This window comes from Pseudoduganella sp. (genome assembly GCF_041914865.1).
GTDB lineage: Bacteria > Pseudomonadota > Gammaproteobacteria > Burkholderiales > Burkholderiaceae_D > Rugamonas.
This window is the reverse complement of the sequence record NZ_JAYSCO010000001.1, coordinates 6,256-183,895: the sequence shown is the minus strand read 5'-3', so window position 1 is coordinate 183,895 and position 177,640 is coordinate 6,256. Positions and strand designations below refer to the sequence as shown.

Here is a 177,640-nt window from a genome sequence, read left to right as displayed (position 1 = left end):
AGCGGTGTCCTGGCCCGAATATCTTTTTCTGCCCACGGGGGGGCCTGAAACAAATGGGTAAATTTCTTCATAAAAATGTCCACTTTTCTTCCTGACCCCAGGACGGACATTTTAGAGGGCGCGGGCGGCGGCGGTGACTTGGTCGCGCAGCCATTTGTGTTCGGGCGCCTGGTGCACGCGTTCGTGCCAGAGCTGATAGAAACGCATCGGTGGAAACTTGACCGGTACGTTGAAAAACTTGAGCGGCAGGGAGTTCTCGTAAAAACGCAGGAACTGGCGGCCGGTGGTCAGCACCAGGTCGGTCTGCGTCAGCATGTAGGGAATCAGGCTGAAATAGGCTGATTCCACCGCGACGTTGCGGCGCAATCCCTGGCGTTCGAGGAAGGCGTCGATCACGCCGCCGTAGCCGGGCACCATCTGCGAGGGCGCGACGTGGGGCAGGGTGAGGTAGTCTTCCAGCGTCATGGCGTCGCTGGCTGTGCGCTTGGCGTACGGGCTGGCGGCGTGCATGGCGCAGATGATCGGGTCCTCGAACAGCTTGGAGATGTGCAGGTGCTGCGGCGGTTCGTCCCAGTTGGCGATCACCAGGTCCATATCGCCGTCGGACAGCAGGCGCAAATAGTCGGTGCCAGGGCCGATGGAGTGGATCACGACGCGGCTCTTGGGCGAGCCGCGGCGTAGCATCGCCACCACATTCGGCAGGAATTGGCTGTCCAGGTAGTCCGGCGCGGCGATGTTGAAGGTGCGCGCTTCTTCCTGCGGTACGAAGGGCGTCTTTTTCACGAACAGCGATTCGGCTTCGTCCAGGATACGTTTGGCCGGCTTGAGCAGGCTTTCGCCGTGCTGGGTAGGCACCATGCCGCGCGCGCCCCTTACCAGCAAGGGGTCGCCGGTCAGTTCGCGCAGCTTGCGCAGCGAGGCGGAAATGGAGGGCTGCGGCTGGTTCAGCTTGAGCGCAACACGCGATACGTTCTTCTCCACCAGCAGCAGGTAGAGGATGCGGATCAGGTGGATATCGAGGTGTTGCGGCAGGGCGGACATCTTGCTTACGTATATGAAATCGAATATCTTGAATATACGACATATTTCATGATACTGAAACCTGAAAGCGCGTATCTTGGCTAGATTGCCACCTTTCTAACTCAAGGAATTGCATGGAATACCTGCTGCCGTACGGCCTGGAATGGGCCAACCTGTTGGTGCGCTGGCTGCACATCATTACGGGCATTGCCTGGATCGGTGCGTCGTTCTACTTCGTGTGGCTGGATAACTCGATCCGTCCTCCGGCGCCGGGCTCGGACCTGGCGAAGAAGGGCGTCTCGGGCGAGTTGTGGGCGGTGCATGGCGGCGGTTTCTACAACCCGCAAAAATACCTGGTGGCGCCGGCCGAACTGCCGAAGGAGCTGCATTGGTTCAAGTGGGAGGCTTACACCACCTGGCTGTCCGGCATTGCGCTGCTGACCATCGCTTACTACTTCAACGCGCAGGCGATGATGATCGATAAGCAGGTGGCTGACCTGAGCAGCCTGCAGGCGGTCGGCATCGGCATCGGTTCGCTGGTGGCGGGCTGGGTGGTGTACGACGCGCTGTGCCGCTCGCCGCTCGGCAAGAACGAGAAGTGGCTTGGCCTGGTGGTGTTCCTGCTGCTGGTGGGGGCGGCCTATGGGTTGACGCAGGTGCTGAGCGGGCGCGCCGCCTTTATCCACGTGGGCGCGATGATCGGCACCATCATGGTGGCGAATGTGGCGATGCTGATCATTCCCGGCCAGCGCAAGATGGTTCAGGCGATGCAGGCGGGCAGCCTGCCGGATCCGATCCATGGCATCAAGGCCAAGCAGCGCAGCGTGCATAACAATTACTTCACGCTGCCGGTGCTGTTCATCATGATCAGCAACCACTATGCGATGACCTACCAGCATAAGCATGCATGGCTGGTGCTGGGCCTGATCATGGCGGCGGGGGTGTTCATCCGCCACTTCTTCAACCTGCGCCACAAGGGCCGCATCGAGTGGCGCTACCCGGCTATCGGCGTGGCGCTGCTGGCGGCGGTGGCGGTGGCGATTGCGCCGCCCAAGCCGGCGCCGGCCAAGGCTGCGGCGGATCCGGCTGCGCAGTTCGCGAAGGTCAAGGCGATTATCGATGCGCGTTGCCTGTCCTGCCATGCGGCGGCGCCGACCCAGCCCGGCTTTGCCACCGCGCCTGCGGGCGTGCTGTTTGATACGGACGACCAGGTGCGCCAGCGCGCGGCGCAGATCCACAAGCGTGCGGTGGAACAGAGGGATATGCCGATCGGGAACCTGACCAATATGACTGATGCGGAACGCGCCGAGCTGGGCGCCTGGTTTGCCGCGGGAGCAAAATAATGAATCAAAAAATCACCCAATGGATTGACGAGCATTTCGACGAGGAGGTGGCCCTGTTGCAGCAAGTGCTGCGGGTGCCGACCGATACGCCGCCCGGCAACAATGCGCCGCATGCAGATACCGTAGCGCAGCTGGTGAACGCTTACGGCTGGAACGCCGAGAAGCACGCCGTGCCGGAGCAGGAGGTGCGCGACTATGGCATGCAGTCGATCACCAACCTGATCATCCGCCGTCCTTATGCGGCGGGCGGTCCGACCATCGCCCTCAATGCGCACGGCGATGTGGTGCCGCCGGGCGAGGGCTGGACGTATCCGCCCTACGGCGGGGTGATCGACAACGGCTATATCTACGGCCGCGCGGCTGCCGTGTCGAAGTGCGACTTCGCCACCTATATCTTCGCGGTGCGCGCGCTGGAGGCGCTGGGCGTCAAGCTGAAGGGCGGGGTGGAGCTGCACTTCACCTACGATGAGGAGTTCGGCGGCCTGCTCGGCCCCGGCTTCCTGCTGCGCGAGAAACTGACCAAGCCGGATTATGTGATCGCGGCGGGCTTCAGCTACAACATCGTGACGGCGCATAACGCCTGCCTGCAGCTGGAGATCACCGTGCACGGCAAGTCGGGCCACGGCGCCATGCCGGAAACCGGGCATGACGCGCTGCAGGCGGCAACCAGGATCCTGAATGCGATCTACGGCCAGCTGCCGGAGCTGAAGAAGATCAAGTCCAACGTCCCCGGCATCGATTCGCCGACCATGCTGGTGGGCCGCATCGACGGCGGCACCAATACCAATGTGGTTCCGGGCAAGGTGGTGATGAAGATGGACCGCCGCATGATCCCGGAGGAAGACCCGGTGGCGGTGGAGGCGCAGGTGCGCAAGCTGGTCGAAGATGCGGTGCAGGGCGTGCCGGGCATCCGTCTTGAAATCAAGCGCCTGCTGTTGTCGCACGCCTTGCGCCCGCTGCCGGCCGGCCAGCAGCTGGTGGCCAACTTGCAAAAGAATGCCAAGGCCGTGCTGGGCGAGGATATTCCCGCCGTCGGCACGCCGCTGTATGCGGATGCGCGCCTGTATGGCGAGCATGGCATTCCCGCTGTACTATATGGGGCCGGGCCGCACAGCGTGCCCGAATCGAATGCCAAGAAGGCGGATGAAAAACTGCTGCTGGAAGATTTGCGCAAGGCCACCAAGATCGTGGCGCTGACTTTGCTGGACTTCCTCGCGGCTGAATAATGGGGAGTGACGATGTTTGAGCGCAAGATGATGGCCGGCTGGGGCGATATGGATTTCAACAGCCATATGGCCAACACGGCATACCTGAACAAGGCGGGCGATATCCGCATGCTGTTCTTGTCCGAGAATGGATTCCCGATGGCGGAATTCAAGCGCCTGAACATCGGTCCGGTGGTGATGAAGGACGAAATCGCCTACTTCAAGGAAGTGCTGCTGCTGGACCAGATCACGGTGACGCTGGCGGTGGCGGGCTTGTCGCAGGATGGCAGCCGCTGGCAGCTGCGTTCGGATATCTATCGCAGCGATGGCAAGCTGGCGGCGCGCATCAATAGTTCGGGCGGGTGGCTGGACCTGACTGCGCGCAAACTGGTGACGCCGCCGCCTGCGTTGCTGGCGGCCTGGCAGTCGCTGTACCAGACGGACGACTTCCAGGTGCTGCCAAGCAGCGTGGCGCGACCATAAAAAAGCCGGGCATGCCCGGCTTTTTGCTTATTTGAGCGTACGCTCGAACAGCTGGTAAATCCGGCGGTACTGGTCGTACCAGCTTTCCGGCTGGGTGTAGGCGTGGCGTTCCAGCGGATAGGCCGCCAGTTCCCAGTTATCCTTTTTCAGCTCGATGAAGCGCTGCGCCATGCGCACCGAATCCTGGAAGAACACGTTGTCGTCCACCATGCCGTGGGCGATCAGCAGGTGGCCTTTCAGCTTGTCCGCATATTCGATCGGCGAAGACTTGCGGTAAGCCTCGGGGTCGATGTCCGGGGTGTTCAGGATGTTGGCGGTGTAGCCGTGGTTGTAGGTGGTCCAGTCGGTCACCGGGCGCAGTGCGGCGCCGGCCTTGAACAGGTCCGGTTCGCGCAGCAGCGCCATGAAGGTCATGAAGCCGCCGTAGCTGCCGCCGTAGATGCCCACTTTGCTGATGTCGCCCTGGTGGTTGGCGGCCATCCATTTGGCGCCGTCCACATAGTCTTCCAGCTCCGGGTGGCCCATCTGGCGGTAGATGGCGGTGCGCCAGTCGCGGCCATAGCCTTTCGATGCGCGGTAGTCCATGTCCAGCACGATGTAGCCTTTTTCCACCAGCAGGTTATGGAACATCTGCTCGCGGAAGTACTGCGGGTAGCGGTTGTGCGTGTTCTGCAGGTAGCCCGCGCCGTGCACGAACAGCACGATCGGGTACTTCTTGCCCGGTTCCAGCTTGGCAGGACGGTACAGCTTGGACCAGATCGGCTGGCCGGCGTTGTGGGTGCTTGGTACGGCCACCATCTGCGGCTGGATCCACTCGCGCGCCTTGAATTCGGCGCTGCGGGTGTCGGTCAGCTTGGTCGCTGCGCCGCCGGCGGCGGGTACGGTGGCCAGCTGGGTCGGCACATAGGCGGAGGAGTAGTGCACCAGCAGCTTGCGCTGGTCCGGCGACAGGGCGAACTGCTCGACGCCGCCGTTCAGCTGGGTCACTTCGCGCACGCTGGCGTCCTTGGTGGATGCTGCGCACACTTCATATTCGCCCGGGGTGCGGCGGTTGCACAGCATGTATGCCAGGGTGCCGTCGCCGTTCCATTTCACGCTGGAGGCTTCCCATTTGCCGCTGGTCAGGGCGCGCTGCTTGCCGCTGGCGTCCAGCGTGTACAGGTGGGAGTAACCGCTTTCTTCGGACATGAACCACAGCGTGCTGTTGTCCGGCAGGTAGCCGAAGTCGTTGTAGGCGTAGTTGATCCAGGCCTTGTCGGTCAGGCGGTGCACGGACTGCAGCTTGGCCGCTGCCAGGTCGATGGCGGCGATCCAGCGGTCTTTGTTGTCCACGGTGCGCAGCATGACGGCGCCCTTGGCGCCATCGCCGCTCCAGGCGATGCCGTCGCCTTCATCGGTGGCCAGGCGGGTGGCGCGGTTGCCTTTCAGGGCTGGCTGCTTGGCCGCTTCACGCAGGCTGGCCAGCGGGTCGGTGGCGATGCCGGGCAGGCTGTCGAACGGCAGGTCCTTGATGGCGCCGGTGCGCAGGTCGACCAGTTTGAGCGACTGCGCCAGCGGCAGGTTGCGGCCGACGCGGGTGCGCTGGTCGTCGAATTCTTCGTAGCCCGATTCGGTCACGTAGCGCGGCATCTTGCCGACGCGGCCATTCTCGCCGCCTTTGGGCGAGGTGGCGACCACCAGCCAGCGGCCGTCCGGCGACAGCGAGGAGGCATCGATCGAGACCTTGTCGCCGAAGTAGATCGGAGCCGGGGCGCGGGTGGCGTCGGCCTGGCGTTCTTCCTTGGCGCGGGCGCGCGTTTCGTCGCGCTCGTCCTTCTGGCGCTTGAGGGTGGTGATCAGGCGCAGCTGCATCTCGCGCAGGTAGTCTTCATCGGGCGCGGCGGCCGGGTCCTTGGCGGCGCGCGGCAGGGCGACCGGCGACACCAGGCGCTCGGCGCGGCTCCAGCTGAACCAGTCGTTGCCGACCTTGAACTGCACGCTGCGGCCGTCGGCCGAGTACTGCGGGGCGGAGGCGTTGGCGGTGCCGCGCGTGATCTGCACCAGGGCGCCCGATTTCAGGTCGCGCTCGAACAGGTCGCCGTTGCGCAGCACGATGGCGCGCGTGCGTTCGCGGTTGAAGACCAGGTTGGGGCTGTCCTGGTTGGCCAGTTCGGAGTCCGCCACCAGGCGCGGTTTGTCGCCAGCCTGGAAGGTGTCGCGCAGCGAGGAACCGGTGCGCTTTTGTTTATAGAAGATCTGCTTGCCGTCCCAGCTCCACCACGCGGTTTCCACGGGCGTGCCGATCCAGTCCGGATGCGACATGGCCTGGTCGAGGGTGATTGGGGTTTGGGCAAATGCGGGTGCTGCCAGCAGGGCTGCCAGCATGGGGAGGGCAATTCGGCGCATAGTCTCGAAAGGTGAAGTGGTTTTTTTCGAGGAAGCATTCTAGCAGCCAGCCCCGCCGCGGAAAGTATCAGGCTTGTAACAAGGTAGCGTGCTTGCCAGGATGGCACTAGAATGGCGGGCAATCAGCTAAACCAGGAGACAAGATGGCAACAAGCCATGTAGCAGCGCTGGTACTGGCCCTGGCGGCCACCGGCGCAGTGGCGCAGCAGCAGCCTGCAATGCAATGGGAAACCGCCGCGCTGGCGGGGGCCTACAAGGACAACATCAGCGAAGACGAAAAAGTCGCCGGCCTGTCCAAACTGTGGTCGGAAGTGAAATATAACTTTTTCGACACTGCCGCCCTGGAAAAGCTGGATTGGGACAAGCTGTACCTGGAGACGCTGCCGCGCGTGCGCGCCACGCGCAGCACCGAGGACTACTACCGCGTGCTGATCGAACTGGCCGCGAAGCTGAAGGACGGCCACACCAACGTCTACCCGCCGCAGGCGCTGCACGCCCGCATGTTCGGCGTGCCGATGCTGAATACGCTGCCGATCGAGGGCCGCGTCATCGTGACCGAAGTGTACGATCCGGACCTGCGCGCCAAAGGCATCATGCCAGGCCTTGAGGTGGTGTCGGTCGACGGTGCGGAGGTGAAGGCATATGCCGCGCGCGAGGTGGCGCCTTATGTCAGCGCCTCCACCCCGCAGGATGAAGCGCTGCGCACGTTCGGCTACCAGCTGCTGCTCGGCGCCGAGGGCACTGCGGCGCGCGTGGTTTTCCGCGACGCGGCAGGCAGGCAGTTCGAGCAGCAGGTGCCGCGCGTGAGCTACGCGGCGCGCAAAGCCGCCGGCGCGGCGCCGCCGTCGTTCGAATTCAGCATGCTGCCGGGGGATGTGGCCTATGTGGCCCTGAACAGCTTTGAAGACCAGAGCGCGGCGGATGCCTGGATGGCCGCCTTCGACGAGATCGCCAAGTCTTCCGCGCTGGTGATCGATGTGCGCCGCAATGGCGGCGGCGATTCCGGTGTGGGCTACAAGATCCTTGCCACGCTGGACAACAAGGCCTTCATGACCAGCCGCTGGACCACGCGCGATTACAAGCCGTCCTGGCGCGCCTGGGGCAAGGAAATGCCGATGTATTCCGAGGCGCCGGGCGTGGTGCAGCCGGACCCGAAGCGCCATTACGCCAGGCCGGTGCTGGTCTTGACCAGTGCAGCCACCTTCTCGGCGGCGGAGGATTTCGCTGCCGCCTTCGACGGTATGCAGCGCGGCGCGATTGTCGGCGAACCGACCGGCGGCAGTACCGGCCAACCGCTGTTCATCAAGCTGCCGGGCGGCGGCCAGGCGCGCATCTGCACCAAGCTCGATACCTACGCCGACGGCCGCGCCTTTGTCGGCGTCGGCGTGCAGCCGCAGTACGCGGCCAAGCCGACCGTGGAAGGCATGCGCGCCGGCCGCGACGAGGTGCTGGAGGCGGCGCTGGCGCAGCTGCAGGCCAAATAAAAAAAGCCGCCGGGCCTGGGCCCGGCGGCTTTCCTGTCTAGCGCTAAGGCTTAGAAGGCGTAGGAAACGCCTACGCTCAGGTTTTGCGAGTCGCTGGATGGACGCTGCCATTCAACGCGCGCTGCAACGTTCTTGGCTACGTCGTAGGATACGCCGATGCCGTACAGGCCTTTGTTATCGTGGTGCTTGTAACCGCGGGCGTTTGCTTCCAGGCGGTTGTAACCGATGCGGCCGTACACGGACAGCTTGTCGGCTACTGGCGCGGATGCCAGCACGGAGATGGCGGTCTGCTTCACGTCGGCGTTGATGCCGTAAATGCCGAAGTCGCCCAGCTTGCGGAAGCTCGCTTCAACTGCAACGTTCGGGGTGAACTTGTAGCCAGCGAAGATGCCGAAGCTGTTTTCGTTGTCGAAGTGGTCAACTTTGGTCACGCCAGCGTCAACACCGATGTAGTAAGGGGTGGCTTCCACTGCGGAGGCAGCGAACGAGGTAGCAGCCATCACAATGGCGGCGGCGATTTGCTTGATCATGCTATTTCCTTTTCATGTTGCGTTGCCCGGTGGTTGTGCTTGGGCAACATTGAATTTTAACAAAGTATTTTCACTAGTGCAAATCTACTGTTCGTCCGTACAGTATAATTTCACCTTATGCCCGGATTCATCCTTACCCGCGCCTGGCGCGATGCCCGCGACGGCACCGAAATCGAGTTTTGGCTGGCCACGGACGACGGCCCGCGCAAGGTCCTGCTGACGCAGCAGGCCTCGGTGGCGTTCGCCGACGCCGCGCTGCGCGACACCATCGCTACCCTGGTGGCGGGCATGCCCGGCATCGACTTGCGCGAGGTGGCGCTGAAGACCTTCCGGCGCGAGCCGGTGGTGGGCATCTACGCCAGCCATTACAAGCAGCTGCTGGCGCTGGAACGCAAGCTGGGCGAGCGCGGCATCCGCCTGTACGAGGCCGACATCAAGCCGCCGGAGCGCTACCTGATGGAGCGCTTCATCACCGCCGGGGTGGAGGTGGAGGGCGGCAAACTGCGCCCCGCGCCCGAGTACCGTCCGCGCCTGCGCCTGGTGTCGCTCGATATCGAGACCAGCGCCTTCGGCGACCTGTATTCGATCGCGCTGGAAGGGTGCGGCCAGCGCCAGGTGTATATGCTGGGCGAAACGCCGGCCGCCGCGCCGCAGGTGGATTTCGACCTGGAATACTGCCCCACGCCGCGCCGCCTGATCGAAAAGCTCAACGAGTGGTTCCGCGTGCACGACCCGGACGCCATCATCGGCTGGAGCGTGGTGCAGTTCGACCTGCACACGCTGCAGAAGAACGCCGAAAAGCACAAGGTAGCCCTGCTGCTGGGACGCGAAGGGCGCCCCGTCGACTGGCGCACGCACCAGGCGCGCGACGGCTATGTGTTCGCCTCCATCCCCGGCCGCATTGCGATTGACGGCATTGAAGCCCTGCGCGCCGCCTCCTGGAGCTTCCCGTCCTTCAGCCTGGAGAACGTGTCGCAGGCCCTGCTGGGCGAAGGCAAGGAGATCGGCAGCGATTACGACAAGATGGCCGAGATCGAGCGCCGCTTCCGCGAGGACAAGCCGGCGCTGGCCACCTATAACCTGAAGGACTGCGAGCTGGTGACGCGCATCTTCGAGAAGACGCGCGTGATGGACTTCATCCTGGAGCGCTCGCACGTGACCGGGCTGGTGCCGGACCATATGGGCGGCTCGATCGCCGCCTTCAGCCACCAGTACCTGCCGCGCATGCACCGCGAAGGCTATGTCGCGCCGAACGTGGGCGAGGTGCCGGCGGTGGCCTCGCCGGGCGGCTTCGTGATGGATTCGCGCCCCGGCCTGTACGACTCGGTGGTGGTGCTGGACTTCAAGAGCCTGTACCCCTCCATCATCCGCTCCTTCCTGGTCGACCCGGTCGGCCTGGTGGAGGGCGAAGCCGAGGCGGAAGCCGGCGGCGAAACGGTGCCCGGCATGCGCGGCGCGCAGTTCTCGCGCACGCGCCACTGCCTGCCCGCCATCACCACCCAGCTGTGGCAGGGGCGCGATGCGGCCAAGCGCGACAAGAACGACGCGCTGTCCACCGCGCTCAAGCTGCTGATGAATTCCTTCGTCGGCGTGCTCGGTTCGACCGACTGCCGCTTCTACCACCCGCAGTTGATCTCCTCCGTCACCCTGCGCGGCCACGAGCTGCTCAAGCTGACGCGCGAGCTGGTGGAGAAGGAGGGCTATGAAGCGATTTACGGCGATACCGATTCCATCTTCATCTGGCTCAAGCGCCCGCACGGGACGGAGGAGGCGCTGGCCATCGCGCACGGCCTGGTGGCCAAGATCAACAAATGGTGGAAGGACCGCCTGCGCAGGAAGTACAAGCTCGATTGCTACCTTGAGATCGAGTTCGACACCTACTACCGCAAGTTCTTCATGCCCACCATCCGCGGCACGGAGCTGGGCAGCAAGAAGCGCTATGCGGGCCTGACCGGCGACGGCGGCATGATCTACCGCGGCCTGGAGACGGCGCGCAGCGACTGGACCCCGCTGGCGCAGCAATTCCAGCAGGAGCTGTTCTCGCGCATCTTCAACGACGAGCCGTACCGCGATTATGTGCGCGACTATGTGCGCAAGACGCTGGCCGGCGAGCATGACGACCTGCTGGTCTACCGCAAGCGCCTGCGCCACCGGCTGGACGAGTACCAGGTGAACGTGCCGCCGCAGGTGCGCGCGGCGCGCCTGGCCGATGAGTTCAACAAGGCGCAGGGACGGCCCTTGCGCTACCAGAACGGCGGCCGTATCAGCTACGTGGTCACCACCAACGGGCCGGAACCGCTGGAAGTGCAGCGTTCACCGATCGATTACCAGCACTACCTGGACAAGCAGCTGCTGCCGATTGCCGACGCTATCCTGCTGCCGCTGAAGGAGAGCTTCGCCGCCCTGACGACGGCGCAGCAAGCCTTGTTCTAGGCGCGCGGCTGGGACAGGCCCATCACCCATTTGGTGAAGAACAGCAGCAGCACGGTGCCGGCAAAATCGCCCAGCGCCATCACGGCAAAGCTGCGCAGCAGGTGTTCGCGCCCTTCATATAGCGCGAACCAGATGTGGTGCAGCAGCGGGCTGGCGAGGGAAAAGGCGATGGCGCAGGCCAGCACCTGCAGCGGCCTCAGGTTGGCCAGCGAACCTTTCAGGTCGAGCCAGCGCCGGGCGCCCAGGTAGACGATATACGGCGCGGCGCTGGACAGGATGCCGCCGGCCAGGGCCCGCACCGGTTCGTTGGGAAAGAGGAAGAAGAAGCAGTACAGCCATGACACCAGCAGCAGCCCGATGGCGCCTGCTTCGGCGAACAGCAGGGTGGCCAGCAGGCGCACGCCGGCTGGCAGGTAAATCCAGTTGATGCCCTCCGCGAACTCCAGCTGCTTGAACAGCAGCTCATTGATCAGCAGCGCGGCGCTGAACATGACCATTGTGGCGACGATCATGGAGAGTTTCTGGCCGATGCTGGTCATAAAGTCGATTTGTCATAGACGATGCGGTAAATCTTACCGAAAATGCACGCCACGTTGCAATCAACTATCGAAATGCCAGCACCCCGTCAGCTTCCGGCAAACGGCGTCCCGAAAACGCCCACGGCCAGCTCGATCCACACCGCGAGCAAGCCGATTCCCAATACGACGGCCAGCACCGTTTTCTGCACCCTGTCGCGCATGCGGCTTGCCAGCAGCACGTAGCAGGCGCCCACTCCCGCCAGCAGCGTGCCGGCGACCAGGAAGTCCAGCAGGGTCCAGCGCACTTCCTCCGTGAAGTGCATGGCGGTGAAAGGTATTAAAAGTATCGCGCCGGTGGCGAGGCCGACGCAGGCCAGCTGCCTGGGAATTGCCATGGTTTGTACTCCTGGTTATGTGGAGAATCTAATGTATCGGTTTAATGTGAAGTCCCGATGCGGCCAGTATGAAGCGCAGCGCCCTTATGCATTAGCCAGGGTTATGCATGCAATGCAGAGTATTCATTTGTGAATGCATGAAAAAAAGGGCAACATGGAGCGACAATCACATCACGGAGACGGTACATGCAACAGAACGGCGAACTCGCAGGGAAAGTGGCGTTGGTGACTGGCGGCGCATCGGGCATTGGCCGCGCCACGGCGGAATTGTTTGCGCGCGAGGGCGCCACGGTGCTGATCGCCGACCGCGACGGCGTGGCCGGCGAGCTGGCGGTGGCGGCAATCACCGCCGGCGGAGCGCGCGCTTCCTTCATCCGCACCGACGTGGCGGTGGCGGCCGACTGCGAAGCCGCGGTGGCGGCTGCCGTGGCGCGCTATGGCCGGCTCGACGTTTTGTTCAACAATGCCGGCATCACCCGCCGCGCCAACGTCATCCACACCACCGAGCAGGAATGGGACCAGGTGATGGCGGTGAACGTCAAATCGATTTTCCTGATGTGCAAATACGCTGTGCCGGTGATGCAGCAGCAAGGTGGCGGCAGCATTATCAACACCGCCTCGGGCTGGGGCCTGGTGGGCGGCAAGGACGCCGTGTCGTACTGCGCCTCCAAAGGCGCGGTGGTGATCATGACCAAGGCCATGGCGGTCGACCATGGGCCGCAGAATATCCGCGTCAATTGCGTCTGCCCTGGCGATACCGATACGCCGATGCTGCGCAATGAGGCGCAGCAGCTTGGCCTGGAACAGAACGCGCTGGTGGCCGCTGGTGCCGGCCGCCCGCTGATGCGCGTGGGCCAGCCGCCGGAAATCGCGCAGGCCGTGCTGTTCCTCGCATCGGATCGTTCCTCCTTTGTCACCGGCGATGCGCTGGTGGTGGACGGCGGCGGCCTGGCCGGCTCCGCATAAACCATGAACAAGTGGGAGAACCACCAGCTGCTGGGGGAGAACCGGCTGCCCCCGCACGCCTATTTCTTTGCCTACGCCGACGCCGAAAGCGCGCGCACTTTCGAGCGCGAGCGCAGCCGCCGCTTCCTGTCGCTCAGCGGCACCTGGCGCTTCGCCTATTTTGACCATCCGCTGCAGGTGCCGGAACAGTTCTATAGCGAATACATGGCTGGCTGGGGCCCGATCGACGTGCCGGGCATGTGGCAGATGCAGGGCCACGGCCAGCTGCAGTACACCGACGACGGCATGCCGTTCCCGGTCGACCCGCCCTATGTGCCGTCTTCCAACCCGACCGGCGCCTACCAGTGCCGCTGGAAGCTGGGTCCCGAGTGGCGCGGCGAGCGCGTGATCCTGCGCTTTGACGGCGTGGAGACCTATTTCGAAATTTATGTCAACGGCAGCTATGCCGGCATGAGCAAGGGCAGCCGCCTGGCGGCGGAGTTCGACATCACCGCGCTGCTGGTGGATGGCGAAAACCTGCTCAGCGTGCGCGTGCTGCAGTGGGCCGATTCCAGCTACCTGGAAGACCAGGATATGTGGTGGACCGCCGGCATCTTCCGCGATGTTTACCTGGTTGGGAAGGGCGCTATCCATTTGCAGGATGTATGCGTGCAGACGCGCTTTGACGATGCCTGGCGCGATGCCCGCCTGTCCTGCGCGGTCGCAGTTTCGGCAGCTGCCGGCTGGCGCATCGAATGGGCGCTGTACGACGGCGCGCGCGAGCTGCAGCGCGGCGGCGGCCGCGAACCGGCATGGGAGGCGGCAGTGCCGCAGCCGCGCCAGTGGAATGCCGAAGACCCTTACCTGTACCGGCTGGAGATCAGCCTGTACGACGACGCGGGGACGCTGCTGGAAGTGGTGCCGCTGCGCGTGGGCTTCCGCGAGGTCAGCGTGCGCAATGGCCTGATGTACGTGAACGGCCGCTACCTGAAGCTGCACGGCGTGAACCGCCACGACAACGACCAGCTGCGCGGGCGCGCCGTCACCATGGCGCGCGCCGAGCAGGATATCGAGCTGATGAAGCAGCACAACATCAACTCCGTGCGCACCGCGCACTATCCCAACGACCCGCGCTTCTATGAGCTGTGCGACCAGTACGGCCTGTTCGTGATGGCCGAAACGGATGTGGAAACGCATGGCTTTGTCAACATCGGCAACCTGAGCCAGATCACCGACGATCCGGCCTGGGAGGCGGCGTTCGTCGACCGCATCGAGCGCCATGTGCACGCGCAGAAGAACCATCCCTCCATCATCATGTGGTCGCTGGGGAACGAGTCCGGCTACGGCTGCAACATCCGCGCGATGGCGGCGCGCTGCCGCGAGATCGATCCGACGCGCCTGATCCATTATGAGGAAGACCGCGACGCGGAAGTGTGCGACGTGGTCAGCACCATGTATTCGCGGGTGCAGATGATGAATGCCTTCGGCGAGTACCCGATGGACAAGCCGCGCATCCTGTGCGAGTACGCGCACGCCATGGGCAATGGGCCGGGCGGGCTGTCCGAGTACCAGGCGGTGCTGGACCGCCACCCGCACCTGCAAGGCCACTACGTGTGGGAGTGGTGCGACCACGCCATCCTGCAGCCGGAGGTGCCGGGGCGGCCGTTCTATGCCTTCGGCGGCGATTACGGCGACTACCCCAATAGCGGCAACTTCTGCTGCGATGGCTTGATCTACCCCGACCAGCGGCCAGGACCCGGCCTGCGCGAGTACAAACAGGTGATCGCGCCGGTCAAGGTGCGCGCCGTCGACGCCGCCGCCGGCGTGCTGGAGGTGGAGAACCGCTATTGGTTCAGCAGCCTGGATGGCATCTTCCTCCTGGTGCAGGTGAAGGCTGAAGGCGAGTTGTTGCGCCAGGAGCGCTTGCCGCTGCCGCCGCTGCCGCCGGGTCAGCGGCAGGAGTTCCGCATTCCCGCGCCGCCCGCAGGCCATGCGCGCTGCTACCTGGATGTGCGTGTGATGCGCGAGCAGGCCACCGCCTTCAGCGCGGCGCAGCATGAAATTGCCGTGTACCAGTTCGCGCTGCCGGGGCCTGCAGCGGCCCCTGCGCCGGCGTCCGCGCGCCTGGCGCCGCCCGTGCTGTCCGAGCAGCGCCTGGAGTACCGGGTGGAAGGCATCGGCTTCCACCTGGTGTTCTGCAAGCTGACCGGAAAGCTGAAGGAGTGGGAAGCCGGCGGCATGGCGCTGCTGGCGCGTGCGCCGCAGCTGAACTTCTACAAACCCTGCATCGACAACCACAAGCAGGAGAACGAAGCCCTGTGGCTGCCGCAGCACCTGGACATCATGCAGGAGCACCTGCGCGGGATGGAAGTGCGCCGCAGCGCGGAGGCGGTGGAAGTCATTGTCGATTGCCAGGTGGCGCCGCCGATCCTCGGTTATGGCATGCGCTGCCGCTACCACTACCGCGTGGATGGCGCGGGAAGGGTGCAGCTGGCGCTGTCCGGCAAGCCATACGGCGGGATGCGCGACATGATCCCGAAAATCGGCCTGTCGCTGGGCCTCCGCCAGGAGCTGGACCAGGTCGAGTATTTCGGCCGCGGCCCGGGCGAGAACTACCCCGACAGCAAGGCGTGCAATACCATCGACCGCTACCGCTGCAAGGCGGCCGACATGTTCGAGCACTATCCCAGGCCGCAGGACAACGGCAACCGGATGGATGTGGCGTGGGCCAGGCTGCAGCGGCCCGACGGCAAAGGCTTGCGCATCGACGCGCCGCAGGGCATGCACTTCAGCGTGTGGCCATACAGCGCAGGCCAGATCGCCGCCACGCGTCACGACAATGCGTTGCGCGAGGAGGGTTACTGGACCGTGAACCTGGACCACAAGATGAGCGGCCTGGGCTCGAACTCCTGGGGCTCGGAGGTGCTGGACTCCTACCGCGTGTACCTGGAGGAGTTCAGCTACCGGCTGGACTTGTCGCCATTGGATGGGGAGGGCCGGGCATGATTATCGTGAACAGCGTGCAGGAATTCAGCCTGCGCTACCACACGGCGAAGAAATGGCGGCGCTGCATGGAGGCCATCGCCAACCTGCCGCGGCTGCAACCCGGCGTCTGCCATTCCATCGGCGACTCGCTGGTGTACCGCCTGGTCGACGGGCCGGCCGCAGCGGCCGGGTGCTTCACCGGCAACCGGCGCTATGTGGAAATCCACTATTACCTGTCCGGCAGCGAGACCGTGGCCTATGCGCCCAAGCACGTGCTGCAACCGCTGGCGCCGTACAGCGACGAGACCGACCGCGAGACGTTCAGCGGCGAAAGCGCGGGGCGGCATACCGCCAGTCCCGGGCAGTTGCTGGTGTTCGATAACGACTACGCATACCAGCCGCTCGGTGCGAGCCACCTGCGCAAGCTGGTACTGATGGTGACGATAGAAGGCGCAACATTCCACAATAAGTGAGTTGAGCATGGCGATTCCCGGCAATACCCAGATTGGGCGCTTCATGCTGCTATCGATGGCGGTGGCAGCAATCTTCAATATCCGCAATGTCGTCAACAGCAACATCGCCATCGGCACGGCAGCCGTGCCGTGCTTCCTGCTCGCCACGGCGGTGTTCTTCATTCCCTATGTGCTGATCATCGCCGAATTCGTCAGCCTGAATAAGGATGCCAAATCCGGCATCTACCAGTGGATACGTTCCTCGCTGGGCGACAAGTGGGCTTTCGTCGGCGCCTACTGCTACTGGTTCGTCAACCTGTTCTACTTTACCTCGGTGCTGCCGAATATCCTGGTGTACTCGTCGTATGCCTGGCTGGGGTACGAGTTGCAGCTGTCGCCCATGGTGGCGGTGCTGCTGTCGATCATGCTGTTCGCCTTCGCCACCTGGGTCTCGACCAAAGGCGCGGCGTGGGTCGGGCGGGTTACCTCGATCGGCAGCTCGCTGGTGCTGTTGATGGCATTCTGCTTCGTGGCGCTGAGCCTGGCCGACTGGATCGGCGGGGTGCGGCCTGCCACGCCGGTGTCCGTGGCGGCAATGACTCCCACCTTCAACTGGGCCTTCATGGGCGCGATGGCGTGGATACTGTTCGCCGCCGGCGGCGCCGAATCGGTCGGCGTGTTCCTGAACGATGTGCGGGGCGGGGCGCGCACCTTCGTGCGCACCATTATTTTCGCCGGCTTGCTGATCGGGGCGCTGTATTCGGTGTCGGCGCTGGTGCTCAACCTGCACGTGCCGGCCTCCAAACTGAGTTATACCTCTGGCGTGTTCCAGGTCTTTGGCGCGCTGGGCGAGCACCACCAGGTCTCGCCGCAGCTGTTGAACCGGGTGGTGGGCACGGTGATGCTGGTTGGCTCGTTCGGCACGCTGATGGTGTGGACGGCGGCGCCGGTCAAGGCGCTGTTCTCGGAAATCCCGAAGGGCATCTTCGGTGAGCGGGCCATTGCGCTGAACCGCCACGACATGCCGGAGCGCGCGGCATGGATCCAGTTTGCCGTGGTGGTGCCGCTGCTGGTGATCCCGGCGCTGGGCTCGGGCAATGTGAACCAGCTGTTGAATGTGGTGATCAATATGACGGCTGCCACCGCGCTGCTGCCGCCGCTGATCATCATGGCGGCTTACTTCCACCTGCGCCTGCAGCTGGACCACCTGCCGCGCGATTTCCGCATGGGCTCGCGCCGGGTCGGGCTGCTGGTGTCCGGCGTGCTGCTGGCGTTCTCCGGCGTCGCCTTCGTCGCCGCCATCTTCCCGGCCGGGCAGGACCTGCTGCTCACGCTGGGCTACAACGTGGGCGGCGTGGTCCTGTTCCTGGGCTGGGCCTGGTGGAAGTACCGCCAGTTCGAGCTTGGCCAGCTTACTTCGCAGGCTTTGCCGCAGCCTCTCGCGCCAGCATCAGCAAATGCGCCGCGCTCCAGCTGAAATTGGTCGCACCCTGCATGCGGCCGGTCTCGGGATTATAGTTTTCCCGGATCGGCGCATCGCCCAGCAGGCCCTCCGCGCCGGCGGTGAAACGTGCCGCCATGGCATCGGCTTCCTGCGCGCGGCCGTACTGGCGTAGCGCGACCGTGCCGAAATAGAGCTGGTCCAGCCATACGCGGCCGCGCCAGTAGATATCCGGCGCGTAGGATGGGTTGGAGACGGCGGCAGTCGGCATGGGCACTGCCGTGGCGAATTCGCCCGGGTCCAGCATCTTGGCGATGACGGCGTCGGCCTGCGTTTGTTCCGCCGCGCCGGCCCACAGCGCTGTCCATCCTTCCGGCCCGCGCCCGCGCATGGTCAGCAGCTTGCCGCCCAGCTGGCGGTCGTAATAAAACCCGCTGGCGGCATCGAAGAAGCTGGCATTGAGCTGGCCGCGCAGCTTGCCGGCCTGCGCGCGCCACTCCTGCGCGGCGCTGGCCTGGCCGAGGGCTTGCGCGATATCGGCCAGTACCAGCTTTTCGCGGTAGAGGAAGGCGTTCAGGTCGACCGATTCCTGGTCGATCGAGTAGCCCAGGAGCTTGCCTTTGCTGTCGCGGTTTTCCACCACGCGCACTTGCCAGTCGCGCTTTGCCGCAGCCAGGTCGCCGCCGTGGGTCTTGTCGGCGTAGCGCTGCAGGGCGCCGGCTTCGATGAAACCGAAACGGGCGGCGTTGTCCATGCCGGATTCCCAGCCGGCTGCATGCTGCACCGGCAGGTCGATGGCGGCGTACTGGCCGCTGTCGACGATGCGGTTGTAGGCGGCCAGGCCAAGGCAGTCCAGCATGCCGTCCTTGGCGCCAGTGCAGCCGTCCGGAATGGCGTCGCCTGTGCTGAGCGGCTTGACGCGGAAGCGCAGCTGGCCATTGCTGTCGTTGTGCAGCGGATGGACGGTGGCGCCGTACTCGGCCAGGCCATTCCGGTCGTGGTCGCGGTTGCGGTACCACCAGCGGTGGTAGGCCTCCAGCTTGGGCTGCATCTCCCGCAGCCAGGCGCGGTCCCCGTTGTGGCGGTAGATTTCCCATACTACCCATGCGGCCAGCGGCGGCTTGGTATCGCGCTCGTTCCAGTTGCCGCCGTCGCCGCCGCGCTGGGCGTCCGTGTTGTAGAACACGTTGTCGGGCAACATGCCTTCGTCTTGCGGGCGTACCGGGTCGTCAGGCTGGATCTGGTAGTCGAACAGGGCGCGCACGGTGTTGGCGGCCAGGGCTGGGTCGATGGCAGCCAGGGCGTATGCCTGCTTCCAGGTGTCCCAGGTCCAGGCGCCGTTGAACCAGCGCGCGGTGGTGGAGGGCACCATGGCGTCGTGGCGGATGGCGCCGCGCGGCGCGCGCCAGTTGCCGACCAGGGTTTCCAGCGCCTTGGTGCTGAGGGCGGATGCGGGCAGGCGCGCCAGCCACTGCTTCCAGCGGCGCTGGTTGGCGGCGATGGCGCGCTCCATGCGCGCCGGGCTGGCGAGCAGGGCGGCGGCGCTGGGCGGGCCGGCCTGTTCGTCGAGCTGGTAGCTGTAGGCGCTGTAGAGCGCCTGGCGGCGGCCCGGTGCCAGCAGGGGCAGGTCGGCGCGGCTGTCGTAGTGCTGCCCGTCCACGCTGTCCTGCGAGCGTACGCTGCGTTCGATGCGGTAGCGTGAACGGCCGCTGGTCATGACATTGCCAGCATCGCGCACCTTGCCGAAAACGACGCTGATGCCGCCCGCTTCCTGCACCAGTTGCGGCTTCCAGGCCGGCTGGCGCGCTGCGACCGTGCCCTTGCCCTGTTCCCATTGCTGTATCAGGTCGCCCTGCCAGTGGGCGCGCAGTGCCAGCGGCTCGCGCGAAGTGTTGTGCAGGCGATAGCGCACCAGTGCGCTGTGCGAGTCGGCGAAATGCAGGTCGACCTCCAGCACCAGGCCGGGCCACTCCAGCCGCTGGCGCAGCACGCCGGGCCGCGCCTCCTTGCCCCAGCGCGCCTGCTCCGGTGCGAAGGTGCGGCCGCTGCGGCGGTCGGCGAGGGAAAGGCGTTCCAGCGCCGAGGCGATGAACAGGCTGTATTCCTCGGCCACTACCATGGGGCCGCTGAACGTGCCGGCCAGGGAGGCCGCATCGGGCAGCAGGTAGCCATGCCAGCTGCCGGCATCAAACATGGGGTTGAAACGCTGGTTTTGCTCGGCGTCGAATTCGCGCGCTGCGGAAGGGACGCCGTAACGGTTGATGGAAGGGGCCTGTGCGTGGGCGGCCCAGGCGGCGGTGCATGCTGCGGCCAGCAGCAATTTGCGGACGACTGAAGACATAAGCTGTAATCGGGAACGAATCAGTTGGGGGGAGGGTAACACGGGCAAAGCAAAAAGGGCCGGGCGCTGTGAGCGGCCGGCCCCGTGGAGCATCAGAACTTGTAGGACAGCGAGACAGTGGCGTGGCGGCCGAGGATAGGCCGCGCGTAGAACAGGCTGCCATTCGAGCTTTGGTTAAAGCCGCTGCGCGGGTTGCCTTCGGTCAGGCCGATCTCATTGGTCACGTTGTTGACCTTCAGGTTCAGCTTCCAGTGCTTGTCGATCCGGAATTCCGCGCCCATGTCGATGACGTGGTACTTCGGCAGGGCCAGCGCGTTTTCGAAGTCGGCGAAGCGTTTGCCGATATGGCTGTACACCAGGAAGATGTCGCCAAAATCGAAATGCACGGTCGGGATCAGGCGCACCTGGGTGTTCGGGGTGCGCATCACCTGGTTGCCGTTCTGCTTGGCCTCTTCGGCATTCGGGTCGATGCCGTCGATGGTGGCGTCCTGGATGGTGGCCACGTACTCCAGCGAGAAGCGCTTGTGCGGCTTGAACACGCCTTCCAGCTCGACGCCGGTGGACAGCGTCTTGACGAAGACCTGGCGGAAATCGCCGGTCTGCTGGTTGGTTTCGCCGAAGGACAGGTTGTCGAACTTGGTGTGGAACAGGGTGGCCGAGGTGGTCCACATCGGCGAGATATAGCGCACACCCACTTCGCCGAAGCTCAGGCGGCTGGCGCCGTCCACAAAGCTGTCGGTGCTGTACAGGGTCGGCATATTGGTGCCGCTGGCGTAACGGCCATAGGTGGCGATATGGTCGTTGAAGGCATAGTTGAAGCCCGCCGTGTAGGACGACTCCTTGATGGTCTTCTGCTTGCGCGTCCAGACGCCGGTGCCGGCGCGGCGCATGTAGTTGTTGGCGATGATGTTGTCCTTGTCCGTGCCGTCCGGGTTGAAGGCGCCCGGGATCGGCGTGCCGCCCACCAGGCTGCTGCCCGGCACCTCGCTGCCGGCCGCGTTCACGCCCTCGTCCTGCACGTCGTAGCGGGCGATCTCGTAGCGCACGCCGCCGTCGATACGCAGGTTCTTGTTGACCTTCCACTCGTCGTTGATGAACAGGGAGGTGGAATTCATATCGCCCTTGTGGCGCTCGTAGAAGAAGGCGTTGCGCAGCACGCCTTTGTCCGACAGGTAGCCCAGGATCTTGTTGTTGGCGTCCACCGCCACGATGTCCAGGCGCTTCGGCTGGTCGCGCACCTCGGTCAGGATGCGCGCGCCGTAGTCGGAGTCCTCATGCAGCTTCTGCGACGCGAACAGGATGCCGGCGGTGAAGCTGTTGTTCTCGTTCTCCTTGGTCAGCGACAGCTTGTCGACGAAGTGGCTGAGGGAGCGGAAGCGCGTTTCGGCCACGGCATCGGTGGTGAAGCCGTTGCCGTTCAACGCGGCCGGGTTGTCGACCAGCTGGCCGGTGCCGGCGTAGGCCAGACGCGCGGTGCCGCCGAAACGCTGCAGCAGGCCGGCCACGTCGGCGTACTGCGCCGGGTCGAGGCGGTTGGTGGCGCGCACCAGGTAGCTGTTCGGGCCATTGAACACGGAATGCGGCGCCACGTCGTAGCGCGTATAGCGCGCATTGTTGCGGAACGACCAGTCGCCGCCCAGGTCGTGCTGCAGGTCGGCGCCCAGCACCTTGGCCAGCACATGGAAGCCGGTTTTCAGGTCGGTGGTCTGGGTGCCGTTGGTGGTCTGGTTGCTGATGTGCGCCACGTCCGGGCCGTCCAGCGAGCCGTAATGCGGGTCCACGCCGGGCACGCCGCGCGGCTTGGCCGGGTTGGTCAGCGGGATCGGCAGGTAGAAGGTGTTGTGGTCGTTGACGTACTTGGCCGACAGGTTCAGTTCCCCGGCAGCCAGGCGGCGCGTCAGGTTGAGGCGGAACTGGCCGCCGTGGTCGGCGGTCATGCCGATCGGGCGCACGCCCTTGCCGCGACGGTAGTAGCCGCCGGCCGCATAGCTCCAGTCTTCATTGATCGGGCCCGAGAAAACGCCTTCGGTGCGCACCATGCCGTAGTCGCCCACGGTGACCTTGGCTTCGCCTTGCGGCTTCTGCGTGCCTTTGTGGCTGATGAAGTTGACGATGGCGGCGGGGCCGTTGGTCGACAGGATGGCGGAAGTGCCGCCGCGGATGGCTTCAAAGCGCTTGATGGTCAGGTCCTCGCGCAGCAGCACGTCGACCAGCTCGCCGTCGTAAATCACCGGCAGGCCGTCTTCCTGCAGGCTGATGAACTGGAAAGCGGCGCCGCCGCTCAGGCCGCGCGGGGAGACGTTGTTCGAGACTTCGCCGCCGGAGGCTTCGACCCACAGGCCGGGTACCTGCTGCAGCGAATCGGCCAGGCTGTGCGGCGCCATTTTCACCAGCTTGTCGGAGTCCAGGGTGGTGATGGCCACCGAGGATTCGAGCTTGGTGCGGTTCTTGGCGGTGGTGCCGGTGACCACCACCTCCTGGATCGGCGCGGCCTTCTCGGTAGCGCTAGCAGGATCGCTTGCCGATTGGGCCTGCGCGCCTTGCATGGCCGCCATGTGCGCCAGCGCCGTGGCTACCGCAAGGGTCAGCACTTTTTTCTGTCTCATCTGGTTCTCCTCTAGATTGTTTTAGTGATTGCTACTACACCGAAACAGGCCACATGGTCTGTTCCCGGTACCCAGTCATCACGGGCAGATACCCGTTGAATTCCGCATCGAGCTGCGCGTCGCCGCTGTCGATGCGCAGCACGCCGCCGTGCAGCGACAACAGCTTGTCGCGCGGCGCCAGCACGTGCAGCCCGCGCTTGCCCGCAGCACGCAGCAGGCGCGATGAAATCTGCTGGTTGCCGCGCCCCAGCACCATGCCCTGGCCGCCGATGGGGGACAGCACCAGGTGCAGCGCGGTGTCGCGCGCGGCGGCCAGGTCCTCCAGCTCCAGGCGGGTGGCGTCGCGCGCCAGCAGGGTGCCGTTGCCCAGCACCGCATCCACGCCGAGCAGGGTGCCGTCCACGCCCAGCACCTCCAGCAAGGCCTGGGTGGTGGAGCCGGGGCCCACCAGGTACAGGGCGCGCGGGTCCATCCCCTCGGCGAAGCTGCGCGCAATGGCCAGGCGCTGCGCATGGTCGCCGCTGGCATGGCGCGCTTTGCCGCCCTGCGTCAGGGCCGGCGCCAGCGGCAGCTGCAGGTAGCCGTACAGCTGCGGCAGGATCTGGCCGCGCCGCAGCGCCTGCTCGTCCAGGTCCATCACCTCGGCCTCGCTATGCATGGCCAGCCCGTTCTGCAGCAGCTGGCGCAGCAGCTGCGCGGCGGCGGTGGGATGATTGGCGAAGACCGCCGACTGCATCTTCACCCCGGCCGGCAGGCCCAGCACCGGCAGGCTGTCGATGGCGCCGGCGTCGCGCAGGCCGTCCAGCACGTCGCGCGCGGTGCCGTCGCCGCCGGCGAACAGCAGCAGGTCGATGCCCATGCTGGCCAGGATGCGGCTGGCGCGGCGCGTATCCACCGCTTGCGAAGGAGAGGCGACCGGGATCACGGCGCTGGCCTGCAGGCCGGCCGCCTGCAAGGCCGACAGGCCCATGGCGCCGTCGGCGGCATACCAGCTGAAGCGGTGCGCCGCCTCGCCCAGTGCATCGAACATGGCGGCCAGCCGCGCCTGGACCTGGGGCAGGCTGCTGGCCGCCAGCGCGGCCTGCACGCAGTCGGCGCCGTCCGAACCTTTCAGCCCGGCCGGCCCGCCGATGCCGGCCCAGGGGTTGACCACCAGCCCAAGCTTCATGCCAGCCCGCGCTCGCCCAGTTTGCGCTGGTAGGCGCGCCAGGTGATGCCCCAGCGTTCCGGATCGTCCAGCATTTCGCCCTGCACGCGGTGGGTCGGGCAATTGTGCGGCGCGTTCTTGACTACCCCGGGATTGCTGCGCGCCTCGCCGGCGATATGGCGCATCACGCCGATGAATTCATCCAGGTCGGCGCGCGAGTAGGATTCGGTCGGCTCGATGGTGGCCGGCTCGGGCACGATGTAGGGATGGTGGCTGGTCCAGTAATGCAGGCCAAAGTCGGCGGCGCGGAAGCCGATTTCCTCCGACGTCACGCCGGTGGCGTCGCACAGGTCCTTCCAGCTGTAGCGCACCTGCTCGATGCGGCGTTTGCCGGTGGCGAAAGGCGCGCTCATGCCGTCGATCTTCAGCAGCTCGTGCATCATGTAGTTGTTGTTCAGGACCGCGATCTCGGACACCGCACGCAGGCCTTCCGCGCCCAGGTTCATGACCCAGGCATACGCCCGCAGCATGATGCCGGCCGCACCGGCGAAGCTGCTGATCTTGCCGATCGACTGTGCGCCGCCCGGCACCAGCTGGTAGCGCCCGTCGTTCTGGCGCACCAGTGGACCGGGCAGGAAGGGCGTCAGGTCCGCCGTGCAGCACACGGCGCCCACCGCCGGGCCGCCGCAGGCATGCGGCGTGGCGAAGGTCTTGTGCAGGTTGAAGTGGCACAGGTCGAAACCTGCCTCGCGGGCGCGGGCAATGCCCAGCAGGCCGTTGGCATTGGCCTGGTCGTACACGCACAGGCCGCCCACGGCATGCACGGCGTCGACGAATTCGCGGATGCGGCTGTTGAAGATGCCGGTGTCCTCGGGATTGGTAATCACCAGGGCTGCGGTGCGCGGCGAAACGGCGGCTTTGAGCGCCTCCAGGTCCGGGTAGCCGTCGGCGTCCGGGTAGATGGTGATGACCTTGTAGCCCACCAGCTTGGCGCAGGCCGCATCCGAGGGATGGGAGAAGATGGTGGTAATGACCTCGTCGCGCTGCGCCGCTTCGCCGCGGCTTTCATGCCAGGCGCGCACCATCGACATATTGGTGAAGATGGCCTGCGAGCCGCCTCGCGCCTGCAGCGACACCGCATCCATGCCGGACACCTCGCACATCACCTGTTCCAGTCTGGCGATCACTTCCAGCATGCCCTGCACGGTGCTGTCGGGCTGGCGCGGATGCAGCTCGGTCATGGCCGGCTGGCGTGCCAGCTGGTCGTTGATCTTCGGGTTGTACTTCATGGTGCAGGTGCCCTGGCCGACGTCGACGTTCAGGTCGGCGCCCAAGGTTTCCTGCGACAGGCGCAGGTAGTGGCGCAGCACGCGGTTCTGCGACATCTCCGGTAGGCGGGGCGGGCGCTGGCGCAGCATGCCGGCCGGCAGTCCGGCCAGCGGCTGGCCTGCGGCGCGCGCGATGTCCGGCTCGACTTCGGGCAGCAGGATGCCGCGTTCGCCCGGCTGGCTGAGTTCAAAGATGACGGGTTCGTCCCAACGTGCCTGGTGGTAGCGGCGCGGCTGGTTCTTGCGGTGGGCGGCGATATTGTCCATTGGTTTCATTGGCCGATCACTTTCTCTAACGTTGCGCAGAGCAGGTCGATGTCTTCCTGCGTGTGGACTTCGGAAAAGGCGTACAGGGCGGACTGGCCGAGGGCAGGGAAGTCGGTGCTCAGGTCATGGCCGCCAAACACGCCGTGCCTGAGCAGGGCCGCATTGATGGCCGCCACCGGCAGCCCGGTGCCGTCGAAGTTGACGACGAATTCGCGGAAGTGGCAGCCGCCGCCATGCGTGACACGCACGCCGGGCAGGCTTGCCAGGCGCTGTTTGGCATACGCCGTGCGCTGGGCAATGCCGGTGGCCAGTTCGCCCATGCCCTGCGGCCCCATCAGCGCCAGGAACACGCCGGCGGTAATGCCCCACAGCGCGGCGGCGGTGCCGACGAACTCATTGCCGTTCTCGCGCTTGTCGAAGGAGGTGCGGCTGTAGGCGACGTCGCCAAAGCCGTACTCGCCCGGCACGCTGGTCGGCACGATGCCGAACAGGCGCGATGGATACTGCATGACGATGGCCGGGTCGTCGTGGCTGGCGATGAAGCCGCCCTGGCCGCCGCCATAGTTCATGTGCATGCCGAGCGGCTGGATGTCGCCGCACACGATGTCGGCGCCGTAGCTGGCGGGCGGCGCCAGCACGCCCAGCGAGACCGGGTCGACGCCGACCACCAGCAGGGCGCCCACCGCATGCGCCGCAGCCGCCAGCGCGGCGCCGTCGTCGATGGTGCCGAGGAAGGACGGAATATCCACGTAGAGCGCGGCGGTATCCCTGTCGACCAGCTGCGCCAGGGCCGCCATGTCGAGCAGGCCGCTGGCGGCATCGAACGGCGCCACCACGAAATCGAGGTCGGCGCGGCCGTAGTTGCGCATCACGGCCAGCTTGTCGGGATTGATGTGGCCCGCAACCACCACGCGCCGGCGGCCGGTATGGCGGCCCGCCATGCGCACGGTGGTGGCCGCAGCCTGCATGCCGTCGTAGACCGGCACGTTGACCACGTCCATCTCCAGCAGCTCGCCCATCATGCTGCAGTACTCGAACAGGGCCTGGAAGCGGCCATGGTCGTCGTACGGCTCGCCCGCGTAGGCCGTGGCGAACTCGCTGCGGCCGTTCACCTCGTCGCATACGGCCGGCACATGGTGCTGGTAGCAGCCGCCGCCAAGGAAACTCAGTTGGCCGGCGCAGTGGGTGTTTTTGCGCAGCAGGCCGTCCACATGGCGCTTCAGGCGCGCTTCCGACAGGTGCGGCGCGGGAATGGCCAGCGCGCCCTGCATGCGCAGGGCGGCGGGAATATCGGCAAAGAACTCCTCGGTGCTGGACGCGCCCACCGCGCGCAGCATGGCGTCGCGGACCTCTGGCACCGAGTTGGGAATGTAGGGATGGGTTGCCATGTCATTTCCTGTTGATCGGGGATTGGATGCCCCATCTTGTATGAGCGAAATAACGTTGACAAATGATCAGTATGCATGCGATACATTAGAAAAATTGATGCGTGGAGCGCCCCATGGTTCATTCTTCCAGCCTGCTGCGGCAGTTGAAAACGTTTGAAGTCACCGCACGGCACATGAGTTTTACCCGCGCCGCCGACGAGTTGTGCATCTCGCAGGCGGCCGTCAGCCACCAGATCAAGACGCTGGAGGAAGCGCTGCAGATCAAGCTGTTCAAGCGCATGACGCGCGCCATCACGCTGACCGGGGAAGGGGCGATCCTGCAGCGCAGCGTGATCGACGCCTTCGGCCGCATCGACCGCGTGCTGGCCCAGCTGGCGCAAGGCGAGGGCCGTGCGCGCAAGCGGCTGACGGTGGCGGTGACGCCGGCCTTCAGCTCGCGCTGGCTGGTGGGGCGGCTGGACCGCTTCCTCGCCGCCCACAGCCAGCTCGAAGTGCGCCTGGTGCACACGGTCATGCATACCGACCTGGGACGCGACGGCATCGACCTGGCGATCCGCTGGGGCGACGGCAAGTGGCCCGGCGTGGAGTGCGAGCGCCTGTTCGGCACCGAGCTGCTGCCGGTCTGCTCGCCGGCGCTGCTGAAGGGCGGCCCGCCGCTGAAAGCGCCCGCCGACCTGGCCCACTACACGCTGCTGCACGAGGACAGCTGCGACGACTGGGAACGCTGGTTCGAGCAGGCCGGCCTGGCGCCATCGCTGGCGCTGCGCGGCCCCCTGATCGACGACAGCAATGCCCTGATGCAGGCCGCGCTGAACGGCCAGGGTGTCGCCCTGGGCCGCATGGCCCTGATCCGCGACGACCTGCAGCGCGGCACCCTGGTCAGCCCGTTTAGTGAAACGCTGACCGCGCAGGGCGCCTACTACATGTGCTGGCGCACCAGCCGCGCCGAACATGAGGCCCTGGAATGGTTCTCGGACTTCCTGCGCGCCGAGGCGCGCGAGCAGGAGCACCCGGAGTAGGAGGGCGGCCGGATCGCCGCCTATTTTTGGCCAACCTTGTCAATCAAAGGCAGGTCGGCGAGTTCCGGCTGGCCTTCCACGTACCTGACTGCGGTGCCGGGCACGCGGCCGATCTCGCGCACCGTGTCAACAATGGTCTTGGTCACCCATTGTTCGGCGCTGCCCACGAGCTTCTCCGCCAGCGCAGCAGGTAGCTGTGATACGCCGGAAGCTTTGCGAAACGTCGCGTACACGTCAAGGTGGTATCCCTCCCGATATTTGAAAAGGCAGAATTGCAAAGACAGTGCGGAGGCATTGCCGGTGTTGCGGTTCGCCTGGGCGGTCCAGACCGCATCGCTGCAAACCGCGACCTTTGGCATTGCTACGCCGGGGATCCGGATTCCCTTGACAGGATCTTCGAGGGTGAAGCGCCCCGGTTCGGTGGGAACCGGTCTGCCAATCTGGAGCGGGGTAACCGTGTTGACCGAGTTCGTGTTTTGCGCAATGCCGTCTGCGATGGCCTTGGCGATGGTCTTGTTGTCTGCAGCGGTCCGGATATCGTAGATGTGGTACATCTCGATCGTCTCGTGGCGTTCCGCCAACGCCTGGTTCAGTGAATTACAGCCGCTAAGGGCTGCAATTGCCGCTATGCCAGCAATGATTTTCATGGAATGCCTCGCGATCAATAGGGTAGGGGGATTTTGCCCCTTGCCTTGGGCGACCGCCTTGATGCACCACAAAAGCCTTGGGAGGTGAGTTTAGTAAAGCCAACTAAAAGGTACCGATTTCGCAGCGGGCATGTTGATTGGTGCTTATCGCCTTGCTATAAATTTCGCGTCCAATCGAACAAGGAGATAAACGATGATTGCCCTCGCCGCCGTGCTGGCCGCCGCCCTGGGCGCGCCGCTTTCCTATGAGTGTCTGCGCGCCGCTGCGCCGGTCCATGTCGATGGCAAGATCGATGACCCGGCGTGGCAGCGGGCGCCCTGGAGCTCCGACTTTATCGACATTGAAGGCGACAGCAAGCCGCGCCCCAAGTACCGCACGCGCGTGAAAATGCTGTGGGACGACCGGTACCTGTACATCGCCGCGGAGCTGGAGGAGCCGGACGTGAAGGCCACCCTGACGCAGCGCGATTCGGTGATTTTCAAGGACAACGACTTCGAGGTCTTCCTCAAGCCGCTGCCGGCGACGAAAAGCTATTACGAGTTCGAGATCAATGCGCTAAACACCGGTTGGGACCTGTTCCTGCCCAGGCCCTACAGCGAAGGCGGGCAGGCCGACAACAGCTGGGATATCGAGGGCCTGCAGACCGCGATTGGGGTGCAGGGCACCCTGAACGACCCGCGCGACAAGGACAAAGGCTGGACGGTGGAGATGGCGATTCCGTTGACCGCCTTCGCCGCGCGCCAGAAGGTACCGCAACCCAGGGCCGGCACCACCTGGCGCATCAACTTCAGCCGGGTGCAGTGGACGGCGGGTAAAAAGAGCGAGGACAACTGGGTCTGGTCGCCGCAAGGCGTGGTGAATATGCATGTGCCGGAACGCTGGGGCTTCCTGCACTTCTCGGGCAAATCGCGTTGAACGACTGTCGCAAATAGGACGCAACCCTGTTTACTAATCAAAACTAAACTTCATTCAAAATTAGAAAGTTTATTGAACTACTGTAGCTTCCTTTGTAAGGTTTTTCCTAGGTGGAGCGTGATGCCCAGGGAGATGCGAGAGGCATCCCAGGGGTTTAGTAAATCCCCGCCATAAAAAGCCCTCGCTGGGCATAACTAGGAGACCTACATGATGTTCAGGAATCATCCAGCTTTAACGCAGCGCCGCTGCCGCGCCACGCCGATCGCCCTGGCCGTGAGCGGCGCGCTGCTGACCCTTGCCAGCGCCCAGGCGCAAACCGCGGCCACCCAGCCCGATGCGACGGTGGTGGTGACCGGGTATCGCTACGCGATTGAAAAAAGCCTCGACCAGAAACGCGACGCCAACTCGATCGTCGAGGTGATCACCGCCGAGGACATCGGCAAATTCCCCGACAAGAACGTGGCGGACGCGCTGCAGCGCGTGCCGGGTGTGATCATCGACCGCAGTGGCGGCGAGGGCAAGAACGTCAGCGTGCGCGGCCTGTCCTCCGAGCTGACCCTGACCCAGTTGAACGGCAACTACATCGCCACCGCCGAATCGAACGGCGACCCGACCCGCTCGTTCAACTACATGCTGATGCCGTCGAATATGCTGTCCGGCGCGGAACTGTACAAAACCCCGGAAGCGCGCCTCGATGAAGGCGGCATCGGCGGCACGGTCATCCTGCGCACGCGCCGTCCGCTGGACGTCAAATCGAACAGCGGCTTCGTCTCCGCCGAAGGCACCTGGGCCGACACCACCAAGAAGACCGACGGCCAGTTCTCCGGCCAGTACGCCTGGCACGACGACGACAACCGCCTTGGCGTGCTGGTCGGCTATACCCAGCAGAAGCGCACCACGCGCACCATGAGCGCCAGCACCGAGAACTGGCAGTGGTATGCGGACAGCTACCGCAAGAATCCGCCGGTGGACGTGAACGGCAAGCCGTCCGGCCTGAACTCCTTCTGGTGGGGCCAGTCCGGCTTTTACGACCAGAATGGCCGCTACTACCAGAACTTCATGATGCCGACGTCGGTCAACCTGAACGTGAAGACGGAAGAGCGCGAACGCAAAGGCGCGCAGGCGACCGTGCAGTTCAAGCCGGTGCGCAACCTGACCCTGACCGCCAATTACTTCCGCTTCGACCTGTCGCAGGACTCCCAGACCAACACCCTGAAGGTCCCGGAATGGAACATTGCGCGCTATGACGGCGATGGCAACTGGCCAGGCGGCCGCCTGCTGGACGGCCTGACCTTCGACCCGAGCAAGACCATCGTCACCGGCGCCCAATACAGCGTCCACGCCGGCAAAGCCTACTACTGCAGCGAAGCGCAGGCAGCGGCGGCGGGCCAGAAGCCGGGCGGCTGGGGGCCGGACGACTGCACCATTCCTACCCCGCAGATCACCGGCAGCTACAACCGCGAGAAATCACTGTCGCAGACCGCCGACTTTGAAGCCGAATGGCGCGGCCAGTCACTGGACGCCAGCTTCAAGTTCGGCCGCACCTGGGCGCACGGCGGCCCGGAAATGCAAATGGCAATGCCGATCAAGCCGCGCGTGCAGAACGCCGACGGCAGCTGGACGCTGGGTAACTACGCCAGCGCCTGGAGCACCGTCGGTACGCCAAGCATGACCTTCTCGCCGCAGCTGATGGAGAACCTGCGCAAGGGCATCGGTGAAATCGACCTCGGCTCGACCTCGTCCTCCTGGACCAGGAACAGCACCAAGCAGAATTACGCCCAGGCCGACTTCACCTGGCGTAACGAGAGCGGCTGGCTGGATACGCTGCAGTTCGGGGCGAAGTACCGCGACGGCGGCATCAGCCGGAGCACCGGCAACAACTACTGGGTGTGCCAGGGCGCCGATCCGAAGAACTACGACAAGCGCTACCAGGCCGGCTGCGATCCGACCGCCAACAAATTCCGGCCCGAGTTCCTGTATTCCGATTCGCTGGGCCACCTGGCGGGCGGCATCAGCGCCAGTGCTTTCCCGGCGATCAACTACCCGGCCTACATTGCCCACCTGGACAAGACCTATGGCGCGATGCAGACCCGTAACGAGGACAATTTCGTCTACAACGTGGACGAGAAAATCATGGCAACTTACCTGCAGGCCAACATCAAGACAGAGCGCCTGCGCGGGAATGTAGGCTTGCGGCTGGTGCGCACCAGGCAGCATGCCGATTCCACCGACCAGGTGGAAAGCTACAACGACTACTTCTTCAACGGCCCGAACGGCTCGCCGGCGCCTTGCCTGCCGGGCGGCCTGCCTGCCGCCGGCGCGCCAGCCGGTTCCGGTTGCACCAGCGGCTTTACCCGCCTGCCGGACAGCACTGCGCGCAACCGCTCGTATGCCGTGAGCTCGCTGGACCGCACCTACAATGACGTGCTGCCAAGCCTTAACCTGGCTTATGAGCTGCGCCAGGACCTGCTGCTGCGCGCCGCCGCATCGAAGGTGGTGGCACGCCCAAGCTACAGCGACATCGCCTACCCGGGCGGCCTTCGTTTCTACAGCCAGGAATACGTCAACGACCGACGCCTGATCGGCGGCGGCGACAAGCAAGGCTGGTTCGGCGAGGGCAGCAACAAACAGCTGGAACCTTACAAGGCCACCCAGTTCGACCTGGGCGCGGAGTGGTACTTCCAGCGCGGTTCCGTCCTCGGCGCCAACGTGTTCCGCAAAAACGTCAGCAACTTCACCGTGCCGGTGGTGCGCGACGTGACGATGGATGTCGGCGGCAAGAGCGTGCTGGTGCAAAGCTACGAGACCAGCGCCGGCGGCCGCGATGGCGTTTCGCAAGGTGTGGAGCTGTTCGCCCAGCATACGCTGCCTTCCGGCCTGGGTTTCCAGTTCAACTACACCTACAACAAGACCAACCAGGCCGCTATCGTGCTGGGGGATGGCGAGGAAGTCGGCAAGTCGCCGCTGGTGGGTAGTGCCAGGAACCAGGCCAACCTGACGGTGTTCTATGAAACCGAGAACTTCCTGGCGCGTGCCTCGTATAACCGCCGTGGCGAAGTGGTGGGTGGCCTGATCAACGGCATCAGCGTGTACTCCGAGCCTTACAGCCAGGTGGACGTGAACTTTGCGTACAACATCAGCAAGCAACTGAGCCTGACTGCTTCTGTGCTGAACCTGACCAAGGAAGAGTCGCGCTCGCACCTGGGCGACGACACCAAGGATCGCTTCTACGGCAACAGCTATGCCGGCCGCATCGCGTACTTTGGCCTGAACTACAAGTTCTGATCCCTCTGTTGTCCTCCCCGCGCCTTCGGGCCGGGGAGGTTTTTTTTCAACCCAGGATGCCGCCATGTACACGCACCCGTTCTTCAGTTTGTGCGCGCGACTGCTGCTCGGACTCTGGCTCGCCGCGATGGCGCAGGCGGCAGCCGCAAGCGGACCCGCCGCGCTGGACCGCTTCGTCATCGACAAAGGCTGGACTTTCCGCCAGCTCGACGCCAAGGCGCCGTGGCGCCGCGCCAGCGTTCCCGGGACGGTGCACACCGACCTGTTCGCGCACAAGCTGATTCCCGACCCCTATATCGGCACCCCCGAAGCCGGCCTGCAGTGGATTGGCCTGGCCGACTGGGAGTACCGCACCCGCTTCGACGCCCCGCGCACGGCGATGGCCGCAGCCCGCAGCGATCTGGTATTTGAAGGACTGGATACCTTTGCCGAAGCATGGCTGAACGGCGAAAAGCTGCTTGATGCGCATAACGCCTTCCGCACCTGGCGCGTGCCGGTGCAGGGCCGCCTGCGCGCGCGTGGCAACGAGCTGCGCATCGTTTTCCGTTCCCCGATCAGGAAGCTGCTGCCGCAAGTGCAGGCCATGCCGCACAAACTGGCCGGCAACTACCCGTCCCCCTACGGCGACGAACCGCCGGACGCGATGACCGGCAACTTTGTCCGCAAGCCGGGCTACCACTATGGCTGGGACTGGGGGCCGCGCTACGTCACGGCCGGCATCTGGAAGCCGGTCGTCCTGCAAAGCTGGGATGCCGTCCGTATCGACAACCTGCAGCTGCGCCAGGACCGCGTGCAGGAAGCGCAGGCCGATATCGTAGCCGTGATGTCGGCGGATGCGGTGCGGGCAGGCGACTTCGACCTGCGGCTGTGGCAGACCGCGCCGGACGGTACGCGCAAGCTGGCCGCTGGCGGGCGCGTTGCACTGCTGGCCGGCGCCAACCGGGTCGAGCTCCCGTTCCAGGTCGCGCAGCCGCAGCGCTGGTACCCGAATGGCTACGGCGCGCAGCCGCTGTACCGCTATGAACTCGAGCTGGCCGACGGCAGGGGCGTGGTGGCCCGCGCGGGCGCCCGTACCGGCTTGCGCAGCGTTGAACTGCGCCGCGAGCCGGACGCCAAGGGCAAGAGCTTCCATTTCGTCATCAACGGCATTCCGGTATTCGCCAAAGGCGCGAACACGATTCCGTTCGACATGTTCCAGCCGCGCGTGTCGCAGGAACGGTTGCGCCGCGTGCTGCAATCCGCGCGCGACGCGAACATGAACATGGTGCGTAGCTGGGGCGGCGGCTATTACGAAAGCGAAGACTTCTTCAACCTGGCCGACGAATTTGGCCTGCTGGTCTGGCAGGACTTCATGTTCGGCGGCGGCATGCAGCCCGCTTACGACGACGCCTTCCGCGCCAACGTGGTGGCGGAAGCGCGCGACAACGTGCGCCGCCTGCGCAACCACCCCAGCCTGGTCCTCTGGTGCGGCAATAATGAGCAGGAAATCGCCTGGAAATACTGGGGCCACGGCAAGACACTGACGGCGGCCGATCCCGCGTTCGCCAGCAAGGTCTGGAGCGGCTATGTGCAGCTGTTCGGCAGCGATTTGCGCAAGGTGGTGGAAGAGGAGGGCGGCGGCATCGCCTACTGGGCCAGCTCGCCCGGCGACGACCTGGCCGAAGCCGCCAACACGCCAGCCAGCGGCGATATGCATTATTGGGAAGTGTGGGGCAACCCGGCGCACCCGCCATCCAAATATCTTGAGGTCACACCGCGCTTCATGTCCGAATACGGCCTGCAGGCCTGGCCGGTGCAGCGCACCATCGATGCCTTTGCCAGCCGCGCGGAGCAGGGCGTCACCGCGCCAGTCATTGAGGCGCACCAGAAATTCATGGCCGGTAAAGGCAACGAGCGCCTGTTGAAGTACATAGGCTACGAGTTCGGCGCGCCGAAGGACTTTGCCGCGTTCACCTACCTGGGCCAGGTCATGCAGGCCGAAGGCATCCAGCTGGCGGCCTTGCACCACCGCGCCAGCCGCCCCTACACAATGGGTTCGCTGTACTGGCAGCTGAACGACGTGTGGCCCGGCGCCTCCTGGTCCAGCGTGGACTGGTTCGGACGCTGGAAGGCGCTGCACTACCACGCGCGCCGCTTCTTCGCTCCCGTCACTGTGGCAGCGCTGCGCAACGCGGAAGGCCGCACCAGCGTCAGCCTGCTCAACGACCGCACCCACGCCGTGCAGGGAGACGTGCGCTTGCGCGTGATGACGCTGCAGGGGCAGGTGCTGCGCGAAGAACGCCGGACATTCGAACTGGCGCCGCTATCGGCCACGAACGCCGCCGCGTACGCCGACGCAGACCTGCTGGCCGGCGCCGATCCGGCCGCCACTGTCGCTGTATTCGAGTTGCAGGCGGCAGGCGAACCGTCCGCGCGCAGCGTGGTCTACTTCAAAGCGGCAAAGGACTTGCGCTGGGCCGCAGCCGGCCTTTCCGCGCAGGTGCAGCGCGACGGCAAGGATTACCTGGTAGTGCTGCGCGCCGGTAACCTGGCGCGTGCGGTTTGGATCGATTTCGGCGCCCACGATGCCGAGGTTTCCGACAATGCCGTGACGCTGCTGCCCGGAGAGAAAGTGACGCTGCGCGTGTCATCCCGCGCCTCGCTGGCGGCGCTGCGCAAGGCTTTGCGTGTGCGCTCGGTTGCAGACTGAGTTGTTTAGTAAAACCAGCTAAAAGCGCACCATTTAAGCGGCTTTGATTGACGCTCGTCATAGGCCGCTGATATAAAAAGTAGCGTTTATTAAAAATAGAATTCTGGAGACTTTTCATGAGCCAGGTTACCCTGCGCGGGATTGCGGAAGCCACCGGCCTGTCCATCGGCACGGTGTCGCGCGCGCTGAAAAACCAGGTCGGCATGACCGAGGAAACCCGCAACAAGGTGCGCGAAGCCGCCCTGCGCATGGGCTATGACTTCGGCCAGCTGAAAAAAGGCCGCATCCGCCGCATCGCCTTCCTGCTGCACAACCAGCACAACACCCTCGCATCCAGCCCCTTCTTCTCGCCGGTGCTGCAAGGCGCGGAAGCGGCCTGCCGCCGCGAAGGCGTGGCCCTGTCCTTTATCGCAGTGGGCCCGGCGGAACCGGTGCTGGCGCAGATCCGCCTGCACCAGCCGGATGCTATCGTCTGTGCCGGTTTCTTTGAACCCGAAGTGCTGGCCACCCTGCAGCAGATCGGCAAGCCGATCGTTCTGGTGGACATGCACTGGCGCGGCTTCACCTCCGTCAACCCGGACAATATGCGCGGCGGCTATCTGGCAACCCAGCACCTGCTGCGCTGCGGCCGCAAGCGCATCGCCATGCTCTCCGGCTCCCTGGCCCATTACAGTATCCAGCAACGCAACCGCGGCTTCCGCCAGGCGCTGTTCGACGCCAAGGTGCATGCAGACCCCAACCTGGAAGTGATCGTGCCCACACTGGGCGAAGGCGACGAAGGCGTGGCGGAAGCCATGCGCAGCATACTGAGCCTGCCCAAGCCGGCCGACGCGGTCTTCTGCTACAACGACAGCACCGCCCTGGCGGCCATGAAGTACTGCCTGGGCGAAGGCATGAAGATACCGCACGACATTGCCATTGTCGGCTTCGACGATATCGCCGCCGCCGCTGCTGCCATTCCCCCGCTCAGCACCATCCATGTCGACAAGGAAGAACTGGGCAAGGCGGGGATCGAACTGCTGCTCCACAAAGAAGACGAGGGACCATCCCATATCACCGTGCCGGTCCAGATGATCGTGCGCGAGAGCAGCTTCGACGACTAACACCCCCAACCCCTGAAACGAACATGCCCAACTTCCCGAACTTTCGCAGCCCGGCCGTGCTGCTCGCCCATGCGCAGCACACCATGCGCTTTTACCATCCGCGCGCCATCGATCCGGCGGGCGGTCTTTTCCACTATTTCAAGGATGACGGCAGCGTCTACGACGCCCAGCACCGCCACCTGGTGAGCAGTACGCGCTTCGTCTTCACCTATTCCATGGCGTATCGCCACTTCCATGACCCAGCCTATCTGGAGGGCGCACGCCATGCGGTGCGCTTCCTGCGCGAAGCGCACCGCAGCGCGGATGGCGATGGCTACGCCTGGATGCTGAACGGCCGTGCGGTGGAGGATGGCACCCAGCATGCTTATGGCCAGGCCTTCGTCCTGCTGGCCTACGCACACGCCACCATGGCGGGCGTGGAGGAAGCGCGCGCCTGGATCGGCGAAACCTTCGAGTTGATGGAGCGCCGCTTCTGGGACCCGCAAGCCGGCCTGTATGCCGATGAAGCCAGCGCCGACTGGAGCGTGCTATCGAGCTACCGTGGCCAGAACGCCAATATGCACGCTTGCGAGGCCCTGTTGGCAGCCTTCCAGGCCACCAGCGACCGCCGTTACCTGGAGCGCGCCTACACCGTTGCGTCGAACATCACCCAGCGCCAGGCGGAGCGCTGCGGCGGCTTGATCTGGGAACACTACAACGAGGCGTGGCAGCCGGACTGGCGCTTCAACATCGACGACCCGGAGAACCTGTTCCGCCCCTGGGGCTACCAGCCGGGCCATTTCACCGAATGGGCCAAGCTGCTGCTGCAGTTGGAACAATGGGGCCGCAACGTGCTGAAACAAGACCTGGGCTGGCTGCTGCCGACTGCCGAGCGCCTGTTCCGCGTGGCGGTGGAGAAGGGCTGGGACGACGAACACGGCGGCTTGTGCTACTCGCTGGCGCCGGACCTTGCCATCTGCGACTGGCACAAATACTTCTGGGTGCAGGCCGAGAGCGCAGCCGCGGCAGCCATGCTGGCGCAGCGGACCGGCAACGCCGAATACTGGGACTGGTACCAGCGCCTGTGGGAATACAGCTGGACCCATATGGTCGACCACGAGCACGGCGCCTGGTACCGCATCCTCGACCGCGAGAACCGCAAGCTGAGCGACGAAAAGAGCCCGGCCGGCAAGGTCGATTACCACACCATGGGCGCTTGCTACGACATCTTAAAAGTGCTGGCGGAGGGCGGCCATGCATGACGCCCCGCTGATGCTGTGCGCCGGCGAGGCGCTGACCGACATGATCCAGCAGGGCGAGGAGCAGTGGGCCAGCCGCGTTGGCGGCTCGGTATGGAATGTGGCGCGCGCGCTGGCCAGCCTGGGCGAGCGCACCGCCTTTGCCGGCGCCATCAGCTGCGACAGGTTCGGCAACGCCCTGTGGGCCGCCAGCGAAGCCGTGGGCCTGGATTTGCGCCTGCTGCAGCGCGTGGAGCGCTCGCCGCTGCTGGCCATTGTGGAGCAGGGCGAACCGCCGCGCTACTTCTTCATCGGCGACGACAGCGCCGACCTGCACTTCGACCCGGCCGCCTTGCCGGACGGCTGGTCCGACGGCCTGCGCTGGGCCCACTTCGGCGGCATCAGCCTGGCGCGCGAGCCGCTGGCCGCCACCCTGGTGGCCCTGGCCGCGCAGCTGAAAGGGCAGGGCGTGGCGATCAGCTACGACCCGAACTACCGCAACCTGATGGACGAGCGCTACACGTCGACCCTGCAGCGCATGGCGGCCCTGGCCGATGTGATCAAGGTCTCGGACGACGACTTGCGCGGCCTGTTCCCCGGCCTGCCGCTCGACGCTGCGCTGCAGCAGCTGCGCGCCTTCAACCCATCCGCCCACTGCCTGCTGACGCGCGGCGGCCAGGGCGCCAGCCTTTATCACGGCCAGCAGCGTGCCGATGCAAGCGCGCCGGCGGTCACGGTGGTCGACACCGTCGGCGCCGGCGACGCCAGCATCGCCGGCCTGCTGCACAGCTTTTCGCGCCACCCAGGCCGCACGCTGCAATCGCACCTGCACGCCGCCCTGGCCGCCGGCTCCGCCGCCTGTCAGCAAGCCGGCGCCACGCCGCCTACGCCGGCAGCCATGGATCAATTGTTCGCAGTACTCGAAGGAGAGGTAAAGTGATGAGCCGTACCCCGCTTGAGATTCCCGCGCGCGCCACGCGCTTCCTGCGCCTTGCACAACTGGCGCTGGTGGCGCTGCTGCCGGCCATGGCGCCGGCTCACGCCGCGCAAAGCGCCGCAAGCATGCCGGTCAACACCTTCATCGGCACCCAGGACGAAGGCAATACCTTCCCCGGCGCATCCGCCCCTTTTGGCATGATCCAGGTCAGCCCGATCGGTGAGCACTACGCCGGCTGGCGCTACAGCGACCCGCGCATCCGCGGCTTCGGCCACTCCTTCCTGTCCGGCGCCGGCTGCTGGGAGCAGGGCGGCCAGCTTTCCGTGCTGCCTGTCACGGGCCGCATCGGTCCCGGCGGGGATTTCGACACCAGCAAGCCGGACGCCTTCAACCAGAAGCGCTACGCCGCCGAATACACCCACGAAGGCGAGGTGGGCCAGGCCGGCTACTACAAGGTCAAGCTGACCAGCTACGGCGGCATCACCGCCGAAACCACTGCCCTGACGCGTGCCGCCGCCGAGCGCTATACCTTCGCACCCGGTACCGGTACCGGCCACGTGCTGCTCAACGTCGGCCAGGCCAACGAGCGCCACTCCGTGGTCGGCAGCGAGGTGCGCGTGCTGGACGAGCGCAGCATCGAAGGCAAGATCACCACCAAGAGCTTCTGCGGCGGCGCCCAGTACACCACCTGGTTCCGCATGGTGTTCGACCAGCCCTTCGTCGCCCACGGCATATGGGACGACCGCGGCGGCTGGCCCGGCGCGAAAGGACCCAGTCAGCAAGGCGAAGCACGCCCGCACGGCGTGTGGCTCAGTTTCGACCTGGCGCGCGGCTCGGCCGTCACGGCGGTCAGCGCCATCTCCCATGTGGACGCGGAGGGCGCGCGCATCAACCTGCGCGCCGAAGGCATGGCCGGCGGCCAGCCGCTCAGCTTCGACGCCATGCGCACGCAGGCGCAGGCGGCCTGGCAGCGCGAACTTGGCAGCGTGCGTATCGAAGGCGGAAGCAATGACGACCGCACCGTGTTCTACACCGCGCTTTACCACGCCCTGCTGCAACCGCTGACCGGCAGCGATGCCGATGGCCGCTATCGCGGCTACGATGACGCCATCCACAGCGCCAAGGGCTGGACCTACTACGAGTTCTTCTCGCTGTGGGACACCTACCGCGCGCAGAACCAGCTGCTTGCCTTGCTGCGGCCTGAGCGTGCGCGCGACATCGCCAATTCCGTGCTGAAGATCCGCCAGGAAGGCGGCTGGCTGCCGCGCTGGGGCTACGCCAATTTCGACAGCAATGTGATGACCGGCGACCCGGTCACGCCCTTCCTGGTCGACCTGTGGCGCTACGGCGCATTGAAAGGCCGCGAACGCGAAGCCTACGCCGCGCTGCGCGAGAACGCCTTCGGCGTGCCGCCGCACCGCAACCGCGCCCAGGGCCGCGCCGGTAACCCAAGCTACCTGCAGCAAGGCTTCGTGCAATACGACCGCAGCTTCGTCGCCAAGGGCATGGACATCGACCCGCACCATGGCGCCTCCGCCACCATGGAATACGCGCTGGCCGACAGTGCGCTGGCGATCATGGCCAAGTCGCTCGGCCAAGCGAAGGACGCGCAGCTGCTGCAACAGCGCGCCCTGAACTGGCGCAAGGTCTGGGACCCGAACGTGGTCGATGCGCCGACCGGCCTGCGCGGCTTCCCGCGCCCACGCCTGCTGGATGGCAGCTGGTTCGCCGAAGTGGGGCGTGAATACGACCCGCGCGGCGAGCGCGGCTTCCACGAAGGCACGGCATGGCAGTACCAATGGCTGGTGCCGCAGGACGTGCCCGGCCTGGCCGCAGCCATGGGCGGCACCGCGCAGGCCCTGAGCCGCCTGGACCAGTTCTTCGACTACGACGCCGTGCTGGCCGACCCGGCCGCCGTGCGCAAATCCTGGGTGGTTGGCGCATACAGCTACTACAGCCAGTTCCGCTACAACCCGAACAACGAACCGGACCTGCACGCCCCCTGGATGTACACCCTGATGGGCCAGCCCTGGAAAACCACCACCGTGCTGCGCGCCGCAGAGACCCTGTTCGGCAACGGCCCAAGCGGAGTCACCGGCAACGACGACCTGGGTACCATGTCGGCCTGGTACCTGTTCAGCGCACTGGGCCTGTACCCCGACACGCCGGGCAGCGGGCGCTTCCTGCTGCACGCACCCCGCTTCGCGCGCGCCGAGATCGACCTGCCGCAAGGCCGCGTGCTGCGCATCGAAGCACCGGAAGCCAAGCCGGGCGAGCGCCGCTTCGTACAATCCGTGCAATGGGGCGGACGTCCGCTGTCGCGCGTGTGGCTGGACTGGGAGCAGCTGCAGGCGGCGGGCACCCTGAGCTTCAAGCTGGCGCCGCAGCCCGACACCAAAGGCTGGGGCACGCGCAGCAGCGACCTGCCGCGCCCACCGGCCGGCATCTAAAAAAACGCAGAGGAGACAAGCATGGCAAACACGGCACACAACAGCGCCACCGCCGCGCCCCCGCAGGCGGCGGGCGCTGCGCAGAACGGCAGCAACACCAGCGCGCTGGTCATCATCACTATCCTGTTCTTCATGTGGGGGCTGATCACCTCCCTGAACGACGTACTGATCCCGCACCTGAAAGCGATTTACACGCTGACTTACTTCCAGGCCATGCTGGTGCAGTTCTGCTTCTTCGGCGCCTACTTCATCGTATCGATGCCGGCGGGCGCCCTGATCCGCCGCATCGGCTACCAGAAAGGCGCCGTCGCCGGCCTGCTGATCGCAGCCGGCGGCTGTGTGCTGTTCTACCCCGCCTCCTTCGGCGGTTACGGCCTGTTCCTGCTGGCGTTCTTTGTGCTGGCCTCCGGCATCACCGTGCTGCAGGTCGCCGCCAACCCCTACGTCACGGTACTCGGCCCGGCGCGCACCGCATCCAGCCGCCTTAACCTGACGCAGGCATTCAACTCGCTCGGCACCACTATCGGTCCCGCTATCGGCGGTGTGCTGATCCTTTCCACCGCCGGCGCCGCCGTCAGCGCCGCCGCCGAGGCGGCCACCGTGCGCGGCCCCTACCTGGCGCTGGCCGCAGTACTGGCGTTGCTGGCCGTGCTGTTCGCCTTCGCCAGGCTGCCGCAGATCGCCGACAGCGAAGACCTCTCGCTGGCGGGCGAAGGCCACGGCTCGGCCTGGGCCCACCGCCACCTGGTGCTGGGCGCCATCGGCATCTTCCTCTACGTCGGCGCGGAAGTGAGTATCGGCAGCTTCCTGATCAACTTCCTGGGCGAGGCACACATCGCCGGCCTGGCGCATGCCGACGCGGCGCATTACGTCAGCATCTACTGGGGCGGCGCCATGGTTGGCCGCTTTATCGGCTTCGCGGTGATGCGCGTGGCCAGCCCGGGCAAGACCCTGGCCGTGAATTCGCTGGTGGCGATAGGGCTGGTGCTGGCGGCATGCTTCGGCACCAGCAGCGTGGCGATGTGGGCCATCCTTGCGGTTGGCCTGTGCAACTCGATCATGTTCCCCACCATCTTCAGCATGGCGCTGCACGGCCTGGGCAAGTACACTGGGCAGGGCTCCGGCATCCTGTGCATGGCCATCGTCGGCGGCGCCATCGTGCCGTTCGCGCAGGGCGCCATGGCCGACGCAATCGGTGTGCAGCTGTCCTTCATCCTGCCGGCGGCCTGCTACGCCTTCATCCTGTACTTCGGTGCGAAATACTCGTCCATGTATGCTGCCCAGTAACCGGCGCCGGTACCGCCTGGCAGTGGCGCTGATGGCGCTGCTTCCAGCCACGCTGCTTGCGGCAGGTGCGCCGCAGGCCGCGACTGTCGACCGCATGGTTCTCGCCAGTGGCGGCGCCGTGCTGGAATTGAGCGCCCCGGCCAGCGGCATCATGCGCATCCGCATGGGCCGTGGCAAGCTGCCGGAGGACGCCTCCTGGGCCGTTCCCGCCGCCGCCCGCGCCGCCCGCCTGCCGCTGCAGGTCACCCGCAGCGGCGAAACGCTCCAGCTGCGCAGCGCCGGCATCAGCGCGCGCATCGACCGCCGCACGCTGCGCACCGAAGTGCTGGACGGCAGCGGCAACGTCCTGCTGTCGGACCTCGCCGGCAGCGCCGCCTTGGCAGCTGGCGGCGGCTTCCGACTGCGCGGCAAGCTGGCCGGCGCCGACCATATCTTCGGCCTGGGCGACAAAACCGGCACCTTCGACCGTAAGGGCGGCGCTTACACCATGTGGAACTCCGACGCCTACAAGTTCACGCAGGCGACCGACCCGCTGTACAAATCCATTCCGTTCTTCATGGCTGTGGGCGACCGTGGCCGGGCCTATGGCCTGTTCCTCGACAACACCTGGCGCAGCACCTTCGACTTCGGCAAGACCGAACGCGATGTGCTCTCGATCAGCGCCGAAGGCGGCCCGGTCGACTACTACGTCATGTCCGGCCCCGCACCGAAAGACGTGCTGCAGCAATACGCCCGCCTGACCGGCACAGCACCGCTGCCGCCGCAATGGGCACTCGGCTTCCAGCAATCGAAATGGAGCTACAAGAGCGACGCCGAAGTGCGTGCCATCGCCCAGCGCTTGCGCGGTGAACGCCTGCCCGCCGACGTGGTCTACATGGACATCGACTACCAGGACCGCTCGCGCCCCTTCACCGTCAACCGCAAAGCTTTCCCCGACTTGCGCCAGCTCGCCAGCGACCTGCGCGCGCAGGGCCTGCGGCTGGTACTGATCACCGACCCGCATATAGCGAACGCCCCAGGGCAGGGCTACGCAGCCTACGACAGCGGCGCCGTGCAGGACTTGTTCCTCAAGCTGCCCGGCGGCGAGTACTACTCGGGCGACGTATGGCCCGGCGCCTCCGTCTTCCCCGACTTCAGCCGTGCCAAGGCCCGGAGCTGGTGGGGCGAACTGTACGCGGGCCTTGTCGCCGACGGCGTGGCAGGCTTCTGGAACGACATGAACGAGCCGTCCATCTTCAACGTCGCCAGTAAGACCATGCCGCTCGATGTGGTGCACCGCATTGAAAGCGACGACTTCGCCCCGCGCACCACCTCGCACGCCGAGCTGCACAACGTGTACGGCCAACTGAACTCGCGCGCCACGTACGAAGGCCTGAGCCGTCTGCAACCCGACGTCCGCCCCTTCGTGCTGACCCGCGCCACCTACGCCGGCGGCCAACGCTACGCCGCCACCTGGACTGGCGACAACGCATCGAGCTGGCAGCACCTCAAGATCGGGACGCAACAGCTGCTCAACCTCGGCCTGAGCGGCTTCTCCCTCGCCGGCAATGATGTTGGCGGCTATGCCGGCGAACACCCATCCCCGGACCTGCTCACGCGCTGGTTCCAGGTCGGCGCCTTCATGCCGCTGTTTCGCGCCCACGCAGAAACCAACCGCCCCGACCAGGAACCATGGGTCGGCGACGCCGCGCACGTCGATATCCGTCGCCGCTTCATCGAAGAGCGCTACCGCCTCATGCCCTACCTGTATGGCGCGGCAGAGGAGAACAGCCGCACCGGCGTCCCCATGCTGCGCCCGGTCTTCCTCAACTTCCCGCAAGTGCTGGCGAAAGGCGACCGCCTTGGCGGATCGGAAGACCAGTTCATGCTCGGCGGCGACCTGCTGGTAGCCCCATCGCCGACGCCCGAATCGCCCGGCGAATACACGGTGGAACTGCCCGGAAAGGGCTGGTACAACTACTGGACCGGCCAGCGCCTGGCAGGGAAGGGCGAAACCATCAAACCCGATATCGCCCAGCTGCCCGTCTACGTCCGCCCCGGCGCCATCATTCCCAAACAGCCGCTCGTGCAAAGCACAGCTTTCGCGCCGAAAGGACCGCTGGAGCTCCATATCTACCCCGGCCCCGATTGCCAAGGCGAGATCTACGCCGACGACGGCGCCAGCCTGGCCTACCAGCGCGGCGCCTACCTGCGCCAACGCATCCGCTGCGAAGAGACGGAAGCCGGCCTGCGCGTGGAATTCGAACAGCGCCAGGGCGACTGGAAACCCTGGTGGAATGGCGTGAAGCTCCATGCCTACGGCTGGAGCGTGCAGGCAGTGCCGGATATGGCTGCTGGTTCCATCCTGATTCCAAGGCCAACTCACTCAAGCGGAAATGGCGAATAGCTCCAGCTTCAGATCCGCGAACGTGCTGGGCGCGTATATGGCTATCGCACGGGCCTTCAGCATCGATTCGTAAAGCTCGCCCCGGTTCTCTATGGAGAAATGATAGGTGTCCGGCCGCACCGGTACCTCCAGTGGAACCTGGGGCATGTGCAGCAACTGCAGGCCGGGCAATGCGTTGCGAACCAGGCTGTCTATATCGTCCGGTGATGCCACCTTGAGCTGGCGCGGCACCTCCGCGACGAGGCTCAATGCCGGCATGTTGGCGTTGACGGCCAGGTAGAATGAAGCCTTCCCTTCCAGCAGGCTTGCATCAAGCCGTCCTTGCTGATATCGCATGCCATTGTCGCTGACGTTCAAGGGGATCGTGATGTACTTTGAGCGCGCGACGATATCGAGCAGGTCCTGGATCATGGAAGCCAAGGCCTGGAATCCAGGCGCCGGATCTTCATGGTTGTATGACGGCAGGTCGGGAATCGCGTACTTTCGCGAGAAAGCCATCAGGCTGCCGGCCAGCTCCCTCAGCCGCTCGAACAGGCGCTCCGGGTGGTAATGCCCGGACTTCGCAATGTGCTGCAGCGAGGCGCTCGCCGCAAGCGCTGCGTTGAGCATCCAGAACGACGAAGCGTCGCCGCTGGGAACCTCGATCAGGTGGCCGCGCGGCTGCCGCTGCTGGCGGTAGAGCGATTCGCACTTCGCGCTTAGGTTGCCAATAAGGCTGCGCAGCATCTCCTCCATGGCAGGGCAGGCTCTGATCGATACGGAGGGAGCCATGAACTCCGGATCAATCTCAAAAGTGTTGTCGGCCCTGCGCCTGACTTTCAGCACGGGGATGCAGTCATACCCATCGCGCATGTCCAGGTGGGACAAAAGGCGCACGCTCTTTGTCATGTAAGAGACGTTGACGTTAAGGCCGTCGGTGTAAAGATCGGGCGTTTCCTCATCTATCAGTGCGTAGCGCGCGCCGTTGCTGGTGGCGTCGGCCGCCGACAGGTTTCCGCCGTGGGCTCTTTGCAATGGCAGCGCCGCATACAGGACAAACTCCAGCTCCTCAATCGCCAGCTTGCCAAGGTCGAACGGCAGCGGAAGTTCGTCCGGGAAGGGAGCCTGGTAAATCTCCCCATCCTTGAAGATGAGCACCAAAGCGTGGGCCTGCAGCGAGTTGTTGCCGGCACCGTCGATAGTCCAGCGGGCCTTCTGCACGCCCCAGGAATAGGGGTTCAGGACCGATGCTATGTGCTGGAGCCGCGTCTCATGGTAGCGGTCGAGTTGCTGGAAATGCTGGGCGTCGAGGGCCAGGCCTTCCGACCATAATACTTTCAATGACAGCGTCATCACGTCCTCCTGTGGCAGGCGTTGCACGTCCAATGAGTTTGATGCCTTCCCCGCGATCTTTCTTGACAAATCTCATGAATCGCACTTTTCGCTGTGAGAGGATTGGCAGATGCCTGCATGCCCAGGGAGGAGTGCTGATGGAGGACTTGCTGCCATACTTCGAGCGTGAGCTCGTGTACCTGCGCGAGCTTGGCCGAGAGTTTTGCGAGCGTTATCCCGGCCTCGGTGGAAAGCTGCAGCTCGATGAAGACACCTGCCCGGACCCGCACACTGAGCAACTGATCCAGTCGACAGCGCTGCTGGCGGCCCGCATCGCCAAGAAGCTCGATGACAGTTATCCGGAATTTACCGAAGCATTGCTGGAGACGCTATTTCCCCATTACCTGCGGCCGTTTCCCTCCTGTTCGATTGTTCGTGCCACCCACCCGCCGGTTCGGTCGGTGGACGCCGCGCCAATGCTGCAAATACCACGCGGAACAGAGATGGATTCCTGCATGGTGCAGGGCGTGCGCTGCAGGTTCAAAACGGCCTACGATATAACGCTTACCACGGCAAGATTCGCCAATGCACGCTTCGAGGCGCTGGCACGCCCGCCCACGGGCTTGAACTTTCCCGTGTCGGCCGGTTCAACGATAAGCATCCAGATTGAGGGCGCCCTGCCAGAGCGGCTCAATGCCCTGCGTGTGTTCATCGACGGCGAGCCATCGTTCTGCGCAGCGCTAAGGGACGCATTGTTCATGCGAACCGTAGGCGCCTATGTTGAAGTGGAACCCGGCCGCTGGACAACGCTACCGGAAGTGCCCCTGAAGAGGGTGGGCTACGCCGAGAACGAAGCGCTTATCCCGTTCGACGCGCGTTCGCATGTCGCGTACCGCATCCTCAGCGAATACTTTGCCTGCCCGGAGAAGTTCGCCTTCTTTGATATCGAACTGGGGCCGCTGCGGGCACGGCTGCCGCCGGATTGCCACAGTTTCACGCTCCACTTTGCACTGGCCGGCCTGCGCTCAGATTCCCATGCGGCCCGATTACTGGGAATGCTGTCAGCGGCAAACCTGCTGTTGGGTTGCAGCCCCGTGGTTAACTTGTTCCAGCGGCCAGGCCAACCGATCGCGGTGACACACAGGACGGCCGATTACGTGCTCTGTGCCGACTCGACGCACCCGGAGGCCTATGAGGTGTACTCAGTCGATTCAGTCACTATGATTCGGCGGCGCGATCGCCAGGAAGTGGTCACCGAGTTCAGGCCCCTCTACTCGCAGCGGCACGGAGAGGACGTTGCTGGAAAGGGAAGCTATTGGCTTCTCAGGCACGACGAAACGCTGGCAGCAACCAGTCCCGGGCAAGAGAAGCGCATAACGCTGATAGATGGGAATTTTGATCCCCAGGCTGTGGAAAGGGTCAACCTGTCCATTGGACTGAGTTGCACTAACCGCGACCTTCCGCACATGCTCAGGGAGGGCGAACGGGATGGAGTCCTGACCCCGGTCCGCGACAGCGCAGGCTTTGTCGCCAGGCTCCTGCGTAAGCCAAGCAGGGCGCTTCGATGGAATGCAGGATTCGGCTTGCACTGGCGCCTGATATCCCACCTGGCATCGAACCATCATGGCTTTTGTCGTGACGGACTGCCGTCCTTCCGCCAGATGCTGGCCTTATACGACCTGGCGCAATCGCCGATCTCGCGTCGCCAGATAGAGGGCATTGTTGGCCTGGAAAGCGCAGAAACCGCGACCTGGCTGCGCAACAGGTACGGCGCCTCCCTGGTGCACGGCACGGAGCTTCGTATCACGCTCGATGAGGAGGCGTTTATCGGCAGCGGTGTGCAGCTATTCATCGAGGTCATAGACCAGTTCCTCGGCTTGTATGTCCATGTGAACAGCTTTATCGAGCTGGTGGCACTGTCGCAACAGACGGGAAAGGAGATCATGCGATGCAAGCCCCGCAGCGGCTATCGGACCTTAGCGTAATCCAGGAGCTTCTGGAAGCGCCAGAGCGCTTCCAGTTCGTACAGGCGATGCGGATCCTGCAGGCATGGCTGGCGCAGAACGGCATAGCGCCGGAGCGCATCCTGACTGACGTGCTGCGGTTCGAGAACAGCCTGTCGTTGAGTTTCCCTGCAAGCGAGATGGCTGCAATGTGCAGTTCCCCCGTGGTTCATACAACCGAGGCTGAGCTATTGCAGGCCTTGCAGCGCGACGACTCAACGCGGATCAACCTGACGCCTCACTTCTTTGGCTTGCTGGGCACCAGCGGGGCGCTTCCACTGCACGTAACAGAACGTATTGCAGAAGCGCGTGACCGGCACGGGAACGCGGCAGCCCACGCATTCATAAATATCCTCTCCCAACGCATGGTGACGCTGTTTTACCAAGCCTGGGCAAAGAACCGGCTGGAACACACGCTGGATGTGACAGGCCGGGATAGCCAGCTTTCCTTGCTGATGTCCCTGGCCGGCGCTCCCGCCGATAGATTGTCCTGGCATCCCGCCGCAGCAGCCCATGTTATCGGGTACTACGCGGCCATGCTGGGGACAAGCCCGGTGGCGGCAGGAACCGTATCGCGTGTGCTGGAAAACCACTTCGGAGTGCCAATCGAGCTTGAACCTTTCGTCGCGGCCTGGGATGAAATTCCGCAGAAGCAGCGCAGCAGGCTTGGGAGCGGCATTGCAAGCTTGGGCTATGGGGCCGCTCTTGGACGCAGGATCCGGCGGAGGGACAGGACGATCCGGCTGAACATAGGTCCGCTCACACCCGGGGACGTGGAACGTTTTCTTCCCCGCCGTCCGGCCGCGTTGGCGTTGTCGGATATGGTGGCCTTGTTCGACCTTTCGAACTTGAAGATATCCGTTCGGCTGTTGCTACAGCCATCCTGCATCCAACGCGCGGTCCTGAGCAGCAAACCTGGCACTGCCCGGCGCATAGGCTGGGATGCATTCCTTGTCGGCCCGCGCGGAAAGGTGAGCAGGGCCTCGATTGAGTACCTGATGCCGCCACCGGCGCGGTCCGACGCAGCGGCTTGAGGGTTATCAAAACCCCCGTCGCGTCCCGCACCTATAGTTCCAATGCCGCATATAGCGAGGAGGATGAAAATGGATGGCATCGTGCAGGCCGGTATAAAGGCGTTGTCCGTATTCGGCGCCCAATCCCAGAACAACCGCCTGCTGCGGATGGCGTTCCCCCAGGAGGACGGCCCGCTGGCGACCATGCTGGTCAACAAAGTCCATATGCGCGAAGAGCTGTCGCGTGACTTTCGTATCGAGGCTGAAGTACTGTCGGACGATGCTCACATCACGCTGAAAAGCATGATGGGCCGCATGGTGACCATCTCGCTTGTGCGCGAGAACGGCAGCCTGCGTTATATGAACGGCTATGTGAGCTCCTTCCGCTTCGAGCGTACCGATGGCGGCTTCGCCTGCTACCAGATGGTCCTTGAACCATGGCTGGCATTCGCGAAACTGCGCAAGGATAACGTCTCGTTCCAATACCGCAGCGTGCTTGAGCTGACGGAAGCCACGTTCGTGCACTACCGCCAGCGCGACTGGCGCAGCCGGATGAGCCTCGATTACGAAGACAAGAAGCTCACAGTCGCCAACCAGCACAACGAAACCGACTACAACCACCTGCACCGGCGCTGGGAGGACGCGGGCTTGTACTACAGCTACGAGCATCGCGCAGACGGCCATACGCTGGTCCTCAGCGACAACTCCATGCAGTCCGACCCGATCGACTCAACCCACGTCAGCGGTGAAGCAGACGCCATGCATTTCCGGTCCCAGATTGGTCCAGAAGACGGCGACGGCATCAACGAATGGCAGGCAGCACGCCAGTTGGGCTCCGGGAGAATGTCGCTCGCCAGCTTTGACTATGAGAGCCCACAACCGCAAATCGCCAGCGGCAGTTCCGTCAACGTTCAAGGCGACGCGGTAGACGAATACGAATTGTATGAGAACGCAGGCGCGTATGCCTTCTCCGACCGCGATCAAGGCGACGCGCTGGCGGGACGCCGGATGGAGGAGCGCGACTGCAGCACTCAGTACTTCGACGCCAGTGGAAATGATCGCGCTGCACAGCCCGGACGCCTCTTCAAGCTATCCGGCCATTTCAGCGCAGAGGTACTCCGCCCCGCGCACGGCGAAAGCCTCAAACCCAGCATCGGCGACCGTGACTACCTGATCGTCTCGGTCGAGCATACGGCAAGCAATAACTACCCAGCCGGCGCGGACGGAAAGTCTGAGTACAAGAACACGCTCACCTGCATCCGTGCCGACATCCGCTGGCGCCCCGGCCGCCGCTACAACAGCGAAGCTTGCGCCAATCCCGGGCTGCAGACAGCGATTGTCGTCGGACCGCCAGGAGAGGATATCTACACCGACGACCTTGGCCGCATCAAACTGCAGTTCCATTGGGACCGACTGGGTACATTCGACCAGGCCAGTTCACCCTGGATAAGGGTAATGATGCCGATGGCTGGCGCGAACCTCGGTCAAATGTGCCTGCCGCGAATCGGACAGGAAGTCGTCGTCCAATTCCTGGACGGGAATATCGATCGGCCGATTGTGGTGGGCGTGGTCTACAACCGCCAGCACATGCCTCCGTGGCGCCTGCCAGGCCAGCAAGCCTTAAGTGGCCTGCGCAGCAGGGAGTTGAATAGTGCCGGCGGAGGCCAAAGCAACCATCTGATCCTGGACGATACCAAGAACGCGATGCAGGTCCAGCTCAAAAGTGACCACCAATGCAGCCAGCTTTCGCTTGGAAGCATCACGCGCATCGAGAACGCGCAAGGGAGGATGGATGCACGCGGCGAAGGCTGGGAACTGGCTACTAATGCCTGGGGTGTGGCGCGTGCCGGTAAGGGAATGTTAATCACAACAGAAAACCGACCTAATAGTAGTTCGCACATCAAGGATATGAGCGAGACTATTCTGCGCTTGACCGCCGCGCATACCCAGCACGATGCGCTGGCGAAGCTGGCCAAGGGGTCGGGGGCGCAGGACGGGGATGAACAGGAACGGGTGGTGGCCACAATAAAGGAACAGAACCAGGAAATTCAGTCCGGCGCCAAAGGAGGCTTTCCCCAACTTGGCTGTCCACACCTCGTTCTGGCAAGTCCTTCTGGCATTGAAGCTTCGACCGCTGGCACGATTCATCTGGCCAGCAACCAGCATACGGCGTTCACAACCGGCAATGACCTTTCCATCGCAAGCGGGGGAGGGTTGTTTGCCAGCGTAAAGCAAGCGCTCCGGCTCTTTGTTCATAAGGCAGGTATGCGGCTAGTTTCGGCGGCTGGGGACATTGATCTCCGTGCGCTATCTGACAGTGTGAATGTACTGGCAAAGCTGAACATAACGCAAACAGCCAACCGCATCTCCATCAGCGCAAAAGAGGAAATAGTTATCAACGGAGGAGGAAGTTATCTCAAGCTGCGTGGAGGAAGTGTCGAATTGGGAACCGACGGCAATTTCGTCGCGCACGCCACAAAACACAGTCTCATCGGCCCTAAAACCATGGAGATGGCCATGATTCAACCGCCGCAAGAGAAGCTTGATGGCACTGGCACATTTCATCTGAACAGTCATGCGGCGGCGGGGGGGCGAAGCAATGCCGGCTTGCCCTATAAGTTATTCAAGGATGAGGCATTGGTCGAACAAGGCTGTTTCGATGATAGCGGCAATATGACTTTTAAACATGACCTGGATAAGCAATCAACATACTCGATCGAACTCCCCAATGGAAACCGATATGTCATCGATCCCGATCCGCATGAAGAACAGCATGAGATGAGCGCTGGAATTGGTTACCACGGCTACCTCAATGAAGGAGGGACGCGTGGTGATAATTCTCTTACGTTAGAGCAATGCAGAGTGCTTGCCAACCCTGCGTTGCGCGGTACTGATTGCTAATTCTTTTTCAACGGATCTAAGGAGAAGTCTGATATGGGAAACATGGACGGAAACGCGAGGTTGTACGAGCAAAAGCTATCGTATCGTAGCAATGCTTCACCATCTCAGTGTTTGGCCCAGCCTTGGTTCATTAGGGTTCCGTACCCTGTTTACGAACCCCGCTACGGATGCGAGTTGGAACCGATTAATTGCGGAGAAAGAGTGTTCGCCGCCATTGCCAAGGACATAGCGAACGCGAAGCATTCAGTGGACATTATTACCTGGGGATTTGACCCAGGAATGGTCCTTGTTCGGAACGGGAGTGCAGAGAACGGGGAGCGGTTTGGTGACATTTTGCGGAGAATTTCCACAAGAACTAACTCTCCAGTAAAGGTAAGGCTCCTCGTATGGCACGATGACGTGGCCGCTCAGAGGATGATGAACAACATGCCCGGCTATTATGGGAGGCTTTTTCCGGCTATTGGTGCCGGTACTTGCGGCTTCTACAGCGATGCTCATCGAGAGTTTAACGAGAAATGGTTTTCCGACGTTTGTTCTGGTGATGTTACAAACATCCATCTCCATGTTCGGGATATCCCTGCCCTAGTCGTGCCGCAGGCGCTTTCAGATGAAACTCTTCCTGAAGGATTAATCACAAGCGTGCCAGGTTTGGCGGCAGCAGCATACCCGACGCACCACCAAAAGATGATACTGATCGATTATGAGCGACCTGGGTTGGCGGTCGGGTACGTCATGGGACACAACTCCATCACAGATTTCTGGGATACAGCGGACCATATATTTAGAGATCCTCGGCGTGAAAGAATCTATCGCAAGAAGGAGGGAGAGATACGAACTTTGGCCGAAGGTGATATGCCAAGCCCAAGTGATATCGCCTATGCTTATCGGATGAGTGAACGCGGAAAACGGGCGCACAAAGAGGCGGTAAATTTATTCATCGAGAACAGTAGCCATATCGCTAAACCTTATCAAGACGTCTCGTGCCGCTTGAGGGGGCCGGTGTTGTATGACTTAAATCAGAATTTTTGCCAGGCGTGGCAGGAGTCGCTACCTCCGAGTTCATTATTTGTCGATACTACTCGACTCGTGCCTCACCCTCTCGTAAAAATCGCTACGGAAGGGGTACGAAGACTTTCTGCATTGCTTTTCCATAATGAGATGGATGCAGGCTTCATCAAGCGACGTGCAGTCATTCCGTGGACAGCCTTCAGTTTAGTGACGGGAAAGCATAATGTTCAGCTGTTGCGAACCCAGCCGATGCATGGTGAGAAGGACGTGAAGGAGTGCTATGCAAATCTCACGCGTCAAATGCGGCACTACTTCCTTATTCAGAACCAATACATTCAGTATGCGACGTGGGCCGATCATCTAATTGGTTGTGTGGACAAGCTTCGAAGAGGGGGGTATGACAAGCCTATCTATGTCTTTTTGCTGACATCAACGCCAGAAAAGGAAGGCATGGATTCGCCAACTTATGAGGTTGCAAGCAGGCTGGGGATGAGCGAATCGATGGTAGTCCAACACGCAGAGGCGGTGGCCTTGGCCAAGCGAGGAGAAACAGAGCTTCCTATCACGCCAGATAAACTTCAGAGGCAAGGAATCAATGTCATTATTTGCTCTTTATGGACATGTGCTAATAAGGAAGTACTGAATACGAAAGATTACGAGGAGATATATATCCACGCCAAAGTGTCTGTGGTCGATGATGCTGCGTTCACAATTGGCTCCGCCAACCTGAACTTGCGCAGCATGGCGCTAGACAGCGAACTCAATGTGTTAAGTGATTCTAACGACGTAGCGCATCACTTGCGCGTAAGCTTGTTTGAGCAGTGCAGCGGTGACTCTGGGCCGGAGCAATTTGGAAGTATGGCGCAGACGTTTCGAGATTGGCAGGTTTTGTCATCTGAAAATCTACGGCTTAAAAACAGCAACTTGAGATTGAAGTGCCAGTTGCTGCCATTTAATGTTGCTCGCAAGGCTAGCGCCACGGTCATATAGCGATGGTTAACCTGGCCCCATCCTGGAAAGTGATTTCCTTTGTGTCTGCTTTTTCCCTTGGCGTATTTCTGATCCTTTATCAGCATTTTGAGGAGAAGCACGTGCACGCCTTACCCCTTGGATTCTCAAAATTTAACTTGTCCGACCCTCCGCCGTCCTGTGCTCGTTGGAAGGACAATATGCCAGCAGCACGCGACAGTTCAACTTTTCGTCTTTATATTGAAGCGCGCAGGATTTGGCGCAGCAAAATTGAGTGGCAGCTTACTCGGAATGAGGCTGAGAGAATACTATCGGATGTGAGTAAAGCGGCTGAGCTGGGAGACTGGGGAGCACGTTCTTTAATGGCTCATTTCTATCTTGATGGTCTGGGTGTACTTGAATCTAACCGGGTACTCGATGCCGATCCCAAGAAGGCGGTCGAGATCCAGCGAACAGCAGCCGAAGCCGGACAACCGTGGGGACTTTATGACCTTGGCGTAGCCTATGAGTACGGTTACGGCGGAGTGCCGCAAGATACAGTTATTGCATGGTCCTATTATTTACGCGCCGCGAAACTTGGAAGTCCTGAGGCACAAATGGCCCTAGCCAGCGCTTACCGGAATGCAGGACGATTTGAAGACGAGGCAACGATGTTGCGTTGTGCATATAGCCAGGAGTTTGGAAAGGCCGCCTATGAATTGGGGATGATTGCCAAGGTCCAAGAGCGGTTCAAGGATGCCATCATCTATTTTCAACAGGGCGTGAAGTTTGGTAGCGAGGATTGCGCCGCTATATTGTGGCGTTTGTTCGAAGTAGGGCATTGGCCGAGGCCTACGGAGAAAGAGCAGGAGGCATTAAGGGCATTGCGAATTAGTGTTGATACTGAGCGCAGTGAGCGCTATAGGGTGATTTCAGAGGCGCTAAAGGTTAATCCTGATCTAAAGCTGAGACGGCTAGATTTGGTACTTCCACTGCCGCCTGATGAAGTACCAACATGGTCAGGCGTCTCCGATGCCACTGAACCTGAGTGGAGTGACCCTCCAACCTACTGAGAGAGTTCGAATGCCGATAAGTTTTTTCGGCCTGCTGACCAGCTTGGGTTTACAGGCGGAGCTGAGGCCAAGTTCAATGCCTTAGCCGCTGACGCGAATTAGAGCACCGCTATGGTCAGGTGTCTAGTATCCGCTCGAACCTGAACCGAATGCCCCACCGAAATATAGAACAAGGCGCAGCCGTGGAAATAATCCTTGAGTTTGGAGGTGACAATGCCGTTGCGAATTATCACAGTTGGAGACGAAACAGACCACGGTGGCGAAGTCATCAGTGGCTCGCCAGCCCACGATATAGGTGGTAAGCCTATTGCACGTCTCCACGACAAGGTTTTATGCCCGCAGTTCTATCCTGGAGGGACGCCGCATGGCATCAATAAGATTACAACTGCCCATGAAACGCTCACAGCCGGAGGAATACCAGTGGCGGTGGAGGGCTGTAAGACTGAGTGCGGTTGTAAGCTAGTCGGCAAGACCAATGCTAGCGTCGATTAACTCGAATGATATGGCCATGCTATTGCCATGGAAAAGGCGCATGCCTGGTCCGGGCGCTAGGGTGCCAGGATCAAAGTCATCGTTTGGCGGCGGTGGGACACGATACGGCATAACCATGGTGCGGTGGAGCCACTAGCCCCTGCTGGCATGGTTCGGATGGTTCAGCGCCCGCAGCCACTGGTCTCGCTTCCATCCGGCGCGACTTGCACGGTTACTGGCACGTGGCAGCCGTGGGTCCACCCTGACCATCCTCTGCATTCCGCTATCAATGTGTATTGGCGACAGGCGTGGGTTGTTAAGGGACAGCCGCTCCCCGACCCCGCGCGCGATTGGCATTTGCCTATTTCCGCGTCTGAAATCTCTTGGCATCTGATGGACTCGGAGCCTGTGAACTTGCTTTAGTTTTCAGGGCTCGATGAACGCAATCTGGAGGATCGATGAAGTGCCTTCGCCCCCCCGTTTCCTTGTGCCAGGCGCGACGTTGGCTGGCAACCATCTTGCTGATTCCTGTGTTGGGCGCCTGCGAGTCGGGTGGCATGGCTCCAAAGAACGAGTCGTCACGCGATCAGGAGTTGCCGTTGTTTAATCCGCACATGGCAACTTTCGATTGTCAGCTCGAAGCGGAGAGGTTACCGCCTATTGATGCACAAGCAGATGTGTGGTTTCGCGAGGCACTCGCACTTGATAGCGCTGACATCTTCCCCGACCGGCGCGACTACAAGAAGATCGTGTGGCTCACGCGGCAGGCTGCTGATCGAAAGCATTGGAAGGCAATGCTAAACCTTGCTAGCTTGTATATTGAGGGACACGATCCAAGCCATGGAGTAGAAGATGCAGTAAGGCTGGTAGAAGAAGGTATGCGCCTCGGGGTACCGGCCGCTCATGACCGCATGGGAACATACTATAGTAACGGCACTGGTGTAAAAGGTGACGCGACTCGAGCCTATGCTTTCTGGCAGCGAGCCTCGGAAATGGGAAGTCCGGCGGCAATGGCATATCTAGGGAAAAAGTTGAAGGCCACTTGGGATGATCCACAGGGGAGCTTCTGGGCAAACCGTCCGATTGGTTTAAAAATGCTCGAGTGCGCTTACGCTCAGGGAAATGCGGACGCCGCATTTCAGTTAGCGCTTTCCTACAGGAACCCAGCGCCCAGAGCGCCTACTCGTGAAGACAGAGCACGTGCCTTGCTGGTCATGCATGAAGGGGTCAAATTTGGTTCAGAGGATTGCGCGAACAGCCTTCAGATGGAGTTTGGGCACCCTTTCGATCCGGAAAAGATGTTGGCGCCCTATATCGACAAGGCTCGTGCCGAGCGATATCGTTTATTGGGTGATGCCCTTGGCTTCGATCCGAGCGACCGTTTTCCTAACTTGGACAAGATCCTTCCGCTGCCGCCCGCAGAACTGCCGCCCTGGAACGGCGATCGTGACACGCTGCTCAACGCAGCGCGCGGCGTAAGCCCGCCGCCGGCGTCGCCTAAGCCAGGCGCTGCGTCGCAGCGCTCCGGCCGGTTTCATCTGGATGCCGCATTCGCGCTGCGCGATACGGGGCAGGAAACGCGTGCTTTATCCGCTCCGGTGGAGGGCTTCTGGCAACCAACGGGCTTGAACGTGCGAGAAGAACATCGTGTGCGATTGGCTGCTGTTCCACCGGGCCTCTATCGGAGTGGAGAGGAGTTTCCAATTTTTACTTCGCAGGACGGAAAACGCCGGATTACCGGCATTGTCTGGCGGCGTTGGGACACGATAAGGCACAACCATGGCGCTGTCGAACCATTCGCACCTGCAGGTATGGTGCGCATCGTGCCACGCCCACAGCCGCTGCTCTCGCGGCCTTCCGGGGAGGCTTGCCCAGTTTCGGGTACCTGGCAACCGTGGGTGCGACCTGAGCACCCCTTGTCTTCCGCTTTCAATGTCTATTGGAGGCAGGCGTGGATGGTCAAGGGACAGGCGTTTCCTGATCCGCAGCGCGATTGGCAGTTGCCGATTCCCGCAGCGGAGGTTTCCTGGCATCTGATGGACTCCGAACCGGTGAGCTTGTTGTGAGCGTAGAACTTAGGAGCGAGAAATGAAACACGAAGGTCGAGGCGTTATCCGCATGAACGATAAAACTGATCATGGCGGGCAAGTCATCAGCGTATCGTCCGGCACCAAAGTAATGGGAGTGGAAGCGGCCTTACATGCGGACATGACCTTTTGTCCGCAATGTAAAGGCACGTTCCCAATCAAGGCGGCCGGCGAGGGCGCAAAGCACGATGGAAGGCCCTACGCTTACGATGGCGATTCAACCGCTTGCGGCGCCAAGTTGATCGCGTCCCTTCCTTGGTAGCTACCATCTAAGCCTGGGTTACAAGGGAATCCTCGCGCACCACCTTTTGAATGGACAAGGCCGGACCGCTTTCGCGATCCGGCCTTCAAAATTTCTGGTCGGGGTGAGAGGATTCGAACCTCCGGTCTCTACGTCCCGAACGTAGCGCTTTACCGGACTAAGCTACACCCCGACTGCTGGGTTTAATTCTACACACAACTTTGTGCATTTATCAACACCTTTCCCGGTGATATAGTGGCGTCCTTTGGCTATACTTAATTTGCATCATGGGAACGACCATTTATCACAACAATTCGTGCAGCAATTCGCGCGGCGCGCTGGCGCTGATCCGCGAGGCGGGCATTGAGCCGGAGATCATCGAGTACCTGAAAACGCCACCGTCGCGCGAGGTTCTGGTGGGCCTGATCGCGCGTGCCGGCCTGACCGCGCGCGGCGCCATGCGCAACAAGGGCGAGCTGTACGACCAGCTTGGCCTGGCCGATGAATCGCTGCCGGAGGAAAAGCTGGTCGATGCCATGATGGCCCATCCCGAACTGATTAACCGTCCCTTCGTGGTGACGGATAAAGGCGTGCGCTTGTGCCGCCCGCCGGAAACGGTGAAAGAGATCCTCTAAGTGCTCCGCGCCATTGCCTTTGCATTGCTGGCCATGATGGCTGGTGCGCACGCGGAGAATGCCGAGTGCGAGCGCCACCAGCTGGCTACCTATCCCTTCTCGCACCGCCCGACGGCGGAGCAGACCGCCGCCTTGCAGGACTGCGATGCGGATAAGCTCTATTACGGCATCGGCCAGCACTTCAACTACGTCAAAGCGCGCCACTGCGCCTTCGCGAAGGACAACCACGATGTGCTGATGATGCTGTATGCGAACGGCCTGGGTGTGCCGCGCAATTACGCCGTGGCGAAGATGGCTGCCTGCCGCGCCGATGCCGCCCCGTTCGAGACCTCCGGCCGGCTGGAGCACCTGGCGCGCATGCAGACCGGGAAAGAGGGCCCGTCGCCCAAGATCGACATCTGCGACGACGCGACCAGCGGCCGGCTTATGGGCCGTTGCGCCGGCATCAAGGCAGCCCTGGCGGCGCAGGAGCGCGACGACAAGATCGAGCGCCTGTCGACCCGCTGGAGCGATGCCGAGAAAGCCGCCTTGCAGCAGCTGCGCAAGCACGCCCACGTATTCGCGGAGGCGCATGGTCGCGGCGAAGTGGACCTATCCGGCAGCGCGCGCGGCGCCTTCGTGCGCGAGGCGGTGGAAGCGCAGCAGGAGGATTTCCTGAAGTCGCTGCAGGAGTTCGAAGCCGGCAAGCTGCCGTCCTTCACGCAGAACGATTTCGCCCAGGCGGACAAAGAGCTGAACCAGGCCTACCAGCGCCTGAAGGCCCAGAAGGACCCGGATTATGAGGGCGGTGTGACCTTTGCCGAGATTCAGGGCGTGCAGCGTAACTGGCTGGCGTATCGGGATGCCTGGGTGGCGTTCGGGAAGGTGCGCTACCCGGCGGTAGCGCCGCATGCATGGCGCGCGTACTTCACGCAGAAGCGCACCGCCATGCTCACCGAGCTGGCGGCGGCGCGTAACTGAAAGGTCAGTGGCTGCGGTCGACCGAGAAGCGGGCCAGCTGCAGCAGCGATTGTTTGTACACGCCGTCCGGCATGCCGGCAATCGCATCGATCGCGCGCTGCGCTGCCACTTCGGCTGCGCGGCGGGTGTAATCCAGCGCGCCGCTGTTGGTAATGGCGGCCAGGATGGTGTCGAAGTGCTGCTCGTCGCCGTTCTCGATGCAGGATCGCACCAGGGCGCGCTGCTCTTCGGTGCCGTTCACCATCAGCCAGATCAGCGGCAGGGTAGGTTTGCCTTCGCGCAGGTCATCGCCCACGTTCTTGCCGATTTCCGCAGCATCGCCGGCGTAATCGAGCACGTCGTCGATCAGCTGGAAGGCGGTGCCCAGCGAGCGGCCGTATTCGCCGGCGGCGGCAATGTCGGCGTCCGACGCGCCGGCCACCAGGGCGCCCAGCTCCGCCGCCGCCTCGAACAGCTTGGCGGTCTTGGAACGGATCACCTGCAGGTAGCTTTCCTCGGTCACGTCCGGGTCGTGCATGTTCAGCAGCTGCAGCACCTCGCCTTCGGCGATCACATTGGTCGCGTCGGACAGGATCTGCATCACGCGCATGGAATCGAGCGACACCATCATCTGGAAGGCGCGCGAGTATAAGAAGTCGCCCACCAGCACCGAAGCGGCATTGCCGAACAGCGCATTGGCGGTCTGGCGGCCGCGGCGCATTGACGATTCATCAACAACGTCATCGTGCAGCAGGGTGGCGGTGTGGATGAACTCCACCACGGCGGCCAGCTCATGGTGGGCGGCGCCCTTGTAGCCGTAGGCATTCGCCACCAGCAGCACCAGCACCGGCCGGATACGCTTGCCGCCCGCGCTGATGATATATTCAGCAATCTGGTTGACCAGCGCCACTTCCGAGTGAAGGCGCTGGCGAATCACCGAGTTGACCGCGTCCATATCGGCGGCAATGGTGCTGGTGATGGAGTTCTGGGCGTTGGAAGACAAGGTAAACCTGCTGGTAACGTTGGTAAGAGTGCCGCGATTATACGTTACTCGTTGCCCACATACCACGTGGGCCGCCGCTCGACAATACCTTTTGACGCGTTTCCCGAAACTATGTATAATCTGCGGTTCCCCGGTTTCCGTCCTGTTGTTTTTGGACGTCGAGCGAGGGAACTTATTAACAATTCAAGAGGTTTCCAATCATGTACGCGGTCATAAAAACCGGCGGCAAACAATACAAAGTTGCTGCTGGCGAAAAAATTAAAGTAGAACAGTTGCCGGCTGACATTGGTTCCGAAATCACTATCGACCAGGTTCTCGCCGTTGGCGCGGGCGACAGCATCAAGTTTGGTGCTCCTCTGGTTGCAGGTGCATCGGTTCTGGTGAAAGTAGTCGCTCAAGGTCGTCACGACAAAGTACGTATCTTCAAGATGCGTCGTCGTAAGCACTACCAGAAGCGTCAAGGCCATCGCCAAAACTTCACCGAAATCCAAATCGTTTCGATCAACGGCTAATCGCTGTTGTTCAAGACTCACCGAGCTATCAAGGAGTAACTAAATGGCACACAAAAAAGGCGGCGGTACTACCCGCAACGGTCGCGACTCTGAATCAAAACGCCTGGGCGTTAAAGTGTACGGCGGCCAAACCATCAACGCTGGTGGCATCATCATCCGTCAACGCGGCACCCCAGTTTCCGCTGGCGTAGGCGTTGGTACCGGTAAGGACCACACCCTGTTCGCCCTGGTGGACGGCGTTGTGAAGTTCGTGACCAAGGGTCCGGACAACAAGAAGTACGTTACCGTTGTCGCAGCTGCTTAATACAGCGCGTTAAAGGTACAGTAAGGCGCAAGCCTTCTATCAAAAGGCTCTGCCAGTGGTAGGGCCTTTTTAGTTTTTAAGGTGGGTCACCATGAAGTTTATTGACGAAGCACGAATCGAAGTCATCGCCGGCAGCGGCGGCAATGGCTGCGCCTCTTTCTGCCGCGAGAAATTCCGCCCGTTCGGCGGCCCTGACGGCGGCGACGGCGGCAAAGGCGGCAGCATCTGGGCGGTCGCCGACCGTAACGTCAATACGCTGGTGGACTACCGCTATTCCAAGATGCACCGCGCCGGCAACGGCGAATCGGGCCGCGGTTCCGATTGCTACGGCAAGGGCGCGGAAGACATGTTCCTGCGCATGCCGGTCGGCACCCTGGTGATCGATGAAGTCACCGGCGAGATCATCGCCGACATGACCGAGCACGGCCAGATGGAACTGCTGGCCAAAGGCGGCGAGGGTGGCTGGGGCAATATCCACTTCAAGACCTCCACCAACCGTGCACCGCGCCAGAAGACCGACGGTAAGGAAGGTGAGCGCCGCGAACTGCGCCTGGAGCTGAAGGTGCTGGCGGACGTGGGCCTGCTGGGCATGCCGAATGCCGGCAAGTCGACCTTCATCACTGCCGTGTCGAATGCGCGTCCGAAGATCGCCGACTACCCGTTCACCACCCTGCACCCGAACCTGGGCGTGGTGCGCGTGTCGCATGAGAAGTCCTTCGTCATCGCGGACATTCCCGGCCTGATCGAAGGCGCCGCCGAAGGTGCGGGCCTGGGCCACCAGTTCCTGCGCCACCTGTCGCGTACCGGCCTGCTGCTGCACATCGTCGACCTGGCGCCGTTCGAGGCCACTGTCGATCCGGTGAAGGAAGCCAAGGCCCTGGTCAAGGAGCTGGAAAAGTACGATCCTGCGCTGGGCAACAAGCCGCGCTGGATGGTGCTCAATAAGCTGGACATGATTCCGGAAGAAGAGCGCGCCAAGAAGGTCAAGGACTTCATCAAGAAGGTCGGCTTCAAGGGCCCGGTGTTCGAGATTTCCGCGCTGTCGCACGAGGGCACGCAGGAGCTGGTGAACGCCATCTACCTGCACCTGGAAAAAGAGCGCTACTCCGAGCAGCGCGCAGAAGAGACCCAGATGACCGAAGAAGCGCGCGGTATCTCCTCTATCGACCCGGACGACCCACGTTTCAAAGTTCTGGATTAAAATCCAGACAACCTCTTATCTTTGCCGCCCCTGCCAACAGCGGGGGCGCGCACTGTCTGCGGCAAGCCGGCATCACCCCCGCCCGGCGCAATACATCGTTTTGATCATTGTTACCAAGAGCTTCGCCGCCTTATGAATTCGCTTATCCAGAACGCCACCCGCATTATTATCAAAGTGGGCTCTTCGCTCGTCACCAACGACGGACGCGGGCTCGATCATGCCGCTATCGCCCGCTGGGCATCCCAAATCTCCGCCCTGCGCGCGCTGGGCAAGGAAGTAGTGCTGGTCAGTTCCGGCGCTGTTGCGGAAGGCATGCTGCGCCTGGGCTTCGATAAGCGACCGACGGATATCCACGAGCTGCAGGCCTGCGCCGCCGTCGGCCAGATGGGCCTCGCGCAGATTTACGAAACCAGCTTCCGCGCGCACGGCATCGGCACCGCGCAGGTGCTGCTGACCCACGCCGACCTGGCCGACCGCGAGCGCTACCTGAATGCGCGCTCCACGCTGACCACCTTGCTGCGCCTGGGCGTGGTCCCGATCATCAACGAGAACGACACCGTGGTCACCGACGAAATCAAGTTCGGTGACAACGACACGCTGGGCGCCCTGGTGGCGAACCTGATCGAAGCCGATGCGCTGATCATCCTGACCGACCAGCGCGGCCTGTTCAGCGCCGATCCGCGCAAAGACCCGCAAGCCTACCTGATCACGCACGGCCGCTCGGGCGACCCGGCGCTGGAAGCGATGGCGGGCGGCGCCGGCTCTTCGCTGGGGCGCGGCGGCATGCTGACCAAAATCCTCGCCGCCAAGCGCGCCGCCAAATCCGGCGCGCACACGGTGATCGCCTTCGGCCGCGAGGCGGAAGTGCTGACTCGCCTGGCTGGCGGCGAATGCATCGGCACCGAACTGTCCGCGCAGACCGGCCACCTGACGGCGCGCAAGCAATGGATGGCGGACCACCTGCACACCGCAGGCCAGGTCGTGCTGGACGCGGGCGCGGTGCAGAAGCTGGCGGAAGAAGGCAAGTCGCTGCTGCCGATCGGCGTGATCGACGTGCATGGCGAGTTTGGACGCGGCGCGGTGATCACCTGCGTGCGCGAAGACGGACACCCGATTGCGCGCGGCATCAGCAACTACACCAGCGCCGAAGCGCGCCGCATCAAGCGCAAGCCTTCCGCCGAAATCGAAGCCATCCTCGGCTACGTCGAAGGCCACGAGCTGATCCACCGCGACAACATGGTCCTCCTGTAAAAATGTCCACTTCGGGGTCAGGAAGAAAAGTGGACATTTCCCAAAGAAATGTCCACTTTTCTTCCTGACCCCGAAGTGGACATTTTGGTTTAGGCGTCGGCGGGGGCGGGGGTCTTGCCCTTGAATTCGCATAAGTCCGCAATCACGCAGTTCCAGCACTTCGGCTTGCGGGCGATGCAGGTGTAGCGGCCGTGCAGGATCAGCCAGTGGTGGGCGTCCATCAGGAATTCCTTCGGCACGAACTTCATCAGCTTCTGTTCGACGATGTCGACGTTCTTGCCGGGGGCGATGTTCGTGCGGTTGGAGACGCGGAAGATGTGCGTGTCCACCGCCATCGCGATCTGCCGGAAGGCAGTATTCAGAACCACGTTCGCCGTCTTGCGCCCAACACCCGGCAGCTGCTCCAGTTCTTCGCGGGTCTGCGGCACCTCGCCGCCGTACTGGTCGACCAGGATCTGGCAAGTCGCCATCACATTCTTGGCCTTGGTCTTGTACAGCCCAATGGTGCGGATATACTCGGTCAGCTCATCCAGGCCCAGGTCCAGGATCGCCTGCGGCGTATTCGCCACCGGATACAGCTTGCGCGTAGCCTTGTTCACGCCCACGTCGGTCGCTTGCGCCGACAGCAGCACGGCAATCAGCAGCTCGAAAGGCGTGCTGTATTCCAGTTCGGTTTCAGGGTTGGGATTCGACTCGCGCAGGCGTTCAAAGATCTGTTGGCGTTTGGCTGGATTCATTTGTTTTTGTCGGCTTCGGCGCGCAAGCGGGCGCGCTCCATGGCGGCGGCGATGATCTGGCGCTTGCGTTCCTTCTCCGCCTGCTCGGCTTCATTCTCCGGCGTCAGGCGCTCCACTGCGGCGGCCTTGGCCTGCGCCTTGGCGGCCAGGCGCGCGTCGTTCTCCTCGCGCTCGCGGATCAGGCGCGCCAGGCGGAAGTCGTGGCGCTCGCGCGCCTCGTCAGCCTGCTCCTGGCTCCAGGCATCCCAGCCCGTCGTCTCGGTCACCGGGTACATCACAATGCAGTCAACCGGGCAGGCCGGCACGCACAGGTCGCAGCCGGTGCACTGCTCGGGAATGATGGTATGCATCTGCTTGGCCGCGCCCATGATCGCGTCCACCGGACAGGCCTGGATGCACAGCGTGCAGCCGATGCACAGCGATTCGTCGATAAAGGCGAGCGCGCGCGGGCGCTCGAAACCGTTGACGGGGTTGAGCGGAATGACGGGACGTCCGGTCACGCTGGACAGGCGGCGGATGCCTTCCGCCCCGCCCGGCGGGCATTGGTTGATTTCCGCTTCGCCGGACGCGATCGCTTCCGCATACGGGCGGCAGCCTTTGTAGCCGCACTTCGTGCATTGGGTTTGCGGCAGCACGTCCTCGATGCGGTCGGCCAGGGTCTTCGATTCAGTCACGGTGGGTGGCAAAACGGTAAAGCGTTATTATCCAATATCTGCGGCACCTGTGCGGAAGTTGCTTTGCATCAACTTCTATGGGAACATACTCCTTATTACAAAATATGGGGAACTATGCGGCTCACAGCTTGCTTTCTGAGCTTGCTTCTGGCGGCGCCGGGACTGGCCGGCGCGGGCACCATGGTGCGGCTGGCGTCCGAGGAGTGGCCGCCGTTTGTGTCGGCATCCCTGCCGGATAATGGCATGTCCGGCGCCTATTCAGCCGCGGTGTATGCCCGCCTGGGCAGCACCGTCAGCATCGACTTTTTCCCCTGGAAGCGCACCATGGAAGTGGGCATGAACGACGCCCGCTTTGCCGGCCTGCTGGCCGTATGGCGCACGCCGCAGCGCGAAACGCTGTGCCACTTTTCCGCACCCATCGGCAGCACAATGAACGTCCTGGCCTACCTGAAGGAATCCCCCGTCAGCGCCGCCTCCCTGCGTGACCTGCGCGAGGAGCGCATCGGCACCGTGGCCGGTTATTCCAACGGCGAGGAGTTCGATACGCTGGTTCGGCGCGGCGTGCTGCGCGTGCAGGAGGGCGTCAACGACGAGACCAACCTGCGCAAGCTGCTCGGCAAGCGCTTCGACGCCATGGTGATCGAAAGGCGCGTCCTGCGCCACCTGCTGGCCAGTTCCCGCTTCACGCGCGCTGAGCGGGAGCGGATCGCCTTCTCGGAAAACCTGTTCCATGAGCGCCCAGTCCACATCTGCTTCCAGCGTAATCCTGCTGGCCTGGCGCAGCAGCGCGCCTTCAATGAAGCCGCGCGAGAAATCGACTTGCCGCGCTTTGAGCGCGACTACCTGCGCCGTCTCGAAACTGATCGCCCAACCGTGAATTGAGCATAAGGTCATACGAATAAATTCGTTGGCCGCGCGCTGCCCAGCCCGTAGGCTGGCGTCTTCCACGGAGGACTCCAGATGAAGGATGAAGTTGACCGCCATTGGGCGGAATTGCTGTCGCCGCGCCGGCGCAACCTGCTGGCCGCTGCCGCCGGCGTATTGGCCGGACCCGCAGCGCTTGCCGCGCCGGCCGCAGGGCAGAGCCCCTGGGGCTATGAAACCTACAAGCAGCCCACGCCGCGCCCGAGCAGCGTGCGGCCCGGCGAACAAAGCCTGCCTTCCAAGCCGCGCGCCTATACCGATATCGAGAGCTACCACGCCCACATCTACTTCGACGAGGACAGCTACCAGAAAGCAGCCCTGATCCGCAAATGGGTGGCCGAGCGCTTCAAGGTCGAACTGGGCGATTGGAACCTGGAGCCGCGCGGACCGCACGTCACGCCATCGTTCTACTTCGGCTTCACCAACGACCTGCTGCACATCATCGTGCCATGGCTGCAGCTGAACAGCCTGGGGCTGACCATCCTGATCCACCCCAACACGGACGACCCGCGCGCCGACCACCTGTACTACGCGCTCTGGGTGAACCGCGCCCAGCCCGTCAACGGTTACAGCATCAAAAAGCCCGGCCCCGGCGAGCCGCGCGTCGAACAGATTTACCCCAACACACGCCCCACGTTGCCCATAGAAAAAGCATAGCTTCGTACTTTTGATCTCGCTCAAACCCTGCCTTTGCGCGGACTCTATGCTGAAGTATTAGGTTTGTGAATAAAGGGAGGGAGTGTGTCCGATTGGCATCTCATCAGCATCCTCGTCCCTTTGCTGCTCCCTGTCTTCTTACTGGGACTGCTTGCCTTACTGGGAGTGGTGAAAATGTCAGGATGGCGCTTGCTTCTTGCGCCAGTTCGGCACGGCCAATTAGCGTGGGCGGGTTTGGGATTCTGTCTCAACGGCCTATACGACCTTCGTCACTCTGCGGCATTGGGGCTGGACGGAATTTATGGCGATTGGCTCTTCTGGCTGCACATTTTTCTGCTTATATTCCTTATCGTATCAGCTGCAGTGTCTGCGCTTTCCGATTCTGGCGGCAGCCAAGGTCTGGCTACTGCGCGTATATTAGAAGTGCGGACTATTGCGATGTCATTTGTCTTGTGCGTTCTGGCAGCCGTAATGTACTCATTGGTTCATGGATAACGCACAGAGGAGCTTGCGATGTGGGTACGAGATAAGTTGCGCAGTTTTTTTGATGCGCTCATCAGGGGCGAGGAGCGCGCCGCCAGCATTTATTTTTGGACGATGATGAGTGGTGCAGCCGGTATCGCCGCCTTTGCTGCGATTGGCTACGTACTGTACGGGCCACGTTAGGTTCTGCTTCGATCCAAAAACTCGAAGACCAGCATTCCGGCCACCATTGCCAGGAAGAAGATCCATGGTTTGACGCCGCCCACCGCCAGCGAGGTAATGACGGGTCCCGGGCAGTAGCCGGCCAGTCCCCAGCCGATGCCAAAGGCCAGGCTGCCCAGCACCAGGCGGCGGTCGATGTCGCGTGCTGTCGGCAGCGAGATCGGGGCGCCGAGGATGGCGCGGGTGCGCTTGCCGGCAATGCGGAAGGCGATGGTGCCGACCAGCAGGGCGCCGGCCATCACGAATGCCATCGATGGGTCCCAGTTGCCGAAAAGGTCGAGGAAGCCGAGCACTTTGGCGGGGTTGGCCATGCCGGAGATGACCAGGCCCAGGCCAAACACCAGGCCCGCCAGCAGGGAGGTGAGGGCGCTCACAGCAGGCCCCGCACGATGCCGACGGTGGCGAAGCCGGCCGCCATGAAGGTGAGCGTGGCCACCAGGGAGCGCGGCGAAAAGCGCGACAGGCCGCAGATGCCGTGGCCGCTCGTACAGCCGGAGGCGTAGCGCGTGCCCAGGCCGACCAGGAGGCCGGCCACGATCAGGGTGCCGGTATCGGCGTCCACTTGCGCGGCAGGCAGGGTAGCGGCAGCGCTGTACAGCAGCGGCGCCGCCACCAGGCCGGCGAGGAAGGCGATACGCCATGCGACGTCGCCGCTGCCGGCCGGCGCCGTGCGCGGCAGGAGGCGGCCGACCAGGCCGCCCAGAATCCCGCTGATGCCGGCAATGCGTCCATTCAGCAGCAACAGCATGGCTGCCGCCAGCCCGATCAGGATGCCGCCTAGCAGCGGCGCGAAGTAAGCGCTCATTGTTCTACTCCTTTGGACAGTAAAGCTTGTACAGCACCTGCAGCACCGCCATCGCTTCCGTGCTGGCGATGCTGTAAAAGATCTGTTTGCCCTCGCGCCGCGTGGCCACCAGTTCGGCGTTGCGCAGCACGGTCAGCTGCTGCGACAGGGTGGGCTGCGCCACGCCGGTCGCTGCTTCCAGCTCGCCGACCGCATGCTCGCCTTGCACCAGCTGGCAAAGCAGCAGCAGGCGGTCCGGGTTGGACAGGGTTTTCAGCAGGCCCGAGGCGCGGCCGGCAGCCGCCTGCAATGCAACGGGATCGATTTTCATAATATATAAAAAAGTATATTGTAACCCAAAATAAAACCGGGCGCGCGGGCCCGGTCCAGGCAAGGCCGGCGCTGCCGGCTGCGGTTCAGCCGTGTTTCTTGATGAAACCGGCGATGCGCGGACAGACGATTTCGCGCCAGCGGCGGCCGGAGAAGATGCCGTAGTGGCCGGCGCCCGGCACCACGAAGTCTTCCTGCATATTGGCGGGAATGCCGGAGCACAGGTCGTGCGCGGCCTGGGTCTGGCCGGCGCCGGAAATATCATCCAGCTCGCCTTCCACCGTCATCAGGGCCACGTTTTTGATGTCCTGCGGGCGCACGAACACGCCGTCCACTTCCCAGGTGCCTTGCGGCAGGCGGAACTCCTGGAACACGGTCTTGATGGTGTCCAGGTAGTACTCGGCCGGCATGTCCAGCACCGCGTTGTACTCGTCGTAGAACTTGCGGTGCGATTCCGCCGGTTCGTCGTCGCCGCGCACCAGGTGCATGTAGAACTCGCGGTGCGATTGCGCGTGGCGGCCCGGGTTCATGGCGATAAAGCCGGCATGCTGCAGGAAGCCCGGATACACCTTGCGGCCAAAGCCCGGGTAGTTCGGCGGCACCGCGTAGATCACGGTGTTCTCGAACCAGGAGAACTTCTTTTCCACCGCCAGGTTGTTGACCTGGGTCGGCGATTTGCGCGGATCGATCGGGCCGCCCATCATGGTCATGGTCTTCGGCAGCTTGGGATCGTTGGCGGTGGCCATCAGCGAAATGGCGGCCAGTACCGGCACGGTCGGCTGGCAGACGGAAATCACGTGCAGGTCCGGGCCCAGTTTGCGGATGAACTCCTGCACGTACTTCACATAGTCGTTCAGGTGGAAGGGGCCGGCCGACAGCGGTACCAGGCGCGCGTCGATCCAGTCGGTGATGTAGACATCGTGTTCATGCAGCAGGGCTTGCACGGTGTCGCGCAGCAGGGTGGCGTGGTGGCCCGACAGCGGGGCGACCACCAGCACGGTCGGCTGCTTCAGCGCCTTGAATTCCTTGGCCGGCATGTCCTTGCGGAAGTGCAGCAGCTTGCAGAACGGCTTGGCTTCGACCACGGTCTCGATGATGCTGACCGCCTTGCCTTTCACGTCCACCTGCTTGATGCCGAATTCCGGCTTTTCGTACTCTTTGCCCAGGCGGTACATCAGTTCGTAGCCGGCGGCGATACGTTGCGAGAATGGGGTGTGGGCGAAGGGCGACACCGGGTTGGTGAACAGCTTGGACGAGGCTTCAGCCCACTGCATCAGGGGATGCAGGAGAGAGCGTTGCATTTCGTGCAATTGGTAAAGCATAGTATGTCCCGCTGAAAATTGTGGCAATGCGCAAAGTTAGTTCAATTATAGGCCATTTATTCATGACCAGAAGCATTCCGCAGTACCTCTCAGAAAGTACATAAACATCGGCCAACACCGCATGATCCCAACATAATACGGGGATGAAAACAAAAAAAGCAGCGTTTCCGCTGCTTTTTTGTAGGACGCGTCCGAAGAATCGGTCAGATCAGTCGAACACTGGGGTTTCCACGCCGAGCACTTTGTGGAGTTTTGGCGACGTTGTGGTGTACTGCATGTGGATCTTCTTGTCCGGGAAGATGTATGGTGCAGCGCCGAAAGCGGCCAGCGCGGCTTCGTGGAAGCCGGACAGGATCAGCTTTTTCTTGCCTGGGTAGGTGTTGATGTCGCCCACAGCGAAGATGCCTGGCACATTGGTTTCGAACTTCTCGGTCGACACGACTTTCAGCTGCTTGCGCTCGATGTCCAGGCCCCACTCGGCGATCGGGCCCAGTTTTGGCGACAGGCCGTAGAACACCAGCAGCATGTCCAGCGGCACGCGGCGGGTCACGCCGTCGGCGCCGGTCACGCGCAGTTCGCTCAGCTTGTCGTCCTTGGTTTCGATGCCCGACACCTGGCCGATGATCAGCTGCATTTCGTATTCGTCGCACAGCTGCTTCATCTTGGCGACGGAGGCTGGTGCAGCGCGGAAGTCTTCACGGCGGTGCAGCAGCACCACGGATTCGGCCTTGCCGACGAAATTCAGGGCCCAGTCCAGCGCGGAGTCGCCGCCGCCGCAGATGACCAGGTTTTTGCCTTCGAACATGGCCGGGTTCTTCACGCGGTAGAACAGCTGCGAGCCTTCGAAGGCGTCGATGCCGTCCACCTTCATGGTGCGCGGCTGGAACGAACCGACGCCGGCGGCGATGAAGATGGTCTTGGTGATGAACTTGGTGCCCAGCGAGGTTTCCACGTCGAAGCGGCCGTCTTCGCGCTTTTGCACGACGGTCACTTCCTGGCCCAGGTGGTAGGTGGCGCCGAACGGCTCGATCTGCTTCAGCAGGCCGTCGGTCAGTTCCTGGCCGGTGCAGGATGGAATGGCTGGAATGTCGTAGATCGGCTTGTCCGGATACAGTTCCACGCACTGGCCGCCAACGGCGTTCAGGGAGTCGATCACGTGGGCTTTGATTTCCAGCAGGCCGAGTTCGAAGACCTGGAACAGGCCGACTGGGCCGGCGCCGATGATGACGGCATCGGTCTCGTGGAAACCGCCTGGTGGGGTGCTGACGACATTCATAATGATTCTCATTCCATCTGAATAAGCGAACACCGCGTCAGGCGCGGTGTTGCACGTTTAGTAATAGGCTTGTGACAGCGCTTAGCGCTTCAGCAGCTGGATCTTTTCCTTGACGTCCTTGAACTGCTCGGCTTCCGGCAGGGCAGGCTTGGTCTTGGTAATAGAAGGCCAGTTGCGCGACAAGTCAGCATTGATCTTGATGAATTGCTGCTGGTCGGACGGCACGTCTTCCTCGGCGAAAATGGCGTTGACCGGGCACTCGGCCACGCACACGGCGCAGTCGATGCACTCATCTGGATCAATCGCCAGGAAATTCGGGCCTTCGCGGAAGCAATCTACCGGGCAAACATCGACGCAATCGGTATAGCGGCAGGCGATGCAGGATTCGGTGACAACGTGGGTCATAACAGTCCTATCTATGTTTGGGTGCTGGAAAAAGCTCAGCAAAGCACTGTATTTTAAGGCAATCCGCTATTTCTCACAATTCGGGCTTAGACACAATGTAAATAAGCAAATTCGTGGATTGCGCGAGACAGGTGGGGATTCAGGCGGCGGAACGGATCAAATCGAGCAGATCCTGCCACGGTGGCGCGCCTGTTTCGACAAAGCTTATGCTATGTCGTTGACGGCCATCGTCGGCGGTGATAGTCCAGCGCCCCAGGTCGGCGCCGACGGCCGAATTTTCCACGGTTTCGGCGCCGAAAAAACCTACGGCGTCCAGCGCCGCTTCCAGCGCTGGACCAACCGGGCTTGTCGCCGTGTCAACTTCAAAACGCTGCGTGAGGCCGGCAAAGCCGCCTGCGCCGCTGGCAATGATCTTCATTTTTCTACGCTGAGCTCCCCGTGGCGGGTTCCGTAATTCTTGCACCAGGCGGCCAGGGCCTGGCGCTCGGCTTCGAGCACCCCTTCCATATCGAAGTACTCGGCATGGTTCATGGTACCGCAGCAGGTGCGCCGGTCCTGGTGCGCGTCGGGCGCATCCTCCACCATGGCGGGCAGTTCCATATTGGGCGGCTGGTCGGTAGTGAGCGGCACCGGCGACACCACCACCTCGCGCAGCGCAAAGCGGTTGCGGATGAAGTTGGCGTAGTCGACCGGCTTGCCGTCCTCCTGGGCGATGCGCAGCATGTGGTTCACCACGTCGGCATACTTGGCATTGGCGTCGGGTGCGGCGACCAGGGCGCGCAGCACCAGGCTGCACAGATAGCCCGCCACATTGTGCAGTACCGCGGCATCGTCGCGCAGGCCCGGCGCGCGTTCGAAGGAAAACAGGTCGGCCAGGATGTCATAGATGGCGCCGGTGAACACCTGCGAGATCGCATGCACTTCATTGCCCGTTTCGGACAGCTTGAGGTCGTTGTCGGCATTGCGCAAGCCGTTCGGGCGCCCGAGCGCCAGGCCGAACTGCTCCGCCATATCGGCCAGGAAGGTCTTGTCGTGCAGGTCGGCCTTGGTCTGCGCGATCACCGCTTCCACCTGGTCGAACTGCGACAGGGTGAGGAAGATGGCGGTCAGGTCGCCGAACGATTCGTGCAGGCCGCCGGTCTGCGGCGGCGCGCTGTTCAGGATCCATTTCGGCTTCAGCCCGTCCAGCACGGCGTGCCCGGTCTCATGCGCAACAATGTCGAAGGAGCGGCAGGTGTAGACGCGCCCGATATCGCCGCTGGCGACAAAGTGACCGAACTTCAGCGCGTGGTCGTTGCGGCTGTAGTAGGCGTTCATCACGTTCGGCAAGCCGTGCGGGAATACTTCCAGCGGCTCGGTGTTGCGCGCATTGTTCCAGGCCCAGGGCAGGGGCGCGCCCTGGTCGGCGCGCGACAGCACGCGCTGGTACATGGTGAGCGTCAGCCGCACCACGGCAAAACTGTGCACGGCATCGAACTGGTCGGTGTCGGGCTGCATGATGAAGTCGCCGAACGCATTCGGGCTGACCGGCGCGATGCCGGGCTCGCCGAACGTGATGCGCGCGTCGCGCGGGCCTTCCAGGAAGACGCCGGGCATGAACAGCTTGCGCGTGCCGATCTCGGCAACGGAGGGGTCCTGCTTCCAGATCAGCACGCGGGCGCCGGCCGGCGGTGCGCTCGACAGGCCGCTTGGCATGCTGCCATCCTTCAGGCGTGGCAGGCTCGGTTGCTGCAGCAGTTGCGCCGACTTGCGGTGTGCGCGGTAGGGGGCGGAGGGTGTCGGCACATAGCCGACCGGCAAAGTCATGCACATATTCTCATCCATGATCTTTCTCCCAAGGGCGGTTGAAAGGCCATGGTTACCCTGTCTGCGCCATCGCCCTTTGATCCTGCGCAAAGGTGCGTGAGTTAAAATGCCGCCTTTTGTGTTATTTGCAGGGTAGGGAAGGCATGGCCGACATCAACATCACCCAGGCGCACAACCTGGATCCCGCGCAAGCGCGCGCGGCAGCGGAACAAGTGGCAGAACGCATCGCCAAGGAATTCGACCTGGCCTGCCAGTGGCACGGCGACACCCTGAAGTTCGGCCGCAGCGGCGTGGAAGGCACGCTGACCCTGGCCGACAGCGCGGCGCATATGAATATCAAGCTCGGTTTCCTGATGGGCGCCTTCAAGGGCGCCATCGAAGGCAAGGTCGCCGAAAAGATGCGTTCGGTGTTCGCCGCAGCCTGAGCCCACGCTAGTAGAGCACGTAGGCCACGGCGTGGCCTGCGTCGGCGCTGCGCTGGAAAAAGTCGCGCAGCCGCACAAAGGCATCCTGCAGCAGTCGCGCCGGCGCTGTGCCGCTGCGTTCCCGCTCCACCCAATCGCTCGGGTAAATACTCGCCTTATCCATCGCCGTGGCATCGAAGTGGGCCGCCAGCTGGGCCGGATCGATGGCCGCCAGCTGCCGGGCGATGCGTTTCACCTCTTCCGCTGTGTAATAGAAGGCCGGGCCGTAGCCCAGGTCGGGGCCGACTTTGCGCCCGCCCATGATGATCTGGCACGCGGTGGCGCCGCAATGCCGGCCCAGCAGCCACTCCAGCCCGTGCCACAGCTTGTCCAGCTGTACGTGGTCGTCCTGGCCGCGCAGCAGCAGTTCGCTGAGCTTTTCCTTGCTGGCGCCGGCGGCCTTGATCCTGGCCTCCGGGGCGGCGGTTATCGCATACGCCAGGGAAGCCTGGGCCGCACTGCATGCCAGCCAGAGTGCGGCAGCGGTGAGCAGGCGGCGCATCATGGCGCGACCGTGGTTGGGTTGCCGACGCTGTGGTTCAGGGCGACCGCATTGCGCACCAGCTCCAGCACGGTGGCGCGCTCGAGGGGCGTGCCCTGGCGCAGCTCCAGCGTGCGCAATTCATACTTGCCGCTGCCGGTCATGCGCGGCTCTATGTGAAGCAGGCGCTTGCCGCGCCAGAAGCCAAACAGCACGCGCTCCTCCTCGGCGCGGATCAGCAGCACCGGCCCGTTCGAGAAGTAGACCAGGTGGCGCCATTTGATGCGCTCGTCCAGCGCCGGCGCCGCCTCCAGCACGGCGCTGCGCAGTGCCGTCACGACATCGCGCTGCCAGCCGGCCAGCGCCGCCACGTAGGCATCAGGACTCTCCGCTGCGGCTTCCTTTTTCATGCGTGCTCCCGGTGGGGCTACAGCACTGCTTTACCATTCCCGCCAGCGTTCGGTCACATCGCCGCCGGGCGCAAGGCCTGCCGCTTCGGCGGCATCCTGGATCAGTTCGCACAATTCTTCGCGCTGGTCGGTTTCGATCAGCGCGCCATCACATTCGTCGTTCAGTGCATTCAAGGCTAGCACGGTTTTCTGCACTTGCGCCAGGATGGCCGCCTCGCCGTGCGCTTCGGCCATGGCCGCGAGGAAGCTGTCAATAATGCGGCCACACTCATCCACCTTCTCCAGCGGGTAGTAGGGCTGCTCCATGTCGGCCACAAAGCTGCGCATGCCATCGAGGATGCTGTCTTTCAATGCGTTCATTCTTTCTCCAGGAAGCGGTGTAAAACGTAGGCGTCGACCAGTCCCAGTTCGCGGTGACGGAAGGCCTGCGGCAGGGTGCCTGCGATATTGAAGCCCAGCTTGCGGTACAGCGCCATCGCTGCGGCGTTACTGCCAACCACGTAGTTGAACTGCATGGCCAAGAAACCTTCGCGGCGCGCCTGCGCCAGGCTGTGTTCGACCAGCAGGCGGCCGATGCCGCGCCCCTGCGCCTGCTTTGCCACGGCATAGGTCGCGCTGGCGACGTGGGCGCCGTGGTCGGGGTAGTTGGCGCCCATTTTGTACATGCCGACGATGCTTTCGCCATCGCAAGCGACATAGGCTGGGTGGTTGCTGAACCAGTGCAGCTGGAATGTGGTTTTCTCAAAGGCCGGGCCGAAGGGGAAGGCATCGCCGCCCTCCAGCAGCGGCTGGAAAGCTGCCCACATGCCGTCCAGGTCTGCAGGCGCCGCGCGGCGGATCTCGATAGTCATGCGTTCCGGGCTGGAAGTTGAAAGCGCAACTTTAGCACGACAGGTAAAAGCGTTGCCGGGCCAGCGCGCCCGCCTGCACGCTGGCGCCGTGCGCCAGCAACAGCAGCGCGCGCTGCGCCACCGGTGTGCTGGCCGCGCCGTGCGCGGGCCAGGCTTGTGCAGCTGCCTCGCGCCAGAAGCTGGCGCCGGCAATGCGCGGAATCGCCTTGCACATGGCCCAGAACTCGCGGCAGATGCGGCGTTGCAGATAGGCCAGGGCGGCGCGCTCCAGGCGCTGGCGCGCGCCGGCACCGAGCGGCAGGTGCGCCAGCCAGCGCCACAGGCGCTCCTTCAGGTAGCCGGAACGGAAGTGGTAAGGATCGGCCAGCAGGAACTGCACTGCCGCCTCCACGGCGTCGGGATCGCCGCTGCGCACACGCTCCAGCATCGCCGCGCCGCCGGGGAAGCACAGGCTGTCGTAGCGGGCATAGAAGTCTTCGCAGGCGGCCTGCCACGCGGCCCGCTGCGCCGGCGAGGCATGGCGCTCCTGGACCAGCGCATTAATTTGCGCCAACAGGCGGTTGATTTCCCGGGAGTTTTGCTGGATACGTTCGAGGCTTTGCATACGCCCCGAAGGATATCAGACCGTGCGCGCCGCCGCAGTCCTCTTCAGCATGGTGCGCACGATCACCTTGTGCAGCGGCGTGACCGGCATCATGTACAGGCGCCCCAGCCAGTTATGCACGTGCACCACGGTGCTGACGCTGAGCATGCCCTGCGGCGCTTTGCAGATGGACAGCACCACGTCCAGGTGCTTGTCCGAGTCGCCCAGCAGCACTTCGCCGGGCGAGAGGTGGAGCAGGGAGAAGATGCCGACCCGGTCGCCCACGCGGTAGTCGCTGGCCGCGCGCGCGGCATCGAGGCTGGCCAGGTGGCCCAGGTTCTTCAGGCCGACGAAGCCCACCATCCAGTTACGCAGCGCCATCAGGCGGTTGACCCAGGCGGGTGTCTGGCGCACCACGCGCAGATAATGTTCCAGCGCCGAAGCGCCGTCGTCCGGCACGGCGACCTGGTAGCAGTCGTGGAAATACGCGCCGGGCAGGCGCAGGCTGGCCTGGCTGCCCTCCGGCGGCGTGGCGGGAATTACTTGCGCAGCAGCGCCCACAGCGAGTAGCCGCCGGCGGCGGTACCTAGCGGGAAGTTAAACAGGGCGATCACGCTGAAGATGATCACGAAGGTGCGGCCAGCGGCCGAGCCGTTCAGGTAGGCGGCGGCGGCGGCGATCTGCGCCACGCCATACAGCGCGAACAGGCCGACGATGAAGGCGCCGAAGCCGGCGATCCAGCCCAGGAAGGGCACCTCGGCCTGGGCCAGGGCGGCCATGCCGCCAAAGAACAGCATGACGAAAAGGAGCGTCAGCAGCAGGAATGCGCCCATGATGATATGGAGCACGGCTGCGATCTTGCAATGGTTATCCAGCATTTGTGTGTTAGTTATTTTGCAAAAAGCCTAGTGTGCAGCATGTGCACGGGTTTTGACAAGCACCAGCAGCCCCGTGCCGATGGCGCAGGCGGCGTAAGGCCAGGCTGCGGGGCTGGCGATGGCGACCCAAATGGCAAAGGCTGCGCCCAGCGCGAAGGCGATGGCAGCTGCGAGGCGCTTGTGGCTTGGCGCCAGGAGATACGGCAGCAGGACTGCCAGTGCGGCGCCAGCGGCGGCGCCGGCATGTTGGACTGACTGTTCCATGGCAGGAGCCCAGTCGGCGGTGCAAAAACCGGAGACCAGCTTGTCGGCAGGGCAGAGGGAGGTGAAGGCGGAAAACAGCAGGAGGGCCAGCGCCATGCCGGACCAGCAGCCAAAGGCGATGGAGACGGGGACCAGCAACCAGCGCAAGGCGGTCGGCACGGTCCCCATGGGGTATTACTTCAGGCTTTCGATCAGGTCGATGTACTGCTGTTTGGCGTCGTCCTGGCTGGTGCCGGCCAGGGCTGCCCAGGCGTCGAACTTGGCGCGGTTGACGAAATCGGTCATGCCTGGACGCTCGCCGGTAGCATCGCCTGCCGAGCCTTGCTTGTACAGGGCGTAGATTTTCAGCAGGGTCATGTTGTCCGGACGCTCCGGCAGGTTCTTGGAATCGGCCATCGCCGCGTCGAACTGTTCTTGCAGGCTCATTGTGTTTACCTCTGGTTGGGTGGGGTACGAAGCGCCATCATACAAAATAACGCCGCCGCTGCCTTAGAGTATAGGCTCCAAATTCCACGCTAGCGGGAAACCCGGGTCGGCAGCGCCCAGGCGCCGCCGGGGGCGATCAGGCGGCACATGCCGGTGCTGGACTCCTCGATCAGCTGGAAGCGCTTGCCATCCCAGCCCAGGGTGCGCGAGGACCAGCAATCGCCCAGCCCACGGCCCTTATGCTGCTCGCCGATCTTGCCGTCGCCGTAATCGCTGCCGCTGGCGGTGGCCAGCACCGGCTGGAACGGCGGTTTGTCGTTGACCACCCAGTAGCCGCTGCCGGCGTTGTAGGCGGCCAGCCAGCAGCGGGTCGATACCAGCATCTGGGTTGGCGACAGGCGCTGCGCCTCCAGTTCCGGCGTTTGCGCCGGGTCGTGCAGGTCGCCGCAATCTTCCTCCTTGGTGGCCGCCTGCAGGGCGGCGCGCAGCGCTTTGCCGTGGCGCGCCAGGAACTGGGCATCGGCCGGCTGCGCCTTCGCGACCGGCGCAAGGGCGATCCTGGGCGCAGCCACTGCGGCTGGAACGCCGGCTTCGGGCTTGCTGCCTTTACGCGCCAGGGCGCCCGGCGTGCCGACGCGGCCCTGGTAGTCATCCATTTTCAGCAGGACCGCCGCCGCGCCGCTATCCGACAGGCGCCAGGCGTGGCGGCCCATGCTCATCTCGATGTCCGCGTTTTTCGCCAGCGCGGCCACCAGCGCCGCGACCTGGCTGGCGCCCAGGTCCGCCGTGAGTGCGTCTTTGCTGAAAGCCAGGGTCCCGTGCGCGCGGCCATTGATCCGCAGTGCCAGCTTGAATTTGGCCGGCAGGCTCTCCACCACCGGGTTCTCGCCGTATTGTCCGAGCATGACCTGGCCGCTCACGGGCTGCCCGGGGCCTGCCTCGCGCGTCAGCAGGACGGAGACTGCGTAGTCACTGGCATCGTTGCTGCTGTAGCCGGCGGCGCGGCAGGTGCCGGTGTTGTCGCAGGCGAGTTCCCAGTCGTGGTGGCTGAATGACAGCCCGGCGGGATTGAAGGCCGCCGCAGTCAGCGGCAGCAGGGCGCAAATCAGGGCGGCAAGTCGTCGCATCCAGGGGCTCCTTGGTTCGGTGGCAGTGCGCTGCACAATAAAAAACGGCGGTTCAAGACAAGCCTTGGCGGCCAATCTTGAACCGCCGTTCTGGCGGTACGCCGGAAGAATTACTTCTTCTTGGTTGGGTTCACAGCGGCTTTCAGGGTCGCGCCAGCCGAGAACTTAGGGGTCTTGGATGCAGCGATCTTGATCGCTTCGCCGGTTGCTGGGTTGCGGCCTTTGCGGGCTGCGCGCTTGGCGACGGAGAAGGTGCCGAAACCGGTGATGCCAACGGTGTCGCCCTTTTTCAGACGCTCGGTAACGATCGCGATCAGGGTGTTAATTGCGTCGTTAGCGGCGGCGCCGGACATTTCGGTGCGCTTCGCAAATTCTGCAATCAGTTCGCCTTTTTTCATTACTACCTCCTTGGTTAATGGAGCGCGCAGATTAGCACATTAATTGAAAAAAGTGTTCACCCTTTTTTGAAGAAGACCATATAGTGACTGGCTCGCTACGAAATTTCCGCTTCATTTGAACGAAAACCTCGCCTAGTTTAAGGTTTTGCGGCGAGCCGTCACAGCCCGCTGGTTTATTGGCTGGAGCCTTCAACGGCGGCGTTTTTGCCGGCTTGGGCGCTGAAACCGGCATTCACGCCGGCGTTGGCGGAGACGCTGCGCGGCGCTGGGGCGGCTGCGTTTGCAGCGCTGCCGGTGCCGCGCTTTGCTGCGCTGCGGGCGCTGGATTGGCCTGCCGCCGAGGCATCTGCCGCACCGTTGGCGGCACGGCGCAGCGGCAGCGGGGACATGGCGGCGTTACCGTTTGCCGCGCCATTCGCCTCGCCGTTTTCCGCCGCGCCCTTGGGCGCGCTGCCAGCGTTGCCGGCCGCCGCACCGGCTGCCGCGCCGTTCGCGCCGCCGGTCATTTCGCCGGCGCCGCGTGCCAGTTTGGCGCCGATGCCAGGCGCCGCGTTTGCGCCGCCTGTCGCGCCACCCGTCGCTGGGCCGCTCGCCGTGCTGGCGCTGGTTCCGTCCGCCGCGCCGCTTGCCACGCTGTTCGCGTTGCCGCTCGCCGCACCCGCCGCGCGTGGCAGGATGCCGCCGGCGCCGGAGGCGGCGTTTGCGCCGCCCGTGGCCGCGCCGTCCGCGCGGCCGGTCATCTCGCCGGCGCCGCGCACCAGGTTGGCGCCGATGCCAGGCGCCGTGTTCGCGCCGCCCGTCGCCGGGCCGCTCGCCGTGCCGGCTGCGGAGCCGTCCGCCGCGCCGCTTGCCGTGCCGTTTGCGTTGCCGGCCGCCGCACCTGCGGCGCGCGGCAGCATGCCGCCAACGCCGGAGGCGGCGTTCGCGCCGCCCGTTGCCGCACCGTTTGCGCCGCCCGTCATCGCGCCTGTGCTGCGCGCCAGCGTGGCGCCGAGGCTGGAAGCGCCATTGGCATCGCCTGCGACGCCGCCTGCCGGTTTGCCGGCGCCATCGTTCGCGCCGCCGGATGCGGCGCCGGTGTCGCGCGCCAGCTTGGCCGCGCCATCCACGCTGCCGCTGGCGTCCAGGCTACGCTGGGAACCGCGTACGGCGCGACCGGCGATATCGCCCGTCATGCCGCCCCGCATCGCCCCCATGCCGCCGCCAAAACCTCCACCCAGTCCGCCGCCGATCGCGCCGCCGATATTGCCGCCCAGGGCGCCGCCCAGTGGGCCGGCATGGGCGACGGTGCCTGCGCTGGCAAGGGTAATCAGTGCGCTGCCGATGAAGTTTGCGAGCTTGGTATTCATGTCTGTTCTCCTGAGTCTTGCCGCGGGAAATCCGCCGCTTTCATACAGAGAACGAACCGGATCGGGGATTTAATCCCTCCATCCAAGAAAAAAATTTCAGCGGAAGCTGGAAGGCGGGACGCGCAGGTTTTCACCCACTACGCCGCGCCCGGTGCCGTCGCCCGCCGCCACGGCGCCTGCGGACAAAGTGGCCAGGGCGCGCGCTGCCTGGCTGGGCGCGGGCGCGGGCAGCTCCGGCGCCAGCAGCGCCGCCACCAAAGGCGCGGCGAAGCTGGTCCCGCGCACCATCTTGTAAGGCGGGCTGCCGATGGCCGCCGCCGCCATCTGGCTGCCCGGCGCCGCGAACATGACTTGCGGCCCGCGCGCCGCCTCCGGCAGCGGGCGCCGTTTGGGATCGACCGCGCTCACGCCGACCACGCCGGGATAGCTGGCCGGGTACAGGGGCGGCGCGTTCGGGCCATCGTTGCCGACCGCCGCCACCAGCAGGTGGCCACGCGCCACCAGCGCCGCCACGGTGCTGCCCAGGGTCCGGTTGGCCGGCCCCACCAGGCTGATGTTGATCACGCCCACTTGCTCGCGCGCCAGCCACGCCAGGGCCTGCACGATCCGGCTGGCCGATCCGCCCGCAGGCTGGTCGCAATAGATATCCGCCGCGAACAGGCGCGCGCCCGGCGCCGCGCCGCTGAAGCGGGCCGACTTCCCCACCATCAGGGCCGCCACCGCCGTCCCGTGCGGGGCAGGGACGGCAGCGCCGTCGCAGCCCCAGCGCACGATGCGGGCATCCGCGAACACTTCGTGCCGCGCATCGACCCCGCTGTCCACCAGCCCGATGCGCACATCGCCCGCCGTGCCGCCCACCGCGCCGCCAGTCGCCGCCCCCGCGCCGCTGGCGGGCGCAGCACCCGCGCCGCCTTCGGCGCCGGTATAGACATGGTTGAAATCGTAAACACCCTCCGGGTCGGCCGCGCGCAGGGCGTCCAGTGCCGCCGCCGTGGCGACGCCGTCGGGCACGCGCAAGACCACCAGCGTTTGCCCGACTTCGGGCATGTCCTGCCGGCTGGCCACGTCCAGGCCGGCCGCCGTGGCCGCCGCCAGTCCGGCCGCCGACGGCGACCAGGCCAGGATTTCGCGCCGGACGATGGGGAAGCCACGCGGATCGGCTTCCAGCTGCGCCGGGTGGCGCGCCAGCAGGTCGCGGATGGTGGCCAGCCGCAGCTGGTCGAGCGATGCCACCTGGCGCGGCAGTTCCGTCATATCCAGCACGCGCTCGCGCAGCCGGCTGCGCAAGCCGCCATCCTCCAGCCGCGACGGCAGCTGTCCGCCCAGTCCGCCTGGCAATTGCGGCACGCCCGGCAAGCCGAGCTGGCCCCAGGCCGGCGCGGCAGCAGCCAGCGCGCCCAGGGCGAGCAGCAGGCAGCGGCAGGAACGCAACAGGAGACGAGACGGGCGCAGGCTTGGCATGGTCGGATGATAATATAGGCTATCGGTATCTAATCAGTAATAACGATGGAAGGCGGGATTAAAATCCCTCCCCCGTTCGTTCTCCACATATGATGGACAACGATAACGCCCTGCACGACGACATTGCCGCGCTGTTGCCGCGGCTGCGGCGCTTCGCCCGCACCCTGGCCTGGCACCGGGAAGATGCGGACGACCTGGTCCAGCTGGCGGTGGAGCGCGCGATCGTGCACAGCGCTTCCTACCAGCCCGGCACCCGCCTGGACAGCTGGCTGTTCCGCATCATCAAGAATGCCTGGATTGACGAAGTGCGCGCCCGTACCCGCCGCAGCGAGCTGTTTGTGCCGGAGGAAGAGGGCGAGCACGTCGGCGACGACTTTGCCGAAGCCCACCAGCAGCGCATGGCCGTGCAAAAAGCCGTCAGCCTGCTGAGCGAAGAGCACCGGCTGGTGGTTGGCCTGGTGCTGGTCGAGGGGCTGCCCTATAAAGAGGCAGCCGAAGTGCTGGAGATCCCGCTGGGCACCCTGACCAGCCGCCTGGTGCGCGCCCGCAGCGCCCTGCAAGAACATTTATCGGAACAAGCGAGGTTAGCATGAAGAGTTTTTCCGACGAGGTCCTGATGGCCTATGCCGATGGCGAACTGGACGAAGTCACGCGCCGCGCGCTGGAGGAGGCCATGCGCAAGGACGCCAGCCTGGCGCACCGCGTGGCCCAGCACAAGGCCATGCGCGCCAACGTGTTTGCCGCCTATGCCCCGGTGGCCGAGGAAGCCGTGCCGCCGCGCCTGGCGCAGCCGCTGCGCCAGGCCACGGTGGTCAGCCTGGACTCGGTGCGCGCGCGGCGCGAGGCCGAGCAGCAGGCCGCGCGCAAGGCCGCGCGCGGCCGCAGCTGGTCCTGGCCGGAGTGGGGCGCCCTGGCCGCCATGCTGGTGCTGGGGGTGATGGTGGGCCATTTCGGCATCGGCATGCTGCCCATTGAACATGGCGAAACGGTGGCCAGCCGCGACGGCGTGCTGGTGGCGCAAGGGCGCCTGGCGACGGCGCTGGACCAGCAGCTGGGCGGCAGCGGCGGGCCGGTGCGCATCGGCACCAGCTTCCTGTCGCAGGAAGGGGTCTACTGCCGCAGCTTCATGACGGCGCAGGAAATGGCGGGCCTGGCGTGCCGCCAGGGCGGGAGCTGGAAGGTGCAGATGGCGCTGCAGAATCCGGCCAAGGGCCAGCAAGGGGAGTATCGCCAGGCTGGGGCGGAAATGCCGCCCCAGGTGCTGGAGGCGATCGACCAGCGCATCAGCGGGCAGCCGCTGGATGCGAAGGCCGAGCAGGAGGCCGTGCAGCGCAAGTGGCTGCGTTAGGCCGGCGCGGGTTTATACGCCCAGCAGTTCCACATCGAAGATCAGGGTGGCGTTCGGCGGGATCACGCCGCCGGCGCCGCGCGAGCCGTAGCCCAGGCTGGCAGGGATGATCAGCTGGCGGGTGCCGCCGACTTTCATGCCTTGCACGCCTTCATCCCAGCCTTGGATCACCATGCCGGCGCCCAGGGCGAATTCGAACGGGTCGTTGCGGTCTTTGGAGGAATCGAATTTCGGGCCTTTGCTGCCGTCGTCGTTGCGCAGCCAGCCGGTGTAGTGCACGGTGACGTTCTGGCCAGCCTTGGCTTCGGCGCCGTCGCCTACCTGGATGTCGTCGTATTGCAGGCCGGATGCGGTGGTGGTGATAGTCATTTGGATTCCTTTGAAATGAGGGACTTAGGCCGCGATTGTAGTGCATCTGCGGCAGATACCCCTTAAATGTTGTCGGCAATAACTATTCTCAAGTGGATTGACCTTAAAATAGTGGCTGGCTTAACAATAAGCGAGCTTTTCATGTTCCGCAGTATCCGTAGCGCAGCAGTTTTATGTGGTTTGTTGGCAGGCGTGCCGTCGGCCCAGGCCAACGTCGTCGTCGTGTTGAATTCGCGCGACGCCACGGTCCAGTTACTGGACCAGTCCAGCTATAAGAGCCTGCAGACGTTCCCGGTAGGGAAGGAACCGCACCACCTGATGGCCACCCCCGACAACAAGTCGCTGATCGTCGCCAGCGCCGTCGGCAACGAACTGGTGTTCCTGGACCCGGTCACGGGCCAGAAACAGCGCAGCATCAAGGACATCCTCGACCCGTACCAGATCGGCTTTTCGCCGGACCAGAAATGGTTCGTCGCCACCTCGCTGCGCCTGCACCGGATCGATATCTACACCTACAACGGCAAGGACATGACGCTGGCCAAGCGCGTGCCGCTGCCCAAGCTGCCGAGCCATATCGCCTTCGATGCGAAGAGCACGACCGCCTTCATCACCCAGCAGGGCAGCGACCAGGTCAGCGCAATCGACCTGCGTACGCAGAACGTGCTGTGGACGCTCCCGGTTGGCAAGCTGCCGGCCGGCATTGCGATGACGCCGGATGACAAGTACCTGCTGGTCGGCATCATGGGCAGCGACTATGTCGAGGTGATCGACTGGCGCGCGCGCAAGACGGTCAAGCGCATCAAGGCCGGCGCCGGCACCCACAATTTCCGTGCGCTGGGCGACGGGCGGTTCACCTATGTGTCGAACCGGGTCTCCAACACCATCAACGTCATCGACCAGAAAACGCTGGAAAACGTCGGCACCATCGACGTGCCGGGCGGGCCCGATTGCATGGAAATCACCGCCGACCGCAAATACATGTGGGCCACGCTGCGCTGGATCAAAAAAGTGGCGGTGATCGACCTGCAGCAGAAGAAGGTCGTCAAGATGATCCCGGTCGGCCGCTCGCCGCACGGCGTTTTCTTCGCCAACTCCTCGGCCCGCATGTAATGGACGCCGCCACGCCCGCCCGCATCGCGCCGCTCGCCGCCCGCGTGCTGGCGCTGGCCGTGCTCGCGCCCCTGGCCGCCTGGAGCAGCGCCGCCGGCGCATCCGCGCCGGGGCAGGGGCAGCCATGCCGCGGCACGATCTACCTGACGTTCGACACCGGCAGCCAGTCGCAGGCCGGCCTGATTGCCACCGTGCTGAAGCGGCAGGGCGTCAAAGCCACCTTCTTCCTGGCCAACGAGAAGACCGTCAACGGCGACTACTCGCTCGACCCGGCATGGGCTGGCTACTGGCGCGACCGGGTGGCGGAAGGCCACGCCTTCGGCAGCCATACCTTCGACCACACCTATTACGTGCGCGACGCCGCCCACGGCAAGATCGCCGTCAAGCCCCAGTTCGGCCCGCAAGCCGGCCGCGTGCAGGAGTGGACCGCGCAGCAGTACTGCGCCGAGCTGCAGCGCGTCGGGCGCCGCTTCGAAGAGTTGACCGGGCAGCGCCTCGACCCGTTCTGGCGCGCGCCCGGCGGCAAAACCAGCGCGCGCACGCTGGCGGCGGGCCAGGCCTGCGGCTACCGGCACGCCGCCTGGGCCACCCCGGCCGGCTTCTCGGGCGACGAGCTGCCGGTCGAGCTTGCCAGCAACGCCCAGCTGCTGCGGCGCGCCCTGGACGGCCTGCGCGACGGCGACATCTTCATGGCCCACATGGGCATCTGGTCGCGCAAGGACCCCTGGGCGCCGGCCAACCTGGAACCACTGATTGAAGGGCTGAAGCAGAAAGGCTACTGCTTCGCCACCCTGCGAGAACACCCGGACTACCGCCAATGATCCAATTCCTCCTCGACCTGCTGGGCCAGGCCCAGGGCTGGCTGTTTGAAAGCGCCATCCAGCCGCTGCTCTACATTACCGGCATGGGCGACGTCACCGAAGAAGCCTTCGAAGGCACCGAGTGGCTGCTGATCGGCGTCGCCGAGCTGGTGCTGCTGTTCCTCGTCCTGCGCCCGCTGGAAGCGGCCATCCCGGTGCACCAGTTCACCGACCGGCGCGCGCGCTGGAACGACTTCACCTACACCGTGCTGCAGCGCATCGGCCTGGTGCCGCTGCTGCTGTTCTTCACCCTCGACCCGCTGATGGACGCCGCCGCCGGCGCCCTGCACATGGGCGGCGTGCAGCCCTTCAACCTGGAAAACCTGGTGACCGACATGCACCCGCTGGCCAGCTTCGCCATTTACCTGGTGGTGCTGGACTTCGCCGATTACTGGTTCCACCGCGCGCAGCACCATTTCAACTGGTGGTGGGGCCTGCACAGCCTGCACCACAGCCAGCAGAACATGAACCTGTGGAGCGACGACCGCAACCACCTGCTGGACGACCTGCTGCGCGACATCATGATGGCCGTGCTGGCGCTGGCCATCGGCGTGCCGCCCAGCCAGTATGTGCTGCTGGTGTCGCTGTCCCGTATCGTGCAAAGCCTGCAGCATGCCAATGTTCGTATACACTTCGGCCCCATCGGCGAACGGCTGCTGGTGTCGCCCCGCTTCCACCGCATGCACCACGCCATCGGCGTCGGCCATGAATCGAAAGGGCAGGGCACGCTGGGCGGTTGCAATTTCGCCGTCCTGTTCCCACTTTGGGACATTATTTTCCGCACCGCCAATTTCACGCCGCGCTTCGAAGCCACCGGCGTGCGCGACCAGCTGGCGGGCCGCGATTACGGACGCGGTTTCTGGGCGCAGCAGTGGCTGGGCCTGAAGCGGATGTTTGAATATATGAGAAAGAACCCGAATTAATATGCGCGCAGTTTTCCACGCTTACGGCAGGGCCCTGCTGTCCCAGTTCCACGGCAAGATCCTGTTGTTGAGCATCGTCCCTTTTATCCTGTCGGTGGCGCTATGGGCGCTGCTGCTCTGGCTTGGCCTGCAGCCGCTGCTGGACTGGCTGCACGGCCATTTCGTCGGCTTTGAGGTGTACCGCGTCACCAGCGACTGGCTGCAGTCGATCGGCCTGGGCGGCCTGCGCTCGATCGTGGTGCCGCTGTTCGCGCTGCTCCTGCTGCTGCCGCTGATGATCGTCACCGCCATGATCTTCATCGGTGTGGCCGCCATGCCTTTCATCGTGCGCCACGTCGGCGGCCGCCATTTCCCGCAGCTGGAGAAAAAGCAGGGCGGCTCCATCCTGGGCGGCGTGGCCAAGGCGCTGGGCGCCTTCGGCATTTTCCTGCTGGCCTGGCTGTGCATCCTGCCGCTGTACATCTTCCCGCCGCTGGCCGGCCTGGCCACCGTGCTGCTGTGGGGCTGGCTGACCAGCCGCGTCATGAGCTACGACGCGCTGGCCGACTACGCCAGCCCGGAGGAACTGGCCACCTTGCAGCGCGAGCACCGCTGGCCGCTGATGTCGATCGGCGTCGTGTCCGGCCTGGCCGGCTCGCTGCCGGCCCTGGTCTGGGTCGGCGGCGCGGCCGCCGCGATAGCCTTCTTCCCGATCCTGCTGGCGGCCTCGATCTGGGTGTATGTCGTAATATTCATCTTCACCGGCCTGTGGTTTGAATATTATTGCCTGCAAGCCCTGGCCCAGCTGCGCCACGCACCTTTTGAGGAAAGCCTATGCCAATCGGACTGATCATCATCGGCGACGAAATCCTGTCGGGAAAACGGGTCGACCAGCATTTCCCCAAAGTGGTGCAGCTGCTGGCGGCGCGCGGCCTGCAACTGGGCTGGGCCGAATTCCTGGGCGACGACCGCGCGCGCATCACCGCCACCCTCAAGCGCACCTTCGCCAGCGGCGATATCGTGTTCTCCTGCGGCGGCATCGGCGCCACGCCGGACGACCACACGCGCCAGGCCGCCGCCGCCGCACTTGGTGTGCCGCTGGTGATGCACCAGGGTGCCAAGGAAGGTATCCAGCAGCGCATCCGCCAGGTGGCGCAGGAGAAGGGCGAAGTGGCCGACCTGGATGCGCCGGACAACCTGCAGCGCCTGCAGATGGCCGAATTCCCGCAAGGCGCTGCACTGATTCCGAATCCTTATAACAATGTGGCCGGTTTCGCGCATGGCACGCATTACTTCGTGCCCGGCTTCCCGGTCATGGCCTGGCCCATGATCGAATGGGTGCTGGACAACCACTATGCGGACCTGTTCAATCGTGAGCCGCGCGCTGAGCAATCGGTGCTAGTGTACGAGGCAGCGGAAGCGGCCCTGACGCCGCTGATGCTGGCGCTGGAAGCGGCCTGGCCGCGCATCAAAGTGTTCAGCCTGCCCAGCGTCGGCGATGCGAAAACGCGGCGCCACATCGAGCTTGGCGTGAAGGGCGATCCGGCCCAGTGCGAAGCGGCGTTTGCCCACATGTGCCGCGAACTCGACGCCTTGAATGTGGAGTACGCGAAGCCCTGATTCAACAGTGTGAAAAGGGTGTTAACAGCTCTTGCAACGGCGCTCACAAACGGCGTGGGGCGCCGTTGTTTTTTTGCGAAAGTACTACGTCAAGTTTAAATTTTTTGCGTCTTGCCCCGTGCACCGTTCGCCGTTGTGGTGCAATGGTAATCAAGCAGAAATACTCTGCATGTATTGTCCGGTTTGAACACTATGTTAAGCAATCGTCGTTTTCGCCGGCCCCGCGTTGTCGTTCGTGTGGTGCGCAAAATGCGCGCTGGCGCGGCAGCGGTTGGATATGGCGGCAACAGGCGGCGTTTGCGCTCGGTACCTATGCCTTCCCAACAAGATCACGAAACAAGCCCTTACGACCCTACCGAGCCCGCACCACCACCACCATCGGAACCGAAAAAAGGTTCGCGTTCGCGCAATGCCCTCATTGTGCTCATCCTGGTGCTGCTGACCGTGGCCGGTTTCTGGGGCTACCACGAGACCCGCACCTCGACGATGCAGGCGCGCCTGTTCACGGACCTGGTCAGTCAGCTGACCTATAAAGTGGAGCCGGGGCCGAGCAAGTCGATCCGCTACCCGCACGACAGCCCGTACGACGAGCGCCTTGGCTACGCCAACCTGCCGGATTACCTGGACAAGCTGAAAGCGCGCGACTACGAAATCATTTCGCAGGCGCGCTTCTCGCCCAAGATGGTGGAGCTGACCGATATGGGCGTGTTCGCGACCTACCGCGAAAAGACCCGCACTGGCCTGACCATTTTCGACTGCCGCGCGCAGCCGCTGTTCTCGGCCAGCTATCCGGAGCGCATTTACGGCAGCTTCGAGCAGACCCCGACCGCGCTGGTGCAAAGCCTGCTGTTCATCGAGAACCGCGAGCTGCTCGACAATAAATACCCGAAACGCAACCCGGCCGTGGAATGGGACCGCCTGTCCAAGGCCATCCTGGAAAAATCGATGGGCGCGGTCGGGCTGGGCAGCCACCGCGCGGCCGGCGGCTCCACCCTGGCCACCCAGATCGAGAAGTACCGCCACTCGCCGGAAGGCCGCACCGGCTCCATGAAGGACAAGCTGCAGCAGATGGTGTCGGCCACCCTGCGCGCCTACCAGCAGGGCGAGGACACCACCAAGGTGCGGCGCCAGATCGTGGTCGACTACCTCAACACCGTGCCGCTGTCGGCCAAGCCGGGCTACGGCGAGGTGAATGGCATCGGCGACGGCATGTGGGTCTGGTACGGCCGCGATTTCGATGAAGTGGCGCACCTGCTGGGCGGCAAAATGGACCAGCCGGGCAGCGCCCTGGCGTTCAAGGAAGCGCTGTCGCTGCTGATCGCACAGCGCCGCCCGAGCTACTACCTGGGCGACGGCGACGAAGACCTGGAAGTGCTGGCCAACAGCCACCTGCGCCTGCTGGCCAGCGCCGGCATCATCACGCCGCAGCTGCGCGACGCCGCGCTGCAGGTGAAGCTGCATCCGGCCAAGGGCAACGGCCTGCAGGCCGCGCCGCCGATGTCGTATGTGACCAAGAAGGCCTCCAACGCGGTGCGCGTGCACCTGGCCAACCTGCTGGGCGACAACCGCATGTACAACCTGGACCGCCTGGACCTGGCCGTCAGCAGCACGCTGGACGCGGAAACCCAGCGCGCCGTGACCGCCCTGCTGCGCCAGCTGCGCGACCAGGAAACCGCGGTCAAGGCCGGCCTCACGGGCAAGGGCCTGCTGGGCAACGGCGACCCGGCCAACGTGGTGTACAGCTTCACGCTGCTGGAACGCGGCGAGCACGCCAACTACCTGCGCGTGCAGACCGACAATTACGACCAGCCGCTGGACATCAACGAAGGCGCCAAGCTGGATCTGGGCTCCACCGCCAAGCTGCGCACCCTGGTCACCTATATGGACATCATCGACCAGCTGCACAAGAAGTACGGCGCGATGGATGCGGCGGAACTGAAGAAGATCTCGGTCGACCCGCGCGACCGCCTGACCGCCTGGGGCCTGGAGTACCTGGCCATGACGCCGATGGACAAGCGCGACCTGCCGGCCATGCTGCAGGCGGCGCTCGAGCGCAAGTACTCGGCCAACCCGGGCGAGGGCTTCTTCACCGGCGGCGGCCTGCATTACTTCGGCAACTTCAGCAAGGACGACGACTCCAAGATCATGTCGGTGCGCGAGGCGCTGCGCCGCTCCACCAACCTGGTGTTTGTGCGCCTGATGCGCGACGTGGTCAAGTACTACTCGTTCCAGATGCCGGGCTCCTCGCAGACCGTGCTGGCCGACGCCGACGACCCGCGCCGCGCCGCCTACCTGGCGCGCTTCGCCGACAAGGAAGGCAAGGAGTTCCTGGTGCGCTTCTACGCCAAGTACAAGGGCAAGAAGACGTCGGAACTGAACGACGTGCTGCTGGACTCGATCCGCCCGACGCCGATCCGCCTGGCCACCATCCACCGCACGCTGTACCCGAACGCCACGCTGGCGGAGTTCAGCAAGTTCGTCAACGACAACCTGAAGGTGCAGAACGACGTGCCGGACGAGCGCCTGGCCAAGATGTACGAGCAGTACGCGATCGACAAATGGAACCTGGCCGACCGCGGCTACCTGGCGGCGGTGCACCCGCTCGAACTGTGGCTGGTGGCCTACCTGCACCAGAACCAGGGCGCTTCCCTGTCCGACGCGGTCGCCGCCAGCGAGAAGGAGCGCCAGGAGGTCTACCAGTGGCTGTTCAAGACCCACCGCAAGCATGCGCAGGACAAGCGCATCGCCGGCCTGCTGGAGATGGAAGCCTTCATGGGCGTGCACCGCCAGTGGAAAAAGATGGGCTACCCGTTCGATTCGCTGGTGCCGTCGTACGCGACCACGCTGGGCGCCTCGGCCGACCGTCCGGCGGCGCTGGCTGAGATGATGGGCATTATCGTCAACGGCGGCGTGCGCAAGACCACGCAGCGCATCGAGTCGCTGCATTTCGCCGCCGGTACGCCGTACGAGACCACGCTGGCGCGCAACAAGTCCTCGTCCAACGAGCAGGTGCTGTCGCCGGAAGTGGCGCGCGCGCTGGGCGATGCGATCCGCGAGGTGGTGTCGGACGGCACGGCGCGGCGCGTGAAGACGGCCTTCGTCGGTGCGGATGGGCAGGTGATCCCGGTCGGCGGCAAGACCGGTACCGGCGACCAGCGCTTCGACGTGTATGCGGCGGGCGGGCGCCTGATCGAGTCGCGCTATGTGAACCGCTCGGCGACGTTCGTGTTCAATATCGGCGAGCGTTTCTTCGGCTCGATGACGGCGTATGTGCATGGGCCGGAGTCGAAGAACTACGATTTCACGTCGGCGCTGCCGGTGCAGCTGCTGACGGTGCTGGCGCCTTCGCTGATGCCGCTGATCGAGCCGGGCCAGCAGAAGCCGGCGCCCGTGGTGGCCGTTGCCAATGCGCCGGGGGCGGTGCTGCCGGCGGCGACGTTGGCCACGACTGCGGCGGCTGTCCCTGCCGCGCCCTTGCGCGCCTGCGGCGCGCGCTAAACCCGGTAAACCCGGGTCAGACCCAAGGGTCTGACCCGACCAATGGCGGCTGCACGGACGGGGTCTGACCCTTGGGTCAGACCCTGGTTCACCGGGTTAAAATGCCCCCATGAAGCTCATCAAGTTCACCCAATTCAGCCTGCGCGACCTGCTGGTTTCCGTCGCCCCCACCGTCCTGCTGATCATCGCCGCCTGCGCGCTGGCCTTCTGGATCATCGACCCCACGCCGCCGCGCGTGGTCAACCTCTCCACCGGCCAGGAAAACAGCGCCTACGAAAACATCGGCAAGCGCTACCAGCAAGCCATGGCCCGGCACGGGATCAAGGTCAACCTGCAGCCCAGCCAGGGATCGCAGGAAAACCTGCAGCGCCTGAACAAAGGCGAGACCGACATCGCCTTCGTGCAAAGCGGCTCCACCAACGAAGCCGACGCCGAACGGCGCGGCCTGGTCTCGCTGGGCAGCCTGTTTACCGAGCCGCTCTGGCTCTTCATGCGCGAGAAGAAAGCCGTCACCAGCCTGACCAAACTGAAAGGCCTGAAAATCAACCTCGGCCCGGAAGGCAGCGGCGCCCCGCGCCTGTTCCGCCAGGTGCTGCAGGTGAATGGCGTGATGCCGGGCGACTTCACCGCCAGCGCGCTGGAAAACACGCCCGCCACGGTGGAGCTGCTGGAAGGCCGCATCGACGCCCTGGTGTTCGCCGCCGCGCCGGACGACCCGCTGATCCAGATGCTGCTGATGACGCCTGGCATCAAGCTGTTCGACTTCACCCAGGCCGAAGCCTACGCGCGCCGCCTGCCGTTCCTCAGCCACGTCACCCTGCCGCGCGGCATTGTCGACCTGGGGCGCGACCTGCCATCGCGCGACTACCAGCTGATCGCCCCCACCGCCACGCTGGTCGCGCGCGAAGACCTGCATCCGGCCCTGGTCGACCTGTTCGTGCAGGCCGCCAGCGGCATCCACAGCGGCGCCGGCTGGTTCCAGCAGCAAGGGCAGTTCCCGTCGCCGCGCTACACCGAAATCCCGGTCGCGCACGAAGCGGCCAAGTTCTACAAGGATGGTCCGCCTTTCCTGCAACGCTATATGAGCTTCTGGCTGGCCAACCTGTTCGACCGCCTGTGGGTGGTGCTGCTGGCCGTCGGCGCGCTGGTGCTGCCGCTGTCGCGCGTGGTGCCGCCGCTCTATGTCTGGCGCATCCGCTCGCGCGTCTACCGCTGGTACGGCCAGCTGCGCTCAGTGGAACAGGGCGTGGACGAAGGCAAGCCGGCCGAGGAACTGCTGCGCCGCCTGGACCAGATCGAGGAACGCGTGAACCGCCTGACCGTGCCGCTGTCTTTTGCCGATGAATTCTACGGCCTGCGCAACCATATCGAGTTTGTGCGGCAGCGCGTACGTACAAACACGTAAAAGTGTTGTGTTCGCGAGAACATTGGTTGACAGTCACGCAGCCTTACCGGAAAGATAAGCCAAGGGAGTGAAACTGGCTTAACTTTTCGGAGAACGCATATGCATAGAACCGTACCAAGGAAGCAGCTGCTCGCAGTCACCATCGCCTCGCTGTTCGCTACCAGCACCGCCTGGGCACAGGAAGCGCCCGCCGCGGAAAACTCCGCCACCGTCGTCGTTACCGGCACGCGCGTCTCGAACCGCACGGTGCTCGACACCACCGCGCCGGTGGACGTGATCAGCGCCGACGCCATCAAGAACAACGGCGTGCCCGAAATCACGCAGGCGCTGTCGGTGGCGCTGCCTTCGCTGAACTTCCCGCGCCCCGGCCTGGCCGACGGCACCGACACCATCCGCCCCGCCACCTTGCGCGGCCTGGCACCCGACCAGACCCTTGTGCTGGTCAACTCCAAGCGCCGCCACGCTTCCTCGCTGGTCAACCTGAACGGCACCATCGGCCGCGGTTCGGCGGCGGTGGATATGAACACCATCCCATCCGGCATCGTGAAGACCATCGAGGTGCTGCGCGATGGCGCCTCGGCGCAATATGGCTCGGATGCGATTGCCGGCGTGATCAACGTCCGCCTGCGCAATGACCGCACGGGCGGCGAGGCCAGCGTGAGCTACGGCCGCCGCGATACCGAGTATGAATTCAACCCGGGCGCACCGCCCGCCGGCGCCACCTGGGGCACGCAGAATTCGCGCGAGCGCAAGGACGGCAACACCGCCACCTTCAGCCTGTGGAAAGGCATGGAGCTGGGCGAGGCCGGCTTCCTGACGCTGGCGCTGGAGCGCAAGCGCCAGCACCACACCGAACGCTCGGGCTGGGACGTGCGCCAGCAGTACCCGCTGGTGAACGGCGCCTTCGATCCGCGCGAAGCGAATTTCAACCGCTTCAATGCCTGGTACGGCGAGCCGGAGCTGAAGCAGAATACCTTCTTCGCCAACGCCGGCTATGACCTGGCCGGTGGCGTCAAGCTGTATGGCTGGACCAGCTACCAGGGCCGCGATGGCCGCGGCGGCGGCTTCTTCCGCCGCGCCGTGCAGGAAACCAATACGATCGAGATCTACCCCAATGGCTACCTGCCGATCATCGCGCCGGAGGTGTCCGACTTCAGCGCGGCCTTCGGCGCCACCTGGACGGCGGGCGGCTGGGACATGGACAGCTCGCTCACCTACGGCGAGAACAAGATGGACTTCACCATCGAGAATACGCTGAACCGTTCGCTGGGACCGGCTTCCAAGACCGTGTTCGATGCCGGCGGTTTTGAGTACGACCAGCTGACGTTCAATTTGTCCGGGGTGCGGCAGTTCGAGGTGGGCCTGTCTTCGCCGCTTAACCTCGCAGTGGGCGCCGAAGCGCGGCGCGAGGGCTACGCGCTGCATGCCGGCGAACCGGACTCCTGGCGCAACGGCGGCGTGCTGCTGCCGGACGGCCGCAAGACCGCTTCGGGCGCGCAGGTGTTCCCGGGCTTCCAGCCGCGCGATGCGCGCGATGCCAGCCGCAGGGCGTATTCGGTGTATGCCGACGTCGAGGCCAACCTGAGCGCTGACTTGCTGGCATCGTTTGCTGTGCGCGGTGAACATTACTCCGACTTCGGCAACAACTGGTCGGGCAAGCTGGCGGCGCGCTACAACTTCACGCCGGCCTTTGCACTGCGCGGCTCGGTGCAGAACGGCTTCCGCGCGCCGTCGCCGCAGCAACAGTACTTCACATCGACCGCGATCAACTTCATCAACGGCGTCCCGTACGACATCACCACCTTCAAACCGAGCGATCCGGCGGCGGTGGCGCTTGGCGCCAAGCCGCTGGATGCGGAAAAGTCGACCAACTTCTCGCTGGGCGCGGTGGCCAAGGCGGGCAAGGCCAGCTTCACGCTCGACGCCTTCCAGATCAAGATCCGCGACCGCATCGTACTGTCGGAAAACCTGCTGCAGGCGAATGTGCGCAGCTACCTGGTGGCGCGCGGTTTCGACGATGGCGGGGCGCGCTTCTTCATCAACGGGGTCGATACCACCACGCGCGGCGTGGATGTGGTGGCGAACTATCCGTGGAATGCACCGGACTACGGCAGGTTTGACTTTACGCTGGCCGGCAACTACACCAAGACCGAAGTGACGCGGGTGCCGGTGACGGCGCAGCTGGCGGCCTTGAATCCGGCGCCGCCGCTGTTTGACCGGGTGAATGTGCTGACCTTTGAACACGGTACGCCGCAAACCAAGTTCACCGCCAGCGTCAACCACACGCTGGGCGCCTGGAGCGGCACCTTGCGCGCGACCCGCTATGGCAAGGTGCTGCAGCCGGGGACCACGGCTGCGCTGGACTTCTGGATGACAGCCAAGACTCTGGTCGACCTGGAAGGGCGCTACAAGCTCACCCAGCGCCTGACGGCGGCGCTGGGCGTGGAGAATATGTTCGACCAGTATCCGGATGCGTATCCGGCGGCGCTGAATGGGACGGGGAACGCGCCGTACTCCAACTATTCGCCGTTCGGGCGTAGCGGGCGGTTTGTTTATGCGCGGTTGAATTACGCGCTTTAAACCGATAAACCGGTGTCTGACCCGCAGGGTCAGACACCGCTATGCGGCGGCTGCGGGCCGAGGTTGCCGATCAGGCGCCGGCCCAGGGCAGGCCGGCCTTGCACCAGCCGCCCACGGTCTTGCGATGGCCGTTGGCGTCCTTGTCGCCTTCGAACCCCTCCAGGATGTCATAGCACTGGGTATAGCCCGCCTCGGTGGCGGCCTTGGCCGCGTGGCGCGAGCGCACGCCGGAGCGGCACAGGAAAACGATCACCGTCTCCTTGCCCGGCACCGCCGCTGCCAGCTGCCCCAGGAAATCCGGGTTCGGCGTGCCGCCCGGATACACATTCCACTGCACCGCCACATGCTGCTCGGCCGGGATCGACACCCGTCCCACCCAATCCCGTTCCGCGTTGGTGCGCACATCCACCAGGCGCACATGCGGGTCGCACTTCAGCAGCTCGTATGCCTCATGTGGGGTCACCGCACCGGCATAGGGCAGGGACGTGTCGCGTTTGCGTGCATGGTCGAGGATTTCAGGCTTGGAACTCATGTATTTTCCTTTATGATGACTGCACCACAACGATGCATTTGCACTAATCGGTGCGAAAATGCACCACAGTGGTGCGATAATCGGTAAACGCACCCGCATGGTGCGGCTTTCAGTCGTTCTTTGCAGGGATTTGGCTGGCATGATTTCTGCTTAATGTACCATCAGCGTTTGCCGCGCCCAAGAGGCAGCGGCAGTTTTTTCACTTAGGAGATATGCAATGGCAATGACCGCCGCAGACGTTCTGAAGATGGTAGCAGATCACGAAGTCAAGTTCGTGGACTTCCGTTTCGCCGATACCCGTGGTAAAGAACAGCACGTAACCGTGCCTGTATCCCATTTCGACATCGACAAATTTGAGTCGGGCCACGCCTTCGACGGTTCCTCGATCGCCGGCTGGAAGGGCATCGAAGCTTCGGACATGATCCTGCTGCCGGACCCGGCAACTGCCAATATCGACCCATTCTTCGAAGAAACCACCCTGTTCATGCAGTGCGACGTGATCGAACCGTCGGACGGCAAGGGCTACGACCGCGACCCACGCTCCATCGCCAAGCGCGCTGAAGCCTACCTGAAATCCTCCGGCCTGGGCGACACCGCCTATTTCGGCCCAGAGCCAGAATTCTTCATCTTCGACTCCGTGAAGTGGAAGATCGACATGTCCGGCGCCATGGTCAAGATCGACTCCGACGAAGCCTCCTGGTCGACCGACAAGGACATCGACGGCGGCAACTCCGGCCACCGTCCGACCGTGAAAGGCGGCTACTTCCCAGTGCCTCCAGTCGATTCCTTCCAGGACATGCGTTCCGAAATGTGCCTGATCCTGGAATCGATGGGCATCCCGGTCGAAGTGCACCACCACGAAGTGGCTGGCGCCGGCCAGAACGAAATCGGCACCAAGTTCTCGACCCTGGTTGAGCGCGCCGACTGGACCCAGAACCTGAAATACGTGGTGTGGAACGTAGCCCACTCCTACGGCAAGACCGCCACCTTCATGCCTAAGCCAGTCGTTGGCGATAACGGCTCCGGCATGCACGTGCACCAGTCGATCTGGAAAGACGGCAAGAACCTGTTCGCTGGCGACGGCTATGCCGGCCTGTCCGATTTCGCCCTGTACTACATCGGCGGCATCATCAAGCATGCCAAGGCGCTGAACGCGATCACCAACCCAGGCACCAACTCGTACAAGCGCCTGGTGCCAGGCTACGAAGCGCCTGTGAAGCTGGCTTACTCGGCACGCAACCGTTCCGCTTCGATCCGTATTCCGCACGTGGCCAATCCAAAAGGCCGCCGTATCGAAACCCGCTTCCCGGACCCGCTGGCCAACCCATACCTGTGCTTCGCAGCGCTGATGATGGCCGGCCTGGACGGCGTGCAGAACAAGATCCACCCAGGCGAAGCAGCGTCCAAAGACCTGTACCACCTGCCACCGGAAGAAGATGCACTGATCCCAACCGTGTGCGCATCGCTGGAAGAAGCGCTGGAGCACCTGAACAAAGACCGTGAGTTCCTGACCCGCGGCGGCGTGTTCACCGATTCGATGATCGATGCCTACATCGAACTGAAGATGACCGAAGTCACCCGCATGCGCCAGACCACCCACCCGGTCGAGTTCGACATGTACTACTCCCTGTAATCGGGGGCGGTTGCCGGCCTGGCCGGCAATCTGCAAGACGACGCGAGGTTGGCTGTTGCTTTCCTCGCGTTTTTTTTCGGATGTTGTATAGTCGCGGCATGAACACTCGCACTTTAGTACTGCAAGGGCTGGCGTTGCTGGCCGTGAGTGGCGCAGCGCAGGCGCAGCAAATTTTCCTCTGCGTGGATGCCGAAGGCCGCAAGGAGCTGACCGATACCCGCCGGGGGAAGAATTGCAAGCCGCTCGACCTGCCAGGCGCCGCGATCCCGGCGCCGGCGGCCACACCGGGCGCGCGCCGCAGCACTGCGCCGGCCGCACCGGCCGTGGCGCCGGCTAACTTCCCGCGCGTCGACAGCGCCGAGCAGAAGGCGCGCGACGCCGACCGCCGCGCCATCCTGACCGAAGAACTCAACACCGAAAGCCGTAAGCTGGCCGATTTGCGCAAGGAGTTCAACAACGGCGAGCCCGAACGCCGGGCCGACGAGCGCAATGCCGCCAAATACCAGGAGCGCGTCGCTGGCCTGAAGGACAGCATCGCGCGTTCGGAACAGAATGTGGAAGCGCTCAAGCGCGAATTAGCCAATATCAAATGATCCCAGACAGCCCTGCCAGTATCCGGCCCGCTGCACTGGCAGGGCTGGACCTGCTGGCGTCGGCCGTCGTCCTCGTCGATGGCGGCGGGCACATCGTGTATGTCAACGCGGCCGGCGAGAACCTGCTGGAATCCTCGCTCAAGGCGCTGGCGCGCCAGCAACTGGGCGCCCTGTTCGCCGCCCCGCAGGAGCTGGAGCACATCGTGGCCCAGGCGCGCGAGCACAAGTTCTCCGACGTGCGCCAGGAGCTGGTGCTGGAGCGCGCCGGGCGCGAGGCGCTGCACGTGCACCTGATCGCCAGCGCGCTCGACCAGCCGGACGGCGCGGTGCTGATCGAGCTGCGCGAAATCGTGCAGCAGATGAAGCAGGACCGCGAAGAGCGCCTGCTCGACCAGAGCCAGGTCAACAAGGAGCTGATCCGCAACCTGGCGCATGAGATCAAGAACCCGCTGGGCGGCATCCGCGGCGCGGCCCAGCTGCTGGAGATGGAGCTGCCGCCGCTGCACCTGACCCAGCTGCGCGAATACACCCAGGTCATCATCAAGGAAGCGGACCGCCTGCAGACGCTGGTGGACCGCCTGCTGGCGCCGCACCGCCGGCCGCACATCGTGGGCGACGTCAACATCCACGAAGTGCTGGAGCGCGTGCGCTCGCTGATCCTGGCCGAGTTCCCGGTCGGCCTGACCATCCGGCGCGACTATGACGCCTCGCTGCCGGAGTTCCGTGGCGACAAGGAACAGCTGATCCAGGCCGTGCTCAACATTGCCCACAATGCCGCCCACGCCCTGGCCGCGCGCATCGAGCAGGGCGATGCCGAGATTGTTTTCCGCACCCGCGTGGCGCGCCAGATGACCCTGGCCAAGGTGCGCTATCAGCTGGCATTAGATTTGCATATCATCGATAACGGACCGGGCATCCCGCCCCAGATCCGCGACCGCATCTTCTACCCGCTGGTGTCGGGCCGGGATGGCGGCAGCGGCCTGGGCCTGACCTTGGCGCAAACCTTCGTGCAACAGCACATGGGCGTCATCGAATGCGAGAGCCGGCCCGGACTGACCGACTTCCGGATCTTATTGCCATTGCCTTGATATCACATACATGAAACCAATCTGGATAGTTGACGACGACGAATCGATCCGCTGGGTTCTGGAAAAAGCCTTAGCACGCGAAAACCTGGCCACCCGCAGTTTCGCCAACGCGCGCGACGCAGTGGCCGCGCTGGAACACGAGACGCCGCAGGTGCTGGTGTCCGACATCCGCATGCCGGGCGATTCCGGCCTCGACCTGCTGCAGCTGGTCAAGCAGCGCCATCCCGGCCTGCCGGTGATCATCATTACCGCCTTCTCCGACCTCGACTCGGCGGTGGCGGCCTTCCAGGGCGGCGCCTTCGAATACCTGGCCAAGCCCTTCGACATCGACAAGGCGGTCGAGCTGATCCGCCGCGCGCTGGACGAAAGCCTGCGCGAATCGAGCATCGAATCGGGGCCGGCCGACACGCCGGAAATCCTGGGCCAGGCGCCCGCCATGCAGGAAGTGTTCCGCGCCATCGGCCGCCTGTCGCAATCGAACGTGACGGTGCTGATCACCGGCGAATCGGGCACCGGCAAAGAGCTGGTGGCGCGCGCCCTGCACAAGCACAGCCCGCGCGCCGAGCAGCCCTTCATTGCCATCAACACGGCGGCCATCCCGAAAGACCTGCTCGAATCGGAACTGTTCGGCCACGAACGCGGCGCCTTCACCGGCGCCCAGACCACGCGCCGCGGCCGCTTCGAGCAGGCTGAAGGCGGCACCCTGTTCATGGACGAAATCGGCGACATGCCGTTCGACCTGCAGACGCGCCTGCTGCGCGTGCTGTCGGACGGCCACTTCTACCGTGTCGGCGGCCACTCGCCGCTGAAGGCCAATGTGCGCGTGATTACCGCCACCCACCAGAACCTGGAACAGCGCGTGCGCGACGGCCTGTTCCGCGAAGACTTGTACCACCGCCTGAACGTGATCCGCCTGCGCCTGCCCAGTTTGAGGGAGCGGCGCGAGGATATCCCCATCCTGGTGCGCCACTTCCTGGTGCAGAGCGCGCGCCAGCTGGGTGTGGAAGCCAAGCGCATGAGCGACGCCACGCTGGCCTTCCTGCAGCAGCTGGAGTTGCCGGGCAATGTGCGCCAGCTGGAAAACCTGTGCAACTGGATCACCGTAATGGCGCCGGGGCAGACGGTGGAGGTGAAGGATTTGCCGCTCGAGCTGACGCAGGGGCAGGGCGGCACTGGCACTGCGCAGACCGCGCCGGCCGCCGCCGCGCACGCGACGGAAAGTGCCATGCCGCAGCATCACGGGACCGTGCAGCCGCTGGCGCCACCGGCGCTGGCGTCCTCGCCCGAAGGCTGGCTCAGCCTGTTGGAGCTGCAGGCGGCGGGCATGCTGAGCAGCGGGCAGCAGGATGTGATGGATGTGCTGGGGCGGCAGTTTGAATCGGCCCTGATCCGCACTGCGCTCAAGTACACGCACGGGCGCAAGAACGATGCCGCGATCCGGCTCGGGATCGGGCGCAATACCATCACGCGCAAAATCGCCGAGCTGGGGATTGATGGCGCGAAGGACGATTGATCTCGGCTGCGAAATTCGGGGTCAGGTCTGACAATCGGACATTTTGCGGCTGCGAAATTCGGGGTCAGGTCTGACAATCGGACATTTTGCGGGCTTTGGCCACTGACTCCAGTTTGGCTCCGGGCCGCAAAATGTCCGATTGACAGACCTGACCCCGATGTCCGATTGACAGACCTGACCCCAATGCTATGCTGCTGGCTTGCAATAATAAGGAGCCTGCATGCTGATTAACTGCGTCGCCTACCAGGATGGGCGCAAGCTGGCTGATATCCCGGTGGCGGATATCAGCGATTTTGTGGCGCGCGACGATGCTTTCGTCTGGGTGGCGCTGCGCGATGCCTCGCCGGGCGAGCTGGCGGTGATGCAGGAGGAGTTCGGCCTGCACGAGCTGGCGGTGGAGGATGCCGGCCGCGGCCAGCAGCGCCCGAAGATCGAGGAGTACGGCGATTCCCTCTTCATCGTGGTGAAGATGCTGGAGCTGCGCGAGGGCGAGGAGCTGCACGTGGGCGAGGTCGATATCTTCGTCGGCACCAATTACGTGCTGTCCAACCGCTCCAATTCAACCCAGGACTTCCTCGGCGTGCGGGCGCGCGCCGAACGCGAGCCGCACCTGCTGCAGCAGGGCGCCGGCTTCGTGCTGTACGCCCTGATGGATGCCGTGGTCGACCGCTATTTCCCCATCATCGATGCGCTGGAAATGGAGCTGGAAAAGATCGAGGAGCGTATCTTCATCCCCGGCTCCCAGCGCGACAATATCGAGCGGCTGTACGAACTCAAGCGCAAAGTCATGCAGGTGCGCCATGCCGTGGTGCCGCTGCTGGAAGCGATCGGCAAGCTGCACGGCGGCCGCGTGCCCTCGGTCTGCCGCAATACCCAGGAGTATTTCCGCGACGTCCACGACCACCTGCTGCGCATCAGCGCCGCCCTCGATACCATGCGCGAAACAATCGGCACCGCGATCCAGGTCAACCTGTCGATGGTGGCGCTGGAGGAGGGCGAGGTCAACAAGCGCCTGGCGGCCTGGGCGGCCATTTTCGCCGTGCTGACCGCGTTTGCCGGCATCTGGGGCATGAATTTCAAGCACATGCCCGAGCTGGACTGGCGCTTCGGCTACCCGGCCGCCCTGACCCTGATGGCTGTTGTTTGCGGTTCGCTCTACCGCCGCTTTAAGAAGGCAGGCTGGTTATAGCAGTATATAATTTACAATAACCAACCTTTCATGGGGCCGGGCATGGTGGATGACGATATGTTGTTCGACGATGAGGAAACGCCGGCCCCGGCTGCGTCGGCGCCGCCATGGGATATCCTGGTCGTTGACGACGAGCAAGCCGTGCACCAGGTCACCGAGCTGGTGATGTCGGATTTCGAGTTCGACGGCCGCCGCGTGCGTTTCACCCACTGCTATTCCGGCGCCGAAGCGCGCGGCCAGCTCACCGAGCCGGGCAGATTCGCCCTGGTCCTGCTGGACGTGGTGATGGAGTCCGAGCATGCCGGCCTGGAACTGGTGCGCTACATCCGCGAGGAGCTGGGCGACCGCAATGTGCGCATCGTGCTGCGCACCGGCCAGCCGGGCCAGGCGCCGCAGGCGCTGGTGCTGAAAACCTACGATATCAACGATTACCGCGAAAAAACCGAGCTCACGCACGCCAAGCTCAGCACCGTGTTCTATTCCGGCCTGCGCGCCTACCGCGACCTGATGCGGCTGGAGCGCGCACGGCAGGGCCTGCGCCGCTCGATCGACGCCATCACCCAGGTGTGCGATTCGGACAACCTGCGCCATTTCTGCTCCGCTGTGCTGGACCAGGCCTCGGCCCTGCTCGGGCATGCGGCGGAAGGCGTCTGCGCCAGCCGCCTGAACGCCTACGCGGCGGCGCGCCAGCCGGGCCGCCTGCAAGTGCTGGCCGTGACGCCGGCCTACGCTGGCCTGCAGCCGGAGGAGACCCTGGAGCATCTGCCGCCGCCGGTGCGCGACGCCTTCCTGCGTTGCATGGCCGAGCAGGCCGACCATTACGGCCCCCTGTACTACGCCTGCTATTACCGCACGCGCGACGGCAATGAGAGCCTGCTGTACATGTCCTTCAGCGAGCCGGTCGAGGAGGCGGAGCGCGAGCTGCTCGGCATGTTCTCGGCCAATGTCGCCATCACCTACGAAAAACTGCTGGCGCGCGAGGAAGCGGAAGCGACCCAGGCCGCCATCATCCACATCCTGGGCGAAGCGCTGGAAAGCCGCTCGGCCGCGTCCGGCGGCCACGTCGAGCGCGTGGGCGAGATCGCCGCCATGCTGGCGCAGGCGGTCGACATGCCGGCCGGCGCCGTGCGCCAGCTGCGCCAGGCCGCGCCCTTGCACGATATCGGTCACGCCGGCATCCCGGACGCCATCCTCAACCAGCCCGGCCCGCTCGATGCCGCGCAGCGCGCGCGCATGCAGGGCCACAGCGATATCGGCTGGCAAATGCTGTCGCGCTCGCAGCAGCCGGTGCTGAAGCTGGCGGCGCGCATCGCCCACGAACACCATGAGCGCTGGGATGGCGCCGGCTACCCGCAAGGCTTGCGCGGTGCCGATATCAGCCTGGCCGCGCGCATCACGGCGCTGGCCGATTTTGTCGACGCCATGGTCAGCCCGCGCTGCTACCGCCCGCCGCACACCCTGCAGCACGCGCTGGATGAAGTGCGCGAAGGCAGCGGCAGCCGCTTCGACCCGGCGCTGGCCAGCCTGCTGCTGCAGAACACCGATTACTTGCACAACCTTTACCGGCGCCATCCGCCGACGTAGGAGCCTGCCATGCAATTATTCGATGCCAATGACGCGCGCATCCTGGCCGAGGCGGCGTTGCGCTCGATTACCGATTCCACCGCGCGCGCGCGCGGCGACGAATTCTTCCGCGTGCTGGTGCGCGACCTGGCGGCGGCGCTGGATGTGACCTATGTGATCGCCGGCCGCGTGATTCGCATGCCCGACGGGCACGAGGGCATCCGCACCCTGTCGGTATGGGGCGGCGACGGCTTCCTGCCGAATATGGATTACAGCCTGGAGCACACGCCTTGCCAGGACGTGACGTGCCAGACCATGTGCTTCCACGGCAGCGGCATCCAGCGCGACTACCCGCTCGATACGCTGCTGGTCGACATGCGGGCGGAAAGCTATGTCGGCATGCCCATGGTCGATACCGAAGGCAAGACGCTGGGCATCCTGTCGGCCATCGACACCAAGCCGATCGACGAGAACAAACGCCTGCTGGCGCTGTCGCTGCTGTCAATCTTCACCGCGCGCGCAGCGGCCGAACTGCAGCACCAGGACCGCGAGCACATGCTGGAGGAGAAAGTGGAACGCCGTACCGAGGCCTTGCGTGCGGCGCAGGCCAGCCTGGTGGAGCAGGAAAAACTGGCGGCGCTCGGTTCGCTGGTGGCGGGCGTGGCGCATGAGGTGAATACGCCGGTTGGCGTGGCATTGACGGCCGCCTCGGCCATGAGCAGCTACACCGGTCAGCTGGTGCAGGCGCTGGAAGCGCCCAAGGTCAGCCGTTCGGACCTGGTCAACCTGGCGGCGCGCCTGAACGATGCGGCCGCCCTGATCGAGCAGAACCTGCACCGCGCCGCTGGGCTGATCGGCAATTTCAAGCAGCTGGCGGTGGACCAGGGCACCGAGCATGTCAGCACGCTGGCGCTGGCCGATTATGTGCAAGGTGTGGTGTCGGCCCACAGCCCGGAGCTGCGCAAGGCGGGCATCAAAGTGACAGTCGAGATCGACCCGCTACTGCGGCCGCGCCTGCCGCCCGGGAAGTTCTCGCAAGTGCTGTCCAACCTGCTGATGAACGCCGCGCGCCACGCCTATCCGGACGGGCGGGGTGGCCCGGTCCTGGTCAGCGCGGCGGCGGCGGACGGCTGGCTCGACATGCATTTCACCGACCAGGGCGTGGGCCTGGCGCCGGGCGTGCGCGACAAGATTTACGAACCGTTCTTCACCACCAAGCGCGGGCAGGGCGGTTCCGGGCTCGGCATGCATATCGTGTACACCATCATGCAGCAGATGGGCGGCAGCGTGGACGTGCACAGCAAGCCCGGCGAGGGCTGCCGCTTCCACCTGCACCTGCCGCTCGAGGTCAGGACTGCTTGTCCACCGCCTGCATAGACAGCGCCACCGCTTCCGCCACCTTGATGCCGTCGACGCCGGCCGACAGGATGCCGCCGGCATAGCCGGCGCCTTCGCCGGCCGGGAACAGGCCGCGTGTGTTCAGGCTTTGCAGGTCGTCGTTGTTGCGCTTGATGCGGATCGGCGACGAGGTGCGGGTTTCCAGGCCGGTCAGCACGGCGTCGTGCTTGAAGTAACCCTTGACCTGCTTGTCGAAGGCCGGGAAGGCTTCGCGCAGCGCCACCACGGCGTACTCCGGCAGGATGGTGGCCAGGTCGGTCCAGGTGATGCCGGGCTTGAAGGAAGGGATCACGCCGCCCACGTCGGTGGATGGCACGCCGGCCACGAAGTCGCCCATCAGCTGGCCCGGCGCATTGTAGTTTTCGCCGCCCAGCTTGAAGGCTTTTTCTTCCAGCTCGCGCTGCAGGGCGATGCCGGCCAGCGGATGGCCCGGGTAATCGACTTCCGGGCTGATCGACACCACGATGGCGCTGTTGGCATTGCGCTCGGCGCGCGAGTACTGCGACATGCCGTTGGTGACCACGCGGCCCGGCTCGGAGGCCGCCGCCACCACGGTGCCGCCCGGGCACATGCAGAAGCTGTACACGGCGCGGCCATTGCTGGCGTGGTGCACCAGCTTGTAGTCGGCGGCACCCAGGATCGGGTGGCCGGCGTTCGGGCCGAAGCGGCACTGGTCGATCAGCGACTGCGGGTGCTCGACGCGGAAGCCGATCGAGAACGGCTTGGCTTCCACGTACACGCCGCGTTCGTACAGTTTCTCGAAGGTGTCGCGCGAGCTGTGGCCGATGGCCAGCACCACGTGGCTCGCTTCCAGGTACTCGCCGCTGGCCAGGTGCAGGCCGCGCATCTGGCGCACGCCGTTTTCCTCGCGGATGTCGAAGTCGGTCACGCGCTGCTCGAAGCGGATTTCGCCACCCAGGGACTGGATTTCCTCGCGCATGTTTTCCACCATCTTCACCAGGCGGAAGGTGCCGATGTGCGGCTTGCTGACGTAGACGATTTCTTCCGGCGCACCGGATTTGACGAACTCGGTCAGCACCTTGCGGCCATAGTGTTTCGGGTCGCTGATCTGGCTGTACAGTTTGCCGTCCGAGAAGGTGCCGGCGCCGCCTTCGCCGAACTGCACGTTCGATTCGGGATTCAGCTGGCGCTTGCGCCAGAAGCCGAAGGTGTCCTTGGTGCGCTCGCGCACGGTCTTGCCGCGCTCGAGGATGATCGGTTTCAGGCCCATCTGGGCCAGGATCAGGCCGGCGAACAGGCCGCACGGACCCATGCCGATGACCACCGGGCGCGGCTGCTTGCCGGCGGCATTCACGCCCTGCGCCACGAACTTGTAGGCCATGTCGGGCGAGGGCATCAGGTGCTTGTCGTCGCTGCGGCGCGCCAGGATGCCGGCGTCGTCCGTGGTTTCCACGTCGACCGAATAGATCAGGAAGATGTTGGCCTTCTTGCGCGCGTCATAACTGCGCTTATAGACGGTAAAGCCCAGCATTTGCTCCGGAGAAATCTTCAGGCGCGCCAGGATGGCCTGGGCCAGTTCCGGTTCCGCGTGGTTGAGTGGAAGCTTGATTTCGTTCAGTCGCAACATGGTGATCTTTCTCGGCAGGATGGGGCGCGCAACGGGCCCAAAGGCGACATTCTACCCGCTTTCCCCGGTTGTATAAACGCAACGGCGGCGCGCCCGCCAGCGCTGAAAAGTCATTTATTGCTGTACTTTCTCCGCCGGCGATGTAATAGTTGCTCAGGGTCATTGCACCAGCCTGGTGCGCTAATTATTAATAAAATAATGCCCCCCTTCCGGAAAACTTAATTCAGCATTCGCCTGAATTAATGCCGATAATTCAGAAATTGTTTTTCTGAATTATTTACTATCACTATCCTTCCATTTGCAGCTTTCATAAGGGAAGCCCCTGCATTGTCACGAATTGTATCGAACTGCTTCTATCTTTGTACAACTTCGCCCGTCCAAAGTGTTGTGTTTTATTAATATTGGCCTGTTATTCATTGACTGAATAGTATTTGGCGTGATTCCATACAGCAGCTGCAATCAATTCAACCGTGAATGATCGCAGCGCTCGCAGTTTGCGAGGCAGCATTAAGGTAGTAGTCGGGAAATAATGATAAATCAATGCTGGCACGTGGCCGGTGGGACCACCAGTTGCATGCTTGAACCTGCTTACTTTAGGAACTGAAAATGTTGAGAAAAACTGTAATTGCACGTGCCTTGACCCTGGCATTTGCCACGGGCGCCGTGGGGGTGGCCGTGATGGAGCCAGCAATGGCTCAGTCGAACGCGTCCGGTAACATCTACGGCCAGGTCGATTCGCCAGCCGGTGCAACCATCGTGGTGCACAACAAGGAAACTGGCCAGAAGCGTTCCATTTCGCCGGAAGCGAATGGGCGCTACCAGTTCACCGCACTGCCAGTGGGTACCTACAAGGTGGAACTGGTACGCGATGGCAAAGTTGTTAATACCTCCGAGGTACAGGTGAACATCGGTCAGGGTACCGACGCATCCTTCACCGCCACCTCGATCGCCAAGGTGCAGATTACCGGCACCCGCAGCCGTATCGACGTATCGAACACCAACAGCGGCGCCACCTTCTCCGCGCGCGAACTGGCCAAGCTGCCAGTGACGCCAACCGTGGCATCGATCATCCAGCTGGCACCGAACACCACCCGCGGCGACTCCCGCTACGGCGACAGCAACGCGCCTTCCTTCGGCGGCTCCGCGGCATCCGAGAACGCGTTCTACATCAACGGTTTCCCAATCACCAACGTGCTGTTCCAGGTCGGTTCCTCCGAACTGCCATTCGGCTCGATCGCCCAGGCACAGGTGCTGACCGGCGGCTTCGGTGCGGAATTCGGCCGTTCCACCGGCGGTGTGGTGAATATCTCGACCAAGCGCGGTACCAACACCTGGGAAGTCGGCGGCAGCATGAGCTGGGAGCCGGATTCCCTGCGCTCGACCCCGAAAAACATTTACTACGCGAAGACCGGCGCGCCTGAGAATGCGGCGACCGACGGCAAGCTGTACACCTATCTGGCCGGCGACAAGATCGAGCGCAAGATTGGCAGCCTGTACGTTGGCGGCCCGCTGATCAAGGACACCCTGTTCATGTACGCCAACGTTGAGCGTACCCGCCGCAACATCGAAACCGTCCGCGTGAACGCCGACAGCGCTGCTGCGTCGACCACCGGCTGGCAAGAGAACCGCGAGCGCATCGGCCGCGCCCTGGTGAAAGTCGACTGGAACATCAACGACGACCACCGTCTGGAAGCCACCTATATCGACGACAAGCCGGAATCGGATCGTAAGTACTACGCCTTCAACTACAAGGACACTCCGGTCAACGGCCTGGCGCCGCTGGCGCACGGCACCACCGTCAACGGCGGCGCGCACTACGAGAGCTATGGCCCAACCCCGATCGCAGCCCGCGTTGGTGCAGAGATCAAGATCCTGAACTATACCGGCAACCTGTCGGAGAACGTCACCCTGACCGCCATGCTCGGTAGCAGCCGGACCGATCACGTCTACACCCCGCTGAACTACAACCCGAATGTGCTGCAGGTGACGGCACCGGCCAGCGCCCAGGTGCCAGGCTTTAACTATGTCAACAGCCAGCAGAACACCACCGGTAACATCCTGACCCCAGGTGCCAACGACAAGCAGGAAGTGAAGGCGCTGAACCTGCAGTGGAAAGCAGGCGACCACACCATCCGCGTCGGTATGGACAAGAACGACATCTCGTCCAAAGCCGGTACCAGCCGTGCTGGTGGCGGTACCTGGCAATACGGCAAGGCAACTGACCCGAACATCGCCATCGGCCCAGGCATCCGCGCTCCAGCCAGCAATGGCGGCCTGGGTACCCAGGGTTACTACGTGCAGCGTGTGAAGGTGTCCGGCGTGTCGACCCCGTCCGTGGAACAGGCAGCGCAGTACATCGAAGACGCATGGCAAGTCAGCAAGAACATCCTGATCAAGGCCGGCCTGCGTAACGAACAGTTCACCAACTTCAACGGTGACAACCAGGCTTATGTGTCGCAGCGTCACCAGCTGGCCCCACGCCTGGGCGCTACCTGGGACATGAACGGCGACAACTCGATGAAGGTGTTCGGTAACCTCGGCCGCTACCATCTGCAGATGCCAACCAACGTCGCCGTGCGCGCCGCCGGTGCATCGCTGTTCACCCGCGAGTACTTCACCTACTCCGGCACCGAAGCAGGCAGCGCTGCGCCGACCGGCCTGGTGCCACTGAGCGGTGTGACCTCGACCAACAACGAGTTCGGCCAGTCGAAAGACCCACGTACCGTTGCTGCGCAGGACATGAAGGCCCTGTACCAGGATGAACTGATCGCCGGCTTCGAGCGCGCCCACTCGCCTGACCTGAACTACGGCGCCAAGTTCACCTACCGTAAGCTGCGTTCGACCATTGACGATACCTGCGACCAGCGTCCATTCGACGCCTGGGCGGCACGTAACGGCGTGGATTCCTCGCACTACTCCTTCCCTTGCGCACTGTTCAATCCAGGCCGCGACAACACCTTCATGATCGACTTCGCCGGCGACGGCCGTCTGACCAAGGTGCACCTGACCGCTGCCGAGATGGGCTTCCCGAAAGTGAAGCGTACCTACACCGCACTGGACCTGTTCGCGGAACACCCACTGCGTAACGGCTGGTACGGCAAGGTGAACTACACCCTGTCGCGCAATGCGGGTAACACCGAAGGCCAGACCCGTTCCGACTCCGGCCAGGCTGACGTGGCAACCACCGCCGTGTTCGACCATCCGGAACTGTCGCTGTACGCCGACGGCCTGCTGCCGAACGATCGTAAGCACCAGCTGAAGGCTTACGGCTTCTACCAGGTCACTCCGGAGATCAACGTGGGCGCCAACTTCCTGCTGGCTTCCGGCCGTCCGAAGAACTGTATCGGTAACCTGCCGCCAAGCTTCGACCCGGCAACCAACCCAGCAGTGCAGTACAACTCGTCGTTCTTCTTCTGCGATGGCAAGCCTGCTCCACGTGGTTCCCGCGGCCGCATGCCGACCGACAACCGCCTGGACATGAACTTCGTGTACTCGCCATCCTACGTCAAGGGCCTGAGCCTGAAGGTTGATGTATTCAACATCCTCAACCGCCAGATCGCTCAGAACATGACCGAAGAGTACAACACCGACAGCGCCACCACTGTCAACGCCCTGTACGGCAACGTGCTGAGCTACACCGCTCCACGCACCATCAAGCTGACTGCAGAGTACAACTACCGCTTCTGATCGTTTGAGCTGAAGTGAAAAAACCGCTGCGCAAGCAGCGGTTTTTTTTTGCGCATGCGAAAGGCGCCTGGCAGCGCCGCTTAGCATTCGTGGCGCGCGCGCCATAGCGGATAGGCAGATCCGTCCAGGCGGCGCGGCGACTCCGGCACAACCTCCAATCAGCCGTTGTTCCTTGTTGTAACGACATGCTTTGATGGCAAGGCCGCACATCGCGGCTAACAACAATCAGAGAGTCAAAGAGGAAACGACAATGAAAGAAACCATCCTGTCGCGCTCAGTGCGGCTGATGTTCGCGGTCGGCGTGGGCCTGTCGGCCCAGCAGGCCCTGGCTGAGGAAAATATCCAGCGCGTTGAAATCACCGGTTCGGCCATCAAGCGCGTGGCCATTGAGGGCGCGCTGCCGGTGCAGACCTTGTCCAAGGCGCAGATCGAACAAACCGGCGCCAACACCGTGGCCGACCTGGTGGCCACGCTGCCTTCGATGCAGGGCTTCGTGACCGCATCCACCTCGATCAACGGCGGCGGCGGCGGCGTGCAGACCGCCTCCGTGCACGCGATCGGCTCCGGCTATACCCTGGTGCTGCTGAATGGGCGCCGCATTGCGCCGTACAGCTCCGGGTCCGCCGTCAACCTGGCGTCGATCCCGCTGGCGGCGGTGGAGCGGGTCGAGATCCTGACCGACGGCGCCTCCGCGCTGTATGGTTCCGATGCGATTGCCGGCGTGGTCAACTTCATCCTGAAGAAGAACCAGACCGATGCCAATCTTGAACTGACCTACAACCGCCCGACCAAGGGCAGCGCCGGCGCCACCACCAATGTCGCGCTGTCCAAGGGCTTCGGCGACCTCGAGAGCGATGGCTTCAATGTGCTGCTGGCTTACAGCCACGATACGCAGAAGGAGCTGAACGCCAGCCAGCGCCGCTTTGCCGCGCCCGGCGGCGTGCATGCTTTCGAAGAGGGGGGCAAGCGTTATGAGCTGTACCAGCTGTCCGGCAACTCGATCCCCGGCAACGTCACGGTGCGTACCGCCAACGGCAACCCCGCCTTCAACCCGAGCCTGGTCACCAGCGGCAAGTGCGGCGCGGCCAATACCTTCCAGGTCGGCAACCGCTGCCTGTACAACTACGGCGCCGTGGTGGAACTGCTGCCGGAAATGAAGCGCGACGGCCTGTTCGGTTCCACCAACATCAAGCTGGGCAGCGACTGGACCTTCTTCGCCGAAGGCCTGTATTCCAAGTTCACCAGCACGGCACGCTATGCGCCGCCGGCGCAGCCGCTGTCGCTGAACATCAATTCGCCGCTGTACAAGGCGCACGTGGTGCCGGCCCTGGTCAAGCTCGGCATCGACCCCGCGTCCGTCAACTCCGCCACCATGTCGCTGCGCCTGGTCGATGCCGGCGGCCGCACCGACGACTGGAAGACCGATGCCAAGCACCTGGCCTTCGGCCTGCGCGGCGCGCAGTGGGGCTGGGACCTGGAAGCGGCCTTCACCCATTCGGCCAGCACGGCCGCCGACCATGCGGTGGCGGGCTACACCTCGAGCGACAAGCTGGATGCGCTGATGGCGGCCGGCACCTACAACCCCTTCATCGTGCCGACGGCGGAAACCCGCGCCGCGCTGTCTTCCGCCGTGCTGCACCAGCAGCTCGATGAAACCCGTTCCAGCCTGAACGTGCTGAACCTGCGCGGCTCGCGCGAAGTGTTCCAGGCGCCTGGCGGCGCGGCCATGCTGGCGCTGGGCGGCGACGTGATGCGCCAGAAGTATGTCTACGACCCGAGCGCGATCACCATGGGCGCCAACAGCCTGCAGCCGAATTTCACCGACAGCCCGATCGGCGGCATCCAGGGTTCGTTCCCGACCGATGCCACGCGCAAGAGCTGGGGCGCCTTTGCCGAGCTGGTGGTGCCGGTGGTGAAGGGGCTGGAGGTGACGGCCGACCTGCGCTACGACAGCTATGACGCGGTCAAGGACAAGATGAACTTCGACTCCGCCGGCAAGCTGGTGGCGCCCGCGGTGAAAGGCAATGAGGCCAGCAAGAGCACGTACAAGCTGGCGGCGGCCTGGCGCCCGAGCGACAGCATGCTGCTGCGCGGCTCCTACGGCACCGGCTTCAAGGCGCCGGTGCTGACCGACATCACCAACCCGCTGCAGGGCGGCGGCGTGGCCAATGCCCACCCATGCCCGATCACGTCCGGCCCGCTGCTGACGCTGTGTGACGGGACCAAGGAATACAACCTGCTAAACGGCGGCAATCCTTACACCGGCGCGGCAGGCCTGAAGCCGGAAACCTCAAAGCAGGCGTCGCTTGGCCTGCGCGTGGAACCGAGCAAGAACCTGTCGCTCGGCCTTGACCTGTGGGATGTGAAGATCAAGGACCAGATCTCCAAGCTGCCCGAAAATGAAGTGTTCGGCAACCCGGCCAAGTATATGGGCCTGTTCGTTTCCTACTACGACCCGATCCAGAAGGAGAATGTGCTGGCGGCCTCGCTGACGCCGTTCAACCTGGCCCGTTCGCACTATCGCGGCATCGACTGGGACCACACTTACCGCATGGGCAAGCTGAACTTCCACTGGACCGGTACCTATATGCTGAAGGCGGACTTCCAGACCCTGGCCACCGATCCGGTCGAGAACAGCGTGGGGCGCTTTGATTCGTACAACTCGGTGACGTTCCGCTGGATCAGCAAGCTGCAGATGGGCTGGAAGCAGTCGGACCGCCTGTCGCATTCGCTGACCGGGGTGTACAAGTCGGGCTACCACGATATGCCGATCGCGGCCAGCAGCCAGGCCGTGCGCGACGCGGCGGGCAACTTTGTTTCGCTGAGCCGCAAGGTGGACGATTACCTGGTGTGGGATTGGCAGACGCGCTTCAAGCTGAATCCCAGCCTGACCCTGACCGGCGGCGTGAAGAACCTGTTTGACCGCGAGCCGCCGTTCTCGCAGCGCATTGCGGGCGGCGGCAACCAGCTGGGGTATGACGGTCGGTACACCGATCCGCTGGGGCGCCAGCTGTATCTGGTTGCCGGGTACAAGTTCTAAAAACCGCAGGGCGGGGGAGGAGAGTTGAGCAGACAGGGTCTGACCCTGCGGGTCAGACCCGGTTTTCCGGGTTTAAATCCCGCCCCAGGCCGCCGACAGGATCGATACCGCCGCCAGCGCCGCAGTCTCCGTGCGCAGCACGCGCGGTCCGATGGAAAGGGGCAGGGCGCCTTGCTTCAGCGCCTCGGCCTCCTCCTCATCCGAAAAACCGCCCTCCGGTCCCACCATGATGGTCAGTGCCTGCGCCGGCTGGTGGCGCGCCCAGCCAGCCAGCGACTCCGTGGCGCGCGGCGTCAGGATCACGCGCTTGTGCAACTCCTGGCGCCCGATCCAGTCGCGGAACTCGAGCGGCGGCGTGACGGCGGCCAGCCGGTTGCGTCCGCACTGCTCGGAAGCCGACACCACGATGCCATTCCAATGCTCCAGCTTCTTTTCCGCCCGCTCCGCCGACAGGCGCACCACGCAGCGCCGCGCCGCCAGCGGCTGGATGGCGGCCACGCCCAGTTCCACCGCCTTCTCGATAATCCAGTCCATCTTGGTGCCTTCCGGCAGGGCCTGCGCCAGGGTCACGGCAAACGGCAGCTCCACCTCGCGCGGCGCGAACAGCTTGATCTCGGCCCAGGCCTTTTTCTTTTGCACTTCTGTCAACACTGCCGTATACTCGCCGCCATCGCCGTTGAACAGGGTCAGCGTGTCGCCCGGTTCCATGCGCACCACGTTGATGTGGTGGGCAACGTCCGGCGGCAGTTCCAGTTGCTGACCGGCGGCAAGGGGTTGTGGCACGTGAAAACGGGGCATAAAGCTCTCAGGAAAGGTTGGAATGCACCAATTTTAAGCGCAGGTGTCACGCTCTGGTAAAATATCGGGTTCCAAACGCGGCCCTCGCCGCAGTGCACCAAATTCCAACCTTCCTCGATACACGATGAAAACTTCGCTCCCCTTCACCAAAATGGCCAACGCGATCCGCGCGCTGGCAATGGACGCTGTTCAGAAGGCCAATTCCGGCCACCCAGGCATGCCAATGGGCATGGCTGAGATCGCTGTAGCACTGTGGAGCGGTCATCACCGCCACAACCCGACCAACCCAGCCTGGGTCAACCGCGACCGCTTCCTGCTGTCGAACGGCCACGGCTCGATGCTGCATTACGCGCTGCTGCACCTGTCGGGTTACGACGTATCGATGGACGACCTGAAGGCCTTCCGCCAACTGCATTCCAAGACCCCGGGCCACCCGGAAGTGGGCTACACCCCAGGCGTGGAAACCACCACCGGCCCGCTGGGCCAGGGCATCGCCAACGCGGTCGGCATGGCGCTGGCTGAATGGCTGCTGGCTTCCGAATTCAACAAGCCTGGCTTCGACGTGGTCGACCACTACACCTACGCCTTCCTGGGCGACGGCTGCCTGATGGAAGGCATCTCGCACGAGGTCTGCTCGCTGGCCGGCACCCTGGGCCTGAAAAAACTGATCGCCCTGTACGACGACAACGGCATCTCCATCGACGGCAAGGTCGAAGGCTGGTTCACCGACGACACGCCGAAGCGTTTCGAAGCCTACGGCTGGAACGTGATCCGCAGCGTGGACGGCCACGACGTGGCAGCCGTTGTCGCCGCCATCGAAGCGGCCAAGAAGGCCGACAAGCCGACCCTGATCTGCTGCAAGACCATCATCGGCAAGGGCTCGCCTAACCTGCAGGGCGGCGACAAGGTGCACGGCGCACCGCTGGGCGACAAGGAAATCGCCGCAGTGCGTGAGTACATCTCCTGGGGCGCCGAGCCGTTCGACGTGCCGGCCGACGTGGCCGAGGCCTGGAACTTCAAGGAGCAGGGCGCCAAGTTCGAAGCGGACTGGAACGCCATGTTCGCCGAGTACAGCGCCAAATACCCGACCGAAGCTGCCGAACTGACCCGCCGCATGAAGGGCGAACTGCCAGGCAATTTCGAAGCGACCCTGCAGGCTGCCATCGCCTCCACCGTCGAGAAGAAAGAAACCATCGCCACCCGCAAGGCATCGCAGAACGCGATCCAGGCCCTGGCGCCGGTGCTGCCGGAATTCCTGGGCGGTTCGGCCGACCTGACCGGCTCCAACCTGACCAACTGGAAAGAGTGCATTGCCGTGCGTTCCGGCGTGCCAGGCAACCACATCAACTACGGCGTGCGTGAATTCGGCATGGCCGCGATCATGAACGGCGTCGCCCTGCACGGCGGCTACATCCCGTTCGGCGCCACCTTCCTGACCTTCGCCGACTACAGCCGCAACGCGCTGCGCATGGCCGCGCTGATGAAGCAGCGCTCGCTGTTCGTATTCACCCACGACTCGATCGGCCTGGGCGAAGACGGCCCGACCCACCAGTCGGTGGAACACGTGTCCTCGCTGCGCCTGATCCCTAACCTGGATAACTGGCGTCCGGCCGACACCACCGAATCGATGGTGGCATGGGGCGAGTCCATCAAGCGCGCCGACGGCCCGTCGACCCTGATCTTCTCGCGCCAGAACCTGCCGTTCATCGAGCGTTCCGCGCAGGCCATCGCCGACATCGCCAAGGGCGGCTACGTGCTGTCCGACGAGCCAGGCGCCAAGGCCATCCTGATCGCCACCGGTTCCGAAGTGGAACTGGCAATGAAAGCCGCCGCCGAACTGAAGGCCGCCGGCACCCCGGTGCGCGTGGTGTCCATGCCATCGACCGACGTGTTCGACCGCCAGGACGCTGCCTACAAGGCATCCGTGCTGACCAAGGGCCTGCCACGCGTGGCGATTGAAGCAGGCGTTACCGCTTTCTGGTACAAGTATGTGGGCCTGGAAGGCGCAGTTGTCGGTATCGACACCTTCGGCGAATCCGCGCCGGCCGGCGTGCTGTTCAAGCACTTCGGCTTCACGGTCGAGAATGTCGTGGCGAAGGTCAAAGCAGTCATCTAATTTCTATCATCAGGAGTAAACAGCATGACGATCAAAGTAGCAATCAACGGTTATGGCCGTATCGGCCGCAATATCCTGCGCGCTTTCTACGAAGGCGGCAAAAAGCAGGATATCCAGATCGTGGCAATTAACGACCTGGGCAATGCAGAGTCGAACGCCCACCTGACCCGCTACGACACCGCCCATGGCAAGTTCAACGGCACCGTCACCGTGGAAGGCGATCACATGATCGTCAACGGCGACAAGATCCGCGTCTTCGCGCAGCGCAACCCGGCAGAAATCCCATGGGGCGAGCTGGGCGTGGACGTCGTGCTGGAGTGCACCGGCTTCTTCACCACCAAGGAAAAAGCTTCGGCCCACCTGAAAGGCGGCGCCAAGAAGGTGATCATCTCCGCGCCAGGCGGCAAGGACGTTGACGCGACCGTCGTGTACGGCGTGAACCACGGCGTGCTGAAAGCTTCCGATACCGTGATCTCGAACGCTTCCTGCACCACCAACTGCCTGGCCCCGCTGGTCAAGCCGCTGAACGACGCCATCGGCCTGGAAACCGGCCTGATGACCACCGTGCACGCTTACACCAACGACCAGGTGCTGACCGACGTGATGCACGAAGACCTGCGCCGCGCCCGTTCCGCCACCCAGTCCATGATCCCGACCAAGACCGGCGCCGCCGCCGCGGTGGGCCTGGTGCTGCCAGAGCTGAACGGCAAGCTGGACGGCTACGCGATCCGCGTGCCGACCATCAACGTGTCCATCGTTGACCTGTCCTTCATCGCCAAGCGCGACACCACCGTGGAAGAGATCAACAAGATCATGAAGGAAGCCTCGGAAGGCGCCCTGAAAGGCGTGCTGACCTACAACACCGAGCCGCTGGTTTCCGTCGACTTCAACCACAACCCGGCTTCGTCGAACTTCGACGCCACCCTGACCAAGGTGTCGGGCAAGCTGGTCAAGGTATCGTCCTGGTACGACAACGAGTGGGGCTTCAGCAACCGCATGCTGGACACCACTGTGGCGCTGATGAACGCCAAGTAATTTCCGGCCTCGCCGATCCAAAGCGCCCTGCGGGGCGCTTTTTTATTGCGTGCTCGACTAAGGCTTCCTGCTGGTTACATTTTATTTATGCGCCTTAATAAAAATTATTACTTTCAATTGTCGTAAATTGTAACGAATATTAATTAGTTAATGCTTGCGGGCGGGCTGGCCGAATAAGATTGCCTGCGGCCCGGGCGGGGGTGTGGGCACCGGCAGGCATGGCTGCGAAAGCCGCTCTTCGTGTATCTTTCATTTGTCGAAGTACTGTTGTAATTTGTCAACGCAAACGGACAAGATTGTTCATATGCCAAATATTCTCTTTTGAAAAAGGTAACGATATGTAAAACTCCTTATCTGCTGCTCAATGAAATCATATTGCAAGGGCAGCGTGATAATCGTTCTAGGGAGAATGTGTTGAAAAAGAAATACGTATTGAAACCTTGCGTTGTCGCAGTTGCTATGACCCTGGTGGGTCCTGTTGCACTGGCGCAAACCCAGGCTCCAGCCGCTCAGCCTGCGGTGCAAAAAGTTATCGTTACCGGTTCCAACATCAAGCGCGGCATCGATGAGCAGACTGCATCCCCAGTGCAAGTCCTGAGCCGCGAAGAGATCAAAGCCACCGGTGCTTCGACCGTCCGCGAAATCCTGGACACCATTACCTCGTCCAACCAGAGCACGCTGAGCGACCTGACCAGCGGCAACTCCTTCTCCTCCGGCGCAACCGGCGTGGGCCTGCGTAACCTGGGCAAGGGTTCGACCCTGACCCTGGTGAACGGCCGCCGCATGCCTAACTTTGGTACCGCGGATGGCGGTCGTGTCACCTTCGTGAACATCGACTCGATCCCAACCGAAGTGATCGAACGCGTTGAAGTCCTGCTGGACGGCGCATCGGCAATTTACGGCTCCGACGCTGTTGCCGGTGTGATCAATATCATCACCAAGAAAGACTACAACGGCCTGGTCGTGAAGGCTGGCGCGCGCCAGAACCTGAACAAGAGCGACCTGGACCGCGACCAGACCGCGTCCATCACCGGCGGTATCGGCGACTTCAACGCCGACGGCTGGAACGTCTACGGTAACCTGGAACTGTACCATCGCAATCCGTACACCGACCGTGCGGTGCTGAACCAGTTCCCTGACTGGTACTTCGTCGTGAACCCATCGACCGGTGTCCGCTCGACCTACTCGACCCCGGGTAACTACATCGGCCGCTACCCAGCGAACTACCCAGATCCAAAGCTGGCTGGCACCGCGATCTCCACCCCGGCACCTGGTTGCAAACCTGAAAACCTGGAAGGCGGCCTGTGCCGTTTCGACCAGTGGGATCGTGTTGGTATCCACGCCGAAGCTGACCGTGTCAACTTCATGAGCAGTGGCCGTCTGAAGATCGACGACAACCTGACCGCTTTCGCCGAAGTCCAGCTGTCCGACACCAAGAGCACCTTCTACAACGCGCCGGCCATCATGCAGTACACCGGCACGCCTAGCCGTTGGTACAACGCCACCGAGCGCCGCCTGGAGTTCTTCACTGAGCCAATGCTGCCTGCGGGCCACCCATACAACCCGTACAGCTTCCCGATCCAGCTGCGTTACCGCTACGCTGACAACCTCGATATGTACAAGTCGGAAGCTACCGCACGCCAGTACCGTGCGATGGCAGGCCTGGAAGGCACCCACTTCGGTTGGGACTGGAACAGCGCGATCGGCATCATGTCCAACCGTTCGGAAACCAAACAGCGCGGCACCAAGCACGCCAAGAACTACCTGGACGCTGTCCTGAGCGGCGCCTACAAGTTCGGCCAGGTTAACGATGAAGCCCTGCTGCTGAAGATGTTCCCGAAATTCGGCTTCCTGGGTGAGTCCAAGCAATCGTTCATCGATATCCGTGCTTCGCGCGAACTGATGCAACTGTCCGGTGGCCCGCTGTCGCTGGCTGTGGGTGGTGAATACCGCCGCGACTCCTTCGAGTCCTGGGTTTCGGACAACGTGAAGAACGCCGAACTGGTGGGCTACGGTTCCATCGCAGTGACCGGCTCGCGCAATATCTATTCGGCCTACGCTGAATTGGCTGCGCCGGTCATCAAGGACCTGGAACTGAACGGCGCGGTGCGCTTCGATAAAGTCGGTTCGACCGATGCCAACTTCGTACCTAAGCTGGCTGCCCGTTACCAACTGCACCCAACCCTGTTGGTGCGTGGTACCGTGTCGCAGGGCTTCCGTGCACCGAACGCTGCTGAAACCGGTAAGGTCTCCCTGTCGGCCTTCAACAACGGCATCCAGGATCCGAAGCGTTGCGCTATCGCTACCCAGCTGTTCAATGAGCTGAACAAGGGCAACGCGCTGGACAAGGCAGATGCGCTGCGCGCTCGTGATGCTGGCGGCTGCGCGGCCAGCGCTGCTGTGGATGTGGCCGGCAATCCAGACCTGGCGCCGGAAAAATCGCGCTCCGTGAACGCAGGTACCGTGTGGCAGCCGACCAAGGACCTGTCCATGAGCCTGGATTACTACCGCATCGAACGCCGTGACGAAATCGGCACCCGCGATGTGTCGCAGATCCTGGCTACCGAAGACCAGATCCCAGGTTCCGTTCAGCGTATGGCCGTGACCGATGACGACCGCCGCATGTCCGACCGCGTCTTCGAACTGACCGGCAAGCGTATTTCGCACACCACCGGTCCGATTTCGGCGATTTCGAAGTCTTACCAGAACCTGAACCGTACCAAGGTTTCCGGCCTGGACTTCGAACTGAACCACCGCATCAACCTGGGTTCCTACGGTAAGGTCATCAACACCCTGCGCGCGAACTACCAGCTGGACCTGCGTGGCTGGGACACCGTGACCGATACCTACACCGAAAACCTGGTGGGTAACTACGACAACGCCAAGTATCGCCTGCGCTTCTCGTCCCAGTGGAGCAACGGCCCATACAAGGCTGGCGCCACTGTGACGTACACGCCGGCGACCCTGTTGATCGACGACAAGTACGACGAGCAGAACACTGTGGAAGGTTGCGAGGCTCGTGGCTATCCTGCGGAATACTGCACCGTCAACCGCGACGTACTGGTGAATGTGAACGCTGCGTACACCCTGATGAAGAACACGACCTTCTACGCCAACGTGGACAACGTGTTCAACCGCAAGCCAGTGCTGGACATCCGTGGCCTCGAGCCGCGCCGTGGCCGCGTACTGCGCGTGCAGATCGAGCACAAGTTCTGATTCAACTGAACTTGTTGTGACAAATCCCCGCTCTCGAGCGGGGATTTTTTCTTCTACTTGATGAAAGACACTATGAAACGATTGCTCTTGCCCGGCCTGGTCGCGTTGGCACTGTCGTTGCCGGCTTTCGCCGCTGACACGCCGCCAACGGTGATTATCAAGGCGCCGGCTGCGGACCTGCCGGTGTCGGCGTTTTTTGAGCACGCAGCATTCAGTGATGCTGGCCTGTCGCCAGATGGGCGCACCGTCGCCATGCGCTATGCCCCAAACGGCGGCCGTATGCGCTTGGCAGTAATGGATGTTAAGACCAACAAGATCGACGTGATCGTGGGGCCCAGCGATGCAGACGTTGTGAGTTTTAGCTGGGTCAACGAAAACCGCCTGGTGTTCAGCCTCGGTGACCGTACCGTAGGCGATGGCGAGCAGCGCCTCGGCCCTGGCCTATATGCCGTCAACCGTGATGGGACAGGCATGCGCCAGCTGATCAGCCGCAAATACCTGACCGATGAATCGAACAAGAACCTGCTGCAGCCGAACCATCAGTTCTTCGCCGTCGCCGGCAAGCGCGATTCGGATGATGTGTTCGTACTGAATGCGACCTATCGCAACGATGACCTGGAAGCGGTCAACCTGCTGCGTCTGAACACACGCACCGGTCGTGCAATCACCGTGACGCGCCCGCCGCGCGTCATGCAGTGGTACCTGGACCAGAACGGCGAGCCGCGCCTGACCGCGAGCCAGGAAGGCCCGGAAACCATCATCAATTACCTCGATCCCGAGACCGGCAAATGGCGCCCGATCACCCGCTTCGACAGCTGGAGCGGCAAGAACAGCTTCATGCCGCAAAAGTTCGGTCCGGATGGCACGCTGTACGTGGCCACCGAGAACGGCCAGGACAAGCGCGCGCTGTACGCCTTCGACCTGAAGAGCGGCAAATTGTCGGCAGAGCCAATGGTAGTGCTGCCTGAGCACGATTTCGAAGGTGGCCTGGTTACCACCGACGACAAGCTGCTGGGTGTAATCACGCAGGGGGAAACGGCGGCCAGCCATTGGTTTGACCCGCAAATGCAGGCAGCCCAGGCCGACATCGACGCGCGCCTGCCGGATGCTGCAAATCTGATCAGCGTGGCGCAGCGCTCGAAAGAGGGCGTGGTACTGGTACGCTCGTTCTCCGACACGTCCGCCGGCACGCTGTACCTGTACAACTTGCAAAGCAAGGAGCTTGTCCTGTTCGGCAAAGCGTCGCAGCGCCTCGACCCAGCACGCATGTCGTACAAACACCCGGTGAAATACACGGCACGCGACGGCTTGCCGATCCCCGCCTACCTGACCTTGCCGAAAGGTGTGGCGCCGAAGAACCTGCCGCTGGTGGTGCTGGTGCACGGCGGCCCATCGGTACGCGGCGGTTACTGGGGCTTCGACCCGCAAGTGCAGTTCCTGGCCTCGCGCGGCTATGCCGTGCTGGAACCGGATTTCCGCGGCAGCAAGGGTTACGGCCGCAAGCATGAGATGGCCGGCTGGCGCCAGTGGGGCCTGGCCATGCAGAACGATGTGGCCGATGGCGCGAAGTGGGCCGCAGCCAAGGGCTTTGCCGATCCGAAGCGCATCTGTATCGCGGGCGCTAGCTATGGTGGCTACGCCACCCTGATGGGCCTGATCAACGATCCGGATATCTTCAAATGCGGCGTGAGCTGGGTCGGCGTGACCGATATCAACCTGTTGTATTCGGTGACCTGGGGCGATATGTCGGAAGAAGCGCGCAAGTACCAGCTGCCGCTGTGGATCGGCGACCGCGAGAAAGACGCGGCCCAGCTGAAAGCCACCTCGCCGATTGAGCAGGCGGCGCGCATCAAGCGTCCGCTGATTGTCGCTTACGGCGGCGCTGACAACCGCGTGCCGATCGTGCACGGCACCAAGTTCTATTCCGCCGTGAAGAGTCACAACCCGGATGTGGAATGGATCGAGTACGTCGATGAAGGCCACGGCTGGCGCAGCGTGAAGACCAATGTCGACTTCTGGAGCCGCGTTGAGACCTTCCTCAACAAACACATCGGTGCCGCTCAGTAAAAGCGACGAAGCAGTTGCCATGTGCTTGTCCGCGCACGGCGACTGCATGTACTCAAGCGCAACTGATGAGTTGGCGGAAAAGAGTTGCAATTAATTGTTTTTTACGTAATATTGTAAGTTATAAATTTGGCATTTTCTGTTTATGCACGCTTTGTCCGGCCGGCGTGTTATGCGCAGCAAAAAGGCTGGCTTATTCCTTATGTATTGGAGCGAAAATGGAGTTTGTACAACGCATTATCGGCAAAATCGTTGGCGAAGAATTCAAAGCGGAAGAGCTGGAAATGGTTACCGGCGGGGGCCGTGGCGATATCATCTGCATGATTCCTAACACGACTGTGACCGCCACTGGCCCGAACTCGGTGGATAACTGCGACCCTAAAAACTGGGATTAATTCTGTTTCGGCGTCCCGGGGGACTTCCCCGGGCTGTGATCATGCCCCGGATTTTGATAGTTTCGGCAGCCGCCGATACCCATGCCCAAGCCGTTTGCTGGGGGCTGCGCCAAATTGGCCACGAGCCCGTCTATTGGTCATGGTCCACCTTTCCAAAACGCGACACCATTTCCTACAAAATTGGCCCAGGCGCGCCTGCCCGCGTGGAGATGGATATTGACGATGCGATGCAAACTGGACCATTTGACGTAGTGTGGATGCGCCGGCTGGAGCGCCCCAGGCCGATGCCGGGCGCACACCCCGACGATTTGAAGGTCATCGCGGACGAATCCAAGGTATTTCTCGAAGGTATTTTGCCAGGCTTGGGACATGCCGGTACACGTTGGGTGAATGATCCAATTGCCGATCAGGCCAGTGAGCGCAAACCGTACCAGCTTGCCGTTGCGGCCAGACTTGGTTTCCGCATTCCTGATACATTGATCAGCAATAATCCGGCTGAGATCCGTAGCTTCTACGCCAAGCACGGCGGCCGCATCATCCATAAAGCCATGGGGTTGCCAATCTGGGATAACGCCGATGGCTCGCGCACAAGCTCCCGCACCAGCTTGCTGAGTGATGCGCATTTGGCGCATGACTATCCGTTTCGCGCCTGCCCGGCTATTTACCAGGAGCTGCTCGACAAGGCGTATGAGTTGCGGGTTACCGTGATGGGTAAGCGGGTACTGGCTGGCGTCATCGATAGCCAACGTGACGGAGCGACAGTCGATTGGCGCTATGAGGGCGGACGTGGTATCGATAATTTGCGTAGCATCCAGCTCGAGCCAGACTTGGAGCGGCGTTGCATCGCCTTGTGCCGCGCACTGGGACTTTCATACGGTTCCATCGACCTGGTCGCGTTGAAACAAGGTGAAATTGTGTTTTTGGAAGTGAATTGCGCGGGCCAATTCCTGTTCAAGGAAGTTGCAGATCCCGAAATGCCTATGTTGGACAGTTTTTGCCGTTTCCTGGCCGGGGATGAAGCGCGTGAATTCCCGCAGCTTCGCTTCGAAGACTTCCTGCAATCGGATGCCATGCCGGCCCTGGCGGCCGCTTATGAGGAAATGGCGCATGAAAAACGGCGCCAGCGTGCACAGAAGCTCGCCGCCAATAAATAGTAAGAGATATGACCGATTGCTTGTAAAAGGCGCGCCTTTTCTGTTTACATATCGCAGCCGATGCGATGGCCGTAGATGCAGGCGTTCTTGTCGCCGGCATCGCACTTCCAATATAGCTCAACGCACGTTGCAGGATCGGGCGCTGCGAAGGTGGAGAAGCTCACGCCGGCTGCCATGCCAAACGCCAGAATCATGCACGCTTTCTTCAGTTTCTTCATTTGCTAACTCGCTTTCTGGTTGAGGGAGCGTACAGGTTAGCAGGGTTGTGACTTGGCTTATATTATTCTTCAGATTAAATAGTCACCAATATTCACATAAAAATAAGGTTGACTGGTTGATATATCTCTATGTAAATTGACTGTGCGAAATTATTCGCGGAGACAATCCTAGATAATATTAATTTGAAAGGGAGTTTATGCTGAAGTATAAGAAAGCGATCGCGATTGCCCTGTTCGGTATTGGGCTGGGCGCATCGGCCAGTGCCATGGCGCGCGCCGGCCTGGAGACTTGCCGAATGTGGATGCAGCAATGCGACGCCGGAGATGAGGAAGCCTGCGAACTCTACGAGCGCCAGGATTGCTGGTGGTGGCACCTTTGACCAGGGAGGGCGCGCCAGGTGGCGCGCCTTTTGCCCTTACATGTCGCAGCCGATGCGTTTGCCGTACACACAGGCGTTGAAATCGCCATCGTTGCAGGCAACGATCAGCTTGTAGCAAGTGCGCGGATCGGGCGCGGCATAGGTCGAGAAGCTTGCCCCCGCTGCCAGGCCAAACGCCAGCACCATCCACGCTTTTTTCAGTTTGCTCATTTGCTGTCTCACTTTATGGGTTAAGGGAGCGCTCAGGCTAGCAGCCCTGGTGTCCAGCCCAAACAGTTTTCTGCATTAAATAGTCACTAATCTTCACATTAAGTTAATGTTGACCAATCAGTATATTTTTATGAGAATGATTCACGCGGTTTTTGAATCGCGCAGGCCATCCTAGATAATATTAATTTGAAAGGGACGTTGAAATGCTGAAGTTTAAGAAAGCAATTGCTGTGGTGCTGTTCGGTATTGGCGCGGGGGCTTCGATGACGGCCATGGCCATCCCCAGCTATGAGACTTGCTATGGCTATCGTGAAGCTTGCGTCTTCAATGGCGATGAAGAGGCTTGCGCGCTGTTCGACGCCAGCCGCTGCAACCGCTACGTCTATCCGTTCTAAGGAGGGCGCGCAATGCCGAAGCTGAAAAAAGCAATTGCCCTGGCCCTGTTCGCCATCGGCGCCGGCGCTGCCGCGACCGCAATGGCCGGTTCCAGCTATGAGGAATGCCTGGCCTACCAGCAGCAATGCAATGAAGGCGATGTGCGTTCCTGCATGGACTTCGACCAGTTCCGCTGCTGGCGCTGGGATCTCTGATCCGCCGCTAGATCTCAGCCAGGCGCGCCAGGCGGCGCGCCTCTTCCTGCACTGCGGCCCGCAACTCTGGCGGGCCCTCAATCGTAAAGTCGAAATTGAACGAGGCCAGCAGCCGTGCGAACCAGCTGTAGCTGGTCGTCGTGGTCGCCAGCCGTACACCGCCTTCAGTCTCCACCAGCGGACCGATGTAGCGGCCCACCTCGCGCGCGGCGCTGGCCAGGTCTGTGTGCAGCAGCACTTGCACCGGTAAGGGCCGCGGCAAGGTTGCCAGCGCGTGCTGCAGTTGCGCGGCGGCGTCGAAGTTATCCGGCTTCTCGAAGGCGATGCCGGTTTCCGCCACCTCCGCGATGCGGTCCAGCCGGAACGAGCGGATTGCCAGGCGCAGGCGGCACATGCCCACCACGTACCAGCGCGTGTGGCTGAACACCAGGCCGTAGGGATCGAATTCTCGCTGCATCGACTCGCCATCCTGCGGCGTGTAGCGGAAACGTACCCGGTGCTGGGTCTGCGCCGCCAGGGCCAGCGCGGTCAGCTCGCCCGTCAGGGCGGGGCGCGCGGTGCCGGCGTGGGCCCAGCGCTGCTCGGGCGTGTCGAGCACCGCCGTCTCACGCAGCGCCTGCACGCTGCCCTGCAGGGCGGGCGGCATCACACGTTCCAGTTTGGCCTGGGCGCTGGCCACGGCGGGCGCGGTGTCGGCCAGGCGCAGCGCGCGCACGGCCATCAGGCCCAGCGCCACGGCGGACGCTTCGTCATTGGTGAACATCAGGGGCGGCAGCTTGAAGCCGGGTACCAGCATATAGCCGCCATAGCGCCCGCGCTCGGCGGTGATGGGAATGCCGAGCTCTTCCAGCATGGCGATATAGCGGCGCAGGGTGCGGCGGTCGATGCCCAGCCGCTGCGACAGGTCGGCGCCGGAAATCTGGCGCTGGCTTTGCAGCAGTTCGAGGATGGACAGGGCTTTGATTGCTGGTTTCGACATGATGCTGCCATTTTTACATGGAAACAGGGCGGATATTGTCCTATATTGCGGCGAGAATGCCTCATCCCCCACAAGAACAAGAGGCAAATATGGAAACCATCCTGTACCACGGCACGCCCTCTGGCTGCACCTTCGGCATCATTGTCGCGCTTGAATGGCTATGCCGGCCGTACCGCCTGGTGCAGGTCGAGCTGCCGGGCATCCCAGTGCCAGCGCTGCAAAGCGGCGGCAAGCTGCTGAGTGATTGCCGCGCCATCCTGCGCCACATCGGCCAGCAGCGCCGCTGCCTGCTTGGCTACCGCAGCGGCACGGCGGAGGCGCGCAAGCTCGACACTTTGCTGGACTACCTGCACGAGAGCTTCGATAGCGGCCAGGCCCGCATGGCGCTGGCTTGCGCCACGCTGGATGAAATGCTGGGCGGCCAGGAGTGGCTGGATGGCAGCAAGCGCACCGTGGCCGACGCCTGCCTGGTGGCGGTGGTGCGCTGGGCACAGCGTGAAGCTGGGCTGGAGCTGGGCGCATATCCGGCTTTGCAGCGCCACGTGGGCGAGCTGCACGCCGACCCGGCCGTCTTCTTTGCCGACGCGATTGAGACGCAGCGGCCAGCGGTGAGCAGCGGCCGCTACCTGGGAAAAGCAGCGTAAAAAAAATGGGGACGTACCCCATTTTCCGCTGGGCGGAAAAATGGGGTACGTCCCCATTTTTTCCGCCCTTGGGCTGTCGTTACTTGAAGCGGTACTCGGCGGTGACGCGGATGCGGCGGCCGGCGACGTCGTCCAGGTTTTGCGGGATGGTGCCGCCGGCGCTGTTGAACCCTTTCAGGTCCAGCGGTGGGCGCTGGTCGAACACGTTGCGTACGTTCAGCGACAAGGTCAGGTTCTTGATGCCGTTGTAGCTGAGGTTGTAGTCCCAGCGTACTTCCGAACCCACGCGGCAAACACCCGGACCCCAGTCATTGGCGGCGCAGCCTTCCTTGGTGTACTCCTCGTCGTAGTAGTCGCCTTGCAGCTTTTGCGGGCTGAAGTAAACCAGGCGCATGCTGTTGGTAAAGGCGCCGGTGGTCAGCGCACCCAGCAGGTTGGCGGTGAACTTGGAGTAGCCGTAGCGCCCGGCCAGGTTGTCGCCCCAGCTGCCGCCATTGCGGGTCGCGGCAAAGTTGCGCAGGTCGAGCAGGTAGGTGCCGTTGCCGTTCACGTCCAGGCGGCCGAATGGCAGCGAGAAGCGCGAGGCGATGGCCAGGTCGACGCCGCTGGTGCGGGTTTTCGAGACGTTCTCGAACATGCCCTCGGTCGACTCCAGCGGGCCAACTGTCACGCCGTACTTGGCGCGCTCCTCGGCGGTGAAGGACTTGTCCTGGCTGACAGGCAGGCGCTTGACGAATTTATCCCCCACAGGAAGCTCGGACGCCAGCAGCTCGGATGTGCTCTTGGTGTTGATTTCGTTCTTGCGCTCGATGCGGAAGTAGTCCATCGCGAACGATGTGCCTTTGACCGGTTCGATCACGAAACCAACAGTGCCGCTGCGCGAGGTTTCCGGCTTCAGGTCGGGGTTGTTGCGCACGATCGAGGCCACGCCGGCGGCGCACTCATTGTTTTCGACAATGTCGGCACGGGCCAGCAGCAGCGCCACGTTGGGGTCGCTGCCTGGCAGGGCTTCGGCCTGGGCACGCAGGTCGCCGGCCAGGGCTTGCGCCTGGTCGCAGCGTTTCGGATCGACCACGCTGTTGCTGAAGGCGAACTTGGTGGACGGCGCGCTCTCGGTCAGGTTGGGGGCGCGGAAGCCGGATTCCAGCGTGGCGCGCAGCAGGAAGTTGTCGGCCGCTTGCCAGCGTGCCGCAATCTTCGGCGATACCCGGCCGTCGAAACCAGGGAATTTGTCGAAGCGCGCGGCACCGATCAGTTCCAGTTTCTCCAGCACTGGTGCGCTGACTTCGGCGAACAGCGATTCATTGGTGCGGCTGGCGTCAGCGGAAGAGGCGCCATTGCTGACGATGTCGCCGGCCAGCAGGTTGGCGGTCGGCATGATGCGGATCTTCTCGTGGCGCACGTCGCCGCCTACTGCTGCCATGACCGGGCGGCCGCCGATGTTGCCGACCTGGCCGCTGGCTTTCAGGTCGATGAAGGTTTGCGTGACCTTGCCATCGTAGCCATTCTCAGGGAACAGCTTATTGATCACTTCGGGCGAGTTGATCTGGCCCAGCTTGTAGGCGCGGTTGAAGAACAGCGGGTCGTCGATATTGTAGTCGCCGATCACTTCTTTAAAGCCGCTGTCGCTGAAGAAGCCGCCGCGGCTGCGGTCCTTGGTCTTGCCGCCCATGATGCCCAGCGCGGCTTCCCACTCCCACTGGTTGGCCAGCGAGCCTTTCAGGCCGGTCAGGGCGCGGTACTGGTCGCTGGTGGATTTGCGGTAGGACGGGTCATCCAGGAAGCGGTAGCGCAGCTCAAGCTCTTCACCGCTGGTGTTCAGCGGGTGGGTCGCCGGCAGGCCGCGGTAAATGAAGGTGCGTCCCTTACCGGTGCTGGGGTCACCCCACACGGCATTGCTCGTATTCGAGCCATAGGTGTTGAAGGCGCCGTTGTAATCGGTGGTGGTGTGCGAATACAGCAGCTCGGCGAACGCCTCGGTGCTTTCGTTGACCTTGAAGCGGGCCGAGACCAGGCTGTTGACGCGTTCGGCGGCCGGGGTGGCCTGGAAGCGGCTGAAGCGGTCGTACACGCACAGGCCGCCGGCATTCTTGGTGGCGCAGCCGGGCAGCGGGCCCTGGCCGATCAGGTTGCCGGGGAAGCTGAAGGTCGACGGGGTGCCGCGGTTGCCGAACATCAGGCCGCTACCGGGGGCGACGGTGCCGAAGTACTCGCCGTAGGTCGGGTTGATGTCATCCACCACTTCGCGCCAGAACAGGTCGTTGCGCTTGAAGTATTCGACGTTGGCGAGGACATTGAAGCGGTCGGTGTCGAGGTCGCCGAAACCGCCGGTGACGCTGACCGTGCCGTTGCGGATGCTCTTCTGTTCGACCGAGCGGTTGAAGCTGCCGCTCACCGTCAGGCCGCGGTAGTCGGAGCGGGTGATGACGTTGATGACGCCGGCCACGGCATCCGAACCGTAGATCGAGGAGCCGCCATTGCGCAGGATCTCGACGCGCTCCACCGCATCGAGCGGCAGGGTGTCGAGGTTGGTGAACACTTCGTTGTAATCGGCCAGCGGGTAGGGCGCGACGCGGCGCGAGTTCAGCAGTACCAGGGTCGATTGTTTGCCGAGCGCGCGCAGCGACACCGACGAGGCACCGCCGGCGAAGGAGTTGCTGCCGCCGTCGTCGGACAGGGCCGAGCGGTCGGACGAGGTCAGGGTGTCCATCAGTTCTTTGACCGAGCTGACGCCCAGGCGTTTGATGTCCTGCGCCCGGATCGTTTGCACCGGCGACGAGGTTTCACTCTCGATTCGGGCAATATTGGAGCCGGTAACGACGACTTTGGGGATGGGTTTTTCGGTGGCTTCCTGTGCGAGCACAAGAGGTGTTACTGGCAGCGTCAATGCAACTGCGATGACGCTGCGTTTCAGCACGATTCGCTTCACTATGCTTCTCCCATTTAGATATGACAAAAAACGTGGTCGTGCGTGCAAGGCACGGCCCGTAAGCTTTCAATCTAAAGGAGGGCATTACAAATTCAATAATTTTGCGCAAAAAATAGCTAAACTAATCGGCTTTCTGTTGTAAAAAATATACATTTCCAAAGCAAGCGTACGTTTTCCGCGTGCGCGGCCGCTTTCTCCGGCGCGACGCGCGACTGGTCCTGGCCTTGCAGGCGCAGCTGGTGCTGCCAGCGCCGCATGTCGCGGTAGGCGTCGGCCACGGCGCCCGCCAGGACCGGGTCCACCAGTCCCAGCTGGCCAGCCAGGTGCAACAGGGCGATGTTGCCGATATTGCCGGTCAGCTCGGGATACCGGGCCGCGTGCTGCAGCACCAGGTACTGCACGATGAACTCGATGTCGATCATGCCGCCCTCATCCTGCTTGAGGTCGAACAGCGCGCTGCGGTTGGGGCGGGCGTCGCGCATCTTCTGGCGCATGGCCAGCACTTCCTGTTTCAGCGCGGCGCTGTCGGGGCGCTCCTTGCGCAGCACCTGGCAGCGGATCTGTTCGAAGCGCTGGCCGATGGCGGCGTCGCCGGCGCAGAAGCGGGCGCGGGTCAGGGCCTGGTGTTCCCACAGCCAGGCCGAGGTGTGCTGGTATTTTTCGAACGAGGCCACGCTGGACACCAGCATGCCGCTGGCGCCATCCGGCCGCAGCGCGGTGTCGATGTCGAACAGGATGCCGGCCGAGGTGTGCGAGGTCATCCAGGTGATGAAGCGCTGCGCCAGCTTGGCGTACAGGCCGGGCGCGTCCTGGTCCTCGTCGTCGAACAGGAAGATGACGTCGAGGTCGGACACATAGCCCAGTTCCTTGCCGCCCAGCTTGCCATACGCGATGACGGCGAATTTCGGCACCTCGATGTGGCGTTTGGCCACCGTCTGCCAGGCCGCCTTGACCACCGCCGCCACGATCACGTCGGCCAGCGCCGACAAGTGGTCGGCCAGTTTTTCCACCGTCAGTGAACCGGCCAGGTCCTGCGCCAGCAGGTGGAACAGCTGGGCGTGGTGCACCTCGCGCAGGATGTCGAGCTGGCGCTCGGTATCGCCGGGCGCGGTGGCCAGCTGGCGCTCCAGTTCGGCGGCCGCGGCAGCCGGGTCGAAGGTGGCGCTCAGGATGCGGTCGTCCAGCAGTTCATCGAGCAGGATCGGGTGCTGGGTCAGGAATTTGGCGGCCCAGCCGCTGGCGTGCATCATGGTGATCACGCGTTCCAGCGTGTGCGGGTATTCGGTCAGCAGCGACAGGTAGGAGGAGCGGCGCGAAATCGCTTCCAGGAAGTCGAGCAGGCGGCCCAGGGTGCCGAGCTGGGTGCCGGCGCTGTTGCGCTCGGCCGCGCGCGCGATCTGCGGCAGGGCGGCGTTGACCAGGGCCACCAGGCGCTGGCGGCTGGCGTCGGGCAGGCTGGCCAGCTTGGGCGCCTGCCAGGTGGCGATCAGGCGCTGGGCGGCGGCGGCCGGGTCTTCGTAGCCCAGGCTGGCAAAGCGCGCCTCGATCGCTTCCCGGTTGTCGGGGTCGGCGCATTCGTTGCTGGTGGCGGGGTCGACTTCTTCGCTGCCGTTGCCGCTCTTGTCGGCGAAGATGGCGTCGAACTGTTCGGCCACATACTGGCGGTGGGCGTCCATGTCGGCCATCAGCGTGGCCACGTCGGGCAGGCCCATCATCTGCGCCACGGCCAGGCGGTCGGCCTCGCTGGCCGGCAGGGTATGGGTCTGGGCGTCGTCGATGTACTGCAGGCGGTGCTCCAGGTTGCGCAGGAAGGTGTAGGCGTCCAGCAGGCGCGCCACCACGTCGGCGCCCAGCAAGCCCTTGTCCGGCAGCAGGCGCAGCGTGCCGCGCGTGGAACGGCCGCGCAGCTGCGGGTCGCGCCCGCCGCGGATCAGCTGGAACACCTGCGCCAGGAATTCGATTTCGCGGATGCCGCCGCGCCCCAGCTTGACGTTGTGGCTGCGCTCCGGGTGCAGGCGCTCCTGGCGCGCCACTTCGGCGCGGATCTGGGCGTGCATGGAGCGGATGGCGTCGATCACGCCGAAGTCGAGGTAGCGGCGGAAGCAGAACGGCCGCACGATCGCGTCCAGCGCTGCGATGTCCTCGGCGCGGCCGGTCACGGCGCGCGCCTTGACCCAGGCGTAGCGCTCCCATTCGCGGCCCTGCACGATCAGGTAGTTCTCCACCATGCCCAGGCTGGCCGCCAGCGGGCCGGAGGCGCCGTTCGGGCGCAGCGCCATGTCGACGCGGAAGGTGAAGCCGTCCTCGGTGATTTCGGCGATGGCGGCGATCAGCTGCTTGCCCAGCCGCACAAAGTATTCGTGGTTGGAGAGCTGGCGCTGGCCCGGGCCGGCCGCCGTTTCGCCATCTTCCGGGTAGACGAAGATCAGGTCGATGTCGGACGAAACGTTGAGTTCGCCGCCGCCGCCTTTGCCCATCGACAGCACCATCAGCTGCTGCTCCGCGCCGGACTCGTGGCCGATCGGCACGCCATGGTTGGCGCGCATGGCCGCGTCCAGCTCGGCCAGGTGGCGCGTGATGGCGAAATCGGCCAGGCGCGTCATGGTGGTGACCACCTCGTCCAGGTCGGCTTTGCCCTCCAGGTCGCGCCGGATCAGCGTGGCCAGCACCAGGTTGCGCAGGCGGCGCATGCCGCGCTGCAGCGGCAGGTCACCCTGTTCACTTGCCAAAACATCAGCAAAATCCAGCGAGGCAAGCGATAATTGCGCCAAGGAATCAACCTTAGCCTGGCGGGATGGATCGGCGGCCAGCCAGCGCTGGTAGAAGCGGGAAGCGGAAACGAGGGCGGAAGGGCTCATTGACAGGTGTGAGAGAGTGTAAAAACGCTGCAAAACTGTTCCTATTGGAACATAGTTTAGAGGGACGGTGCGGTAAAATGCTGTATTGATAAGGGCCTGGCTTGAGCGTATTGAAGGACAACCTGGTGGAGCAAATTGAGGCAGTCGAGGCCCCGCTGAAACAGCGCTGGCATCGGCTGCGGGCCGCCTATCGCTTCTGGAACCTGGCCACCCACCATGTGCTGGGCTTCACCCTCAAGCTGGCGCTGCTGCTGTATTTCGCCTTCACCATCCTGTTCCTGGCCCTGCGCTGGGTCGTGCTGCCGAACATTGACCACTACAAGCCCGATATCGAGCGCCTGGCGAGCCAGGCGGTGGGCAAGCAGGTCAGCGTGGCGCGCATTTACGCTTCCTGGAAGGGCCTGCGCCCGCAGCTGATCCTGGGCGATGTGGTGATGCGCGACGCCCAGGGCCAGCAAGCCTTGCACCTGCCGAGCGTGTCGGCCACGCTGTCGTGGTGGAGCGTGCCGGCGGCCGGCCTGCGTTTCGAATCGCTGGAGTTCCACCGGCCCAACGTCGAGCTGCGGCGCGAAGCTGATGGCAAGCTGTACGCGGCCGGCATGTATATCGACCTGGAGCGCAAGGGCGACGGCCGCAGCGCCGACTGGCTGCTGTCGCAGCGCGAGGTGGTGGTGCGCGAAGGGCGCATCACCTGGACCGACCTGCAGCGCGGCAGCCCGCCGCTGCAGCTGGACAATGTCAGCGCCCTGATGCTGAACAAATGGCGGCGCCACCAGTTCGCCTTCCACGCCACGCCGCCGGCAGCCATGGCGGCGCCGCTCGACGTGCGCGCCGATTTCAGCCACCAGCCGTTTGCCCGCGTGTCGGAAGTGAAGCTGTGGAAGGGCGAGCTGTACGCCGAACTGCGGCGCGCCGACCTGGCGGCCTGGAAGCCCTACCTGCCTGGCGCGCTCGAGGTCAAGTCGGCCAGCGGCGGCGTGCGCGCCTGGCTCACGCTCGACCAGGCGCGGCCGACCGCCTTCACGGCCGATGTCGCGCTGGACAATGTGGTGGCGACCCTGGGCCACGATTTGCCGCAGCTCGATGTGGCGGCCCTGCGCGGACGCGTGTCCGCCAGCGAAGACCGCGCCGCCACCCTGGTGAACCGGCCCGGTACGCAGCCAGCGATGACGCGCGCGCTGGAACTGAAGGATTTTTCGCTGCGCACGCGCGACGGCGTCGAGCTGGCGCCGACCACCGCCTCGGCGCGCCACGTGGTGGCCGCCAGCGTCGCCACCTGGACCGAGGTGAAGGCTGCTTCGCTCGACCTGAATATCCTGTCCGAACTGGCGACCCGGCTGCCGCTGCCGCAGGCGCAGCGCGACCTGCTGGCTGAGGCGGCGCCACGCGGGCGCGTACGCAACCTGGTGGCCGAATGGCGCGGCCCGCTGTCGGCGGCCAAGGATTACAAGCTGCGCGCCGACCTTGATGCGCTGGGCATGCAGCCGCTGGCGGCGCGTCCGGCAGTGGCGCGTTCGGCCAAGGCGCTGCCGATGCCGGCCCTGCCCAACCTGCCGGGTTTCGATAAGCTGAGCGGCCATGTGGAAGCGGGCGAGCAGGGCGGCAGCGTGACGCTCGACGCGCCCGGCTTCACCCTGGCCATGCCGGCCTGGTTCGACGATGCGCCGCTGGCGTTCGAGCAGCTGGCGCTGAAAGGCAGCTGGTCGCTGGCCGACCCGAAACAGCTGGCGCTCAAGCTGGAGCAGCTGGACCTGCTGCAGGACGGCATGCGGCTCAAGCTGGTCGGCAGCCACGTACTGCCGCGCGGCCCGGGCGCCAAGGGGCCCGGCACATCGGATTTTGCCGGCAGCATCGACAATTTCACCATCAACCGCATCGGCCGCTACCTGCCCCGGCAAACCCCCGAGCACACCCGCCACTGGCTGGTGGGCGCGCTGGAAGACGGCAAACTGCATGACACCACGCTGCGCCTGCGCGGCGACCTGTCGCACTTCCCGTTCCAGGACGGCACGCCGGACAAGGCGCGCGGCGAGTTCCGCATTGCCGGCCGCATCGTCGATGGCCGCCTGAACTACGAGCCGGGCCATTTCGCCAAGGATGGCAAGAGCCCGGTCTGGCCGCTGGCGGAAAAGATCCGCGGCAGCATCGCCTTCGACCGTGCCAGCATGGTGATCAAGGCCGATACGGCGCGCACCGGCGGCCTGGCCTTGAGCAATGTGAAGGCGGTGATCGCCGACCTGTACCACCACGATAGCGTGCTCGAAATCGACGGCACGGCGGGCGGCCCGATGCAGGATTTCCTCAAGTACGTGCTGGCCAGCCCGGTGATCGACTGGATCGGCCACTTTACCGACGAGACCACGGCGACCGGCAATGCGCGGCTGGGGCTGAAACTGAACTTGCCGCTGGCGCGCCTGGTCGAGTCGAAAGTGCAGGGGACACTGCAGTTGCAGGGCAATGACGTGGTGCTGTGGCACGACATGCCGACCGTGGCGGGCGCCACCGGCAAGATCGAATTCAATGAGAAGGGCGTCAACCTGAACAACCTGGGCGGCACCTTGCTGGGCGGCCCGCTGTCGGTCAGCGGCGGCAGCCAGAAGGATGGCAGCATCCAGGTGCGCCTCGGCGGCAGCGCCAGCGTGGACGGCTTGCGCAAGCAATACCCGTCGGCCGCCATGCAGCGCCTGGCCAACCACCTGGGCGGCAGCGCCAGGTTCAGCGGCCTGATCACCGCGCGCGACCACAAGTACGAAGTGGCGATCGATTCCAGCCTGCAGGGCGCCAGTTTCGACTTCCCGGCGCCGCTGAAGAAGGCGGCGGCCGACAGCATGCCGCTGCACTTCCAGCTGAACGGTGGCGCCGCCAATGAGCAGGGTGTGGCGCGCGACGATATCCGCATCACGCTGGGCCAGTCGTATGCCGCGCGCTACCAGCGCCAACGCGTCAACAAGGGGCCGTGGAAGCTGCAAAGCGGCGGCATCGGCGTCAACCTGCCGGCGCCGGAGCCGGACAGCGGCCTGATGATCAACGCCAGCCTGAAGTCGCTCAATGTCGACCACTGGATCGAGCTGGCCAGTGAAATCGCCGGCAACGAGCCGCGCGCCGCCGCGCCGGCCGGCACGGCAGCTGCCGAAGGCGCCGACGTGTCGCAGTACGTGGTGCCGGAAACCATGGCGGCCCGCGCCAGCGAGCTGATTGTGGGCGAGCGCAAGCTGGACAATGTAGTGGTCGGCACCACCCACAGCAAAGGCGTGTGGCAGGCCAGCATCGATTCGCAGCAGGCCGTCGGCTATGTGACGTGGAGCGAGTCGCCGACCGGCAAGGGCGTGGGCAAGGTGACGGCGCGCCTGTCCTCGCTGACCATTCCCGAATCGCAGGCGGCCGAAGTGAAGGATTTGCTGGAAAGCTCGACCACCTCGCCCACCATCCCGGCGCTGGATATCGAAGTGGAGCGCCTGGAGTGGTTCAACCGTCCGCTCGGCCAGCTCGAGCTGCAGGCGTATAACGCGCTGGTGACCTCGGCGCGCGAATGGCGCATCAGCAAGCTGTCGCTGGCCAATGCCGATGGCGAAGTGCACGGCACCGGCCGCTGGCAGACCAGGGACGGCCAGCACAACACGGCGCTCAACTTCAATATGGACATCCATAACGCCGGCAAGCTGCTGGAGCGCTTCGGCTTTGCCGATACGCTGCGCAACGGCAAAGGCAAGCTGAGCGGCGATATCAACTGGAAGGGCATGCCGTATGCGCTCGATATCCCGAGCCTGTCCGGCACGCTGGCGCTGAACGTGGAGAAGGGCCAGTTCCTGAAGCAGGACCCGGGCGCGGCCAAGCTGCTCGGCGTGCTGAGCCTGCAAGCGCTGCCGCGCCTGCTCAAGCTGGAGTTCACCGACGTGTTCTCGGAAGGCTTGCAGTTTGACGGCATTACCGCCAACGCCACCATTAACCGCGGCATCGTCAAGACCGACAACCTGAAAATGCACGGCGTGCAGGCCACGGTGCTGATGGACGGCACGGCCGACATCGCCAACGAATCGACCAACCTGCGCGTGGTGGTGATCCCGCAGGTCAACCTGGGCACGGCGCCGCTGGTGTATGCGCTGGCGGTGAACCCGGTGATTGGCCTGGGCAGCTACCTGGCGCAGCTGTTCCTGAGCGCGCCGATGATGAAGGCGCTGACCTACCAGATGCAGGTGACCGGGCCATGGAAGGCGCCGGTCATCACCAAGATTGAAACACCGAAGGAGCCGACCCCATGACCCATCCAGCCAGTAAGGTAGCCGCGATCCAGATGGTTTCCACCCCGGTGGTGGAAGAGAACATTGCCACCGCCCGCCGCCTGGTCGGCCAAGCCGCCGCCGGCGGTGCGCAGCTGGTGCTGCTGCCGGAATACTGGGCCATCATGGGCATGAGCGACAGCGACAAGGTCGCCAGGGCCGAGGCGCTGGGCCGCGGACCGATCCAGGAATTCATGGCGTCCATGGCGCGCGAACACGGCATCTGGCTGCTGGGCGGCACCTTGCCGCTGGCGTCGGACGATCCCGAGCGTGTGATCAATACCACACTGGTTTATGATCCGCAGGGCAAGCATGTTGGCCGTTACGACAAGATCCACCTGTTCGGTTTCAGCAAGGGCACCGAGTCCTACGACGAAGCGCGCACCATCGTGCCGGGCAAGACCGTTGGCACCGTGGAAACGGCGGTGGGCAAGATCGGCATGTCGGTCTGCTACGACCTGCGCTTCCCCGAGCTGTACCGCGCCATGGGCCCGCTCGACCTGATCGTGGTGCCGGCCGCCTTTACCTACACCACCGGCAAGGCGCACTGGGAAATCCTGCTGCGCGCGCGCGCCATCGAAAACCAGTGCTACGTGCTGGCGGCGGCCCAGGGGGGCAGCCACGTCAACGGCCGCCGCACCTGGGGCCATTCCATGCTGATCGACCCGTGGGGCGAGGTCAAGGCGGTGCTGGCGGAAGGCGAGGGCGTCGTGGCGGGCGAGCTGGACCCGCAGTTCATGCACGGCGTGCGTGAAAGCCTGCCTGCGCTGAAGCACCGAATCCTCTAAAATCCGGCTAAGTACAATCCAAAAGAATTTTTCTAATATGAAACCATTCGACCCTAACCTGTCTGCCATGGCCGCAGCGAAAGACATCCTGCTGACGCCATTCGGCCTGGACGAAAGCAAGCTGCTGAAAGCACTGGGCAGCATGTTCACCCATAAGGTCGACTATGCCGACCTGTATTTCCAGTTCACCAAGAACGAGGGCTGGAGCCTGGAAGAGGGTATCGTGAAAACCGGTTCCTTCTCGATCGACCAGGGCGTCGGCGTGCGCGCCGTGTCGGGCGACAAGACCGCCTTCTCCTATTCCGATGAAATTTCCGAAACCGCGCTGCTGGACGCGGCGGCGGCCACGCGCACCATTGCGCGCGCCGGCGCCGGCAAGGTCAAGGTGGCGGGCAAGATGACGCCGGTCGGCGGCCGTTCGCTGTACATGCCGAACGACCCGCTGGTGTCGCTCGACGCGGCGTCCAAGGTCAAGCTGCTGGAGCGCGTGGAAAAGCTGGCGCGCGCCAAGGACCCGCGCGTGGTGCAGGTGATGGCCGGCCTGGCCGGCGAATACGATGTGGTGCTGGTGGTGCGCAGCGACGGCGTGCTGGCGGCCGACATCCGCCCGCTGGTGCGCGTGTCCGTGACCGTGATCGTGGAGCAGAACGGGCGGCGCGAAGTCGGTTCCTCCGGCGGCGGCGGGCGTTACGACTACGGCTACTTTACCGATGCGCTGCTCGACCAGTACGCCACCGACGCGGTCAAGTCGGCGCTGGTGAACCTGGATTCGCGCCCGGCGCCGGCCGGCCCGATGACCGTGGTGCTGGGCCCTGGCTGGCCGGGCATCCTGCTGCACGAGGCGATCGGCCACGGCCTGGAGGGCGATTTCAACCGCAAGGGCTCGTCCACCTTCTCCGGCCGCATCGGCGAGCGCGTGGCGGCCAAGGGCGTCACCGTGGTCGACGACGGCACCCTGGCCAACCGCCGCGGTTCGCTGAATATCGACGACGAGGGCAACCCGACCCAGTGCACCACCCTGATCGAGGACGGCATCCTGAAGGGCTATATCCAGGACACCATGAATGCGCGCCTGATGAAGATGAACGTGACCGGCAATGCGCGCCGCGAATCGTTCGCCCACCTGCCGATGCCGCGCATGACCAACACCTATATGCTGGGCGGCGACAAGGACCCGGGCGAGATCCTGGCGTCGGTCAAGAACGGCATCTACGCGGTGAACTTCGGCGGCGGCCAGGTCGACATCACCAACGGCAAGTTCGTGTTCTCGGCGTCCGAGGCATACATGATCGAAGACGGCAAGGTGACCTATCCGGTGAAGGGCGCAACCCTGATCGGCAACGGGCCGGATGTGATGAACCGCATCACCATGATCGGCAACGACATGAAGCTGGACCCGGGCGTGGGCGTGTGCGGCAAGGAGGGCCAGAGCGTGCCGGTCGGCGTCGGCCAGCCGACCCTGCGCCTGGACGGCGTGACAGTCGGCGGGACCGCTTAAGCGGGTGCAGTGCCAAGACCGGGTAAAATACCCGGTTTTTTTTGCCTGGGACGGACATCACATGAACAATTCGAGCAATAAACCTTTCGTGATTGGGGTCGCAGGCGGCAGCGGCAGCGGCAAATCCACCGTCACCCGCGAGGTGCTGAAGTCCTTCGGCTCGGAGGTGGTGTCCGTGGTGTTGCAGGACGATTACTACCTGGACCAGACCCATATGGCGCCCGAGGACCGGCGCAAGGTCAACTACGACCACCCGGACGCATTCGACTGGCCGCTGATGGTGGAGCACGTGCAGAAGCTGCGCGCGGGCGAGTCGATCGAGATGCCGGTGTACGATTTTGCGCAGGATAACCGCACCACCGAAACCATTACCGTCAAGCCGGCGCCGGTGATCGTGATCGAGGGCTTGTTCGCCCTGTACGATGCGGACCTGCGCAAGCAGATGTCCCTGAAGATCTTCGTCGATACGGCGGCCGACGTGCGCTTTATCCGCCGCCTGCAGCGCGATATCGCGGAGCGCGGGCGCAGCACGGAGAGCGTGATCAACCAGTACATGGAAACGGTGCGGCCGATGTACAAGCAGTTCATCGAACCGACCAAGCGCCATGCGCACGTGATCCTGCCGCATGGGGCGAACGGGCCGGCGGTGGACATCATCACCACCAAGGTTGCCAGCCTGATCAAGGGAGAGTAAGGAACGGGAAGGCGGAAGGCCAGGGCCCGACCCTGGGGCCAGGCCCTGGTTTCCTGCTTTAGAAGGTGTAGGCTGCGCGGAAGTACAGGGCGCGGCCGATCGGGTCCGAATAGCGCGGGTCGTAGCCCTTCTGGAACACCGTGCCCTGGTTGGTGAATGGCGGGTCCTTGTCGAACAGGTTCTTCACGCCGCCGGTCAGGGTCAGGCCCTTCCAGCCGCTGTAGGTGGCCGACAGGTTCCACAGCTGGTAAGAATCCACCTCGTTGAAGTACTGCGCCGCCACCAGGTTCTGGTCGGTGTAGCCGGTCTTATAGTTCTGCGACAGGGTCGCGCCCCAGTCGCCGTGGCGCCAGGTCAGCGCCGCGTTGTGGCGCCAGCGCATGATCGGCCCGTTGTCGCCATAGGTCGCCACGTTCTGGGTGTACGCGCCATCGCGCTCGTTCTGGTACTCGTAGTTGTGGACCCAGGTGCCATCCAGCGTGAAGGTGAAGCTGCCGAAGTCGGTGCGTCCGCTGCTTACCGTTGCGCTCAGGTCGATGCCGTCGGTGCGCACGCGGCCCAGGTTTTCGTTCAGGTCCAGGATGGCGAACGGCGAGCCGTCCGGATTGCGCAGGAAGCGGTCCTTGTACTTCGGATAGTTGCCGTAGATGGTCTGCTCCGGCAGCGCGCCGATCTTGTCCTTCACCTTGATATTCCAGTAGTCGAGCGCCAGGGTCACGTTGCGCATCGGCTCGAACACCGCGCCAAAGGAAAAGGTCTTCGACTTCTCCGGCGTCAGGTTCGGGTTGCCGCCCTGGAGCTTGAACTGCTGCAGGTCGCAATCGCGCAGCGGGTTGGCGCCAGGCTGCGGCACGCCGTTCGGGCACAGGATCGGGTCGTTATAGGAATTGCTGGTGTCGTTCTTCGACTGCGGCGCGTTTTTCTCGAACAGGGTTGGCGCGCGGAAGCCGGTGGAGGCCGAGGCGCGCAGCACCACCTGCGCGGTGGGCTGGTAGCGCACGCCCAGTTTCGGGTTGGTGGTGCTGCCGGCGTCGCTGTAATGGTCGTAGCGCACGGCGGCCTGCACATCGAGGTCCTTGATGAAGGGCAGGCTCAATTCGCCATACAGCGCCTTCACATTGCGCGAACCGGATTTGGACAGGGACCCCGACAGGCCGGAGCTGGCGGCCTGGCCCGCGATGTCGCGGTTCACATTGAAGTCGGCATCCTCCTTGCGGAATTCCGCCCCCAGCGCCACTGCCATGGCGCCGCCGGCCAGCGGCATCAGGTCGCGCGACGCCTTGGCGTCGACCGTGGTGGCCTTGTTCTTGGCGTCCTGCACCTTGCCGCGCAGGGCCACGCTTTGCAGGTACTGGCGCCCCGCTTCATTCTGCAGGCCGAAAGGGTTCAGGATGCCGTTGCGCACGCCGGCCGCGAAGCCGGCATCCTGCACATAGCCGCCGGTGAAGTCCTCTTCCGACTTGCTGACCGAGTGGTTCAGGCCCGCCTTGTAGTCCCAGCCTGCCGCCAGGCCTTCCAGGGTAGCGACCAGGCGGTCGCCTTCACCGCGCGAGTTGATGCGGCGCTGGCCCGCTTCCAGCGGCCGCCAGTTGACGAACAGCGGCTGGCCGGACAGGCCGGGCTGGGCCGGCACGCCGCCGGCATTGCCGGGGTAATAGGGGCTGCTGGCCGGCAGCACCAGGTCGGTCTGCGGCGGCGGCGCGGTGCGCGATACGACCTTGTTGCGCGAGTGCAGGTATTCGAGGCTGGCGCTGGTGTCGGCATTGAGCTTGATGGTGGCCTTGCCGAACGCGACCAGGCGGTCCTGTTCGGGCAGGTTGTCGATCAGGCGCGTGTAGTCCTGGCGGCAGGTGCCGTTGGATGCCCGCGGCACGGAGAAGGGCGGGTTGCAGCCGGCGGCAAAGCCGGGATTGCCTTGCTTCTCGGTGCCGGGATCGAAGTAGTTGCCGGGGAAGGTGGTGCCGGAGGTCAGCTCCAGCCCGCGCGCCGGGATCACGCCGGTGGCGGAGAAGTCGCGCTGCTGCGATGTCAGCACGTCCTGCTTCTGCCAGTCCAGCACGCCCATGACGTTCCAGCCGTCGCGCTCCAGGTCGCCATAGCCGGTCACCACGTTGGCGCGGCGCTCCTTGCCGCCGCTCTCGCGCGGCAGCATGCCTTCCAGCGTCAGCGTGGTGCTGGTCACCGAGCGGCGCGTGATGAAGTTGATGACGCCGCCGATCGCATCGGTGCCGTAGATGGCGGAGGCGCCGTCGCGCAGCACCTCGACCCGTTCCAGCGCCGCCACCGGGATCACGTTCAGGTCGACGCTGGCGCCGTCGTAGGGATGGTTGGCGATGCGGCGTCCGTTCAGCAGCACCAGGGTCTTGTCGCCGCCCAGGCCACGCAAGTCGGCCACCGCCTGGCCGCCGGTCGGCAGGCCGCTCAGGTTGCCGCCCACCACATTGCCGGCGCCGACGCTGGCCTGGTTGGCGGGAATGCGCTCCAGCACTTCCTGCGCCGTGGTCAGGCCCTGCTTGGCGAATTCTTCGGCTTTGAAAACGGACAGGGGCTGGGACGTTTCAGAGACCAGCCGCTTGATGGAAGAACCCGTGATTTCGACACGGATCATTTTTTCTTCAGGAGCCTGCTGTTGCTGCGCCAGGGCGGGCAGGGCGGCCAAGGCGCCCAGTGCTGCCAGGATGGAACGGGTCATCAATCTCTCCTCGGTAGTTAGGCCAGGGCCGATGTAAGCACCGTTGTTGCCGGACTTGCAACGGCTGAAGCGATTCTATTTGAGCGGCATCAACGCACGATTGAAAATGCGCGGGGCCGGGCGCGGTTTGTTGCGTGGAAGCATCTACATGCAACATGCAAGTTAGTGTCGGAAACTTGTACACTTGCCACTGTTGGCCGTGAGGTAACATTAATTAAAACAGTTACTTATCAGACTGGCATGTATTTTGCTCCCTCCCCGGGAATTTAAATCCGAAGGGAAATACATGAAGCCGTTCAACCTGATCGCCAGCCTCACCTTGTCCTTTGGCGCGCTGCTCGCCGCCACCCCGGCGCACGCAATTGTCGCCAGCCTGAATACCGATGCCAATGCGCTGGCCAGCGCCGCCGCCGCCGGCTCGACCGGTTTCACCATCAACAGCGTCACGCTGAGCGGGCACGACCGCTCGACCGGCACCTTCACCAATGCCAGCGGCACCTATGGCATCGGCGGCGGCATCATCCTGTCGACCGGTGATGTGCGCGATTACGCTGACGGCCCCAACAACGTCACCGGTAAATCGACCTCCTTTGGTGTGGCAGGCACTGCTGCGCAGCAAGCGACCCTGTCGCAGATTGGCGGCAATTCCAGCTACTTCGACGTGACGGAACTGACCATCAACTTCACCACCACCACCGGCAGCGTGTTCTTCAATACCGTGTTTGGTTCGGAGGAGTTCCCGGAATACGTGGGCGAGTTTGTGGATGCCTTCGGCCTGCTGATCGATGGCGTGAACATCGCCTTCGTCGGCGGCAAGCCGGTGAATATCGACCACCCGTCGATGGCGGCGATTGCCGGCACCGAGCTGGATGGCGTCCTGTGCCCAGCCGGCAGCAACGGCTGCTCGCCAGCCCAGACCTTCTCGCTGTCGGGCCTGGACACCAGCGTGGCGCACACCCTGACCTTCATCATCGGCGACCGCGGCGACTCGGCGCTGGACACCACGGTGTATATCAGCGCCCTGGGCGGCACCAAGCCGGTCGAGGTCCCGCTGCCGGGCACGCTGGCGCTGTTCGGCCTGGGCCTGCTGGGCCTGGCCGGCGCCCGCCGCCGCGCCTAACGCCTCGCTTGCATTAGGTGGTAACTGTTGCTATAGTGGATCGAAATCATTGGAACTCGACAATGCACCTGCACTTCTTTACCGGCTTTTTTTACTTTAGCAATTCCAACCCAAAGGCGGTGGAGTAGCGGCCGGTTCACGTAGCAGCAAAAACGAGATCCCAGCAGATACCAAAGAAACCGCCAGAAATGGCGGTTTTTTTTTACATAAACGTTTTCAAGTCCCAGGAGAAACCATCATGCAACGTACCGACGACCTGCGCATTCGTGAAATGAAGGAGCTGACGCCACCGTCGCACCTGATCCGCGAATTTCCCTGCACCGAGGCGGCCTCCAAGACCGCTTCCGAAGCGCGCGTCGCCCTGCATCGCATCCTGCACGGCCAGGACGACCGCCTGATGGTGGTGGTTGGCCCGTGCTCGATCCATGACCCGAAGGCGGCGATGGAATATGCGCGCCGCCTGGCGCCGCTGCGCGAGCGCCTGAAGGGGGACCTGGAAATCGTCATGCGCGTCTACTTCGAAAAGCCGCGCACCACCGTGGGCTGGAAGGGCATGATCAACGACCCGTACATGGACAACAGCTTCCGCATCAACGACGGCCTGCGCATGGCGCGCGAGCTGCTGCGCGACATCAACGAACTGGGCCTGCCAGCCGGCACCGAGTTCCTGGACGTGATCAGCCCGCAATACATCGCCGACCTGATCGCCTGGGGCGCGATCGGCGCCCGCACCACCGAATCGCAGGTGCACCGCGAACTGGCCTCGGGCCTGTCGTGCCCGGTCGGCTTCAAGAACGGCACCGACGGCAACACCAAGATTGCAGTGGAGGCGATCAAGGCCGCCTCGCAGCCGCACCACTTCCTGTCGGTCACCAAGGGCGGCCACTCGGCAATCGTATCGACCAATGGCAATGAAGACTGTCACATCATCCTGCGCGGCGGCAAAACGCCGAACTACGACGCCGCCAGTGTGGAAGAAGCGTGCAAGGCGATTGCCGGCTACGGCCTGGCAGCGCGCCTGATGATCGACGCCTCGCACGCCAACTCCTCCAAGAAGCCGGAAAACCAGGTGCCGGTGTGCGCCGACATCGCCGGCCAGGTCGCCAGCGGCGACACCCGCATCGTCGGCGTGATGGTGGAATCGCACCTGGTGGCTGGCCGCCAGGACCTGGTGCCGGGCAAGGAACTGACCTACGGCCAGTCGATCACCGACGGCTGCATCGACTGGGACACCAGCGTGCAGGTACTGGAGAACCTGGCCGCCGCCGTGCGCCAGCGCCGCCTGCGCGGCGACTGAAAAAAAATGGGGACGTACCCCATTTAAGCGATTCATTTAAATGGGGTACGTCCCCATTTTTTCGCACAATAAAAAACCCCGCCGGAGCGATCCGGCGGGGTTTTATGTTTCAAGTTCCCGGGGGGGGATTACTTGAAGGTGTAGTTAGCCGACACGTACACGAAGCGGCCGCGTGGGTCGTACTGGGTCACGTCGTAGCCGTTCTGGAACTGGTTCGACACAGGAACGAAGATCGCTGGTTCCTTGTTGAACAGGTTACGCACGCCGGCGTTGATGACCAGGGAGCGCCATGCTTTCCAGTTCACGTTCAGGTCGTACAGGGCGGACGATGGGATGAAGGTGCGGTTGCCTTCAATGTCATTGCCTGCTTCGTAACGCTTGGTGAAGTTCTGGGTGAAGGTCACAGCCCATGGACCCTGGGTCCAGGTGGTGGACAGGGCATGCTTCCAGCGCAGCACCACGCCGCCGTCGTCAGCACCCAGCACTGGGGCGCCGTCGGCGTCAACCAGCTTGCCGACTTTCTTCGACAGCGCGCCGCCTGGGCTGGTCTGGTCGTACTGGTCCATGTAGGTACCGTTCAGAGCGATGTCGAAGCGGCCTACCGAGGTGTTCAGGCGATACTGGGCGAACACGTCCAGACCCTTCACGTCAGCGCTGCCGGTGTTGTTCAGCGTGGTGATGATGCGGTCGATGTCGTTGCCGTCCAGGGTGACCAGGTTCTTGTACGCTGGGTCGCCAGCGCGGAAGCGGGACACCACTTCCTGGGCCGATGGGGTGGCCAGGATGTCGGTGACCTTGACGTGGAACCAGTCGAAGCCAACGGTCAGGTTGTTGATCGGCGACAGTACCAGGCCGATCGACTTCTGGCGCGACTCTTCCGGACGCAGGCCTGGGTTACCGCCGGACAGGGCGTTAACCTGCAGGTCGGTCTGGCCGGTCGCTGGATCGTCGAAGGCGGCCGAGGTGCCGGTGGTCTGTGGCTGCCACAGGTCGGTCAGGGTTGGAGCGCGGAAGCCCGAACCGGCCGATGCACGCACCAGGACCGACTTCACAGGCTGCCAACGCACGTTGGCCTTGTAGTTGGTGCTGTTGCCGACGTCATTGTAGTCGTCGAAGCGCACTGCGGCGCCAACGTCCAGGGTCTTCAGGATTGGGAAGTTGGCTTCACCGAAGACCGACTTGATCTTGCGCGAACGGTCGACTGGAGGTACGGAACCGCCCAGGCCGGCGATGTCACCGGATTCCAGTGCAGCGCTTGGGGTGGTCTTGTACTTCTCGTCGCGGAACTGCGCGCCGACCGCGTACTGGCCGGTGATGCCGGCCAGGGTCGGCAGGTCGCCGGCGATCTTGCCGTCGAACAGGGTGGACTCGGACTTGGCGTTCAGGGTGTCGCCGGTGTACTTGGCTTCCTGCAGCTTGGTCGCCAGGGCGCCGGTCTGCACCGCGCCTGCCGCCCATGGGTTCCAGTTGTTGGCCGGGTCGTTGATGATCTTGGCGTACTTCACTTGCGAGAAGTAACCGTCAGGCACCGAACCGTTCAGCTTGGAGACGTTCTTGGTCAGGGCTACTTCGTAGTCCTGGCCCATGACGGTGCCCTTGGCGCCAACCACGAAGCGCGACTGCTTGGCTTTGTCCAGGCTGGTACGTGGGCCGAAGTCGAACACGCGGCTGGTGATCGCCAGCGGCTGGCCGATCAGTGCCGCAGCGGCGCCGCCCAGGCTTTGCAGGTAAGGCACAGCGATCGACTGGTACACTGGGTTGCTTGGGAACAGCAGCAGGGAAGGCTGTACGCCTTGCTTCTGGAACTCAGCGTCGGTTTCCAGGAAGGAACGGCGCAGTGGCGAACCCTGGAAGCGCTGGGTCACGGTGCTTTCCGAGTACAGCGCATCGGCGAACAGCTGGTGGTCGTCGTTCAGCTTGAGGGTGAAGTTACCGGTCAGGTTCTTCAGTTCACGCTTAGGGATCAGGCCGACGAACGGTGCGCTGTCGAACGTGCAGTATGGCGCGTTCTTGGTGCTGTTGGTCGGGTTCTTGAACATATTGATGTCGGCGCACTTGCCGGCTGCGGCCAGCGGGTTGCCGTAGCCGGTGCCTGGGCTGTTACCGAAGCCAGGGATACGCTCGTTCGGGTAAGGCTTGGACAGGTCGATACCGCCTTCGATGTTGCCGTGGCCGGTGGCGCCGTTGACGAAGTATGGTGGGCGCACGCCGTTCTTGGCGAAATCGCGCTCGGAGCCGTACAGGGCTTTTTCGTTTTCGACGGAAGCCGAGATCACAGCCGAGTAGTTCTTCTCAGCCAGGTTGCCGAAACCGGCGGTGATGGTGAACTTGTTGTTCTGGCCGCCACCGTCTTCGGTTGGGGTGCCATAGCCTGCGCCGACTTCGATGCCTTCGAAGCTCTTGCTCAGGATGAAGTTGACCACGCCTGCCACGGCGTCGGAGCCGTACACGCCGGAGGCGCCGTCTTTCAGCACTTCCACGCGCTCGATAGCGGCCAGCGGGATCACGTTGACGTTGACGGCTGCACCGCCGCCGCCAGCGAAGGCAGCCAGGCGGCGGCCGTTGACCAGCACCAGGGTACGCTCATCGCCCAGGCCGCGCAGGGAGATCGACGACAGGCCGTAGGTGGAGCTACCGGCGCCGGTAGCGTTGTTGGTGCCGCCAGCGGACGACAGGGCCGACACGCTGTTCAGCAGTTCCTGGGTGCTGGTTGCGCCGGTGCGGGTGATTTCAGCTTTGCTCAGCACTTGAACCGGCAGGGCGGTCTCAGAGTCCACACGCTTCAGCGAGGAACCGGTGATTTCCACTCGTTGGATTTCCTGCGCGCTTGCCATGGTCATGCCGAGCGCCAGGCCACCAGCGCAGATCACACGGACCGAGCGCGACAGGATGGTTTCCTTCAACATATCTTTGTTACTCCCAAGAATTACACTACAGTTTAAGGCCCGGTACGGGACCGTCATTTTTATGTGGCCGAAAATGGTTCATTTGTGATGTCCGACTTTCGTCCGCGTTCATCAAATCACTCGCGAACAAAGTGTGTCAACCGTAAATCGCTGCCAAATGGTCCAGACAACTTTCCTTTCCCGCGTACGCGCGTGCGAAAGCAATCGCGGAAATATCCGGGTTATGCGCGAAGATGGGCGAAGTAAATGGTCGTTAGTGAATAACTTGACTTGTTATTACTTGCATAGATGCAGCTTATTGCCGATGGGTGAAGTGTGACAATTTCGCTACACAATTGCCAGTAAGGCAGCGCGGCGCGTGGCGGCACGCCGGGCCCGGCGAAAAAAATCCCCGCCGGCTTGCGCGGGCGGGGACCAGCTGGCGCGGGGGCCAGGATGCTTAGAACTTGTAGGATGCGCTCAGGTAGAACTGGCGACCCAGGGCCGACGAGTAGGATGGGTTGTAGCCGACCTGGTGCGAACCGGTGTTACGCAGGGTAAACGGTGGGTCGCGGTCGAACAGGTTGGTGATGCCGCCGGTGATTTCCAGCTGCGCCGAGGCGCGGTAAGCGGTCTGGAAGTCGAAGGTGGTGTAGCTTGGCACCTGCAGGGTGATGCCATAGCATTCGCCCGGCTGGCCGGCCACGATCACCGAGCAGTCATCCGCCGACTGTTCCTTGTCGGTGTAGCCGTTGCGGTAGGCGGCGATCAGGGTGTGGGTCCACTTGTCCTTCTCGAAGCTGGTGGTGGCGCGCACCACGTGGCGGAAGCTGACCTTGTCGTTCGAGCCGTAGCGGTTCAGGCTGGTCTCCCACTGGTCGTCGGTGCCCGGGGTGGTGTAACGCGAACGCATCAGGTAGGTGCCGGCCAGACGGCTGGTCAGTTTGCCGCCGTACAGCTTGTCCTTGAAGGTCAGGTCGTAGTCGATGCCGCGGTTTTCCACCTTACCGATATTGATCGGCAGCAGTTTGATGGCCAGCACGTCCTTGCCGGTCGAGCTGATGTGCTTGGTGGTGAACAGGTTGGCGTACTTGGCCGGGTCGCCGAAGATCAGGCCTTCGGACACGGCGGTCACCTGGTCGCGGATTTCCACGTTCCACAGGTCGAACGACATCGACAGCTTGCTGGTTGGCTCGAAGACGGTGCCCAGGCTCCACTGCTTGGATTTCTCAGGCTTCAGGTCCGGGTTGCCGCCCTGGAAGGCTTCGAACTGCTGGCGCACCACGCCGTTGCAGTAGGAGGCCAGCGGGTGGCCGGACATGGCGCCGGTCAGCGGGCACTGGTAGTTGCCGCCCGTGACGCCCCAGTCTTCCAGCGGGCCGGCGATTTCCTGCATCGAGGCGGCGCGGAAGCCGGTGCCGGCCGCGGCGCGGAACAGCAGGTTCTTGGCGGCGGCGTACTTGGCGCTGACTTTCCAGGTGGCGGCGTTTTCCTTGCTGCCGACTTTCTTGCCGGTCAGGTTGTTGTCAATGGCGCCGATCTGGTCGTAACGTGCCGAGCCGGTCACTTCCAGTTCCTTGGTGACTGGCAGGTTCAGCTCGGTGTACGCGCCGAAGTTGTTGCGCTCGTAGGCGCTGTCCACTTGCGGGTTGTCGAACAGGATCTGGGCATTTTTCGCCACGTCGGCCTGGTTGACCTTGTAGGACGTGTTGCGGAAGTCCGCGCCCACGCCGATCTGGGCGGCGCCGCCCGGCAGCTTGAACGCTTCGCGCGAGGCGCGGCCATCCCAGCCCTTCATTTCCACGGTCTGGGTGTTGTAGGTGCCGGAGAAGCCGGTGCCCAGCAGGGTGTCGCGCATGGCTTGCGGCATTTCGCCCAGGCCGTAGCTGAACGGGTCGATGGTGCCGGCGTCGATCGCGGCCTGGAACTTGTCGGCCAGCGGGAAGCCGCCGACGTATTTCTGGGTCTGCTTGTTCTTGGAGTAGGTCAGGGCCGAGTTCACGTCCCAGCCGGCGACCGGGCCTTCCACGCCAGCCACCAGGTGGGTGGCCTTGGTGCCGTAGTCGTAGGTGCGGTTGCCCATCTCGTACAGGCGGTACTTGGCGACCACGGAGGTCACGCCGGCATCCTGTTCGGCGGTCAGGTGTGGCTTGATGTGCTTGTTGTACAGCGCGGAGCCCTTGGCGATCGAGAAATCAGCCGGGTAAGGCGCGATGGAGGCGACGATCTTCGCTTCGGTGTAGGCCAGGTCGTAGAACCCTTGCAGGCCGGTCTGGCCCAGCTTCAGCTTACCGGAGGAGAACAGGCCGTTGCGCTCCGATTTCGGGTTGATCTCGATGGTGGAGGCGCTGTCGAAGTAGCAGTTGCCGTCGCCGTAGAAGTCGGCGTTGAACGAGGCGCACTTGCTGCCGTGGGCCAGCGCGTACGGGTTCAGGTTGAGGGTTTTTTCCACTGGCTTGCCGGTGGCCGGGTCGATCACTTCGTAGCTCACGCCGGCGTTGGCCGGCAGCGCGCGCGGCGAACCGTTGATGAACTGCAGTGCCTTGCCGGTGGCCGGGTCGGTGAAGTTGACGATGCCGGTCCTGGCGAAGTCGCGCTGCGACGCCTTCAGCTGCTTCTGCTCGTCGTGGCTGACGGAGAAGAACACGCTGTAGCCGTCGTCGTCGATGTCGCCGAAGCCCTTGCTCAGCGATACCGAGTTGCTGGCGCCGCCGCTCGCTTCAGGGCGCGCGTACTTGGCCTTGATTTCCCAGTCGCTGGCGCCTTTTTTCAGGATGAAGTTGACCACGCCGGCGATCGCGTCCGCGCCGTACAGGGCGGAGGCGCCGTCGGTCAGCACTTCCACGCGCTCGATAGCCGACAGCGGGATCGAGTTCAGGTCGATGGTGGTGCCGGAATTGGCCGGCGCGATGCGGCGGCCGTTCAGCAGCACCAGGGTGTAGGCCGCGCCGATGTCGTGGATGGAGGCGGTGGTCACGCCGCCGCCGCCGCCGCCGACCGAGTCAGCCGCCACGGAGAAGCCCTGCATGGCCGGAATTTGCTGGATGAAGTCGGTGACCGTGGAGACGCCGGTCTTCTGGATGTCCTTCTGGCTAAACGATTGCACCGGCAGCGAGGATTCGGCGGCGATGCGCTTGATGCTCGAACCGGTGATTTCCACGCGCTGCATTGGTGCTTCTGGAGCCGCATTCTGGGCGAAAGCGGAGATGCTGCTGATTGCCAAGCTGCCCGCGCACATCAGGCGCAGGGAGCGAGACAGGGCTTTCTCAATCATCATTGCTGAAAATCTCATTACTAAATTAATGGGACGTGTATCAAACCATTGATGAGCTTCCAAGGCAATACGAACTTGCTAATCTGAAACAAACCGAAACAATAAAAAGCAAAAACGGCACCGAGGTGCCGTTTTTGCCAGAACCCCAGGTTATGGGATCAGAAGAATTTGTACTGCGCGCCGATCTTGAAGTAACGGCCGATCGCACCGGTGGCATCCATCGGGTTGTAGCTCAGGCCGCCATAAGTCAGCGGATCGAGCGGAGCGATCTTGTCGGTCACGTTATTGATGGAAGCGAACAGGGTCAGCTGCTTGTTCCAGTTGTAACGGCCCGACAGGTCGAGCGTGGTGAACGAGGCGATCTTGCAAGCGCCCGGTGCGCCACTGCCATCGGCCAGGGTCGATGCGCACAGGCCGCCGGCGAAGTAGACGTTCTGCATGCTGTCGCGGTAGTTGACGTTACCGGTCAGGTTCCAGCTGCCGATATCCCAGGAGGCATTGATGGTGCCCTTGTTCTTCGGCGTGCCGGCGCAGTTCGAGGTATCGCAGTTGCCGTGGGTGCCAGCGTACTGGTAGACGGTGGTGGCCGACTCGTGGCGCTTCCAGGACGCGGTGTGGGTCCACACCAGGCCCAGGTTCAGGCGGCCGTAGTCGCCCAGGCGCACGCGCTGCTTGATGTCGAGGTCGATACCGCTCACTTCGGTGAAGCTGGAGTTGCGGTAGGGCGCCTGGGTCAGCACCAGGGTACCCGAGTTCGGCACCACGACACCATTGACCACCAGGTTGTTGTCGTTACGGATCGCGGTCGGCAGGGCGGCCGCTTCGTTGTACGGCAGCGGGTTGATTTCGTTGGAACGCTTGATCTTCCAGGCGTCCAGCGCCAGGCTGGTGCCGTCGAACGGATCCCAGACGATGCCCAGGGTCGAACCCTTCGAGGTTTCCGGCTTCAGCGCCGTGCTGCCGACCTTCACCGCCGCCACCGGGATACCGCAATCGGTGGACGTGGCGCCGCCCGCTGCCGGCTTGCCGCCCGGGCAGCGGATCGGGTCGATCACGGTGGAGGTGCCGGTCGACTGCGACAGCGGGCTGCCTTCGGCCGGGCCTGGGGCGCGGAAGCCTTCGGTATAGGTGCCGCGCAGCGCGAAGTTCTTGGCCGGGGTCCACTTGAAGCCAGCCTTCGGCGTGGTGGAGTTGAAGTTGTCGTACTTGTCGTAGCGGACGGCCGCGCTCAGCTCGACGCCCGGCCACACCGGTGCCAGCAATTCGGCGAACACCGCGCTCACCTTGCTGTCGCCAAAGGCGGCCACGTAGGAAGCGTTGATGGAGCCGTCGCTGGTGCCGGACAGCGATGGGTTGTCGACTTTCTCGCGGCGGTGCTCGGCGCCCAGCGCCAGGCCCAGGGCGCCGCCCGGCAGCTGCATCAGCTCGCGCGAAGCGTGCACGTCCACCACGTCCAGCTGGGTGGTCGAGTCGGAGATGGCGTTGGTCACCAGGGCCTGGTACAGCGAAGCCGGGTTCTTCGATGCCTGCGAGCCGATGTAGTAAGGGAAGTATTGCGAGGTCGGGTCGCCCAGCGCCGCGCGCAGCACTTTCATGTTCAGCATATTGCTGTAGTCCAGGTGCAGCTTGGACTTGGAGTGGGTCAGGCCGGCATCGTAATCCCAGCCGGAGAGCGAACCTTTGATGCCCGCCACGTAGCGCTGGAATTCATTGTTGGCGGTACGGACCTGCGGGCCAATGTCGAAGGCGACATACCGCAGGCGGGTCGCCACGCCGTACGGGTTCTGCGGGTGGGTCGCGCCCAGCAGCGCCAGGTTGCTGTAGTTGACGTAGCCCAGCGGGTTGGACGCGTTGGGCGGGAAGGCGACGGTCGGGCTCACGTGCGGCGGGATCATGGTGAACGAAGTGTCGCGCTTGGAGAAGCCCGCTTCCACGTACACCTGGGTGTCGCTGTTGACCTGCCAGGTGCCGCGCGTGTACAGGTTCATCGACTCGATTTCCGGCTGCATGTCGCGGAACTGGTCGTGGTGCCACAGGCAGCCGCCCTTGGCGCCGGTCTGGTCCTTGGTGGCGGTCAGGTTCTCGCAGCCAGGCAGCGTGACATAGTCGTTGGTGGCCGGGTTGCGGATGGCGCCGGCCGGGTTGTTGACGTTGGCATTGTTGTTGCCGGCGATGAAGCCGCCAGCGAACTGGGTGCCGACCGGGAAGCCCCATGGGCGCAGGTCGCCGCGGCCGATGTAGGCGCGGTCCTTGCGGTCGCTGTTTTTCAGGCGGTCCGACTTGAAGAACTCGGCGTTGGCGACCCAGTTGTACTTGTCGTCATCCAGGTTGCCCTGGCCATAGGTCAGCGAGGCCTTGTGCTGCTTGCCGTCGCTGTAGCGCGACATGCCGGTATCGCCTTTCAGCTGCAGGCCTTCAAAGTCCTTGCGCAGGATGATGTTGACCACGCCGGCAATCGCGTCCGCACCGTAGGTGGAGGAGGCGCCGTCTTTCAGGATCTCAATGCGCTCGACGATCTGCATCGGCACGGTGGACAGGTCGGTGAAGCTCTTCTGGCCGTCGTCGGCACGGGCGAACGGCGCCATGCGGCGGCCGTTCAGCAGTACCAGGGTGGAGGTGGCGCCCAGGCCGCGCAGGGAGATGGCGGTGGAGCCGGCGGCAAAGCCGTTGCCGAAGCCGGTCGGCAGCGAGCCGGCGCCGTCGACGGTCAGGGTCTGCAGGTATTCAGCGACGGTGGATTTGCCGGACTTCATCAGGTCTTCTTTGCTGATGACCTGGATGGGCGAGGCGGTTTCCTGGGTGGCGCGCTTGATGCTCGAGCCGGTGATCTCCACACGTTGCAACGGCGCGTTCGCATCCTGTGCGAGCGCTGGTACGGCAAGGCTGGCCACCATGCCGCCGGCAAACACCAGGCGCACGGAACGAGCCATGATCTTTTCCATCATGTTTCTTCTCCAAGTTTGTACCAAAAAACGAGCTACAGCTTATGACTACTGCTTGAGTGCTCCCTTTGGAGAAACCATTTCCCTATAGTTTCTACCGGAAAACATGAGATCATTTCGGCTAAGATTGCGTCAAATGAAAACTGGCCGGCGATACAATTTTTGGACGATTCGTCTCTTTTGCGAAACAGCACTACGTAAAGCACTTATGGAAATTTGCAACACATGTTCGCCTACTTGATACGCCGCCTGTGGCAGATGCTGCCCACCTTGCTGGGCGTGGTGCTGCTGGTGTTTGTGCTGTTCAACTGGGTTGGCGGCGACCCGGCCTATATCCTGGCCGGCAAGATGTCGGATGCGGCCAGCATCGAGAATATCCGGCGCCAGCTGGGCGTCGACCAGCCCTGGCACGTGCAGCTGTGGATTTTCCTGCAGCAGGTGGCGACCTTCGATTTCGGCCAGAGCTGGGCCACCGGCGAGCCGGTGGCCGACATTATCGCGACCCGCCTCGGGCCTTCGCTTACGGTGCTGGTGCCGCTGACGGTGCTGGAGACGGTGCTCGGCATTGCGCTGGCGCTGGCGGTGGCCTTCCTGCGCGGCTCGCTGGCCGACCGCGCGCTGATGGTGCTGTGCACGGTGGGCATGTCGGTGTCGATCCTGGTCTACATCATCGTGTTCCAGTATTGGCTGGCCTACCAGGCCGGCTGGTTCCCGGTGCAGGGCTGGGGCACGGGGCTGCTGGACAACCTGCGCTTTGCCGCGCTGCCGATCCTGATCGGGCTGGCCGTGTCGCTGGCGCCGACCCTGCGCCTGTACCGCAGCTTCGTGCTGGATGAGGTGGGGCAGGACTATGTGCGCACGGCGCGCGCCAAAGGCTTGCCGGAACGGCGCGTGATGTGGGTGCATGTGCTGCGCAATGCGGCCATCCCCATCATCACGCACTTGATGGCGAGCCTGCCGGCCATGCTGATCGGCGCCTTCCTGCTGGAGCGCTTCTTCGGCATCCCGGGCATCGGGCGCGAAGTGATCCTGGCGGTGGAGCGCTCCGACTTCCCGGTGATCAAAGCCATTACCGTTTATGTCGCCGTGGCGACCATGGTGTTCAACCTGCTGACCGATCTGCTGTACCAGGCTGTCGATCCGCGCGTGCAGCTCAAGTAAGGACCGCGCATGCATACTGTTCATGATTCGGCGGGACTGTGGCTGCTGGCCTGGCGCCGCCTGCGGGCCGACCGCGTGGCCATGGCCGCGCTGGCGGTCGTCGCCGCCTTCCTGCTGCTGCTGGCAGCTTCCGCCAGCGGCCTGGTGGCCGCCGGCTGGGAGGAGGAGGTGGCCGTCCACTACGCGCCGCCAACCTTCGCCGCGCCGGCGCGCGAGACGCAGGGCGGCGCCGGGCAGGGCGCGCTGGCCGGCGCGCCGCAGGGCACGCCGCCGGCCAACGAATTCGACCCGCTGGCGGACGATATCCGCGCGCTGCGCGCCACGCTGGGCAAGGCGGTGGCCGAGCCGGCGGCCGTGCGCGCGGCCAGCCTGCCGTTCGGCGCCGACAAGTGGGGCCACGACATCATCCTGAAGACCATCAAGGGCGGCGAAACCTCGATCGTGGTGGGGCTGGCTGCCGCCACGCTGGCCGTGGGGCTGGGCACGCTGTTTGGCGCGCTCTCCGGCTTTCATGGCGGCGTGGTGGACGATTTCTTCAACTGGTTCTACAACGTTTTCACGGCCATCCCGTCGATCCTGATGATCCTGACCGTGGCCGCCGTGCTGCAGCAGAAGGGCGTGCTGACCATTGTGCTGATCCTCGGCCTGACCGGCTGGACCGGGCCGTACCGCCTGGTGCGCGCCGAATACATCAAGCACAAGGCGCGCGAGTACGTGATGGCGGCCGACGCCATCGGCGCCTCCGCCTGGCGCAAGATGTTCGGCCATATCTTCCCCAACGTCAGCCATGTCGCGCTGGTGCAGCTGTCGATCCTGGCGGTTGGCTTCATCAAGGCCGAAGTGATCCTGTCCTTCCTCGGCTTCGGCGTGCCGGTCGGCGTGGTGAGCTGGGGCTCGATGCTGAACGAGGCGCAGAATGAACTGATCCTGGGCAAATGGTGGCAGCTGGCCGCCGCCGCCAGCGCCATGGCTGTGCTGGTGACCGCCTTCTCCCTGTTTGCCGACGCCCTGCGCGACGCGCTCGACCCCAAGGTGAAATGACATGCTGCTCCAGGTCCGCAACCTGCGTATCCGTTTCCGCACCGATAAGCACAACAGCGTCGAAGCGGTGAAGGGCGTTTCCTTCGATATCCCGCACAACCGCACGGTGGCCCTGGTGGGCGAATCGGGCAGCGGCAAGTCGGTCAGTTCGCTGGCCGTCATGGGCCTGCTGCCGCCGCACACCACCCTCATCGACCCGGGCAGCAGCGTGCTGTTCGAAGGGCGCGAGGTGCTGCACCAGCCGGCGGCGGCGCGGCGCGCCATGTGCGGCAAGGATATCGCCATGATTTTCCAGGAGCCGATGTCGTCGCTCAACCCGGTGTTTACGGTCGGCTACCAGATCGGCGAGGTGCTGCGGCTGCATATGGGCATGGGCAAGCGCGCCGCGCGCGCCCGCACGCTGGAGCTGCTGGAGGAAGTCGGCATCCCCGACCCGGCCAGCAAGATCGACGCCTACCCGAGCCAGATGTCGGGCGGCCAGCAGCAGCGCGTGATGATCGCCATGGCCATCGCCTGCCAGCCCAAGCTGCTGATCGCCGACGAGCCGACCACGGCGCTCGATGTGACGATCCAGAAGCAGATCATGGAGCTGATCGCCGGCCTGCAGAAGAAGCACCGGATGGCGGTGCTGTTCATTACCCATGACCTGGGCCTGGTGGCGCAGATCGCCGACGAGGTGATTGTCATGCGCCACGGCGAAGTGCGCGAGGCGGGCGACGCGCGCGCCGTCTTCAGCGACCCGCAGGACCTGTACACGCGCGCGCTGCTGCATTGCCGGCCGGCGCTGGATGCGCGTCCGCGCCGCCTGCCGGTGATCGACGACTACATGGCCGGCGGCGCCTTGCCGGTCCAGCCCGAGCGTGTGCGCGGCAGCGCGCCCGGCGACGAGATCGTGCTCGATGTGCGCGGCCTGAAAAAGAGCTTCTGGCTGCGCGAAGGACTGTTCGGCAAGCGCGAATTCCAGGCGGTGAAGGGCGTTTCCTTCCAGCTGGCGCGCGGCAAGACGCTGGGCGTGGTGGGCGAATCGGGCAGCGGCAAGTCCACCGTCGGCCTGACCTTGCTGCGCCTGCACCAGGCCAGCGGCGGCAGCGCCCTGTTCGAAGGGCGCGACCTGCTGGCCATGGATGGCCGGGAATTCCAGCCTTACAAGCGGCGCATCCAGATCATCTTCCAGAACCCGTACGCCTCGCTCAACCCGCGCTTCACGGTGGGGCAGATCCTGCTGGAACCGATGCGCCTGCACGGCATCGGCGCCAGCGATGCCGAACGCACGCAGCTGGCGCTGGCGCTGCTCGAGCGCGTCGGGCTGCCGGCGCAGGCCTACCACCGCTACCCGCACGAATTCTCCGGCGGCCAGCGGCAGCGCATCGCCATCGCGCGCTGCCTGACCATGAAGCCGGAGATCCTGGTGTGCGATGAATCGGTGTCGGCGCTGGACGTGTCGGTGCAGGCGCAGGTGCTGAACCTGCTGCAGGACCTGCAGGACGAATACGGCCTGTCCTACATCTTCATCTCGCACGACCTGTCGGTGGTGAAGTACATTTCCGACCAGGTGATGGTCATGCACCAGGGCGAGGTGGTGGAAATGGCCGATGCCGATGAGCTGTACCGCAACCCGCAGCATCCCTACACCCGTTCGCTGCTGGCGGCCATCCCCCGGGCTGCTTGATACCGCCCGGCAAAACTGGCACACTGGACTTTCCGGCGCCGCAAGCCGCGGCGCCAAATCCGGAGCAGGTCTTTGCGTTCGAACAAGGTTGCCTCCATCGCACTACTGGCCAGCGTGGCGCTGACGGCCATTGTCACCGCCGTGCTGCTGGTATTTGCTGCGTATTCCTACTCTTCCGAGTACGACAAGCGCTGGCAGGAGCTGGAACGCGTGTTGAACGTGAGCGCCGACCAGCTGGCCCTGGGCGTGTCGCTGGCGGCCTGGAATTTCGACGACAACCAGGTCGAATCCATCATGCGCGCCAGCATGAACCAGCGCGACCTGCACGCCATCGTCATCTACGGCACCGGCACCAAGCGCGAATTCGTGGTGCAGCGCGGCCCCGGCGACAAACTCGAAATCGGCCAGCCCTTGCGCACTACGCCCGACATGCTGGTGGCGCAGCGCCCCATCATGGCGGAAGGCGCCAGCATCGGCACGCTCAAGGTGTTCGCCTCGCCGGCCCATGTGCAGGAGGAGCTGCGCAGCCACCGGCGCAGCAATGCCATCGCCATCCTGGCCTTGGCCGCCGTGCTGGTGGCCAGCGTGTACGGCCTGCTGTGGTTCCTCATCCTGCGCCCGCTGCGCGCCATCGGCCAGTATGTGGACGGCCAGACGCCGCAGCGCGCCTGGTTTTTTGGCGAGCTGCGCGTGCTGAACGCATCGATCCATAAGATGTGGGCCCTGCTCGACAGCCGCTACCGCGCGCTGCGCGAAAGCGAGGAGCGCCTGACCATTGCCACGCGCGCCGCCCGCATCGGCATCTGGGACTGGGATGTGCTGAACGACGAACTGGTGCAGGACGATGAAATCCTGCGCCAGTACGGGCTGGCCACGCGGCGCGGCGGCGGCAACTTCAAGGCTTGGCTCGACCGCGTGGTGCCCGACGACCGCGAACACGCGCGCGCCGAAGTGGCCGCCGCGCTGAAAGGCGAGCGCGAATTCTCGCTGCAGTACCGGGTGCGCCGCAGCGACGGTTCGATCCGCTACCTGCGCTCGATGGCGCGTTCCTTCCGCGATGAAGCGGGCAAGGTGGTGCGCCTGGTCGGCGTCAGCCTGGACGTGACCGAGGCCACCGAGAGCGAGCAGGAGTTGCGGCGCCACCGCAGCCACCTGGAGGAGCTGGTGGCCGAGCGCACCGCCGCCTTGTCGGTGGCGGTGGCCGAAGCGCAAGCCGCCAGCCGCGCCAAGAGCGTGTTCCTGTCGACCATGAGCCACGAGCTGCGCACGCCGCTCAATTCGGTGATCGGCTTTTCGCGCCTGATGGCGCATTCGGCCACCATGTCGGCCGAGGAGCGGCGCAATATGGCCATCATCCACCGCTCGGGGCAGCACCTGCTGACGCTGATCAACGACATCCTCGAACTGTCGAAGATCGAAGCGGGCGGCGTCAGCGTGCACCGCGAGGCGGTCGACGTGGCGCAGCTGCTGCGTGACGTGTGCGACATGGTCAGCGCGCGCGCCGCGCACGGCGGCATTGCGCTGCAACTGGAATGCGACCCGCTGCCGCGCGCCCTGATGCTGGACGGCGCCAAGCTGCGCCAGGTGCTGCTCAACCTGGCCTCCAACGCGCTCAAGTTCGTGCGCAGCGGCAGCGTCAGGCTGTCGCTGCGCGCCACCGCCTTGCCGGGCGGCCGCCACGGCCTGGCCTTCGCCGTGCGCGACACCGGCATCGGCATCGCGCCGGAAGAGCAGCAGCGCATCTTCGAGCCGTTCGTGCAGGTGCGCCAGGACGGCGCCAGCGAAGGCACCGGACTGGGACTGGCAATCTCGCGCCAGTACGTGCGCATCATGGGCGGCGAGCTGGAAGTGGAGTCGGCGCCGGGGCAGGGCGCCACCTTCCGCTTCACGCTGGAAGCGGAAGCGGCCGATGCGGTGCAGGACGTGGCGCCGCTGGCCAGCCTGCCGCTGCTGGCGCCCGGCCACCAGGGCCGGCGCGTGCTGGTGGTGGACGACGGCGTGGATGGCCGCCACCTGCTGCGCAGCCTGCTGGTGCCGGCCGGCTTCGAGGTGCTGGAGGCGTCGGACGGGGTGGAGGCGCTGGACGCCATCGCCCGCCAGCAGCCGGAGCTGGTGCTGATGGACTGGCGCATGCCGGTGCTGGACGGGTTGGAGACGACGCGCCGCCTGCGCGCCGACCGCAGCCTGCCGCAGCCGCGCGTGGTGATGCTGACCGCCTCCGCCTTCGAGGAAGAACGGCAGCAGGCGCTGGCGGCCGGCGCCGACGACTTCCTGCGCAAGCCGGTGGAGCAGGACAAGCTGTTCCGCGTGCTGGCGCAGCAGCTGGAGGTGGAGTACGCCGCGCCGCCGGCGCCGGCGGCGGTCGAGGCCCAGCCCGCCCTCAGTCCGGCCACGCTGGCGCAATTGCCGGCCGCCTTGCGCAGCGCGCTGCACGCCGCGCTGCAGGAGCTGAACCCGGCGCGCATTGAGGAAGTGCTGGCCACCTGCCGCGCCAGCCAGCCCACGCTGGCCGCCGCCATCGAACACATGGTGGGGCGCTACGCCTACCGCGAGCTGTGCCAGATGCTGGAAGCGGCGGAGGGGGCACTGCCGTAAGCGGCGTTTTGCGCTACCATAGCTGGATTATGGCTAACCTTATTACCCTTCTTCAGCAGTATGGTGTCCTGATCGTCTTTGCCGTGGTGCTGGTCGAACAGATGGGGTTGCCAATTCCTGCGTATCCGATCCTGATTGTGGCCGGCGCCCTGGCGGCGGCCGGCGGCGGCGCCAACTTCCCGCTGGTGCTGGCGGTGGCCATGGCTGCCTGCCTGCTGAGCGACCTGTTCTGGTTCCGCGCCGGGCGCCGCTACGGCAAGCGCGTGCTCAAGCTGCTGTGCAAGATTTCGCTCTCGCCCGACTACTGCGTCAGCCAGACCGAAGACAATTTCCGCAAATGGGGCCCGAAATCGATGGTGGTGGCCAAGTTCATCCCCGGCTTCAACACCATCGCACCGCCGATGGCCGGCGCGCTTGGCACCGGCATCCCCACCTTCCTCAGCTTCAGCCTGCTGGGCGGCCTGCTGTGGAGCGCCACCGGCCTGGCCATCGGCGCCTACTTCCACGCCGACGTCGACAAGGTGCTGGACGTGCTGGCGACCATGGGCTCCACCGCGCTGACGGTGCTGGCCATCCTGCTCGCCCTGTTCGTGCTGGCCAAATTCATCGAACGGCGCCGCTTCCAGAAAGCCATGCAGACCGAGCGCATCAGCATCGACGAGCTGAAAGAGCTGCTGGAAGGCGGCCACAATCCGGTGCTGGTCGATGCCCGCAGCGCCACTGCCCAGCAGCTGGAAGCGCCGGTGCCCGGCGCCCTGCTGGCCGGCCCCGACCCGCTGGAAGTGATCCGCTCGTTGCCCAAGGATCGCCACATCATCGTCTACTGCAGCTGCCCGAACGACGTCACCGCCGCCAAGGTCGCCAAGCAGCTGCACGCCCACGGCTACAAGCGCGCCAAGCCGCTGCACGGCGGCCTGGAAGCCTGGAACACCGCCTTCCGCCCTTAGTTGCCAAAAAAATGGGGACGTACCCTATTTTCGCGCAGCGAAAAATAGGGTACGTCCCCATTTTTTTCGTCCCCACCTTTTGTTTGGCGTAGTCATACTACCGGTCACTTATCCCGCAATGTAGTATTTGACGCTAATTTGATTGGTTTCTGTACTCAAACTACAAAGAAGTCCTTGCGCTTCGGCTAACTAATCCCTTAGGATTGGGCTTCCACGTAACTGTTCGCGCCCATGACTGTCCAGACCCCAACTGCATCGCCAACTGCCCTCCGTAGCCCGCGCCTGCTGGCGGATGTGGGCGGGACCAATGCGCGCTTTGCGCTGGAACTGGCTACCGGCGCGATCGAGCATATCCATGTGCTGGCGTGCGCGGCGTATCCCACCCTGGCCGATGCGCTCAAGGCTTACCTGGCGCTGCCGGATGTGGCGGGCGCGGCGGTGCAGGGTATCCGCCATGGGGCGATTGCGATAGCCAATCCGGTCAATGGCGATTTCGTCAAGATGACCAACCACCACTGGGAGTTTTCGATCGAGGCGCTGCGCCTGGCGGTCGGCTTCGAGGTGCTGGTGGTGGCCAACGATTTCACGGCGCTGGCGCGCTCGCTGCCGTTGCTGGCCGACAGCCAGAAGCGCCAGGTGGGTGGCGGCGCGGCGCAGGCTGGCGCGCCGCTGGGCCTGATCGGCGCCGGTACCGGGCTGGGCGTGTCGGGCCTGATCCCGTCGGCCGCGGGCTGGACTGCGCTGCTGAGCGAGGGCGGCCACGTCAGCTTCCCGCCCATGAATGGGGAGGAAGTGGCGATCCTGCAGTATGCCTGGACTGAGTTCAAGCACGTGTCGGCCGAGCGCCTGTTGTCGGGCGTGGGCATCGAATTGATCTACCGTGCGCTGGCGGCGCAACGCGGGGCGGCCGAGCCTGCGCTGGCGGCGCCGGAAATTGCGCGCCGCGCGCTGGCTGGCGAGTGCCCGCTGTGCGATGCCGTGATCGAGCATTTCTGCACCATGCTGGGCACGATTGCCGGCAACCTGGGCGTGACCTTGGGGGCCACCGGCGGCATTTATATTGGCGGCGGCATCGTGCCGCGCCTGGGCGAGCGCTTCGACCGCTCCGGTTTCCGCGCCCGCTTCGAGGAAAAAGGCCGCTTCCATCATTACCTGGCGGCGATCCCGACCTATGTAATCACGGCCGAGTACCCGGCTTTTGTTGGCGTTTCTGCAATACTAGCGGAAAAACTCGCTGCTTGAGCGAATACAGGCTTTTACACTTCTCCGCAGTTTTATCAGGTACAATTGGCCAAGTTGGATGAAGCGGCGCCTGTCGCCCGCCTTGTTTTCGCCCCGAAAACGCTCTCCACCTGAGACTCTCGCCCCGGCGCGCAGCGGTCCGGCGCATCTTCTTGCAAAGTTAACCAACTTGTAGAGTATGGATACTGTAGAGGCTAAGAAAGTCCTCGAAACTGCGCTGCTATGCGCTCGTGAACCCTTATCGATCCACAGCCTGAAAAAGCTGTACGTCGAAACCGACGACCTGGGCAATCCGCTCGGCGTCGGCGTCGGTGCCGATACGATCAAGGAATTGTTGGAAGAATTGCGCCAGGAATGGCAGGGGCGCGGGATCGAGGTGGTCAGCCTGTCGAGCGGCTGGCGCTTCCAGAGCCGGCCCGAAATGAAGCTCTACCTGGATCGCCTGAACCCGGAAAAGCCGCAGAAATACTCGCGGGCCACGCTGGAAACGCTGGCCATCATCGCCTATCGCCAGCCGGTGACGCGCGGCGATATCGAGGAAATCCGCGGCGTGGCGGTGAATTCGCAGACGATCAAGATGCTGGAAGACCGCGGCTGGGTCGATACCGTCGGCTACCGCGATGTGCTGGGGCGCCCGGCCCTGCTGGGTACCACCAAACAGTTCCTGGATGACCTGGGGCTGGAATCGTTGTCGCAATTGCCGCCGCTGCAGGAGATTAGCGATACGCAGAATGAAAATCCGCTGGAAGTACTGGAGGCCCGGTTGACGGAGAACTTCGAGAAGGCGGCGCAGGAAGCACAAGCAGCAGAAGCAGCACAAGAACAAGAGAAAGAGGCGACGCCGGACGTGGCGCCGTCGGTAACAGACGACCCGGCGCCCGAAAACGTCGAGCCCTTAGCAGAAACGAATAATGAACAACCCTGATAACACCCCAGAGACCGGCGTCCCAGCGGACGCTGCACCTGCCAAGCCTAAGCGCCGCACCAAGGCGCAGATCGAAGCCGACAAAGCTGCTGCGGAAGCGGCGGGCGAGGCGCCGAAGCCGAAGCGTCGTACCAAGGCCGCAGCCGCGGCCGAAGCCGTAGCCGGCGAGCAGCCGGCCGCCGCCGAGGCGGCGCCGGCCAAGAAACCGCGCGCCAAGAAGGTTGCCGCAGCCGACGCGGCGCCGGTGGAAGCGGCGCCGGCCGCGGTAGCCGCTGCGCCGGCTGCCGAAGCCGGCGGCGAATCCGCCGAAGGCAAGGAGCGCGGCCGCGCGCCGCGTGGCCCGCGCCAGATGCGCGAACAGCGCGCGCTGCGCCAGGCTGAAAAAGCTGCCGTTGCGGCGGCGGTGCTGGGGGCGGATGCCGCGCCGGCAGGCGAGGGCGCGGCCGAAGGCGGCAGCCCATGGCCGGCCGCTGTGCCGGCCGAGAAGCGCCACGACAAGCATGGCAAGCACAAAGGCAAGAAGGGCAAGCACGGCAAGCAGGCGCATGGCGAAGGCCAGGGCGCGCAGGCCGGCGAAGGCGGCGGCCAGGGCGCTGGCAAGGGCGGCCAGGGCCAGAAGCAGCGCGTGCCAGGCGCTTTCGGCTACAAGATGAAGGCCAAGGACAAGGCATCCGAAGCGGACGCCGTGTTCTCCTTCGTGACCTCGGACGCGTTTGACCGCGACGAAGGCGGTTCCGGCAAGCCGGCCAAAGTGCGCCGCGACCTGACCGCCGAGGACGATGCGCCGAAGCTGCACAAGGTGCTGGCGGAAGCGGGCATGGGTTCGCGCCGCGATATGGAAGAACTGATCATCGCCGGCCGCGTGTCGGTGAATGGCGAGCCGGCCCACATCGGCCAGCGCATCCTGCCGACCGATGCGGTGCGCATCAACGGCAAGCTGGTGCAGCGCAAGGTGTCGAAGAAGCCGCCGCGCGTGCTGGTCTACCACAAGCCGGCCGGCGAAATCGTGTCGCACGACGACCCGGATGGCCGTCCATCGGTATTCGACCGCCTGCCGGTCATGAAGACCGGCAAATGGCTGGCCGTTGGCCGCCTGGACTTCAATACCGAAGGCCTGCTGCTGTTCACCACTTCCGGCGACTTGGCGAACCGCCTGATGCACCCGCGTTACAACATCGACCGTGAATATGCCGTGCGTACCCTGGGCGAGCTGGAAGAGGGCATGCGCCAGAAGCTGCTGGCCGGCGTTGAGCTGGAAGACGGCATGGCGCAGTTCTCCAAGATCGCCGATGGCGGCGGCGAAGGCGTGAACAAGTGGTACCGCGTGGTGATCGGCGAGGGCCGCAACCGCGAGGTGCGCCGTATGTTCGAGGCGATCGGCCTGACCGTGTCGCGCCTGATCCGTACCCGCTACGGCGCGCTGACCCTGCCGAGCAACCTGAAGCGCGGCCGTTGGGAAGAGATGGAAGAGAATACCGTGCGCGACCTGCTGGCGGCGGTCGGCTTCAAGAAGGAAGCCGGTGCTGCGGCGGGTGGCGGCGAGAAGAAGGCGCAGGGCGGCCAGGGCCAGGGCAAGCGTGAGCGCGAGCGTGAGCCGAACGGCAACCGCATGGATGTGAGCAACAAGAACGCCGATCCGTTCCCGCAGGCGCCGCGCGGCGGCCGCAACCAGGGCCAGGGCGCGTTCTTTGGTGCGCCGCGTCATGGCGGCGGCTTCACCGGCTTCGGTGACCAGCAGCCGGGCGGCCGTGGTGGCGCTGGTGGCGGTGGCAAGGGCAAGGGGAAGGGCAAGGGCGGTCCGCGCCAGCCGGACCCGCTGATGACCACTTTCGGTTTTGCCGGCCATGGCCAGGGGCAGCAGCGCCGCGGCGGGCACCAGCCGCGCGGCGGGGCGTCCGACCATGGGATGCCGCGCCGGCGTAAGGGCTAAAACCCGGTGAACCAGGGTCAGACCCAAGGGTCTGACCCTTGGCTTCGGTCCTTTTTGCCGGGGTGCAGGTTGTTGGTTTTAAGCCCATTGCTATTGTTACACCAGCGTCCGATGTGGTATGTGGCATTGCAGCGAAATCAATAACACGCTATAATGAGCAGCCTAGTTAAAGTTGTCAGCAACTTTCATCTGGCTGCAGTAACGAAAGATGGGCAGTTGCCCATTTTTTTTTGGTTGAATCGTTTTAAGTATCTGGAGATTTTCTTTGCAACTGCCTGAATTGATTGAAAAAACCGTCGCTGGCCTCGGCTACGAGCTGGTTGATTTCGAGCGGGCCGAACGCGGTCTGCTGCGCGTCTATATCGATTTCACGGCGGAAGATGCAGAAGAAAAGGGCCCGATCACGGTTGAAGACTGCGCCACGGTGAGCCACCAGCTGTCGCACGTGCTGACGGTCGAGAACGTTCCTTATGAGCGCCTCGAAATTTCGTCGCCTGGCCTGGACCGTCCGCTGCGCAAGTTCAGCGACTTCGTCCGCTTTGCCGGCTGCGAAGCCATCGTCAAGCTGCGCATGGCCATTCCGGGGACTGCGAACCGCAAGTCCTACCAGGGCATCCTGACGGAGCCGGAGGGCGAGCAACTGGGTATTGAATTTGAAGGTAAAGAAGGTCCGGCGGTGCTGAATTTCACGCTCGCGGACATTGATAAGGCACGCTTGGTGCCGCAGGTGAATTTTGGGAGCCGCAAAGCATGAGTCGCGAAGTATTGTTATTGGTTGATGCGCTGGCGCGCGAAAAGAACGTCGACAAGGAAGTCGTGTTCGGCGCGCTCGAGTTCGCACTGGCGCAAGCCACGAAGAAGCGCTATGAAGGCGAAGTCGATATTCGCGTTTCGATCGACCGTGAAAGCGGCGAGTTCGAGTCCTTCCGTCGTTGGCACGTGGTGCCGGACGAAGCCGGCCTGCAGCTGCCTGACCAGGAAGTGCTGCTGTTCGAAGCAAAAGAACAGATCCCTGACATCGAAGTCGACGAGTACATCGAAGAGCCGATCGAATCGGTGGAATTCGGCCGCCGCTTCGCCCAGGACACCAAGCAAGTCGTGCTGCAGCGCGTACGCGATGCGGAACGCGAGCAGATCCTGCAAGACTTCCTGGAGCGCGGCGACGCGCTGGTCACCGGCACCATCAAGCGCATGGAGCGCGGCGATGCGATCGTCGAATCGGGCAAGATCGAAGCCCGCCTGCCGCGCGACCAGATGATCCCGAAAGAGAACCTGCGTATCGGCGACCGCGTACGCGCCTACATCCTGCGCGTCGACCGCAATATGCGCGGCCCGCAAGTGATCCTGTCGCGCACCGCACCGGAATTCATCATGAAGCTGTTCGAGCTGGAAGTGCCAGAGATCGAACAAGGCATGCTGGAGATTAAATCCGCAGCACGCGACGCCGGCGTGCGCGCCAAGATCGCGGTGCACACCAACGACAAGCGTATCGACCCGATCGGCACCTGCGTCGGCATGCGCGGCTCGCGCGTGCAGGCCGTGACCGGCGAACTGGGCGGCGAGCGCGTGGACATCGTGCTGTGGTCGGAAGACCCGGCGCAATTCGTGATCGGCGCGCTGGCCCCGGCCAACGTGACCTCGATCATGGTTGACGAAGACAAGCACGCGATGGACGTGGTGGTGGACGAAGAGAACCTGGCAATCGCGATCGGCCGCTCCGGCCAGAACGTGCGCCTGGCTTCCGAGCTGACCGGCTGGAAGATCAACATCATGACCGCGGAAGAATCGGCCGACAAGCTGGCCGCCGAAACCGCCGCAGTGCGCGCACTGTTCATGGAAAAACTGGATGTGGACCAGGAAGTGGCCGACATCCTGGTGGAAGAAGGCTTCAGCAGCCTGGAAGAAATCGCTTACGTGCCGATCTCCGAGATGCTGGACATCGAAGCGTTCGACGAAGACACCGTCAACGAGCTGCGTACCCGCGCCCGCGACGCCCTGGTGACCGAAGCGATCGCATCGGAAGAGGGCCTGGAAGGCATGGAAGAGTCGCTGGTTGGCCTGGAAGGCATGGACCGCGTTACCGCAGGCAAGCTGGGTCTCGCCGGCATCAAGACCCTGGCGGCATTCGCCGGTCTGGCCTACGACGAGTTCGGCGCCATCCTGGCCCTGTCGACCGACCGCGCACGTGAACTGATTTCGAATGAGTTTGAGAATGTGACCGACGATGAAATGAAGCTGGTCGACGGTAAGTACGATGATCGTGCCAAGGCGCTGCAAGCCAAGGCCTGGGCGTCGTCCGAAGCCGCCAAGGCCTAATCAAGAAGCAGCTTTAATTATCATCGAGACACATAGAAAAGAGGACTGAATGGCGAGTAACAACGTAGCCCAATTTGCCACCGAACTGAAGATGCCTGCAGATTTGCTGCTGTCGCAGCTGAAGTCTGCTGGCGTCGAAAAGAGTTCGGCGTCAGATCCATTGTCAAAGGATGATAAGGACAAGCTGCTGGAACACCTGCGCCGTACCCACGGCGCAGCTTCCGAGCCGGGCGAAAAGAAAAAGATCACCCTGACTCGCAAAGAGACCACGGAGATCAAGCAGGCTGACGCCTCCGGCAAGGCCCGCACCATCCAGGTCGAAGTGCGCAAGAAGCGCACCTTCGTCCAGCGCGACGACGTGGTGACCACCACCGCCGCCAAACCGGCCGCGCCGGTGATCGACGCCGCCGAGCAGGCGCGCCGTGAAGAAGAAGCGCGCCGCCAGGCCGAGCTGATCGCTCGCCAGGAAGCGGAGCTGAAAGAGAAGCAGGAACGCCTGGCCAAGCTGGACGAGGAAAAGGCTGCGCAAGCCAAAGCCGCGGAAGAGGAAGCCAAGCGCGTAGCGGAAGAGCAGGCCAAGAAAGCCGCCGCCGACAAGGCCGCCGCTGAGAAAGCCGCTGCCGCCGCAGCCGCCGGCGCCGCCCAGAAGGCCGCCGCCGAAGAAGAAGAGAAGAAGCGCCTGGCGGACGCCGAAGAATCGAAGCGCAAGCACGAGCAAGCCGCCAAGGAAGCCGCCGAGCGCGCCGAAGCGACCGAGCGCGCGCGCCGCGCCGTCGCCGACGAAGTGGCCCAGATCAAGGCCATGATGGCGCAGCCGCGCCGCGTGATGAAGGCGCCGGAACCGGCGCCTGCACCGGCCAAGCCGAAAGTGGCGGAAGGCACCCTGCACAAGCCAGCCGACAAGAAGCCAGCAGCTGCTCCAGCCGCTGGCGCCGCCGGCGACAAGAAAGACGACAAGAAGGGCGACAAGAAGTCCATCAAGTCGGCCAACGTGGCATCGACCTGGAACGACGACGCCAAGCGCCGTGGTGCGCCGGGCGGTGGCGCAGGCAAGGGCCGTGGTGGTGCCGGCGCCAACGCCGGTGGCCGTGACGGCTGGCGTGCGGGCGGCAAAGGTGGCCGCCGCGGTGGCCATCACGAAGAACGCGAATCGAACTTCCAGCAGCCGACCGAAGCGATCATCCATGACGTGCACGTGCCGGAAACCATCACCGTGGCCGAACTGGCGCACAAGATGGCCGTCAAGGCATCCGAAGTCATTAAACAGCTGATGAAGCTGGGCCAGATGTGCACCATCAACCAGGTGCTGGACCAGGAAACCGCGATGATCGTGGTGGAAGAGATGGGCCACAAAGCCTTCGCTGCCGCCGTCGACGATCCGGAAGCGATCCTGGCCGACCAGGGCGAGCATGCCGAGTACGAGGCAGTGCCGCGTGCGCCGGTGGTGACCGTGATGGGTCACGTCGACCACGGTAAAACCTCGCTGCTGGACTACATCCGCCGCGCCAAAGTGGCGTCGGGCGAAGCCGGCGGCATTACCCAGCACATTGGCGCGTACCACGTGGACACCCCGCGCGGCACCATTACCTTCCTGGATACCCCGGGCCACGAGGCGTTCACCGCCATGCGTGCCCGCGGTGCGAAGGCAACCGACATCGTCATCCTGGTGGTGGCAGCCGACGACGGCGTGATGCCACAGACCAAAGAAGCGATTTCGCACGCCAAAGCGGCAGGCGTACCGCTGGTGGTGGCGATCAACAAGATCGACAAACCGGGCGGCAACGTTGACCGCGTGACCCAGGAACTGGTGGCCGAGCAAGTGGTGCCGGAAGAATACGGCGGCGATTCGCCATTCGTACCGGTGTCGGCGAAAACCGGCCAGGGCATCGACGACCTGCTGGAGCAAGTGCTGCTGCAAGCCGAAGTGCTGGAACTGAAAGCCCCGGTCGACGCGCCTGCGCGCGGCCTGGTGGTGGAAGCCCGCCTGGACAAGGGCCGTGGTCCTGTGGCCACCATCCTGGTGCAGTCCGGTACCCTGAAGCGCGGCGACGTCGTGCTGGCCGGTTCCTCCTTCGGCCGCGTACGTGCGATGCTGGACGAAAACGGCAAGGCGATTGCCGAAGCCGGTCCTTCGATCCCAGTCGAGATCCAGGGCCTGACCGAAGTGCCGGCCGCCGGCGAAGAAGCCATGGTCATGGCCGACGAGCGTAAAGCCCGTGAGATCGGCCTGTTCCGTCAAGGTAAGTTCCGCGACGTGAAGCTGGCCAAGCAGCAGGCCGCCAAGCTGGAGAACATGTTCGACCAGATGGCCGAAGGCGAAGTGAAGAACCTGCCGCTGATCATCAAGACCGACGTGCAAGGTTCGCAGGAAGCGCTGGTTGGCTCGCTGCAGAAGCTGTCGACCTCCGAAGTGCGCGTACAGATCGTGCACGCAGCGGTGGGCGGCATCTCGGAATCGGACGTCAACCTGGCGACCGCTTCCAAGGCAGTCATCATCGGCTTCAACGCCCGTGCCGATGCACAGGCGCGCAAGCTGGCCGAGACCAACGGCGTCGACATCCGCTACTACAACATCATTTACGATGCGATCGAAGAGGTCAAAGCAGCGATGTCGGGCATGCTGGCGCCGGAGAAGCGCGAGCACGTCACCGGCCAGGTCGAGATCCGCCAGGTCATCCACGTCTCCAAGGTCGGCGCGATTGCGGGCTGCCTGGTTACCGACGGTGTGGTCAAGCGTTCGTCCTCCGTCCGCCTGCTGCGCAACAACATCGTGGTGTGGACCGGCGAGATCGACTCGCTCAAGCGCTTCAAGGACGACGCGAAAGAAGTGCGCGCCGGCCTGGAGTGCGGCCTGAACCTGAAAGGCTACAACGACATCGAAGTGGGCGACCAGCTCGAAGTCTTCGAAGTGCAGGAAGTCGCCCGTACCCTGTAACAGCAGGACGGCGCGAAACACGGCGGGTGGCACCGCCCCGCGAAAGCGGGGCAGGGCACCCGCCTTTTAGTTTTATGAAAACCGGGAAAGCGGCGGGAACTGGCCCTAGGTCCAGCTCCGTCCCCCACTGCAGGCTTGCCGGTTTTAAAAAGGAAGCAAAATGGCCAAACACAGCAAATCCATCCCGCAGCGCGGCGTCCGCGTAGCGGATCAAATCCAGAAAGACCTGTCCGAGCTGATCGCCTTCGAACTGAAGGACCCGCGCGTCGGCATGATCACCCTGTCCGAAGTACAGCTGACCCCCGACTACGCCCACGCCAAGGTATTCTTCACCACCCTGAAGGACGACCCAGAATCGATCAAGAACGTGCTGGCCGGCCTGAGCGCCGCCGCCGGCTACCTGCGCAACCAGCTGGGCAAGCGCCTGCACATCCACACGCTGCCGCAGCTGCACTTCGTGCACGACATGTCCGCCTCGCGCGGCATGGCGATGTCGGCCCTGATCGACAAGGCCAACGCCACCCGCGCCGCCGACTTCGACGAAAACAACGAAGAATAAGCACCGAATGACCGAAGTCCGTGTAAAACGCGTGCGCGACGCCGTGGACGGCGTGCTGCTGCTCGACAAGCCGGTCGGCCTGTCCAGCAACGACGCCCTGATCAAAGCCAAGCGCTTCATGAACGCGAAGAAGGCCGGCCACACCGGCACGCTCGACCCCTTCGCCACCGGCCTGCTGCCGCTGTGCTTCGGCGAAGCGACCAAGTTCTCGCAAGACCTGCTGGAAGCCGACAAGACCTACCTCGCCACCGTGCACCTGGGCCAGCGCACCGACACCGGCGACACCGAAGGCCAGGTACTGGAAACGCGCGACGTCAGCTGCACCCAGGCTGATATTGAAGCCGTGCTGGCCCGCTTCCGCGGCCCGATCAAGCAAGTGCCACCGATGTACTCCGCGCTCAAGCGCGACGGCAAACCGCTGTACGAATACGCCCGCGAAGGCGTGGTGCTCGAACGCGAAGCGCGCGACGTGACGATCCATAAGCTGGAGCTGGTGTCGTACGAAGCGCCATTCCTGAAGATCGAAGTCACCTGCAGCAAAGGCACGTACATCCGCGTGCTGGGTGAAGATATCGGCGCCGCGCTCGGCTGCGGCGCCCACCTGAACGCCCTGCGCCGCACGCAAGTGGGCGCGCTCACGACCGACAAAATGGTCACGCTGGAAGACCTGGCCGCCCACGCCGCCCCGCGCGAGCTGCTGGCGCCGGTGGACGCACTGCTGTCGTCCTTCCCGCGCATCGTGCTGAACGCCGAGCTGGCCAAGCGCTTCCTGCACGGCCAGCGCCTGCCGCTGGGCAAAGAGCCATCGATCGCCGTACCGACCCCATATGAAGGGCGCGTGCGCATCTACGACGAAGCCGGCCGCCTGCTTGGCACCGGCATTTTTGGCGAATATGCGATCCTGGCGCCGGAGCGCCTGATCGCCAGCGCCCAGGCTTAAGCCGCCACCCGCGCTGCGCCAACTGGTGCAGCGCGCAGCGCCGCCGCCACGCGCAGCGGACGTCCCAGGAAAGCGCCGGCCAGCGCGCCGAACGCCGCGCAGGCCGGCAGGGCGAAAGCCAGGTTGCCGCGCAGGGCAGGCTGCATCGCCAGCGCCACCGCAAACGCATACTTCGCCGCGAAGATCGCCAGCATCAGCAACAGCGGCGCCCAGCTGCCGCGCAGCAAAACCGTACCCGCCGCCCGGTCCAGCGCAACCGCGCCAGCGCCGCGCCACGCCACTGCCGCACCGGCAGCCAGTCCCGCCATCCACGCCGCACCAGGCAGCGACGCCAGGCCGAAGCCGGCAGCGATGCTGTGTACACCCAGTCCCAGCATCACCGCAGGCATGACAAAGACCGCACGCGCCGCCATTGCACGATCGCGGCTGGCCGCCACACCCCGATAGACCAGCAGGCCCAGGATGGCCCAAACATAGGTTGGCGTATGGCTGATGATTTGCTGCAGCATTTTGATCCCCGCAAAGAAAGTTTCGATCCCCACACTTTGCCCATCGTCCGGCAAGCGAGCCAGCGCTTTGCGACGAAACCGCTTCAGCGCGGCGCGAAATTCGGGGTCAGGTCTGACAATCGGACAGCCGAACCATTTCTTTGATCTTTCTCAATACGGGAATTTCGTGGTTTTGCCGTATTGAGATAGATCAAAGAGTATGTCGGCGTGTCCGATTGTCAGACCTGACCCCGAATCTGGTTGGTTGCGGCGCAACATGCTATACTAGTGGGTTCAGTGCTTCCGCACGTGCAGAATTCCTGTCAATACATACATCATGTCTAATACTAAACGCGCAATTCGCAACATCGCCATCATCGCCCACGTTGACCATGGCAAGACCACCCTCGTGGACCAACTGCTGCGCCAGTCCGGTACCTTCCGTGAAAACCAGCAGGTCGATACCCGCGTCATGGACTCCAATGACCTGGAGAAAGAACGCGGCATTACCATTCTGTCGAAGAACTGCGCCGTTGAGTACGAAGGCACCCACATCAACATCGTCGATACCCCTGGCCACGCTGACTTCGGCGGCGAGGTGGAGCGCGTGCTGTCGATGGTTGACTCGGTCCTGCTGCTGGTGGACGCGCAAGAAGGCCCAATGCCACAGACCCGTTTCGTGACCCGCAAGGCGCTGGCCCTGGGCCTGAAGCCGATCGTGGTGCTGAACAAAATCGACCGTCCGGGCGCGCGCGCTGACTGGGCGATCAACCAGACCTTCGAACTGTTCGACAAACTGGGCGCGAACGATGAGCAGCTGGACTTCCCGATCATCTACGCATCGGGCCTGAACGGCTACGCCGGCGAAACCGAAGACGTGCGCTCCGGCGACATGAAGCCGCTGTTCGAAGCGATCCTGAAGTACGTGCCGGTGCGCGACGACAATCCGGACGGTCCGCTGCAGATGCAAATCACCTCGCTGGACTACTCGTCCTACGTGGGCAAGATCGGTATCGGCCGCATCAACCGTGGCCGCGCGAAAGCCGGCCAGGATGTGGTGGTGATCGATGGTCCGGAAGGCACCCCGGTCAAGGGCCGCATCAACCAGGTGCTGAACTTCAAGGGCCTGGACCGCGTGCTGGTGGATGAAGCCGTCGCCGGCGACATCGTGCTGATCAACGGTATCGAAGAAATCGGCATCGGTTCCACCGTGTGCGCGGTCGATACCCCTGATCCGCTGCCAATGCTGACCGTGGATGAGCCGACCCTGACCATGAACTTCATGGTCAACACTTCGCCGCTGGCTGGCCGCGAAGGCAAATTCGTGACCTCGCGCCAGCTGCGCGACCGTCTGGAAAAAGAACTGAAATCCAACGTGGCGCTGCGCGTTGCCCCGACCGACGACGACACCGTGTTCGAAGTGTCCGGCCGTGGTGAACTGCACCTGACCATCCTGATCGAAAACATGCGTCGCGAGGGCTTTGAAATGGCCGTGTCGCGTCCACGCGTGGTGTTCAAGATGGTGGATGGCGTGCGTCACGAGCCATACGAAATGCTGTCGGTTGACGTGGAAGAAGCCAACCAGGGCGGTGTGATGGAAGAACTGGGCCGTCGTCGTGGCGACCTGCAGAACATGGAATCAGACGGCAAGGGCCGTGTGCGCCTGGAGTACCGTATTCCTGCGCGTGGCCTGATCGGCTTCCAGGGCGAGTTCATGACCCTGACCCGTGGTACCGGCCTGATGTCGCACGTGTTCGACGCCTACGCTCCGGTGGACACCACCAAGGGTGAACTGGCCGGCCGTCGCAACGGCGTGATGATCTCGCAGGAAGACGGCCAGGCTGTGGCCTACGCGCTGTGGAAGCTGCAGGACCGCGGCCGTATGTTCTCGGTCCACAACGACCCTGTGTACGAAGGCATGATCATCGGTATCCACTCGCGCGACAACGACCTGGTGGTGAACCCGACCAAGGGCAAGCAGCTGACCAACGTGCGTGCTTCCGGCACCGACGAAGCAGTGCGCCTGGTACCGCCAGTCCAGCTGTCGCTGGAATACGCGGTGGAATTCATTGAAGACGACGAACTGGTGGAAGTGACTCCTAAGTCGATCCGCCTGCGTAAGCGCTTCCTGAAAGAGCACGAGCGTAAGCGCGCTTCCAAAGAAAACGCATAATCGGGGCAACCCGCACAAAACCCGCCCCCCGGCGGGTTTTTTTATTTGGGCGTGGTAATCTGTACGTCCTAGCCGGAACCGACAAGGAGAACCAGCATGGCCGAACACACCAACCTGGCCACCCAGGCCCTGGAATACTGGACCGACGCGTGGCAGCGCTCGATCCTGTTCATGGACGTGCTGTACCGGCGCGGCACCGAGCGCAATGCGCGCGAGCGGGAAACCGCGCCGCACGTGCTCAACTTCGAGTTCGAGACCGTGATCGATGGCCGCACCCTGCCGCGGCCCGTGAATTATTCGCTGATGCGCATCATCCCGCCGCCCGGCATGGAGATCGACGAGAGCAAGCGCCCCTTCATCGTGGTCGACCCGCGCGCCGGACACGGCCCCGGCATCGGCGGCATGAAGCAGGACAGCGAAATCGGCGTCGTGCTCAAGGCCGGCAATCCCTGCTACTTCATTGGCTTCCTGCCTGCGCCGGTGCCGGGCCAGACCATCGAAGACGTGTGCCACGCCGAAGCCCAGTTCATCGAGCAGGTGGCCTACCTGCATTCCGAGGCGGAAGGCAAGCCGGCCCTGATCGGCAATTGCCAGGCCGGCTGGCAGATCATGATGACGGCCGCCCTGCATCCCGAGCTGACCGGCCCCCTGGTGCTGGCCGGCGCGCCGCTCTCGTACTGGGCCGGGGTGCGCGGCAAGAACCCGCTGCGCTACCTGGGCGGCCTGACGGGCGGCACCTGGATGACGTCCCTGGCCGGCGACCTGGGTAACGGCAAGTTCGACGGCGCCCACCTGGTCAGCAACTTCGAGAACATGAATCCTTCCAATACCTATTGGAAGAAGGGCTACCACGTGTATGCCAACGTGGATACCGAGGAGAAGCGCTTCCTCGAGTTCGAGCGCTGGTGGGGTAACCCGGTGCTGCTGAATGCCGAGGAAATCCAGTTCATCACCGACAACCTGTTCGTCGGCAATCGCTTGAGCAACGGCACCATCCACGACTCCGACGGCCGCCGCATCGACTTGCGCAATATCCGCTCGCCGGTAGTGGTGTTCTGCTCCTGGGGCGACGACATCACCCCGCCGCAGCAGGCGCTGGGCTGGCTGCTCGACCTGTACGAGAACGACGCCGCCATGGTGGCGGGCGGGCAGACCGTGGTGTACACCCTGCATGAATCGATCGGGCACCTGGGCATCTTCGTCTCCGCCTCGGTCGCCAACAAGGAGCATGACGAATTCACCCGCACCATGGATTTGATCGACGTGCTGCCGCCCGGCCTGTATGAAGCGGTCTTCATCGACAAGGGCGGGGAGGGCGTGCACAGCCCCGAGCTGGCGGAGGGCAATTACGTGGTGCGCTTCGAGCGGCGCGACCTGAACGAGCTGCGCGCGCTGGGCGGCAACGACGACGAGGACGAGCGCCGCTTCGCCACCGTGGCGCGGCTGTCGGAAATCAACCAGGGCCTGTACCGCACCTTCGTCAGCCCCTTTGTGCGCGCCGTGACCAATGAGCAGACGGCGGAATGGATGCGGCGCCTGCACCCTTACCGCATGCGCTACGAGCTGTTCTCCGACATGAACCCCTTCCTGAACGGGATCGGCGCCATGGCGGAGCAGGTGAGGGCGCAGCGCAAGCCGGTCTCGCCGGACAACCCCTTCCTCAAGATGCAGGAGGCTGCCTCGCAGCAGATCGTCGCGGCGCTGGACCGCTACCAGGTGCTGCGCGACCAGGGCGTGGAGCAGTTCTTCCTCTCCACTTACGGCCAGCCGCTGCTGCAAACGCTGGTCGGGCTGCGCGCCGACTCCGCCAACATCCGGCGCCGCATCGGACGCGATATCGCGCGCGAATCGGTGGTTGCCGCGCGCCGCACGGAAGCCGCCAAGCGCCTGGCCAGCGGCGGCGAACGCGAAGCGGTGATGCGCGCCATCCTCTACATCGCCCGCAGCCCCGAGCTGCGCGCCGCCGACGAACGCGCCTTCGCCACCTTGCGCGAACTGCGCATGCGGCTGCCGGCCAAGGAGCGCATGTCGCTGAGCCGCTTCAAGGAAGTGGTGCAGGAGCAGAACATGATCCTCCAGCTGGATGAAGAGCGCGCCATGGCCGCCCTGCCCAAGCTGCTGGCCGACGCCGATCGCAGGCGTGCGCTGGAAGGTGTGCGCCAGATCATGACCGCCTCCGGCAAGCTGGAAGGCGAAGCCGCCCGCCGCCTCGCCCGTGTCGAAGAGCTGTTCAACGCCTAGCCCTTGAAATGTCCACCCTGGGGTCAGGAAGAAAAGTGGACATTCCTTGAGGAATGTCCACTTT

136 protein-coding genes and 1 tRNA gene are annotated in these 177,640 nt (G+C 63.7%); 86 read left to right on the top strand and 51 right to left on the bottom strand.

Annotated features, from left to right (window positions below):
• Nucleotides 1-111 precede the first annotated feature (111 nt).
• Nucleotides 112-1,041, bottom strand: coding sequence for a LysR family transcriptional regulator (locus ACE3TQ_RS00725; protein ID WP_374579971.1), 930 nt, complete (start codon nucleotides 1,039-1,041; stop codon nucleotides 112-114).
• Nucleotides 1,042-1,154: 113 nt separating this feature from the next.
• Between ACE3TQ_RS00725 and ACE3TQ_RS00720 the strand changes: the two genes are divergently transcribed.
• From ACE3TQ_RS00720 to ACE3TQ_RS00710, 3 genes are read left to right on the top strand one after another with little or no spacing between them, the layout of a single operon-like run.
• Complete coding sequence (locus tag ACE3TQ_RS00720) at nucleotides 1,155-2,363, top strand: urate hydroxylase PuuD (RefSeq protein ID WP_374579970.1); 1,209 nt, start codon at nucleotides 1,155-1,157, stop codon at nucleotides 2,361-2,363.
• Nucleotides 2,363-3,589, top strand: a complete 1,227-nt coding sequence (locus tag ACE3TQ_RS00715) for a M20/M25/M40 family metallo-hydrolase (RefSeq protein ID WP_374579969.1) — start codon at nucleotides 2,363-2,365, stop codon at nucleotides 3,587-3,589. The genes ACE3TQ_RS00720 and ACE3TQ_RS00715 overlap by 1 nt, the downstream gene beginning before the upstream one ends.
• Nucleotides 3,590-3,601: 12 nt before the next feature.
• Nucleotides 3,602-4,051 (top strand): thioesterase family protein, encoded by a 450-nt coding sequence (locus ACE3TQ_RS00710; protein ID WP_374579968.1) that lies wholly within the window; start codon nucleotides 3,602-3,604, stop codon nucleotides 4,049-4,051.
• A gap of 27 nt (nucleotides 4,052-4,078) precedes the next feature.
• On the opposite strand, the gene ACE3TQ_RS00705 is transcribed toward ACE3TQ_RS00710, so the two are convergent.
• A complete protein-coding gene (locus ACE3TQ_RS00705; protein WP_374579967.1) occupies nucleotides 4,079-6,436 on the bottom strand; it encodes a prolyl oligopeptidase family serine peptidase in 2,358 nt (785 codons plus the stop codon).
• A 143-nt stretch (nucleotides 6,437-6,579) separates the two neighbouring features.
• On the opposite strand from ACE3TQ_RS00705, the gene ACE3TQ_RS00700 reads away from it, so the two are divergent.
• Nucleotides 6,580-7,920, top strand: coding sequence for a S41 family peptidase (locus ACE3TQ_RS00700; protein WP_374579966.1), 1,341 nt, complete (start codon nucleotides 6,580-6,582; stop codon nucleotides 7,918-7,920).
• Between the two features lie 50 nt (nucleotides 7,921-7,970).
• Here ACE3TQ_RS00700 and ACE3TQ_RS00695 read toward each other — a convergent pair whose 3' ends face one another.
• Nucleotides 7,971-8,450 carry a porin family protein gene (locus ACE3TQ_RS00695; RefSeq protein ID WP_374579965.1) on the bottom strand — a complete coding sequence of 160 codons (480 nt, stop codon included), beginning with the start codon at nucleotides 8,448-8,450 and terminating at the stop codon, nucleotides 7,971-7,973.
• A gap of 117 nt (nucleotides 8,451-8,567) precedes the next feature.
• Here ACE3TQ_RS00695 and ACE3TQ_RS00690 point away from each other — a divergent pair, with 117 nt between their 5' ends.
• On the top strand, nucleotides 8,568-10,883 hold the full coding sequence (locus ACE3TQ_RS00690) for a DNA polymerase II (protein ID WP_374579964.1): 2,316 nt from the start codon (nucleotides 8,568-8,570) through the stop codon (nucleotides 10,881-10,883).
• Here ACE3TQ_RS00690 and ACE3TQ_RS00685 read toward each other — a convergent pair.
• Nucleotides 10,880-11,395 carry a hypothetical protein gene (locus ACE3TQ_RS00685; protein ID WP_374579963.1) on the bottom strand — a complete coding sequence of 172 codons (516 nt, stop codon included), beginning with the start codon at nucleotides 11,393-11,395 and terminating at the stop codon, nucleotides 10,880-10,882. The genes ACE3TQ_RS00690 and ACE3TQ_RS00685 overlap by 4 nt on opposite strands.
• 113 nt (nucleotides 11,396-11,508) lie before the next feature.
• Nucleotides 11,509-11,796, bottom strand: a complete 288-nt coding sequence (locus ACE3TQ_RS00680; RefSeq protein ID WP_374579962.1) for a hypothetical protein — start codon at nucleotides 11,794-11,796, stop codon at nucleotides 11,509-11,511.
• 186 nt (nucleotides 11,797-11,982) lie between these two features.
• Between ACE3TQ_RS00680 and ACE3TQ_RS00675 the strand changes: the two genes are divergently transcribed.
• Genes ACE3TQ_RS00675 through ACE3TQ_RS00660 form a run of 4 tightly spaced genes read left to right on the top strand, consistent with a single transcriptional unit; the run spans nucleotide 11,983 to nucleotide 17,655 of the window.
• Entirely contained in the window at nucleotides 11,983-12,762 is a 780-nt protein-coding gene (locus ACE3TQ_RS00675) for an SDR family NAD(P)-dependent oxidoreductase (RefSeq protein ID WP_374579961.1), read from the top strand.
• Between the two features lie 3 nt (nucleotides 12,763-12,765).
• Nucleotides 12,766-15,747, top strand: a complete 2,982-nt coding sequence (gene ebgA / locus ACE3TQ_RS00670; RefSeq protein WP_374579960.1) for a beta-galactosidase subunit alpha — start codon at nucleotides 12,766-12,768, stop codon at nucleotides 15,745-15,747.
• Nucleotides 15,744-16,199: a beta-galactosidase subunit beta gene (locus ACE3TQ_RS00665; RefSeq protein ID WP_374579959.1), complete on the top strand. Its 456-nt coding sequence runs from the start codon at nucleotides 15,744-15,746 to the stop codon at nucleotides 16,197-16,199. The genes ebgA and ACE3TQ_RS00665 overlap by 4 nt, the downstream gene beginning before the upstream one ends.
• Before the next feature lie 7 nt (nucleotides 16,200-16,206).
• Nucleotides 16,207-17,655 (top strand): amino acid permease, encoded by a 1,449-nt coding sequence (locus ACE3TQ_RS00660; RefSeq protein WP_374579958.1) that lies wholly within the window; start codon nucleotides 16,207-16,209, stop codon nucleotides 17,653-17,655.
• Here ACE3TQ_RS00660 and ygjK read toward each other — a convergent pair.
• The 5 genes from ygjK to gcvPA all read right to left on the bottom strand — a co-directional run bounded on the left by ygjK (nucleotide 17,591) and on the right by gcvPA (nucleotide 26,696).
• Nucleotides 17,591-19,960, bottom strand: a complete 2,370-nt coding sequence (ygjK, locus tag ACE3TQ_RS00655) for an alpha-glucosidase (RefSeq protein ID WP_374579957.1) — start codon at nucleotides 19,958-19,960, stop codon at nucleotides 17,591-17,593. The two genes, ACE3TQ_RS00660 and ygjK, sit on opposite strands and share 65 nt — an antisense overlap.
• Before the next feature lie 92 nt (nucleotides 19,961-20,052).
• Nucleotides 20,053-22,566, bottom strand: a complete 2,514-nt coding sequence (locus ACE3TQ_RS00650; protein WP_374579956.1) for a TonB-dependent receptor — start codon at nucleotides 22,564-22,566, stop codon at nucleotides 20,053-20,055.
• Nucleotides 22,567-22,600: 34 nt separating this feature from the next.
• The gene (locus ACE3TQ_RS00645; RefSeq protein WP_374579955.1) at nucleotides 22,601-23,734 is read right to left on the bottom strand and encodes an ATP-NAD kinase family protein; all 1,134 of its coding nucleotides are present in this window, start codon (nucleotides 23,732-23,734) and stop codon (nucleotides 22,601-22,603) included.
• Nucleotides 23,731-25,317: an aminomethyl-transferring glycine dehydrogenase subunit GcvPB gene (gcvPB, locus tag ACE3TQ_RS00640; protein WP_374579954.1), complete on the bottom strand. Its 1,587-nt coding sequence runs from the start codon at nucleotides 25,315-25,317 to the stop codon at nucleotides 23,731-23,733. The genes ACE3TQ_RS00645 and gcvPB overlap by 4 nt, the downstream gene beginning before the upstream one ends.
• A complete protein-coding gene (gene gcvPA, locus ACE3TQ_RS00635) occupies nucleotides 25,314-26,696 on the bottom strand; it encodes an aminomethyl-transferring glycine dehydrogenase subunit GcvPA (protein ID WP_374579953.1) in 1,383 nt (460 codons plus the stop codon). The genes gcvPB and gcvPA overlap by 4 nt, the downstream gene beginning before the upstream one ends.
• Before the next feature lie 113 nt (nucleotides 26,697-26,809).
• Here gcvPA and gcvA point away from each other — a divergent pair, with 113 nt between their 5' ends.
• Nucleotides 26,810-27,715, top strand: coding sequence for a transcriptional regulator GcvA (gene gcvA, locus ACE3TQ_RS00630; protein ID WP_374579952.1), 906 nt, complete (start codon nucleotides 26,810-26,812; stop codon nucleotides 27,713-27,715).
• A gap of 20 nt (nucleotides 27,716-27,735) precedes the next feature.
• Here gcvA and ACE3TQ_RS00625 read toward each other — a convergent pair whose 3' ends face one another.
• Entirely contained in the window at nucleotides 27,736-28,362 is a 627-nt protein-coding gene (locus tag ACE3TQ_RS00625; protein ID WP_374579951.1) for a hypothetical protein, read from the bottom strand.
• A 193-nt stretch (nucleotides 28,363-28,555) separates the two neighbouring features.
• Between ACE3TQ_RS00625 and ACE3TQ_RS00620 the strand changes: the two genes are divergently transcribed.
• The 9 genes from ACE3TQ_RS00620 to ACE3TQ_RS00580 all read left to right on the top strand — a co-directional run bounded on the left by ACE3TQ_RS00620 (nucleotide 28,556) and on the right by ACE3TQ_RS00580 (nucleotide 44,632).
• On the top strand, nucleotides 28,556-29,278 hold the full coding sequence (locus tag ACE3TQ_RS00620) for a carbohydrate-binding family 9-like protein (protein ID WP_374579950.1): 723 nt from the start codon (nucleotides 28,556-28,558) through the stop codon (nucleotides 29,276-29,278).
• A gap of 207 nt (nucleotides 29,279-29,485) precedes the next feature.
• Complete coding sequence (locus ACE3TQ_RS00615) at nucleotides 29,486-32,563, top strand: TonB-dependent receptor (protein WP_374579949.1); 3,078 nt, start codon at nucleotides 29,486-29,488, stop codon at nucleotides 32,561-32,563.
• A 64-nt stretch (nucleotides 32,564-32,627) separates the two neighbouring features.
• Entirely contained in the window at nucleotides 32,628-35,252 is a 2,625-nt protein-coding gene (locus ACE3TQ_RS00610) for a glycoside hydrolase family 2 protein (RefSeq protein WP_374579948.1), read from the top strand.
• Nucleotides 35,253-35,368: 116 nt separating this feature from the next.
• Entirely contained in the window at nucleotides 35,369-36,355 is a 987-nt protein-coding gene (locus ACE3TQ_RS00605) for a LacI family DNA-binding transcriptional regulator (RefSeq protein WP_374579947.1), read from the top strand.
• Nucleotides 36,356-36,378: 23 nt separating this feature from the next.
• Nucleotides 36,379-37,596 carry an AGE family epimerase/isomerase gene (locus ACE3TQ_RS00600; protein WP_374579946.1) on the top strand — a complete coding sequence of 406 codons (1,218 nt, stop codon included), beginning with the start codon at nucleotides 36,379-36,381 and terminating at the stop codon, nucleotides 37,594-37,596.
• Nucleotides 37,589-38,512, top strand: coding sequence for a carbohydrate kinase (locus ACE3TQ_RS00595; protein WP_374579945.1), 924 nt, complete (start codon nucleotides 37,589-37,591; stop codon nucleotides 38,510-38,512). The genes ACE3TQ_RS00600 and ACE3TQ_RS00595 overlap by 8 nt, the downstream gene beginning before the upstream one ends.
• On the top strand, nucleotides 38,512-40,959 hold the full coding sequence (locus ACE3TQ_RS00590) for a GH92 family glycosyl hydrolase (protein ID WP_374579944.1): 2,448 nt from the start codon (nucleotides 38,512-38,514) through the stop codon (nucleotides 40,957-40,959). Before ACE3TQ_RS00595 ends, ACE3TQ_RS00590 begins: the two co-directional genes overlap by 1 nt.
• A 21-nt stretch (nucleotides 40,960-40,980) precedes the next feature.
• A complete protein-coding gene (locus ACE3TQ_RS00585; protein WP_374579943.1) occupies nucleotides 40,981-42,246 on the top strand; it encodes a sugar MFS transporter in 1,266 nt (421 codons plus the stop codon).
• Nucleotides 42,247-42,277: 31 nt separating this feature from the next.
• Nucleotides 42,278-44,632, top strand: a complete 2,355-nt coding sequence (locus ACE3TQ_RS00580; RefSeq protein ID WP_374579942.1) for a TIM-barrel domain-containing protein — start codon at nucleotides 42,278-42,280, stop codon at nucleotides 44,630-44,632.
• Here ACE3TQ_RS00580 and tssK read toward each other — a convergent pair.
• Complete coding sequence (gene tssK / locus ACE3TQ_RS00575) at nucleotides 44,612-45,964, bottom strand: type VI secretion system baseplate subunit TssK (RefSeq protein WP_374579941.1); 1,353 nt, start codon at nucleotides 45,962-45,964, stop codon at nucleotides 44,612-44,614. The genes ACE3TQ_RS00580 and tssK overlap by 21 nt on opposite strands.
• A 137-nt stretch (nucleotides 45,965-46,101) precedes the next feature.
• On the opposite strand from tssK, the gene tssF reads away from it, so the two are divergent.
• The 8 genes from tssF (at nucleotide 46,102) to ACE3TQ_RS00535 (ending at nucleotide 57,709) form a co-directional block, all read left to right on the top strand.
• A complete protein-coding gene (gene tssF / locus ACE3TQ_RS00570; protein WP_374579940.1) occupies nucleotides 46,102-47,928 on the top strand; it encodes a type VI secretion system baseplate subunit TssF in 1,827 nt (608 codons plus the stop codon).
• Nucleotides 47,892-48,980, top strand: coding sequence for a type VI secretion system baseplate subunit TssG (gene tssG, locus ACE3TQ_RS00565; protein WP_374579939.1), 1,089 nt, complete (start codon nucleotides 47,892-47,894; stop codon nucleotides 48,978-48,980). The genes tssF and tssG overlap by 37 nt, the downstream gene beginning before the upstream one ends.
• 69 nt (nucleotides 48,981-49,049) lie before the next feature.
• Nucleotides 49,050-51,860, top strand: coding sequence for a type VI secretion system Vgr family protein (locus ACE3TQ_RS00560; protein WP_374579938.1), 2,811 nt, complete (start codon nucleotides 49,050-49,052; stop codon nucleotides 51,858-51,860).
• A gap of 201 nt (nucleotides 51,861-52,061) precedes the next feature.
• On the top strand, nucleotides 52,062-53,858 hold the full coding sequence (locus ACE3TQ_RS00555; RefSeq protein ID WP_374579937.1) for a phospholipase D-like domain-containing protein: 1,797 nt from the start codon (nucleotides 52,062-52,064) through the stop codon (nucleotides 53,856-53,858).
• 2 nt (nucleotides 53,859-53,860) lie between these two features.
• Nucleotides 53,861-54,889: a tetratricopeptide repeat protein gene (locus ACE3TQ_RS00550; protein WP_374579936.1), complete on the top strand. Its 1,029-nt coding sequence runs from the start codon at nucleotides 53,861-53,863 to the stop codon at nucleotides 54,887-54,889.
• Nucleotides 54,890-55,102: 213 nt separating this feature from the next.
• Nucleotides 55,103-55,381 carry a PAAR domain-containing protein gene (locus ACE3TQ_RS00545; protein ID WP_374579935.1) on the top strand — a complete coding sequence of 93 codons (279 nt, stop codon included), beginning with the start codon at nucleotides 55,103-55,105 and terminating at the stop codon, nucleotides 55,379-55,381.
• Nucleotides 55,382-55,878: 497 nt separating this feature from the next.
• A complete protein-coding gene (locus ACE3TQ_RS00540) occupies nucleotides 55,879-57,426 on the top strand; it encodes a tetratricopeptide repeat protein (RefSeq protein ID WP_374579934.1) in 1,548 nt (515 codons plus the stop codon).
• A 22-nt stretch (nucleotides 57,427-57,448) separates the two neighbouring features.
• Nucleotides 57,449-57,709: a PAAR domain-containing protein gene (locus tag ACE3TQ_RS00535; protein ID WP_374579933.1), complete on the top strand. Its 261-nt coding sequence runs from the start codon at nucleotides 57,449-57,451 to the stop codon at nucleotides 57,707-57,709.
• A 95-nt stretch (nucleotides 57,710-57,804) separates the two neighbouring features.
• On the opposite strand, the gene ACE3TQ_RS00530 is transcribed toward ACE3TQ_RS00535, so the two are convergent.
• Nucleotides 57,805-57,881: transfer RNA gene (locus tag ACE3TQ_RS00530), tRNA-Pro, on the bottom strand.
• Nucleotides 57,882-57,975: 94 nt separating this feature from the next.
• Between ACE3TQ_RS00530 and arsC the strand changes: the two genes are divergently transcribed.
• Nucleotides 57,976-58,323, top strand: a complete 348-nt coding sequence (gene arsC, locus ACE3TQ_RS00525) for an arsenate reductase (glutaredoxin) (RefSeq protein WP_374579932.1) — start codon at nucleotides 57,976-57,978, stop codon at nucleotides 58,321-58,323.
• Nucleotides 58,324-59,283 (top strand): lysozyme inhibitor LprI family protein, encoded by a 960-nt coding sequence (locus ACE3TQ_RS00520; RefSeq protein WP_374579931.1) that lies wholly within the window; start codon nucleotides 58,324-58,326, stop codon nucleotides 59,281-59,283.
• Between the two features lie 4 nt (nucleotides 59,284-59,287).
• Here the strand turns inward: ACE3TQ_RS00520 and ispB are convergent, their stop codons facing one another.
• Nucleotides 59,288-60,265 carry an octaprenyl diphosphate synthase gene (gene ispB / locus ACE3TQ_RS00515; protein ID WP_374579930.1) on the bottom strand — a complete coding sequence of 326 codons (978 nt, stop codon included), beginning with the start codon at nucleotides 60,263-60,265 and terminating at the stop codon, nucleotides 59,288-59,290.
• A 200-nt stretch (nucleotides 60,266-60,465) separates the two neighbouring features.
• Here ispB and rplU point away from each other — a divergent pair, with 200 nt between their 5' ends.
• From rplU to proB, 4 genes are all read left to right on the top strand, one after another.
• Complete coding sequence (gene rplU, locus ACE3TQ_RS00510) at nucleotides 60,466-60,777, top strand: 50S ribosomal protein L21 (protein WP_055933037.1); 312 nt, start codon at nucleotides 60,466-60,468, stop codon at nucleotides 60,775-60,777.
• A 43-nt stretch (nucleotides 60,778-60,820) separates the two neighbouring features.
• Nucleotides 60,821-61,081 carry a 50S ribosomal protein L27 gene (gene rpmA / locus ACE3TQ_RS00505; RefSeq protein WP_374579929.1) on the top strand — a complete coding sequence of 87 codons (261 nt, stop codon included), beginning with the start codon at nucleotides 60,821-60,823 and terminating at the stop codon, nucleotides 61,079-61,081.
• A gap of 91 nt (nucleotides 61,082-61,172) precedes the next feature.
• Nucleotides 61,173-62,282, top strand: coding sequence for a GTPase ObgE (gene obgE / locus ACE3TQ_RS00500; RefSeq protein WP_374579928.1), 1,110 nt, complete (start codon nucleotides 61,173-61,175; stop codon nucleotides 62,280-62,282).
• A gap of 132 nt (nucleotides 62,283-62,414) precedes the next feature.
• Nucleotides 62,415-63,533: a glutamate 5-kinase gene (proB, locus tag ACE3TQ_RS00495; RefSeq protein WP_374579927.1), complete on the top strand. Its 1,119-nt coding sequence runs from the start codon at nucleotides 62,415-62,417 to the stop codon at nucleotides 63,531-63,533.
• An 89-nt stretch (nucleotides 63,534-63,622) separates the two neighbouring features.
• Here proB and nth read toward each other — a convergent pair whose 3' ends face one another.
• Entirely contained in the window at nucleotides 63,623-64,270 is a 648-nt protein-coding gene (nth, locus tag ACE3TQ_RS00490; protein WP_374579926.1) for an endonuclease III, read from the bottom strand.
• Nucleotides 64,267-64,944, bottom strand: coding sequence for an electron transport complex subunit RsxB (gene rsxB / locus ACE3TQ_RS00485; protein WP_374579925.1), 678 nt, complete (start codon nucleotides 64,942-64,944; stop codon nucleotides 64,267-64,269). Before rsxB ends, nth begins: the two co-directional genes overlap by 4 nt.
• Nucleotides 64,945-65,058: 114 nt before the next feature.
• Here rsxB and ACE3TQ_RS00480 point away from each other — a divergent pair, with 114 nt between their 5' ends.
• Nucleotides 65,059-65,826 carry a substrate-binding periplasmic protein gene (locus ACE3TQ_RS00480; RefSeq protein WP_374579924.1) on the top strand — a complete coding sequence of 256 codons (768 nt, stop codon included), beginning with the start codon at nucleotides 65,059-65,061 and terminating at the stop codon, nucleotides 65,824-65,826.
• A 78-nt stretch (nucleotides 65,827-65,904) separates the two neighbouring features.
• Complete coding sequence (locus ACE3TQ_RS00475) at nucleotides 65,905-66,525, top strand: DOPA 4,5-dioxygenase family protein (RefSeq protein WP_374579923.1); 621 nt, start codon at nucleotides 65,905-65,907, stop codon at nucleotides 66,523-66,525.
• 662 nt (nucleotides 66,526-67,187) lie between these two features.
• Here the strand turns inward: ACE3TQ_RS00475 and ACE3TQ_RS00470 are convergent.
• The 8 genes from ACE3TQ_RS00470 to ACE3TQ_RS00435 form a co-directional block, all read right to left on the bottom strand.
• On the bottom strand, nucleotides 67,188-67,604 hold the full coding sequence (locus tag ACE3TQ_RS00470; protein WP_374579922.1) for a DUF6691 family protein: 417 nt from the start codon (nucleotides 67,602-67,604) through the stop codon (nucleotides 67,188-67,190).
• Entirely contained in the window at nucleotides 67,601-68,035 is a 435-nt protein-coding gene (locus ACE3TQ_RS00465) for a YeeE/YedE family protein (protein ID WP_374579921.1), read from the bottom strand. Before ACE3TQ_RS00465 ends, ACE3TQ_RS00470 begins: the two co-directional genes overlap by 4 nt.
• Nucleotides 68,036-68,039: 4 nt before the next feature.
• Nucleotides 68,040-68,345: a metalloregulator ArsR/SmtB family transcription factor gene (locus ACE3TQ_RS00460; protein WP_374579920.1), complete on the bottom strand. Its 306-nt coding sequence runs from the start codon at nucleotides 68,343-68,345 to the stop codon at nucleotides 68,040-68,042.
• 85 nt (nucleotides 68,346-68,430) lie between these two features.
• Nucleotides 68,431-69,666 carry a polyhydroxyalkanoate depolymerase gene (locus ACE3TQ_RS00455; protein ID WP_374579919.1) on the bottom strand — a complete coding sequence of 412 codons (1,236 nt, stop codon included), beginning with the start codon at nucleotides 69,664-69,666 and terminating at the stop codon, nucleotides 68,431-68,433.
• A 208-nt stretch (nucleotides 69,667-69,874) separates the two neighbouring features.
• Nucleotides 69,875-70,942 (bottom strand): NAD(P)/FAD-dependent oxidoreductase, encoded by a 1,068-nt coding sequence (locus tag ACE3TQ_RS00450; RefSeq protein WP_374579918.1) that lies wholly within the window; start codon nucleotides 70,940-70,942, stop codon nucleotides 69,875-69,877.
• An 81-nt stretch (nucleotides 70,943-71,023) separates the two neighbouring features.
• Nucleotides 71,024-71,347: a ferredoxin FdxA gene (gene fdxA / locus ACE3TQ_RS00445; RefSeq protein ID WP_161024470.1), complete on the bottom strand. Its 324-nt coding sequence runs from the start codon at nucleotides 71,345-71,347 to the stop codon at nucleotides 71,024-71,026.
• 139 nt (nucleotides 71,348-71,486) lie between these two features.
• A complete protein-coding gene (locus ACE3TQ_RS00440; protein ID WP_374579917.1) occupies nucleotides 71,487-71,765 on the bottom strand; it encodes a protealysin inhibitor emfourin in 279 nt (92 codons plus the stop codon).
• The gene (locus tag ACE3TQ_RS00435; RefSeq protein WP_374579916.1) at nucleotides 71,762-73,171 is read right to left on the bottom strand and encodes a hypothetical protein; all 1,410 of its coding nucleotides are present in this window, start codon (nucleotides 73,169-73,171) and stop codon (nucleotides 71,762-71,764) included. Before ACE3TQ_RS00435 ends, ACE3TQ_RS00440 begins: the two co-directional genes overlap by 4 nt.
• A gap of 125 nt (nucleotides 73,172-73,296) precedes the next feature.
• On the opposite strand from ACE3TQ_RS00435, the gene ACE3TQ_RS00430 reads away from it, so the two are divergent.
• A complete protein-coding gene (locus ACE3TQ_RS00430; RefSeq protein ID WP_374579915.1) occupies nucleotides 73,297-73,578 on the top strand; it encodes a polyhydroxyalkanoic acid system family protein in 282 nt (93 codons plus the stop codon).
• A gap of 7 nt (nucleotides 73,579-73,585) precedes the next feature.
• Here ACE3TQ_RS00430 and ACE3TQ_RS00425 read toward each other — a convergent pair whose 3' ends face one another.
• The 13 genes from ACE3TQ_RS00425 to ACE3TQ_RS00365 all read right to left on the bottom strand — a co-directional run bounded on the left by ACE3TQ_RS00425 (nucleotide 73,586) and on the right by ACE3TQ_RS00365 (nucleotide 81,845).
• Nucleotides 73,586-74,122 (bottom strand): YfbM family protein, encoded by a 537-nt coding sequence (locus ACE3TQ_RS00425; RefSeq protein ID WP_374579914.1) that lies wholly within the window; start codon nucleotides 74,120-74,122, stop codon nucleotides 73,586-73,588.
• Complete coding sequence (locus ACE3TQ_RS00420) at nucleotides 74,119-74,508, bottom strand: DUF1801 domain-containing protein (RefSeq protein ID WP_374579913.1); 390 nt, start codon at nucleotides 74,506-74,508, stop codon at nucleotides 74,119-74,121. Before ACE3TQ_RS00420 ends, ACE3TQ_RS00425 begins: the two co-directional genes overlap by 4 nt.
• 30 nt (nucleotides 74,509-74,538) lie before the next feature.
• Nucleotides 74,539-74,868: a hypothetical protein gene (locus ACE3TQ_RS00415; RefSeq protein ID WP_374579912.1), complete on the bottom strand. Its 330-nt coding sequence runs from the start codon at nucleotides 74,866-74,868 to the stop codon at nucleotides 74,539-74,541.
• Nucleotides 74,865-75,359 (bottom strand): N-acetyltransferase family protein, encoded by a 495-nt coding sequence (locus ACE3TQ_RS00410; protein ID WP_374579911.1) that lies wholly within the window; start codon nucleotides 75,357-75,359, stop codon nucleotides 74,865-74,867. Before ACE3TQ_RS00410 ends, ACE3TQ_RS00415 begins: the two co-directional genes overlap by 4 nt.
• Before the next feature lie 31 nt (nucleotides 75,360-75,390).
• Nucleotides 75,391-75,963, bottom strand: coding sequence for a hypothetical protein (locus ACE3TQ_RS00405; protein ID WP_374579910.1), 573 nt, complete (start codon nucleotides 75,961-75,963; stop codon nucleotides 75,391-75,393).
• Between the two features lie 15 nt (nucleotides 75,964-75,978).
• On the bottom strand, nucleotides 75,979-76,503 hold the full coding sequence (locus tag ACE3TQ_RS00400) for a DUF2867 domain-containing protein (protein ID WP_374579909.1): 525 nt from the start codon (nucleotides 76,501-76,503) through the stop codon (nucleotides 75,979-75,981).
• The gene (locus ACE3TQ_RS00395) at nucleotides 76,482-76,820 is read right to left on the bottom strand and encodes a hypothetical protein (protein WP_374579908.1); all 339 of its coding nucleotides are present in this window, start codon (nucleotides 76,818-76,820) and stop codon (nucleotides 76,482-76,484) included. The genes ACE3TQ_RS00400 and ACE3TQ_RS00395 overlap by 22 nt, the downstream gene beginning before the upstream one ends.
• A 27-nt stretch (nucleotides 76,821-76,847) precedes the next feature.
• The gene (locus tag ACE3TQ_RS00390) at nucleotides 76,848-77,252 is read right to left on the bottom strand and encodes a hypothetical protein (protein ID WP_374579907.1); all 405 of its coding nucleotides are present in this window, start codon (nucleotides 77,250-77,252) and stop codon (nucleotides 76,848-76,850) included.
• A 6-nt stretch (nucleotides 77,253-77,258) separates the two neighbouring features.
• The gene (locus tag ACE3TQ_RS00385; RefSeq protein ID WP_161024478.1) at nucleotides 77,259-77,510 is read right to left on the bottom strand and encodes an acyl-CoA-binding protein; all 252 of its coding nucleotides are present in this window, start codon (nucleotides 77,508-77,510) and stop codon (nucleotides 77,259-77,261) included.
• An 89-nt stretch (nucleotides 77,511-77,599) separates the two neighbouring features.
• Entirely contained in the window at nucleotides 77,600-78,637 is a 1,038-nt protein-coding gene (locus tag ACE3TQ_RS00380; protein WP_374579906.1) for a DUF1176 domain-containing protein, read from the bottom strand.
• A 110-nt stretch (nucleotides 78,638-78,747) separates the two neighbouring features.
• Nucleotides 78,748-79,035, bottom strand: a complete 288-nt coding sequence (locus ACE3TQ_RS00375) for an HU family DNA-binding protein (RefSeq protein ID WP_057261775.1) — start codon at nucleotides 79,033-79,035, stop codon at nucleotides 78,748-78,750.
• A 173-nt stretch (nucleotides 79,036-79,208) separates the two neighbouring features.
• Nucleotides 79,209-80,384, bottom strand: a complete 1,176-nt coding sequence (locus tag ACE3TQ_RS00370; protein WP_374579905.1) for a hypothetical protein — start codon at nucleotides 80,382-80,384, stop codon at nucleotides 79,209-79,211.
• Between the two features lie 96 nt (nucleotides 80,385-80,480).
• Nucleotides 80,481-81,845, bottom strand: a complete 1,365-nt coding sequence (locus ACE3TQ_RS00365) for a S8 family serine peptidase (protein WP_374579904.1) — start codon at nucleotides 81,843-81,845, stop codon at nucleotides 80,481-80,483.
• A gap of 89 nt (nucleotides 81,846-81,934) precedes the next feature.
• Here ACE3TQ_RS00365 and ACE3TQ_RS00360 point away from each other — a divergent pair, with 89 nt between their 5' ends.
• On the top strand, nucleotides 81,935-82,438 hold the full coding sequence (locus ACE3TQ_RS00360) for an RNA polymerase sigma factor (RefSeq protein ID WP_374579903.1): 504 nt from the start codon (nucleotides 81,935-81,937) through the stop codon (nucleotides 82,436-82,438).
• Entirely contained in the window at nucleotides 82,435-83,193 is a 759-nt protein-coding gene (locus ACE3TQ_RS00355; protein WP_374579902.1) for an anti-sigma factor, read from the top strand. The genes ACE3TQ_RS00360 and ACE3TQ_RS00355 overlap by 4 nt, the downstream gene beginning before the upstream one ends.
• Before the next feature lie 12 nt (nucleotides 83,194-83,205).
• On the opposite strand, the gene ACE3TQ_RS00350 is transcribed toward ACE3TQ_RS00355, so the two are convergent.
• A complete protein-coding gene (locus ACE3TQ_RS00350) occupies nucleotides 83,206-83,562 on the bottom strand; it encodes an FKBP-type peptidyl-prolyl cis-trans isomerase (RefSeq protein WP_374579901.1) in 357 nt (118 codons plus the stop codon).
• Between the two features lie 141 nt (nucleotides 83,563-83,703).
• On the opposite strand from ACE3TQ_RS00350, the gene ACE3TQ_RS00345 reads away from it, so the two are divergent.
• The 8 genes from ACE3TQ_RS00345 (at nucleotide 83,704) to ACE3TQ_RS00310 (ending at nucleotide 95,537) form a co-directional block, all read left to right on the top strand.
• Nucleotides 83,704-84,672: a cytochrome D1 domain-containing protein gene (locus ACE3TQ_RS00345; RefSeq protein WP_374579900.1), complete on the top strand. Its 969-nt coding sequence runs from the start codon at nucleotides 83,704-83,706 to the stop codon at nucleotides 84,670-84,672.
• Nucleotides 84,672-85,493 (top strand): polysaccharide deacetylase family protein, encoded by an 822-nt coding sequence (locus ACE3TQ_RS00340; protein WP_374579899.1) that lies wholly within the window; start codon nucleotides 84,672-84,674, stop codon nucleotides 85,491-85,493. The genes ACE3TQ_RS00345 and ACE3TQ_RS00340 overlap by 1 nt, the downstream gene beginning before the upstream one ends.
• Entirely contained in the window at nucleotides 85,490-86,455 is a 966-nt protein-coding gene (locus ACE3TQ_RS00335) for a sterol desaturase family protein (RefSeq protein WP_374579898.1), read from the top strand. Before ACE3TQ_RS00340 ends, ACE3TQ_RS00335 begins: the two co-directional genes overlap by 4 nt.
• 1 nt (nucleotide 86,456) lies before the next feature.
• The gene (locus ACE3TQ_RS00330) at nucleotides 86,457-87,284 is read left to right on the top strand and encodes an EI24 domain-containing protein (protein ID WP_374579897.1); all 828 of its coding nucleotides are present in this window, start codon (nucleotides 86,457-86,459) and stop codon (nucleotides 87,282-87,284) included.
• A complete protein-coding gene (locus ACE3TQ_RS00325; protein ID WP_374579896.1) occupies nucleotides 87,269-88,054 on the top strand; it encodes a competence/damage-inducible protein A in 786 nt (261 codons plus the stop codon). Before ACE3TQ_RS00330 ends, ACE3TQ_RS00325 begins: the two co-directional genes overlap by 16 nt.
• Before the next feature lie 312 nt (nucleotides 88,055-88,366).
• Nucleotides 88,367-91,552 carry a transglycosylase domain-containing protein gene (locus ACE3TQ_RS00320; RefSeq protein WP_374579895.1) on the top strand — a complete coding sequence of 1,062 codons (3,186 nt, stop codon included), beginning with the start codon at nucleotides 88,367-88,369 and terminating at the stop codon, nucleotides 91,550-91,552.
• A gap of 109 nt (nucleotides 91,553-91,661) precedes the next feature.
• Nucleotides 91,662-92,957, top strand: coding sequence for a TAXI family TRAP transporter solute-binding subunit (locus ACE3TQ_RS00315; protein WP_374579894.1), 1,296 nt, complete (start codon nucleotides 91,662-91,664; stop codon nucleotides 92,955-92,957).
• 99 nt (nucleotides 92,958-93,056) lie between these two features.
• A complete protein-coding gene (locus tag ACE3TQ_RS00310; RefSeq protein WP_374579893.1) occupies nucleotides 93,057-95,537 on the top strand; it encodes a TonB-dependent receptor plug domain-containing protein in 2,481 nt (826 codons plus the stop codon).
• Between the two features lie 70 nt (nucleotides 95,538-95,607).
• Here ACE3TQ_RS00310 and ACE3TQ_RS00305 read toward each other — a convergent pair whose 3' ends face one another.
• Nucleotides 95,608-96,069: a rhodanese-like domain-containing protein gene (locus tag ACE3TQ_RS00305; protein WP_374579892.1), complete on the bottom strand. Its 462-nt coding sequence runs from the start codon at nucleotides 96,067-96,069 to the stop codon at nucleotides 95,608-95,610.
• Between the two features lie 217 nt (nucleotides 96,070-96,286).
• On the opposite strand from ACE3TQ_RS00305, the gene glnA reads away from it, so the two are divergent.
• The 7 genes from glnA (at nucleotide 96,287) to ACE3TQ_RS00270 (ending at nucleotide 105,025) form a co-directional block, all read left to right on the top strand.
• Nucleotides 96,287-97,702 carry a type I glutamate--ammonia ligase gene (gene glnA / locus ACE3TQ_RS00300; RefSeq protein WP_374579891.1) on the top strand — a complete coding sequence of 472 codons (1,416 nt, stop codon included), beginning with the start codon at nucleotides 96,287-96,289 and terminating at the stop codon, nucleotides 97,700-97,702.
• 98 nt (nucleotides 97,703-97,800) lie between these two features.
• Nucleotides 97,801-98,295, top strand: a complete 495-nt coding sequence (locus ACE3TQ_RS00295; RefSeq protein ID WP_374579890.1) for a DUF4124 domain-containing protein — start codon at nucleotides 97,801-97,803, stop codon at nucleotides 98,293-98,295.
• Entirely contained in the window at nucleotides 98,292-99,383 is a 1,092-nt protein-coding gene (glnL, locus tag ACE3TQ_RS00290; RefSeq protein ID WP_374579889.1) for a nitrogen regulation protein NR(II), read from the top strand. The genes ACE3TQ_RS00295 and glnL overlap by 4 nt, the downstream gene beginning before the upstream one ends.
• A 10-nt stretch (nucleotides 99,384-99,393) precedes the next feature.
• Entirely contained in the window at nucleotides 99,394-100,896 is a 1,503-nt protein-coding gene (gene ntrC, locus ACE3TQ_RS00285) for a nitrogen regulation protein NR(I) (RefSeq protein WP_374579888.1), read from the top strand.
• A 220-nt stretch (nucleotides 100,897-101,116) separates the two neighbouring features.
• Entirely contained in the window at nucleotides 101,117-102,085 is a 969-nt protein-coding gene (gene corA / locus ACE3TQ_RS00280) for a magnesium/cobalt transporter CorA (protein ID WP_374579887.1), read from the top strand.
• A gap of 57 nt (nucleotides 102,086-102,142) precedes the next feature.
• Entirely contained in the window at nucleotides 102,143-103,669 is a 1,527-nt protein-coding gene (locus tag ACE3TQ_RS00275; RefSeq protein ID WP_374579886.1) for an HD domain-containing phosphohydrolase, read from the top strand.
• A gap of 9 nt (nucleotides 103,670-103,678) precedes the next feature.
• Nucleotides 103,679-105,025 (top strand): sensor histidine kinase, encoded by a 1,347-nt coding sequence (locus ACE3TQ_RS00270; RefSeq protein ID WP_374579885.1) that lies wholly within the window; start codon nucleotides 103,679-103,681, stop codon nucleotides 105,023-105,025.
• Here ACE3TQ_RS00270 and ACE3TQ_RS00265 read toward each other — a convergent pair.
• A complete protein-coding gene (locus ACE3TQ_RS00265; RefSeq protein WP_374579884.1) occupies nucleotides 104,997-106,634 on the bottom strand; it encodes an NAD(P)/FAD-dependent oxidoreductase in 1,638 nt (545 codons plus the stop codon). The two genes, ACE3TQ_RS00270 and ACE3TQ_RS00265, sit on opposite strands and share 29 nt — an antisense overlap.
• A gap of 690 nt (nucleotides 106,635-107,324) precedes the next feature.
• Between ACE3TQ_RS00265 and ACE3TQ_RS00260 the strand changes: the two genes are divergently transcribed.
• Together ACE3TQ_RS00260 and ACE3TQ_RS00255 are read left to right on the top strand one after the other, a co-directional pair.
• Nucleotides 107,325-110,321 carry a carboxypeptidase regulatory-like domain-containing protein gene (locus ACE3TQ_RS00260; protein WP_374579883.1) on the top strand — a complete coding sequence of 999 codons (2,997 nt, stop codon included), beginning with the start codon at nucleotides 107,325-107,327 and terminating at the stop codon, nucleotides 110,319-110,321.
• Nucleotides 110,322-110,571: 250 nt separating this feature from the next.
• Nucleotides 110,572-113,361: a TonB-dependent receptor gene (locus ACE3TQ_RS00255; RefSeq protein ID WP_374579882.1), complete on the top strand. Its 2,790-nt coding sequence runs from the start codon at nucleotides 110,572-110,574 to the stop codon at nucleotides 113,359-113,361.
• A 72-nt stretch (nucleotides 113,362-113,433) separates the two neighbouring features.
• Here ACE3TQ_RS00255 and ACE3TQ_RS00250 read toward each other — a convergent pair whose 3' ends face one another.
• The gene (locus ACE3TQ_RS00250; RefSeq protein ID WP_374579881.1) at nucleotides 113,434-114,159 is read right to left on the bottom strand and encodes a 16S rRNA (uracil(1498)-N(3))-methyltransferase; all 726 of its coding nucleotides are present in this window, start codon (nucleotides 114,157-114,159) and stop codon (nucleotides 113,434-113,436) included.
• 124 nt (nucleotides 114,160-114,283) lie between these two features.
• Here ACE3TQ_RS00250 and tkt point away from each other — a divergent pair, with 124 nt between their 5' ends.
• From tkt to ACE3TQ_RS00220, 6 genes are all read left to right on the top strand, one after another.
• Nucleotides 114,284-116,275, top strand: a complete 1,992-nt coding sequence (tkt, locus tag ACE3TQ_RS00245; RefSeq protein ID WP_374579880.1) for a transketolase — start codon at nucleotides 114,284-114,286, stop codon at nucleotides 116,273-116,275.
• A gap of 24 nt (nucleotides 116,276-116,299) precedes the next feature.
• A complete protein-coding gene (gene gap / locus ACE3TQ_RS00240) occupies nucleotides 116,300-117,310 on the top strand; it encodes a type I glyceraldehyde-3-phosphate dehydrogenase (RefSeq protein WP_374579879.1) in 1,011 nt (336 codons plus the stop codon).
• A gap of 459 nt (nucleotides 117,311-117,769) precedes the next feature.
• Nucleotides 117,770-120,526 (top strand): TonB-dependent receptor domain-containing protein, encoded by a 2,757-nt coding sequence (locus ACE3TQ_RS00235; protein WP_374579878.1) that lies wholly within the window; start codon nucleotides 117,770-117,772, stop codon nucleotides 120,524-120,526.
• A gap of 72 nt (nucleotides 120,527-120,598) precedes the next feature.
• On the top strand, nucleotides 120,599-122,593 hold the full coding sequence (locus tag ACE3TQ_RS00230) for an alpha/beta fold hydrolase (RefSeq protein ID WP_374579877.1): 1,995 nt from the start codon (nucleotides 120,599-120,601) through the stop codon (nucleotides 122,591-122,593).
• Between the two features lie 215 nt (nucleotides 122,594-122,808).
• The gene (locus ACE3TQ_RS00225) at nucleotides 122,809-122,985 is read left to right on the top strand and encodes a hypothetical protein (protein ID WP_374579876.1); all 177 of its coding nucleotides are present in this window, start codon (nucleotides 122,809-122,811) and stop codon (nucleotides 122,983-122,985) included.
• A gap of 41 nt (nucleotides 122,986-123,026) precedes the next feature.
• Nucleotides 123,027-124,139, top strand: a complete 1,113-nt coding sequence (locus ACE3TQ_RS00220; protein ID WP_374579875.1) for a RimK family alpha-L-glutamate ligase — start codon at nucleotides 123,027-123,029, stop codon at nucleotides 124,137-124,139.
• A gap of 44 nt (nucleotides 124,140-124,183) precedes the next feature.
• Here the strand turns inward: ACE3TQ_RS00220 and ACE3TQ_RS00215 are convergent, their stop codons facing one another.
• A complete protein-coding gene (locus ACE3TQ_RS00215) occupies nucleotides 124,184-124,333 on the bottom strand; it encodes a hypothetical protein (protein WP_374579874.1) in 150 nt (49 codons plus the stop codon).
• Nucleotides 124,334-124,554: 221 nt separating this feature from the next.
• Between ACE3TQ_RS00215 and ACE3TQ_RS00210 the strand changes: the two genes are divergently transcribed.
• Nucleotides 124,555-124,737: a hypothetical protein gene (locus ACE3TQ_RS00210; protein ID WP_374579873.1), complete on the top strand. Its 183-nt coding sequence runs from the start codon at nucleotides 124,555-124,557 to the stop codon at nucleotides 124,735-124,737.
• A gap of 36 nt (nucleotides 124,738-124,773) precedes the next feature.
• Here the strand turns inward: ACE3TQ_RS00210 and ACE3TQ_RS00205 are convergent, their stop codons facing one another.
• On the bottom strand, nucleotides 124,774-124,947 hold the full coding sequence (locus tag ACE3TQ_RS00205) for a hypothetical protein (protein WP_374579872.1): 174 nt from the start codon (nucleotides 124,945-124,947) through the stop codon (nucleotides 124,774-124,776).
• A gap of 203 nt (nucleotides 124,948-125,150) precedes the next feature.
• On the opposite strand from ACE3TQ_RS00205, the gene ACE3TQ_RS00200 reads away from it, so the two are divergent.
• Both ACE3TQ_RS00200 and ACE3TQ_RS00195 read left to right on the top strand, forming a co-directional pair.
• Nucleotides 125,151-125,342, top strand: a complete 192-nt coding sequence (locus ACE3TQ_RS00200) for a hypothetical protein (RefSeq protein WP_374579871.1) — start codon at nucleotides 125,151-125,153, stop codon at nucleotides 125,340-125,342.
• 12 nt (nucleotides 125,343-125,354) lie between these two features.
• Entirely contained in the window at nucleotides 125,355-125,537 is a 183-nt protein-coding gene (locus ACE3TQ_RS00195; RefSeq protein WP_374579870.1) for a hypothetical protein, read from the top strand.
• 7 nt (nucleotides 125,538-125,544) lie between these two features.
• On the opposite strand, the gene ACE3TQ_RS00190 is transcribed toward ACE3TQ_RS00195, so the two are convergent.
• Nucleotides 125,545-126,516, bottom strand: a complete 972-nt coding sequence (locus ACE3TQ_RS00190) for a helix-turn-helix transcriptional regulator (RefSeq protein ID WP_374579869.1) — start codon at nucleotides 126,514-126,516, stop codon at nucleotides 125,545-125,547.
• An 89-nt stretch (nucleotides 126,517-126,605) separates the two neighbouring features.
• Here ACE3TQ_RS00190 and ACE3TQ_RS00185 point away from each other — a divergent pair, with 89 nt between their 5' ends.
• Nucleotides 126,606-127,160 carry a glutathione S-transferase family protein gene (locus tag ACE3TQ_RS00185; protein WP_374579868.1) on the top strand — a complete coding sequence of 185 codons (555 nt, stop codon included), beginning with the start codon at nucleotides 126,606-126,608 and terminating at the stop codon, nucleotides 127,158-127,160.
• 79 nt (nucleotides 127,161-127,239) lie between these two features.
• Here the strand turns inward: ACE3TQ_RS00185 and ACE3TQ_RS00180 are convergent, their stop codons facing one another.
• Both ACE3TQ_RS00180 and glnE read right to left on the bottom strand, forming a co-directional pair.
• Complete coding sequence (locus ACE3TQ_RS00180) at nucleotides 127,240-130,089, bottom strand: TonB-dependent receptor plug domain-containing protein (protein WP_374579867.1); 2,850 nt, start codon at nucleotides 130,087-130,089, stop codon at nucleotides 127,240-127,242.
• 116 nt (nucleotides 130,090-130,205) lie between these two features.
• Nucleotides 130,206-132,947: a bifunctional [glutamate--ammonia ligase]-adenylyl-L-tyrosine phosphorylase/[glutamate--ammonia-ligase] adenylyltransferase gene (glnE, locus tag ACE3TQ_RS00175; protein WP_374579866.1), complete on the bottom strand. Its 2,742-nt coding sequence runs from the start codon at nucleotides 132,945-132,947 to the stop codon at nucleotides 130,206-130,208.
• Between the two features lie 101 nt (nucleotides 132,948-133,048).
• Here glnE and ACE3TQ_RS00170 point away from each other — a divergent pair, with 101 nt between their 5' ends.
• From ACE3TQ_RS00170 to udk, 4 genes are all read left to right on the top strand, one after another.
• Nucleotides 133,049-137,206 carry a YhdP family protein gene (locus tag ACE3TQ_RS00170; protein WP_374579865.1) on the top strand — a complete coding sequence of 1,386 codons (4,158 nt, stop codon included), beginning with the start codon at nucleotides 133,049-133,051 and terminating at the stop codon, nucleotides 137,204-137,206.
• On the top strand, nucleotides 137,203-138,012 hold the full coding sequence (locus ACE3TQ_RS00165; protein ID WP_374579864.1) for a carbon-nitrogen hydrolase family protein: 810 nt from the start codon (nucleotides 137,203-137,205) through the stop codon (nucleotides 138,010-138,012). Before ACE3TQ_RS00170 ends, ACE3TQ_RS00165 begins: the two co-directional genes overlap by 4 nt.
• 37 nt (nucleotides 138,013-138,049) lie before the next feature.
• The gene (tldD, locus tag ACE3TQ_RS00160) at nucleotides 138,050-139,510 is read left to right on the top strand and encodes a metalloprotease TldD (RefSeq protein ID WP_374579863.1); all 1,461 of its coding nucleotides are present in this window, start codon (nucleotides 138,050-138,052) and stop codon (nucleotides 139,508-139,510) included.
• 61 nt (nucleotides 139,511-139,571) lie between these two features.
• Nucleotides 139,572-140,204 carry a uridine kinase gene (gene udk / locus ACE3TQ_RS00155; protein WP_374579862.1) on the top strand — a complete coding sequence of 211 codons (633 nt, stop codon included), beginning with the start codon at nucleotides 139,572-139,574 and terminating at the stop codon, nucleotides 140,202-140,204.
• 58 nt (nucleotides 140,205-140,262) lie between these two features.
• On the opposite strand, the gene ACE3TQ_RS00150 is transcribed toward udk, so the two are convergent.
• Nucleotides 140,263-142,896 carry a TonB-dependent receptor gene (locus ACE3TQ_RS00150; RefSeq protein ID WP_374579861.1) on the bottom strand — a complete coding sequence of 878 codons (2,634 nt, stop codon included), beginning with the start codon at nucleotides 142,894-142,896 and terminating at the stop codon, nucleotides 140,263-140,265.
• Between the two features lie 286 nt (nucleotides 142,897-143,182).
• On the opposite strand from ACE3TQ_RS00150, the gene ACE3TQ_RS00145 reads away from it, so the two are divergent.
• On the top strand, nucleotides 143,183-144,016 hold the full coding sequence (locus tag ACE3TQ_RS00145) for a choice-of-anchor L domain-containing protein (protein WP_374579860.1): 834 nt from the start codon (nucleotides 143,183-143,185) through the stop codon (nucleotides 144,014-144,016).
• Nucleotides 144,017-144,254: 238 nt separating this feature from the next.
• The gene (aroG, locus tag ACE3TQ_RS00140; RefSeq protein ID WP_374579859.1) at nucleotides 144,255-145,313 is read left to right on the top strand and encodes a 3-deoxy-7-phosphoheptulonate synthase AroG; all 1,059 of its coding nucleotides are present in this window, start codon (nucleotides 144,255-144,257) and stop codon (nucleotides 145,311-145,313) included.
• A gap of 128 nt (nucleotides 145,314-145,441) precedes the next feature.
• On the opposite strand, the gene ACE3TQ_RS00135 is transcribed toward aroG, so the two are convergent.
• The 3 genes from ACE3TQ_RS00135 to ACE3TQ_RS00125 form a co-directional block, all read right to left on the bottom strand.
• On the bottom strand, nucleotides 145,442-148,219 hold the full coding sequence (locus ACE3TQ_RS00135) for a TonB-dependent receptor (protein WP_374579858.1): 2,778 nt from the start codon (nucleotides 148,217-148,219) through the stop codon (nucleotides 145,442-145,444).
• Between the two features lie 439 nt (nucleotides 148,220-148,658).
• On the bottom strand, nucleotides 148,659-151,475 hold the full coding sequence (locus ACE3TQ_RS00130; protein WP_374579857.1) for a TonB-dependent receptor: 2,817 nt from the start codon (nucleotides 151,473-151,475) through the stop codon (nucleotides 148,659-148,661).
• A gap of 155 nt (nucleotides 151,476-151,630) precedes the next feature.
• Nucleotides 151,631-154,417 carry a TonB-dependent receptor gene (locus ACE3TQ_RS00125; RefSeq protein WP_374579856.1) on the bottom strand — a complete coding sequence of 929 codons (2,787 nt, stop codon included), beginning with the start codon at nucleotides 154,415-154,417 and terminating at the stop codon, nucleotides 151,631-151,633.
• Between the two features lie 222 nt (nucleotides 154,418-154,639).
• Between ACE3TQ_RS00125 and ACE3TQ_RS00120 the strand changes: the two genes are divergently transcribed.
• From ACE3TQ_RS00120 to truB, 13 genes are all read left to right on the top strand, one after another.
• Nucleotides 154,640-155,575, top strand: a complete 936-nt coding sequence (locus tag ACE3TQ_RS00120) for an ABC transporter permease (RefSeq protein ID WP_374579855.1) — start codon at nucleotides 154,640-154,642, stop codon at nucleotides 155,573-155,575.
• A gap of 9 nt (nucleotides 155,576-155,584) precedes the next feature.
• Nucleotides 155,585-156,616, top strand: coding sequence for an ABC transporter permease (locus ACE3TQ_RS00115; protein WP_374579854.1), 1,032 nt, complete (start codon nucleotides 155,585-155,587; stop codon nucleotides 156,614-156,616).
• 1 nt (nucleotide 156,617) lies between these two features.
• Nucleotides 156,618-158,285 (top strand): ABC transporter ATP-binding protein, encoded by a 1,668-nt coding sequence (locus ACE3TQ_RS00110; protein WP_374579853.1) that lies wholly within the window; start codon nucleotides 156,618-156,620, stop codon nucleotides 158,283-158,285.
• A gap of 72 nt (nucleotides 158,286-158,357) precedes the next feature.
• The gene (locus ACE3TQ_RS00105) at nucleotides 158,358-160,880 is read left to right on the top strand and encodes an ATP-binding protein (RefSeq protein ID WP_374579852.1); all 2,523 of its coding nucleotides are present in this window, start codon (nucleotides 158,358-158,360) and stop codon (nucleotides 160,878-160,880) included.
• Nucleotides 160,881-160,909: 29 nt separating this feature from the next.
• Nucleotides 160,910-161,827, top strand: coding sequence for a VTT domain-containing protein (locus ACE3TQ_RS00100; RefSeq protein ID WP_374579851.1), 918 nt, complete (start codon nucleotides 160,910-160,912; stop codon nucleotides 161,825-161,827).
• A gap of 231 nt (nucleotides 161,828-162,058) precedes the next feature.
• The gene (locus ACE3TQ_RS00095; protein ID WP_374579850.1) at nucleotides 162,059-163,069 is read left to right on the top strand and encodes a glucokinase; all 1,011 of its coding nucleotides are present in this window, start codon (nucleotides 162,059-162,061) and stop codon (nucleotides 163,067-163,069) included.
• Nucleotides 163,070-163,247: 178 nt separating this feature from the next.
• Nucleotides 163,248-163,994, top strand: coding sequence for an SMC-Scp complex subunit ScpB (gene scpB / locus ACE3TQ_RS00090; protein WP_374579849.1), 747 nt, complete (start codon nucleotides 163,248-163,250; stop codon nucleotides 163,992-163,994).
• Nucleotides 163,981-165,924 (top strand): 23S rRNA pseudouridine(2605) synthase RluB, encoded by a 1,944-nt coding sequence (rluB, locus tag ACE3TQ_RS00085; RefSeq protein ID WP_374579848.1) that lies wholly within the window; start codon nucleotides 163,981-163,983, stop codon nucleotides 165,922-165,924. Before scpB ends, rluB begins: the two co-directional genes overlap by 14 nt.
• A 265-nt stretch (nucleotides 165,925-166,189) precedes the next feature.
• Nucleotides 166,190-166,678 carry a ribosome maturation factor RimP gene (rimP, locus tag ACE3TQ_RS00080; protein WP_374579847.1) on the top strand — a complete coding sequence of 163 codons (489 nt, stop codon included), beginning with the start codon at nucleotides 166,190-166,192 and terminating at the stop codon, nucleotides 166,676-166,678.
• Nucleotides 166,675-168,240, top strand: a complete 1,566-nt coding sequence (gene nusA, locus ACE3TQ_RS00075) for a transcription termination factor NusA (protein ID WP_374579846.1) — start codon at nucleotides 166,675-166,677, stop codon at nucleotides 168,238-168,240. Before rimP ends, nusA begins: the two co-directional genes overlap by 4 nt.
• 49 nt (nucleotides 168,241-168,289) lie before the next feature.
• Nucleotides 168,290-171,175 carry a translation initiation factor IF-2 gene (gene infB / locus ACE3TQ_RS00070; protein WP_374579845.1) on the top strand — a complete coding sequence of 962 codons (2,886 nt, stop codon included), beginning with the start codon at nucleotides 168,290-168,292 and terminating at the stop codon, nucleotides 171,173-171,175.
• A gap of 160 nt (nucleotides 171,176-171,335) precedes the next feature.
• Entirely contained in the window at nucleotides 171,336-171,734 is a 399-nt protein-coding gene (rbfA, locus tag ACE3TQ_RS00065; RefSeq protein WP_374579844.1) for a 30S ribosome-binding factor RbfA, read from the top strand.
• Between the two features lie 7 nt (nucleotides 171,735-171,741).
• Nucleotides 171,742-172,674, top strand: coding sequence for a tRNA pseudouridine(55) synthase TruB (truB, locus tag ACE3TQ_RS00060; RefSeq protein ID WP_374579843.1), 933 nt, complete (start codon nucleotides 171,742-171,744; stop codon nucleotides 172,672-172,674).
• Here the strand turns inward: truB and ACE3TQ_RS00055 are convergent.
• The gene (locus tag ACE3TQ_RS00055; protein ID WP_374579842.1) at nucleotides 172,671-173,183 is read right to left on the bottom strand and encodes a DUF6622 family protein; all 513 of its coding nucleotides are present in this window, start codon (nucleotides 173,181-173,183) and stop codon (nucleotides 172,671-172,673) included. The genes truB and ACE3TQ_RS00055 overlap by 4 nt on opposite strands.
• A gap of 316 nt (nucleotides 173,184-173,499) precedes the next feature.
• Between ACE3TQ_RS00055 and typA the strand changes: the two genes are divergently transcribed.
• On the top strand, nucleotides 173,500-175,335 hold the full coding sequence (typA, locus tag ACE3TQ_RS00050) for a translational GTPase TypA (protein ID WP_374579841.1): 1,836 nt from the start codon (nucleotides 173,500-173,502) through the stop codon (nucleotides 175,333-175,335).
• A 96-nt stretch (nucleotides 175,336-175,431) separates the two neighbouring features.
• Nucleotides 175,432-177,576 (top strand): DUF3141 domain-containing protein, encoded by a 2,145-nt coding sequence (locus ACE3TQ_RS00045; RefSeq protein WP_374579840.1) that lies wholly within the window; start codon nucleotides 175,432-175,434, stop codon nucleotides 177,574-177,576.
• Nucleotides 177,577-177,640 lie beyond the last annotated feature (64 nt).

Coding starts and splice junctions, on each gene's coding strand:
- ACE3TQ_RS00610 (WP_374579948.1), top strand. CDS start 32,628: ATGTACACGCACCCGTTCTTCAGTTTGTGCGCGCGACTGCTGCTCGGA.
- glnL (WP_374579889.1), top strand. CDS start 98,292: ATGATCCCAGACAGCCCTGCCAGTATCCGGCCCGCTGCACTGGCAGGG.
- ACE3TQ_RS00390 (WP_374579907.1), bottom strand. CDS start 77,252: ATGGGGACCGTGCCGACCGCCTTGCGCTGGTTGCTGGTCCCCGTCTCC.
- ACE3TQ_RS00580 (WP_374579942.1), top strand. CDS start 42,278: ATGGCGCTGCTTCCAGCCACGCTGCTTGCGGCAGGTGCGCCGCAGGCC.
- ACE3TQ_RS00440 (WP_374579917.1), bottom strand. CDS start 71,765: ATGAAGATCATTGCCAGCGGCGCAGGCGGCTTTGCCGGCCTCACGCAG.
- ACE3TQ_RS00320 (WP_374579895.1), top strand. CDS start 88,367: ATGCCTTCCCAACAAGATCACGAAACAAGCCCTTACGACCCTACCGAG.
- truB (WP_374579843.1), top strand. CDS start 171,742: ATGACCGAAGTCCGTGTAAAACGCGTGCGCGACGCCGTGGACGGCGTG.
- ACE3TQ_RS00145 (WP_374579860.1), top strand. CDS start 143,183: ATGAAGCCGTTCAACCTGATCGCCAGCCTCACCTTGTCCTTTGGCGCG.
- ACE3TQ_RS00305 (WP_374579892.1), bottom strand. CDS start 96,069: ATGAGTTCCAAGCCTGAAATCCTCGACCATGCACGCAAACGCGACACG.
- ACE3TQ_RS00460 (WP_374579920.1), bottom strand. CDS start 68,345: ATGAAAATCGATCCCGTTGCATTGCAGGCGGCTGCCGGCCGCGCCTCG.
- ACE3TQ_RS00680 (WP_374579962.1), bottom strand. CDS start 11,796: ATGGCAATTCCCAGGCAGCTGGCCTGCGTCGGCCTCGCCACCGGCGCG.
- ACE3TQ_RS00340 (WP_374579899.1), top strand. CDS start 84,672: ATGGACGCCGCCACGCCCGCCCGCATCGCGCCGCTCGCCGCCCGCGTG.
- ACE3TQ_RS00600 (WP_374579946.1), top strand. CDS start 36,379: ATGCCCAACTTCCCGAACTTTCGCAGCCCGGCCGTGCTGCTCGCCCAT.
- ACE3TQ_RS00220 (WP_374579875.1), top strand. CDS start 123,027: ATGCCCCGGATTTTGATAGTTTCGGCAGCCGCCGATACCCATGCCCAA.
- typA (WP_374579841.1), top strand. CDS start 173,500: ATGTCTAATACTAAACGCGCAATTCGCAACATCGCCATCATCGCCCAC.
- ACE3TQ_RS00100 (WP_374579851.1), top strand. CDS start 160,910: ATGGCTAACCTTATTACCCTTCTTCAGCAGTATGGTGTCCTGATCGTC.
- ACE3TQ_RS00435 (WP_374579916.1), bottom strand. CDS start 73,171: ATGGATGAGAATATGTGCATGACTTTGCCGGTCGGCTATGTGCCGACA.
- ACE3TQ_RS00205 (WP_374579872.1), bottom strand. CDS start 124,947: ATGAGCAAACTGAAAAAAGCGTGGATGGTGCTGGCGTTTGGCCTGGCA.
- ACE3TQ_RS00395 (WP_374579908.1), bottom strand. CDS start 76,820: ATGCTGGATAACCATTGCAAGATCGCAGCCGTGCTCCATATCATCATG.
- ACE3TQ_RS00335 (WP_374579898.1), top strand. CDS start 85,490: ATGATCCAATTCCTCCTCGACCTGCTGGGCCAGGCCCAGGGCTGGCTG.
- gcvPA (WP_374579953.1), bottom strand. CDS start 26,696: ATGGCAACCCATCCCTACATTCCCAACTCGGTGCCAGAGGTCCGCGAC.
- udk (WP_374579862.1), top strand. CDS start 139,572: ATGAACAATTCGAGCAATAAACCTTTCGTGATTGGGGTCGCAGGCGGC.
- ACE3TQ_RS00360 (WP_374579903.1), top strand. CDS start 81,935: ATGATGGACAACGATAACGCCCTGCACGACGACATTGCCGCGCTGTTG.
- ACE3TQ_RS00055 (WP_374579842.1), bottom strand. CDS start 173,183: ATGCTGCAGCAAATCATCAGCCATACGCCAACCTATGTTTGGGCCATC.
- nusA (WP_374579846.1), top strand. CDS start 166,675: ATGAGTCGCGAAGTATTGTTATTGGTTGATGCGCTGGCGCGCGAAAAG.
- ntrC (WP_374579888.1), top strand. CDS start 99,394: ATGAAACCAATCTGGATAGTTGACGACGACGAATCGATCCGCTGGGTT.
- ACE3TQ_RS00545 (WP_374579935.1), top strand. CDS start 55,103: ATGCCGTTGCGAATTATCACAGTTGGAGACGAAACAGACCACGGTGGC.
- ACE3TQ_RS00260 (WP_374579883.1), top strand. CDS start 107,325: ATGGCTCAGTCGAACGCGTCCGGTAACATCTACGGCCAGGTCGATTCG.
- fdxA (WP_161024470.1), bottom strand. CDS start 71,347: ATGACCCACGTTGTCACCGAATCCTGCATCGCCTGCCGCTATACCGAT.
- ACE3TQ_RS00275 (WP_374579886.1), top strand. CDS start 102,143: ATGTTGTTCGACGATGAGGAAACGCCGGCCCCGGCTGCGTCGGCGCCG.
- tkt (WP_374579880.1), top strand. CDS start 114,284: ATGAAAACTTCGCTCCCCTTCACCAAAATGGCCAACGCGATCCGCGCG.
- ACE3TQ_RS00625 (WP_374579951.1), bottom strand. CDS start 28,362: ATGAAAATCATTGCTGGCATAGCGGCAATTGCAGCCCTTAGCGGCTGT.
- ACE3TQ_RS00675 (WP_374579961.1), top strand. CDS start 11,983: ATGCAACAGAACGGCGAACTCGCAGGGAAAGTGGCGTTGGTGACTGGC.
- ACE3TQ_RS00310 (WP_374579893.1), top strand. CDS start 93,057: ATGCATAGAACCGTACCAAGGAAGCAGCTGCTCGCAGTCACCATCGCC.
- ACE3TQ_RS00165 (WP_374579864.1), top strand. CDS start 137,203: ATGACCCATCCAGCCAGTAAGGTAGCCGCGATCCAGATGGTTTCCACC.
- gcvPB (WP_374579954.1), bottom strand. CDS start 25,317: ATGAAACCAATGGACAATATCGCCGCCCACCGCAAGAACCAGCCGCGC.
- ACE3TQ_RS00235 (WP_374579878.1), top strand. CDS start 117,770: ATGACCCTGGTGGGTCCTGTTGCACTGGCGCAAACCCAGGCTCCAGCC.
- ACE3TQ_RS00365 (WP_374579904.1), bottom strand. CDS start 81,845: ATGCCAAGCCTGCGCCCGTCTCGTCTCCTGTTGCGTTCCTGCCGCTGC.
- ACE3TQ_RS00425 (WP_374579914.1), bottom strand. CDS start 74,122: ATGATGCGCCGCCTGCTCACCGCTGCCGCACTCTGGCTGGCATGCAGT.
- ACE3TQ_RS00115 (WP_374579854.1), top strand. CDS start 155,585: ATGCATACTGTTCATGATTCGGCGGGACTGTGGCTGCTGGCCTGGCGC.
- ACE3TQ_RS00125 (WP_374579856.1), bottom strand. CDS start 154,417: ATGATGGAAAAGATCATGGCTCGTTCCGTGCGCCTGGTGTTTGCCGGC.
- ACE3TQ_RS00345 (WP_374579900.1), top strand. CDS start 83,704: ATGTTCCGCAGTATCCGTAGCGCAGCAGTTTTATGTGGTTTGTTGGCA.
- ACE3TQ_RS00450 (WP_374579918.1), bottom strand. CDS start 70,942: ATGAATGTCGTCAGCACCCCACCAGGCGGTTTCCACGAGACCGATGCC.
- corA (WP_374579887.1), top strand. CDS start 101,117: ATGCTGATTAACTGCGTCGCCTACCAGGATGGGCGCAAGCTGGCTGAT.
- ACE3TQ_RS00190 (WP_374579869.1), bottom strand. CDS start 126,516: ATGTCGAAACCAGCAATCAAAGCCCTGTCCATCCTCGAACTGCTGCAA.
- ACE3TQ_RS00315 (WP_374579894.1), top strand. CDS start 91,662: ATGAAGCTCATCAAGTTCACCCAATTCAGCCTGCGCGACCTGCTGGTT.
- ACE3TQ_RS00585 (WP_374579943.1), top strand. CDS start 40,981: ATGGCAAACACGGCACACAACAGCGCCACCGCCGCGCCCCCGCAGGCG.
- ACE3TQ_RS00665 (WP_374579959.1), top strand. CDS start 15,744: ATGATTATCGTGAACAGCGTGCAGGAATTCAGCCTGCGCTACCACACG.
- ACE3TQ_RS00130 (WP_374579857.1), bottom strand. CDS start 151,475: ATGATGATTGAGAAAGCCCTGTCTCGCTCCCTGCGCCTGATGTGCGCG.
- ACE3TQ_RS00705 (WP_374579967.1), bottom strand. CDS start 6,436: ATGCGCCGAATTGCCCTCCCCATGCTGGCAGCCCTGCTGGCAGCACCC.
- ACE3TQ_RS00590 (WP_374579944.1), top strand. CDS start 38,512: ATGAGCCGTACCCCGCTTGAGATTCCCGCGCGCGCCACGCGCTTCCTG.
- ACE3TQ_RS00250 (WP_374579881.1), bottom strand. CDS start 114,159: ATGCCCCGTTTTCACGTGCCACAACCCCTTGCCGCCGGTCAGCAACTG.
- ACE3TQ_RS00620 (WP_374579950.1), top strand. CDS start 28,556: ATGATTGCCCTCGCCGCCGTGCTGGCCGCCGCCCTGGGCGCGCCGCTT.
- ACE3TQ_RS00370 (WP_374579905.1), bottom strand. CDS start 80,384: ATGAATACCAAGCTCGCAAACTTCATCGGCAGCGCACTGATTACCCTT.
- ACE3TQ_RS00430 (WP_374579915.1), top strand. CDS start 73,297: ATGGCCGACATCAACATCACCCAGGCGCACAACCTGGATCCCGCGCAA.
- tssK (WP_374579941.1), bottom strand. CDS start 45,964: ATGACGCTGTCATTGAAAGTATTATGGTCGGAAGGCCTGGCCCTCGAC.
- ebgA (WP_374579960.1), top strand. CDS start 12,766: ATGAACAAGTGGGAGAACCACCAGCTGCTGGGGGAGAACCGGCTGCCC.
- ACE3TQ_RS00350 (WP_374579901.1), bottom strand. CDS start 83,562: ATGACTATCACCACCACCGCATCCGGCCTGCAATACGACGACATCCAG.
- ACE3TQ_RS00535 (WP_374579933.1), top strand. CDS start 57,449: ATGAAACACGAAGGTCGAGGCGTTATCCGCATGAACGATAAAACTGAT.
- ACE3TQ_RS00475 (WP_374579923.1), top strand. CDS start 65,905: ATGAAGGATGAAGTTGACCGCCATTGGGCGGAATTGCTGTCGCCGCGC.
- ACE3TQ_RS00355 (WP_374579902.1), top strand. CDS start 82,435: ATGAAGAGTTTTTCCGACGAGGTCCTGATGGCCTATGCCGATGGCGAA.
- gcvA (WP_374579952.1), top strand. CDS start 26,810: ATGGTTCATTCTTCCAGCCTGCTGCGGCAGTTGAAAACGTTTGAAGTC.
- ACE3TQ_RS00120 (WP_374579855.1), top strand. CDS start 154,640: ATGTTCGCCTACTTGATACGCCGCCTGTGGCAGATGCTGCCCACCTTG.
- ACE3TQ_RS00615 (WP_374579949.1), top strand. CDS start 29,486: ATGATGTTCAGGAATCATCCAGCTTTAACGCAGCGCCGCTGCCGCGCC.
- aroG (WP_374579859.1), top strand. CDS start 144,255: ATGCAACGTACCGACGACCTGCGCATTCGTGAAATGAAGGAGCTGACG.
- ACE3TQ_RS00695 (WP_374579965.1), bottom strand. CDS start 8,450: ATGATCAAGCAAATCGCCGCCGCCATTGTGATGGCTGCTACCTCGTTC.
- ACE3TQ_RS00685 (WP_374579963.1), bottom strand. CDS start 11,395: ATGATCGTCGCCACAATGGTCATGTTCAGCGCCGCGCTGCTGATCAAT.
- rpmA (WP_374579929.1), top strand. CDS start 60,821: ATGGCACACAAAAAAGGCGGCGGTACTACCCGCAACGGTCGCGACTCT.
- glnE (WP_374579866.1), bottom strand. CDS start 132,947: ATGAGCCCTTCCGCCCTCGTTTCCGCTTCCCGCTTCTACCAGCGCTGG.
- ACE3TQ_RS00560 (WP_374579938.1), top strand. CDS start 49,050: ATGGATGGCATCGTGCAGGCCGGTATAAAGGCGTTGTCCGTATTCGGC.
- ACE3TQ_RS00420 (WP_374579913.1), bottom strand. CDS start 74,508: ATGAAAAAGGAAGCCGCAGCGGAGAGTCCTGATGCCTACGTGGCGGCG.
- ACE3TQ_RS00415 (WP_374579912.1), bottom strand. CDS start 74,868: ATGAACGCATTGAAAGACAGCATCCTCGATGGCATGCGCAGCTTTGTG.
- ACE3TQ_RS00225 (WP_374579876.1), top strand. CDS start 122,809: ATGGAGTTTGTACAACGCATTATCGGCAAAATCGTTGGCGAAGAATTC.
- ACE3TQ_RS00410 (WP_374579911.1), bottom strand. CDS start 75,359: ATGACTATCGAGATCCGCCGCGCGGCGCCTGCAGACCTGGACGGCATG.
- ACE3TQ_RS00650 (WP_374579956.1), bottom strand. CDS start 22,566: ATGAGACAGAAAAAAGTGCTGACCCTTGCGGTAGCCACGGCGCTGGCG.
- ygjK (WP_374579957.1), bottom strand. CDS start 19,960: ATGTCTTCAGTCGTCCGCAAATTGCTGCTGGCCGCAGCATGCACCGCC.
- ACE3TQ_RS00405 (WP_374579910.1), bottom strand. CDS start 75,963: ATGCAAAGCCTCGAACGTATCCAGCAAAACTCCCGGGAAATCAACCGC.
- ACE3TQ_RS00605 (WP_374579947.1), top strand. CDS start 35,369: ATGAGCCAGGTTACCCTGCGCGGGATTGCGGAAGCCACCGGCCTGTCC.
- ACE3TQ_RS00045 (WP_374579840.1), top strand. CDS start 175,432: ATGGCCGAACACACCAACCTGGCCACCCAGGCCCTGGAATACTGGACC.
- ACE3TQ_RS00660 (WP_374579958.1), top strand. CDS start 16,207: ATGGCGATTCCCGGCAATACCCAGATTGGGCGCTTCATGCTGCTATCG.
- tldD (WP_374579863.1), top strand. CDS start 138,050: ATGAAACCATTCGACCCTAACCTGTCTGCCATGGCCGCAGCGAAAGAC.
- ACE3TQ_RS00725 (WP_374579971.1), bottom strand. CDS start 1,041: ATGTCCGCCCTGCCGCAACACCTCGATATCCACCTGATCCGCATCCTC.
- glnA (WP_374579891.1), top strand. CDS start 96,287: ATGGCAATGACCGCCGCAGACGTTCTGAAGATGGTAGCAGATCACGAA.
- ACE3TQ_RS00700 (WP_374579966.1), top strand. CDS start 6,580: ATGGCAACAAGCCATGTAGCAGCGCTGGTACTGGCCCTGGCGGCCACC.
- ACE3TQ_RS00325 (WP_374579896.1), top strand. CDS start 87,269: ATGCCAATCGGACTGATCATCATCGGCGACGAAATCCTGTCGGGAAAA.
- ACE3TQ_RS00295 (WP_374579890.1), top strand. CDS start 97,801: ATGAACACTCGCACTTTAGTACTGCAAGGGCTGGCGTTGCTGGCCGTG.
- ACE3TQ_RS00265 (WP_374579884.1), bottom strand. CDS start 106,634: ATGTTGCGACTGAACGAAATCAAGCTTCCACTCAACCACGCGGAACCG.
- arsC (WP_374579932.1), top strand. CDS start 57,976: ATGGGAACGACCATTTATCACAACAATTCGTGCAGCAATTCGCGCGGC.
- ACE3TQ_RS00710 (WP_374579968.1), top strand. CDS start 3,602: ATGTTTGAGCGCAAGATGATGGCCGGCTGGGGCGATATGGATTTCAAC.
- tssF (WP_374579940.1), top strand. CDS start 46,102: ATGGAGGACTTGCTGCCATACTTCGAGCGTGAGCTCGTGTACCTGCGC.
- ACE3TQ_RS00185 (WP_374579868.1), top strand. CDS start 126,606: ATGGAAACCATCCTGTACCACGGCACGCCCTCTGGCTGCACCTTCGGC.
- ACE3TQ_RS00645 (WP_374579955.1), bottom strand. CDS start 23,734: ATGAAGCTTGGGCTGGTGGTCAACCCCTGGGCCGGCATCGGCGGGCCG.
- rplU (WP_055933037.1), top strand. CDS start 60,466: ATGTACGCGGTCATAAAAACCGGCGGCAAACAATACAAAGTTGCTGCT.
- ACE3TQ_RS00465 (WP_374579921.1), bottom strand. CDS start 68,035: ATGAGCGCTTACTTCGCGCCGCTGCTAGGCGGCATCCTGATCGGGCTG.
- ACE3TQ_RS00550 (WP_374579936.1), top strand. CDS start 53,861: ATGGTTAACCTGGCCCCATCCTGGAAAGTGATTTCCTTTGTGTCTGCT.
- ACE3TQ_RS00095 (WP_374579850.1), top strand. CDS start 162,059: ATGACTGTCCAGACCCCAACTGCATCGCCAACTGCCCTCCGTAGCCCG.
- ACE3TQ_RS00375 (WP_057261775.1), bottom strand. CDS start 79,035: ATGAAAAAAGGCGAACTGATTGCAGAATTTGCGAAGCGCACCGAAATG.
- ACE3TQ_RS00230 (WP_374579877.1), top strand. CDS start 120,599: ATGAAACGATTGCTCTTGCCCGGCCTGGTCGCGTTGGCACTGTCGTTG.
- tssG (WP_374579939.1), top strand. CDS start 47,892: ATGCAAGCCCCGCAGCGGCTATCGGACCTTAGCGTAATCCAGGAGCTT.
- ACE3TQ_RS00270 (WP_374579885.1), top strand. CDS start 103,679: ATGCAATTATTCGATGCCAATGACGCGCGCATCCTGGCCGAGGCGGCG.
- ACE3TQ_RS00110 (WP_374579853.1), top strand. CDS start 156,618: ATGCTGCTCCAGGTCCGCAACCTGCGTATCCGTTTCCGCACCGATAAG.
- rluB (WP_374579848.1), top strand. CDS start 163,981: ATGAACAACCCTGATAACACCCCAGAGACCGGCGTCCCAGCGGACGCT.
- ACE3TQ_RS00715 (WP_374579969.1), top strand. CDS start 2,363: ATGAATCAAAAAATCACCCAATGGATTGACGAGCATTTCGACGAGGAG.
- ACE3TQ_RS00690 (WP_374579964.1), top strand. CDS start 8,568: ATGCCCGGATTCATCCTTACCCGCGCCTGGCGCGATGCCCGCGACGGC.
- ACE3TQ_RS00720 (WP_374579970.1), top strand. CDS start 1,155: ATGGAATACCTGCTGCCGTACGGCCTGGAATGGGCCAACCTGTTGGTG.
- scpB (WP_374579849.1), top strand. CDS start 163,248: ATGGATACTGTAGAGGCTAAGAAAGTCCTCGAAACTGCGCTGCTATGC.
- rbfA (WP_374579844.1), top strand. CDS start 171,336: ATGGCCAAACACAGCAAATCCATCCCGCAGCGCGGCGTCCGCGTAGCG.
- ACE3TQ_RS00200 (WP_374579871.1), top strand. CDS start 125,151: ATGCTGAAGTTTAAGAAAGCAATTGCTGTGGTGCTGTTCGGTATTGGC.
- ACE3TQ_RS00455 (WP_374579919.1), bottom strand. CDS start 69,666: ATGCTTTACCAATTGCACGAAATGCAACGCTCTCTCCTGCATCCCCTG.
- ACE3TQ_RS00480 (WP_374579924.1), top strand. CDS start 65,059: ATGCGGCTCACAGCTTGCTTTCTGAGCTTGCTTCTGGCGGCGCCGGGA.
- gap (WP_374579879.1), top strand. CDS start 116,300: ATGACGATCAAAGTAGCAATCAACGGTTATGGCCGTATCGGCCGCAAT.
- obgE (WP_374579928.1), top strand. CDS start 61,173: ATGAAGTTTATTGACGAAGCACGAATCGAAGTCATCGCCGGCAGCGGC.
- ACE3TQ_RS00210 (WP_374579873.1), top strand. CDS start 124,555: ATGCTGAAGTATAAGAAAGCGATCGCGATTGCCCTGTTCGGTATTGGG.
- ACE3TQ_RS00380 (WP_374579906.1), bottom strand. CDS start 78,637: ATGCGACGACTTGCCGCCCTGATTTGCGCCCTGCTGCCGCTGACTGCG.
- infB (WP_374579845.1), top strand. CDS start 168,290: ATGGCGAGTAACAACGTAGCCCAATTTGCCACCGAACTGAAGATGCCT.
- ACE3TQ_RS00385 (WP_161024478.1), bottom strand. CDS start 77,510: ATGAGCCTGCAAGAACAGTTCGACGCGGCGATGGCCGATTCCAAGAAC.
- ACE3TQ_RS00150 (WP_374579861.1), bottom strand. CDS start 142,896: ATGACCCGTTCCATCCTGGCAGCACTGGGCGCCTTGGCCGCCCTGCCC.
- ACE3TQ_RS00330 (WP_374579897.1), top strand. CDS start 86,457: ATGCGCGCAGTTTTCCACGCTTACGGCAGGGCCCTGCTGTCCCAGTTC.
- ACE3TQ_RS00255 (WP_374579882.1), top strand. CDS start 110,572: ATGAAAGAAACCATCCTGTCGCGCTCAGTGCGGCTGATGTTCGCGGTC.
- ACE3TQ_RS00215 (WP_374579874.1), bottom strand. CDS start 124,333: ATGATTCTGGCGTTTGGCATGGCAGCCGGCGTGAGCTTCTCCACCTTC.
- ACE3TQ_RS00135 (WP_374579858.1), bottom strand. CDS start 148,219: ATGTTGAAGGAAACCATCCTGTCGCGCTCGGTCCGTGTGATCTGCGCT.
- ACE3TQ_RS00195 (WP_374579870.1), top strand. CDS start 125,355: ATGCCGAAGCTGAAAAAAGCAATTGCCCTGGCCCTGTTCGCCATCGGC.
- proB (WP_374579927.1), top strand. CDS start 62,415: ATGAATTCGCTTATCCAGAACGCCACCCGCATTATTATCAAAGTGGGC.
- ACE3TQ_RS00595 (WP_374579945.1), top strand. CDS start 37,589: ATGCATGACGCCCCGCTGATGCTGTGCGCCGGCGAGGCGCTGACCGAC.
- nth (WP_374579926.1), bottom strand. CDS start 64,270: ATGAATCCAGCCAAACGCCAACAGATCTTTGAACGCCTGCGCGAGTCG.